Annotated in this window: 195 protein-coding genes, 2 tRNA genes, 3 pseudogenes and 1 other annotated feature (2 of these 201 only partly in view); of the genes and pseudogenes, 98 read left to right on the top strand and 102 right to left on the bottom strand. The window is 63.2% G+C overall.

What is annotated here, in order from left to right; all coding sequences use genetic code 11:
• The 9 genes from bamA to rpsB form a co-directional block, all read right to left on the bottom strand.
• A protein-coding gene (gene bamA / locus ACN9MX_RS17990; RefSeq protein ID WP_363830139.1) for an outer membrane protein assembly factor BamA crosses the window boundary here: on the bottom strand, positions 1-977 show its 5' portion. 1,726 nt of this gene lie to the left of the window's left edge; only the first 977 of its 2,703 coding nucleotides appear in the window; it begins with the start codon at positions 975-977; its stop codon lies off the left edge, out of view.
• A gap of 112 nt (positions 978-1,089) precedes the next feature.
• Entirely contained in the window at positions 1,090-2,223 is a 1,134-nt protein-coding gene (rseP, locus tag ACN9MX_RS17985; protein WP_426387723.1) for an RIP metalloprotease RseP, read from the bottom strand.
• The gene (locus ACN9MX_RS17980) at positions 2,220-3,377 is read right to left on the bottom strand and encodes a 1-deoxy-D-xylulose-5-phosphate reductoisomerase (RefSeq protein ID WP_363830135.1); all 1,158 of its coding nucleotides are present in this window, start codon (positions 3,375-3,377) and stop codon (positions 2,220-2,222) included. Before ACN9MX_RS17980 ends, rseP begins: the two co-directional genes overlap by 4 nt.
• On the bottom strand, positions 3,374-4,153 hold the full coding sequence (locus ACN9MX_RS17975; RefSeq protein WP_363830132.1) for a phosphatidate cytidylyltransferase: 780 nt from the start codon (positions 4,151-4,153) through the stop codon (positions 3,374-3,376). The genes ACN9MX_RS17980 and ACN9MX_RS17975 overlap by 4 nt, the downstream gene beginning before the upstream one ends.
• 4 nt (positions 4,154-4,157) lie before the next feature.
• Positions 4,158-4,898: a polyprenyl diphosphate synthase gene (gene uppS, locus ACN9MX_RS17970; RefSeq protein WP_363737179.1), complete on the bottom strand. Its 741-nt coding sequence runs from the start codon at positions 4,896-4,898 to the stop codon at positions 4,158-4,160.
• A gap of 43 nt (positions 4,899-4,941) precedes the next feature.
• Positions 4,942-5,499, bottom strand: coding sequence for a ribosome recycling factor (frr, locus tag ACN9MX_RS17965; protein ID WP_133652996.1), 558 nt, complete (start codon positions 5,497-5,499; stop codon positions 4,942-4,944).
• Positions 5,500-5,505: 6 nt separating this feature from the next.
• The gene (gene pyrH / locus ACN9MX_RS17960) at positions 5,506-6,231 is read right to left on the bottom strand and encodes a UMP kinase (protein ID WP_363737180.1); all 726 of its coding nucleotides are present in this window, start codon (positions 6,229-6,231) and stop codon (positions 5,506-5,508) included.
• 171 nt (positions 6,232-6,402) lie between these two features.
• Positions 6,403-7,329: a translation elongation factor Ts gene (gene tsf, locus ACN9MX_RS17955; protein WP_133652994.1), complete on the bottom strand. Its 927-nt coding sequence runs from the start codon at positions 7,327-7,329 to the stop codon at positions 6,403-6,405.
• A 101-nt stretch (positions 7,330-7,430) separates the two neighbouring features.
• A complete protein-coding gene (rpsB, locus tag ACN9MX_RS17950) occupies positions 7,431-8,189 on the bottom strand; it encodes a 30S ribosomal protein S2 (protein ID WP_133652993.1) in 759 nt (252 codons plus the stop codon).
• Between the two features lie 248 nt (positions 8,190-8,437).
• On the opposite strand from rpsB, the gene ACN9MX_RS17945 reads away from it, so the two are divergent.
• Positions 8,438-8,665, top strand: a complete 228-nt coding sequence (locus ACN9MX_RS17945; RefSeq protein ID WP_363830131.1) for a hypothetical protein — start codon at positions 8,438-8,440, stop codon at positions 8,663-8,665.
• Between the two features lie 3 nt (positions 8,666-8,668).
• Here the strand turns inward: ACN9MX_RS17945 and ACN9MX_RS17940 are convergent, their stop codons facing one another.
• Both ACN9MX_RS17940 and ACN9MX_RS17935 read right to left on the bottom strand, forming a co-directional pair.
• Entirely contained in the window at positions 8,669-9,445 is a 777-nt protein-coding gene (locus ACN9MX_RS17940) for a CDP-alcohol phosphatidyltransferase family protein (RefSeq protein WP_363737183.1), read from the bottom strand.
• Positions 9,445-10,179, bottom strand: coding sequence for a phosphatidylserine decarboxylase (locus ACN9MX_RS17935; RefSeq protein WP_133652990.1), 735 nt, complete (start codon positions 10,177-10,179; stop codon positions 9,445-9,447). Before ACN9MX_RS17935 ends, ACN9MX_RS17940 begins: the two co-directional genes overlap by 1 nt.
• Before the next feature lie 217 nt (positions 10,180-10,396).
• On the opposite strand from ACN9MX_RS17935, the gene ACN9MX_RS17930 reads away from it, so the two are divergent.
• Together ACN9MX_RS17930 and ACN9MX_RS17925 are read left to right on the top strand one after the other, a co-directional pair.
• Positions 10,397-11,617 carry an NADP-dependent isocitrate dehydrogenase gene (locus ACN9MX_RS17930; RefSeq protein ID WP_363755978.1) on the top strand — a complete coding sequence of 407 codons (1,221 nt, stop codon included), beginning with the start codon at positions 10,397-10,399 and terminating at the stop codon, positions 11,615-11,617.
• An 86-nt stretch (positions 11,618-11,703) separates the two neighbouring features.
• Positions 11,704-13,317 carry a bifunctional GNAT family N-acetyltransferase/carbon-nitrogen hydrolase family protein gene (locus tag ACN9MX_RS17925; protein ID WP_363737438.1) on the top strand — a complete coding sequence of 538 codons (1,614 nt, stop codon included), beginning with the start codon at positions 11,704-11,706 and terminating at the stop codon, positions 13,315-13,317.
• A gap of 117 nt (positions 13,318-13,434) precedes the next feature.
• On the opposite strand, the gene ACN9MX_RS17920 is transcribed toward ACN9MX_RS17925, so the two are convergent.
• The 6 genes from ACN9MX_RS17920 to glmU form a co-directional block, all read right to left on the bottom strand.
• Positions 13,435-15,225, bottom strand: coding sequence for a pilus assembly protein TadG-related protein (locus ACN9MX_RS17920; RefSeq protein ID WP_363830129.1), 1,791 nt, complete (start codon positions 15,223-15,225; stop codon positions 13,435-13,437).
• A gap of 98 nt (positions 15,226-15,323) precedes the next feature.
• Complete coding sequence (locus ACN9MX_RS17915) at positions 15,324-16,019, bottom strand: TadE/TadG family type IV pilus assembly protein (protein WP_363737186.1); 696 nt, start codon at positions 16,017-16,019, stop codon at positions 15,324-15,326.
• On the bottom strand, positions 15,992-16,663 hold the full coding sequence (locus ACN9MX_RS17910) for a TadE/TadG family type IV pilus assembly protein (protein ID WP_363737187.1): 672 nt from the start codon (positions 16,661-16,663) through the stop codon (positions 15,992-15,994). Before ACN9MX_RS17910 ends, ACN9MX_RS17915 begins: the two co-directional genes overlap by 28 nt.
• A gap of 513 nt (positions 16,664-17,176) precedes the next feature.
• Complete coding sequence (gene glmS / locus ACN9MX_RS17905) at positions 17,177-19,000, bottom strand: glutamine--fructose-6-phosphate transaminase (isomerizing) (RefSeq protein ID WP_363737188.1); 1,824 nt, start codon at positions 18,998-19,000, stop codon at positions 17,177-17,179.
• A gap of 83 nt (positions 19,001-19,083) precedes the next feature.
• Positions 19,084-19,911 carry a metallophosphoesterase gene (locus ACN9MX_RS17900; RefSeq protein ID WP_363830453.1) on the bottom strand — a complete coding sequence of 276 codons (828 nt, stop codon included), beginning with the start codon at positions 19,909-19,911 and terminating at the stop codon, positions 19,084-19,086.
• A 26-nt stretch (positions 19,912-19,937) separates the two neighbouring features.
• Entirely contained in the window at positions 19,938-21,230 is a 1,293-nt protein-coding gene (glmU, locus tag ACN9MX_RS17895; protein ID WP_363830128.1) for a bifunctional UDP-N-acetylglucosamine diphosphorylase/glucosamine-1-phosphate N-acetyltransferase GlmU, read from the bottom strand.
• 160 nt (positions 21,231-21,390) lie between these two features.
• Here glmU and gph point away from each other — a divergent pair, with 160 nt between their 5' ends.
• The 3 genes from gph (at position 21,391) to ACN9MX_RS17880 (ending at position 24,129) form a co-directional block, all read left to right on the top strand.
• Positions 21,391-22,059, top strand: a complete 669-nt coding sequence (gene gph / locus ACN9MX_RS17890) for a phosphoglycolate phosphatase (RefSeq protein WP_363737190.1) — start codon at positions 21,391-21,393, stop codon at positions 22,057-22,059.
• On the top strand, positions 22,056-22,817 hold the full coding sequence (locus ACN9MX_RS17885; protein WP_363830126.1) for an enoyl-CoA hydratase/isomerase family protein: 762 nt from the start codon (positions 22,056-22,058) through the stop codon (positions 22,815-22,817). Before gph ends, ACN9MX_RS17885 begins: the two co-directional genes overlap by 4 nt.
• 139 nt (positions 22,818-22,956) lie before the next feature.
• Positions 22,957-24,129 (top strand): GGDEF domain-containing protein, encoded by a 1,173-nt coding sequence (locus ACN9MX_RS17880; protein WP_363830123.1) that lies wholly within the window; start codon positions 22,957-22,959, stop codon positions 24,127-24,129.
• Between the two features lie 165 nt (positions 24,130-24,294).
• Here ACN9MX_RS17880 and lpdA read toward each other — a convergent pair whose 3' ends face one another.
• From lpdA to ACN9MX_RS17840, 8 genes are all read right to left on the bottom strand, one after another.
• The gene (gene lpdA, locus ACN9MX_RS17875; protein ID WP_363830120.1) at positions 24,295-25,695 is read right to left on the bottom strand and encodes a dihydrolipoyl dehydrogenase; all 1,401 of its coding nucleotides are present in this window, start codon (positions 25,693-25,695) and stop codon (positions 24,295-24,297) included.
• A 26-nt stretch (positions 25,696-25,721) separates the two neighbouring features.
• Entirely contained in the window at positions 25,722-26,963 is a 1,242-nt protein-coding gene (gene odhB, locus ACN9MX_RS17870; protein ID WP_363830118.1) for a 2-oxoglutarate dehydrogenase complex dihydrolipoyllysine-residue succinyltransferase, read from the bottom strand.
• Positions 26,964-26,971: 8 nt separating this feature from the next.
• The gene (locus ACN9MX_RS17865; RefSeq protein WP_363830116.1) at positions 26,972-29,782 is read right to left on the bottom strand and encodes a 2-oxoglutarate dehydrogenase E1 component; all 2,811 of its coding nucleotides are present in this window, start codon (positions 29,780-29,782) and stop codon (positions 26,972-26,974) included.
• Between the two features lie 86 nt (positions 29,783-29,868).
• Positions 29,869-30,753, bottom strand: coding sequence for a succinate--CoA ligase subunit alpha (sucD, locus tag ACN9MX_RS17860; protein ID WP_025547828.1), 885 nt, complete (start codon positions 30,751-30,753; stop codon positions 29,869-29,871).
• A gap of 104 nt (positions 30,754-30,857) precedes the next feature.
• Positions 30,858-31,820, bottom strand: a complete 963-nt coding sequence (mdh, locus tag ACN9MX_RS17855; protein WP_363737195.1) for a malate dehydrogenase — start codon at positions 31,818-31,820, stop codon at positions 30,858-30,860.
• 295 nt (positions 31,821-32,115) lie between these two features.
• Complete coding sequence (zapE, locus tag ACN9MX_RS17850; protein WP_363830113.1) at positions 32,116-33,228, bottom strand: cell division protein ZapE; 1,113 nt, start codon at positions 33,226-33,228, stop codon at positions 32,116-32,118.
• Positions 33,225-33,668: a PaaI family thioesterase gene (locus tag ACN9MX_RS17845; RefSeq protein ID WP_363830451.1), complete on the bottom strand. Its 444-nt coding sequence runs from the start codon at positions 33,666-33,668 to the stop codon at positions 33,225-33,227. The genes zapE and ACN9MX_RS17845 overlap by 4 nt, the downstream gene beginning before the upstream one ends.
• A 34-nt stretch (positions 33,669-33,702) precedes the next feature.
• A complete protein-coding gene (locus tag ACN9MX_RS17840; RefSeq protein ID WP_025547823.1) occupies positions 33,703-34,491 on the bottom strand; it encodes a succinate dehydrogenase iron-sulfur subunit in 789 nt (262 codons plus the stop codon).
• Positions 34,492-34,644: 153 nt separating this feature from the next.
• Between ACN9MX_RS17840 and ACN9MX_RS17835 the strand changes: the two genes are divergently transcribed.
• From ACN9MX_RS17835 to ACN9MX_RS17825, 3 genes are read left to right on the top strand one after another with little or no spacing between them, the layout of a single operon-like run.
• Entirely contained in the window at positions 34,645-35,736 is a 1,092-nt protein-coding gene (locus tag ACN9MX_RS17835) for a glycosyl transferase (protein WP_363830111.1), read from the top strand.
• Positions 35,733-36,827, top strand: coding sequence for a CDP-alcohol phosphatidyltransferase family protein (locus ACN9MX_RS17830; RefSeq protein WP_363830109.1), 1,095 nt, complete (start codon positions 35,733-35,735; stop codon positions 36,825-36,827). Before ACN9MX_RS17835 ends, ACN9MX_RS17830 begins: the two co-directional genes overlap by 4 nt.
• Complete coding sequence (locus tag ACN9MX_RS17825) at positions 36,824-37,252, top strand: HIT family protein (RefSeq protein WP_363830106.1); 429 nt, start codon at positions 36,824-36,826, stop codon at positions 37,250-37,252. Before ACN9MX_RS17830 ends, ACN9MX_RS17825 begins: the two co-directional genes overlap by 4 nt.
• Here ACN9MX_RS17825 and ACN9MX_RS17820 read toward each other — a convergent pair.
• Positions 37,240-38,007 (bottom strand): phosphocholine cytidylyltransferase family protein, encoded by a 768-nt coding sequence (locus ACN9MX_RS17820; protein WP_363737199.1) that lies wholly within the window; start codon positions 38,005-38,007, stop codon positions 37,240-37,242. The genes ACN9MX_RS17825 and ACN9MX_RS17820 overlap by 13 nt on opposite strands.
• A gap of 118 nt (positions 38,008-38,125) precedes the next feature.
• Here ACN9MX_RS17820 and ACN9MX_RS17815 point away from each other — a divergent pair, with 118 nt between their 5' ends.
• Positions 38,126-39,451, top strand: coding sequence for a lipopolysaccharide biosynthesis protein (locus tag ACN9MX_RS17815; protein ID WP_363830103.1), 1,326 nt, complete (start codon positions 38,126-38,128; stop codon positions 39,449-39,451).
• 33 nt (positions 39,452-39,484) lie between these two features.
• Here the strand turns inward: ACN9MX_RS17815 and ACN9MX_RS17810 are convergent, their stop codons facing one another.
• On the bottom strand, positions 39,485-40,588 hold the full coding sequence (locus tag ACN9MX_RS17810; protein WP_363830100.1) for an NAD(P)/FAD-dependent oxidoreductase: 1,104 nt from the start codon (positions 40,586-40,588) through the stop codon (positions 39,485-39,487).
• On the bottom strand, positions 40,585-41,565 hold the full coding sequence (locus tag ACN9MX_RS17805; protein WP_363830097.1) for an alpha/beta hydrolase: 981 nt from the start codon (positions 41,563-41,565) through the stop codon (positions 40,585-40,587). The genes ACN9MX_RS17810 and ACN9MX_RS17805 overlap by 4 nt, the downstream gene beginning before the upstream one ends.
• Positions 41,566-41,628: 63 nt before the next feature.
• Here ACN9MX_RS17805 and ACN9MX_RS17800 point away from each other — a divergent pair, with 63 nt between their 5' ends.
• From ACN9MX_RS17800 to ACN9MX_RS17765, 8 genes are all read left to right on the top strand, one after another.
• Positions 41,629-42,081 (top strand): A24 family peptidase, encoded by a 453-nt coding sequence (locus ACN9MX_RS17800; protein ID WP_414714651.1) that lies wholly within the window; start codon positions 41,629-41,631, stop codon positions 42,079-42,081.
• A 52-nt stretch (positions 42,082-42,133) separates the two neighbouring features.
• Positions 42,134-43,153, top strand: coding sequence for a Flp pilus assembly protein CpaB (gene cpaB / locus ACN9MX_RS17795; protein ID WP_363830091.1), 1,020 nt, complete (start codon positions 42,134-42,136; stop codon positions 43,151-43,153).
• A 1-nt stretch (position 43,154) separates the two neighbouring features.
• Entirely contained in the window at positions 43,155-44,678 is a 1,524-nt protein-coding gene (locus ACN9MX_RS17790; RefSeq protein WP_363830088.1) for a type II and III secretion system protein family protein, read from the top strand.
• 17 nt (positions 44,679-44,695) lie between these two features.
• Positions 44,696-45,367 (top strand): CpaD family pilus assembly protein, encoded by a 672-nt coding sequence (locus ACN9MX_RS17785; protein WP_363737206.1) that lies wholly within the window; start codon positions 44,696-44,698, stop codon positions 45,365-45,367.
• A 1-nt stretch (position 45,368) separates the two neighbouring features.
• Positions 45,369-46,652, top strand: a complete 1,284-nt coding sequence (locus ACN9MX_RS17780; RefSeq protein WP_363737207.1) for a pilus assembly protein CpaE — start codon at positions 45,369-45,371, stop codon at positions 46,650-46,652.
• A gap of 71 nt (positions 46,653-46,723) precedes the next feature.
• Positions 46,724-47,722: a type II secretion system F family protein gene (locus ACN9MX_RS17775; protein WP_363737208.1), complete on the top strand. Its 999-nt coding sequence runs from the start codon at positions 46,724-46,726 to the stop codon at positions 47,720-47,722.
• Between the two features lie 13 nt (positions 47,723-47,735).
• Complete coding sequence (locus tag ACN9MX_RS17770; RefSeq protein WP_363737209.1) at positions 47,736-48,728, top strand: type II secretion system F family protein; 993 nt, start codon at positions 47,736-47,738, stop codon at positions 48,726-48,728.
• Between the two features lie 135 nt (positions 48,729-48,863).
• The gene (locus tag ACN9MX_RS17765; protein WP_363830086.1) at positions 48,864-49,295 is read left to right on the top strand and encodes a DUF2147 domain-containing protein; all 432 of its coding nucleotides are present in this window, start codon (positions 48,864-48,866) and stop codon (positions 49,293-49,295) included.
• Between the two features lie 112 nt (positions 49,296-49,407).
• Here the strand turns inward: ACN9MX_RS17765 and def are convergent, their stop codons facing one another.
• Together def and recR are read right to left on the bottom strand one after the other, a co-directional pair.
• Positions 49,408-49,938, bottom strand: coding sequence for a peptide deformylase (gene def / locus ACN9MX_RS17760; protein WP_363830083.1), 531 nt, complete (start codon positions 49,936-49,938; stop codon positions 49,408-49,410).
• Between the two features lie 48 nt (positions 49,939-49,986).
• Positions 49,987-50,583, bottom strand: a complete 597-nt coding sequence (gene recR, locus ACN9MX_RS17755) for a recombination mediator RecR (protein ID WP_133652959.1) — start codon at positions 50,581-50,583, stop codon at positions 49,987-49,989.
• A gap of 124 nt (positions 50,584-50,707) precedes the next feature.
• Here recR and fmt point away from each other — a divergent pair, with 124 nt between their 5' ends.
• Both fmt and truA read left to right on the top strand, forming a co-directional pair.
• Positions 50,708-51,616: a methionyl-tRNA formyltransferase gene (gene fmt, locus ACN9MX_RS17750; RefSeq protein ID WP_363737212.1), complete on the top strand. Its 909-nt coding sequence runs from the start codon at positions 50,708-50,710 to the stop codon at positions 51,614-51,616.
• Positions 51,617-51,620: 4 nt separating this feature from the next.
• Entirely contained in the window at positions 51,621-52,367 is a 747-nt protein-coding gene (gene truA / locus ACN9MX_RS17745; protein ID WP_363830080.1) for a tRNA pseudouridine(38-40) synthase TruA, read from the top strand.
• Between the two features lie 31 nt (positions 52,368-52,398).
• On the opposite strand, the gene ACN9MX_RS17740 is transcribed toward truA, so the two are convergent.
• On the bottom strand, positions 52,399-53,118 hold the full coding sequence (locus tag ACN9MX_RS17740) for a queuosine precursor transporter (RefSeq protein WP_363830078.1): 720 nt from the start codon (positions 53,116-53,118) through the stop codon (positions 52,399-52,401).
• A gap of 84 nt (positions 53,119-53,202) precedes the next feature.
• Between ACN9MX_RS17740 and ACN9MX_RS17735 the strand changes: the two genes are divergently transcribed.
• Positions 53,203-53,279, top strand: a tRNA-Arg gene (locus ACN9MX_RS17735).
• Between the two features lie 13 nt (positions 53,280-53,292).
• Here ACN9MX_RS17735 and ACN9MX_RS17730 read toward each other — a convergent pair.
• The 3 genes from ACN9MX_RS17730 to fsa all read right to left on the bottom strand — a co-directional run bounded on the left by ACN9MX_RS17730 (position 53,293) and on the right by fsa (position 56,690).
• Positions 53,293-55,314: an acyltransferase family protein gene (locus ACN9MX_RS17730; protein WP_363830076.1), complete on the bottom strand. Its 2,022-nt coding sequence runs from the start codon at positions 55,312-55,314 to the stop codon at positions 53,293-53,295.
• Positions 55,315-55,506: 192 nt separating this feature from the next.
• Entirely contained in the window at positions 55,507-55,851 is a 345-nt protein-coding gene (locus tag ACN9MX_RS17725) for an antibiotic biosynthesis monooxygenase family protein (protein WP_363830073.1), read from the bottom strand.
• Positions 55,852-56,036: 185 nt separating this feature from the next.
• Positions 56,037-56,690 carry a fructose-6-phosphate aldolase gene (gene fsa / locus ACN9MX_RS17720; RefSeq protein WP_363737217.1) on the bottom strand — a complete coding sequence of 218 codons (654 nt, stop codon included), beginning with the start codon at positions 56,688-56,690 and terminating at the stop codon, positions 56,037-56,039.
• Positions 56,691-56,836: 146 nt separating this feature from the next.
• Between fsa and ACN9MX_RS17715 the strand changes: the two genes are divergently transcribed.
• Genes ACN9MX_RS17715 through ACN9MX_RS17705 form a run of 3 tightly spaced genes read left to right on the top strand, consistent with a single transcriptional unit; the run spans position 56,837 to position 59,885 of the window.
• Positions 56,837-57,502 carry a DUF2490 domain-containing protein gene (locus tag ACN9MX_RS17715; RefSeq protein ID WP_363830070.1) on the top strand — a complete coding sequence of 222 codons (666 nt, stop codon included), beginning with the start codon at positions 56,837-56,839 and terminating at the stop codon, positions 57,500-57,502.
• A 47-nt stretch (positions 57,503-57,549) separates the two neighbouring features.
• On the top strand, positions 57,550-59,721 hold the full coding sequence (locus tag ACN9MX_RS17710; protein ID WP_363830067.1) for a primosomal protein N': 2,172 nt from the start codon (positions 57,550-57,552) through the stop codon (positions 59,719-59,721).
• Positions 59,722-59,735: 14 nt separating this feature from the next.
• The gene (locus tag ACN9MX_RS17705) at positions 59,736-59,885 is read left to right on the top strand and encodes a DUF1289 domain-containing protein (protein ID WP_363756038.1); all 150 of its coding nucleotides are present in this window, start codon (positions 59,736-59,738) and stop codon (positions 59,883-59,885) included.
• A 34-nt stretch (positions 59,886-59,919) separates the two neighbouring features.
• Here ACN9MX_RS17705 and ada read toward each other — a convergent pair whose 3' ends face one another.
• Positions 59,920-60,978: a bifunctional DNA-binding transcriptional regulator/O6-methylguanine-DNA methyltransferase Ada gene (gene ada, locus ACN9MX_RS17700; protein WP_363830064.1), complete on the bottom strand. Its 1,059-nt coding sequence runs from the start codon at positions 60,976-60,978 to the stop codon at positions 59,920-59,922.
• A gap of 118 nt (positions 60,979-61,096) precedes the next feature.
• Here ada and ACN9MX_RS17695 point away from each other — a divergent pair, with 118 nt between their 5' ends.
• From ACN9MX_RS17695 to ACN9MX_RS17655, 9 genes are all read left to right on the top strand, one after another.
• Positions 61,097-62,647, top strand: coding sequence for a S1C family serine protease (locus ACN9MX_RS17695; protein WP_363830061.1), 1,551 nt, complete (start codon positions 61,097-61,099; stop codon positions 62,645-62,647).
• Positions 62,648-62,864: 217 nt separating this feature from the next.
• Entirely contained in the window at positions 62,865-63,419 is a 555-nt protein-coding gene (locus tag ACN9MX_RS17690; protein ID WP_133653031.1) for a F0F1 ATP synthase subunit delta, read from the top strand.
• A 2-nt stretch (positions 63,420-63,421) separates the two neighbouring features.
• Positions 63,422-64,951: a F0F1 ATP synthase subunit alpha gene (gene atpA / locus ACN9MX_RS17685; protein WP_363737223.1), complete on the top strand. Its 1,530-nt coding sequence runs from the start codon at positions 63,422-63,424 to the stop codon at positions 64,949-64,951.
• Between the two features lie 114 nt (positions 64,952-65,065).
• Positions 65,066-65,950, top strand: a complete 885-nt coding sequence (locus tag ACN9MX_RS17680) for a F0F1 ATP synthase subunit gamma (RefSeq protein ID WP_363830058.1) — start codon at positions 65,066-65,068, stop codon at positions 65,948-65,950.
• 25 nt (positions 65,951-65,975) lie between these two features.
• Positions 65,976-67,421 carry a F0F1 ATP synthase subunit beta gene (gene atpD / locus ACN9MX_RS17675; RefSeq protein WP_363737226.1) on the top strand — a complete coding sequence of 482 codons (1,446 nt, stop codon included), beginning with the start codon at positions 65,976-65,978 and terminating at the stop codon, positions 67,419-67,421.
• A 55-nt stretch (positions 67,422-67,476) separates the two neighbouring features.
• Positions 67,477-67,731 (top strand): ATP synthase F1 subunit epsilon, encoded by a 255-nt coding sequence (locus ACN9MX_RS17670; protein ID WP_133652903.1) that lies wholly within the window; start codon positions 67,477-67,479, stop codon positions 67,729-67,731.
• Between the two features lie 188 nt (positions 67,732-67,919).
• Entirely contained in the window at positions 67,920-69,446 is a 1,527-nt protein-coding gene (locus ACN9MX_RS17665) for a CpaF family protein (RefSeq protein ID WP_363737227.1), read from the top strand.
• 186 nt (positions 69,447-69,632) lie between these two features.
• Positions 69,633-70,445: a class I SAM-dependent methyltransferase gene (locus ACN9MX_RS17660; RefSeq protein WP_363830056.1), complete on the top strand. Its 813-nt coding sequence runs from the start codon at positions 69,633-69,635 to the stop codon at positions 70,443-70,445.
• Between the two features lie 61 nt (positions 70,446-70,506).
• Positions 70,507-71,412 (top strand): DMT family transporter, encoded by a 906-nt coding sequence (locus tag ACN9MX_RS17655; RefSeq protein WP_363737229.1) that lies wholly within the window; start codon positions 70,507-70,509, stop codon positions 71,410-71,412.
• On the opposite strand, the gene ACN9MX_RS17650 is transcribed toward ACN9MX_RS17655, so the two are convergent.
• Positions 71,409-71,837: an OsmC family protein gene (locus ACN9MX_RS17650; RefSeq protein WP_133652899.1), complete on the bottom strand. Its 429-nt coding sequence runs from the start codon at positions 71,835-71,837 to the stop codon at positions 71,409-71,411. The genes ACN9MX_RS17655 and ACN9MX_RS17650 overlap by 4 nt on opposite strands.
• Positions 71,838-71,931: 94 nt before the next feature.
• On the opposite strand from ACN9MX_RS17650, the gene ACN9MX_RS17645 reads away from it, so the two are divergent.
• From ACN9MX_RS17645 to ACN9MX_RS17595, 11 genes are all read left to right on the top strand, one after another.
• Positions 71,932-72,297, top strand: coding sequence for a PRC-barrel domain-containing protein (locus tag ACN9MX_RS17645; RefSeq protein ID WP_363830053.1), 366 nt, complete (start codon positions 71,932-71,934; stop codon positions 72,295-72,297).
• A 172-nt stretch (positions 72,298-72,469) separates the two neighbouring features.
• Positions 72,470-73,138 carry an RBBP9/YdeN family alpha/beta hydrolase gene (locus tag ACN9MX_RS17640; RefSeq protein ID WP_363830050.1) on the top strand — a complete coding sequence of 223 codons (669 nt, stop codon included), beginning with the start codon at positions 72,470-72,472 and terminating at the stop codon, positions 73,136-73,138.
• A 99-nt stretch (positions 73,139-73,237) separates the two neighbouring features.
• Positions 73,238-73,429 carry a YezD family protein gene (locus ACN9MX_RS17635; protein ID WP_363830047.1) on the top strand — a complete coding sequence of 64 codons (192 nt, stop codon included), beginning with the start codon at positions 73,238-73,240 and terminating at the stop codon, positions 73,427-73,429.
• Positions 73,430-73,599: 170 nt separating this feature from the next.
• Complete coding sequence (locus ACN9MX_RS17630) at positions 73,600-76,074, top strand: TonB-dependent receptor (RefSeq protein WP_363830045.1); 2,475 nt, start codon at positions 73,600-73,602, stop codon at positions 76,072-76,074.
• A gap of 251 nt (positions 76,075-76,325) precedes the next feature.
• Positions 76,326-77,198: a 3-methyl-2-oxobutanoate hydroxymethyltransferase gene (gene panB, locus ACN9MX_RS17625; RefSeq protein WP_363737234.1), complete on the top strand. Its 873-nt coding sequence runs from the start codon at positions 76,326-76,328 to the stop codon at positions 77,196-77,198.
• A 74-nt stretch (positions 77,199-77,272) separates the two neighbouring features.
• A complete protein-coding gene (locus ACN9MX_RS17620) occupies positions 77,273-77,971 on the top strand; it encodes a tetratricopeptide repeat protein (protein WP_363737235.1) in 699 nt (232 codons plus the stop codon).
• Positions 77,972-77,985: 14 nt separating this feature from the next.
• Positions 77,986-79,329: a PQQ-binding-like beta-propeller repeat protein gene (locus ACN9MX_RS17615; RefSeq protein WP_414714656.1), complete on the top strand. Its 1,344-nt coding sequence runs from the start codon at positions 77,986-77,988 to the stop codon at positions 79,327-79,329.
• Positions 79,330-79,446: 117 nt separating this feature from the next.
• Positions 79,447-80,814: a ribosome biogenesis GTPase Der gene (der, locus tag ACN9MX_RS17610; RefSeq protein ID WP_133652891.1), complete on the top strand. Its 1,368-nt coding sequence runs from the start codon at positions 79,447-79,449 to the stop codon at positions 80,812-80,814.
• Positions 80,801-81,016 (top strand): sulfurtransferase TusA family protein, encoded by a 216-nt coding sequence (locus tag ACN9MX_RS17605; protein ID WP_363830039.1) that lies wholly within the window; start codon positions 80,801-80,803, stop codon positions 81,014-81,016. The genes der and ACN9MX_RS17605 overlap by 14 nt, the downstream gene beginning before the upstream one ends.
• 108 nt (positions 81,017-81,124) lie before the next feature.
• Positions 81,125-81,568 (top strand): Hpt domain-containing protein, encoded by a 444-nt coding sequence (locus tag ACN9MX_RS17600; protein ID WP_363830036.1) that lies wholly within the window; start codon positions 81,125-81,127, stop codon positions 81,566-81,568.
• Between the two features lie 197 nt (positions 81,569-81,765).
• Complete coding sequence (locus tag ACN9MX_RS17595; RefSeq protein WP_363830034.1) at positions 81,766-82,782, top strand: LLM class flavin-dependent oxidoreductase; 1,017 nt, start codon at positions 81,766-81,768, stop codon at positions 82,780-82,782.
• Here the strand turns inward: ACN9MX_RS17595 and ACN9MX_RS17590 are convergent.
• Positions 82,750-83,823, bottom strand: a complete 1,074-nt coding sequence (locus tag ACN9MX_RS17590) for an acyltransferase family protein (RefSeq protein ID WP_363830449.1) — start codon at positions 83,821-83,823, stop codon at positions 82,750-82,752. The two genes, ACN9MX_RS17595 and ACN9MX_RS17590, sit on opposite strands and share 33 nt — an antisense overlap.
• 194 nt (positions 83,824-84,017) lie before the next feature.
• On the opposite strand from ACN9MX_RS17590, the gene ACN9MX_RS17585 reads away from it, so the two are divergent.
• Positions 84,018-85,676: an ATP-binding protein gene (locus ACN9MX_RS17585; protein WP_363830032.1), complete on the top strand. Its 1,659-nt coding sequence runs from the start codon at positions 84,018-84,020 to the stop codon at positions 85,674-85,676.
• Positions 85,677-85,680: 4 nt separating this feature from the next.
• Here the strand turns inward: ACN9MX_RS17585 and ACN9MX_RS17580 are convergent, their stop codons facing one another.
• Positions 85,681-87,132 carry an MATE family efflux transporter gene (locus tag ACN9MX_RS17580; RefSeq protein ID WP_363830029.1) on the bottom strand — a complete coding sequence of 484 codons (1,452 nt, stop codon included), beginning with the start codon at positions 87,130-87,132 and terminating at the stop codon, positions 85,681-85,683.
• Positions 87,133-87,210: 78 nt separating this feature from the next.
• A complete protein-coding gene (locus ACN9MX_RS17575; protein WP_363830446.1) occupies positions 87,211-89,910 on the bottom strand; it encodes a valine--tRNA ligase in 2,700 nt (899 codons plus the stop codon).
• 77 nt (positions 89,911-89,987) lie between these two features.
• On the opposite strand from ACN9MX_RS17575, the gene ACN9MX_RS17570 reads away from it, so the two are divergent.
• The gene (locus tag ACN9MX_RS17570) at positions 89,988-90,704 is read left to right on the top strand and encodes an alpha/beta fold hydrolase (RefSeq protein WP_363830027.1); all 717 of its coding nucleotides are present in this window, start codon (positions 89,988-89,990) and stop codon (positions 90,702-90,704) included.
• Between the two features lie 35 nt (positions 90,705-90,739).
• On the opposite strand, the gene ACN9MX_RS17565 is transcribed toward ACN9MX_RS17570, so the two are convergent.
• The 4 genes from ACN9MX_RS17565 to ACN9MX_RS17550 form a co-directional block, all read right to left on the bottom strand.
• The gene (locus tag ACN9MX_RS17565; RefSeq protein ID WP_363830025.1) at positions 90,740-92,794 is read right to left on the bottom strand and encodes a S9 family peptidase; all 2,055 of its coding nucleotides are present in this window, start codon (positions 92,792-92,794) and stop codon (positions 90,740-90,742) included.
• A gap of 210 nt (positions 92,795-93,004) precedes the next feature.
• Entirely contained in the window at positions 93,005-93,496 is a 492-nt protein-coding gene (locus tag ACN9MX_RS17560; protein ID WP_363755942.1) for a DUF2497 domain-containing protein, read from the bottom strand.
• Positions 93,497-93,564: 68 nt separating this feature from the next.
• On the bottom strand, positions 93,565-95,037 hold the full coding sequence (locus tag ACN9MX_RS17555; RefSeq protein ID WP_363830022.1) for a TolC family outer membrane protein: 1,473 nt from the start codon (positions 95,035-95,037) through the stop codon (positions 93,565-93,567).
• A gap of 18 nt (positions 95,038-95,055) precedes the next feature.
• The gene (locus ACN9MX_RS17550; RefSeq protein WP_363830019.1) at positions 95,056-95,688 is read right to left on the bottom strand and encodes a protein-L-isoaspartate O-methyltransferase family protein; all 633 of its coding nucleotides are present in this window, start codon (positions 95,686-95,688) and stop codon (positions 95,056-95,058) included.
• 201 nt (positions 95,689-95,889) lie between these two features.
• On the opposite strand from ACN9MX_RS17550, the gene ACN9MX_RS17545 reads away from it, so the two are divergent.
• Both ACN9MX_RS17545 and ACN9MX_RS17540 read left to right on the top strand, forming a co-directional pair.
• Positions 95,890-95,963: transfer RNA gene (locus ACN9MX_RS17545), tRNA-Cys, on the top strand.
• Positions 95,964-96,125: 162 nt separating this feature from the next.
• Entirely contained in the window at positions 96,126-97,376 is a 1,251-nt protein-coding gene (locus ACN9MX_RS17540) for a tyrosine-type recombinase/integrase (RefSeq protein ID WP_363829865.1), read from the top strand.
• 189 nt (positions 97,377-97,565) lie between these two features.
• Here the strand turns inward: ACN9MX_RS17540 and ACN9MX_RS17535 are convergent, their stop codons facing one another.
• From ACN9MX_RS17535 to rlxS, 7 genes are all read right to left on the bottom strand, one after another.
• Positions 97,566-98,402 carry a hypothetical protein gene (locus ACN9MX_RS17535; protein ID WP_363829863.1) on the bottom strand — a complete coding sequence of 279 codons (837 nt, stop codon included), beginning with the start codon at positions 98,400-98,402 and terminating at the stop codon, positions 97,566-97,568.
• A 39-nt stretch (positions 98,403-98,441) separates the two neighbouring features.
• Positions 98,442-99,647: a hypothetical protein gene (locus tag ACN9MX_RS17530; RefSeq protein ID WP_363829860.1), complete on the bottom strand. Its 1,206-nt coding sequence runs from the start codon at positions 99,645-99,647 to the stop codon at positions 98,442-98,444.
• Complete coding sequence (locus ACN9MX_RS17525; protein ID WP_363829857.1) at positions 99,644-100,168, bottom strand: DUF4365 domain-containing protein; 525 nt, start codon at positions 100,166-100,168, stop codon at positions 99,644-99,646. The genes ACN9MX_RS17530 and ACN9MX_RS17525 overlap by 4 nt, the downstream gene beginning before the upstream one ends.
• Before the next feature lie 300 nt (positions 100,169-100,468).
• Complete coding sequence (locus ACN9MX_RS17520) at positions 100,469-100,891, bottom strand: hypothetical protein (RefSeq protein ID WP_363829855.1); 423 nt, start codon at positions 100,889-100,891, stop codon at positions 100,469-100,471.
• Positions 100,892-101,256: 365 nt separating this feature from the next.
• Positions 101,257-101,484, bottom strand: a complete 228-nt coding sequence (locus ACN9MX_RS17515) for a helix-turn-helix domain-containing protein (RefSeq protein ID WP_363737249.1) — start codon at positions 101,482-101,484, stop codon at positions 101,257-101,259.
• Positions 101,481-101,900: a hypothetical protein gene (locus ACN9MX_RS17510; protein WP_363737250.1), complete on the bottom strand. Its 420-nt coding sequence runs from the start codon at positions 101,898-101,900 to the stop codon at positions 101,481-101,483. The genes ACN9MX_RS17515 and ACN9MX_RS17510 overlap by 4 nt, the downstream gene beginning before the upstream one ends.
• A 153-nt stretch (positions 101,901-102,053) precedes the next feature.
• Entirely contained in the window at positions 102,054-104,117 is a 2,064-nt protein-coding gene (gene rlxS / locus ACN9MX_RS17505; protein ID WP_363829852.1) for a relaxase/mobilization nuclease RlxS, read from the bottom strand.
• Positions 104,118-104,392: 275 nt separating this feature from the next.
• Between rlxS and ACN9MX_RS17500 the strand changes: the two genes are divergently transcribed.
• Positions 104,393-104,755: a hypothetical protein gene (locus tag ACN9MX_RS17500; protein ID WP_363829850.1), complete on the top strand. Its 363-nt coding sequence runs from the start codon at positions 104,393-104,395 to the stop codon at positions 104,753-104,755.
• 10 nt (positions 104,756-104,765) lie between these two features.
• Here ACN9MX_RS17500 and ACN9MX_RS17495 read toward each other — a convergent pair whose 3' ends face one another.
• The 3 genes from ACN9MX_RS17495 to ACN9MX_RS17485 all read right to left on the bottom strand — a co-directional run bounded on the left by ACN9MX_RS17495 (position 104,766) and on the right by ACN9MX_RS17485 (position 107,824).
• A complete protein-coding gene (locus tag ACN9MX_RS17495; RefSeq protein WP_363829847.1) occupies positions 104,766-105,677 on the bottom strand; it encodes a HEPN domain-containing protein in 912 nt (303 codons plus the stop codon).
• Positions 105,678-105,767: 90 nt separating this feature from the next.
• Positions 105,768-106,013, bottom strand: coding sequence for a sigma-70 region 4 domain-containing protein (locus ACN9MX_RS17490; protein ID WP_363738185.1), 246 nt, complete (start codon positions 106,011-106,013; stop codon positions 105,768-105,770).
• Between the two features lie 59 nt (positions 106,014-106,072).
• Positions 106,073-107,824: a ParB/RepB/Spo0J family partition protein gene (locus tag ACN9MX_RS17485; RefSeq protein WP_363829844.1), complete on the bottom strand. Its 1,752-nt coding sequence runs from the start codon at positions 107,822-107,824 to the stop codon at positions 106,073-106,075.
• On the opposite strand from ACN9MX_RS17485, the gene ACN9MX_RS17480 reads away from it, so the two are divergent.
• A complete protein-coding gene (locus ACN9MX_RS17480; RefSeq protein WP_363829841.1) occupies positions 107,823-108,101 on the top strand; it encodes a hypothetical protein in 279 nt (92 codons plus the stop codon). The genes ACN9MX_RS17485 and ACN9MX_RS17480 overlap by 2 nt on opposite strands.
• A 183-nt stretch (positions 108,102-108,284) precedes the next feature.
• Here the strand turns inward: ACN9MX_RS17480 and ACN9MX_RS17475 are convergent, their stop codons facing one another.
• Entirely contained in the window at positions 108,285-109,199 is a 915-nt protein-coding gene (locus ACN9MX_RS17475; RefSeq protein WP_363829838.1) for an SDR family oxidoreductase, read from the bottom strand.
• Positions 109,200-109,304: 105 nt separating this feature from the next.
• Here ACN9MX_RS17475 and ACN9MX_RS17470 point away from each other — a divergent pair, with 105 nt between their 5' ends.
• Positions 109,305-109,889 carry a TetR/AcrR family transcriptional regulator gene (locus ACN9MX_RS17470; protein ID WP_363737257.1) on the top strand — a complete coding sequence of 195 codons (585 nt, stop codon included), beginning with the start codon at positions 109,305-109,307 and terminating at the stop codon, positions 109,887-109,889.
• Positions 109,890-110,042: 153 nt separating this feature from the next.
• Here the strand turns inward: ACN9MX_RS17470 and ACN9MX_RS17465 are convergent.
• Positions 110,043-110,426 (bottom strand): annotated as a pseudogene (locus ACN9MX_RS17465) (tyrosine-type recombinase/integrase); the annotation flags it as partial.
• Between the two features lie 631 nt (positions 110,427-111,057).
• On the opposite strand from ACN9MX_RS17465, the gene ACN9MX_RS17460 reads away from it, so the two are divergent.
• From ACN9MX_RS17460 to ACN9MX_RS17435, 6 genes and pseudogenes are all read left to right on the top strand, one after another.
• Complete coding sequence (locus ACN9MX_RS17460) at positions 111,058-112,332, top strand: cation:proton antiporter (protein ID WP_363737258.1); 1,275 nt, start codon at positions 111,058-111,060, stop codon at positions 112,330-112,332.
• A gap of 145 nt (positions 112,333-112,477) precedes the next feature.
• Positions 112,478-112,726 (top strand): annotated as a pseudogene (locus ACN9MX_RS17455) (transposase); the annotation flags it as partial.
• A gap of 164 nt (positions 112,727-112,890) precedes the next feature.
• A pseudogene (locus tag ACN9MX_RS17450) lies at positions 112,891-115,214 on the top strand (IS3 family transposase).
• Between the two features lie 60 nt (positions 115,215-115,274).
• On the top strand, positions 115,275-115,502 hold the full coding sequence (locus ACN9MX_RS17445; protein WP_363737259.1) for a hypothetical protein: 228 nt from the start codon (positions 115,275-115,277) through the stop codon (positions 115,500-115,502).
• Between the two features lie 237 nt (positions 115,503-115,739).
• Positions 115,740-116,069, top strand: coding sequence for a hypothetical protein (locus ACN9MX_RS17440; protein ID WP_363737260.1), 330 nt, complete (start codon positions 115,740-115,742; stop codon positions 116,067-116,069).
• 7 nt (positions 116,070-116,076) lie between these two features.
• Positions 116,077-116,370 carry a hypothetical protein gene (locus tag ACN9MX_RS17435; RefSeq protein ID WP_363737261.1) on the top strand — a complete coding sequence of 98 codons (294 nt, stop codon included), beginning with the start codon at positions 116,077-116,079 and terminating at the stop codon, positions 116,368-116,370.
• Positions 116,371-116,588: 218 nt separating this feature from the next.
• Here ACN9MX_RS17435 and ACN9MX_RS17430 read toward each other — a convergent pair whose 3' ends face one another.
• Entirely contained in the window at positions 116,589-116,831 is a 243-nt protein-coding gene (locus ACN9MX_RS17430; protein WP_363829832.1) for a hypothetical protein, read from the bottom strand.
• A gap of 322 nt (positions 116,832-117,153) precedes the next feature.
• On the opposite strand from ACN9MX_RS17430, the gene ACN9MX_RS17425 reads away from it, so the two are divergent.
• Positions 117,154-118,089: an AraC family transcriptional regulator gene (locus ACN9MX_RS17425; protein ID WP_363737264.1), complete on the top strand. Its 936-nt coding sequence runs from the start codon at positions 117,154-117,156 to the stop codon at positions 118,087-118,089.
• On the opposite strand, the gene ACN9MX_RS17420 is transcribed toward ACN9MX_RS17425, so the two are convergent.
• Positions 118,013-122,296 carry a chemotaxis protein CheB gene (locus ACN9MX_RS17420; protein ID WP_363829826.1) on the bottom strand — a complete coding sequence of 1,428 codons (4,284 nt, stop codon included), beginning with the start codon at positions 122,294-122,296 and terminating at the stop codon, positions 118,013-118,015. The two genes, ACN9MX_RS17425 and ACN9MX_RS17420, sit on opposite strands and share 77 nt — an antisense overlap.
• A gap of 282 nt (positions 122,297-122,578) precedes the next feature.
• On the opposite strand from ACN9MX_RS17420, the gene ACN9MX_RS17415 reads away from it, so the two are divergent.
• The 8 genes from ACN9MX_RS17415 (at position 122,579) to ACN9MX_RS17380 (ending at position 126,919) form a co-directional block, all read left to right on the top strand.
• Positions 122,579-123,807, top strand: a protein-coding gene (locus ACN9MX_RS17415; RefSeq protein ID WP_363827375.1) for an IS3 family transposase whose coding sequence is annotated in 2 segments (ribosomal slippage) — positions 122,579-122,867 and positions 122,867-123,807 — 1,230 coding nt in all. Because the reading frame shifts where the segments join, the coding sequence is not laid out codon by codon here.
• Positions 122,860-122,976: a sequence feature (AL1L pseudoknot), on the top strand. Its footprint overlaps the gene before it by 117 nt.
• A 142-nt stretch (positions 123,808-123,949) precedes the next feature.
• Positions 123,950-124,309 (top strand): response regulator, encoded by a 360-nt coding sequence (locus tag ACN9MX_RS17410; protein WP_363737266.1) that lies wholly within the window; start codon positions 123,950-123,952, stop codon positions 124,307-124,309.
• 104 nt (positions 124,310-124,413) lie between these two features.
• The gene (locus tag ACN9MX_RS17405; protein ID WP_363829823.1) at positions 124,414-124,812 is read left to right on the top strand and encodes a glycine zipper 2TM domain-containing protein; all 399 of its coding nucleotides are present in this window, start codon (positions 124,414-124,416) and stop codon (positions 124,810-124,812) included.
• Between the two features lie 72 nt (positions 124,813-124,884).
• Positions 124,885-125,049, top strand: coding sequence for a DUF3309 family protein (locus ACN9MX_RS17400; protein ID WP_363737268.1), 165 nt, complete (start codon positions 124,885-124,887; stop codon positions 125,047-125,049).
• Between the two features lie 82 nt (positions 125,050-125,131).
• Complete coding sequence (locus ACN9MX_RS17395; protein WP_363829821.1) at positions 125,132-125,914, top strand: SH3 domain-containing protein; 783 nt, start codon at positions 125,132-125,134, stop codon at positions 125,912-125,914.
• A 72-nt stretch (positions 125,915-125,986) separates the two neighbouring features.
• Positions 125,987-126,109: an entericidin A/B family lipoprotein gene (locus ACN9MX_RS17390; protein WP_363737445.1), complete on the top strand. Its 123-nt coding sequence runs from the start codon at positions 125,987-125,989 to the stop codon at positions 126,107-126,109.
• Between the two features lie 19 nt (positions 126,110-126,128).
• A complete protein-coding gene (locus ACN9MX_RS17385; protein ID WP_363737270.1) occupies positions 126,129-126,308 on the top strand; it encodes a hypothetical protein in 180 nt (59 codons plus the stop codon).
• Positions 126,305-126,919 carry a DUF1003 domain-containing protein gene (locus ACN9MX_RS17380; RefSeq protein WP_363737271.1) on the top strand — a complete coding sequence of 205 codons (615 nt, stop codon included), beginning with the start codon at positions 126,305-126,307 and terminating at the stop codon, positions 126,917-126,919. Before ACN9MX_RS17385 ends, ACN9MX_RS17380 begins: the two co-directional genes overlap by 4 nt.
• A gap of 53 nt (positions 126,920-126,972) precedes the next feature.
• Here the strand turns inward: ACN9MX_RS17380 and ACN9MX_RS17375 are convergent, their stop codons facing one another.
• On the bottom strand, positions 126,973-127,989 hold the full coding sequence (locus tag ACN9MX_RS17375) for a cation diffusion facilitator family transporter (RefSeq protein WP_363737272.1): 1,017 nt from the start codon (positions 127,987-127,989) through the stop codon (positions 126,973-126,975).
• Positions 127,990-128,591: 602 nt separating this feature from the next.
• Between ACN9MX_RS17375 and ACN9MX_RS17370 the strand changes: the two genes are divergently transcribed.
• The 3 genes from ACN9MX_RS17370 to ACN9MX_RS17360 all read left to right on the top strand — a co-directional run bounded on the left by ACN9MX_RS17370 (position 128,592) and on the right by ACN9MX_RS17360 (position 133,555).
• Positions 128,592-129,323 carry a hypothetical protein gene (locus ACN9MX_RS17370; protein ID WP_363829817.1) on the top strand — a complete coding sequence of 244 codons (732 nt, stop codon included), beginning with the start codon at positions 128,592-128,594 and terminating at the stop codon, positions 129,321-129,323.
• Between the two features lie 263 nt (positions 129,324-129,586).
• A complete protein-coding gene (locus ACN9MX_RS17365; RefSeq protein WP_363829814.1) occupies positions 129,587-132,589 on the top strand; it encodes a TonB-dependent receptor plug domain-containing protein in 3,003 nt (1,000 codons plus the stop codon).
• A 312-nt stretch (positions 132,590-132,901) separates the two neighbouring features.
• Positions 132,902-133,555, top strand: coding sequence for a Crp/Fnr family transcriptional regulator (locus tag ACN9MX_RS17360; RefSeq protein ID WP_363737275.1), 654 nt, complete (start codon positions 132,902-132,904; stop codon positions 133,553-133,555).
• 89 nt (positions 133,556-133,644) lie between these two features.
• Here the strand turns inward: ACN9MX_RS17360 and ACN9MX_RS17355 are convergent, their stop codons facing one another.
• From ACN9MX_RS17355 to ACN9MX_RS17345, 3 genes are read right to left on the bottom strand one after another with little or no spacing between them, the layout of a single operon-like run.
• Positions 133,645-135,102 (bottom strand): TRAFs-binding domain-containing protein, encoded by a 1,458-nt coding sequence (locus ACN9MX_RS17355; RefSeq protein WP_363737276.1) that lies wholly within the window; start codon positions 135,100-135,102, stop codon positions 133,645-133,647.
• Between the two features lie 54 nt (positions 135,103-135,156).
• Complete coding sequence (locus tag ACN9MX_RS17350; protein WP_363737277.1) at positions 135,157-135,756, bottom strand: hypothetical protein; 600 nt, start codon at positions 135,754-135,756, stop codon at positions 135,157-135,159.
• Positions 135,757-137,469: a TIR domain-containing protein gene (locus ACN9MX_RS17345; RefSeq protein WP_363737278.1), complete on the bottom strand. Its 1,713-nt coding sequence runs from the start codon at positions 137,467-137,469 to the stop codon at positions 135,757-135,759.
• Between the two features lie 196 nt (positions 137,470-137,665).
• Here ACN9MX_RS17345 and ACN9MX_RS17340 point away from each other — a divergent pair, with 196 nt between their 5' ends.
• Positions 137,666-138,373 carry an IS6 family transposase gene (locus ACN9MX_RS17340; RefSeq protein ID WP_363829812.1) on the top strand — a complete coding sequence of 236 codons (708 nt, stop codon included), beginning with the start codon at positions 137,666-137,668 and terminating at the stop codon, positions 138,371-138,373.
• A 120-nt stretch (positions 138,374-138,493) separates the two neighbouring features.
• Here ACN9MX_RS17340 and ACN9MX_RS17335 read toward each other — a convergent pair whose 3' ends face one another.
• A complete protein-coding gene (locus tag ACN9MX_RS17335) occupies positions 138,494-139,285 on the bottom strand; it encodes a sulfite exporter TauE/SafE family protein (protein ID WP_363737280.1) in 792 nt (263 codons plus the stop codon).
• Positions 139,286-139,511: 226 nt separating this feature from the next.
• Here ACN9MX_RS17335 and ACN9MX_RS17330 point away from each other — a divergent pair, with 226 nt between their 5' ends.
• Entirely contained in the window at positions 139,512-140,186 is a 675-nt protein-coding gene (locus ACN9MX_RS17330) for a glutathione S-transferase family protein (RefSeq protein ID WP_363737281.1), read from the top strand.
• A 128-nt stretch (positions 140,187-140,314) separates the two neighbouring features.
• Here the strand turns inward: ACN9MX_RS17330 and ndk are convergent, their stop codons facing one another.
• From ndk to ACN9MX_RS17315, 3 genes are all read right to left on the bottom strand, one after another.
• Positions 140,315-140,737, bottom strand: a complete 423-nt coding sequence (gene ndk / locus ACN9MX_RS17325; protein ID WP_133652867.1) for a nucleoside-diphosphate kinase — start codon at positions 140,735-140,737, stop codon at positions 140,315-140,317.
• Between the two features lie 94 nt (positions 140,738-140,831).
• Positions 140,832-141,281: a DNA polymerase III subunit chi gene (locus tag ACN9MX_RS17320; protein ID WP_363829810.1), complete on the bottom strand. Its 450-nt coding sequence runs from the start codon at positions 141,279-141,281 to the stop codon at positions 140,832-140,834.
• Positions 141,281-142,741: a leucyl aminopeptidase gene (locus tag ACN9MX_RS17315; RefSeq protein WP_363829807.1), complete on the bottom strand. Its 1,461-nt coding sequence runs from the start codon at positions 142,739-142,741 to the stop codon at positions 141,281-141,283. Before ACN9MX_RS17315 ends, ACN9MX_RS17320 begins: the two co-directional genes overlap by 1 nt.
• A gap of 194 nt (positions 142,742-142,935) precedes the next feature.
• On the opposite strand from ACN9MX_RS17315, the gene ACN9MX_RS17310 reads away from it, so the two are divergent.
• From ACN9MX_RS17310 to rsmA, 4 genes are all read left to right on the top strand, one after another.
• Complete coding sequence (locus ACN9MX_RS17310; RefSeq protein ID WP_363829805.1) at positions 142,936-145,200, top strand: LPS-assembly protein LptD; 2,265 nt, start codon at positions 142,936-142,938, stop codon at positions 145,198-145,200.
• 86 nt (positions 145,201-145,286) lie between these two features.
• Positions 145,287-146,687, top strand: coding sequence for a peptidylprolyl isomerase (locus tag ACN9MX_RS17305; RefSeq protein WP_363737285.1), 1,401 nt, complete (start codon positions 145,287-145,289; stop codon positions 146,685-146,687).
• Positions 146,665-147,702 (top strand): 4-hydroxythreonine-4-phosphate dehydrogenase PdxA, encoded by a 1,038-nt coding sequence (gene pdxA, locus ACN9MX_RS17300; protein ID WP_363829803.1) that lies wholly within the window; start codon positions 146,665-146,667, stop codon positions 147,700-147,702. The genes ACN9MX_RS17305 and pdxA overlap by 23 nt, the downstream gene beginning before the upstream one ends.
• A 5-nt stretch (positions 147,703-147,707) precedes the next feature.
• Positions 147,708-148,565 (top strand): 16S rRNA (adenine(1518)-N(6)/adenine(1519)-N(6))-dimethyltransferase RsmA, encoded by an 858-nt coding sequence (rsmA, locus tag ACN9MX_RS17295; RefSeq protein WP_363829800.1) that lies wholly within the window; start codon positions 147,708-147,710, stop codon positions 148,563-148,565.
• 58 nt (positions 148,566-148,623) lie between these two features.
• On the opposite strand, the gene ACN9MX_RS17290 is transcribed toward rsmA, so the two are convergent.
• From ACN9MX_RS17290 to ACN9MX_RS17250, 9 genes are all read right to left on the bottom strand, one after another.
• Positions 148,624-149,127, bottom strand: a complete 504-nt coding sequence (locus tag ACN9MX_RS17290) for an asparaginase domain-containing protein (RefSeq protein ID WP_363737288.1) — start codon at positions 149,125-149,127, stop codon at positions 148,624-148,626.
• Between the two features lie 66 nt (positions 149,128-149,193).
• The gene (locus ACN9MX_RS17285) at positions 149,194-150,006 is read right to left on the bottom strand and encodes a pyrroline-5-carboxylate reductase family protein (protein WP_363829798.1); all 813 of its coding nucleotides are present in this window, start codon (positions 150,004-150,006) and stop codon (positions 149,194-149,196) included.
• A gap of 11 nt (positions 150,007-150,017) precedes the next feature.
• Positions 150,018-150,524 (bottom strand): YbjN domain-containing protein, encoded by a 507-nt coding sequence (locus tag ACN9MX_RS17280; RefSeq protein ID WP_133652858.1) that lies wholly within the window; start codon positions 150,522-150,524, stop codon positions 150,018-150,020.
• Between the two features lie 91 nt (positions 150,525-150,615).
• Positions 150,616-150,906, bottom strand: a complete 291-nt coding sequence (locus ACN9MX_RS17275) for an accessory factor UbiK family protein (RefSeq protein ID WP_363737290.1) — start codon at positions 150,904-150,906, stop codon at positions 150,616-150,618.
• A gap of 45 nt (positions 150,907-150,951) precedes the next feature.
• The gene (locus tag ACN9MX_RS17270) at positions 150,952-151,500 is read right to left on the bottom strand and encodes a TspO/MBR family protein (RefSeq protein ID WP_363829795.1); all 549 of its coding nucleotides are present in this window, start codon (positions 151,498-151,500) and stop codon (positions 150,952-150,954) included.
• Positions 151,501-151,520: 20 nt separating this feature from the next.
• Positions 151,521-154,625, bottom strand: coding sequence for an efflux RND transporter permease subunit (locus ACN9MX_RS17265; protein ID WP_363829793.1), 3,105 nt, complete (start codon positions 154,623-154,625; stop codon positions 151,521-151,523).
• Positions 154,626-154,637: 12 nt separating this feature from the next.
• Positions 154,638-155,696 (bottom strand): efflux RND transporter periplasmic adaptor subunit, encoded by a 1,059-nt coding sequence (locus ACN9MX_RS17260; RefSeq protein WP_363829790.1) that lies wholly within the window; start codon positions 155,694-155,696, stop codon positions 154,638-154,640.
• An 87-nt stretch (positions 155,697-155,783) separates the two neighbouring features.
• Positions 155,784-156,521: a TlyA family RNA methyltransferase gene (locus tag ACN9MX_RS17255; RefSeq protein WP_363737294.1), complete on the bottom strand. Its 738-nt coding sequence runs from the start codon at positions 156,519-156,521 to the stop codon at positions 155,784-155,786.
• A complete protein-coding gene (locus tag ACN9MX_RS17250; RefSeq protein WP_363829787.1) occupies positions 156,521-158,554 on the bottom strand; it encodes a protein-disulfide reductase DsbD family protein in 2,034 nt (677 codons plus the stop codon). Before ACN9MX_RS17250 ends, ACN9MX_RS17255 begins: the two co-directional genes overlap by 1 nt.
• 77 nt (positions 158,555-158,631) lie before the next feature.
• Between ACN9MX_RS17250 and ACN9MX_RS17245 the strand changes: the two genes are divergently transcribed.
• Complete coding sequence (locus ACN9MX_RS17245; protein ID WP_363829784.1) at positions 158,632-160,296, top strand: alkaline phosphatase family protein; 1,665 nt, start codon at positions 158,632-158,634, stop codon at positions 160,294-160,296.
• A 121-nt stretch (positions 160,297-160,417) separates the two neighbouring features.
• Here the strand turns inward: ACN9MX_RS17245 and epsC are convergent, their stop codons facing one another.
• From epsC to ACN9MX_RS17200, 9 genes are all read right to left on the bottom strand, one after another.
• Positions 160,418-161,422, bottom strand: coding sequence for a serine O-acetyltransferase EpsC (gene epsC / locus ACN9MX_RS17240; protein ID WP_363829781.1), 1,005 nt, complete (start codon positions 161,420-161,422; stop codon positions 160,418-160,420).
• Positions 161,423-161,513: 91 nt separating this feature from the next.
• Positions 161,514-162,833, bottom strand: a complete 1,320-nt coding sequence (locus ACN9MX_RS17235; RefSeq protein WP_363737298.1) for an ATP-binding protein — start codon at positions 162,831-162,833, stop codon at positions 161,514-161,516.
• Positions 162,830-163,540 carry a response regulator gene (locus ACN9MX_RS17230; protein ID WP_025549717.1) on the bottom strand — a complete coding sequence of 237 codons (711 nt, stop codon included), beginning with the start codon at positions 163,538-163,540 and terminating at the stop codon, positions 162,830-162,832. Before ACN9MX_RS17230 ends, ACN9MX_RS17235 begins: the two co-directional genes overlap by 4 nt.
• Before the next feature lie 166 nt (positions 163,541-163,706).
• Positions 163,707-164,552 (bottom strand): TorF family putative porin, encoded by an 846-nt coding sequence (locus ACN9MX_RS17225; protein WP_363737299.1) that lies wholly within the window; start codon positions 164,550-164,552, stop codon positions 163,707-163,709.
• 292 nt (positions 164,553-164,844) lie between these two features.
• Positions 164,845-166,341, bottom strand: coding sequence for a SulP family inorganic anion transporter (locus tag ACN9MX_RS17220; protein WP_363737300.1), 1,497 nt, complete (start codon positions 166,339-166,341; stop codon positions 164,845-164,847).
• 4 nt (positions 166,342-166,345) lie between these two features.
• On the bottom strand, positions 166,346-167,044 hold the full coding sequence (locus tag ACN9MX_RS17215; RefSeq protein ID WP_363737301.1) for a carbonic anhydrase: 699 nt from the start codon (positions 167,042-167,044) through the stop codon (positions 166,346-166,348).
• A 205-nt stretch (positions 167,045-167,249) separates the two neighbouring features.
• The gene (locus tag ACN9MX_RS17210) at positions 167,250-167,960 is read right to left on the bottom strand and encodes a response regulator transcription factor (RefSeq protein WP_133652844.1); all 711 of its coding nucleotides are present in this window, start codon (positions 167,958-167,960) and stop codon (positions 167,250-167,252) included.
• Between the two features lie 7 nt (positions 167,961-167,967).
• The gene (locus ACN9MX_RS17205) at positions 167,968-168,408 is read right to left on the bottom strand and encodes a hypothetical protein (RefSeq protein ID WP_363737303.1); all 441 of its coding nucleotides are present in this window, start codon (positions 168,406-168,408) and stop codon (positions 167,968-167,970) included.
• A 174-nt stretch (positions 168,409-168,582) separates the two neighbouring features.
• Positions 168,583-169,119, bottom strand: a complete 537-nt coding sequence (locus ACN9MX_RS17200) for a hypothetical protein (protein WP_363829776.1) — start codon at positions 169,117-169,119, stop codon at positions 168,583-168,585.
• Between the two features lie 283 nt (positions 169,120-169,402).
• Here ACN9MX_RS17200 and ACN9MX_RS17195 point away from each other — a divergent pair, with 283 nt between their 5' ends.
• The 5 genes from ACN9MX_RS17195 to ACN9MX_RS17175 all read left to right on the top strand — a co-directional run bounded on the left by ACN9MX_RS17195 (position 169,403) and on the right by ACN9MX_RS17175 (position 177,423).
• Complete coding sequence (locus ACN9MX_RS17195; RefSeq protein WP_363829774.1) at positions 169,403-170,497, top strand: glycosyltransferase family 4 protein; 1,095 nt, start codon at positions 169,403-169,405, stop codon at positions 170,495-170,497.
• Between the two features lie 15 nt (positions 170,498-170,512).
• Positions 170,513-172,780 carry an amylo-alpha-1,6-glucosidase gene (locus tag ACN9MX_RS17190; protein WP_363829772.1) on the top strand — a complete coding sequence of 756 codons (2,268 nt, stop codon included), beginning with the start codon at positions 170,513-170,515 and terminating at the stop codon, positions 172,778-172,780.
• Between the two features lie 70 nt (positions 172,781-172,850).
• Positions 172,851-173,600: an SDR family NAD(P)-dependent oxidoreductase gene (locus ACN9MX_RS17185; protein ID WP_363829769.1), complete on the top strand. Its 750-nt coding sequence runs from the start codon at positions 172,851-172,853 to the stop codon at positions 173,598-173,600.
• A 159-nt stretch (positions 173,601-173,759) separates the two neighbouring features.
• On the top strand, positions 173,760-176,078 hold the full coding sequence (locus ACN9MX_RS17180; protein ID WP_363829767.1) for a TonB-dependent receptor: 2,319 nt from the start codon (positions 173,760-173,762) through the stop codon (positions 176,076-176,078).
• A 4-nt stretch (positions 176,079-176,082) separates the two neighbouring features.
• On the top strand, positions 176,083-177,423 hold the full coding sequence (locus ACN9MX_RS17175) for an alkaline phosphatase family protein (RefSeq protein WP_363829765.1): 1,341 nt from the start codon (positions 176,083-176,085) through the stop codon (positions 177,421-177,423).
• Between the two features lie 30 nt (positions 177,424-177,453).
• Here the strand turns inward: ACN9MX_RS17175 and ACN9MX_RS17170 are convergent, their stop codons facing one another.
• Both ACN9MX_RS17170 and ACN9MX_RS17165 read right to left on the bottom strand, forming a co-directional pair.
• Entirely contained in the window at positions 177,454-177,972 is a 519-nt protein-coding gene (locus tag ACN9MX_RS17170; protein ID WP_363737310.1) for a CYTH domain-containing protein, read from the bottom strand.
• Between the two features lie 106 nt (positions 177,973-178,078).
• On the bottom strand, positions 178,079-178,639 hold the full coding sequence (locus tag ACN9MX_RS17165; RefSeq protein ID WP_363737311.1) for a DnaJ domain-containing protein: 561 nt from the start codon (positions 178,637-178,639) through the stop codon (positions 178,079-178,081).
• A gap of 276 nt (positions 178,640-178,915) precedes the next feature.
• Between ACN9MX_RS17165 and ACN9MX_RS17160 the strand changes: the two genes are divergently transcribed.
• The gene (locus ACN9MX_RS17160) at positions 178,916-179,821 is read left to right on the top strand and encodes a DMT family transporter (RefSeq protein WP_363829763.1); all 906 of its coding nucleotides are present in this window, start codon (positions 178,916-178,918) and stop codon (positions 179,819-179,821) included.
• 195 nt (positions 179,822-180,016) lie between these two features.
• Here the strand turns inward: ACN9MX_RS17160 and ACN9MX_RS17155 are convergent, their stop codons facing one another.
• The 3 genes from ACN9MX_RS17155 to ACN9MX_RS17145 form a co-directional block, all read right to left on the bottom strand.
• Positions 180,017-183,064 (bottom strand): glycosyl hydrolase family 28-related protein, encoded by a 3,048-nt coding sequence (locus tag ACN9MX_RS17155; protein WP_363829760.1) that lies wholly within the window; start codon positions 183,062-183,064, stop codon positions 180,017-180,019.
• Between the two features lie 70 nt (positions 183,065-183,134).
• On the bottom strand, positions 183,135-186,107 hold the full coding sequence (locus ACN9MX_RS17150) for a TonB-dependent receptor plug domain-containing protein (RefSeq protein ID WP_363829758.1): 2,973 nt from the start codon (positions 186,105-186,107) through the stop codon (positions 183,135-183,137).
• Between the two features lie 145 nt (positions 186,108-186,252).
• A complete protein-coding gene (locus ACN9MX_RS17145) occupies positions 186,253-189,342 on the bottom strand; it encodes a glycosyl hydrolase family 28-related protein (RefSeq protein ID WP_426387722.1) in 3,090 nt (1,029 codons plus the stop codon).
• A 172-nt stretch (positions 189,343-189,514) separates the two neighbouring features.
• On the opposite strand from ACN9MX_RS17145, the gene ACN9MX_RS17140 reads away from it, so the two are divergent.
• Complete coding sequence (locus ACN9MX_RS17140; RefSeq protein WP_414714650.1) at positions 189,515-190,045, top strand: gluconokinase; 531 nt, start codon at positions 189,515-189,517, stop codon at positions 190,043-190,045.
• Positions 190,046-190,051: 6 nt separating this feature from the next.
• Here the strand turns inward: ACN9MX_RS17140 and ACN9MX_RS17135 are convergent, their stop codons facing one another.
• On the bottom strand, positions 190,052-190,729 hold the full coding sequence (locus ACN9MX_RS17135) for a FadR/GntR family transcriptional regulator (protein WP_363737316.1): 678 nt from the start codon (positions 190,727-190,729) through the stop codon (positions 190,052-190,054).
• A gap of 40 nt (positions 190,730-190,769) precedes the next feature.
• On the bottom strand, positions 190,770-192,119 hold the full coding sequence (locus tag ACN9MX_RS17130) for a gluconate:H+ symporter (protein WP_363737317.1): 1,350 nt from the start codon (positions 192,117-192,119) through the stop codon (positions 190,770-190,772).
• 312 nt (positions 192,120-192,431) lie between these two features.
• Between ACN9MX_RS17130 and ACN9MX_RS17125 the strand changes: the two genes are divergently transcribed.
• The 3 genes from ACN9MX_RS17125 to ACN9MX_RS17115 all read left to right on the top strand — a co-directional run bounded on the left by ACN9MX_RS17125 (position 192,432) and on the right by ACN9MX_RS17115 (position 194,971).
• Positions 192,432-192,728, top strand: coding sequence for a response regulator transcription factor (locus ACN9MX_RS17125; RefSeq protein WP_363737318.1), 297 nt, complete (start codon positions 192,432-192,434; stop codon positions 192,726-192,728).
• Positions 192,729-192,866: 138 nt separating this feature from the next.
• Positions 192,867-193,970: a Gfo/Idh/MocA family protein gene (locus ACN9MX_RS17120; protein ID WP_363829753.1), complete on the top strand. Its 1,104-nt coding sequence runs from the start codon at positions 192,867-192,869 to the stop codon at positions 193,968-193,970.
• Positions 193,967-194,971: an SMP-30/gluconolactonase/LRE family protein gene (locus ACN9MX_RS17115; protein ID WP_363829752.1), complete on the top strand. Its 1,005-nt coding sequence runs from the start codon at positions 193,967-193,969 to the stop codon at positions 194,969-194,971. The genes ACN9MX_RS17120 and ACN9MX_RS17115 overlap by 4 nt, the downstream gene beginning before the upstream one ends.
• A 29-nt stretch (positions 194,972-195,000) precedes the next feature.
• On the opposite strand, the gene ACN9MX_RS17110 is transcribed toward ACN9MX_RS17115, so the two are convergent.
• The gene (locus ACN9MX_RS17110) at positions 195,001-196,350 is read right to left on the bottom strand and encodes a cation:proton antiporter (protein WP_363755904.1); all 1,350 of its coding nucleotides are present in this window, start codon (positions 196,348-196,350) and stop codon (positions 195,001-195,003) included.
• A gap of 263 nt (positions 196,351-196,613) precedes the next feature.
• Positions 196,614-199,559, bottom strand: a complete 2,946-nt coding sequence (locus ACN9MX_RS17105) for a TonB-dependent receptor plug domain-containing protein (RefSeq protein WP_363829751.1) — start codon at positions 199,557-199,559, stop codon at positions 196,614-196,616.
• 291 nt (positions 199,560-199,850) lie between these two features.
• Between ACN9MX_RS17105 and ACN9MX_RS17100 the strand changes: the two genes are divergently transcribed.
• A complete protein-coding gene (locus tag ACN9MX_RS17100) occupies positions 199,851-201,095 on the top strand; it encodes an MFS transporter (protein WP_363829749.1) in 1,245 nt (414 codons plus the stop codon).
• Positions 201,092-202,726 carry a glycoside hydrolase family 43 protein gene (locus ACN9MX_RS17095; protein WP_363829746.1) on the top strand — a complete coding sequence of 545 codons (1,635 nt, stop codon included), beginning with the start codon at positions 201,092-201,094 and terminating at the stop codon, positions 202,724-202,726. The genes ACN9MX_RS17100 and ACN9MX_RS17095 overlap by 4 nt, the downstream gene beginning before the upstream one ends.
• Here ACN9MX_RS17095 and ACN9MX_RS17090 read toward each other — a convergent pair.
• Positions 202,690-203,733, bottom strand: coding sequence for a LacI family DNA-binding transcriptional regulator (locus tag ACN9MX_RS17090; RefSeq protein ID WP_363829744.1), 1,044 nt, complete (start codon positions 203,731-203,733; stop codon positions 202,690-202,692). The genes ACN9MX_RS17095 and ACN9MX_RS17090 overlap by 37 nt on opposite strands.
• 223 nt (positions 203,734-203,956) lie before the next feature.
• Between ACN9MX_RS17090 and ACN9MX_RS17085 the strand changes: the two genes are divergently transcribed.
• From ACN9MX_RS17085 to ACN9MX_RS17075, 3 genes are all read left to right on the top strand, one after another.
• Positions 203,957-204,949, top strand: a complete 993-nt coding sequence (locus ACN9MX_RS17085) for a glycoside hydrolase family 43 protein (protein WP_363829742.1) — start codon at positions 203,957-203,959, stop codon at positions 204,947-204,949.
• Between the two features lie 146 nt (positions 204,950-205,095).
• The gene (locus ACN9MX_RS17080) at positions 205,096-206,709 is read left to right on the top strand and encodes a glycoside hydrolase family 43 protein (RefSeq protein WP_363830441.1); all 1,614 of its coding nucleotides are present in this window, start codon (positions 205,096-205,098) and stop codon (positions 206,707-206,709) included.
• 11 nt (positions 206,710-206,720) lie between these two features.
• Positions 206,721-208,280 carry a glycoside hydrolase family 43 protein gene (locus tag ACN9MX_RS17075; protein ID WP_363829739.1) on the top strand — a complete coding sequence of 520 codons (1,560 nt, stop codon included), beginning with the start codon at positions 206,721-206,723 and terminating at the stop codon, positions 208,278-208,280.
• 40 nt (positions 208,281-208,320) lie between these two features.
• On the opposite strand, the gene ACN9MX_RS17070 is transcribed toward ACN9MX_RS17075, so the two are convergent.
• The 4 genes from ACN9MX_RS17070 to ACN9MX_RS17055 all read right to left on the bottom strand — a co-directional run bounded on the left by ACN9MX_RS17070 (position 208,321) and on the right by ACN9MX_RS17055 (position 213,236).
• Positions 208,321-210,288, bottom strand: coding sequence for a sialate O-acetylesterase (locus tag ACN9MX_RS17070; RefSeq protein WP_363829737.1), 1,968 nt, complete (start codon positions 210,286-210,288; stop codon positions 208,321-208,323).
• Positions 210,289-210,398: 110 nt separating this feature from the next.
• On the bottom strand, positions 210,399-211,469 hold the full coding sequence (locus ACN9MX_RS17065) for an alpha/beta hydrolase (protein WP_363829735.1): 1,071 nt from the start codon (positions 211,467-211,469) through the stop codon (positions 210,399-210,401).
• 37 nt (positions 211,470-211,506) lie between these two features.
• Positions 211,507-212,481 carry a cupin-like domain-containing protein gene (locus ACN9MX_RS17060; protein ID WP_414714649.1) on the bottom strand — a complete coding sequence of 325 codons (975 nt, stop codon included), beginning with the start codon at positions 212,479-212,481 and terminating at the stop codon, positions 211,507-211,509.
• 44 nt (positions 212,482-212,525) lie between these two features.
• Positions 212,526-213,236, bottom strand: a complete 711-nt coding sequence (locus ACN9MX_RS17055) for a SapC family protein (protein WP_363829731.1) — start codon at positions 213,234-213,236, stop codon at positions 212,526-212,528.
• A gap of 268 nt (positions 213,237-213,504) precedes the next feature.
• Here ACN9MX_RS17055 and ACN9MX_RS17050 point away from each other — a divergent pair, with 268 nt between their 5' ends.
• From ACN9MX_RS17050 to ACN9MX_RS17025, 6 genes are all read left to right on the top strand, one after another.
• Positions 213,505-216,396 (top strand): TonB-dependent receptor, encoded by a 2,892-nt coding sequence (locus ACN9MX_RS17050; protein WP_363829728.1) that lies wholly within the window; start codon positions 213,505-213,507, stop codon positions 216,394-216,396.
• A 63-nt stretch (positions 216,397-216,459) separates the two neighbouring features.
• Positions 216,460-218,004 carry a tryptophan halogenase family protein gene (locus ACN9MX_RS17045; protein WP_363830438.1) on the top strand — a complete coding sequence of 515 codons (1,545 nt, stop codon included), beginning with the start codon at positions 216,460-216,462 and terminating at the stop codon, positions 218,002-218,004.
• Positions 218,005-218,115: 111 nt separating this feature from the next.
• Positions 218,116-219,348: a glycoside hydrolase family 43 protein gene (locus ACN9MX_RS17040; RefSeq protein WP_363829726.1), complete on the top strand. Its 1,233-nt coding sequence runs from the start codon at positions 218,116-218,118 to the stop codon at positions 219,346-219,348.
• 98 nt (positions 219,349-219,446) lie between these two features.
• On the top strand, positions 219,447-222,071 hold the full coding sequence (locus ACN9MX_RS17035; protein ID WP_363829724.1) for a glycoside hydrolase family 3 C-terminal domain-containing protein: 2,625 nt from the start codon (positions 219,447-219,449) through the stop codon (positions 222,069-222,071).
• 40 nt (positions 222,072-222,111) lie between these two features.
• Positions 222,112-223,680: an alpha-N-arabinofuranosidase gene (locus ACN9MX_RS17030; protein ID WP_363829723.1), complete on the top strand. Its 1,569-nt coding sequence runs from the start codon at positions 222,112-222,114 to the stop codon at positions 223,678-223,680.
• A 25-nt stretch (positions 223,681-223,705) separates the two neighbouring features.
• On the top strand, positions 223,706-224,677 hold the full coding sequence (locus ACN9MX_RS17025; RefSeq protein ID WP_363829721.1) for an alpha/beta hydrolase: 972 nt from the start codon (positions 223,706-223,708) through the stop codon (positions 224,675-224,677).
• A 76-nt stretch (positions 224,678-224,753) separates the two neighbouring features.
• On the opposite strand, the gene ACN9MX_RS17020 is transcribed toward ACN9MX_RS17025, so the two are convergent.
• Positions 224,754-226,145 carry a sugar transferase gene (locus tag ACN9MX_RS17020; RefSeq protein WP_414714648.1) on the bottom strand — a complete coding sequence of 464 codons (1,392 nt, stop codon included), beginning with the start codon at positions 226,143-226,145 and terminating at the stop codon, positions 224,754-224,756.
• 277 nt (positions 226,146-226,422) lie between these two features.
• On the opposite strand from ACN9MX_RS17020, the gene ACN9MX_RS17015 reads away from it, so the two are divergent.
• The gene (locus ACN9MX_RS17015; RefSeq protein WP_363829719.1) at positions 226,423-226,824 is read left to right on the top strand and encodes a hypothetical protein; all 402 of its coding nucleotides are present in this window, start codon (positions 226,423-226,425) and stop codon (positions 226,822-226,824) included.
• Here ACN9MX_RS17015 and ACN9MX_RS17010 read toward each other — a convergent pair.
• The 4 genes from ACN9MX_RS17010 to ACN9MX_RS16995 form a co-directional block, all read right to left on the bottom strand.
• On the bottom strand, positions 226,821-226,973 hold the full coding sequence (locus ACN9MX_RS17010; protein ID WP_363737339.1) for a hypothetical protein: 153 nt from the start codon (positions 226,971-226,973) through the stop codon (positions 226,821-226,823). The two genes, ACN9MX_RS17015 and ACN9MX_RS17010, sit on opposite strands and share 4 nt — an antisense overlap.
• Positions 226,974-227,062: 89 nt before the next feature.
• Complete coding sequence (locus ACN9MX_RS17005; RefSeq protein WP_363737340.1) at positions 227,063-227,689, bottom strand: response regulator transcription factor; 627 nt, start codon at positions 227,687-227,689, stop codon at positions 227,063-227,065.
• Positions 227,676-229,610, bottom strand: a complete 1,935-nt coding sequence (locus tag ACN9MX_RS17000; RefSeq protein ID WP_363829717.1) for a PAS domain S-box protein — start codon at positions 229,608-229,610, stop codon at positions 227,676-227,678. The genes ACN9MX_RS17005 and ACN9MX_RS17000 overlap by 14 nt, the downstream gene beginning before the upstream one ends.
• A gap of 260 nt (positions 229,611-229,870) precedes the next feature.
• Positions 229,871-230,686 carry the 3' portion of a lipopolysaccharide biosynthesis protein gene (locus ACN9MX_RS16995; protein ID WP_363829715.1) on the bottom strand. It continues 645 nt past the right edge of the window, so only the last 816 of its 1,461 coding nucleotides appear in the window; the start codon falls outside the window, past its right edge — the gene reads right to left on this strand; the stop codon is at positions 229,871-229,873.

Below are 230,686 nucleotides of genomic sequence, written 5' to 3'. Positions count from 1 at the left end.
TGCTTGGCGTTGTACCAGTCGCCCTTCTTCATCGGCAGCATCTTGGTCAGCGAATCGCCCGACAGGTCGCGAATGTCGCTGTTGACCTTCACGTCACCGAATTTGTAGCGCTGCCCTTCCTCGACCACATAGGTGATGATGAAGTCCTGCTTGTCGGGCGTCAGTTCCGCCACGGCGGAAATCACGCGGAAATCGGCATAGCCGTTGGTCAGGTAGAACTGGCGCAGCTTCTGCTGGTCATAGGCCAGGCGATCCGGGTCGTAGCTGGTGCCCGAGGAGAAGATGCGGAACCAGCGCGACTGCTTCGTCACCATCTGGCTGCGCAGTTCGCCGTCCTTGAACTTCTCGTTGCCGATGATGTTGATCTGACGGACCTTGGACTTGGGCCCTTCGGAAATTTCGAAGACGATGTCGACGCGATTCTGATCGAGTTGCACCATCTTCGGCTCGACCGTGGCGGCGAAGCGGCCCTGGCGGCGATACAGTTCGATGATGCGGGCAACATCCGCGCGGACCTTGGACCGGGTATAGATCTGCCGCGGAGCCAGTTTTATTTCAGGACGTATCTTGTCTTCCTTGAGGCGCTTATTACCTTCAAGGACGATGCGGTTGATGACCGGGTTTTCCTTCACCTCGACGGTCAGCGCGCCATTGTCGTTGCGGATCTGGACGTCGGCGAACAGCTCCGTCTCGTAAAGGTCGCGCAGCGCCTGGTCGAGCGATTCCTGGGTGAAGGGCTGGCCGATGCGCAGCTTGGTGTAGGACAGCACCGTGTCGGGTTCCAGGCGCTGGACGCCGGTGACGGTGATGTTGCGGATCGTGCCGGCTGCGGGCGCAACCGCTGGCACGGGCGCGGGAACAGGTGCGGCCGCCGGCGGGGCATTTTGAGCCATCGCCGGGACTGCAGACATGCCCGCGATCATCGTCGTCGCCAACAGGGCCACGACGACCGGGCGCTGCCTGTTGCTGCTCATCATCGCTGTCACCCGCTCCACCTTCTACAAAAAAGCAACATGTCGTTCACGCCGGACCCATTCCGTACATATCCGGAAAGACGGCGCCAAATCGCGCCCTCCTGCCCGATACGGCTCAGCCGATCAAGCCGGACAGACGATCCCAGAGACCGAAAGAGGATAAATCGTTGAATGTTACCAGCACCATCATCGCCAGCAGGACCGCCAGACCCGAACGATAGGCCCATTCCTGCACCTGCGGGCTGACCGGCCGCCGCTGTATCGCCTCCACCCCATAGAACAGCAGATGGCCGCCATCCAGCATCGGGATTGGCAAGAGGTTGATGAACCCCAAGTTAATCGAGATCAGCGCCATGAAGAAGACGAAGCTTTCCACCCCCAGCGTCGCGGCCTGTCCCGAAACCTCGGCAATCTTGAGCGGTCCGCCCAGTTCCTTGACCGACCGGCCGCCCCCGACGATCTGGCCCAGCGTCTCGACCATGGTGCGGATGATCTGACCCGTCCGTTCGATCGCGACGACAGGCGCGCGGACAAGGCTGACAGGCTCGATCACCGGCGCGCCCGGCGCGATGCCCAGCCGCCCCAGCCGGAATCTATTGCCGAACCCGTCATTTTCCTCGACCGCGCCGACCTTGCCCTGCTTTTCGATCAGCTTGCCCTGCCGGTCGATCAGGATGGTGACGGGCTCACCCGGGCGAATCTGAGCGAACAGGCGGATATCGTCGAAGGTCGTCATCGCCCGCCCGTTGAGCGATACGATACGGTCACCCGCCAGTATACCCGCTGCGGCCGCTGCGCTGCCCGGCTGCACATGCCCGGCCACGGCGGGCGTGCGGCTCTCGCCATGGACAAGGGCGAAGGTTGCCAGGATCGCTATGGCAAAGAGGAAATTGATCGCCGGCCCGGCCGCAACGATCGCGGCCCGCTGCCACAATGGCTTGGCCGGAAAGCTCTCCGCCCGTTCGGCGGCAGGCATTTCCAGCCAGCGCGGGTCGGTCTGGCTGGCGACGTTCATATCGCCCTTGAAGCGCACATAGCCGCCCAGCGGCAGGGCGCCCAGGCGCCACCGGGTGCCGCGCCTGTCGACCCAGGCGGCGATTTCCGGGCCGAAGCCGATGGAGAAGGCCTCCGCCTTCACCCCACACCAGCGGCCCACCAGATAATGGCCCAGCTCATGCACGAAGACGAGCGGGCCGATGACCGCCACGAATGCCACTACGGTCAACAGGAAACCGGGATTCTGGATCAAGCGGTCAATCTTTCCATCACTTGCGCAGCCCTCTTGCGCGCCTGCGCGTCCGCTTCCAGCACATCGTCGATCTGCTGGGGCACAGGCGCGCTATAACCGTTCAGGACATCCTCCACAATCATGGCGATATCAAGGAAGCCTATGGCGCCTTTGAGGAAGGCGGCGACGGCGACCTCATTGGCTGCGTTCAATATGGCGGGCGCGGCGCCGCCCGCCTCCGCCGCCTGTCGGGTCAGCCGCAGCGCGGGGAAGCGATCCTCATCCGGCGCCTCGAAATCCAGGCGACCGATCCGGGCGAGGTCCAGCGGCTGGCAGGGCGTGGCGATCCGCTCCGGCCATGCCAGCGCATGGGCGATCGGGATGCGCATGTCGGGCGAACCAAGCTGCGCCAGGGTGGATCGATCGCGATATTCGACCATGGAATGGATGACCGATTGCGGATGGACGAGGATCTCGATCCGGTCGAGCCCGACCGGGAAGAGATGCGCCGCCTCTATCAGTTCCAGCCCCTTGTTCATCATCGTCGCGCTGTCGACGCTGATCTTGGCGCCCATCGACCAGTTGGGATGGGCGACCGCCTGCGCGGGCGTTATGCCGCGCATCTCCTCCCGACTGCGGGTGCGGAAAGGGCCGCCGCTCGCCGTCAGGGTGATCCTTGCCACATCTTCCATGCGACTGCCTGCAAGGCACTGGAATATGGCATTATGTTCGCTGTCGACCGGCAACAGCGTGGCGCCCGACGCGCCGACCGCATCCATCATCAGCGCGCCCGCAGATACCAGCGACTCCTTGTTGGCAAGCGCCACCGTGCCGCCCGCCTTGAGCGCCGCCATGGTCGGGCGCAACCCCGCGCAGCCGACGATCGCGGCCATGCTCCAGTCTGCACCGGCCCCCGCGACGTCGATCAAAGCGCTTTCGCCCGCCGCCGCCTCCGTCCCCGAACCGCGCAGCGCATCCTTCAGCGCCTCATAACGCGCCTCGTTCCCGATCACGGCGATCGCGGCATTGCTCTGCCGCGCGGCGGCCGCCAGGCCCGCCACGTCGTTGTGCGCGGTCAGGGCGACGACCCGATAGCCTTCCGGATCACGCTGGATCAGGTCCAGCGTGGACATGCCGACCGACCCGGTCGCGCCAAAGACCGACACCTTCCTCATGGCAATTGCACCAGGATCATATAGCAGATCGCGGCCAGCGGTGCGGCGGCGACCACCCCGTCCAGCCGGTCCATCACGCCGCCATGGCCGGGCAGCAGCGTACCGCTGTCCTTGACGCCGGCCCGGCGCTTCATCCAGCTTTCCAGCAGGTCACCCAGTTGCGCCGCCACTGCCAGCAGACCGCTTGCCGCGGCGAGCTGGATCGGCAGGTCCGCGAACCGATAGAGCAGAAAACCGACCATCAGGGCCGCCAGCACGCCGCCGCCCAGGCCGGACCAGGTCTTGGAAGGGCTGATACGTGGCGCCAGTTTCGGCCCGCCGATCGAGCGACCGGCGAAATAGGCGCCGATATCCGTCGCCCAGACGAGACCCAGCGCCCAGAAGGTCAGCAGCAGCCCCTGAAGATTGGGCGACTGCTCGCGCAGGAACAGCAACGCCATCACCGGCACGACGATATAGGGCACGCCCAGCGCCAGCCTGACCGAACGACCGGCCAGCGCAACAAAGAAGAAGGCAGCCGCCATCAGCGTGAAGCCAAGCCAGGACACGCCGGCCGCCGCGGGGCAAAGAATCGCCAGCGGCACCGATACGGCAAACATCGCCAGCTTGCGATTCTCAGGCTTGGCTCCCGTCAGGTCGCCCCACTCCCCCTGCATCAGCACGCCCGCCACGGACAACAGCACCCAAAAGGCGAAACCGCCCGCAAACAAGGCGCCCAACGCCACCAGGATAAGGAGGACACCGACTATCGCGCGGGTGCGAAGCTCGCTCGACATGCTGTCACAGCCCGCCGAAACGGCGGTCCCTCAGGCGGAAGGCGTCCAGCGCGGCGGCGAGCGCCCTCGCGTCGAAATCCGGCCACAGCATGTCGGTGAAATACAGCTCCGCATAGGCGGCCTGCCACAGCATGAAATTGCTGAGCCGCTGCTCGCCCGAGGTACGGATCATCAGGTCGAGCGGTGGCAGGTCGGCGGTGTAGAGCGCTGCATCCACATCATCCAGACCGATCTCCTCGGCCGCGATCTCGCCCGCGGCCACCCGGCGCGCCAGCGTCTGCGCCATGCGCACCAGTTCGTCCTGGGCGCCGTAATTCAGCGCTATGGCTATGATCGGCCCGCTGTTGCCGGCTGTCCGCGCCATCGCATTGTCGATCATTTCGACCAGCGAGGGATCCAGCGCCCGATAATTGCCGATGATGCGCAGCCGCACGCCATTGGCGTGGAATTCGTCGAGGTCGGACTGGATGAAATGGCGCAGCAGGGCCATCAGATCGGCCACCTCGCTCGCCGGACGCTTCCAGTTTTCCGAGGAAAAGGCGTAGAGCGTCAGGCATTCCAGGCCCAGCTCCCGCGCGGCGCGGGCGACGCGGCGCACCGCCTCCACTCCGGCGCGATGGCCGGCGATACGCGGCAGGAAGCGCTTCTTCGCCCAGCGGCCGTTGCCGTCCATGATGATGGCGACATGACGCGCGCCATGGGCTGGCGCGCCGCTGGTCAGATCGGGTTTGGCTTGGGTGGCCATCAGACAGGAATGCGTGCTTTGGCCGCGAAAGGAAAGCCCCGGATCACTGACCGAGAATTTCCTTTTCCTTCGCCGCCGCCGTCGCATCGATATCCGCGATGGTGCTGTCGGTCAGCTTCTGGACCTCGGTTTCCTTGCGCTTGCGCTCATCCTCGCTGATCTCGCCCTTCTTCTCGTCCGCCTTCAGGCTGTCCATGCCGTCACGGCGGACATTGCGGACGGCGATGCGGGCCCCTTCCGCATATTTGCTGGCGAGCTTGGCCAGTTCCTTGCGGCGCTCCTCCGTCAGGTCCGGGATCGGCAGGCGCAGCGTCTGACCGTCCACGATCGGGTTGAGACCGAGGCCCGCCGAACGGATCGCCTTGTCGCAGGGGCCGACATTGCTCTTGTCCCACACCTGGACCGACAGCATGCGCGGTTCGGGCGCAGAAACGGTCGCGACCTGGTTGAGCGGCATATGCGCGCCATAAACCTCGACCGTCACAGGATCGAGAAGCTGGATATTGGCCCGGCCCGTACGCAGCCCCGACAAATCGCCCTTCAGCGATTCCACGGCACCCGCCATGCGGCGTTCGAGGTCGGCCTTGTCATATTGAGCCATTTTGTTTCAGCGCTCCTGATTTTGCACGATCGTCGCCACACCATCGCCGGCCAGCACCTTGGCCAGGTTGCCGGTTTCGCGGATGTTGAACACGACGATGGGGATGTGGTTTTCGCGGCAAAGGGCAATGGCGCTCGCGTCCATGACCTTCAGATTGTCGTTCAGAACCTGATCGAAACTGATCGCGTCATAGCGGGCGGCATCGGGCACCTTCTTCGGATCGGCATTGTAGATGCCGTCGACGCTGGTGCCCTTGAACAGCGCGTCGCAATCCATTTCCGCCGCGCGCAGCGCCGCCGTGGTGTCGGTGGTGAAGAAGGGGCTGCCGGTACCCGCCGCGAAGATGACGATCCGGCCCTTTTCCATATGCCGCACCGCCTTGCGCCGGATATAGGGTTCGCAGACCGACGCCATCGGGATGGCGGACTGGACGCGGGTGTCATAGCCCAGCTTTTCCAGCGAATTCTGCACGGCCAGCGCGTTCATGACGGTGGCCAGCATGCCCATATAATCAGCGCTCGCCCGATCGAATCCCTTGGCGGCGCCCGCAAGGCCACGGAAGATATTGCCGCCACCCACGACCACGCACAGTTCGAACCCGGCATCCTTCGCCGCGGCAATCTCGCCCGCCACGCGGTTCACCGTTTCCGGCTCGATGCCGAACTGCCCCTGCCCCATCAGCACTTCGCCCGAAAGTTTCAGCAGGATGCGCTTGAAGGCTGGGCGAGACATGCGGGGCAATATTCCTTTTATGATCGGGCAAGGAAATGGCGCGCACCTTAAGCAGCGCGCGCCATTATGTGAAGCAGGGTTTTGGCAACCCCGAACTTCCTTAGCGCCCGCGTCCGGCTTGTCGAGAAGCCTCAGCCTCCCGACACCGCCGAAAGCGAACGAACTGTCGGATCAGACGCCGGCGGCGGCGGCCACTTCGGCGGCGAAGTCGCTCGTTTCCTTCTCGATACCTTCACCGAGCTGGAAGCGGATATAGTTTTTCAGCGTGATCGACGCGCCGGCTTCCTTGGCCGCCTTGGCGACCACGTCGGCGACCGGGGTCTTGTTGTCCATCACGAAGAGCTGCGACAGCAGCGCGTTTTCCTTCGCATATTTCGCGACGGCGCCGTCCACCATCTTGGCGACGATCTCGGCGGGCTTGCCCGATTCGGCCGCCTTTTCGGCAGCGATCGCGCGCTCACGCTCCAGCAGGGCCGGATCGATATCGGCCGAGGACAGCGCCAGCGGGAAGGCAGCAGCGATGTGCATCGCGATCTGCTTGCCCAGCGGCTCCAGAACGTCGGCGGATGCATCGCCCTCCAGCGCGACCAGCACGCCGATCTTGCCCAGACCCGGAGCGGCGGCATTGTGGACATAGGGAACGACGACGCCCTGGCTCACCTCGACCTGGCCGACGCGGCGCAGGGTCTGGTTTTCACCAATGGTGGCGATGTTGGCGACCAGCTTCTCGGCCACGGTGCCGCCAGCCGGATAGGCAGCGTTCGACAGCGCGTCAGCGTCGGCAACGCCATTTTCCAGCGCGATGGTCGACACGGTGCGGACGAAATCCTGGAACTGGTCGTTCTTGGCGACGAAGTCGGTTTCGCTGTTCACTTCGACGGCGACGCCCTTGGTGCCGGCAACGGCGACGCCGACCAGACCTTCAGCGGCGGTGCGGCTCGACTTCTTCTGCGCGGCGGCAAGACCCTTGGCGCGCAGCCAGTCGGTTGCCGCTTCGATGTCGCCATTGGCTTCGGTGAGCGCCTTCTTGCAGTCCATCATGCCCGCGCCCGAACGGTCGCGCAGTTCCTTGACGGCGGCAGCGGTAATCTCGGCCATGTTTCGGCTCCTAAATGTTTCGGATGGTTCAAATAAGCGCTAGGGCGCGTTCCATCGGAGCGCGCCCTAGCCTGTCAATCTTGCAGTTCGAAGACCGCGTCTCAGGCCTGAGCGACGACCTCTTCGGCCTCGGGCTCGTCCAGAGCGCCAAGGTCAACGCCGGAAGCCTGCTGCGCACCACGGTTGCCCTTGGTGGCGGCGGCGGCGACGGCGTCGCAGTAGAGGCGGATCGCGCGGCTGGCGTCGTCATTCGCCGGAACCGGGAAAGCGATGCCGTCGGGCGAGACGTTCGAATCGAGGATCGCGACGACCGGAATGCCCAGCGTGTTGGCTTCCTTGATCGCCAGCTCTTCCTTGTTGGCGTCGATCACGAACATGACGTCAGGGATGCCGTTCATGTCGCGGATGCCGCCCAGCGACATTTCGAGCTTCTCGCGCTCGCGGGTCATCTGGAGGACTTCCTTCTTGGTGAAGCCGTGGGTGTCGCCCGACAGCTTCTCTTCCAGGGTCTTCAGACGCTTGATCGAGCCAGAGATGGTCTTCCAGTTGGTGAGCATGCCGCCCAGCCAACGATGGTTGACGAAATGCTGGCCCGACTTGCGGGCGGCTTCAGCGATCGGATCCTGCGCCTGGCGCTTGGTGCCGACGAACAGCACCTTGCCGCCGGCGGCGACGGTCGCGGACACGAAGTCCAGGGCGCGGCCGAACAGCGGCACGGTCTGCGACAGGTCAAGGATGTGAATGCCGTTGCGCTCGCCGAAGATGTACGGCTTCATGCGCGGGTTCCAGCGGTGGGTCTGGTGGCCGAAATGGGCGCCAGCCTCGATCAATTGGTGCATGGTGACGACAGGAGCCGCCATAATTATTCTCCTTCCGGTTACACCTCTGGGAATCAGGAACTGAAGCAGCGCGCCGCAGCACCGGATATGTCGATTCCCATGTGGAATGGGCGCGCGTTTAGACGCGTCGGAATATCATTGCAAGGGGTTGACTCTCCGTTCTGGATAGAACATAAGGAGAACATTGGGAACAAGCGGCGGATTTGCACCGTTTGCATGCCCATAGTGAACCAAGCCGTGCAAATGGCAAGACAGAAAGTGAGCTGCATATGTTCGCACTGGTCGCAGCACTTGTTTTCACCGGATCATTCCTGCTCGCCGCGGGCGTCATTGTCGGCATGCTGCTGACCTATCATGACAAGATGGTGGCGGCTCTCGCATTCGAACCCATCTCGCGACAGGTTCCGGTATATCGCCTGCGCATCAGCCGGCGTCGCGCCGCACCCTCGACGCGACAAGAACGCCCCGCTTTTGCCGCCGCGGTGCTGGCTGCCTGAGGATCATTGTGCTTCGGCCGCGCGCTGGCGGCGAACCCTGGCATAGGACATCATGCCAAAGGGGATGAGCGCAAGATAAATGGCGCACAGCACCAGCAGAGTCAGCCATGGATCTGTGATTAGCAGCGCCGCCAGAAGCCCGGCCAGCGCAATCGCCTCCAGCCTTATGCGTTTGCGCAGACGCAGCGCGGACCAGCTATAGGTCGCGATGTTGGAGATCATCAGGAAGGCTGAGAAGGCGGTCCACGGCGCCACTACATACCATTGCCGGAACAACGGTTCGCCGGTCACCAGCCAGAGATAGAGCGGCACGAAGGCCAGACCGGCACCAGCGGGCGCCGGAACGCCGGTAAGAAAGCCGGCGGATTTGTGCGGCTGCACGTCGGCGTCGATATTGGCGTTGAACCGCGCCAGCCGCAGCGCGCAGGAAAGCGCATGGGCAAGAGCGAATATCCAGCCGAATTTCGGCATGGCGTTCAATGACCAGAGATAAAGCACGAGGGCCGGCGCCACGCCGAAGGCAATGGAATCCGACAGGGAGTCCAACTCCGCGCCGAAGCGGCTTTCCCCCCGCAGCAGCCGGGCAATGCGGCCATCCAGCCCGTCCAGCACGCCGGCGATCAGGATGGAGAGTACTGCCCGCTCCCATTCGCCCGAAATGCCGTAGCGCACGCCCGTCAGGCCGAAGCACAGCGCCATCGCCGTCACGGCGTTGGGCGCCACCATCCGCAGGGTGATCCCCCGGCGCAGACCGCGCGGGATGGTGCGCCGCTGCCGCATTATTGCTGAATCCCCGAAATCACGCGCATGTCGCCAATCTGGCCCAGGATCGTTTCGCCGGCCACGGTGCGCTGCCCCAGCACCACGCGCGGGGCGGTGCCCGCCGGCAGATAGACGTCGACACGGCTGCCGAAACGGATCAGGCCGATGCGCTGCCCCGCCGCGACCATGTCGCCCGGCTTCACAAAGGGTACGATCCGCCGCGCGACAAGGCCCGCGATCTGGGTGAAGCCGATGCGCACCCCGTCATGCCGCTCGACCAGGATATGCTGCCGCTCATTATCCTCGCTCGCCTTGTCGAGGTCGGCGTTCAGGAACTTGCCGGAAATATAGACGACCGACTTCACCGTCCCGCCGATCGGCGTCCGGTTGATGTGCACGTCGAACACGCTCATGAAGATCGACACGCGGATCATCGGCTGGTCGCCCAGCCCGTCCGGCCCGCTCATCTCCCGCGGCGGCGGCACCCGCTGGATCAGTGTCACCAGCCCGTCCGCGGGGGCGACGATGGCGTGCTCATCCTGCGGTACGGCGCGGACCGGATCGCGGAAGAACGCCAGGACCCAGATCGTCACCATCACCATCAGCCAGCCCGGAATCTCCCAGCCCACCAGGAACAGCAGCGCGGTGATGGCGGCCGCGATCAGGCCGAATTTCACGCCCTCCGGATGCACCGAGGGGAAGCGCCATTTCACATTGCCGCCCAGCGCGACGGTCAGTTCGTCATTTTCCATGGACACCGTCTTTAAGGACAGACACTTGCAGTGACAACGTCCGATCCCTTCCGAAGAGCCACGAAATAATCCCGCGCCGCATCTTCTCCCCGAACATGTGATATCCGGCGGCGGCGGCGCCCATTTCCCCGCGCGCCCTGCACACTCCAGTTGAACATTGCCGTCGCTTTCCCTAGGGCGTTCGCAAATTCCACCCGAATGAGAAGGCACAGGCGCTATGGCTAAGATCAAGGTGAAGAACCCCGTCGTGGAAATCGACGGCGACGAAATGACGCGGATCATCTGGCAGTGGATCCGCGAGCGCCTCATCCTTCCCTATCTCGACATCGACCTGAAATATTATGATCTGGGCGTCGAAAAGCGCGACGAGACCAACGACCAGATCACCATCGATTCCGCCAATGCCATCAAGGAGCATGGCGTCGGCGTGAAGTGCGCCACCATCACCCCCGACGAAGCGCGCGTCGAGGAATTCGGCCTGAAGGAAATGTGGAAGTCGCCCAATGGCACGATCCGCAACATCCTGGGCGGCGTTGTCTTCCGCGAGCCGATCGTGATCCGCAATGTGCCGCGCCTGGTTCCCGGCTGGACCGATCCGATCGTCATCGGCCGCCATGCCTTCGGCGACCAGTATCGCGCCACCGACTTCCTCGTCCCCGGCCCCGGCAAGCTGCGGATGGTGTGGGACGGCGCCAATGGCGAGAAGATCGAGAAGGACGTCTTCAACTTCCCGAGCTCCGGCGTCGCCATGGGCATGTACAATCTGGACGATTCGATCCGCGATTTCGCCCGCGCCAGCATGAACTATGCGCTGGGCCGCGGCTGGCCGCTCTACCTGTCGACCAAGAACACCATCCTCAAGGCCTATGACGGCCGCTTCAAGGATCTGTTCCAGGAAGTGTTCGACAATGAATTCGCCGCCGAGTTCAAGAAGGTGGGCGTGGTCTACGAACACCGCCTGATCGACGACATGGTCGCCTCCGCCCTCAAGTGGAGCGGCAAGTTCGTCTGGGCCTGCAAGAATTACGATGGCGACGTACAGTCGGACACGGTGGCGCAGGGCTTCGGCTCCCTTGGCCTCATGACGTCCGTCCTGCTCTCGCCCGATGGCAAGACCGTCGAGGCCGAAGCCGCCCACGGCACCGTCACCCGCCATTATCGCCAGCATCAGCAGGGCAAGCAGACCTCGACCAATCCGATCGCGTCGATCTTCGCCTGGACCCAGGGCCTCAGCTATCGCGGCAAGTTCGACGAGACGCCGGAAGTCACCAAGTTTGCCGAAACGCTGGAGCGGGTCTGCATCGAAACGGTGGAAAGCGGCAAGATGACCAAGGATCTTGCCCTGCTGATCGGTCCGGAGCAGGCCTGGATGACCACCGAACAGTTCTTCGAGGCGATCCGCGTGAACCTGGAAGACGCCATGGGCAAGTGGAACTGATCTGCCGTTCTGCAGTTCAATACGGTAACGGAACGAGGCGGCGCCGCATCCCGGCGCCGCCTTTTTCATGAGCGGAAAGGCGAATGATGACGACAACGGCGAAGAAGCGCCTGGAAGTCCGGCCGGCGGTTCCGGCGGATGTGCGCGGCATTCAGCGGCTGATCGCGCGAGTCTATCCCGGCCTGCCCAATTATTCGCTCGCGACCCTTCGCGGCCAGATCAACAATTTCCCGACCGGCTGCTTCGTCGCCCTCTATGACAGCCGGATCGTCGGCTATTGCGCGACCATGCGCGTCAGCAAGGCGATGGCCTTTTCCCCCCATGACTGGGAGGAGATCACCGCCAATGGCTTCGGCACCCGGCACAGCGCGGCGGGCGAGTGGCTCTATGGCTATGAAATGGCGGTCGATCCCAAATTGCGCGGACTGCGCATCGGCCAGCGTCTTTATGACGAGCGCAAGGAACTGGCCGAGGAACTGGACCTGCACGGTATCGTCATCGCCGGCCGCATGCCCGGTTACGCCAGGGCCAGGCGGCGCGTCGATGGGCCGGCCGATTATCTGGACAAGGTCGTCCAGGGCAAGCTGCGCGACCAGGTCGTCAGCTTCCAGCTCAAGAACCAGTTCGAGCCGCTGGGCGTGCTCGAAAACTACCTTCCTGAAGACAAGCAGTCCGACGGACATGCCGCGCATCTTGTCTGGCGCAACCCCTATGTCGATCCCGACGAAGCACCGGAAATGCGCGTGCCGCGCGGCGTGGAGAGTGTCCGCCTCGCCACCTGTCAGTTGCAGGCCCGCGCCGTCAAGGATTTCGACGAGTTCATCCGCAACATCGAATATTTCGTCGACGTGGCGGCCGATTATCGCTCTGACTTCATCGTCTTTCCCGAATTGTTCACCCTGCCCCTGCTGTCCTACGAAACCAGGAACCTCTCCCCTGCCGAAGCGATCGACAAGCTGACCAGCTACACCCCGCGCCTCACCAGAGAGCTGGAAAGAATGGCGCTGGAATATAATATCAACATCATCGGCGGCTCTCACCCGACCCGCGCTGATGACGGCGATATCCAGAATATCGCCTATGTCGCGCTGCGCGACGGATCGCTGCACAGGCAGGAAAAGATTCACCCGACGCCCAATGAGGCCTTCTGGTGGAATATCAAGGGCGGCGACTCGCTGGACGTGATCCAGACCGATTGCGGGCCGATCGGCGTGCTCATCTGTTACGACAGCGAATTTCCCGAACTGGCGCGACGGCTGGTGGACCAGGGCGCGCGGATCATCTTCGTGCCCTTCTGCACCGACTCCCGGCTGGGTTACATGCGCGTGCGATACTGCGCGCAGGCGCGGGCGATCGAGAACCAATGCTATGTGGTCATGTCAGGCAATGTCGGCAACCTGCCCAATGTCGACAATATGGACATCCAATATGCCCAGAGCGCGATCCTGACGCCCTGCGACCTGCCCTTCGCGCGCGACGGGATCGCGGCGGAATCGACCGAGAATGTCGAGACGCTGACCATGGCCGACGTGAACCTGGCGGACCTCAGTTGGGCCCGGGCGGAGGGTACGGTACGCAACCTGCGCGACCGGCGGTTCGACCTCTATCACATCGACTGGGACAGCAATCCCGATCACGCCCACGCGCCAAGCGGAGGCCCGGTCCCGGCGGGCGGGCACAATGCGCCGGGCGGGGGATAACGCAGATACCATCATTCAAGGATGACGGAACATGCTGCCGGCAGGCTTCAGGCGGTTACCCCATCCGGCAGCGTCATTTCAGGCATCATGACGGTCTCTCCCTATGTCCGCGCCCCGTCACTGAACCAGTCGAGCTGTCTGGAGGGCAGTTGAGAATAGTTGCTGGAGAGCCGTGGTGATATTGTCATCGGCCGTCACGGTCTGCACCAGTGGCGATCCATTGATGCCCGATGACGCACAACTTTGCAGCGCGGTGAGAACCTGGTCGGAACTTCCCGCATTGCCGGCCGGATAGGGCGAAGGCGGACGCGGCAGGAACGGAGCAATATTCGTCTGCGACCAGGAATCGCCGGCAAGCGACTCCGGCAGATATTGGGTATAGAGAATGGCAATCTTGATACCCTTGGTCTTGATCGCTGTGCATTGTGTCAGATCGCTGCTCCGCATCGGGCCGAAATAACGGCCGCCGCCATTTGGCTGGTCCAGCATGCCGTCCGTGATGATGAACAATATCTTCTGCGGCGTCGCTCCAGGCGCGCCGGTTCCCGCCGTGGGGATGACGTTGTTCATGGCGGTGAGCATGTTCGTCACTTCGGTGGCTTTATCGTCGATGTTGCTGCCGCTGGTCGGCATGGAGTTTTTCCACCAATAATCGTCAGCCGGGAACAGCGATGCCGCGGAAAAGCCACTGCCATAGGAAGCGACGCTGGTCAGGCTGTTGAGCGTCCTGACCGGCGAAGAATTGCCCGATCGCGTCCAGTCGAACGAAAACATCTGCGCGCGATAGGTGACCTGATATTGGGACGCCTGGTTAGCCGCGAAGGGGATCAACTGCGTCGCGGCCGAAACCACATCGTCCTTGCGCAGGGTGATGCTGGCGGGACTGCCGTAGATCTGCCCATAATTATGGGTGAGCCAATAACCATCGGCAAAATAGCTGGTATCATACAATGTGTCGATTGGGGTGCCCGTCGTCGTGGTCGTCGTGGTCGTCGTGGTTCCACCGCTTGCCGGCGTGGAATCCTCGACAATCTTCTTGGTCGGCGTCACTCTCTTGTATATGTTGGTTACGCCGCCTGGATTCTTGTTCACCGGCAAAACAATATAAGTGGTGACGTCGTAGGTACTGGTGGTGGTATCGATGTTCTTCTTGTTATTTCCGTTTCCAGATGTTGTCCGCACGGGGCCCACGACCGTCGGCGTCGAAGTCGAGGTCATGAGATTGCCTGCGCTGTCATAGATGAGGTTCGTAGTATAATCCCATCTATAGAAGACGTTCCGGGTCGCCGATCCCGACGTATAATAGCCCGTTGACAGCAATATATGGCGTGTTTTCTGATCCTTGACATAGATATTGTCGCTTGTCGGAAGCATCGCGTGGCACGCAAAGGCGCAGCCGTTCGCGTTTTCGGAAGTCTTGGTGGCCGCGATGATCTTGCTGACGCCGTCCGACGTCGCGGGAAGCAGCATCGAAGGCGAATTGTCCATCGCCAGGTAGAAATCGACATTGGGCGGCTGCGCGGCGCTGGCCGAGGACGTACCGCTGACTGTTAATGTACCGACCCCCAATATGTTGCCGAACATATTGACCGACTTGACCGTATAGCTGACGGTCGCCTTGCGAAGATAGCCCAGCGCGCCGCCGCTGCCTGAGGTGCCGTCGGTGATGGTGGGCGTCACCTGCAGGTCCTGATAGCCGTTCAGAAGGCTGGCCTGCGCCGTGAACATGGCTCTTGCGGCGGTAGTCGCTTCACTGTTCGATTGCAGGATAAGCGAAGGGCCGACAGCCGCCAGCGCAGCCGCGTCGGCCGCCGCGTTCAAGTGCGTCTGAAGGGCCATGGCGCGGGAATAATCGACCCCGAACCCGACGACGAAGGTCAGCGGGATGAGGGAAAATGCCGTGATCATCAGGGCGCCGCCTCGCTGGTCGCCCTTCAGCCGGGCAGCCAGCCTGGCCAGGACACGCGCAGAGTTGGGGCAAGAGGATCCTGTCATCATTCAAGCACCTAGAAAAGACGAGGGGTCATGTAGAGGGTGTGAGTCAGCGTAGTCGTCTGGATGGGGATAAAGCTGATCGACGGCGTGAAATTATATTTGACCTTGCCCATGAACAGCCAGCCACCGGCCGTACCGACCTGGGTCTTGGTGCCGGTACCGGGGCCAAGGTTTCCGCACACATTCGAACCGTCCGGAGAGGTCGGGACCATCGTGGAACTGATCATGTTGGCGGGGATGGAAACAACGGTATTGGCTGACTGCGTCCCGGCCGTGGGGAGCGTCCCGGCCGTCTGTTCCGAAGTCGCGGCGGTGACGGTGCTACCGTCGGCGCTTTGCGTCTGGGCCTGGGTCCACACGACATAGGCATGGGTGGCATCGCAGACCCTGAGCAGCGATATCTGCTCGGTCGCCTTGTCGAGCTTGTAGGGCGACAGGACGACTGCGCTGGCGCTGAGATAGGATTTCGCGTCGGCGCTCGTCGGGTCCGTGTAGACGATGGTGGGTGACATCGTTCGGCTGGTAAGGTCGACAAGGGAGCGCGTCGCGATCGTGACCTTGCGGTTGCAGGCGATCATGTCCGACAGGGAGCATCCGCCGGTGTACAGGAGCACGAGCACCGGCAGGCAAATCGCGAATTCGATGAGAACCGCTCCACTTGCGTCCTGTGCAAAGCGCCTCAACATGAGCTTTGCGATGCGCTGCATGAATAATCTTCCGTCGTGAATACCGATGTCGCGACAAGCTGGCGGTTGCTGTTGGGTTGGTTCACCAGGTTCAGGCCGAGCGGCCCTTTTCCTGTCGGCCAGAGATAGACCAGTTGAAGAACGACGATGCGGGATTTGCCGCTGCCGCCCGACTGGTAACTATAGCCCGTGCCTGTCGAGGTCAGCACGCCATTGCTGTCATAAGTGAAGGTCGGCTTGGCGGTGCTGCCGGCATTATAGGTGCTCGCGGTGGCGACATTGACCGTCAGCCGGGAACAGGTGAGCAGTGCGGGCAACAGCGATGGGACAGTGATTGCCTGACCATTGGCATCGGTTCCGGAGAAACCGTTGCAGATGGCGTTCTTGAAATCGCTGGCGGTCATGCCGACATGGCCATTGGCCAGTTGCACGGTCTGGACGGTCCCCGTCAGCATCAGGCGCCCTGCGCTCTGCGCCGCGGTTTCCAGCATCTGCTGCGCCAGATATATCAGCATCGAGTAAAGGATCGCGAGCAACAGCGCGAGCAAGGCCGGGGCGATGACGGCGAATTCCACCATGGCCATACCCTGCCTGTCCTGCGACAGGTTCTTGCCGAAACGGCGCACCGCCTTCCCTGCGCAAAATATATTGCGTAAAACCGCCATTACGGAGCCTCCCGGAGGCTGTATCAACGATCAGCGTTCAAATTTGGTAAACGGCCCGTCGCACAGGATGGACAGGGTTAAGGGGGTGCGCCAGCACCGGCTGAGTCCCGCCTCGACGAGGTTTCCCGCAACATCTTCGCTTCTAACACCGACTCATGACCCCGCGTGATGCAATGGCCACAGCCTCGCCGAAAAGCGTCCTATTTTCGCAACCCCTGCCGGTTAAGCCTGTCCTATTTCGCGCCGACGGCCCATTCCGGAACCCTCTTTGAAACGTCCGACACATTGCGCAGCCGCCTACGCGCGCTGGTGCGCGCGCGCATATGGTGTGAACTTCGGCGGAAAATGGCTGTTTCCCAAGGCGTCGGATCAGCGATGACATTCCCGGCCGCCAGTCATTCCATGTCTCATGCTGTCAAAGGCGATCCGGGATGTCGACTATGAGGCGGCTGAACACCGGCTGGAGCATCGTGCGCAAAAGTGGGAACCGGTTTTGCGCACGGCAGCCGCCGCTCACTCTACGGTAACGGACTTGGCAAGGTTTCTTGGTTGATCGACGTCCGTGCCCTTGGCCACGGCGACATGATAGGCCAGCAACTGCACCGGAACGGCATAGACCATCGGCGCGATCAGCGGATGCACCTTGGGCATGGTGATCGTCGCCATGCAACCCTCGCCCGCGGCCTGCACCCCGTCATAATCGGAGATCAGCACCACCTTGCCGCCGCGCGCCTGCACTTCCTGCATGTTGCTGACGGTCTTCTCGAACAGCGGTCCACTGGGCGCCAGCACGATCACCGGCACCTTGTCGTCGATCAGGGCGATAGGGCCATGCTTCATCTCGCCAGCGGCATAGCCCTCGGCATGGATATAGCTGATTTCCTTGAGCTTGAGCGCCCCTTCCAGCGCCAGCGGATAGTCCGGCCCGCGCCCCAGATAGAGCACATCGCGCGCGCCCGCGATCAGATGCGCCATCCCCTCGATGGATTCATCATAGGCAAGCGCGGCATTGAGCGCGGCGGGCGCCTCGGACAGGTGACGGACCAGTTCCTTTTCCGCCTTTGCGTCCAGCCGTCCCTTCGCCCGCGCCAGATTGGCCGCGAACGCCGCCAGCACCGCCAACTGGCAGGTGAAGGCCTTGGTCGATGCCACGCCGATTTCCGGCCCGGCATTGGTGGGCAGCAACAGGTCGGCCTCCCGCGCCATGGTGCTGGTCGGCACGTTGACGACGGCGGCGATCTTCTGTCCCTCGGCACGGGCATGGCGCAGCGCGGCCAGGGTGTCGGCGGTTTCGCCCGACTGGCTGATGACGATCATCAGCCCGCCCTCTTCCATCACCGGCGCGCGATAACGGAACTCGCTGGCCACATCGATGTCGACGGGAACGCGGGCGAACTGCTCGAACCAATATTTGGCAACCATGCCGGCATAGTAGCTGGTGCCGCAGGCGACGATGGTGACGCGGCGAATGCTGCCAAGGTCGAAATCCGGGATCGGCAGCGACACCTGGTCATCCATCCGGCGCAGATAGGAACGCAGTGTCTGCGCCACCACCACCGGCTGCTCGTAGATTTCCTTGAGCATATAGTGGCGGTGATTTCCCTTGGAGATCAGTTCGCCGGTGACGCCGGAAATGGTGACAGGCCGCTCGACGGGAACATTGTCCTTGTCGAAGATCTCCGCGCCGTCGCGGGTGATGACGACCCAGTCGCCTTCCTCCAGATAGGCGATGCGCTGGGTCAGCGGCGCCAGCGCCAGCGCATCGGAGCCAAGATAGGTCTCCCCCTCGCCATAGCCGACCACCAACGGCGAGCCCAGGCGCGCGCCGATCAGCATATCGGGATGGCTGCGGAACAGGATCGCCAGCGCGAAGGCGCCGTGCAGGCGCGGCAGGACCTGCGCCACCGCGTCCTTCGGGGATGCGCCCTGCTCGACCAGTTCGCTCACCAGATGGGCGACGACTTCCGTATCGGTCTGGCTGTCGAAAGTGCGGCCCCGCGCCATCAGCTCCTCGCGCAGCGGCTTGAAATTCTCGATGATGCCGTTGTGGACGAGCGCCACTTCCTTTGTGGCGTGGGGATGGGCGTTGCTGGTCGTGGGTGCGCCATGGGTCGCCCAGCGGGTATGGGCAATGCCCGTCTTACCCGGCAAGGGCGCGGCGCCCAGTTCCTTCACCAGATTGGCGAGCTTGCCCTCGGCGCGGCGACGGTCGATCTGCCCATCATGGATGGTGGCGACGCCCGCGCTATCATAACCGCGATATTCAAGTCGCCTGAGACCTTCGACCAGCCGCTCCGCCACGTCGTCCTTGCCGATGATTCCGATGATGCCGCACATGGATGCTCAGTCCCAAAGCCGTGAAAACTCTATGCTTGTGCCGCCTATGCCACGATCGCGCGGCGGGCGACAGGGGTACCGCATCATCGTGGATGAATTGTAATCAGCCAGACATCCGGCGGCGCCAGCAACCGGATCGGCAGGCCGCTGGTGCCAAGCCCGGCCGATACCACCATGGTCCGCTGTCCTTCCCGGTACACCCCGCAGGCATAGCGGGTGCCATAGCGTGAAGGCACATAGACTATGCCGGCAAAGGGCAAGGCCACCTGCCCGCAATGGGTATGACCCACCAGCGTCAGCATCGGCCGGTCGGGCAGCAGCGGAAAGACATCCGGCCCATGGGACAGCATCAGCGGCGCACCGCCCAACGCCTGCATCGCATCCAGCGTCGCGGGGATGTCGGGTCGGTCGGTATAGATGTCGCGCAGCCCGCCGATCGCCAGCGGACCCCGGCGCACCGCCTGATTCTCCAGCAAAGGAATGCCGATGCGGGCAAACAGGGCGGCCCATTGCCGGCGGCTGATCCGCGCATGTTTTCGGGCGTCATGATTGCCCAGCACAGCGACCACGCCCAGCGGCGCGCGCAAAGCGGCAAAGGGCGCGATGCTCTGCTCCGGACCATAGGTCGCGCCACCCTTTTGATCCCCGATATAGTCGCCGCCCAGGACGACCAGATCGGGTTTCAGGCCATTCACCAGGGCGACGATCCGCGCCATCCGGGCTGGACTGTTGTCGGGACCGGACAAATGGCCGTCCGTCAGCAGAGCCACCGTGACCGGCCGTCGGGGCGCATCCGTCGGGAAGGGAAGGGCGACGTCCAGATGCCGCACCACCGGCATGGCCCGCGCATTGAGCACGAGCCAGACTACCGCTCCCGTCAACAGGAGCAAAAGGATCAGCAGCGCGATCAGCCAGCGCCGCGTTCGGGAAAGGGCCTTCACTTGGCGGCTTTGCGCGCCTGCATTTTCGCCCGGAAGCGGGCGGCCCATCCAGGTTTCACCTCCTGCGCCGGCCGGACGAGACAAAGCGCATCGGCCTCCACCGGCTGGGTCACGACGCTTCCGGCCGCGACGATCGCGCCATCCCCGATCGTCACGGGCGCGACCAGCGCGCTGTTGGAACCGATGAAGGCGCCCGCGCCGATCTCCGTCCGATATTTGAAGAAGCCGTCATAGTTGCAGGTGATGGTGCCCGCGCCGATGTTGGCGCCTGCGCCCACGCTCGCGTCACCGATATAGGACAGATGGTTCACCTTGGCGCCCTCGCCCAGTTCGGCCTTCTTCATCTCGACGAAATTGCCGACCTTGGCCTTGCCGCCAACTTTCGCCCCAGGGCGCAGGCGGGCATAGGGACCGATTTCCGCGCCCTTGCCGACAGAGGCGCCCTCCAGATGCGAAAAGGCGTGGATCGTCGCATCGTCCGCAATGCTGACGCCCGGACCGAAGACGACATGGGGTTCAACCACCACGTCGCGGCCCAATAGGGTGTCATGCGCGAAGAACACTGTTTCCGGCGCGATCAGCGTCGCTCCATCCCGCATCGCCTCCGCCCGGCGACGGTCCTGCCAGACAGCCTCCACCCCCGCCAGTTCGGCGCGGCTGTTGACGCCCGCAACTTCCCATGCTTCCGCCTCGATCACCGCGCTCTGGGCGCCCGGCAGCATGACGATGTCGGGCAGATAATATTCCCCCGCCGCATTGTCGTTGCCGATCTTGTCGAGCAGCACGAACAGGTCGGTCGACCGCACCGCCATCAGTCCCGAATTGCAGAGCGTCACCGCCCGCTCCTCTGCGCTGGCGTCTTTATATTCCACCATCTTTTCGATCACGCCCTGATCGCGGGCGATGATCCGGCCATAGGCGGCGGCGTCCTCAGGCCGGAAACCCAGCACAACGGCGCGCGGCTCGTCACCCCAGTTCAGGCGGTCCAGCATGCTTCGCAGCGTTTCGGTGCGCACCAGCGGCACGTCGCCATAGAGGATCAATATGTCGCCTGCGAAGCCGGCCAGCGCATCATGCGCCTGCGCTACGGCATGGCCGGTGCCCAGTTGCTGTTCCTGCACTGCGATGACGGCGCCGCTGCCCTCGACCGCCTTTTCCACCTGGTCGCGCCCCGCGCCGACGACCACCACCTGCCGCTCAGGCTGCAACGCCGCCACGCTGGCGAGCAGGTGGAGCAGCATCGGCCGCCCCGCTATCGGGTGCAGCACCTTGTGTTTCGTTGATTTCATGCGCGTCCCTTGCCCGGCGGCAAGGATGATCACGGCCAGAGGACGGGCGGGCGAGCGGCTGGAGGTCACAGGGGCATCCTTCACGAAAGGGCCAAGAATCTGAGCGCTCTCTGCCATGTTTGACTTGCCTTTGCCACTGTGCAGGCGGCATGAGCCGGCCATGGCCAGCATTCCCTTCGACATTGTCGGTTTTGACCTTGACGGCACCCTGCTCGACACCAGCGGCGACCTGGCGGCGGCGGTCAACTACGCCATTGCGACGGACGGCCGCCCGCCATTCCCGGTGGAAGCGATCCACCCCTTCGTCGGCAAGGGCGCGAAGGTGATGCTTCAGCGGGCTCTCGACGCCTCCGGCGGATATGACGAGGCGATGCTGGCCAGGATGCTTCCCATCCTGCTCGACTATTATGAGCAGAATCTGGCGATTCATTCCCTGCCCTATCCCGGCCTGACGGCTGCGATGGACGCTTTGCAGGCGGCAGGCGTGAAGCTCGCCATCTGCACCAACAAGGCGGAACGCTTCACCATCCCCCTGCTTCATCAGATCGGCCTGTCGGATCGCTTCGCCAGCGTCGTGGGCGGCGACACGGTGGGCATCGCCAAACCGGACCCCGCGCCGATCCACGCCATGGTCGAACGCGCAGGGGGCGGGCGGGCGATCTTCCTGGGCGACACCATCAACGACATTGCCGGCGCGCGCAATGCGGGCATCCCCAGCATCGCTGTCAGCTTCGGCTTCCTGGATGGGCCGGTGGAGGCGCTGGAGGCCGACGCCGTGATCCACCATTATGACGATCTGATGCCCTTGCTGGAAAACTGGCCAGCATGACGCTTTATCTGGAAAGCGACGGTCCGGTCGCGACGCTGCTGATCGACCGGCCACGCCAACATAATGCGATGAACCAGCAGATGTGGGAGCAGTTTCCCCAACTGGTGCAGGAGGCGATGGCGGACGAGGCGATCCGCGTGCTCATCCTGACATCGGCGACGCCAGGCCTCTTCTGCGCAGGAGCGGATATACACGAATTCGCGCGCTGTTCGGGGGAGGAAGACTGGCGCTTCGCCAACCAGGCCGCGATCCGCGCCAGCCAATATGCCCTTGCCCATGCCGAAAAGCCGGTGATCGCGGCGATAGACGGCGATGCCGTGGGCGGGGGATGCGGACTCGCAATAGCCTGCGACCTGCGGATCTGCTCCCCTGCCGCCCGGTTGGGCATCACCCCCGCCAGGCTCGGCATCGTCTATTCGCTGTTCGACACGAAGCTGCTGGTCGACCTGGTCGGGCCTGCGCGGGCCAAGCGCATCCTGTTCACTGCCGCCCTCCTCGACGCGGGTGATGCGCTCGCCATCGGCCTGATCGACCAGATCGCGCCCGCCCCACGGGAGGCAGCGATGGCACTGGCGCACAGCATGGCCGCCAACGCCCAGCATTCGATCCGTTCGTCCAAGACCATTGTCCGCCGCATCCTGGATGGACAGGCAGACGACGATGACGAAACGCTCGCCATGTTCCGCGACGCCTTCACCCAGCCCGACTTTCATGAAGGCGTGCAGGCCTTCAAAGAGAAGCGCCGCCCCTCCTTCTGATCTGCTCGTCGACGGTTCATCCATAACGGATGAACATCTCGTCCGATCTGGAAGTATTTGTTAAGGATCGGCTTTTACCCGTCTGGCGGTAGAGACGCCGCGCCGGCTGACGACCGACAAGAGGAACAGGCACAACAGCGTGGGGGAAAATTTCGCCTTCTTCCTGCCCGTCATGATGGCAAGTTTCAGCGTGGTGTTCGCCTTCGTCTGGAGCCTGCGCGTGCGCGCCGCCGGATATTGGAGCGCGGCCTATCTGTGCGTTGCTGGCGGCTTTGCCATGCCGGCGGGATTTGCCCTTGCGCCCTCACCTCTCTGGAGTCTGGCGGCGGACCTGCTGTTCACCAGCGGATTCCTGCTGTTCAGCCAGGCGTTGCTGGAACGGTGGCGGCCGAACTGGCTGCTGCGGGCGCGGATCGCGATCTGGGCCCTGTCCATATTGCTGTGCGCCGCCGCCCTCCTGTTCGACCATTTGCCCTTCGAACTGGCATCGTCCGATTTCGGCTGTTTCCTGCTGATCGGCCTGCCGCTGATCGCGGGGAGGAGCCGGCTCGACAACTGGTCGGACCGCACGCTGTTCGGGGCGGCGACATTGGTCGCGCTGGACAATCTGATACGCGGCAGCACCATGCCGCTCACATTGTCGGGCGGCAATTTCCTGAACAGCGATTATGCCTTCCTGATGCAGGCGCTGGCCTGCGTCTTTGGCCTGTTCCTGGCTCTGGCGGCGCTCGCGGCGAACATGCTCGACCTGCTCTCCCGCTATCAGCGCGATGCGCTGCATGATCCGCTTTCCGGCCTGCTCAACCGCCGCGGCTTTGACGACGCGGTCGGCCAGAGAGCGCGCAAATTGCCGACACAGGGCAGCCTGATCCTCTGCGACATCGATCATTTCAAGGCGATCAACGACTCCCATGGCCATGCGCTGGGCGATCGCGTGATCGTCACGCTGGCGCGCACATTGGCGCGGTTCGCGCCCGCAGGCGCTGTTACAGCCCGGTTCGGCGGGGAGGAGTTCGTGCTCTTCCTGCCCGATACCAATGCTGCCCGCGCGGCGGCCATCGCCAATGACATTCGCGAGAGCCTGGCTCAGGAGGTCGCTGGACAGGTTGGCCTGTCCCGGCCGATGACGGCCAGCTTCGGGCTCTCAGCCGTGCAGCGGGGCGACGCTTCCATCCATGACGCCATTTCGCGGGCGGACGAGGCGCTCTACGAAGCCAAGACCCGTGGCCGCAACAGGGTGTGCGTGCGCCGGGCGCTCTCGACGCCTGCCACGACGGAACAGGATGTAACCTCGCGGGTCAGCAACGGCTGAAGCGCCGCTTCAAATCCGACGCGGGCCTCCAAATTCTCCGTCGCAGCATCCGGTGAGCGGAAAGCCGGCCCCGGTCTTCCGGACGGCGCTGCAACCGCTCGCTCTCCCCGAAAAAAGGCCGCCCCGAAGGACGGCCTCTTCATCTTCGCGGAAGGCTGCGCGCGATCACATATGGATCGGCTTGCCCGTGACGGCCATGGCCGCTTCCTTGATCGCCTCGCTATGGGTCGGGTGAGCGTGGCAGGTATAGGCGATGTCTTCGCTCGACGCGCCGAATTCCATCGCCTGGGCCGCCTGCGCGATCATCGTGCCGGCAACCGTCGCGATGATCCAGACGCCCAGCACCTTGTCGGTTTCGGCATCGGCAATGATCTTCACGAAACCATCGGGCTCATGGTTGGTCTTGGCACGGCTGTTCGCCAGCATAGGGAATTTGCCGACCTTGATCGCGCCCTTTTCCTTGGCCGCCTCTTCGGTCAGGCCCACGCCCGCGATTTCCGGCTTGGTATAGACGACCGACGGAATCACGTCATGGTTCACGATGCCGGTCAGGCCGGCGATATTCTCGGCGACGGCAATGCCCTCATCCTCGGCCTTGTGCGCCAGCATCGGGCCCGGAATCACGTCTCCGATCGCCCATATGCCCGGAACCTTGGTGGCGAAATCATGATCGGTCTCGATCTGGCCGCGGGCATTGAGTTCCAGGCCGATCTTCTCGAGGCCCAGCCCCTCCGTATTGGGGCGACGGCCGATCGATACCAGCACGACATCGGCCTCGATCTTCTCGGCCGCGCCACCGGCGGCCGGCTCGACCGTCAGGGTCACGCCCTTCTTGCCGACTTCCGCGCCCGTGACCTTCGTACCAAGCTTATATTCGAAGCCCTGCTTCTTGAAGATCTTGTTCGCCTCCTTGCGGACTTCTCCATCCATGCCGGGCAGGATCTGGTCGAGATATTCGACCACAGTGACCTTCGCGCCGACGCGGCGCCACACCGATCCAAGCTCGAGCCCGATGACGCCGCCGCCGACGACGACCAGATGGCCTGGCACCTTGTCCAGTTCCAGCGCGCCGGTCGAATCGACGATCTTGCCGCCCGCATTGTCCACCGCGACGCCCGGAAGCGGCGTGACCGACGAGCCGGTGGCGATGACGATATTCTTCGCCGTCACCTTCTTGCCCGCGACTTCCACGGTATTGGCCCCGGTGAAGCTCGCGAGCCCCTTCAGCCAGTCGACCTTGTTCTTCTTGAACAGGAACTCGATGCCGCCGGTCAGGCCCTTCACCGCTTCCTTGCGCTGGCCCTGCATGGTGTCGAGGTCCAGGCTCATCTTGTCGATCTTCACGCCCAGCTTGGCAAGCGCGCCATTGGCCGCTTCGTCGTAAAGCTCCGATGCGTGCAGCAGCGCCTTGGACGGAATGCAGCCGACATTGAGACAGGTGCCCCCCAGCGTCTCGCGGCTTTCGGCGCAGGCGGTCTTGAGGCCCAGCTGCGCCGCGCGGATCGCCGCGACATAGCCGCCCGGACCGGCGCCGATTACCAGAACATCATAATCGAAGTCTGCCATGGTTCACCTTCCTCTGGCGTGATGTCTTACAGGTCGATCAGCAGGCGGGTCGGATCCTCGATCGCGTTCTTCACCGCGACGAGGAACGTCACCGCCTCGCGACCGTCGATCAGGCGATGGTCATAGCTGAGCGCGAGATACATCATCGGGCGGATCACGATCTCTCCGTTGCGGACCACGGGACGGTCCTCGATGCGGTGCAGGCCCAGCACCGCCGACTGCGGCGGGTTGATGATCGGGCTGGAGAGCAGCGAGCCGAAGACCCCGCCATTGGAGATGGTGAAGGTGCCGCCCTTCATGTCCTCCATGGTCAGCGTGCCTTCCTTCGCCTTCTTGCCGAAATTGCCGATCGTCTTTTCGATATCGGCAACGCTGAGCGACTCCGCATTGCGGATCACCGGCACGACCAGACCGTTCGGCGCGGACACCGCGACCGAGATGTCGGCGAAATCATTATAAACGATCTCGTCGCCCTCGATCTGCGCGTTCACGCCCGGAATGTCGCGCAGCGCCATGCAGACGGCCTTGGTGAAAAAACCCATGAAGCCCAGACGGACGCCATGCTTCTTCTCGAACAGATCCTTGTACTTCGCCCGCGCCTCGATGACGTTGGTCATGTCGACGTCATTATAGGTGGTGAGCAAAGCGGCGTTATTCTGGGCTTCCTTCAGGCGCTTGGCGACCGTCTGGCGCAGCCTGGTCATCTTGACGCGCTCCTGCGCGCGGCTCGGGCCAGTCGCGGGACCGGCGGCCGCGGGCGCGGCGGCAGGGCTGGCGGCCGCAGCCCGCGCAGTACCGGCAGCGGCAGCGGCCAGCACATCATCCTTGGTCAGGCGGCCATCCTTGCCCGTGCCCTTGATCTTGCTCGGATCAAGGCCATGCTCCAGCACCAGGCGGCGCACGGCAGGCGACAGGGTCAGGTTGCCGCCCTCATCCTCCTCGACGGGCGCCGAAGCGGCCGGCGCTGGCGTGGCGGCTTCCGCCTTGGCAGCGGGAGCCGGAGAAGCGGCGGACGCAGCGGCAGTCGCAGCACCCTCGTTCACATAGCCCAGCAGCGCGCCGACCTCGACCGTGTCGCCTTCCTTGGCGATGATATCGCCCAGCGTGCCGGCGGCCGGCGCGGGCACGTCCACCGCGACCTTGTCGGTTTCAAGGCTGACGATGGGCTCGTCGGCCTTCACGGCATCGCCGGGCTTCTTGAGCCACTGGCCGACGGTTGCTTCGGTAACGGATTCGCCCAGGGTGGGGACTTTGACTTCGGTAGCCATGAGCTTGTTCAGCCTTTCTTCTGGCGACGGATTTCTTCACGGACGCTGTGACCCAGCGCATCGGCGACGAGGGCGCCCTGTTCGGCGACATGGCGCTTGGCGAGGCCCGTGGCGGGCGACGCCGACGCCTTGCGGCCGGCATAGCGGGCGCGCATCGGCGCCTTGCCGGCGGCTGCCAGCGCTTCCTCGATATAGGGTTCCACAAAGAACCATGCGCCGTTGTTGCGCGGTTCTTCCTGACACCAGACGACGTCTTCCAGGCTCGTCATGCGCTCCATGCGCTTGGTAAGGGCCTCCGTCGCGAACGGATAGATCTGCTCAATGCGCACGATCTGCACATCCGTGTCGCCGGCGGCATCGCGTGCTTCCATCAGATCGTAGAACACCTTGCCGGAACAGAGCACCAGGCGGCGAGTGTCCTTGTCGGCCGACCCATTGGGGTCCGACAGGATACGCTTGAAGTGCGTTTCGCCCAGGAAATCCTCCGCCTTGCTGACCGCCAGCTTGTGACGCAGCAGCGACTTGGGCGCCATGATGATCAGCGGCTTGCGGAACGGCCGCAGCATCTGGCGACGCAGGACGTGGAAGTAATTGGCCGGGGTCGTGATGTTCGCAACCTGGATATTCCCCTCCGCGCAAAGCTGGAGATAACGTTCCAGTCGGGCCGAGCTATGTTCCGGACCCTGCCCTTCATAGCCATGCGGCAGCAGGCAGACCAGGCCGTTGGAACGCAGCCACTTGGTCTCCGACGAAGCGATATACTGGTCGAAGATGATCTGCGCGCCATTGGCGAAGTCACCGAACTGCGCTTCCCACAACACCAGGCTCTTGGGATCGGCCAGCGCGAAGCCATATTCGAAGCCCAGCACACCATATTCGGAGAGCGGCGAGTCCAGCACCTCGAACCGGCCATGCGGCACGGTCGAAAGGGGGATATATTTGTTCTCCGTATCCTGGTCGGTCCAGACCGCATGCCGCTGGCTGAACGTGCCGCGCCCGGAATCCTGGCCCGACAGGCGGACGCCATAGCCTTCCGACAGCAGCGATCCGAAGGCCAGCGCCTCGCCGGTCGCCCAGTCGAAATTCTCGCCGGACTTGAACATCTCCGCCTTGGCGTCGATCACGCGCTTCAGCGTCTTGTGGACGTTGAGGCCATCCGGAATCGCCGTCAGCGTCTTGCCAAGACTGTCGAACAGCTTCTGGCTGATCGCGGACTCGACGCTCTGACGGGTCGTTTCCGCGTCGGCCGGCTTGTGCAGGCCGGACCAACGACCGGCGAACCAGTCGGCCTTGTTCGGCTTGTAGCTCTTCCCGGCCTCGAACTCTTCCTCCAGATGGTTGACGAAGTCGCCGGTCGCTTGGGCGACGAAATCGTCATCGACCACGCCTTCGGCCTTCAGCCGCGCCGAATAGACATCGCTGACGGGGGGATGCTGGCGGATCTTCGCATACATCTGCGGCTGGGTGAAGGACGGCTCATCGCCTTCATTGTGGCCGAAGCGGCGATAACACCACATGTCGATCACGATGTCGCGGTGGAAGGTCTGGCGATATTCCATCGCCAGCTTGCATGCAAAGGTCACCGCCTCCGGATCATCGCCATTGACGTGCAGGATCGGGGCCTGAACGCCCTTCGCCACATCGCTGGGATAGGGCGAACCGCGCGAGAATTGCGGGCTGGTGGTGAAGCCGATCTGGTTGTTGACGATGAAGTGGATGCAACCGCCGGTATTATAGCCCGACACGCCTGAAAAGCCGAAGCACTCCCAGACGATGCCCTGCCCGGCAAAGGCTGCGTCGCCGTGGATCAGCACGGGCAGCACTTGTTCATGTTTGGCAAGGTCGTCGCGGAAAGTCTGCTGCGCGCGCACCTTGCCCAGCACCACCGGATCGACGGTTTCCAGGTGCGACGGATTGGGGACCAGCGACATATGCACCTTGACGCCGTCGAACTCGCGATCGGTCGAGGTGCCAAGGTGATATTTGACGTCGCCCGAACCGCCGACATCCTCGGGATTGGCCGTACCGCCCGAAAATTCGTGAAAGATGACGCGAAAGCCCTTGGCCATCACATTGGCCAGCACATTCAGGCGGCCGCGATGGGCCATGCCGTAGACGATCTCGCGAACGCCCTGCGCACCGCCATATTTGATGATGGCTTCCAGCGCCGGGATCATCGATTCGCCGCCGTCCAGACCGAAGCGCTTGGTGCCGACATATTTGCGACCCAGGAACTTCTCATATTGTTCGGCGTGGATCACCTTGGCCAGGATCGCCTTCTTGCCTTCCGGCGTGAAGTGGATTTCCTTGTCCTTGCCCTCCAGACGCTCCTGGAGGAAACGGCGTTCCTCCACGTCTGCGATATGCATATATTCAAGGCCGACATTGCCGCAATAATTGGCGCGCAGGATCGCCACGATCTCCCGCACGGTGGCATATTGCAGGCCCAGCGTACCGCCCAGATAGACCTTTTTGTCAGGGTCGTTCAGGCCGTGATATTCCGGCGTCAGGTCAGCCGGCAGGTCGCGCTGGGTCAAGCCGAGCGGGTCTAGATTGGCAGCCAAATGACCACGTACGCGATATGTACGGATCAACATCTGCGCGCGTATTGCATCGTCAGCCGCGCTTACGGCATCAGCGTCCGAAATCGCCTTGCCATTGGTCTTGGCGGCGGCCTTTACGGCCACTTGCATCTGCGTGGGGTCAAGCGCCCCGGTCAGGTCGTCGGTGTCGATCGGCGGCCAGTTGGTGCGCGCCCAGCTCGGCCCGCGTTCAGCCTCGCCAACTCCGTCAAAAACTTCCTGGTTCTCGTAACCCATTTCTCTTGTCCCATGCCAACCGCGTGCAGTCGCGGAGCGGGGTAACCGATGGCCGGGGTGCAGCCCGGCCATCGCGTTCGGCCGGTTCAGCCCTTCAGCACTTCCAGCAGGGTCGTGCCAAGTTCGGACGGGCTGGCGGCGACCTTGATGCCGGCCGCTTCCATCGCCGCGATCTTGCTCTCAGCGTCGCCCTTGCCGCCCGACACGATCGCGCCGGCATGACCCATGCGGCGGCCCGGAGGCGCCGTGCGGCCCGCGATGAAGCCGGCCATCGGCTTCTTGCGGCCCTTCTTCGCCTCGTCGATCAGGAACTGGGCGGCCTGCTCTTCGGCATCGCCGCCGATTTCGCCGATCATGATGATCGATTCGGTGGCGTCGTCGGCCAGGAAGAGTTCCAGCACGTCGATGAAGTTGGTGCCGTTCACCGGATCGCCGCCGATGCCGACGGCCGTGGTCTGGCCCAGGCCCGCATTGGTGGTCTGGAACACCGCCTCATAGGTCAGCGTGCCAGACCGCGAAACCACGCCCACGCTGCCCTTGGAGAAGATGTTGCCCGGCATGATGCCGATCTTGCATTCGCCCGGCGTCAGCAGGCCGGGGCAGTTCGGGCCGATCAGGCGCGACTTGCTGCCGGAAAGGGCGCGCTTCACCTTCACCATGTCCAGCACCGGAATACCTTCGGTGATGCAGACGATCAGCGGGATTTCCGCATCGATCGCCTCCAGGATGGAATCGGCCGCGAACGGCGGCGGGACATAGATGACCGAAGCGTCGGCGCCGGTCTTCGACTTGGCCTCCGCGACGGTGTCGAACATGGGCAGGCCGATATGGGTCGTGCCGCCCTTGCCAGGCGTCACGCCGCCGACCATCTGCGTGCCATAGGCCAAGGCGGTTTCGGTGTGGAAGGTACCGGTGGCACCGGTCATACCCTGGGTGATGACCTTGGTGTTCTTGTTCACCAGAATGGACATGAGCGTCCCTTCATTTTCTGTGGACGTGGCACTTTGGGTCTAAAGGCGAACCGCCCCAGGCTGCGCACTTACCTGGGACGGTCCGGTGCAAGCTCGTTTGGGGCTCAGGCCAGCGAAGGATCAATGCCCTTGCAGGCTTCCAGCAGTTCCTTGACGGCGTCGATCGACACCTGAAGGTTCGCCTTCGCCTCATCGTTCAGTTCGATCTCGACAACCTGCTCGACGCCATCCTTGCCGATGATCACGGGCACGCCGACATAAAGATTGTCGACGCCATATTGACCGGTCAGATTGGCGGCGCAGGGCAACAGGCGCTTCTTGTCGCCCAGATAGGCCTCCGCCATTGCGATCGCGCTGGTCGCCGGCGCATAGAAGGCGGAACCGGTCTTGAGCAGCGCGACAATCTCGCCGCCGCCCGAACGGGTGCGCTGCACGATGGCGTCGATGCGCTCCTTGGTCGAGCGACCCTGCTTGATGAGATCGGGAACCGGGATGCCGGCGACGGTCGAATATTCGATCACCGGGACCATCGTGTCGCCGTGGCCGCCCAGCACGAAGCTGGTGACATCCTTGGCCGACACGTTGAATTCTTCCGCCAGGAAATGATTGAAGCGCGACGAGTCGAGCACGCCCGCCATGCCCACCACCTTGTTGTGCGGCAGGCCGGAAAATTCGCGCAGCGCCCACACCATCGCGTCGAGCGGGTTGGTGATGCAGATGACGAAAGCGTCGGGAGCATTGGCCTTGATGCCCTCGCCCACGGCCTTCATGACCTTGAGATTGATGCCCAACAGATCGTCGCGGCTCATGCCCGGCTTGCGAGCGACGCCCGCGGTGACGATGATGACGTCGGCGCCCGCGATGTCGGCATAATCATTGGAGCCGGTGATCTTCGCGTCGAAGCCCTCGACCGAAGCGCATTGCGACAGGTCGAGCGCCTTGCCCTGCGGAATGCCCTCAACCACGTCGAACAGAACGATGTCGCCCAGACCCTTGAGAGCCGCGAGATGCGCGAGGGTGCCACCGATATTACCAGCGCCGATGAGCGCGATCTTATTACGGGCCATATGCAATCATCCTCCAAGCCGTAAACTGGATTGCCGAGAAACCGAAACTGCATGAGCGCTTAGGCCTATACGACCTAGGTTTCAACCGCACAAAAGCGCCTATCCCAATTTATCTTTGCAATTCGTTCGCAATTGCATTAAACAACCAATGCCTCTGTTGCCCACGCGCTCCCACCCTGGCGCACGGCCCTTCCCCACAGCGGCCACCTGCTGCGCGCCTCCCTGGACGGGAGCGCGCGGCCCCTTTCCTAAGCCTGAATTCTGATCGAATAAGCGAGCCAGCGACCAGCCGAGACTATTTCTCGCCGTGACCCAGCGCCAGATAGTCGTCGGACTGCATTTCCATCAGCCGCGATACGGTGCGCTCGAACTCGAACGCCCCGTCGCCTTCGGGATAGAGGCGTGCCGGCTCCGCGTCAGCGGAGGCGAGCAATTTCACCTTATATTCGTAGAGCGCATCGATCAGCGTCACGAAACGCGCCGCCTCATTGCGCTTCTCCGGCCCCAGCACCGGAATGCCGACGATGATGACACTATGATATTTGCGGGCGATCGCCAGATAATCGGGGGCGCCGCGGGCCTCGGCGCAGAGGCGCTTGAAGGAAAAGACCGCCACGCCCTTCAGGCTCTTGGGCACATGGAGCGTCCGGCCGCCCTGCACCTGGATATCCTCGGCCGGAACCTTGGCCCGGTCTTCCACGGGATAGTCCGTCAGCCGGAAAAAGGCTTCCGACAGCGCCCTTGTCGCTTCCGCGCCATTGGGTGAATGCCACAAGGCGGCATCGCCCAGGCGATCACGGCGATAATCGGTCGGCCCGTTCAGGGTCATGACGTCCAGCTTCGCCTTGATAAGGTCGATGAACGGCAGGAAAAGTTGGCGATTGAGACCGTTCTTGTAGAGTTCGTCCGGCGCGCGGTTGGACGTGGTGACGATCGTCACGCGCTTTTCCAGCAAGCCGGTGAAGAGCCGGGACATGATGGCGGCATCGGCCATATTGTTGACCACCATCTCGTCGAAACAGAGCAGCCGAGCCTCTTCCGCCAGCGACTCGACCACAGGGGGGATCGGATCGCCCGTTTCCGATTTGCGCGCCTCGGCCAGCCGGGCGTGAACGTCGAGCATGAATTCGTGGAAATGCGCGCGCTTCTTGCGCTGGATCTGCACCGTGTTGAAGAACAGGTCCATCAGCATCGATTTGCCGCGGCCCACGCCGCCCCACATATAAAGGCCGCGCGGCGGTTCCGGCGCCTTGCGCAACAATCGCCACAATGTGGAACCACGCGGCGGCGTTGCCTCCAGTTCCTGTTGCAGCCGCTCCAGCCGCTCCGCCGCGGCCCGCTGGTCGGAATCGGGGCGCAATTCGCCCGCAGCGACAAGCGCGTCGTAGCGAGCGATGACGCTGCTCATCCTGGAAGCCTCCTGGCTTCGGGCGCCTTGCGCACGGTCGCGGTCGATGCCGCGATCAATTCATCATCCTGGGAAATGGTCAGGCGCAGGAACATCAGCCGACCTGTTTCGCGCAGCAATTCGACCTCCGCGCGCAGGACGGGACCGATTTTCCCGGGACCGCAATATTGCATGGCAAGGTCAACGGTCACCGCCGCCACCTGTTCCGGCCGGCCCATCGCTGCCAGCCCGGCGAAATAGGCATGGTCGGCAAACGCCGCGAGAAGACCGCCATGCAGCACGCCCAGCCGGTTGGCGTGCGATGGTCTGCTTTCCAGCATGACCGTCGCTTTGCCCGCGGCATCGCAGCGCAAATATGTGATGCCAACGGCCGAATCGAGGAAGGTGCCCTTCACCATGTCGGCCCAGCATGACCAGCCCGCCCATGGTCCGTCGGCCACCAGGCTCAGATGACCTGCTTCCTCGCTCACTTCCTCAGAGTTGCCGTTCGACCATCATCTTCTTGGTTTCCGCGATCGCCTTGGCGGGGCTGAGGCCCTTGGGGCAGACATTCGCACAGTTCATGATGGTGTGGCAGCGATAGAGACGGAAGGGATCCTCCAACTCGTCCAGACGCTCGCCAGTATATTCGTCGCGGCTGTCGGCCAGCCAGCGATAAGCCTGCAGCAGGATAGCAGGACCAAGGAACTTGTCGCTGTTCCACCAGTAGCTGGGGCAGCTGGTCGAGCAGCAGGCGCACAGGATGCACTCGTAGAGGCCGTCCAGCTTCTCGCGATCGGCCGGCGACTGGAGCCGTTCCTTGCCGCTGGGCGCCGGGCTGACGGTTTGCAGCCAGGGCTTGATGCTGTTGTACTGCGCGTAGAAATGCGTGAAGTCGGGCACAAGATCCTTGATCACGTCCATGTGCGGCAGCGGCGTCACGCGCACTTCCTTGCCCGCGCATTCCTCGATGGAGGTGGTGCAGGCGAGGCCGTTGCGGCCGTTCATGTTCATCGAGCAGGACCCGCAAATACCCTCGCGGCAGGAACGGCGGAAGGTCAGCGTCGGATCATATTCGTTCTTGATCTTCAACAGTGCGTCCAGGACCATCGGCCCGCAATTGTCGAGATCGATCTCGAACGTATCGTAACGGGGATTCTGGCCGGAGTCGGGATCGTAGCGATAGACCTTGAAGCTCTTGACGTTCGTCGCGCCGTCGGGCGCCTTGTGGGTCACGCCCTTGGCGCTGATCTTGCTGTTCTTGGGCAGCGAAAATTCGGCCATTGCTCGTCAAGCCTCTCGGATAATCCTTCAGTCGGCGTTGCGCATAACAAAAAATCTGCAAAGGTCCAGCACTGACGCACTGCAAAAGCGGGTTGCTTGATTTGTGGCGGTCCTGATCGCTACGGCTCGGCACACCCTGAAGAGGCCAGCCCGTTGCCGACCGACATCGCCTTCCTTGCCATTGCCGAAGCCCATCAGGCCTATCATTGGCTGCCGTCGGCGCTTGCCTTGTCGCGGCGGGCGGGGGTGAAGGTGCACGTGCTTTCCCCTTCCCGCCTGATCCTGGATCTGGTCGCCGGCTATGATGAGGAAGGCGCGCTGAACCTCATCCAGCTGCGCAGGCCGCCCTCGCAGCCCGATTCGCTATTCCGCCAGCCTTCGCGTTTCCTGACGCTGATGCTGAACTATGCGACCATCCGCCGCTTTCCCGTGCTGGTAACGACGGAGATTTCCAGCGGCTGGCTGCGTCGCGTGCCCGGTTTTTCGTCGCGCATGATACAGATCAAGCATGGCGCGGGCGATCGGGAGGGCGGGTACAAGGCACGCCATTCGGCCTTCGACCTGACCCTGGTCGCAGGCGAGAAGGACCGGCGGCGGCTGATCGAGCGCGGTCTGTGCGCGGCACAGGATTGCGCGGTCGGCGGCTATGCGAAGTTCGAACTGAAGGCCGCCCCACGGCGGTTTTTCGACAATGACCGGCCGGTGCTGCTCTATAATCCGCATTTCGACGGCGAATTATCGTCCTGGCTCCGTCACGGGCCGGAGGTGATGGCGGCATTGGAGGCGCTGGAGGGGTGGAACGTCATCATCGCACCCCATAGCAAGCTCGCCAGCCGCACCGCGCCAATCCACACGACGGCGCCGCATATCCGCGTCGACATGGGCAGCCGTCATTCCATCGACATGAGCTACACGATGAGCGCGGACGTCTATCTGGGCGATGTGTCGAGCCAGGTCTACGAATTCCTGCTCCGTCCCCGGCCCTGCATCTTCCTCAATCTGGACCGGCGCGACTGGCACGGCAGCGACGCCTTCGCCCACTGGCACTTGGGGCAGGTGATCGAGGATATCGGCGACCTGCGCCAGGCGCTGGATCGCGCGGCGGACTTGCAAGCCGGCTTCGTTGATGCTCAGGAGACGGCCATGTCAGATTCCATCGACCGTTCGCCCCTGCCCGCCTCCGAACGGCAGGCCGACCTCATCCTCGATTTCGCCCGGAAATCCCAGGGGACCGCCGCCGCATGACGCAGACGATCATGACCGCGCTGGGGCCGATACGGCTGCTGGGCGACAACCCCACCCGTATATGGGGCATGTCCAATGCAGAGCGCTGCCGCCGCATGGCCGAAAGCTCCGCGAAGAACGGGAGCGCATTGGCCGATGGCCACGAACTGCTGTTCAACCTCGCCTACGCCTTCGACCCGCTGCTGCTGCGGCTGGTGCTGGAGGAGCCGGGGACGGTGTTCGTCTGGGATGCCAGCCCGATTGTGGGACAAGTGCCGGCAGGCAGCGATCCGTTGGCGGCGCCGCATGTCGTCGATCTGTCGGACGGGCAAAAGCTCTACAACCGGCAGCTCCGCAAGCTGGAGCAGCCCTTTGTTCGAGAATTGACCCCCGCCACCCGGCGAGGGATCGAGCGAAAAAGCTATTTCGGCGCCTATAAGGGCGTCACGGACCTTCTGACCAAATATCTCTGGCCCGAACTGGCGCTGTGGCTGACGCGCCTGGCAGCCTCCATAGGCATGACACCCAATATGGTGACAGCCATGGGCGCGACGCTTTGCGTGCTCGCAACCTGGTTCTTCGCCCAGGGTCTCTATTGGACCGGTATGCTTGCCGGCTTCGTCTTCATGGTGCTGGACACGGTGGACGGGAAGCTCGCGCGCTGCACCATCACCTCCTCCAAATGGGGCAATGTGGCGGACCATGGCGTGGACCTGATCCACCCGCCCTTCTGGTGGTATTTCTGGGGCGTGGGCCTGTCGGCCTGGGGGCTGGCGCTGCCGACGCAGACTTTCGCGCTGGTGATGGCGGCGGTGATCGCGGGCTATGTGCTCCAGCGGCTGATCGAGGGGATGTTCATCAGGGATTTCGGCATGGACATCCATGTCTGGGGCCGGTTCGATAGCTGGTTCCGCCTGATCACCGCGCGGCGCAACCCGAATATGGTGATCCTGTTCTTCGCGCTGCTGGCCGGGCGCCCCGACATCGGCTTGATCGCACTGGCATGGTGGACCATCCTCTCACTCATCGTCCACGTCGTGCGGCTGATGCAGGCCTATGCCGCGAAGCGCTCCGGACGGCCCATCGTCAGTTGGATGGAGGCAAGAACATGAACGCGACCATCGAAAAATTCGGCTATCCCGCGACGCTTGTCGCGCAGTTCACGCACTGGGTCGTTCTGCTGCGTCCTGCCCAGCCGACGCTGGGATCGCTGGTGCTGGCGGCGAAATCCGACGCCACGGCCTTTGGCGACCTTCCGGCGGAGGCCCATGCGGAGCTGGCGGCCGTGACCAGGGCGATCGAAAGCGCGCTGGCCGGGGCGGTCGGCTACGACAAGATCAATTATCTGATGCTGATGATGGTGGACCCGCATGTCCATTTCCATGTGCTGCCCCGCCATGAGGGCAGCCGCAGCCATGCGGACCTTCAGATAGCCGACGCCGGATGGCCGGGACAGCCCGACCTCGGCAGCGCGGTTGCGCTCTCGCCCGAGCAGGTCGCCCTGCTCACCGACTGGCTGAAGCCCTATTTCGCGTAGCGGCCCTCTGCCAGCCAGCGAGCGGTGAGCGTGTTCGCCGCCTCGACATCCTGCGGGAAGTCGACCTCCTGCCAGTCCAGCCCCTCGATGGAGACGGTGCCGACGCGATTGCCCTTGGCGACGATGTCTATGGCGCGCAGATACCAGCGCTCCACCCCCTCGGGCGTTCGCATCATCTGGTCGATCTGGTTGCGGAAGATCGCCGGACCCTCGCCCCGGAAGGCCAGCATGCCGATGGATTCGGCGTTGGTGTCGTGCGGCAGCAACCTCTTGCCGATGGCGTGCAGGCGTCCCGTCTCGTCCCGGTTCACCTTCATGTCGTCATCATCATAGTCGCCCGGCTTGACGTCGACCGTGACGGTGATGGCGTCCTGCGCTCCGGCGATCAGCCTGCCCACGATCTCGTCCGAAACGATGGTGTCGCCGTTCAGGATGATGAAGTCGCGGTCCATTTCCTCCCGCACGATCCAGCAGGTGCCAAGATTGTCCGCCACCTGGAAGAAGGGGTTGAAGACCGTGCGGATGCGCGCGCCCGTTTCGCGATAGAGCTGGAGCGCGTGATCCTCCACCCGCTCGGTGCGGAATCCGGTCACGACGACGATGTCGGTCACGCCATTGGCCACCAGCGCCGCAACCTGCCAACTGATGAGCGTCCGGCCGTTGAAGTCGATCATGCATTTGGGCACGTCGCGGGTCAGCGGCAGAAGGCGCGACCCCTGACCGGCGGAAAGGATGATGGCTTTTGCGATAGTCATGGGCTGCGCCTTTAGAGCAAATGAAAGGGGAGGAACAGCGTGTGTTGCATCGTTCCCCGGCCGATCATAGATAGTCGCGCGCCGGTCTGTCGGCGTGCGACGAAAGGCCGGAACCCAAGTGACGAGCAAGCGTGGATCGGGTGGCCCCCAGGAAGGCTTTGCCCGCATCCTGGCGAATACGGGCTGGCTGCTTGGCGGCAAGGGCGTGGGCGCGGTGCTGAGCCTTGCCTATCTCGCCATCGTCACGCGAACGCTGGGCGTCGCTGATTTCGGCCGTTTCGCGCTGGTGCTGAGCGCCGCCAACGTGATCAAGACGCTGGTGAGCTTCGACAGTTGGCAGATCGTGGTGCGCTATGGCCAGCCTCACCTGGCATCGGGCGAAGGCGATGCGCTGAACCGGGTGTTGCGCTTCTGCATCCTGATCGATCTTGGGTCGGCCTTGGCAGGTGGGCTGATCGCCGCCTTCATCATCCTCGCCTTTGGGCCGCTGATGGAATTGTCGGCCGGGATGGGATGGCAGACCTGGATTTTCTGCATGGTGATGATGATCACCATCCGGTCCAGCCCGACCGGCGTGCTGCGGCTGTTCGACCGCTTCGATTCCGGCGCCTTCGCCGAAACCATGATCCCTGTCGGACGCATGATCGGCGCCGGGCTGGCCTGGGTGCTGATGCCCGATATCACTGGCTTCCTGATTGCCTGGGGCGCCGCCGAACTGCTCTGCGCGATCAGCTATTGGTGGCTCGCGCTGCGCGTCGGGGGTAAAAGGCTGGGAAGCTGGCGCGCGGGCCGGGCGCTGGACGCGCGCGGGGAAAATCCCGGCATCGTTGGCTTTCTCACCGCTACAAATTTGCAGACGACCCTGTCCTCCGTGGGCCAGCAGGTGGCCGTGCTGGTAGTCGGCCTCTTCGTCGGCCCGGCAGGGGCCGGCCTCTACCGGCTTGCCAATCAACTCGCCAACTCGCTGACCAAGATTTCCAGCCTTCTGTCCCGCAGCATTTTCGTGGAACTGAGCCGCACCCATTCCAGCCACGGCCACGAAGCGCTCGGCACGCTGTTCCGGCGGACCAACCGACTGGCATTGGTCGCGGGCGCGGTGATCATCGCACTGATCCTGACGATCGGTCATCCATTGCTGGGGCTGATCGCAGGCAAGGCGTTCCTGCCGGCCTATCCGCTGCTGCTGCTGCTGGGCATCGCCGCCTGCATCGATCTGGTCGGGGTGAGCTATCGACCGCTCCTCATGGCGACCGACCGGGCCAGCCTGTCGCTCCGCATCACACTGGTTTCAACCGGCCTGCTGCTGGCTATGCAGGCGGCCTTGTTGCCGATCTATGGGACCGTCGGCGCGGCCGGCGCCAATATCGCCGCCTCGATCGCGGGTTTTGCCATGATGGGCCTTGCGAGCCGACGGGTTTTGAAGCAGCCACGCATGATGCCGTAGAGCGATTTTCAAGCGATCGGATCGAAATCCGACCTAGCGAAACCGCGCAGGAGAATAGGGCACCGGATCGATTCCCGCGATCTGCGCCGGCAAAGCCTCTCCCCGAAGAAGGGCTGCCCCCAGCAAAGCCGCGGCGGGCGAGGTCTGGATACCGAACCCGCCCTGCCCCGCGAACCAGAAAAAGCCTCTCGCCGCCGGATCAAAGCCATAGACCGGCGCCCGGTCGGGGGAGAAGCTGCGCAGCCCCGCCCATCTGCGCTCGACCGCCTCGACCGGCCAGTCGACGACCGCCTCGAAACGGGCGATGGCCTCCGCCACTGCCAGTTCCTCCGGCGCGGCATCGCAGGGGGGCGATGGCTCCTCGTCATGCGGAGTCAGCCAGACGCGCCCCTCTCCCTCCGGCTTGAAATAGAATTGCGAGCCAAGGTCCATGACCAGCGGCAGATCGGCGGAAGGCATGGCGGGCACGCGCAGCTGCACCACCGTCCGGCGCAGCGGCGCGATGCCGATGGGCGCCACGCCGCAAGCGCTGGCGACGCCGTCCGCCCACGCCCCCGCAGCGTTCACGATGATCGCGCAGTCTATCGCGCCTGCATCGGTTTCGACCCGCCAGCCCTCATGCCGCGCTTCGGCCCCTCGCAAGGCCGTCGCCAACCGCACCTCGCCACCCAGCCGGCGGAAGCGCCGCAACCATGCCTGATGCAGGGCCGCCACATCGATGTCGCATACCCCCGGCTCCAGCACCCCCAGCGTCCATTCCGGCCGAAGCCCTGGAACAAATGCGGCAGGATCGACCGGAACCAGATCCACCTTGCCGGCGAACGCCTCCAGCAGCCGGTCGCGCGCTACCCTGTCGCCTGCCCGCCCGATATGCAGTGTCCGGCGCGGCTTCAGGAAAGGGGTGTCGGAAAAATCGGGATCCGGCGCAGCCAGCATGGGCCCCGATGCCGTGGTCAGCGGCTGGACGGCAACACCGCCATAGGTTTCTTCCCAGAAGGACACCGCCCGCCCCGTGGCATGATAGCCGGCGCTTGCTTCCATCTCCAGCAACAGCACGCTGGCATGCTCCGCCAGCACGGCGCCAAGGCTTGCCCCGGCAATGCCGCCACCGACGATGACGATATCAGGCCGCTTCATCCCCCGCCGCCCCTGCGTGGCGCGACTTCGTCCAGAAAGCCGTCGATCCGCCCCAGCGCGTCCAATCGCACCGGGTCCAGCTCCCGCAATATCTCATGCGCGGCCTCCCGCCCGTAAACATGGAGCCGCGCGCCCGCGATCCGTGCTGCGATCCGCTCGATGGCAGGGGTGGAGACGAGCTGGTCGGTCCGCGCCGCCAGGACGAGCAAGGGGACGACGATCCGCTCCATTTCCCGCCCCTTCTCCAGCATGCGCGTCGAATGCAGCGCCTGCGCCACCCATTTCCAGCTTGGCGGCCCCAACGCAACCTCGCGGCTATGGTCCCGCCACCACAATTCGTCGGCATAGCGTTCCGGATCGTGCGTCAGCCGCTTCTGCCGCATGCGCCGCTGCCGTTCCGACTCCTCCTTCTGGGTCCAGGCCTGCTTTTCCGCAAAACCCAGGGTGCACATGGTTTCGGCAATCGCCACCGCCAGCCAGCGGGGCAGAGGCGCTGTATGCAGTCCCATCATCGGCGCGACCGTCACCGCCGCATCGGGCGGCGCCATGCCCTCCGCCAGGGCGCGCAGCAGCAGGTGGCCCCCCATGCTGTGCGCGACGATCGCCTTCGGTCCCCTCCCTTCCCCGCGCCATTCGGCAGCGAAGGCGTTGAGGTCGGCGATCCACTGTCCGAAATCGTCAATATGTCCGCATAGCGGATCGTCCGTTGTTCGGCCCGATCCCCCTTGCCCCCGCCAGTCGAAGCTGGTGACGGCCCAACCGCGGTCGGCCCAATGGCGGATGACCTCGAGATATTTCTCGATCATGTCGCCGCGTCCGCCCAGCACCAGCATCCGGCCCCGATCGCCATCGCCCAGCCGAAAGCGGCGCAGGCGCCAACCGTCGGGTGCGGCCCAATAGTCCAACCGTCCGTCCATGGGCCAGGCACGCCGGTCGAAGGAAGCGGGAACGAAGCGGGGCGAATCCATGCGCGGCATGGTTACGCTTTGGTAAGGCATGCGGTCTATAGTTTCGAACCCATGATGGGGGATATTTTCCAAATGGCGCTGATCGGCGCCCTGGCACTGCTGCTGATCGTGGCGTCTGTCACCGATCTGCGGTCACGTATCATCTCCAACCGGCTGAACCTGACTGTGGCCGCTCTGGCGCCGATATGGTGGCTGGCCTGCGGGCTTGCGCTCTGGCCCGGAATGGCGGTGCAGCTTCTGGTTGCGCTGGTCGTGTTCCTGGCGTTCGCCGCGCTGTTCGCGCTCGGCTGCATGGGCGGCGGCGACGTGAAGCTGCTGGCCGCGCTGGCGCTGTGGTTTCCATGGCAGGCGACCTTGTCGATGCTGATGCTGATGGCGGTGCTGGGGGGCATCGTCACCATCGTGACCGTCGTGCACCATCGCATGACCCGGCGGCTGGGTCAGCCGCAAATCCCCTATGGCATTGCCATCTCGTTCGCGGCGCTTTGGCTACTTGGCGAACGATATATTAACCAATTTGCGTGAATATCCGGGGGCTCAGACGCAACTCGTCTGATTGAGGGAGGCGAATTTCATCATGGATGCCAAGAAGATCGTGCTGCTGGTGGGAGCGCTGATCATAGCGGTCACTACAGCCCTGCTCGCACGCAACATGCTGAGTTCGTCGAGCACGCCGCAGGCGGGCGCATCGTCCATGCCGGTTGAGGCGGACCAGCCCCATGTGCTGGTCGCGACGAAGGCCCTGCCGGTGGGCACCATCCTGGACGCGGAAAGTTTCCGTTTCCAGCCATGGCCCAAGGATCTCGTCGAGCAGGCCTATTATATCAAGGGCCAGGCCGATCCCCAGAAGCTGGTGGGCAGCGTCATCCGTACCGCCATTTCCGCCGGTCAGCCGATGACGGTGGGTTCAGTGATCAAGCCTGGCGACCGCGGTTTCCTCGCCGCGGCTCTGGGACCGGGCATGCGCGCCGTGACCGTGCCGGTATCGGCGCAAAATTCGGTGGCAGGCTTCGTCTTCCCGGGCGACCGCGTCGACCTGGTGCTGACGCAGAGCGTCAGCGGCGGCGGCGATGGCGATCCGCTCAAGGTTTCCGAAACCATCCTGCGCAACCTGCGCGTGCTTGCCACGGATCAGCGCATGGACGCGCTGGGCGCCGACGGCAAACCTGTCGTCCAGACCTATTCCAACGTCACCATCGAAGTCACGCCCAAGATCGCGGAGAAGATCGCAGTGGCGCAGACGATCGGCTCGCTCTCGCTCTCGCTGCGCTCGCTGGCGGACAATAGTTCGGAGCTGGACGCGGCCATCGCGGGCAGCGACGTCGACCTGCCCGACGGCAGCAATCCCAATGCGGAAAAGAAGCTGCTGGCCAGCATCGCCGCTCGCCCGGTCGACAAGGGCGGCACCTATTCCACCGGCGCCGACGTCTCGCGCTATCAGCGCAGCAGCGTCCCCGCCAAGCCTTTGCAGGCCATGGGCGCAGGCGGCGCTCCGGCCATGGGCGTGCCGGTCGGCGGCAGCATTGCGGGCCAAGGGCCGGTGATCCGCGTCGCCCGTGGAACCAGTGTGACCGTCGTTCCGGTCGGGGGGAAGTAAGATGAAGGGGTTTATCGTTCACACGGCAGCGGCCAGGCCGCTGCTCGGCCCGGCGATCGCGCTTGGCCTGGCGGTTGCGATCGCCGCCGCGCCGACCACCGCGCTCAACGCGGCGCCGGCCTCCATGCAGGACAATGCGATCCTGCTCTCCGTCGGCGGCAGCAAGGTCATCAACCTGCCGGCCAAGATGTCGGACGTGGTGATCGGCGATCCGGATGTGGTCGACGTCCATGTTCGTTCGCAGAACCAGCTTTACCTGATCGCGAAGAAGGCGGGCGAGACCACCGTCTTCGCAACAACGACCAACGGGAAGGTGCTGTTTTCCGGCACGGTCCGCGTCGGCAACAACCTGACCAGCATCGACGAGATGTTGAAGCTGGCGATGCCCAACGCGGACATCGCCGTCAACAAGATGAACGGCATGGTCCTGCTGACCGGAACCATCGCCGCGCCGGAAGACGCGGCAGAGGCCGAACGGCTGACCCAGGCCTTTGTCGGCAAGGAAGTGACGGTGGTGAGCCGCCTGCGCACCGCGACGCCGCTCCAGGTCAACCTTCAGGTCAAGATCGCCGAAGTCACCAAGGATGTCGGGCACAAGATCGGCATGAATATCACGGGACTCGGGACCGGAACCGGCAGCTTCAGCGGTTACATCAACCGCGCCGATCGAGCGTTCCAGACCAACACCGGTGGCGGCGCACCGACCAGCGACATTTCGCGATCCTGGCTGTTCAACAGTCCCACGGACGGCACGACCTCCTTGGGCTTCGTCGCCAAGCTGCTGGGCATGGATGTCGCCGCCGCGCTCGACCTTGCAGAATCAAGCGGCCTCGCCACCACTCTCGCCCAGCCCAACCTGACCTCGCTGTCCGGCGAAACCGCCAGCTTCCTGGCGGGCGGCGAATATCCCTATACCGTCAGCAACGGCACGCAGGGAAACAGCATCGAATTCAAGCAATATGGCGTGCAGCTGGCCTTCACGCCCACCGTTCTGGCGGATGGCCGCATCTCCCTTCGGGTGCGCCCCACCGTGTCGAGCCTCGACTTCTCGATCAACGCCAGCGTGCCTGCGCTCAAGAGCCGCACCGCCGAAACCACGGTGGAACTGGGTTCGGGTCAAGCCTTCATGATCGCGGGTCTGCTCAACAACGATACCGCCAATAACATCAGCAAGGTACCCGGCCTTGGCAATCTGCCCATATTGGGCAGCCTGTTCAAGTCGCGCAATTTCCAGCGCCACGAAACCGAACTGGTGATCGTCGTCACGCCCTATCTGGTGAAGCCGATGAATGCATCGGACGTGCGGCTGCCGACTGACGGGTTTCGCAATGCCAATGAGGGTCAGGGCCTGTTCCTGCAACAGGGCCATGACGGCGTCAGCGGCGCCCAGGCACCCATGCCGAGCCGCGCGCCGGGTGCGCCGGTCCCGGCGCCCGGTCCGCAATCGTCGGCGGCCCTGCCGCCCGTCGCCTCCCGTGACACCGGAAAGCGTTCCAAGGACGCCGCGCCGGGCTTCAGCTTCTGACCCGAAGGACGAAAGACATGACTTTCCAGTCTCGCAAGACCCCCGTCCTCACCGGCATCGTCCGCTTGGGTGCGCTCGCCCTGATGGCGCTGCCGCTCGCCGCCTGCCAGACCGACCAGGCCGCCAATCGCGGCGTGCAGTCGGTCCACCAGCCGGTCGTCGGCCATACCGCCTTCACCTATGACGTGCAGGCAGGGCCCGATGGTGGCCTTTCGGCATCGGAAGCGCGCCGGCTGGACGACTGGTTCGTTTCCATCGGCCTTGGCTATGGCGACCAGGTCGCCGTCGCGACGGAGGCGGGCTACTACAGCCCCGCCCTGCGCGAAGGTATAGCCGATGTGGTCGCGCGCCATGGCATGTTGGTGGGGGAAGACAGCACGGCCGTCGCCGGCACCGCGCCGCAGGGCGCCATACGCCTGATCGTGCGCCGCGCCACCGCCAGCGTGCCGGGATGCCCCGACTGGTCGGACAAGCCGGAAGCAGACCAGCAATTGGGCGCGTCGAAAAATTTCGGCTGCGGCGTGAACGGCAATCTGGCCGCAATGATCGCCAATCCGGAGGATCTGGTGCGTGGCCAGACCACCGACAGCGATCTGCGCACCGCAACGTCCAACCGGGCGATATCAACCTATCGCGACAAGCCGCCGACGGGAACGGGCGACCTGAAGACCTTAACGGGAGGCAAGTGATATGAACGCACCCTGGAAACCCGGCGCATCCGGCCAGCGTGACCCTTTCCATGCCTTTGTCTGCGATGATCACAGCTTCGACCTGCTGCGCGTCGTCGCGGCCGAGATGGGCTGGGCGCCGGAAAAGGTGAACAAGGGCGGCATGCGCAACGCCGTGCAGTCCCTGTCGATCACCGCCTCGCCGCAGATCCTGTTCATCGACATGTCGGAAAGCGGCGATCCGCTCAATGACATCAACAATCTGGCCGAAGTGTGCGAGCCCGGCACGGTCGTCATTGCCGCCGGCCAGGTCAATGACGTGCGCCTCTATCGCGACCTGCTGGCCAGCGGCATTCAGGACTATCTGCTGAAACCCTTCGGCGCGGACCAGTTGCGCGACGCACTGGCCCAGGCGCAGGCCGTTTTCTTCGCTCCCCGCGACGCCGGGCCGGAACGGCCGCACATGACCACGGCGGTCATCGGAACACGCGGCGGCGTGGGCGCTTCCAGCGTTGCAACCTCGCTCGCCTGGCTGCTCAGCGAGAAGAAGAAGCGGCCGACCGCCCTTCTCGACCTGGACGTTCATTTCGGCACCAACGCGCTGGCGATGGATCTGGAACCGGGACGCGGGCTGACCGACGCCATCGAAAATCCCAGCCGCATCGACGGGCTGTTCATCGAACGGGCCATGGTGCGCGCCAGCGACACGCTGGCGATCCTGTCGGCCGAGGCGCCGATCAGCCAGCCCATGCTGACCGATGGCGGCGCCTTCTACCAGTTGCTGGAGGAGTTCCGGGTCGCTTTCGAATGCAGCGTCATCGACCTGCCGCGCGGCATGCTGATCCAGCACCCCCATCTGATGAGCGACGTGAACGTCACGGTCGTGGTTACGGAATTGACGCTGGCGGCGGCGCGGGATTCGATCCGCATCCTGTCCTGGCTCAAGACCAATGCACCGCAGTCGCGCGTGCTCGTGGTCGCCAACCGCGTTCATCCAGGCGCGCCGGAAATCAGCCGCAAGGATTTCGAGCAGTCGATTGAACGCAAGGTGGACGTGCTGATCCCCTTCGACCTCAAGATTGCCGCGCAGGCGGCGAAGCTGGGCAAGACGCTGGCGGAAACGGCCAAGGGCAGCAAGGTGGGCGGCGCCTGCCAGGCCCTGCTGGAGGCGGTGCTGGGCGCGGCAGAGGATGCGGATGCCGAAGGTGGCGCAACCTCTTCGAAGAAGGGTGATTCCCTGCTGGGCAAGATCAGCGATCTCAAGAGCATGATCCCCTCGCGGCGCAAGGACAAGGCTTCGGCCTGAACAGGACGGACCATGCCGCCAGCGGGTGGCATGGCCGCTTTGATGGAACCAGACTGGAAACGGGCAGGCGCATGAACGGCAATATCATCCTGATGACGGTGCTGCTCGCAGCCATGCTGGGCCTGATCGTCATGGCCTTTGGCGGGCCTTCGCCGGAAAAGGCGCAGAAGCGCCGCATGCAGCTGATCCGCGGCCGGCACAGCGATTCGACGGACGCCATCATGGAAGCGCGCATGCGCAAGGCGATATCCAACCGCCCCGCCGGCAATGAAGCGTCGATGCTGGTGTCGCTGGTGCCCAATCCGGAAAATCTGGCCAAGCGCATCCGCATGACCGGCAAGAAATGGACGGTCAGCCAGTATATGACCGCCTGTGCCGTCATCTTCCTGCTGCTGACCGCCATATTGATGCTGCGCGGATTTCCGCCGCTTTTCGCGGTGATGCTCGGCCTCGCAGCGGGCCTTGGCCTGCCGCATATGTGGATCGGTCGGCTCATCAAGGGTCGCGTGCTGAAGTTCAACGCCAAGTTTCCCGACGCGCTGGAACTGCTGACTCGTGGCCTGCGCTCCGGTCTTCCCATTTCCGAGACGCTGACTGTCGTGTCGACCGAGGTTCCAGGACCGGTGGGCGAGGAATTCAAGCTGATCACCGAACGCATCAAGATCGGCAAGAGCATGGATCAGGCGCTGCAGGAAACCGCAGACCGGCTGGGCACGCCCGAATTCCAGTTCTTCGTCATCAGCCTGGCGATTCAGCGCGAAACCGGCGGCAATCTGGCGGAAACGCTGTCCAACCTTGCCACCGTGCTCCGCCAGCGCGCGCAGATGAAGCTCAAGATCCGGGCGATGTCCTCGGAATCCAAGGCTTCGGCCTATATCATCGGCGTCCTGCCGTTCCTGGTGTTCGGCCTGATCTGCTACATCAACTATAATTACATGTCGCCCTTCTTCACGCCCGACCCGGCGGGGCTGTTCGGCCTCTCGCTCATGCAGGTCGTCGGTATTGGCGGGATGTGCTGGATGGCCATCGGAGCCTTCATCATGGCCCAGATGATCAACTTCGAGATTTGAGGAAGCCGCCAAGATGGAAAGCACGCCCGTTCCTGCCGGCACCCTGTTCGGACTGACCGCCACCGATTTCGGCACGCTGCTCGCCGCTCTGGCGACGCTGGCGACTCTGTTCGCGCTCTACGCGGTGATGACGGTGCGCGATCCGATGGCAAAGCGCGTCAAGACGCTCAACGACCGGCGCGAGCAGTTGAAGGCGGGCATCACCGCCTCCACCGCGCGCCGCCGCGCCAAGCTGGTGAAGAAGAATCAGGCGACCGACCAGATGCGGTCGCTCCTTTCCAACCTGAAGGTCCTGCAGGACGATCAGCTCAAGGAAGCGCAGACCAAGCTGGCCCAGGCCGGCATCCGGTCAAAGGACTGGGCGGTCGCGGTCATTTTCGGCCGCATGATCCTGCCGATCGTGATCGGCGGGATGGCGGCGCTGCTGCTCTATGCCGTGGGCATCTTCCCCGAATGGGGCGGCGCCAAGCGCTTCATGGCCTTTGCGGGCGCCCTGCTGCTGTCCTACAAGGCGCCGGACATCTTCATCGACAACAAGGTCCAGAAACGCTCCGCCGCGATCCGCAAGGGGCTGCCCGACGCGCTCGACCTGCTGGTGATCTGCGCCGAGGCGGGGCTGACGGTCGATGCCGCTTTCAGCCGCGTCGCACGCGAACTGGGCAAGGCCTATCCGGAACTGGGCGATGAATTCCACCTGACCGCGATCGAACTCAGCTTCCTGACCGAGCGCCGCATGGCGTTCGAGAACTTGGCAAACCGCGTCAAGCTGGACGCGGTCAAGGGCGTGGTCACCACCATGATCCAGACGGAAAAATACGGAACGCCCCTCGCCTCTGCTCTGCGCGTGCTGTCCGCCGAATTCCGCCACGAACGCATGATGCGCGCAGAGGAAAAGGCCGCGCGCCTGCCCGCCATCATGACCGTGCCGCTGATTCTCTTCATCCTACCGACCCTGTTCGTCGTCATTCTGGGCCCTGCCGCCTGCTCTATCAGCAAGGCCTTCTGAAAATCGGGGGACGACAAAGGGGCGCTGCCGTAGCGTCCCTTCCAAAACCCCAGGAAAGCCGTTGATTTTCGGCTTGGCGAACCGGCGGAACCTGCCTTATCGCTCTTTGCAAAGACGCAAAATCCGGAGAGGTCAATGGTCGCCATCACCCGCATCGCCGCCCGCGCCGCACTGTTCGCGCTGCCCTTGTTCGCCGCCCTGCCCGCTGAAGCTGCGCAGCCCATCATCGGCCACTGGGCCACTGTCGACGGCAAGGCCATCGTCCAGATCGCCCCATGCGGAAAGACGCTGTGCGGGCGTATCGAGAAGATCGTGAAGCCCACGCCGGGCCGGCCCCAGACCGACATCAAGAACCCCGATCCTGCACTACGCAGCAAACCCCTTGCCGGACTGGCGCTGCTCACGGGCTTTGCCGATGCAGGCGAGCTGTGGAAAGGATCGATCTACGATCCGGAGAGCGGCAAGACCTACAACAGCAAGGTCAGCCGCAACGGCAACGGCACGTTGAAGGTGCAGGGTTGCATCATGATCTTCTGCAAGACCCAGACATGGACGCCCGTCCGCTGATCTGATGACCCGTTCGGACGGCGAATGCGGACATTTCCCGACAGATATGCGCCACGCCAACGGCAACGCCCCGGCCACGACCGGGGCGCCTGTTTAAGCTCTGTCGCAAGGATCAGGCCGCCTTGCGGGCCTTGGTCAGCTTCTTCATCAGCATGTCCCGCTTCAACCGGGACAGATGGTCGATGAACAACACGCCCTGCAGATGATCCATCTCGTGCTGGAGGCAGGTGGCGAGCAATCCCTCCAGCCGTTCCTCGTGGATGCGTCCATCCCGGTCCATCCAGCTTGCCCGGATGCTGGCCGGCCGTTCCACTTCCGCGAACTGGTCGGGGACGGACAGGCAGCCTTCATTATAGACCGACAGATCCTCCGACCCCTCCAGGATTTCCGGATTGATGAACACCATCGGTTTCCTGACCGGCGGCGCCCCTTCCTCATCGGATTCGGGTTCCTGCAGGTCGATCACCAGCACCCGCTTGGGCACACCCACCTGGATCGCCGCCAGACCGATGCCCGGCGCGTCGTACATGGTCTCCAACATGTCATCGATCAGACGCCGCAAATCGTCATCGATCGCCTCCACCGGAGACGAGATGGTACGCAGGCGCGGATCGGGCGCCTCCAGGATGGGAAGAATGGCCATGGCACTAAAATAAACGGCCGGCCGGAAAATTTCAAGCGATCGCCATATTCACCCGATGGGACGACGGGCCCTCAGCGCCTGGGCCAATGTCCCCTCGTCCAGATAGTCCAGTTCCCCGCCCACCGGCACGCCATGCGCCAGTTGCGTGAGGCGCACGGGAAAGCGCTCCAGCCGTTCGGCCAGATAATGGGCGGTGGTCTGCCCCTCCAGCGTCGCATTCATCGCCAGCACCACCTCGTCTATGCCGCCCGCCTCCACCCGCGCTACCAGCGCGTCGATGGACAGGTCCTCCGGCCGCACGCCCTCCAGCGCAGACAGCCGTCCGCCCAGCACATGGAAGCGTCCCGGAAACAGCCGGGACTTGTCGAGCGCCCAGAGGTCCGCCACATCCTCCACGACGCAAAGCGCCCGCGCATCCCGGCGCGGATCGGCGCAGATACCGCAGGGATCGACCGTGTCGACATTGCCACACAGGCTGCACGTCACCAGCCGATCGTTCACCGCGTCCAGCGCGCGCAGCAGCGGCTCCAGCGCGGATTCCCGCTTCTTCAGCAGGTGCAGCACGGCACGTCGCGCCGAACGCGGGCCAAGGCCGGGCAGGCGGGAGAGCGCATGCGTCAACGCTTCGATTTCGGGAGAGGCCATGGGACCGGAATAAGGGCTTGCAAGTCGTGGACACAAGGGGTTTGAGAGGCGTCTTCGTAAATACGCCTCCGGCGCGTTTCAGATGCGGCACCTCAACGTGCCGAAACCGAGCAAAAGGCCCGCCATGCGCATCGTTTATATGGGAACCCCCGATTTCGCCGTGCCGGCTCTGGCCGCCCTGGCAAAGGCCGGGCATGAGATCGTTGCGGCCTACAGCCAACCGCCCCGACCCGCGGGACGCGGCAAGGCGCTGCGCCCCTCGCCCGTCCACGCGATGGCGCAGGAAATGGGCATAGAAGTGCGCACGCCCGTTTCGCTGAAGGATGCAGAAGTGCAGGCCGCCTTCGCCGCACTGGACGCCGATGTGGCGGTGGTCGCCGCCTATGGGTTGATCCTGCCGCGCCCGGTCCTGGATGCTCCGCGCTTCGGCTGCATGAACATCCACGCATCTCTCCTGCCCCGCTGGCGCGGCGCGGCGCCGATCCAGCGCGCCATCCTCGCTGGCGACAATGTCACCGGGGTCACCATCATGGACATGGAGGCAGGGCTGGACACCGGCCCGATGCGCGCCAAGCATGTCACACCGATAGAGGACAAGACCGCCGGCGCGCTGACGCAGGAACTGGCCGATGCAGGCGCGGAGCTGATGGTCGAGGTGCTGGACGACATCGCCCTCCATCCGCCCGTCGCCCAGCCGGAGGAAGGCGTCACCTACGCTACCAAGATCGACAAGGCGGAATCGCGGATCGATTTCAGCCGCGACGCGCGTCAGGTCGAACGGCAGGTGCGCGCCTTCAACCCGGCGCCCGGCGCCTTCTTCGAATATCGCGGAGAGCGCTTCCGTATCCTCGCCGCCCATGTCGAGGAGGATGAAGGCCCGGCGGGCGAATTGCTCGACAACAGCCTGCTCATCGGCTGCGGCCATGGCAGTATCCGCCCGGCAGCGATCCAGCGCGCGGGCAAGGGCGCCATGTCGGCGGGTGAATTGCTGCGCGGCTTTGACATGCCCGCCGGCAGCCGGGTCGACGCCTGACCCCATGGCCCGTTTCGCCTTCACTGTCGAATTTGACGGCCGCCCCTTCATGGGCTGGCAGCGGCAGGCCCATGGGCCGAGCGTACAGCAGGCGATTGAGGATGCGATCTTCGCCGTCACGGGCGAACGGGTCGCCGTCCATGCGGCGGGCCGCACCGACGCGGGCGTCCATGGCCTTGCCATGCGCGCCCATGCCGACATTGCGAAGGACATGACGCCCTTCCGCCTGATGGAGGCGCTGAACGCGCTGCTCCGCCCGGCGCCGGTCGCGATCCTGGCCTGCAAGACCGTGCTGGATGATTGGCATGCGCGCTTTTCCTGCAACGGCCGATCCTATGTCTATCGCATCGCCAACCGCCGCGCACCGCTGACCTGGGAAGATGGGCTGGTCTGGCGCGTGATCCAGCCACTGGATGCGGAGGCGATGCAGCAGGCCGCGCAACTGCTGGTCGGGCGGCACGACTTCACCACTTTCCGCTCGGTCCATTGCCAGGCGGAAAGCCCGGTAAAGACGCTGGACCGACTGGACGTGGAGCGTTCGGGCGACCGGCTGGCCATTCATGCGGAGGCGCGATCCTTCCTCCACCATCAGGTGCGGTCGATGGTGGGATGCCTTGCCATGGTGGGCATGGGGCGCTGGTCGGCGGCGGACATGGAGGCGGCACGGGACGCGAAGGACCGGGCGGCCCTGGGGCTCAATGCACCGCCGGACGGGCTGTATTTCGTAAGCGCGCGTTATCCGGACGATTGAGACGCGCCGGCTCAGGCGGCAGCGGGATGCGTCACAGGCTGGTCCGGAACGGCGTGAAATTCGTGCCCTCGTCGAACACGTCCAGCCCCTCGGCGCGCTTGAGGCGGTCGACCACGACATAGGTGACGGGCGTCAGCACGGCTTCCCATGTGACCTTCATCAACCAGTTCGTGACCATCACGGTCGCCACCTGTGCGTTGGTCCAGTTGCCGTAGAAGGCGAGCGGATAGAAGAGCAGGCTGTCGACCCCCTGCCCCACGATGGTCGATCCGATCGTCCGCATCCAGAGATGCCTGCCCTGCGTCAGCAGCTTCATCTTGGCGAGAACGAAGCTGTTGGCGAACTCCCCCGCCCAGAAGGCGGTGACGGAGGCGAAGACGATGCGCCATGTGCTGCCAAAGACGGCCTCATAGGCCTTCTGGTCCGGCCATCCCTCCGCCGGGGGCAACTGCACCACCACCCAGCTCATCAGCGCCATGAACAGCATCACGCCAAAGCCAGCCCAGACGCAGCGCCGCGCCCGCGCATAGCCATAGACTTCCGTCAATACGTCGCCCAGCACATAGCCGAGCGGAAAGAAGAGGATACCGGCGCCAAAGGTGAAGCCGCCTACGGTCGACAGCTTCGCCGCGCCAATCAGGTTGGACAGCAGCAGGATCGCGACGAAACCAGCCATGCAGAAATCGAAATAGCGCAAGGGCCGCGCACCCAGCGCATAGGCATCGATTTTCCTTACCCCCTTGTCGGTCATGCGCTCCTGCATATCGGGCGCGCGCGCAAATGCAATCGCCCATGATTGCAAGCGGGGCGAAGGGCGGCTATCGAACGCGCCAACGGCCCCGTAGCTCAGCTGGATAGAGCATTCGCCTTCTAAGCGAATGGTCACAGGTTCGAATCCTGTCGGGGTCGCCAATTCCCCTTTGCTTCACCGCTTTTCGCGGCGATCGGCCCCATCCCGGATCGGCCGCATCGCTTCATGGATCATGCCTGTCAGCAACAGGCTGCCTTGCCGCGACAGATGGTCATCGTCGGAATAAAGCGGCACGCCATGCATCATGGTCGCGCAATGGCCGCTGCGGCAGAGAAGACGGTGCGGATAGACGATGCTGACCGCGAAGCGCCGCCGCATCGCGTCGAAGGCGCCGAAAACGCTGCGCTGACGCCGCAGATAATCCGCCAGGGGCAGGTCCAGCCCCGCCGGTTCGCTGTAGAGTTGGGCCCGCGCCAGGCTTTCCGGTACATTGCGGCGGAATTCCGGAACCGGGGCGACCAATATGACCCGCTTGCCCATGCCGGTCAGCGCCCGCACGCTCTCCTCCAGCCCCGCCCGGAATAGTTGGGCATCCCGGCTGAGGCTCCTGTCGTCATTCTCGTCCCGGCCAAGATAGCAGGGCATCCCGCCTTCCGGGCGACGTCCATCTGCGCACAGGCCCCAGCGGGACACAAGGAATATGGTGTGGATGGTCGGGCTGTCGCGCAGCATTGCCAGAACCTGCGCATTGAACGCGCTGCAATCATGGCTAGCGGGCTGGTCCAGCCGGTCCAGCCCCAGCAGGGTGGGGCAGGCGGGGTAGGATGCGATCCGTCCGGACAGGCCCAGCGCATCGCCCGCCTGATCGAATGCAGGTTTCAGCGCATGGGCGTGAGAATCGCCCCACAGCAGGAAGCTGGGCGCCGTGCCGTTATGCGCGCCCACCGCACAGAGCGTCCGGTGCCGGACCGCCGCCATGCCCGAACAGCGCTCGGGCAGGTAGGCCATGCTCCCGCTCGCCGCGTCGAGCGCAGCGACGGACGGCGCCACCCGCGCGGGCAGACCGCCCGAAAGATAGAGCAGCGCTCCCGCTCCGCACCCCGCCGCCATCATCGCGCCAGCCAGCGCAAAGGCGCGGCCGTTCGTGAAGCGGCGCGCCCGGCGGAACGGCTCCTCGATGAAACGCCAGGACAGAAAGGCAAAGAGGAAAGAAAGCAGGATGACGAGCAACTGCTCCCGCAAGCGCCAGTCCCCGTCGGTGCGATAGGTCCAGAAGACGACGATCGGCCAGTGCCACAGATAGAGCGAATAGGATATGCGGCCGATGGCCACGGGCGCCGCGCCGCCCAGCACCTGGCTGATCGCCGATCCGCTCTGCCCCGCATGCAGGATCAGCAATGCGCCGAGCACGGGATAAAGCGCGTTCAGCCCCGGAAAGACCGTTGCGCTGGAAAAGCCGAACAACGCCCAGCCGATCGACGCCACGCCGGCCAGCGCGCAAAGTTGCGCCGCCCATCTCCTCCGCAGCGGCGGCAACAGGCCCATCGCCAGCAACGCCCCCGCCAGCAATTCCCAGGCGCGGGGAAAGGGAAGGTAGAAGGCCAGCACGGGCGCACGATCGACCAAAAGCAGCGCCGTCGCGAAGGACAGGAGCGCCATCATCGCCAGCAACAGCCGGCTGCGCCCTCCCGCCCGAAAGGCGCAGAGCATCAGGAGCGGGAAGAGGATATAGAATTGCTCCTCCACCGCCAGCGACCATGTGTGCAGCAGCGGCGCCTCCTCCGCCGCGCTGCCGAAATAGCCGCTGTGCCGGGCAAAATGCAGGTTGCTGGCGAAAAGCACCGTCGCTGCGGCGCTCAGGCCAAGAGCGCGATAATCAAGCGGCAGCAGGATCTGGCTGCCGACCAGGATGGTGACCGCGATGGTCGCGAACAGCGCGGGAAATATGCGGCGGATGCGCCGCGCATAGAAATCGGTCAGGCTGAACCGGCCTTCCGTCATTTCCCGGCTGATGATCATGGCGATCAGATAGCCGGAGATGACAAAGAAGATGTCGACTCCGACGAAACCCCCGGTAAAGGGCCAAAGTCGGACATGATAGAACAGCACCGGCAGCACCGCCAAAGCGCGCAGCCCGTCGATATCGCGACGATAGGCCAGGGATGGCCTGGCGTCCGTCGCGGACGAAACCGGCAAGACCGGACAGGAAGCACTGGCAGCGATGCTTTCCCTCCTCTTTTCCAGGGATTTGGCAGGCGCTCATGGTGATAGAGCCTGTATCGCCCGGCGCATCGGCGCATCGGGACAGTCCACAAGATCATAGGTGTTAGCAGGCTGGCTGGAAGGCGCAGGGAGGAGCGCGCAAGGGGTGGGTCCTTGACCGATCGGTCAGTCGCTGCTGCCGCGCCCTCCCATCGAACGCAACAGCAAGTCGTCGGTCACCGTCATGGTGAAGATGGGATCGGCGTCGGGCGGCACTTCGGCTATGGCATCGACGAAGGCGGCGCGGGTGTCGGGATCGTCATAGACCATCTTTTGATCGAAGGCCGTGCGCCAGGTCGCCTCGTCCGGCCATTCGGCATAGCCGACGAACCGTCCGTCCGCATCGCGATGCAGGCGCGAACCATAGCTGCCATATTTCTCGCGGATCAGGTCGGTTCCCCGGCGCCATGCCTTGCGGAACTGATCCTCCTTGCCGGGGTGGACGCGCCACCAATAGACCGCGACGAACATCGCCTCTCTCCTTCAGGGGAGAGAATGAACTGCGCGGCGGGGAGTTGCGACGAAAAAGAGCAAAGCGCCGTGTCCCTGCAAACCGCTGGAAGGAGACCAGTGGCGCGCCGGCACGGTCCAGACGGCAGGGACGGGCTCCCGCCTTCGCAGGAACCCGCCATTCCCTGACCCCTATCCTAGGAACATCAGAGAACCGACTGGCCGGTCTTCTCCCAATCCGCCAGGAAACCGGCAATGCCCTTCTCGGTCAGCACATGGTTGAACAGCGCCTTGATAACGGACGGAGGCGCGGTCATCACGTCGGCGCCGATCTTCGCGCTTTCCAGCACATGGATCGGGTGGCGCACGCTGGCCACCAGGATTTCCGTGTCGAACGCGTAATTGTCGTAGATCAGGCGGATATCCTCGATCAGCTTCATGCCGTCAAAGCCATTGTCGTCATGGCGCCCTACGAAGGGCGAGATGAAGCTTGCGCCCGCCTTGGCCGCCAGCAGCGCCTGATTCGCCGAGAAGCAGAGGGTGACGTTCACCATCACGCCCTCGCTGGTCAGCGCCTTGCAGGTCTTGAGACCATCGATGGTCAGCGGCACCTTGATGCAGACATTGTCGGCGATCTTCCGCAGGACGGCGGCTTCCTTCATCATCGTCTCATGGTCGAGCGCGACGACCTCTGCCGACACCGGGCCTTCGACGATGCCGCAGATTTCCTCCACCACTTCCAGGAACTTGCGGCCCGACTTGTGGATCAGCGAGGGGTTGGTGGTGACGCCGTCGAGCAGGCCGGTAGCGGCCAGTTCGCGGATTTCATTGGTGTCGGCGGTGTCGACGAAGAACTTCATGGGTCTGCTCCGGCAGAGGGGAAAGGGTCGAATCGCGTCTCCTTTAGCGGCTCCCTGACAGATTAGCCATTATTGCCGATGACTGGCCCTTTACCGGGCGCCCCGCGCACCATTATGACGGCGGCACCTTTCCAAAGGACCGATCCATGCTCCGCCGCCTGCGTCCCCGCCACATATTGGACGCGCTGATCTCTGCCGGCCTTCTGGCCGCCTCGCCCGCCCTTGCCGCCAGCCAGGAAAATCAGTTCTGGACGAGCGAATCGCTGGTCGTCCAGGCAAGCGACGCGGACATCGTGTCGCTCGACTTCAGCCAACGTTTCCGCGAGGCCTCCTCCGGTGGCGAGCAGCAGACTGCGCGCATCACGATCGACCACCGCATTGCAAAGGCGGTGCAGATCGGCGGCGGCATCGCCTTCTTCCGGTCCGACCCGGAGCAGGAAATGCGGCTGTTCCAGCAGGTGACCCTTAGCCGGGGCATTTGGCTGTCCCGCACCCGCATCGAGCAGCGCTTTTTCGATACGGCGGACAGGGCGAGCTGGCGGTTGCGGCAACGGGTGCAGGCTTCGGTCCCGCTGGATGCGGCGAAGCGGTGGACGCTGATCGCAGCAACCGAGTTGATGTTCCACCTGAACCGCGCCCGTCCCAATGACAAGCTGGGCCTTGCCGTCATGCGCAACCAGATTGGCCTGCGCCATCCGATCACCAGGGCGCTCGACGCGCAACTGCTCTACATGCGGCAGCAGAGCTTTCGCGACGGCCGCCCAGATGCGGTGGCGCATATCCCCTGGCTGACATTGAGCTGGAAGATCTGACGCTTCTTGGCCTTGCCTCCCCTGCCCGGCAGTTTAGGGAGGAGGCAATGAGTTCGCGCGCCCGTGTCATCCTGCTGAACGCCGCCCTGGGGCCCCTCGACTATCGCGTGCCGCACGGGATGGCCGTGAGGCCGGGCAGCGTCGTCGTGGCGCCGCTGGGGCCGCGCCAGATCGTCGGCGTCGTGTGGGAAGAGGACAGCTTCCCCGAGATAGAGACGGTGGGCGACAATCGCCTGCGCAATATCATGGCGGTCGTCGACGCGCCGCCCGTGCCCGAAACCGTGCGCCGCCTGATCGAATGGACGGCGGGTTATTATCTCGCCCCCATCGCCGCCGTCCTGCGCATGACGCTGGCCTCGATGGCGGCGCTGGAGGGCGCGCGCACCGTCATCGAATATCGCGCCACGGGCGACCTTCCGGACCGCATGACCGAACAGCGCGCCCAGGCGATGGAGCGCATCGGCGAGCGGCAGGGGCTGATCCGCGAACTGGCGATGATCGGCGGAGTCAGCGACGCGGTGATTCGCGGATTGGTAAAGGCCGGTGCCTTCGAAGCGGTGGAGGTTAGCGTCGACACGCCCTTCCCCGTGCCCGATCCCGATCACGCCCCGCCGCTGCTGTCGGACAAGCAGGGCGCCGCCGCCGACCAGTTCATCGCGGCCGTCAGGGACAGGGCCTTTGCTCCCTTCCTGCTCGACGGCGTGACCGGTTCAGGCAAGACGGAGGTCTATTTCGAGGCCATGGCCGCGACGATGAGGGAGGGTCGGCAGGTGCTGGTGCTGCTGCCCGAAATCGCGCTGACCGAACCCTTTCTGGAGCGGTTCGAAAAACGCTTCGGCACCGTACCGGTGAACTGGCACAGCGGCCTGCGCCAGAGCGAGCGGCGACGCGCCTGGCGAGCCATTGCGGCGGGCAAGGCGCCGGTCGTGGTCGGCGCCCGCTCGGCGCTGTTCCTGCCCTACCCCAATCTGGGCCTGATCGTCGTCGATGAAGCGCATGAGGCGAGCTTCAAACAGGAGGATGGCGTTCATTATCACGCGCGCGACGTGGCGGTGATGCGCGGCCTCATCGAGAAATTCCCGGTCATCCTCGCTTCCGCGACGCCCGCCATAGAAACGCGACATCAGGTGGAACTCGGCCGCTATCGCGAGATCAAACTGCCATCCCGTTTCGGCGGCGCGGCCATGCCGGAGATAGAGGGCATCAACCTGCTCACCGATCCGCCGGAGCGTGGCCGCTGGATCGCTCCGCCACTGGTCCGCGCCATTGACGAGACCATGGAGAAGGGCGAGCAGAGCCTGCTTTTCCTCAACCGCCGGGGCTATGCGCCGCTGACGCTCTGCCGCCATTGCGGCTATCGCTTCCAGTGCCCCAATTGCACCGCCTGGATGGTCGAGCACCGGCTGACCCACCGGCTGGCCTGCCATCATTGCGGCCATGTCATCCCCGCCCCGCGCTTCTGCCCGGAATGCAAGGAGGAGGATTCGCTCGTCGCCTGCGGGCCGGGGGTCGAGCGCATCGCGGACGAGGTGAAGGCGCTGTGGCCCAACGCCCGCACCGCCATCGTCACCTCCGACACGCTCTGGTCGCCCGCCAAGGTGGCCGAATTCGTGAAATCAGTGGAGGCAGGCGCCGTCGACATCATCATCGGCACGCAGCTCGTCACCAAGGGCTATCATTTCCCGAACCTGACGCTCGTGGGAGTGATCGACGCCGATCTGGGGCTGGAGGGTGGCGACCTGCGCGCGTCGGAGCGCACCTTCCAGCAGATCGTGCAGGTGGCGGGACGGGCCGGGCGCGGGCAGAAGCCAGGCCGCGTCTTCATCCAGACCCGCATGCCGGAGGCGGAGGTGATCAAGGCCCTGATCGCCGGCGATTCGGAGCGTTTCTACGAGGTGGAGACAAAGAATCGCCGCCACGCCAATGCCCCGCCCTTCGGCCGCTTCGCCGCGATCATCGTCTCCAGCGAGGAGGCGGACGAAGCCGCCGAGATCGCCCGGTTGATCGGCAAGTCAGCACCCCTGATCGACGGGATGCGCGTCTATGGCCCCGCCCCGGCTCCCTTGTCGGTGCTGCGTGGGCGCCATCGCCACCGCCTGCTGATCCACGCCACGCGGCAGGTCGACGTGCAAGGCGCCATTCGCGAATGGCTGGGCAATCTGACCTGGAAATCCGGGACACGCGTCGCGGTGGACGTCGACCCCTACAGCTTCATGTGATGGCCTGAGACCCCATGGAAAGTCCCTGCGTCAACATCTGCAAGCTGGACAAGGCCCGGCGCGTCTGCACCGGCTGCGGCCGGACAACGGACGAAATCCAGCGCTGGGCGGGCATGAGCAAAGCCCAGCGCCGCGCGATCATGGAGCGGTTGAAGGACCGCTGAAGCCCGATGATCCTGCGCCGGAGCGCGCCGATACTCAGCCCTTCTCCCTCTCCAGCAATCTCTTCTTGCGCTCCACCCCATAGGCGTAGCCGCCCAGGCTCCCATCGCTTCGCAACACCCGATGGCAGGGAATCAGCACCGCAAGAACATTGTCGCCGCAGGCCGTCCCGGCGGCCCGCACTGCGCCTGGCCGGCCGATGGCCGCCGCGATTTCGCCATAGGTGCGCGTCTCCCCCGGCGGAATCGCCCGCAACGCCGCCCATACCGCCTGCTGAAACGCCGTGCCGCTCACGTCGATCGGCAATTCCAGCGACTCGGCAGGTGCGTCGATCAGCCGGACAAGCTGGGCTGCCAGCGCCGAAAACGCCTCATCGGCGGGCAGGATTTCCGCCTTGGGAAAGCGGCGGCGCAAGTCCGCCTCATCTTCATCGAAACTGATCCGGCACAATCCCCGCTCCGTGCCGGCGACCAGCACTCTCCCCAGGCTGGTCTGCACCACCGCATGGCGAATCGCCACGCCCCGGCCGCCATGCTTCCAGGCGCTGGGCGTCATGCCCAGGTGCCGCTCCGCATCGGCATAGGCGCGGCTGGGGGCGTTATAGCCCGCTTCATAGATGGCGCCGGTGACGCTGCCGCCATCCTCCAGCGCGCTTTTCAACCGCTCAGTGCGCAGCGAGCGGGCGTAGGCGGCCGGCGTCATGCCCGTTTCCCGCCTGAACAGCCGGTGGAAATGATGCGGCGAATAGCCCGCATGCGCCGCCACCGCCTCCAGCGAAGGCGGGGTTTCGGCCGCGGCGATGAAGGCGACGGCCGCCTCCACCGCCAGCCGGTCGCGTCCCACTTCATCGGGGCGGCAACGCAGGCAGGCGCGGAAACCCGCCGCCCGCGCTGCCTCCGGGTCGGCCAGGAAGATCATGTTCTCCCGCCGCGGATGCCGCGCGGCACAACTGGGCTTGCAATAGATGCCGGTGGTCAGCACCGCTCCCACGAACCGCCCGTCAAAGCTGCGATCGCGGCGTAAAAACGCGTCCCAGCAGGCGTCGGCGTCAGGCACGGCATGGATCTGGGCTTCGATCTGTCTCATCTCGGTCATGGATAAGAGATAGCTTGCCCGAACGCATCAGGCTTCCTGCCGCTTGCGGTCAAAAAGCGGTTTCTGCGCTTTTTGCGCATTGCCTCTATCCCGCCATCGCATATGAATGCCGCCAGTCATGGTCGCATCATTCCGTCGCCTCGCCCCCTTCCTGGCCGCCCTGCTGGCTCTTGCCGGACCGACCGGCGTGCATGCCGAACAGCAGGACATTGCCGCCGCTGCCCGCGGCGTGGTCCGCGTCGTGCTGGTGGCGACCAACGGTTCCGACGCCTATTTCGTGGGCCACGGCAGCGGCTTTGCCGTCGCGCCGGACAAGATCATCACCAACGCCCATGTCGTCGAACTGACGCGCGAGGAAAAGGATCTCGTCATCGGCGTCATCCCTTCGGAGGGAACCAAGACCTATGGCGGCAAGATCATCGCCTTCTCGCCCGGCAACGACCTTGCGCTGATCCAGCTGGAGGAAGGCCATCTGCCGGTCAGCACCTTCTATGCCGGAGCGGTGAGCGACGGGCAGCATGTGACCGCCATCGGCTATCCGGGCACGGTCGACCGGGCGCAGGGGCTGGGCCTCAAGCAGTTGGTGGAACCGCTCGGCACGGTGAAGACCAGCGGCAATGTTTCCTCCGGCCGGGCCAGCCAGAATTTCGACACGGTGCTGCACACCGCGCCCCTGGCCGCCGGCAACAGCGGCGGACCGCTGATCGATGATTGCGGCCGGGTGCTGGGCGTCAACAGCTTCGGGTCTGTCTCCGACGGCAATGATGCGGAATTCGGATTCGCCGTGTCGTGGCGCGAAATCGCCTCCTTCCTGCGGCAGGCGGGCGTATCGTCGCTGCACACGATCGTTCCCTGCCGTTCGATGGCGGAGGCGGACGCCGCCGAATCCTCCCTGACCCAGCGGGAGCAAGCCAGGAGCGAGCAATCCGAGCGCGCCCGCGCGGACGCCCGCGAAGCGGCGCTGAACAAGGCGCGCGACACAGCCGAACGCGACGTCATCTCCGCGCGGGAGAACGCCATGGCGGGCGCCGCCGTGCTGCTGGCGCTGGCGGTGCTCGGGCTGGGCGCGGGCGGCCTGCTCTACAGCCAGGGACGGGAAAAGCGCGCGACCTGGTGGCTGGCCGGCGGCGGCATCCTGCTGTTCGCGGCAATCGGGCTGTTTTTCCTGAAGCCCAGCTTCTCCAGCATAGAGGAGCGCATCAAACTTCCGGAGGATTCGGGCGTCAACGGCAACGGCGCCTATGCCTGGGCGGGCGACAATATCTGCCGGGTGGACATGAACCGCAGCCGGCTTACCATATCCCAGCCCAATGACATCGGGTTCCACTGGGCCGAGGGCGGGTGCGTCGACGGAAACACCCAATATGTTTCCTCCGGCACAGGATGGCAGCGCGCATCCGTGCCCGATGATCATAATTTCGTGACCGTCAGCCGCTTCGATCCTGCGACGGGCACGCTCCGGGTCCAGCGCTGGCTGCCAGACATCGATACCATGGCGAAGGCCCGTGCACTAGGCGGCGGCGCGATCAAGGGGTGCGCGGGCGATCCTGCCCTGCTGGGAAAAATCGCAAGTCTGCAGAATGATCTTGCCGCCCTGCTTCCGGCCCAGCCCAACGAACGGATCGTCTACCATTGCCAAAAGGGTCGGCTCACCCCGGGCGAAGGGTGACGCCCGCCGCAGCCGGTCAACGATTCGGCCCATATTGAAACCCTGTCAAATCGCGATGATTTCATACTGACGGTCGAATCGCGTTCCATGGCTTGCATAGTCACAATCCCACTGCTAACCGGCCCCCCAACAGGGGATCGGGACGGACAGACCGGGCCCCCTTTTTGCATGACCGGCAATTCAAATTGCCTGGAATCAAGTGGAGGACGGTAAGCGCGTGGAGACGACCGGCGGTATTCAGGCCAGCCTCAGCGGCCGCTATGCGGTGGCGCTGTTCGATCTGGCCCGCGACGGCAAGACGCTCGACACCGTCGCGGCGAGCTTGGCTGCGCTCAAGGCGGCCCTGGCCGAATCGGCCGATTTCAAGGGTCTGGTGAACAACCCCGTCCTCAGCCGTGACGCAGCAGGCAAGACGATCGCCGCGGTCGCATCCTCCATGGGTCTCGACGCGCTGACCACGAATTTCCTGGGCGTGCTGGCCCAGAACCGCCGCCTTTCCCAGCTGCCCGCGATCATCCGCGCCTATGAAACGCTGCTGTCGAATCACAAGGGCGAGGTTCGCGCCGAAGTGACGAGCGCCCATCCGCTTGACGCCGGACAGGTCAGCGCCCTGCAGCAGGGCCTTCGCGCCCGCGTCGGCCGCGACGTCGCGCTCGATGCCAAGGTCGATCCCGCGATCCTGGGGGGGCTGGTCGTCAAGATCGGCAGCCAGATGATCGATTCCTCCATCCGCACCCGTTTGAATAGTCTCGCTTTGGCGATGAAAGGCTGAACATGGATATCAACGCCGCAGAAATTTCGAAGGTCATCAAGGACCAGATCGCCAATTTCGGCACCGAAGCGCAGGTGAGCGAAGTCGGTTCCGTGCTGACCGTGGGTGACGGCATCGCCCGCGTCCATGGCCTCGACAACGTCCAGGCGGGCGAAATGGTCGAGTTCGCCAATGGCGTGCAGGGCATGGCGCTCAACCTCGAAGCCGACAATGTCGGCGTCGTGATCTTCGGCTCGGACGCCGAGATCAAGGAAGGCGACACCGTCAAGCGCACCGGCACCATCGTGGACGTTCCCGTGGGCAAGGGCCTGCTCGGCCGCGTGGTCGACGGCCTCGGCAACCCGATCGATGGCAAGGGCCCGATCCAGTATACCGAACGCAAGCGCGTTGAAGTCAAGGCGCCCGGCATCATCCCCCGCAAATCGGTGCACGAACCCGTGCAGACCGGCCTGAAGGCGATCGACGCCCTCGTCCCCGTCGGCCGTGGCCAGCGCGAGCTGATCATCGGCGACCGCCAGACCGGCAAGACCGCCGTCGCGATCGATACCTTCATCAACCAGAAGGGCATCAACGCGGGCGACGATGAGAGCAAGAAGCTCTATTGCATCTACGTCGCGGTCGGCCAGAAGCGCTCGACCGTCGCGCAGATCGTGAAGCAGCTCGAAGAAAATGGCGCGATGGAATATTCCATCGTCGTCGCCGCGACCGCTTCGGAACCCGCTCCGCTCCAGTATCTGGCGCCCTATACCGGCGTCACCATGGGCGAATTTTTCCGCGACAACGGCATGCATGCCGTGATCGTCTATGACGACCTTTCCAAGCAGGCCGTCGCCTATCGCCAGATGTCGCTGCTGCTGCGCCGTCCTCCGGGCCGCGAAGCCTATCCCGGCGACGTCTTCTATCTCCACAGCCGCCTGCTGGAGCGCGCTGCGAAGATGAACGACGCCAATGGCAATGGCTCACTGACCGCGCTGCCGATCATCGAGACCCAGGCGGGCGACGTGTCGGCCTATATCCCGACCAACGTGATCTCGATCACCGACGGCCAGATCTTCCTCGAAACCAACCTCTTCTACCAGGGCATCCGTCCGGCCATCAACGTCGGCCTGTCGGTGTCGCGCGTCGGTTCCGCCGCGCAGACCAAGGCGATGAAGAAGGTGTCGGGCTCGATCAAGCTGGAGCTGGCCCAGTATCGCGAAATGGCGGCCTTCGCCCAGTTCGGTTCGGACCTCGACGCTTCGACCCAGAAGCTGCTGAACCGCGGTGCTCGCCTGACCGAGCTGCTCAAGCAGGCCCAGTTCTCGCCCCTGCCCTTCGAAGAGCAGACCGCGTCGATCTTCGCTGGCACCAACGGCTATCTCGACAGCGTGCCCGTCAAGGACGTGACCCGTTATGAAGAGCTGATGCTCGCCTATCTGCGTCACGACCATGCCGACGTGCTGGCCGCGATCCGCGACAGCAAGGACTTGGGTGACGAGCCCAAGGCCAAGCTGAAGGCCGCGCTCGACAGCTTCGGCAAGACCTTCGCCTAATATTTAGCCGTCACCCCAGCGAAAGCTGGGGTCTCAGGCCGGATAGGTCCGACCTGGGGGCGTGAGATGCCAGTCTGCGCTGGCATGACGGAACAGGATTGAACGAGACGGGACATGGCCAGCCTCAAGGAACTGAAGATCCGTATCGGGTCGGTTAAATCGACCCAGAAGATCACCAAGGCGAAGCAGATGGTCGCCGCCGCGAAGCTGCGCAAGGCGCAGGCCGCGGCTGAGGCTGCGCGCCCCTATTCCAGCCGCCTCGAAGCGGTCGTCGCCAGCCTCGCGTCGAAGATCGCCGGCGGTTCGGGCGAAGGCGCTTCCCCGCTGCTCGCCGGCACCGGTAAGGACGACGTGCATCTGCTGGTCGTCGCCAACTCCGACCGCGGCCTCGCCGGCGCGTTCAACGCGAATATCGTCAAGGCCGCCCGCGCCAAGGCGCAAGAACTGATCGACGCGGGCAAGACCGTCCGTTTCTACCTCATCGGTCGCAAGGGTCGCCCGGTCATCAACCGCACTTTCCCCGGCATGATCGTCGCCCAATATGACACGACGGGCGCCAAGGAGCCGGGCTATGCGCAGGCTGAAGCCATAGCGCACGAGCTGACCGACATGTATCTGAACGGCAAGTTCGACGTCGCGCACCTCTTCTTCTCGCGCTTCAAGTCGGCGCTCGCGCAGATCCCGACCGAGCAGCAGATCATCCCGGTCAAGATTCCCGAAGACGCCGACCGCAACGCCATCGGCGCGACGGTGGAGTATGAACCGAGCGAGGAAGCGATCCTCGACGACCTGCTGCCGCGCAACATCACGGTGCAGATTTTCAAGGCATTGCTGGAAAACAATGCGTCCGAACAGGGCGCGTCGATGACCGCCATGGACAATGCGACCCGCAATGCCGGCGACCTCATCAACAAGCTGACGATCCAGTATAACCGCAGCCGGCAGGCCGCGATCACCACCGAACTCGTCGAAATCATTTCGGGCGCCGAAGCCCTTTAAAGATCACGCACGCAAGGAAGCAGTCATGGCAACCACCAACAATGTAGGCCGCATCTCGCAGGTCATCGGCGCTGTCGTCGACGTGACCTTCCCCGATGCGGTGCCGTTCATTCTCTCGGCGCTGGAAACCAGCAACAACGGCCAGCGCCTCGTTCTGGAAGTCGCCCAGCATCTGGGTGAGAACACCGTCCGCACCATCGCGATGGACTCGACCGACGGCCTGACCCGCGGTCAGGAAGTCATCGACACCGGCGCGCAGATCCGCGTTCCCGTCGGCCCGGCCACCCTCGGCCGCATCCTGAACGTCGTCGGCGAGCCGATCGACGAGCGCGGCCCGGTGGAAACCACCCTCTCCGCCCCGATCCACGCCAAGGCTCCCGAGTTCGTCGACCAGTCGACCGACGCGTCGATCCTCGTCACCGGCATCAAGGTCATCGACCTTCTCGCCCCCTATGCGAAGGGCGGCAAGATCGGCCTGTTCGGTGGCGCGGGCGTGGGCAAGACCGTGCTCATCCAGGAACTGATCAACAATATCGCCAAGGGCCATGGCGGCACCTCGGTGTTCGCGGGCGTCGGTGAGCGTACCCGCGAGGGCAACGACCTTTATCACGAATTTCTCGACGCCGGCGTTATCGCCAAGGACGCCGACGGCAACGCAATCAGCGAAGGCTCCAAGGTGGCGCTGGTCTATGGCCAGATGAACGAGCCCCCGGGCGCCCGCGCCCGCGTCGCCCTGTCGGGCCTCACCATCGCGGAATATTTCCGCGACCAGGAAGGCCAGGACGTGCTGTTCTTCGTCGACAACATCTTCCGCTTCACCCAGGCGGGCGCTGAAGTGTCGGCCCTGCTTGGCCGTATCCCTTCGGCCGTGGGCTATCAGCCAACCCTCGCCACCGACATGGGCGCCCTTCAGGAGCGCATCACCTCGACCAACAAGGGTTCGATCACCTCGGTGCAGGCCGTGTACGTCCCCGCGGACGACTTGACCGACCCGGCACCGGCGACTTCGTTCGCGCACTTGGACGCCACCACCGTTCTCAACCGCGCCATTTCGGAACTGGGTATCTATCCGGCGGTCGACCCGCTGGACTCGACCAGCCGCGTTCTGGAACCCCGCGTCGTAGGGCAGGAGCATTATGAAACCGCCCGCGCGGTTCAGGCGATCCTGCAGAAGTACAAGTCGCTTCAGGACATCATCGCGATCCTCGGCATGGACGAGCTGTCCGAAGAGGACAAGCTCACTGTCGCCCGCGCCCGCAAGATCCAGAAGTTCCTGTCGCAGCCCTTCCACGTCGCCGAAGTCTTCACCGGCATCTCGGGCAAGTTCGTCCAGATCGAGGACACGGTGAAGTCGTTCAAGGCCGTGGTCGAAGGCGAATATGACCATCTGCCTGAAAACGCCTTCTACATGGTCGGCGGCATCGACGAAGCCGTCGAGAAGGCGAAGAAGCTGGCTGCCGAAGCCGCCTAAGCAACGCTCATGTCCCCCTCCCTCTTCATGGGAGGGGATTTAGGACTTCCCAAGAATGGCACTGCATTTCGAACTCGTGACCCCGGAAAAGCTCGTCCGCTCGGAAGAGGTCTATCAGGTGGTCGTCCCCGGCACCGATGGCGACTTCGGCGTGCTGGAGGGTCATGCACCCTTCATGTCGACCGTTCGCGACGGCGCGATCCAGATCTTCGCGTCGTCAGGCGCTGCACCGGAGGTCATTCCGGTTCGCGGCGGCTTCGCCGAGGTCAATGAAAAGGGCCTGACCGTCCTTGCGGAGCATGCGGGCTGACATCAGCCGCAGCGACATATGCTACAGAAGGGCCGTGCTCCAATCCGGAGCGCGGCCCTTCTTTTTTGCGCGTTTCCATCCTGCCTTCCCCGGCAAGACGACCCGTCGCCATTAGGCATTTATCAAAGTTTCCGCCTTATTCACCTTTTTCAGCCACAGCTGTGCCCCAGTCATTTCGGCGGAGAATTATGAGCGCGTTTGGACGGAAAAATGGACCTGCAGGCATCAAGCCAGGTTTCGGCCTCGCCCGACCGATGCAGGGGGGCGCGCCCAGGGAAGAGGTCAAGGGCGGCGAGCAATTCCCGCCCCTGGACATGACCGCCATCCCGACGGAAGCGCCGCTCGACCCGCTTTCCGCGCCCACCGGCCAGATGCAGCGCAACGCCGACGCGATGCAGCGTCTGTCGGATCGCGCCAATGCCGAACATGCCGCCGATGCCGGACCCCAGGGCTTCGAAGCCTCGGTCCACAAGATCAAGGAGCAGGTGCTTCCCCGCCTGCTGGAACGTGTCGACCCCGAAGCCGCCGCCACGCTGACCAAGGATGAACTGGCCGAGGAATTCCGCCCGATCATCATGGAGGTGCTGGCGGAACTGAAGCTGACCCTCAACCGCCGCGAACAATTCGCGCTGGAAAAGGTGCTGGTGGACGAACTGCTCGGCCTCGGCCCGCTGGAGGAACTGCTGGCGGATCCGGACGTCAGCGACATCATGGTCAATGGTCCTGAGCAGACCTATATCGAAAAGAAGGGCAAGCTCCAGATCGCGCCCATCAAGTTCCGCGACGAAGAACATCTGTTCCAGATCGCCCAGCGCATCGTGAACAAGGTCGGCCGCCGCGTCGACCAGACCACGCCGCTGGCCGACGCCCGCCTGCCCGACGGCAGCCGCGTGAACGTGATCGTACCGCCGCTGTCGCTGCGCGGCACGGCCATCTCGATCCGTAAATTCTCCGCCAAGCCGATCACCCTCGACATGCTCGCCCAATGGGGCGCGATGAGCCAGAAGATGTGCACGGCGCTCAAGATCGCAGGCGCCTGCCGCTTCAACATCGTCATCTCGGGCGGTACGGGTTCGGGCAAGACCACCATGCTCAACGCCCTGTCGAAGATGATCGACCCGGGCGAACGCGTGCTGACCATCGAGGACGCGGCCGAACTGCGCCTGCAACAGCCGCACTGGCTGCCGCTGGAAACACGCCCGCCGAACCTGGAGGGCCAGGGCGCGATCACCATCGGCGACCTTGTCAAGAACGCCCTGCGTATGCGCCCTGACCGCATCATCCTGGGCGAAATTCGTGGCGCGGAGTGTTTCGACCTGCTCGCCGCGATGAACACCGGCCATGACGGCTCCATGTGTACGCTCCACTCCAACTCCCCGCGCGAATGCCTGGGCCGTATGGAAAACATGATCCTGATGGGCGACATCAAGATCCCGAAGGAAGCGATTTCCAAGCAGATCGCCGACTCGGTCGACCTGATCGTGCAGGTGAAGCGCCTGCGCGACGGTTCGCGCCGCGTCACCAACGTCACCGAAGTCATCGGCATGGAAGGCGACGTGATCGTCACCCAGGAACTGTTCAAGTTCGAATATCATGACGAGGACGACAGCGGGAAGATCATCGGCGAATATCGATCCATGGGCCTGCGCCCCTACACGCTCGACAAGGCCCGGCAGTTCGGCTTCGACCAGCCTTTCCTGGAAGCCTGCCTGTAACGATCGGCGCCTCCAGTCGCTTCCAAGCGATCCGAACTGGCCGCCGACTCTGATATGCCGGGAAAGCAGGGAACCCGGATTGGGTTTGTAACAATGTGTTGCCGGCGGACATTTTCCGCCGGCCCGCTTGCGCAAGGCGCGCATCATCGGCACATCGGACGCTCTTCCCGCAAGAGAGGAATGCCGATGAACCGACTAGCCCGCGCCGCCCTGCTGCTGACCGGCCTGTCCCTGCCGCTGCTTCCCCTCGCCGCCCAGCATGCCCAGCATGCCCAGCATCAGGCAAATGATCCGATCACCGCTGCCGTTGCCTCGTCCAGCCGCACGCCCGCCAACGTCGCCCGCGACATCTATCGCCATCCGGCCGAAACGCTCGCCTTTTTCGGCGTGAAACCGGGCCAGACGGTGGTCGAATATGCGCCCAGCGGCGGTTGGTACACGGAGATATTGGCGCCCCTGCTGCGCGAGAAGGGCAAATTCTACGCGCTTCAGCCGACCGGCCGCTACCTGGACAGGTACAAGGCGTTCCTTGCGACAAAGCCCGCCGTCTATGACAAGGTTCAGCTGGTACCCTTCCCTGACCAGACCAGCCTCGTTCCGGCCGGCAGCGTCGACACGCTGCTGACCTTCCGCAACGTCCACAATATGGTGATGAACGGAACCGAAGCAGCGACGTTCAAGGCCTTTTTCAACCTGCTGAAGCCCGGCGGCACGCTGGGCATCGTCGACCATCGCCTACCTGAAACGCGCGATGTCGCGATGGAGAAGACGAGCGGATATCTCAAGGTTTCGACCATCCGCCATCTCGCCGAGGCCGCCGGCTTCCAATATGTCGGATCGTCGGAGGTCAACGCCAATCCCAGGGACAGCGCGGATTGGGAAAAGGGCGTTTGGACGCTCCCGCCGACCCTGAGCAATGGAGAGGTCGACAGGGCGAAATATCTCGCCATCGGCGAAAGCGACAGGATGACGCTCAAATTTCGCAAGCCGATGAAGTAGCGTCTCGCCCTGGACGGGGATAGTAGTTGCGCGCCGCATCTTCCCGGTTAAGGGGAAAAACGTGCCGCCCGCTTCCCCTTCCTGCCGTCCGCATCGTCCGTTCACGGCCATTGGCCTGCGACTGATAGCGGTCATCTGCCTGTCGATCATGTCGGTGACGATCAGGCTGGCCGACAGGCACGGCGTCCATTTGGTCGAATCGCTATTCTACCGGCAGGCGCTGGCCTTGCCTGTGGTGTTCGTCTGGATTGCCACGACGACAGGCATCGGATCGATCCGCACGCGGCGCATCGGCGTTCATGCCACGCGCATGGCGATCGGCATGACCGGCATGGCGCTCAATTTTCTCTCCTATATCCTGCTGCTGCCGGCGGAAGCGGCCACCATCGGTTTCACCATGCCGATCTTCGGCACCATATTGTCCGCGCTGATCCTGCGCGAGGCGACGGGCATCCACAGGTGGAGCGCCGTTCTGGCCGGCTTTGTCGGCGTTCTCATCATGGTCCGGCCAGACGCCGGCCATTTCCCCGCCATCGGCGTGGCGGTCGCACTTGGCGGCGCGTTCATCACCGCCAGCGTCAGCCTGATCCTGCGCGAATTGGGGCGAACGGAAAGCGCCGGGGTGATCGTCTTCTGGTTCACCCTGCTGTCCCTGCCGCCATTGGGCGTGGCCATGCTGTTCTATGGTCAGGCGCATGATGCCGTCACCTGGGGACTGCTGCTGCTGATCGGCGTAGCGGGCGGGATCGCGCAAATCTGCATGACGGCCGCCCTGCGCCAGGCGCCGGTTTCGGTGGTGCTGCCGATGGACTACAGTGCGATCATCTGGACGACGCTGCTCAGTTGGGCGATCTGGGGCAATTGGCCGATGGTGACGACCTGGGTGGGCGCGGCGCTGATCATCGGAAGCGGCCTGTACATCGCCTGGCGGGAACATGTCCGCGCCAGGCGCATGGCTCCAGCCTAGAGCAGTTCCGCGTCCAGGCTGATTTCCGCCTTCAGCAGCTTGGACACCGGACAATTGGCCTTCGCTACGGCCGCCAGTTCCTGAAAACGGGCATCGTCCACGCCGGCTATGCTCGCCTTCAGGCTCAACCTGCTCGCCGTGATGGCAAAGCCGCCATCCTGCTGTTCCAGCGTCACGACGGCATTGGTCTCCATCTTCTCCGCGGTCAGTCCAGCTTCGCCCAGAATCAGCGACAGGGCCATGGTGAAGCAGGAGGCATGCGCAGCCGCGATCAATTCCTCCGGATTGCTGCCCGGCACGCCCTCGAACCGCGTCGCAAAGCCATAGGGATAGGCGTCAAGCGCGCCACTCTGGGTCGAGATCGCACCCTTCCCATCCTTCAGCCCGCCGCTCCATACCGCCGATCCGCTGCGATTGATCTTCATGATCGTCCTCCTGTCTGCCTGCCGAGCTCGGGGAACCCTGCCGGTCCCCCTGGGTTCGGTCACCATAGCGCGATTTTTTCGCAGGAGAGTGACAATGTCTGACATGTCGAGGGAAAATCATGGCGACCTGATCGCATCCGACCGGGTCGAGGGCACCACAGTCTATAACCGGCAGGGCGAGCGGCTGGGCCATATCTCCAAATTCATGGTGGACAAGCGCAGCGGGCAGGTGCGCTATGCGGTCCTGTCTTTCGGCGGCTTTCTGGGCATGGGCACCGACCATTATCCGCTGCCCTGGTCGATGCTCAGCTACGACACGGACAGGGGCGGCTATGTAGTGGATCTCGCCCGGGACATATTGGACCAGGCGCCCCGGCATCTGCCCGACGAACGGCCGGATTACGACGACGCCTATGGCCGCAGCGTGTTCCATTATTATGGGCTGATCTACCCCTGGTGAGGAACATTCGGGCAGCGTCCCGCCGCGCAAAGGAGGTAGCCGGCGACGCCTTTGGCTAGATGAACGTCAGATGAATCGGGTTGCCTAGATTCCGACACATTTTGTCGCTTCCCCATTGTCTACTGGATAAATAGAATTATCTCTCCCTCGACAATAGGACGAGGATCTCACCATGGAGCGATTCGGACATTCGGGAGACGCGCGCCAACCGGTCGTGCTGACCATTCCCGGCCTCAACAATAGCGGGCCGGGCCATTGGCAGACACTATGGGAAAAGACGCGGGGCGATTGCGAGCGCGTCGACCTCGGTAGCTGGGCCAGCCCCAGCCGCAACAGCTGGGTCACGCGGCTGGATGCCGCGATCCGGGCGGCGAACGGCCCGATCATCCTGGCTGCGCACAGCCTGGGCTGCCTTGCGGTCGCCTGGTGGGGCGCCCTGCAGAGCCAGGCCTATGGCTGGCCCGTGACAGGCGCGTTGCTGGTGGCGCCGCCGGATTGTGACCGGATGGAAACGCCCGAGACGATCGGCGGCTTCGGCCCCACACCGCGCGCGCAGTTGCCCTTTCCATCGATCGTCGTGGCGAGCCGCAACGATCCCTATATTTTCTTCGAACGCGCCCACAGCATCGGCAAGAACTGGGGCAGCAGCTTTGTCGACGCGGGCTTTTGCGGCCATATCAATGCGGATTCGGGTCTGGGCGAATGGCGCTTCGGTCAGGCTCTTCTCGACAAGCTGATCGACAATGCACATGAGCAGGCCTCTGCAATGCGCCAGTTAAGGCCCGCCATCCCGCTCGCGCATCAGGAGCGACGATTGGCGGCATTGCGGGTCAACGGCTGAACTTTCTTCCAGGGCGCGACAAGGGAAACTTGAGCGCCCCTTATATTTGCTTTTTTGTCTATCGATACAGTTGAGATAAAGAGCGGCCAAGAGGTATTTATGAGTGAAAACCGATCGATCGAATTCGCCCGCAACGGCCACGGCGATGGGCAGCGCCACGACATAGCGGTCAGCATCGAAAAGGTGCGCAGCGTATTGGAGGCCCTTCGCTTCGGATCTGTCACGCTGACCGTCCATGATGCACGGGTGGTGCAGATCGACGTGACGGAAAAGACGCGCCTTACCGCCTGAAGCAAAGCGGGGGCGCAAGACTACAGGGTTGCTGAAAAAGGCCCGCCAAAGGGCTGAACAACAGGTGGCAAGGGGTGGGCCACATTTTCCATTCCCAGACCAGGGGCTTTGAGCGGATCACCGCAGAGGCCGCGATCAACATTCACCGGACATCCGGAAGGGGAATCATCATGATTGCGCGTTATCTGTTGCTCGCCAGCGTGGCGGGCGCATCCATCATCGCGTCCAGCGCACAAGCGCAGGATGCGTCTCAAACCTCTCCGCAATCCGCGGCGGACAGCGCAGAACAGGCATCCAGCGCCCGCGGCGAAGTGATCATCGTCACCGCCCGCCGCCGCGCCGAAACCGCGCAGGAGGTGCCGCTGGCGATCTCCGTCGTGCGCGGCGACAGCATCGAAGCGACCGGCAACTTCAACGTCGTGAAGCTTCAGCAACTCGCCCCGACGCTCCAGGTCTACACCACCAACCCGCGCAACACCTCCGTCAACATCCGTGGCCTGGGCGTGCCGTTCGGCCTTACCAGTGACGGGTTCGAACAGGGCGTGGGCATCTATGTCGACGACGTCTACAACTCGCGCGTCGCCGCTGCGACTTTCGACTTTCTCGACGTCAACCAGGTCGAAGTGCTGCGCGGCCCGCAGGGCACGCTCTACGGCAAGAACACGACCGCCGGCGCGATCAACATCACGACCAACCAGCCGACTTTCAATTTCGAGGGCCGCGCCGAACTCAGCGTCGGCAATCTGGGCCTCAAGCAGGCGAAAGCCGCCGTTTCGGGACCGCTGTCGGACACCATCGCCGCGCGCATCGCGATCGCCTCGACCAGCCGCCGCGGCACGATCTACAATGTGACGTCGGACCGCTGGATCAATGAGCAGGACAATCTGGGCATTCGCGGCCAGCTGCTGTTCCAGCCGAACGATGACTTCAGCCTGACCCTGTCGGGCGATTACAGCCGGCAAAACCCGGAATGCTGCGGCACCGTCTTCGTGCGCGTCGGCACGACGCAGCGCCCGCTCACCCGCCAATATGACGCGCTCGCCGCCGCGCAGGGCTATGTGGTCCCCAGCCGCAATCCCTATGACCGCTTGACCGACCTTGATTCGGAACTGAATGCGGGCAACAAGATCGGCGGCGTCTCGGCCCGCATCAAATGGAATGTCGGCCCCGGCACGCTGACGTCGGTCACCGCCTGGCGCTTCTGGGACTGGAAGCCTGCGAACGACCGCGACTTCACCGGCCTGCCGATTGTCTCGCTGTCGCAGAACCCCTCGCAGCAGGACCAGTATAGCCAGGAATTCCGCTATAATTACGAAAGCAGGAAGGTCGACTTCGTCGTCGGCCTGTTCGGCTTCAAGCAGCGGATAGACACGCAGGGCACCGAACAGCAGGGCGCTGCAGCCAGCAAGTGGAACCTCACGGGCGCGAATGCGAACAACCCGAGCATTCTGCAGGGGTTGACCGCAACCAACACGCAATGGCTGAAGAGCGAAAGCGCGGCGCTGTTCGGCCAGCTTAGCTGGAAAGTCACCGATGCCCTGACCATTCAGCCGGGCGCGCGCCTCAACTATGACAAGAAGTCGGGCTTCTATCAGCGGGTCGTGACCACCGGTACGGGTGCGGTCATCACCAGCTGCGCTCCCTCGGCAACGGCCGGCAATCCGGTGCTGACCGCCCAATGCGGCATCTACCAGCCGCAGGTCAGCGCACCTTCCGACAGCGCCTGGAACTTCACCTACGACTTCAACGTCAACTACAAGATCGCGCCCGACATCCTGGCCTATGCGACCTATGCCAAGAGCTTCAAGACGCTGGGCATCAATCAGAACGGCCTGCCGCTCAATTCCGACAACACCGTCAACTATGCCGCCGGCACGGTGAAGCCGGAATCGGTCAATCATTTCGAAGTGGGCCTCAAGACCCAGTTCTGGAACCGTCGCGCGACCTTCAACCTCACCGCCTTCCGCACCGAGATCAAGGATTTCCAGGCGACGGTGAATGGCGGACAGTTCGGCACGACGCGCGGCTATCTCGCCAATGCCGACAAGGTCCGGTCGCAGGGTATCGAGGCCGACTTCAAGATCGTCGCCAGCGACCGCTTCACCGCTTATGCGAACGGCGCCTATACCGACGCCAAATATGTGAAGTTCTGCAACGCGCCGCCACCGCCGGAACTGGCTGGCGGATCAAGCACTGGCATTGTGGTGACCGGCCGTTACTCCTACACCGGCACGCCTGGCCCCGCCGCTACGGCCAGCCAGGTCAGCCCGCCCTTCGTCGACATTTCCGGCGAGCGTCTGCCCGGCGTGTCGAAATGGGCCTTCTCCTACGGCGCGGAATATAATATTCCGCTGACGTTGCTCGACAAGGACGGCCAGCTCTATGTCGGCGTGGACGGCAACTATCGTTCACACTGGAACTCCAACGCCACGCCGTCGATCTATACGGAGGTGAAGGGCTACGCCCTCACCAACTTCCGCGCCGGCTTCCGGGGTGACGGCTTCGATGTCTTCGGCTGGGTCCGCAACGCCTTCGACGTCAACTATATCGACAATCTTCAGGTAGCCCCCGGCAACACCGGCCTTATCGCCGGCACGCCCGGCGACCCAAGGACCTGGGGCGGAACGATCAAATTTTCCTTCTGAACCTCTGGACACTCAAGCGAGGTTCACCCCCTGCGGGAGCGACACGGCCCTGTCGCTCCCGTATTTTTGGGTGGTGCTCCTGTGAAGACATGGGCGATTTCCGGTCAGCTGGCATCATCTGACGGTCGGGAAATCGGCATGGAAGGAAACAAGAGAGCGATCGGCCTCATCCAATCAGATCGAAAAACCCCACTTATGCCAAATATGTGGCATGATTTGCGCCCTGCGCCCCGCTGCGTTACAGCGCAGCCATGTCCACGACCTTCACGCTCGACACGTCGACCAGCCGCGCCAATCCGACGCCCGCGCCGATGAAGCGCCTGACGGTGCCCGCCATCCAGCGCCGCAAGTTCGAAGGGAAGACGCAGGAACCGCTGGTGATGCTCACCGCCTACACCGCGCGGCAGGCGCAACTGCTCGACTCGCATTGCGACATGCTGCTGGTGGGTGATTCGCTGGGGCAGGTGATCTATGGCCTCCCCTCCACCCTGCCCGTCACGCTCGACATGATGATCGCCCATGGCGCCGCCGTGGTGCGCGGCAGCTATCACAGCGTCGTGCTGGTCGACATGCCCTTCGGCAGCTACGAAGCCTCCCCGCAACAGGCCTTTGCCAGCGCCAGCCGCGTCATGGCGGAAACTGGTTGCGCGGCCGTCAAGCTGGAGGGCGGGGTCGCCATGGCGGAAACCATCAGCTTCCTCAGCCAGCGCGGCATTCCGGTCATGGCGCATATCGGCCTCACCCCGCAGGCGGTAAACGCGCTGGGCGGCTATGGCGCGCGCGGCAAGAGCCAGGAGGAGCATGCGAAGATCATCGCCGACGCCCGCGCCGTGGCGCAGGCCGGCGCCTTCGCCATGGTGCTGGAGGGCGTGATGGAAGACATCGCCATCACCGTCACCGACAGCGTCGACGTGCCAGTGATCGGCATCGGCGCTTCGGCCCATTGCGACGGGCAGGTGCTGGTGGCGGAGGACATGCTGGGCATGTTCGATCGCGTGCCCCGCTTCGTGAAGCGCTATGAAAATATCGCGGAAACCATCGAAAAGGCCGCTGCCCAATATGCGGCGGATGTCCGAAACCGGCACTTTCCAACCGAAGATCAGGTCTATCGGCCCAAAAAGTGATTTGCGCGAAGCAATAGCGCCGCTAATGATCGCGCCTTCCGCCTGCCTTTTCTGATGAATTTCTGGAGACCCAAGTGGCCCTGACGCCGCAAAACAGCGAAGCCTTTATGCGCGAGGTCGACGAGGCCGTCCGGCAGGACCAGTTGCTGACCTTCTGGCAGCGCTTTGGCCGCTGGATCGTCGCGGCGGTGATCATCGGCCTCGCTGCCTTCGGCGGCTGGCTCTATTGGCAGCATTACACCAGGACGCAATCGCAGGCGGTGTCCGAGGAAATGGACAAGGTGATCGCTACCGCCGTCGGCGGCGGCACCCCTGATGCGAAGGAACTGGACAAGCTCACCCAGGCGAGCCAGCCCGGCTTTCGCGCCTCCGCGTTGCTGGTGAAGGCGGGCGCCGCCGCGCGCAAGGGCGACAGCAAGGCCGCGATCGCCGCCTATAAGGCGATGGCCGATGACAGTTCGCTCGACCAGCCCTATCGCGACCTCGCCCTCATCCGTCAGACCACGCTCGAATATGAAAGCCTGGCTCCGCAACAGGTGATCGACAGGCTGAAGCCCCTCGCCGTGGAGGGCGCGCCCTGGTTCGGCAGCGCCGGGGAACTGGTCGCCATCGCTTATATGAAGATGCGCAAGCCCGACCTTGCCGGGCCGCTGTTCGCCGCCATGGCGAAGGACAGGAACGTGCCCCAGTCGATCCGTTCACGCGCGCGACAGATGGCGGGCTTATTGGGTGTGGACGCAGTCGAAACGCCGGTTGTGGCCGGACAGGAATGATTGGGCGCATGGGAATGCACAGCATGACGAAATTTTCTGGCGCCAGCCGCGCCCTGACCGTTGCCATGATGATCGCCCTGCTCGCAGGTTGCGGCATTGTTGGCGGCAAGAAGGGCGGGCCCAAGACCCCCGTGGTCGGCAAGCGCACCTCGATCCTCAGCAATGAACAGGGGGTGGAGGTCGACCCGACGCTGGCCGACGTGCCGGTGACCCTGCCCGAACCCTATGTGAACGATCAATGGTCGCAGCCGGGCGGCAGCCCCGCCAAGACCATGGGCAATCTGGCGCTCGGGGCGTCCCCCTCGCAAGCCTGGACCACCTCCATCGCCGGCAGCACGCCCCAGGCCCGCCTGGCGTCCAGTCCGGTGGTCGTGGGCGGCAAGCTCTATGTGATCGACGCTGACGCGCGGGTAATCGCCTTCGACGCGAACAGCGGCGCGAAGCTCTGGCAAACCGCCCTCCCTGCCGAAGGCAGCGGCCGCGCCCTGTTCGGCGGCGGCGTCAGCGTGGTGGACGGAAAGCTCTATGCCAGCACCGGCGTGGGCGATGTCGCCGCGATGGATGCGAATACAGGCGCTGTCCTGTGGAAGAAGCGCCCCGGCGGCCCGCTGCGGGGCGCGCCAACGCTCGCCAACGGCCATGTCTATGTGATGGGCCAGGACAATCAGATCTTCGCCCTCAACCAGAGCGATGGCGAAGTGCAGTGGACGGACAGCGGCACGCTGCAGGTCACCGGCATTTTCGGCGTCGCCGCGCCGGCCGCCGCGCAGGGCACGGTGATCGCGGGCTACAGTTCGGGCGAACTCACCGCCTATCGTTATGAAAATGGCCGGACGCTGTGGGGCGATGCGCTTTCGCGCACCAGCATTTCCACGGCCGTCGCCACTCTCACCGACATTGATGCTGATCCGGTTATCGATCGCGGCCGGGTGTTCGCCATTGGTCAGGGCGGCCGCATGGCGAGCTATGAACTGGTGAGCGGCCAGCGGCTTTGGGAAATCAACATCGCCGGCATCTCGACGCCTGCGGTCGTGGGCGAATGGGTGTTCGCGGTGACCAGCGACGCCAAATTGCTCTGCGTCGCCCGCGCCACCGGCAAGATCCGCTGGATCAGCCAGCTTCGCCGCTGGCAGAAGGAAAAGAAGAAGGACAAGGCCATCCGCTGGAGCGGACCGGTGCTGGCTGGCGGCCGCCTGATCCTGGTATCGACCCATGGCGACCTCAACTATGTCGATCCGACGACCGGCAAGGTCCAGGCCGAAGTCGACCTGAAGAAATCCATGTCGCTGTCGCCGGTCGTCGCGAACAACACGCTTTATATCCTGGCGGACGATGGAAAGCTGACGGCGTTTCGCTGACGCCATCGATAATGCTAGATAACCGTGCTCCTGCGGAGACGGGAGCCCAGTTCCAACGCCTGGACTGGGCTCCCGTCTCCGCAGGAGCACTCATAGTTTAAAGGAACAGGGCCTCTCATGCTGCCCACCATTGCCATTGTCGGGCGGCCCAATGTGGGCAAGTCCACCCTTTTCAACCGGCTCGTCGGCAAGAAGCTGGCGCTGGTCGACGACCAGCCCGGCGTGACCCGCGACCGGCGAGAGGGGCAGGCCAACCTGCTCGGTATCGATTTCACGATCATCGACACCGCCGGTTATGAGGATGAAGATCCGCAGACGCTGCCCGGCCGGATGCGCATGCAGACCCAGGCGGCGGTGGAAAATGCCGACGTAGCGCTGTTCGTCGTGGACGCCCGCGCCGGCGTGACTCCGCTGGACGAGGAAATCGCCCGCTGGCTGCGCGAAGGCGACGCGCCCGTCGTGCTGATGGCCAACAAGGCAGAGGGCAAGGCGGGCGACGACGGCGTAATGGAAGCGTTCAGCCTGGGCCTGGGCGATCCCATCCCCTTTTCCGCCGAACATGGTCAGGGCCTGGCCGACCTTTTCCAGGCTCTCCTGCCCTATATCGACCGCGAGGAAGAGGAGGAGGAGGCCGAACCCGATGAAGCCGACATCGAATCCGCACCGCTCAAACTGGCCATTGTCGGCCGCCCCAACGCGGGCAAGTCGACCCTCATCAATCGCCTGCTGGGCGAAAACCGCCTGCTGACCGGCCCGGAAGCGGGCATCACCCGCGACAGCATCGCGGTCGATTGGAAATGGACCAGCGCCGACGGCCAGGAACGCCCGGTCCGCCTGATCGACACCGCCGGCATGCGCAAGCGCGCCAAGGTGCAGGACAAGCTGGAAAAGCTGGCGGTTTCGGACGGCCTGAACGCTGTGAACTTCGCCGAAGTGGTGGTGCTTCTGCTTGACTCCACCCGCGGGCTGGAGGCGCAGGACCTGCGCATCGCGGACAAGGTGATCGAGGAAGGCCGCGCCCTCGTCATTGCCCTCAACAAATGGGATACGGTGGAAAACGGCTCGGCGCTCTATCAGGGCATCAAGCAGGCGTTATCCGACGGCCTCGCGCAGATACGCGGCGTACCGATCATGACCGTCTCAGCCTCCACCGGCAAGGGACTGGACGATCTCATCCGCGTCGCCTTCGAAACACGCACCGCCTGGTCGCAGCGCGTGTCGACCGGAATCCTCAACCGCTGGTTCGAACGCGCGCTGGAGGCCAATCCGCCCCCTGCTCCCGGCGGAAAGCGGATCAAGCTTCGCTACATCACCCAGAACAAGACCCGCCCGCCGACCTTCGTGCTGTTCGGTACCCGGCTGGATGAGCTGCCGGAAAGCTATCGCCGCTATCTTGTCAACGGCATCCGCAAGGAACTGGGCTTTGGCGCCGTGCCGGTGCGCCTGACGCTGCGCAGCGCCAAAAATCCCTATGCCAGCAAGTGAGGCCGTGCATATCGATGCCAGGGGGATGAAATGCCCCTGGCCCGCCCTGCGCGTGGCAAGGGCGATGCGTTCGGGACATGCGGTCACGGTGGAGGCCGACGATCCGATCGCGCCGGCGGAACTGGAGGCTTTGGCGCGGCAGCAGGGCTGGCAATTCACCGCCACTGGTGCCTCGCTTTTCGAGATTTCCAGATCGCCATGACGCCCGTGGGACGGCACTGGATTATATGGGGCTTTCGATCTTTCGCGACTTAACCCCCTATTTACGCTCTTCTTCTATGCTGCCCCCGGCAAGGCAGGGAGTGTCAGGGTGTCATATCAAGAGGCCGAACTGGTCAATTGGACGGATTTTGCCAAATCCCGTTCGGAGTTGGGCACCGCCTTCCTCCGTATCCTGGGCTATTTCCGCGAGGATGGCGAAAAGGCGATAAGCGCGATCGAAGAGGCATTTCGCGCCCGCAATGCCGCTGCACTGGTCACCCCGGCGCACACGCTGAAGGGCGAGTCGGGCCAATTCGGCGCCTATCGACTGAGCGTCCTGGCCGAGAAGATAGAGATGGTCGCCCGCCGCTGCGTCGAGAGCCGGGAAGGGCCCGATGAACTGATCGAGGACGTGGTTGCGCTGCGCCCTTGTTTCACCGAGACGATGGCGCTGCTCGACCGCGACGCAAATCCACTCGTCGCGCGCCGCCCGCAGGGCTTTGGCAGACGCGTCGACAATCCCGCTCCCGGATTCGGCCGCGCCGCGGGTTGATTGCGCGGTCAGGCAGGCGCAGGCGCCGGACCATGCATGGAGCGATTTCCACTCGGATCGCATCATCTGACGGTCAAGAAATAGCGGCACCACAAGGATAGGGTGATCGTTCTGGTCCAATCGGATCGAAAACCGCTCCAGGCGTCCGCCCCCATTAGGTATTGAAATAAAACGGGTCATGGCCCCATATGCTGGCCATGACCCGTTTTTCCGTATTGGACCTCGTCCCCGTCAACGAAGGCAGCACTGCCGGTGAAGCGCTGAACCGCGCCGCTGCCTTTGCCATTCATGCCGAAACCCTCGGGTTCAACCGCTATTGGGTGGCGGAACATCATGGCATGCCGGGCATCGCCTCCGCCGCGACCGCCGTGGTGCTGGCGCATATCGGACGGGCCACCAGCCACATTCGAATCGGTGCGGGCGGCATCATGCTGCCCAATCATGCACCATTGCTGATCGCTGAACAGTTCGGCACGCTCGCCGCACTCTTCCCGGGCCGCGTCGACCTCGGCCTAGGACGCGCTCCCGGCTCCGACCAGCGCGTGGCGCAGGCGATGCGACGAACGCTAAGCGGCGGACCCGACGAATTCCCGCGCGATGTGATGGAATTGCAGGCCTATTTCGCCGGCGACGCGCGCCTCGGCTTCCGGGCGACGCCTGGCGCAGGAGAGGATGTGCCGCTCTGGATCCTCGGCTCCAGCCTCTACGGCGCGCAATTGGCCGCCGCGCTTGGCCTGCCCTACGCCTTCGCCTCGCACTTCGCGCCCGGCGCGCTGGACGAGGCCATCGCCATCTACCGCCGTGATTTTCAGCCCTCGGCGCAGCTTGAACATCCTTATGTGATGGCGGGCTACAATGTCTTCGCCGCCGATACGATGGACGAAGCCAGGCTGATCGCAACATCCATGCAGCAGGCCTTTGTTCGACTGCGCACCGGGCAGCCGGGCAAGCTGCAACCGCCCGTTCCCGGCTATTATGAAAGCCTGCCCCCGCAGGCGCAGGCGATGCTGGCCGATGTATTGAGCGCTTCGACCATCGGCACCCAAGCCGATGTGGAGCGCGACCTGGCGGCCTTCATCCGCCGCACTCAGGTGGATGAAATCATCATCGGCGGCCAGATTCACGATCTGGCTGCACGCAAGCGCAGTCTGGAGATCGCCATGGCAGCCGGTCAGGCGGCGTCAGACAGACATCAGCCGGCCCCCGCTCAATAGCTTCGCCAGCCCTGGCGCGGCGCGGCTGAGCACGGATCCGAGCATCACCACGGCCATCAGCACCAACAGCGGCTGAACCAGCAGATAGGCCGGATAGAGGGGCGATCCCAGCTTTCCGAACAGTTGACCCAGCACCGGCCCCCCCAGCCAGATCAGGATGAGGTGTGAGCAGAACAGGAAGAAGGCGAACGGCTCGATTCGCAGCAGCATTTCTCGTGCCGCGCTGGCCGCCAGCGACCAGGCCAACCGCCAGAAGAACAGCGCGGCCGCGATCCGCACCGCCATGTCAAGCACGCCCGTCCCGATGCCCGGTGGCAAGACGCCCGGATGCAGGGACATATAGAGCTGTGCCGTCATCAACAGCGCAAAGGGCGGCGCCGCAACAATCCAGGGCAGCGCCGACATCCGGCTTGCCAGCCCCTCGCGCCGTGCGATGATGCCCATGGTGAAGAAGAACAGGATCGACGCTCGCATCAGCACTGGCGGTCCCCAGCCCATGATCTGGCACAGCGCCGCCATCGCCGCGACCATGGCCAGCGCCCAACCGGGCAGGCGAACGAACAGGGGGGCCGCAAGCATGCACAGGAACAGGTCGCGCAAAAACGGCATCTGCACATTGATGTCGGGATTGCGGCTGACGATGAACAGTTCCTGGAACATCCAGTCGCCGGACGAAGGCACTGGCGCCGACAGGCCCAGTACCCAGGCCGCACCCGACACAAGCAGGATCGCCAGCGCATTCCACAGGATCATAGGCAGCAGGATTGTCCGCGCCTTGCGCCCGACATGACGCAGCCAGTCATGCGTTCGCGACGATCCCGCGACCAGCCAGCCAGAAATCAATCCGAGCAAAGGTACGGCACTGCGCCCGAAAACCTCCATCAGGCCCCAGCGCAAGCTGTCCTGTGGCGTCCCCCGCAGGCTTTCCAGATCGTGCCCGTTAAGGCCTGTCCATGCATGTACATAGACCACGCCCAGAATGCAGATCACCCGCGCGATGGAAATCGCATCGGATTGCCGCGCCACGTCGGTCATCGGCATCCGCGACACAGGATATCCCCGACTTTCGGTCAATGTTTCAACAGCCAAGCCTGACACGCATTTCCTCTGACCAACACGGCGCCAGACTGGCCGCACCAACAACATGGGCAGGCGATAAGCAGAATCTTTACCGGTCGCCGGTTAAATCGATCCAACGTGCCGGAATCCCGTCCGGTCGAGGGAAAAGCAGGTTCATGACCCAGATGCACGGTGCAGACCATTTTGCCGGCGCGCAGCCGCATGTCTTCCAGGCTCCTGTCGATGCCATGGGAATGGTTTTCCAAATCGCCGGATCCAGTTCGCAACTGATCATCGACGCTGCCCGCATTGCGTCACTGGCGCATGATCCCGACCCTTCGCTCGCCATGGCGGGGCAGGTCGGCAGCCAGGTCAAGATGCGCGTTGGCCCCGTCTGGCTGATCGCCAGCGTCCGCGCGATGGCGATGGACCGGCAGGACAGCAACAGCATCATTGTCGACATCGATTTTCTGGGCGAAGGCGATGAAGAGAAGCTGACGGGGCGGATCTACCGCTTCCGCCGCGGCGTGACCCGCTATCCGACGCCGGGGACGGAGGTCTATCCGGTGTCGAGCGCGGACATGCAGCAGATCTATTCCGCCGACGACCGTCCCCATGTGCAGATCGGCACCGTTTATCCCACGTCCGACACCCGCGCCGCGCTCTATGTCGATTCGATGCTGGGCAAGCATTTCGCCCTGCTGGGTTCGACCGGCACCGGCAAATCGACCAGCGCCGCACTGATCCTGCACCGCATCTGCGACCTGTCGCCGCAGGGCCATATCGTGATGATCGACCCCCATGGCGAATATGGCGCCGCCTTCCAGCAGAATGGCGCGGTCTACGACGTCAACAACCTCGCCCTGCCCTATTGGCTGATGAATTTTGAGGAGCATTGCGAGGTGTTCGTCACCTCGGAAGGCTCTGAGCGGACGGTGGATTGCGACATCCTCGCCAAATGCCTGCTTGCCGCGCGGTCGAAAAACCGGCTGGCGGAGAGCATTGGCCGGCTGACCGTCGACTCACCTGTGCCCTATATGCTGTCGGATCTCACCAACATCCTTCAGAACGAGATGGGGAAGCTGGACAAGGGCACCGGATCGCTGCCCTATATGCGGCTGAAGACCAAGATCGACGAGATCAGGAGCGATCCACGCTACAGCTTCATGTTCTCCGGCATGCTGGTCGCGGATTCGATGCAGGAATTCCTTGCCAAGATCTTCCGCCTGCCCTCCGGCGGCAAGCCGATCTCGATCATAGACGTGTCGTCCATGCCGTCCGACATCACCTCCGTGGTGGTGTCGGTGCTGTCGCGGCTGGTGTTCGACTATGCGCTGTGGGCGCGGGACGAGCCACAGCGCCCGATCCTGCTCGTCTGCGAGGAAGCCCATCGCTACATCCCCAGCAGCACCAGCGGCAGCGGGCAGGCCGTTCGCCGCATCCTGGAACGGATCGCAAAGGAAGGCCGTAAATATGGCGTGTCGCTGGGCCTTATCACCCAACGTCCGTCGGACCTTGCGGAAGGCGTGCTGTCGCAATGCGGCACGATCATCTCCATGCGCCTCAACAATGACCGCGACCAGGCATTTGTGAAGGCTGCCATGCCGGAAGGCGCGCGCGGCTTCCTGGATTCCATCCCCGCCCTGCGCAACCGGGAAGCGATCATCTGCGGCGAAGGCGTCGCCGTGCCGATCCGCGTGGCGCTGGACAATCTGGAGGAAGCACGTCGTCCCGCTTCGGGCGATCCGAGCTTTACGGAACTCTGGCGCCAGTCGGGCGGAGAAGCGGAGATACTGGCGCGCACCATCACGCGCTGGCGCAGCCAGGGGCGATAGGCTTCTATCCCGCCGGGACGACCCGCCCGGCTGGTTCGCTCTCCGCATTGACACTTTCGCGGCACTCTTCCTGGTTCACGGGAACGAGCAGCTTCGCCTTCCGCCAGCCACCCTGCAGATAGACCAGCCCGGCAAGCAGGAAGGCGGCAGCCGAACCCGCAGGAAAACTCAGCCACAGGGCATCCGCACCCAGATGCGGATAACCCAGATGGTAGAAGCCCAGCCGCACTGCGAAGAGAGTGAACACAAGGATCAGCAACGGCCGCACCACCACGCCGTTGGCCCGCATCACCCCGAACAGGATCATCGTGCCGCCGAACAGCATGAAGCTCCAGCTCGCCAGAAGCTGCATGTGCCAGGCAGCGGCGATCGCTGCCTCATTCTGTCCCAGGAACAGCGACAGCAACGGCGCGTGGAACAGCAGGATAACAGCGACCATCGTGCCGGTGATCAGAAACAGATAACCCATGCCATAGCCGGTGATGCGGCCGATCCGATCCCATCGGCCAGCGCCGATATTCTGCGCCGCCATGGCGCTGACCGCCGCGCCCATCGCCATGGCCGGCATCTGGAGATAGGTCCAGATCTGCTGGGCCGCGCCATAGGCCGCTGTGACAAGGAACCCCTCGCGATTGACGAGGCCGATCATCACCAGTCCCGACGTGGACATGACGATCATCTGCAATCCCATGGGCAGCCCCTTGCCGAACAGAAGCCGCATCTGGTCCGGCGCCGGGCGCAGATATGCCAGTTCCCGCCCGCGCAGCCGCAGCGGCAGATCCTTCGCATAGGTGTAGAGGATGATGCCGATAAGGCTGATCACACCCGCCGCCGCCGTGGCGGCAGCCGAACCGCCGATGCCCATGGCTGGAATCGGACCAAGACCAAGGATCAACACGGGGTTGAGGACCAGATCGACACCGACGCTCACGAGCATGAAGATCAACGGCGTTCGCGCATCACCCGTTCCGCGCAGGCCCATCATCATCATGACGCTCAGCAGGGAAGCGGGCATGGCGACGAAGATCACCCGCAAATAGATGAGCGCAAGGTCGAACGCCTCCGCCGGGGTCGCCAGCAGCCTCAACAAGGCCGGCGCGCCGATCCATCCGGCGGTCGCTACGACCAGACCCAGCAGGGTGCAGAAACCAACAGCCGATCCGAAAGCCCTGCGCGCCGCGTCAAGATCGTTCCGTCCCACCGCCTGCGCAACCATCACCGTCGACGCCATGCCAAACCCGAACACGACGGAGAACATCAGGAACATGGTGATGTTCGCATTGGCGGTCGCCGCTAGCGCCTGCGCGCCCAGGAAACGGCCGACCCAAATGGCGTTGATCGATCCGTTCAGCGACTGGAGGATGTTGGACGCCAATGTCGGGATGGCGAACAGCAGCAACGCCGATGCAATCGGTCCTTGCGTCAGGTCTCTGGCCCGCTGTTCCCCTGCAACCATGAACCCTCCTGTCCCTTGCGGATGACAACTCGCACCATCTGGCTGACCCGGTGACTCCCGGTCAGATTCCTTCGCCGGTCAGGCGAGCCGTTCCAGCGCCGCCTTCAATCTTTCCGCCTCTGCCGCCTTTTCACCATGATCCTCGCGCGCCTTGGCCACCGCCTCGGGCTTGGCCTTCTCGACGAAGCTGGGATTGGAAAGACGCCCGGACAGCGAATCCCGTTCCTTCTCGGCCGCCGCCAAGGCCTTGGCGAGCCGCGCTTTCTCGGCGGCGATGTCGATCACGCCTTCCAGCGGCAGGATGAAGGTCGCCTCGTCCACCACGATCTGCGCCGCGCCGCCCGTGACGCTATCGCCAAAGGAGAGGCTTTCCACCCGGCCCAGACGCGCCAATGCGGCCCCCTGGCGATCGATGCGGCGGCGGGTTTCCTCGGCCGCGTCATGCACGACCACGCTGAGCTTCGCGCCGGGCGGCACGTTCAGTTCGGTGCGCGCCGTCCGCATCGCGCCGATCAGCCGGATAAGCCAATCGATCTCCCCCTGCGCCTCGCTGTCGACGGCATAGAGCGCCTGCGGCCAGCGGGCGACGATCAGTTCTATTTCGCGGCTGCCGGTCAGATTCCATAACTCTTCGGTAATGAAGGGCATGAACGGATGCAGCATCACCAGGATCTGGTCGAACGCCCAACCCGCGACGGCGCGCGTTTCCTCGTCCATCGAGCCCTTGGTAAGCTCGATATACCAATCGCAAAACTGGTCCCAGACGAAGTGATAAATGGCGTTGGCCGCGGCGTCGAACCGCAGTTCAGACATGGCAGTGTCGATCGCCTGGACGGTCGCCACCGTCTCCGCGATGATCCAGCGATTGGCCGGGGCTTCCGCATGGGGTGCCTCATGGCTGGTCGATGCGGCGACGCCGTTGGCTTGCAGGAAACGCGCCGCGTTCCACAACTTCGTCGCGAAGTTGCGATAGCCCTCGACGCGCTTTTCATCCATCTTCACGTCGCGCCCCTGGCTTTCCATGGCCGCCATGAAGAAACGCAGCGCATCGGCGCCGAACCTGTCGATCAGGCCCAGCGGATCGACGACATTGCCCTTGGACTTGGACATTTTCTGCCCATCCGCGGCCCGCACCAGACCGTGAAGATAGAGCTTGCGCCACGGCACATCACCCATGAACTCCAGCCCCTGCATCGCCATGCGCGCATCCCAGAAGAACAGGATGTCGAAGCCGGAGATCAGCAGGTCATTGGGGTAATGGCGCTTGAGCGTCTCGGTCTCCTCTGGCCAGCCCAGCGTGCCAAAGGGCCAGAGCGCGGAGGAGAACCAGGTATCGAGCACGTCGGGATCGCGGACCAGCGCCTTGTTCCCGGCCATCGCCTGCGCTTCTGCTTCGCTCTCCGCGACATAGGGATTGCCGTCCTCGTCATACCAGGCGGGAATCTGATGTCCCCACCAGAGCTGGCGCGACACGCACCAGGGCTGGATATTCTCCATCCAGTTGAAGAAGGTCTTTTCCCATGTCCTGGGCACGATCTCGATCCGCCCGTCACGCACCGCCTGCATCGGCGCGACCGCCAGCTTCTCCGCGTCGACATACCATTGGTCGGTCAGCCACGGCTCGATCACCACGCCCGAACGGTCGCCAAAGGGCGTCTGGATGGTGCGCGGCTCTGCGTCGGAGAGGACTTCCTCGCCTTCCTTGTTCTTCGAGACGTGCGGCACCAGCAGGCCGAGCGCCTTCATCTCCGCCACCACCAATTCGCGCGCGCCGTCCACGCCATCCTTCCGGAAACGGTGCAGCCCCAGGAACCGATCCGGGATCAACCCATCGGCGGTCTGGGTCACATTGGCGTCAGCGTCGAACATGTTGAGCATCCCGGCGGCGCGGAAGCCCGCCCGTCTGCCCACTTCAAAGTCGTTGAAATCATGCCCCGGCGTGATCTTGACCGCGCCCGATCCGAGTTCAGGATCAGCATGCTCGTCGCCCACTATCCTGAAACGCCGGCCAGTGATCGGCTGGAGGATGTCCTTGCCGATGACGTCCCGGTAGCGGGGATCGTCCGGATGAACCGCGACCGCCATGTCCGCCAGCATCGTTTCCGGCCTTGTCGTCGCGACCACGATATGGTCGGCCCCGCTGGGGAGCTTGACCCCATCGGCGAGCGGATAGCGGAAGTGCCAGAAGCCGCCTTTCACCTCCTGCGTCTCGACCTCCAGGTCCGAAATCGCCGAGCGGAAGCGCGGATCCCAGTTCACCAGCCTCTTGTCGCGATACAGCAGGCCACGCCTGTGCAATTCCACGAACACCTTGATGACGGCTTTCGAAAAGCCCTCGTCCATGGTGAAGCGCTCATTGGCCCAATCCATGGAACAGCCCAGGCGGCGAAGCTGGCGCGTGATCGCACCGCCGCTTTCCGCCTTCCATTCCCACACCTTCTCGACGAACTGCTCGCGGGTGTAGTTGGTGCGCTTGTCCTGCTGCGCCTCCATCTGCCGTTCGACCACCATCTGCGTCGCGATGCCCGCATGGTCGGTCCCCACCACCCACAGCGCGTCCTTGCCGCGCAGCCGCTCGTAGCGGATGACGATGTCCTGCAAGGTGTTGTCGAGCGCATGGCCGATATGCAGGCTGCCCGTAACGTTCGGCGGCGGGTTGACGATGGTGAAGGGTTCAGCATCGGGCCGGGCCGGGCGGAACAGCCCCCGCTCCTCCCAATGGGCGTACCAGCGGGACTCGATTTCGGCGGGGTCGAAGGTCTTGGGCAATTCGGTCATAGGCTGGCCTTTACGCAAGGCGGCGGCGGCGTCAAATATCCGCTGCATCTTTCCTCCGTCCATGAGGCAAAAAAGCCGTGACCGCATCCCCAAAGCCGCTGACCATCGTACTGATCCCCGGCCTGATGAACGATGGCTGGGTCTGGCACGGCGTGATCGGCGCGCTGAGCCGCCTTGGCTCCATCCATATCGCCCGCACCGACGGCTGCGATTCTCTGGCTGCCATGGCCCGGAATATCGCGGACAGGGTCAGCGGTCAGATGGTGGTCATCGGCCACAGCATGGGCGGCCGGGTCGCGCTGGAGCTGGCGGACCAGGTGGCGGACCGCATGGTGGGACTGGCGCTGCTGGATACGGGCGCGGGCGGCCCCAAGGCGCATGAGGCGGAAGGGCGCCTGAAACTGGTCGATCTCGCCCGTAGAGAGGGCATGGGCAGCGTCGCGAAACAGTGGATGCCCCCCATGTTGGCGCCGCACCGACTGGAGGATGTGGCGTTGATCGAGGGCATCACCGACATGCTGCTGCGCGCCGACGCCGATATTTTCGCAGGCCAGCAGAAGGCCCTGCTCAGCCGGCCGGATCGATTGGACCTGCTTGCGTCCATAAGCTGCCCCTTCCTCGCGGTCACCGGCAGCGAGGACAATTGGGCTCCCCCGGCCCAACATCAGGAGATGGTCGACCGCGCCCCCCATGCCCGGCTGGAAGTGGTGGAGGGCGCTGGCCATATGCTGCCTGTCGAGGCGCCGGAGAAGCTGGCGGAGATACTGACCGGCTTCATCCGCGCTATCGCCTGATCCGCCCTAATTTGGAGCGCAGACCCATAGAAGTCTCACCGGTCCTGCTTCTTCGTCCACCGATCCAGCCAGCCCAGTGCCTCGTCATACCATTGCAGCGAGTTGCGCGGCTTCAGCACCCAGTGATTCTCGTCCGGGAAGATCAGCAGCTTTGACGGCACGTTTCGCCTCTGCAGCGCGGTGAAGGCCGCTAGTCCCTGCGTGTAGGGAATGCGGAAATCCTTTTCGCTGGTCACCACCAGCATCGGCGTCTTCCATTGGGTCACATGGTTGACCGGGTTCCATTTTTCGAACTCTTGCGGATTTTCATAATAGGGTCCGCCATGTTCCCATTCGTCGAACCACAATTCCTCGGTTTCATAAGCCATGGCACGGGCGTCGAACACGCCGTCATGCTGGACGATGCACTTGAAGCCGTCGGGCCAGTTCCCTTCGATCCAGTTCATCATGTAACCGCCATAGCTGGCGCCAAGTGCGCAGCCGTTTCCTGCGTCGACCTGCGCGTCCCGCGCCGCGGCGGCCGCCAGACCCAGTTTCAGGTCCTCCAGAGGCTTGCCGCCCCAATCCTTGTTGATGCTGTCGGTAAAGGCCTGCCCATAGCCCGTCGAACCATGGAAATCGACGATGACCGCTGCATAGCCATGGGAAGCGAACAGCTTGGGATTCCAGCGGTAGGACCAGCTGTCGTTGAAGCTGCCTTGCGGGCCGCCGTGGACGAGCAAGGCCACCGGCAGCTTGCCCCCAATCCCCTTCGGCTTCACGATCTGGCCCCAGACAATGTCGCCATTCGCGCCCCTGAAGCTGTATCGCTGCACCGACACATCGTCGACCCCGGCCAGCTTGTCCCCATTGACGCTGGTCAACCGAACGGCCCTGCCCTTGCCGCCCGGCATCTTCCAGAAATCGGCGGGCGACTGAATGCTGTCGAGCATGTAGACGAAGCCGCCCTTGGGCAGCGGCAGGACGCTGCCCGCATGACCCGCCTGCGTCAGCCGCGTGACCTTGCCCGACGCGGCGTCCACGCGGAATACCGGATGGTCCAGCACATCATCGGCGGTAACCAGAATGCCCCTGCCATCGGCTTCCCACACAATGGACGCGACCGATCGGTCCCACGCCTCGGTCAGCGTCCTTGTCTCGCCCGTCGCGATGTCGCGCAGCATCAACACCTGCCGGTCACTCTCATAGCCCGGCCGCTTCATCGCGGCATAGGCAAGCCATTTTCCATCGGGCGACACCGCGGGCATGCTGTCCATCGCATCATTGGCGTCCGTCAGATCGACGGGTGCCGCGCGCCCGTCAGCGGGAACCGCGAAAATATCCATGTTGGTGGACAGGGATTCGATGCGCCCCGCCTCGCGCAGCGTGAAGAACAGAGTCTTGCCGTCGACGCTCCAGGCGATCTCTTCGGCACCGCCAAAGGGTTTGGACGGGCTGTCTCCGACCAGCGCACCCATGACCGACACGGCATTGCCGCCACCCAGCGGCATCACGAAGATCTGCGAGCGCTGCCCGTCCGCCCATGTATCCCAATGGCGCACGAACAACTGGTCATAGACACGTCCCGTGCCAGCCGTGGGCGGGGGCGCGGCCTTTACATCGTCAAGGGTCTTCGCACCCACGGGCCGGTCTGCCCACAGCGCGACGCGATCACCCGCCGGACTGAGCAGGAACCCCGAAATCCCGCCGGGCGCCTTCGTCACCTGCTCGCTCTTGCCATCCTGGACGACGACCCGCCAAAGCTGGTCTTCCCCACTCCGGTTGGAGAGATAGTAGAGCGATCTGCCGTCCGTCGAAAAGGCTGGCGCGCTTTCATTCTTGTCCGGGAGGGAGGCAATCATGCGAGGCGCCGCACCCGCCTTGCTCAGGTCCAGCAGATACAGGTCCGTCCTTCCCCTGTTCCCTGCAAGATCGGTCGCTCGCAATTGATAGGCGAGCCATCGCCCGTCGCGGGAAAGCGCCGGCGCCGACACGCGACGCAGGTCGACCATATCGCCGGGCGTGAATGGCCGGGCAGAGGCTGGCGCGGCGATCCACGCCGCTTGAGCGAGAGCCAGAGCACCAAGTCCCGCTTGCAGAAGAGATTTCATCGATGACACCCTTGAACCGGATCGCGCCGCTTTTCGCGGCGGCGACGAAGCTATCAACAAGGGTGTAGGCAGCCGCCGGCTGGCTCGCAAGGATCAGCCACTAGTGCGTAATAAAATAACAAAGACCGAATGATCGCGGTCAGTTCAGCATGATTGCGGCGGGAGACAAGCAACCGCACCTCGCAATGGCGCGAATCAGAGCGTCTCGACTCAGCGGCCCGTGATTCGGGCGATTTCCTTGGCGACCATGTCCTCGACCATCTGCGGCAAGCGCGCGTCCAGCCATTCCTTCAGCATCGGCTTCAGCATCGAACGCACCAGCCCATCCAGCGTATTGTCTTCGCCTTCCCTGGGCGTAACGAGCATGGATGACAGGGCGGACAGGGAATGCCGGGCCGCAACTTCGCTTTCGACGGACAGGATGGACGCATCTTCCTGCTCGGCAGCAGGCCGGGACGCGCGGGACGTTCGATGAGCAGGCATGGGTTCCTCCACAGCAACCTCGTCGGTCAGTTCCAGCACTTCGTCACCAGCTGGTTCGGACAGGGCCTCCGGCACGGAAACAGGCCGGACCTTCTGCGCGGCTTCTCCGCGTGCTCGGCGTGGCAGGGTCTGCACCGCTTCCTCGCCCTCTTCAGCGATGATCCGCTTGATGGACGAGAGGATGTCCTCCATCGAGGGTTCCTTGCTCATGTCGCCCATGGTTAACCCCTATTCCTGTCCCCGTTAACGCCATACCACCAAGGAACGCTCCTGAGGTTAAAATTGCGTTAAGGCTGTGCCAAACCGGGGTCCACATTGGCGTTTTGCGCCGGGGAGTCAACGGTCCGCGTCGATTGAACCTTTGGCGCTGGGTCGAAATCCCAATCGAACCATTTGCCCTTCACCCGGTCATAATTAACCATCGGGTCATAAAGCGTACCGGTTTCGAGGTTCAGGTCATCCGCCTCGGCATGGCCCATGGCCGCCAACAGGCTGAAGCCGGCGACATAGGCGTTGCGGCGCGCCGTCACCAGTTGAACCTTGGCGTTCACCGCTTCCTGCTCGGCATTCAAGATGTCCAATATGGTGCGGCTGCCGACGGAATTTTCCGCTCTCACGCCTTCCAGCGACAGGTTCGCCGCGTCCACCGCCTTCTGGTTGGACTGGATGCTCTCCAGCGACGCCTGCCAGCTTGCATAAGCCGAACGGGCCTGCGCGATCACGCCGCGCTCGACCTCGATCACCTGCTCCATAGCCTGCGATTCGAGCGCCTGGCGCTGCCGCACCTGCGCGGCCGGACGTCCGCCCTGGTAGAGTGGAATGCTGAGTTGCACGCCTGCCGAGGCCTGCTTGTTGACCTGCGACCCGTCGGCGCTGTTCATGGCGCTCAGCGTATCAAGATAATTGGTGTAACCCGCCTGGGTGAAGGCGGAGAGCGTGGGCGATACCGCTGCCTTGGCCACATTGACATCGTAAGCCGTCGCTTCCCGATTCTTGGCGGCGGCCAGGATATCCGGATTGTCCTTCAGTGCGACCTGTACCGCGGCATCAGGGGACGCCGGCAGTCCCGGAAGCGCTGGCGGCGGCTGAAGATCGTCCGGCGCCTCGCCGACTAGCGCGATATAATTTTCCCGGCTGGTGATCAGGTTCGCCTCGGCCGTCTGGAGGCTGGAGCGGGCCAGCGCCAATCGCGATTCGGACTGCGCGACATCCGTTCGGGTCACGTCCCCCACTTCGAAACGGTCGCCTGTCGCCTGGAGATTGACCTCCAGCGCCCTCACATTGGCCTGGTTGAGCGCGACCACGGCACTGTCGCGGATCACGTCCATATAGGCGGCAACCACGCGGGAAAAGACACTCGCCTCCGTCCCGCGAAGATCTGCCTGCCCTGCTGCCACGCGGGTCTTCGCCGCCTTCACGCCGTTACGCACGGCGCCGCCGGAATAAAGCGGTACGGTCAACTGGGCATTCGCATCCACCGTCCGCTGCGGCGAAGTGAAGCTGATCGTCGGCTTGAGAATGCTTTCCGTATAGGTCCCGGTCGCTCCAAGCGAGGGTCGCCCCGCCGCCTTCTGGATAGGCACGCCCTCATCGGTCGCCTGTTGCCCGGCACGCGCGCCGGTAAGCGTCGGGTTGGAGCGATAGGCCTTGGCCAGAGCCCCCTGCAGGGTCTCCGCATGAACCGTCCCGGCCATGGCAGAGGACACCGACAGCAACAGGATGAGGGCATTACGCCCCGAAAGCCAAGATCTTGCTGTCATGTCCCCCCATAGCCCCTTTCAGAACACAAATCGTTCCGGTGCGGCAAAGCCCGGAAGTACAACCATTTCCATGTCGGCGAGGCGGGAAAGACCCAGCACCCCCGACACCACCCGACCGCTGCACAGGCGGGTCACGCCACGCTCGACAATGCCTGTCACCACCCGCGCGCCATCGGCAAGCTGCTGAACGAGCACGGCGGGCACTTCCTCCACCGCACCGTCGACGAACAGCACATCATAGGGCGCGCCAACGGCAGAACCAGCATTCAGAGGGCCGCGAACCACGGTTACGCCATCGACCGCGATGTCCGGTCCGCCCTCTTCCTCGACCGCGGTGACCTGCGCACCCAGCGTCGCCAGCAGTGCCGCGCTGTAGCCTGTGGCGGCGCCGATCAACAGCACCCTGTCACCCTTGGCGATCTGCGCTTCCTTCAGCAGACGGCCCGTGACCAGCGGCGGATTGAGCGCGCGACCGCCCGCAAGCGGGACCGGCCGATCGACATAAGCCATGGCCCGCCGCTCAGCCGGCACGAATTCCTCCCGCGCCACATGCGCCATCGCCGCAATCACGCGCTGATCATCCACATCGCTGGTGCGAAGCTGGCTTTCGACCATGGCGGCCCGCATCGATGAAAAATTCTGCTCCGTCACGACAATTCCTCGACTGAGATAGCTTTTAGGAAAGCTGTATTAGGAAAGCAATACAGCAAAGATATAAATCGGACCTCTAAATCAGCCAACGAGCCACGCCAAGCGGCTTTACGTGCTCCAACACCAGAATCTTGCGCTACGATATCACAGCGCTGCTTGACTTTGCATCAAAAGCCGCACATTTGCGGCCACCCACGCCGAGGCCCGATGGCGGAGTGGTGACGCAGCGGACTGCAAATCCGTATACGCCGGTTCGATTCCGGCTCGGGCCTCCATTTCAGCTTCCAGAGACGTCCGCAGACGTCCGATAAATGGCTGATTTCTGCCGTTTTTTGTGCTAGACTTGCCAGGCAAATCCGGCCGGCTCCATCCTCTTCCGAGTACAATGAGGGTACAGTTGATGGACCGCCCGCCGAGCACCGCTTGGGAGGTCCATCATGGCAGAAGGCAGCAGTCGCAGAACAGGCCTCACCGCAAATGCGGTGAAAAACGCTAGGCCCAAGGAGAAGCCGTACAAGCTCTCCGATCGTGATGGCCTTTACCTCCTCGTAAAGCCGACCGGTGTCCGGTACTGGCGCATGAACTATCGCTTCAACGGACAGCAGCGCACCCTGTCGTTTGGCCGCTGGCCAGAAATCATGCTGAGCGAGGCGCGGGAAATGCTTCTCGAGGCGCGACGGAAGCTGGCGAAGCGAGTCGATCCGGCCGAGCAGGCGAAGCTGGACAAGATCGCCAAGTCATTGGCTGCAACCAACACCTTCGAGACAATTGCGGAGGAATGGCTGGACAAGATCGAAAAAGAGGGCGCCGCGCCGCTCACCCTTAAAAAAGCAAGATGGCTACTGGGCAAAACCTACGCCGCGATCGGTCGCCGCCCTATTACCGAGATTTCAGCGCATGAGCTCCTCTTGGTCCTGAAAAAGGAGGAGGCCACGAAACGCTACAATACAGCCAACCGCATTCGCAGCACCTGCAGCCAGGTATTCCGCTACGCGATCGCCACCGCCCGCGCTCAGCGTGACATCGCCGTGGACCTACGGGGCGCACTCATCACGCCGCGTGAACAACATCGCGCCGCGATCACGACGGCCGGTGAAGCCACCGCATTGCTGAGAGCCGTTGAGGATTACGAAGGCAGCCCCCTCACCCGAATTGCCCTCCGCCTCCTTCCGCACCTTTTTGTTCGTCCTGGTGAATTGCGATGGGCTGAATGGAAGGAGTTCGATTTTGAAAAGGGCGTATGGACGATCCCAGACTTCAAAATGAAGATGCGCCGCCCGCACGCCGTCCCCCTGTCACGGCAGGCGCTCGCCATCATAAGCGAGATCGACCACGACGCTGCGTACAGCGATTTTCTGTTTCCTTCGTTGCGGGCGCTTGATCGACCGATGTCGAACAATACGATCAACGCTGCCCTAAGACGGCTTGGCTATTCCAAGGATCAAATGACCGGCCACGGCTTCCGCGCTATGGCGGCGACGCTCCTCAATGAGATGGGTATCTGGAACCCTGACGCCATCGAACGCCAGCTCGCTCACGCAGACGGAAATTCGATCCGCCGCGCCTACGCGCGCGGGCAATATTGGGAAGAGCGGGTCCGAATGATGCAGCACTGGTCAGATTATCTCGACCAGCTACGGGACGGCGCTACCGTTTTGCGACCGAAATTCGGGCATAGCGGATCATAATTTGCCATTGAGGAATCGATGGCATAGCGGCCGCAACTGGCCGATAGGCGAATGTCCGCTTCGGAGCTGGGTCGCGCGGATAGCTGCATTCACGCGGTGTCGATTAACAACCGCAGGACAGTATGCGATAATCTCAATAACCTTGCTTTTTTGTGTTCGCCCCACGGCCCCTCCGTACCCCTGCCGCACTCAGATCCTGCCACCGATATAAAATAGCGATGTCCATTGCTTACGACGGATCGCGGTTGCGCGGTCGGTCATGCCGAACGGGAAGAATTCTGTCATATGAGGTACGACAGCGATGGTCATACCTTTAGCCAGCTCTGCCCCATGCAGGGCATCTTCCAGTGCCCATATGACGCGGTACATCGGCTCTAGAATTTCAATCACGGTCCAGACGACGTGCCCTCGGGTCACCCTGGCGAGCTCTAGCTGATACGTGACGTCAATCGTGAGGTCATACTGACCCTTTGGCCCCATTTCCCATCCAAATAGCCCAAGGGCTTCGCAGTGGGCACGGGAGCGGGTCATGATGCTTTCTCGCTTCTTATGGCTCAGCGAGGCCTCTGCAACCTTCATATGAACACCGAACCATCGGGTCAGAGGGTCAATGTTTGCAGCGCCGCTCACCAACTGATCGATGTTGAAATACCTAGCCCCCTTGGCGAACTCCGAAAGCGCGCCAAGCATTTCAGTTTGGAAGGCGGGTGCCTGGAACCAGCCGTCGACCACGCCCACGCGGTGGCCTACCTTCTCGACTGCCGTATAGAGCGTGGTGATTGAGTGCCCGAAGCTGCGAAGGTCTCTATCTGATGGAGTGCTAAAATCGTGCCGCGCCATGTGGTCCAGTATGATGACGATCTTCATCAGCCGTTCTAGCGCTATGGAAAGCTGGAACAGTGCGGAATATACGGTGCCGGGGCGATCGTAATCAACCGATGCCATATCCTGGAAGCCCGTCAGAAAGGCTCGGCTGGCAAGGTGGCCTTCTTGGCTTAGCAAACGAAACTGCTGTGATACGATCATCGGCTAGCTTTCTAGTGCGCGCAGGTCTGAGCGTAGCCCCTAATGCACCTGAAAATTAATGGGATTGAGCAAGACCCACCTGCGCCCACGCCGCTCCAAGGTTCCACTAACCTCGACCGCGCGCCCAGCTGCGTGCGCCTCAACGGCTTGGAGGTACTCTGCGGGGTTAAGAGAGGCGCGGACCGTTATGTCACCGGTCGCTTCGCTGGACCACAGGATCGCAACCTCTCGGTCCCCCATCATATCCAGAAGGTCCGATGGGTCGGCTTGGGAGGCAAGCCGGATGACCCGGCCAAATACTGTCTCATCCCATGATGAAACACGGGAGCGCAGCACCTTTGCAGCTTCTCGCACGGCTTCGACCTGACGCGGGCCAACCATAAAATGCTCGGGACCGACGTGGATTGCCCGTACGTCCTTCCATTCGGGACTAAAGGAGAAATCGAAAACGATGCCGCTCGGCGATGTGCCGTCGACCAAGGCAGCCAACTGTTCGCACACGTTCGCACTAAAGCCAGTCTTGGTGGTGTCCGTGATCGGATCGGTACTGTCGGTCGAGACAGCTACCGAGACCGCTTCAAGGCCGCGCACTAGGCGCTGGATTACCCTACGCTCGAAAGGCGGTGCGGGGTCGATTCCAGGTAAGGTGGATTGAATTGACGGTTCGATGGGTGATTCTACGGTGAAGCCGAAACTGCCCCTGAAAGTGTGGCCAAACCGGCACCGATTGGCGTAATCTGACGCCTCCTTTTTTGTCCGCAGGTAGTAGGGCAGGGGGTCTAGCTCGGTGTGCGCCGTAGCTGCCAGAACACCACGGATGCCAAGCACAAAGCTCTGCGCCATTTCTAAACGGATTGAGTCATCGACCACCAATGCATCAGGGATGCGAGACCGCAGTACGTCGAACGCGACCTCCCGTATGGAGCGCGCAACGTCTAACTCGGCCCGGTCCTCAATAGCTGAGAGGGCGTCTATAACCCGAGATACCTGTGAAGCATATTCCGAGGAACTGATGCTGTTTGGTACAACCAGCTCGATCCCTCTCAAATCCGGTGATCCTGAGACGAAAACCTCAAAGTTCCGGTTCCCTCCGGTTCGGCTTCGCAAGAGCGCATGGGCAGTAGACTTTTCCGATGAGGCCAAGACTGTGGACGACGCACGCACATGCCAGCCCGTCGCCACAAGGTATCGCCGGAGCATGTCCAACGGAACTGCACCGGGACCAGTATCGCGAAAATCCATCATGCCGCTTGCTCCTCTCGCCGCGACTTCTCCGCTGCCAGCAGATCGATGAGGCTATCCGGCGTCAAAAGCTGATCCAAAGGGATTTTGATGCGCTTAGTGGAGTCCTCGTTGCCGACCACTGGGCCTTGGAATGTGTGATAGAAGCAGCAATTGCGCAGGATCGTAAGTTCGTTCGTTACGGAGTGCCAGTGAGTGGCATCCTTGGGGAGACAGAGGAGCACGAGAATAAGCGTCGTTTCAGCTGGCGTTCTCGAAACGATGTCGTTGTAGGTTTTGGACTCAAGATCATAGATGACCTCGTCGTCTTTAATCTCCCAATTAACCGTCGATTTCGCCTGAAAGTCGAGGCCAAAGCCGGAAACGACGCGCCTGGTGCCGCGATGGATAACGGTGTTGAAGCTGCCATCCACGCCGTAGTCGTGGACGTGGGCTTTACCCAGTAACACTCCTGCCGATGCGCAAATGGCGTAGACGTGCGCGGCGCAAAGGTTTTCCTTGGTGTGTTCTATAGTTATCGGCACCTAACGCTCCCCACCCCTGCATCGCGCGGCCCGTTTCTTTTGCTGGATAGCTCTAGCTTTCGACATGTCAAACAATTGTAGGCGCGCGCAGGCAAGGTGGTACTGAAAAGGACTGATTGGATGATGGTCGCGCCCCTTCAAACAGCGGGGCGCCGCTGCCAACTCAAAATTTCAAAAAGGTCCGTTTTATGGGCGCTCCAGATTGCCACATGGTCGATGAATCACCGACCGCTTTGATGCTTGGCTATTGCGCCACTGATTGACGACATTGGCGTGCAAAAGCGATGGTGATCCACAGCGTTAGTAGCGGTATAGCTTCGTCAGATGCTCAAGACTGCCAATTTCGATCATTACGAAAAGGTCGGCAGATTGAGTCTCGGGCTTCGACGGTAGCACAAATCGAGATTCATTTTGCCAGTCATACTCGGGCGGCTTCATCAGCACAACCCGTTCGGGGAATGCCCAATCCACCCCGGGTATTGCGTCTAGCGGTCGGTATTCTACAGACCCGAATGAAGTCTGCGCATAATCCAGCTTTGAGTGGCGACACGCACGCGCTTTTAGTCGTGCGACAATCTCGTTCGAATCACTGATCTCGACGCAGAAAGGACCGAGCTCTTTGACGCAGCGGTCGGATGGCTCATTACTAACGCAGTAAACAAACATGTTTTGAGCGGCGGTGGTGAAGCTCACGCCGGTCAGCTTACGACCGTCTTTCACCATTGTGATTTCCAGCCCTTCGGGCGGAGCGTAGTGCAACGCCCCGTCCCTAGGATCACCTCTGACGCCGCCATCTTCGTATGCCCGATACGAGGCGAGTGACCCAAACCGCATCTGGCCGCCAGTTATGAATGCGTTCGCAAAGCGTTCTTCAGAAAAGTACCGGTATATCGGCATTCGACCTCATAGGTGGGCTGTTGGCCTTAACGGACTGACGGTGTGCGCGGAATCACATTTCGCAAAAATATATCTCGTACTCCAGGGACCAGCAAGAAGTGGCACCGAACGAGTGTCGTGTTTTGGGAATGAGGCCGCTCAGTTCGAATGACCGATAGTGGCGCGTTGCTGTCGAACCGCTTTCTATCAGATCAACGATCTTCCAGGCGCCGTACCAATGCCTTGATCCCCTCGACTGGGACCAGTGTCGCGCTTCCAAGCTTGAGCGTCCTGATCTCGCCCTCGGCAATGAGTTCATAGAATTTGCTGCGCCTGATCCCCAGCATCCGGCAGGCATCGGGAATGCGCACCGTGATCGGCTCGATCCTGTCCTGAGACGGCAGGTCGATATTCTTGAACGGTCGATGTTCACGGCTCATTGCAAACTCCTCAGCTTTTGGATGATGGGATCGTCGGTGGCTGGCGGCGCCTTGCCCGCGAACCGATCGGCAATCTCGTCGATCAGTTGCGCAAACAGCTTGGCGCCTGCGGCCTGTGCGGCTTCGCTAACCGGGTTCATGGCCCCGGTGACGAGCTGATGCCGGACCATCCGCGCCAGTACCTCCCAGACCAGAGCCTGGTTGCGCCGCAGCCAGTCGGTGTTGCGGTCGATCCTGGTAAGGCGAATGCCAATGGCTTCGTCGCTCTTCGGCGCCTGCCGCCGGTTGAACCAGGCGTCGAGTGCCTCGACCAATATCTCCGACCGCGCCCGGCCCGAACTTTTCGCCAGATGCTCGAGCCGCCTGCTCATCTCCTCGGGCAGGAACAGTTGGTGCCGGGTCTTGTAGGTTTTCATCGGGCGTCGGCCTGCTCATGATGATGTCCGGTGGCAGCGGACCAGCTTAGCGCAAGGGGGGACACAGGAGCGATCCGCTGCCATGGACGATTATGGCCGTTCGGCCTCTGTTTGGGGATGGTGCAGATCGGCCCAGATCGGCCCGGATCGGACTCACATGCCGCCGATTGTCGGACCGCCGCGGCCCCGGCCGATGGTCCAGCTGATCGGCCGGTCCTCGCGCATCAGCCCGGAAAGCTGCTTGCCCACATGGCGGTCCAGCTCGTCGCGCCAAGGGACGAGCGTGAATTCATGGCTGCGCTCGATCAGCGCGAACCGCCCGGAGGTCATATCGACCCGACGCCTGAGTGTCCCCTCCACACGCTCACCCGGCACCGTCTCGGCAAAGGGCAGGCCCATTTCCTTCGAGAGTTGGTTGGCTACGGCCCGCACCTCGCGCTCTCTGAGAATGCGCAACAGATTGCGGCGGTAGATCACCTCTTCCCCCTGCCGTTCGGCCAGTTGCTGATCGACCAGCCATTGCTGGCGCAGGGCCAGCGCCTTGCGCACCTCCTGACCATAGCCGCTGCTGGCAATGGCGGTCTTGTCCGTCGCCGTCAGTTCCTTGTCCAGCCAGGTGGCAGCCTGAACGCCTGTCTGCTCGAGGATCGGTGCGGCCGACAGCATCTCCACCTTCACCGGCTCGGCGCGAGCCTTGCGCTGCTCATAGGCGCGCACGGTATCGAGATGATCGGGACCCATCTTCCATGTGCCATTGGGCTCGCGCTCGGGCTTGCCGGTCGCCTTGCGGATAGCCTCCAGCCGCCGCACATGGGTCTCGACAAAAGCCTCGCTGGCATCGGGATCATGGTTGAGGTGAATGCCCAGGCTGTAATGCCCGGCATGGGCGCCGGCGATCTGGGCGACGGTACGGTCGACGGCGCGCGGTTCTGTCTGCCTGGGTGTCAGGCTCACCATGCCGCCGACCGGCGTCGGCTCGGCGCTGGTCCCGACATCGACATAATGGCTGCGTCCGTCGATGCCGTCGACCATGAGATAGCGGCGCTCATGATCGTCATCGGCGGCGCCCCGTTTCATGACCTTGCCAATGATGGGCCCCGTGATCTGTTCCGGCGCCTGATCGATGCCATGCACGACATAGCGGTGGGCATCGATCCGGGGCGCTTCCTTCTCCCGCGTCATCTCCCGATGCATGAGGCGGATGATGTCGCCCCGCATCCCCATGTCGGCGAGCGTCTTTTCCATATGCGGCGCCAGCGACCAGGAGAGCGGTCCGGCGGGCTCCGCCAGTTCCATCCGCTCCAGCACCCGCGCCCTGGCGACGAGCAGTTGCTGCTGGCCCGCATCGATGCCCTGCGGGCCCTCCATGTGGCGCAGGTCGATGACATGGTCCTGTGCCTGTGACAGCATCATCCGGTCGAGCCGGGTCAGCCGTTCGGCATCGACCTCGCGTTCGAGCTGCTGGCGCACCTCGATCTCGCTCTGCGGACCCAGGGACCGGGTCATGATTTCCGATGCCCGATAGCGGATGGCATGGGCGATATAGTCGCCGGCTATGTTCAGGGTCTTGCCGTCCTCGGTGACGCCCCGGATCAGGATATGGCTATGGGGGTGTCCCGTGTCGAAATGATCGACCGCCACCCAGTCGAGGGTCGTGCCCAGATCCTCTTCCATCTTCGCCATCAGATCGCGGGTAAAATCGCGCAGCGTATCGAAGGCCGGGCCGTCCTCCGGCGCGACGATCAGGCGGAACTGATGACGGTCGTCCAGACCCCGTTCCGCAAAGGCCCTAGAATCGGCCTCATCCGCGAACGTCGAATAGAAGCGCCCCGGCTCACCATCGCGGCTGACGCCATCGCGTTGCAGATAGCGCAGATGCGTCCCCACAGCGCCGACCTTGCCGGCGAGCTTCACCACCCGCGCTTTCACCGTCACCCGCCGGGGCCGCACCCGCATGCCGCTGCCCCGGTCAAAGGACCAGCCCGAACCGCGTGGCACGGCGGCCGCGATCCGCGCGCCGCGACCCCGTGCATTGAAGCGGCCGGAGCGAGGGCCAGAAGCCGACCCATCAAGCCCCAGGCGGCGCGGGTTGCCGCCGCGCCGGGCAACCTGCTTCAGAATCTGCGAGCGCAGCCGAGCCGCACGCGGCGGGCGGGCGCCCTTGCGCCGCGAACGCCCGACGCGGGGCTCGAAGCTATCGTCATCCTGTGCCATCATCGAGGATATGGCGAGAAAGGCCCCAGGACCTCAAGTATCTCGCGCGAAAGTCACGCTTTGCTGCGGCTTTGCGAGCAGACAGTGCCGGTTTTCTGGCTATCGGGAGATAGGCCGTCTCCAGCAAAAAGGATGTGCAGACAAAGGCTTGGCCGGGCAGATGCGACGAAGCGTGCCGGCCTTTATCTTGCTGCGATCTCCTAACCCGGCACCCCTTCCTTATGTTCCCTATATGTTCTATTCTCAGGCCCATAGCGATTCTCAGGGAAGGGCCAGGCATGGGCGTGCAGATCGAGGCAATGGACGGCGGCAGGCTGAGGCTGAGCGGCGAGGTCGAGACCATATTCGACCTGCCTGCCAGCGCGGTGACAGACGGCTTTTCCTTCGCCTTTTCCGATGGGACATTGCTGCGCGGCCATCATGATATTGGCAGCGGGCGCTGCCATTTCACGCTCGCGGCGGAGGGTGCGGCCATTGTCAGGATCGTGCGTGATGGACGTCACGACCAGGCGCAGATTGAATGGAAAGTCGAATGGATGACGCTCGCCTGTGGCAGCAAGACGCTGTGTCCGATCCATGCCAAACCGCATGATGACGGGCGGCAATTGGTGCTGGATATAGAAGCCAGGGAGGCGGCGTGACGCGCTGCGCTCAGGCAGCCTTGGCGAGGGTTTCGATGCGGCTTTCGCAAGCTTCGCGGACAAGATTTTGCAGCAGCGACACCCGCTGCGCGATCCAGTCCAATTCCTCTTCGGTGATGCGATAGGCGCGTGAATAGCGGGCCTTGATATAGGCATCTCGCAGCAGGGAATAGCAGCGCTTCTCAAAACGGGTCTCGCGGGGCCAAACGGTTTTGAGCGACGGCTCCAGTTCCTCGGCCAGATCGCGCAGCCGGTTCAGATTATGGCTCTTGGGGCTGTACAAAGTGCGGACGAGAAACAGGCAATGATAGAAGCGCTCGGTCGCCTGATGCAGGAGAAACGCCGCTTCCTTCGGACGATCCATTTCCTTCACGAGCTGACTCGTTTTCAGGAAAGTTTCAGCGCTTTCAAACCACTCGTCGAAATAGTCCTGCGTCTCCTTGAGCGCCTGCTCCGGCGATAGCGGTTGTGGTTCGACAAAGGGGTGGCCCGGCTCCTCGAACAGGGCGATGCCGTCGCGCAATATGTCCATGAAGAAATAGCGACCCAGCCGCAGCTTCTCGTTCACATCGTCGAGGCTGTGATAGATCAGGCTGACCGGCGTGCGCAGGATTGTGCCCGCCGACAGGTCGGCGAGAAGCTGCGCCTCGGTCTTCTCCCAAAACTCCGCAATGTCGGTCAGATCGTCATGATTGACGACGATCAGCAGGTCATAATCGGAGAAATAGCGGCCCACCGGGTCTTCGACCCAATCGCCCCGCGCATAGCTGCCGAACAGGATGATCTTGAGCAGCCTGCCGTTACGATAGCGCGGCTGGGTGCGCTGCGCGGTGGCACGGGCAAAGCCCTCGCGCACGGTCTCGACCACATGCGCCAGTTCGCGCCGCTTGCCTTCGGGCAGATGGTCGAGGCTGGTCTTCATGGCCCTAGTCCTAACCTGCTATCGCAAATCCGCCAACCTCGCCGCGTAGCAGCGACGAGGTTGACGGCATGAAATCTCTCCGCCTCGCAATCATTTGCGCCACCATCGGCGCGGTGGCGATGCTTCTCCATGGCGCAGATGGTAACCGATATGGGCGATGGCGCGGCCCATCTGCCGCTCGACGGCCCGGACGGAAAGGCCGGTTATTCTGGCGACCTCCTCATAGGTCATGGCGTCGAGCCGGACGGCGAGGAATATCTCGCGGCGCAGGCGCGGCATCGTCAGCAGGGCCGCCTCCAGACGTTCCAGCCGATCAGGATCGGGGGTGTCGGTCATGACATGTCTCCCGTTCAAAGGAAGGACCGGCGGCCTGAAAGACCGCCGGTCAGGGCAGGTCATGCAGCCAGCGACAGGGGCGCGGGTTCGGCGTCCACGGTATCGGTGGATAAGGCCATGGCCTCGGCGGCCCTGGCTGTCCGGCTGACGCTGCCAACGCCACCCCGCTGCGTGTAGCTGCTGGGAGGAAAATACAGCCAGCGCGGCACCCAGCCCTCGACCTTGGCGCGCCCGTTGGTGCCCGCAAGACAGTCGCGGATGATCTGCCGCTTGGTCTTGCCGGTCTCCTTCGCATTGGCCTCGGCAATATCCTTGCCCGCCACCTCGGCCAGCATGGCGTCGATCACCACACGGTCGCGCAGACTATCGAGCAAGGCATCGTCGGCCTGCCAGACCTGCGCCATGTCGATAGCGAGTTGGACGCCCAGCGCATCGACAAGATCGCACCTGGCATCCAATGTCTCGCCCATCGCCACTGAGAGAATGGCCATGACGGTGGCATCGTCCAAGGTGCAGAGCTTGGCATAGAGGCTGGTCAGCCCATCGCTGCCACCCGTGATGGTTGGGGTATCGGGATCGAAGTCCAGTACCGCCAGCAGCCTGCGCCGCTCGGCATCGAACTGCGCCTCGGATGGGCTGTTCTCGACGCTCTCGGCAATCGCATCGGCGGCGCGCTGCGGTTCGGTTCGGATCGTCCAGAGCGGCGATCCTGCGATCATATGCGCCACCGCTACACGCAGGCACAGGCCAGGCTGACCGATCATCCGCGCCCGGACGGCAGCATGGCGATGCAGGTCGATATAATCCTGCTGGCTGCTCGTCACTTCGGGCCGTGAGGGCTTGTTGGTGATGTCCTCGCTCTCACCCTGCTTGGCAAGCTTGCGGGCCTCCTTCGATGTGAGATAACCCTCATGGAAAGTGACATCGCCCCTATGGCTGGTGACGACATAGACCTTGCCGCCCTTGCGCTTGGGGCAGCGCTCATATTCCCAGCCATGGAAGGGTTCGCCCTGCGGGAGAAGGACGACATCGTGCCACCCGGCATCCCGATATTGCTCGACCCGCGCCTCTATCGCCGCATTCTGGGCCTGCCAGAAGGCAGCGACATCCGCGAAATAGCGCTCCTCCCCGAACAGGTCGGCAACAATCCCACCGTCATAGCTCTCCACATCGAACAGCGCCGCCTTGACCGGGATCGACACCCCTCCGAACAGCCACGCCTTCAACGCCGATCCCGTCGGCACATAGGCGCTCTCGTCATCGAGCAGGGCCAGCCAGTCGCGCTGCTGGGATTTGGAGGCAAGGGTCAGATGCCGCACGGTTACCGTGTCGATCTTCCCGGATCGATAGAGATTGCGGATGCGGGGCAGCAGATTGCCCAGGGCTAGGGTCCGTTTCACCTGCAACGTGGTAAGCCCGAAGGTCAGCGACAGTTCCTCGACGCTCCGTCCCTCGCGCATCAATCGCGTGAAGGTCTCGCACTGGGTCATTTCATCAGGATCGAGCCGGGCGATATTCTCGATCAGCGAGGCTTCCAGCGCTGCCGCATCGTCCCCTGCCTCGATCACCGCGCAGGGCAGCGGATCGGCTTCGCCGCTTTCTTGCGCCACGGCCAGCGCCGCCTGATAGCGCCGCTTGCCTGCCACGATCTCATAGGTGTCCGGACTGCCATTCACCCTCACGATCAGCGGCACCAACACGCCCCGCGCCCTGACGGACGGGAGGATATTGGACAGGTCCGCCTTGCCCTTGCCGCGCATGTTGACGGCAGAGACGGCGAGCTTTGCGATGTCGATATGCTTGAGTTCCATGATCCTTCACTCCTTCAAACCGCAGCAACCGGCGCCGGAATGGCGGGTGGGCGGCAGGAGCGGACCGGCAGGCCCGCCGGCAGAGCCGGGCTGCATCCGCAGGACCGGAACGCAGGTGGAGGACTCCGGTGAAGCCGGAGTTGCGGCCCGGCGCGGCGGGCCTAAAGGGCAAGCGACGCCCACCCGCCAGATCGACGCCGCCAAGGCCAACGCTGTCGCACCGCAGGCGCGGCGACCGCCGGGGCGGTGCGTAGCACCGGCCCTCATGCGTTACTGATCGTTACCCGCATGGGACGAGACGCCAAGGGCGGCTCGGTGGAGCGAAGCGGAATAGAGCAGGATCGCGCCAGCGGCGCGAAACGCCGATCATCTCTTTTCAAATTTCGGTCCGACTGCGATCGCCCTGATCCCCGACGTTCGTGGCCCGAATTGCGCAGCCCGATAGCGGTCCTACATTCAGCTATACGATCGTCATGCCGATGAGTTGTTCCGAGACAGTCCACAGGCGTGTGGCCGCCACTTCATCCAAAGCCCTTGAAGGTATGTTCGCCCGAGCTGGGAAGCCTCGCGTTTCACTCAACCCGTCCGGACCATAATAGGCTCCCGGTTCCGCGTCGGGGGATGTTGCGGCGAAGAGCGTCGGGAGTGCGCCCCGAGACGCGGGTTGGAACAGGAACCATAGCAGCGATCGCGTCAGGCCCATCGCGCTCCAGCGTCCTGGTGCATTGTGAAGCAGATCGGTTCGCGCGATACCCGGATGTGCGCCAATGCTGGAGAGTCCCCATCCATTTGCCTCGCTGCGGCGCTGTAGTTCCAGCGCGAACATGAGGCAGGCCAGCTTCGACTGGCTGTAGATCGGCATGGGCTTGTAGTGCTTGTCCGCATTCAGATCGTCAAAATCGATCGAGCCGCTCCGTGCTGCGACGCTCGACAGTGTAATGACCCGGGCGCCATCGCTGGCTCTCAGGAGCGGCAGGAGTTGGCCTGTGAGCGCGAAATGGCCGAGATAATTGGTCCCAAGCTGCAACTCGAACCCGTCTTCTGTCTCCCGGCGCTGTGGAGGCACCATGACACCGGCATTATTGATCAGGAGGTCGAGGCTCGCTTGCTGATTTCGCAGCCTCTCTCCAAATGCTGCAATGGACTTCAGACTGGCGAGATCAAGCTGCTCGAAGCGCACATGGGCATGTGGGACCTGGGATCGGATCGATGCGATCGCTGCAGCCCCTTTTTCTTGGCTACGGCCTGCGATGATGACGTCGCAACCAGCACTTGCCAAGGCCAGCGCATCCTCGAAGCCTAGGCCTCCTGTTCCCGTAATGACCGCAGATCGGCCGCGCTGGGAGGGAATGTCGGATACGGTCCATGTCGTCACGGGAGGAGCCTTTTCAAAAAAGCGCACTTAGTGTAAAAAGACAAATATCGCACTGAGTGTAATTTTCAAGAGGCAATGCTTATTGTGCCGAGCGCAACCTCTCAAATGTCCACCGACGGATTGCGGGAGCGCAAGCGCCGCGAGACCCTGCAGCGGATAACCGATGCGGGAATCGCGCTTTTCGTCGCCAAGGGTTACGAGACGACCACCATCGACGAGATCGCGGTCGCGGCCGGAATCTCTCGGCGGACGTTCTTCTATTATTTCAAGTCGAAGGACGACATCCTCCTGTCTTTGCAGAGCGGCATGGGCGCGATGATCGCGGACGCAATCCGGCGTGCGCCAGACACCATGCGACCACTCGATGCGATCCGCGAGGCAGTGGTGGTGGTTAGCGCGTCAGTACCGACGGACGACATGATCGTTATCGACAGGCTCATGCGCTCTAGCGAAGCGGTTCAGGCGCGAAAGCAGGCAAGCTATGTGCAACACGAGCAAACACTGCTCGCGGCGCTGCGAGAGCGCTGGCCAGATCAGCCGAGTGAGATGGCACTGCGGCTCGTCGCAATGATGGCCATCGGCGCCATCCGGCTTTCAACGGAAATATTTCACAACGAGGGCGGACAACGTCCAATCGAGGCGGTGCTCCGCGAGGCTTTTGAAGCGTTGGACAACGAAATCGCGCCCTAATTTTACTTCGAATTCTACAACCGAAGTCTTCCTGCTCGGCGGCTGCTGCCGCCGACAAAGCTGTCGTTCGCGGGGGCAGATTCGCTCGTTGATACCTGCCGGTCGTTCATAGGGGTGGACCGGCTTCCCAGAGATATCAGGAAGCCGGAATTTTCAAATTTCGGTCCGTTCGGACAGCGTCAGAGCATCATCGACATCTACGCCGAGATATCTGACTGTATTTTCGATGTTGGTATGGCCGAGCAGGATTTGCACGGCGCGAAGATTGCCTGTGGCTTTGTAGATCAGCGCCGCCTTGGTCCGTCGGATCGAGTGTGTGCCATACTCGCGTCTGTCGAGGCCGATCGTCGAGACCCATTCATCGACGAGGCGCGCATATTGACGTGTGCTCAAATGACCGAGGTCGATCCCGCTTGGGAATACGAAGTGGCGTATCGTCCCGCCGCGCCGATCAAGCCATGCTTTGAGGCTCTTGCGTGCCTCGGACATGATCTCGAATTGCACCATCGCACGTCTCCTACGACCTTTGATGGCCGCGCAAAAAACGCTCGGCTAAAACTATGGGCATTCCGTAGGGAGACGTCACGGATATCTCCCAATGGTCCCGACCAAAATTCAAACCTATCGGAGCGCCAAGATAGATTGAGGTTTCGCGTACTCATGCGCGTATAGAGAAGCATGCGAGGAGGTCTCGAAGCATGAAACGTCACCTGATTGCTGCTGCATTGATGCCGTTTTCGACCGCAGCCAGCGCGGCCGCGCCTATCGTTGTGCATCGCGATCCCGGCTTCGGCTATTGCGAGAAATAGGCGGTGGAGGTGCAGGCCCAGTTTGGTCGCCGCGTGACCCTGATCGACGATCAAGCCCGAGCGACATTTCAGCGTACCCACGGCTTCTGGGGTTTGACCAAGGACGCTGTTGAGCGGGACCGTGAGATCAAGACACCGCTGGCAACGCGGGCGCTTGTCCCGTCGCTTGCATCCACGCAGGCTCCGTCACCCCCTGTCATGAAGAGCGCATCAATGTCCGACCCACAGTCGCGACCGGCGTGCGCAAGGTGATTGAGGATGCACTGCGCGCCACCGGCTTCACTGTCGCTCCGGACGATTTCCTCGACATGGGCGTTCGCGTGAGCGTGGTACCGCTCTGAAGGGGTGCAGGAAGGCCCATGCCCAACGCCGCTCTTTACATCCAGATACTGGCGGGCCTCGGTGCGATCATATTGATGACGGCCTGGGTTCCGATGATCATGCGGAAAATGCCGCTCTCGCTGCCAATCTTCTGTGTCGGGGCCGGCGCAGCCTTGTTCATGCTGCCAGCGTTGCACCCCTTTGCCGTTCATCCGCTACAACACCCGATCGCTGTCGAACGCCTGAGCGAGCTGGTCGTGGTGGTTTCACTGATGGGCGCCGGCCTGAAGATTGACCGGCTTATCGGGCTTCATCGCTGGGCACTCACCTGGCGTCTTCTTGCAATTGCGATGCCGATCACGATCCTGCTGGTCGCGGCGCTCGCCTCGTCCCTTCTGGGGCTGGGAATTGCCGCGGCAGTGTTGATAGGATCAAGTCTCGCGCCGACCGACCCCGTGCTGGCCAGCGACGTTCAGGTTGGAGCACCCGGAGAGGGGGAGGAAGGGGAAGCCCGCTTCGCGCTCACATCCGAAGCGGGACTGAATGACGGGTTGGCCTTCCCCTTCGTCAATCTGGCGATCGCCATGACAGGCCTGTCGTTCGGGACCGAGGCGTTCGGGCGCTGGCTGCTGATCGACCTGATCTGGAAACTTCTGGTCGGGCTCTGCATGGGTTATGGCATTGGCAGGGTGCTTGGCCATTTGACCTTCCACCTTCCCAATGTGGCCAAGCTGTCGCGCACCGGCGACGGTTTCGTCGCCCTGGGCGCCGCGCTGGTTGCTTACGGATTAACGCAACTGGCCGGTGGGTACGGCTTTCTTGCTGTGTTCGTCGCAGCGCTCGGCCTTCGTCATGCCAGCCGTGACCACAGCTATCAGCATCGGCTGCATGCGTTCGCGGAGGAAACCGAACGCCTGCTCATGATGCTGTTGCTCGTCCTGTTCGGCGGCATGGTCATGCATGCCGGCTTACTGGCAAAGCTGGACGCCCGGATCATTGTGTTCACTTCCCTCACCATTCTTGTCGCGCGTCCGCTCGCCGGCTTCATCAGCCTCAGCGGATCGCAGATACCCTGGCGGGAAAAAGTCGTGATCTCTTTCTTTGGAATTAGAGGAATGGGCACGATCTATTATCTCGCCTTCGCCCTCAATCAGGCTGATTTCCCTGACCCGGCGAAGCTTTGGAGCATCGTCGCCTTGACGGTGCTTGTTTCGATCCTGCTGCATGGCATCACCGTCACTCCGGCCTTGCAGTTCCTTGATAAATGGCAGGCGCGGCCGAAGGCCGATGCTGGAAGGCCACCCTCAATGTGAGGAAGCAAGCTTCTCCGAGGACATTCTGGCATTGCTGGAAGGGGCTTCTTCCAAACAAGTCGTTAGGTGGCCTCACCGTTACATGCTGAATAGCCCCTAGTTTTCTAGACGCCTTCAATCCTACTTTTGAGGACAGGAGGTGATGATGGGGAAGCCCAATTTCAGCGATGAGTTCAAGCGTGATGCGGTGGCCCAGATCACCGAGCGCGGGTATCCGGTAGCCGAGGTCTCGCAGCGGCTAGGCGTGAGTCAGCACTCGCTGTATGCGTGGAAGCGGCAGCTGGCGAAGCAAGTGTCGAGCGATGCCGGCAAGGATGCCGAGATCCGCCAGTTGAAGCGCGAGCTGGCCCGGGTGACCGAGGAGCGCGACATATTAAAAAACGGTCCCCGGCTGAGCCCGCCTGTGCAGGGTAGAAACGGGCCGTGCTATGGTGTTGGCTAGGAGGGTCGCGGCCGTTCGCTTATTGGAGGCATGATACCCCGTTAAAAAACGTGGCCCGTGGGCATTTGCGTACTTGAGAGTGGTGACGCCGTGCTGCGGCGATCCCGATTAGGAAGATGACGGTTGGCATAGCCCATACCCTCCGCTTTGAAGGAGGACATGGAATGACAGGAGCAAAATCCCCAGGTTCAGACGCTTTGTCCATGGTCAACCCTGGCGCCGCCGCCATCGATATCGGCTCGACCATGCACTTGGCGGCCATTAATCCGCAGGCGGACGACAATCCCGTGCGGGCATTTGGCACGTTCACCGGCGAGCTGCATGATATGGCCCGTTGGTTCAAGGCGAGTGGTGTCACCAGCGTGGCGATGGAATCCACCGGCGTTTACTGGATCCCGGCCTATGAAGTGCTGGAGGAGCACGGCTTTCACGTCATTCTCGTCAACGCCCGATACGCCAAGAACGTCCCGGGCCGAAAGACCGATGTCAGCGATGCGGCCTGGCTGCAACGCCTTCACAGCTATGGGCTATTGCGAGGGAGCTTCCGTCCTGAGGCGGGCGTGGCGACCATGCGTTCTTACCTCCGGCAGCGCGAGCGTCTGATCGAATATGCAGCGTCCCATATCCAGCACATGCAGAAGGCGCTGATGGAGATGAACGTGCAGCTTCATCACGTCGTTTCCGATATCACCGGGGTTACGGGCATGCGGATCATCAGGGCCATTGTGGCCGGCGAACGCACGCCCATCACGCTGGCGGAAATGCGCGACGTCCGTTGCCACGCGTCCGTGGAGACCATTTGCGCCGCCTTGTCGGGAAACTGGCGGGATGAGCACATCTTTGCACTCTGCCAGTCGCTGGCCTTGTACGACTTTTATCAGACCAAAATCCTCGAATGCGATCGTAAGCTAGAGGTCGCGCTCAAGGCGCTCGAAATCGACAAGGGGCACGATATCCGCCGCCTCCCCAAAGTCCGGACTAAAAGACGGCAGGTGAACGCGCCTGACTTCGAGGTCCGGTCCGCGCTTTATCGCGTGCTGGGCGTGGACCTGACACAGATCCATGGAATCGGACCGTCTCTGGCGCTCAAGCTCGTCGGCGAGTGCGGCACCGACCTTTCGGCTTGGCCCAGTTCAAAGCATTTTACGTCCTGGCTATGCCTGGCGCCGGGTAACAAGATATCGGGCGGCAAGCTGCTGTCATCAAAGACACGGCGATCGTCGAGCCGCGCGGCGGCACTTTTGCGCTTGGCTGCAACCACGATCGGCCGCAGCGACACCGCGCTGGGCGCGTTTTACCGGCGGTTATCTGCCCGAGCGGGAAAGGCGAAAGCCGTGACCGCAACGGCGCGAAAGATCGCTGTCCTTTTTTATAACAGCCTGCGCTTCGGGATGGCGTATCATGATCCCGGCGCCACCCAATATGAAGAGCGGTATCGCAGCCGGGTGATCGGCAACCTCCAGCGCCGCGCCAAGGCCTTTGGCTTCTCGCTTCAGGAACTGACACCGGAGCCTGATATGGCTGTTTCTTAGGAAGCCACCGCGTATTTCGCCAGGGATGCAAAGTGAGATACGCGTTCGTTGCTGAGCATCGTGACCAGTTCAGGGTTCGGTCGATGTGTCGATGCCTGCGCATCCAGCCCAGTGGTTTCTATGCCTGGCAGAAGAGCCCGCTGAGCCAGCGGGCTCGAGAAGATGCTCGGCAGACGGAACTGATCCGGCAGGCCTGGAACGACAGCGGCAAGATCTATGGCTACCGCAAGCTGCACGATGACCTGCTGGATCAAGGCGAGACCTGCTGCCCGAACCGCGTTGCCCGGTTGACCAGGCTGGCGGGCATCAGGGCGCAGATCGGCTACAAGCGCAGGCCCGGCAGCTATGGCGGCAGGCCGTCCCTGGTGGTCGACAACACCCTCGATCGCCAGTTCGACGTGGGTGCACCAGACCGGGCCTGGGTGACAGACATCACCTACATCCGCACCCTGGAAGGGTTTGCCTATCTGGCTGTCGTGATCGATCTGTATTCCCGCCGCGTGGTGGGTTGGTCGATGCAGAGCCGGCAGACCACCGATGTGGTGCTGCAGGCGCTGCACATGGCGGTATGGCGGCGTAAGCCGAAGCACCGGGTGCTGATCCATTCGGACCAGGGCTCGCAGTTCACCAGTATGGACTGGGCTGCGTTCATCCGGGCTCACAATCTTGAGCACTCGATGAGCCGGCGCGGCAATTGCCACGACAACGCGGTGGCCGAGAGCTTCTTCTCCTCGCTCAAGCGCGAGCACATCCGGCGCCGGACTTACAGAACCCGCGAGGAAGCCCGGCAGGACGTGTTCAATTACGTCGAGATGTTCTACAACCCGGTTCGAAAGCAGGTCAGGAACGGGATGCTGTCGCCTGTCGAGTTCGAACGGCAGAAGATTTTGAAAGCGGAAGGCGTCTAGAAAACTAGGGGCTATTCATGAACAATTGACGCCAGCGCCCTCAAGCGCCGCATTTGGATCATGGAAAAAGGCATCATGAATATATCCCAGAACAGCGTTGGCCTGGCGGTTTCACTGATACAGGCACAATCTCGCCTGCCGTCTGTGCCGGCAAGCGAACTGATAAAATTACAGCGGCTGGAATGTCTGCTCACGACTGCTCGCGACAAGCTTGCGCGCGGGGGAGCGCTGTCCCGGGCCGATATGCAACGCCTCAACGGCGCCCTCGACGACCTGCAAGCCACGTGAGCGTCGCTGGCGGGTCGCGTGGTGAAGAAGGACCGGCGGCGGCATTCCTTTCCGCCCTTTCCCGTCCGCCTCGATTAGGTGCAGCCCTGAGCCATATCTGTGCTACAATGTGCGATCACCCGGATTTTTGCCCCAGGCATGTCGTGACAGAGAGACCATCGTGTTCCCGCCTGCAAATGGGAGATAATCGATGTCAGACGCTTTGCCGCCTACATGCCCCTCTAACGAGCAGCCGTCATGATCAGCCAGACCACCCACAAATCGGTGATATTTTCCGAGCCATTCCAACTGCCGGAATTCGAAACGCCTCTTCCCGCCGGCACCTATGATGTGGAAACGGAAGAGGAGGTGCTTAAGGGCAATGTCCATACGGCCTTACGCCGGATAGCTACAACGCTGCGCATCAGAAATGGCGCGGCCATCGAGCGTCACCCGGTCAACCCTGAGCATCTGGATGCGGCCTGGGAGCGCGATCAAAGGGCAGCGCGAGTGGCCGGGGTCCCGCCCGCGAATCGGGCCTCGGTTCCTCTCTGGGTCCAAAACATACCCGCCGACGACAGCCGATAGGTCAGCCATGCTCAACAGTTCAGCCATGTGCAGGCGGCAGGCAGCGTATCATCGGCAGGTCGCGGCGGCCTCACCCCTTGAGAAGGTGCGCAGGATCGCGCTTGCGGCCGCCAACGCCTGGGAGGTCCAGGCCATGGAGGCGGAGGCACAGGAAAGCGGAGAGCGGGGCATGTTAAGCGCACAAGGCGCAGCGATCGCTCTGGAATTGCACCGGGAGGACGAGGAAAAGGAACGCGCCCTCATGAAGCGCGGCGCGGACAAGAGCGATTTCAATCGTCTGCAACGCCCTGCAGACGATTGAAAGACGCACCCGCCCAGCACGGATAACGTCATCAGCTTTTCAGCGTCACGATGCTCAATGTACCCGGCTTCTGCGAAGGGCTGGAGGCATTGTGCTTCCGGGGCTTTGCGGCCTTGGGTTTACGAACTTCGCGGTTCGATCTTTTCTGACTTTTGGCCATCGGAACGCTCCTTCAAGATCAAAATGGACGGCTCGCAGCAGGAACGGCGCAACCGGGATCAGCATTCCCGCTGAACCAGGCCGCCACCCTCATTCTCCCATTCGTCGAGGGCATCTTCGAGCTCAACCTTTCGTCCCGCAGCCCACGCCTCGTCGCCGGCTCTTCGAATATGGCCTTTCAACCAAATCCTGGCAGCGACGATTTTCTCATAGCCGTGGATCGATCCCGCATAGGCCATGCGGGCGACCGCCCCGACAAAATCATCATTCCTTTGGGGATTTTTCGTCTCATATTTACGCATCGTAATCATAGGAGGAGCTCCCATCAGGCAAGCGGGAGCGGATGTCTCTCTGTCACAGGATGCTTGCGATCAAAAGCGAGTGATGAAGCACTATACCATATATCCGGTTGGATGACGGCATCGATTCCATCCTCATGGCCAATATTTCTGCAGCCCGGAGAAAAGCTGCGAGATCACCGCATTCAGGTCGCCAGAACCGGCTGAGTAATTTCCGAGGCTTCTTTGCGAACAGTGAACCCGACATTGTCGGCGAAGCGCGCTCGGAAGTGCGGATGGTTGCAGCAATACGGGGCGAGTGAAGCGGAAACATGGGGGAATTGCCATGACAAATGTGGGTCTGCACCGAAAGGGATCGCGTTCGGGAAGGAACTCGGCTTCCGATATCCTGACCAGACAGGATTTTCATCCATCCGGCAGTCCCAATTCGATCCGTCTGCGTTATTTCGCCCCGCCAGCCGATCTGCGATTGCACATCGGCTGCATATATCTGGTCACGACGGATACAGATCATGCCACTGGCATGATGGGCGCAGACTTTCCCCAATTGCGCTTCATGCTGTCGGGCAGCGGCCACTATATCTTTGCCGATTCCGCCACCTTCGCGACGCCGATGGTCTGCATGCTCGGCCCGACCATGGGGGCGACCCGCTTTCTGTTGGCTGGGCCTCTGCAAATGTTGGGGGTCGCATTGCTGCCGTTGGGCTGGCTTGCGCTTACCGGCCGTGATGCATCGGCGCATATTGACCGCCTTTATGACATGACGGCGAGTGCTGGTGGCGCCGCCCATGAGGAGATTCTCAGTCGACTCAAGGCAGCTGATGAGCCGGAAGAAGCGGTGATCTTGCTCTGGGATTATCTGCGAGCGAATATGGCCGAGGTGCGTCCGGCGATAAGGGCATTTGTCGCTACGGTGGACGACTGGCTGGCCAGCGAGACATCGCCGCAAGTGCGCGAACTTCGGGCCGCCACCGGCCTCTCGGAACGGCAAGTCGGCAGGCTGACCAATCGCCTCTATGGTGCGCCCCCTCAATATCTGGCTCGCAAATATAGGGCGCTCCGCTTTGCCGTGCAGATCGCGCGCGGTGGTCAGGACCGGCACGGGCTTTGCTACGACAGTTTTTATGACCAGTCTCATTCCATCAGGGAAATCAAGCAGTTCCTTGGCCGCACGCCCAGTCAGATCAGGAAACTGCCGATGGCCACGCAAATACCAGACGCGCCAGTTCAGGAAGCGACCTTGCCCCCATTTTACGCATGATCGATGCCCGGTGATTTTCTACGGTACGCTGGCTGATGCCCAAATCCGCAGCGATATTCTTGCTGGGATGCCCCAAAAGCACCATGTCCATTATTTGATGCTGCCGCTTCGTCAATGCAGCGATCCGGCGTGAGGCGGCTTCCTGGACCCCGGACGATTTACCGGCATCATGAGATTGTTCGAGCGCACCGCCAATGCTGGCGAGCAGTGCCGCGCGTCCGACCGGCTTTTCGATGAAATCGCAGGCACCCGCTTTCATCGCCTGAACCGCCAGCCCGATTTCGCCGCTGCCCGTGATGATGATCGCCGGCAATCGGTCGCCCCTGTCCCGAAGCGCTTCCAAAAGTGCGATGCCGCTCATGCCGGGCAGGTTGGCGTCGATCAGCAGGCATCCCTCGCCCCCCGGCAGATATCCGGCGAGAAACGCCTCCGGGCTTCCAAAAGCCTCGACATGGCTGCCGTCGGCTTCCAGTACGTCGCGAAGGGACGCACAAATTTCCGGGTCGTCATCCACGACGAACACGGTGGGCACCGGACCGGCGCCCGACGCCCCATCCATCGGGGCGCCATGCGGCGCACTGTCCGGCAAGAGCCGCTCCATCGCCGCGGCAAGTTCGCGGGGCTGTACCGGCTTGCTCAGTTGCACACAATCCTGAAGCGCGATCTCCGCAAGGGAAGCCGTCGATATGTCGCCGGTCAGGATGATGCCGGGCACGGGATGATTAAGCAGATTGCGGAGCTTCGCCAGCAGTTGCAGGCCGTTCATGCCGCCCGGAAGATTATAGTCGGCCAGGATGATATCCGGCCGGATCGCTCCACCCGATACGAGCTTCACGGCAGTCTTTCCGTCCGGCGCGATCCTGACGATATGCCCTTCAGCCTTGAGCAGTTGCGCGAGCAGGTCAAGGACGTCGGGATCATCTTCAACAAGGATGATCTCGCAACCTGAGCGGGCCGTTTTTCCGGCATCATGCTCGCCCCGTTCGGCAACGAGCGCCGGGCGGGAGCCGCCGCTGCCTCGCCTGACGCCGATGGAAAAAACCGACCCTCTGCCGGGGGCCGACCGGACGCGCACTTCATGATCCAGCAATGCCCCGAGGCGCTGGACGATCGACAGGCCGAGGCCAAGACCAAGGCTGCGTTCGCGCGCGGCGTTGTCGACCTGATGAAATTCATCGAAGATCGCATGAAGCTGGTCTTCCGGGATACCGATCCCGCTGTCCCAGACTTCGATGCGCAGCCCGTCGCCGCTGCGTCGGCAGCCCAGCACTATGCGGCCCCGCTTGGTATATTTTATGGCGTTGGCAAGCAGATTACGCAGCATCTGTTCCAGCAGGCGCGGATCGCTTTCGACTATCGCAGAGCTTGGCCGGACATGCAGAGACAAATGCCTCGCCTGGGCCAGATAGGTGAATTCATTCTGCAGCCGGTCGAGCAAATCCCTGATCGGGAAGGCCACGGGCCGCGCCGTGATCACACCCGCTTCGATCTGGTTGATGTCGAGCAAAGCGTTGAGCATGCCCGACATCGCGCCGACCGTCTGATCGAACCGGGCGATCAGTTTCTGAGCATCCTCGCCTTCGACCAGCTGCGCCAGAAGCGCCTGTAGCAGCGTCAGCGATTGCAGCGGCTGCCGCAGGTCGTGGCTTGCCGCCGCCAGAAAGCTCGATTTGGCCAGGTTCGCCCGTTCAGCTTCCTGCCTCGCCGCGTCCACGGCCGATACGGCCAGCTTGCGCTCGGTGATATCGACGAAGGTAATGACGACGCCTTCGACCCGATTGTCATGGGCAAGATAGGGAAGAATGCGCCGCACGAACCAGACACCGTTCTTCGCGCCGATTTCGCGTTCAATGGCATCCTTGCCCGCCAGGACCGCCTGGGCATCGGTGAGCAGATCTTCATCCGTCGCGAGCGAATGGAGGTCGGCGAGCGGCCGGCCAATGTCGCCAGGTATGACGTTGAAAATGGATCTGGTTGCGGGCGTGAAAAAGCGGATGCTGAGTTCACGGTCAAGGAACAGCGTCGCCACATTCGTGCTGTAGAGCACGTTCTGCAAATCGTCGGCGGTCGTCCGCTGGCGATCAAGTGTTTCCTGGAGCTGCGAGTTCAGTGCCTTCAACTCCTCGTTGAGGGATTGCAACTCTTCCTTGGATGTCAGCAATTCTTCGTTGGTCGACTGGAACTCCTCGTTGACGGACAAGGCCTCCTCATTGATGGCTTTCTGTTCCTGGGTCGACATTTCCAGATTCTGCAGCGCATTCTGCAATTCGTCCTGGGTTTCTTCCAGTTCGCGTTCCAGATCGGCGATCCGGGACCGGTCGACACGCGCCAGGATGGAACCCGGCATGCGTTCCCGGCCAGTCTCTTCGATGAAGCAGACGAGCAACAGCTCCTCTCCCTCATGCGTCAGAAACCGGACATCGATGTCAAACCAGATCGTCGCGCCATCGCGGTTCAGCCGGCTGCGTCCGGCGCTGACCTGCGGCCTGTCCTTCCCGGCCTGTTCGATCGCGAGCCTCAGCTTCGTCCGCAAGGCAGGGGTCGCCATCGCGAGCAGGTCGTGCGAGGGGTAACCGGGCGCTACGCGCAGATATCGGTCCGTGGGGCCAAGCGAATAGAGGCACTGGCGCTGACGATTGACCAGCACGGCGGCCGGCGCATGCGTTCTGAGCACGGCCTGACGACACAGATCGGCAAGCGTCGCCTGACGCGCCGGCGGTTGCGTTCCGGTTGACGCGGCCAATGTGGGAATGCTCTCGTCGAAACTCAACGGAAAGCCCGGATCGCCGGGCCGGCTCCGCGTGATATGCCGATAGATTTTCTCGGTCTTCGCGATCAGTTCGAAGCGGTCGTCGATATTACCGGCGGCATCCGAAGGGCCGAGGAGCAATATCCCCTGTTCGCGCAGGGCGAAATGAAACAGCGCGACGGCCTTCGACTGCGCTTCGGGGTTCAGATAGATCAGCAGGTTCCGGCACGATATCAGGTCGATCCGCGAAAAAGGCGGGTCCGCCAGCAGATTCTGGACCGTGAATATGACGTCGCCCCGCAGGTCGGCAACGACGCGATAGCCGCCGCCATCCTCCTTCCTGAAAAATCGGGCCAAACGGTCGGGCGAAACATCCTCCGAAATGGTTCCGGGATAAAGGGCTTCGCGGGCGGCAGCGATGGCATCGGGCTCAACGTCGGACGCAAATAGCTGGAGCTTGATATCGCGCCTGGCGGCCGTGATGGCGTCACGGCAAACCATCGCAATGGAATAGGCTTCCTCGCCCGTGCTGCAACCCGGCACCCATATCCGCAGCGCCCGATGCTCTTTCAATCCCCCAATGAGGTCTGGAATGATCGTTTTGCCCAGGGTCGTGAAGACCTGCGGATCCCGAAAGAAGCGGGTGACGTTGATGAGCAGGTCCTTGGCGAGCTGATCGCGCTCCCGCGGGTCATTCCGCAACAGCTGCAAATAGCTGTGCATATTCTTCGCCTCGATCGGGGCAAGGCCGATCCGTCTTTCGATCCGCCTTTCCAGCGTGCCACGCTTGTACAGCCGGAAATCATGCGCGGTCGTCTGCCGGAGAAAGTCGATGACATCGGGCAAGCCGGTCGATTCAGGCCGATCGGGCAAAGCAGCGACATGCTTACCGAATTTCGCAAGTGCTTCCGGCATCCGGCCCACAGGAAGCACCGCGTCGACCTTGCCGGTGAGAATGGCGCTGCGCGGCATACCGTCATAGTCCGCTTCGTCAGGGTCCTGCGCGATGATGAAGCCGCCCTTTTCCTTGAGTGCAGGCACGCCGAGGCTTCCGTCCGCGCCTGTGCCGGAAAGGATCAGGCAGGCAGTGCGTGAACCGCAATCCTGCGCCAGCGATTTGATCAGGAAATCGAAGGGAAGACGCGCGCCGTGCCGAGCCTGGGGCAAAGACAGATGCAGCGCGCCGGAGCGTACCGACAGATAGCGCCCGGGCGGAATGACATAGAGGCAATCGGGCTCAAGCAGCGCACCGTCGCTCGCCTGGACGACGTTCATGGCGCTATGTTCGGCGAGCAGTTCTACCATCATGCTCTCATGCGTCGGGGCTAGATGCTGGACCAGAATGAAGGCCATGCCGGAATGGGCGGGTAATCCGGCGACGAGTTTGGTGGCGGCTTCGAGCCCACCGGCCGAAGCCCCTATGGCGATGATGGGAAAAGAGGGGCTCCGCTGCATCATGTGCGCTGGCAAGGTCGTTCGGCGGCTGACGGAGTCGCATGCCCTTCGACCGAGATGCCGCGGTGTCGTTGGCCGACACCCGACTCGGGAGTAAATGCTGCCATGGATCGGATTATAGCATGTCGGCCAGCGCAACCCATTACGCCCAAACGATATGGCATATGCGAGATTTGAGTAATTTCCGACCCTGATCGGTCTGGTGACGGCTCTGCTATGGTCATGGGCAAGCTGAACCGCGCCGGGTTTGCCGGAGGCTCCAACTTCTGAGTAAGTGGAGCCGATATGAGCAAAACGACGAACAAGTTTGCACCTGAGGTTCGCGCACGGGCGGTGCGGATGGTGCTGGATCACGAAGCAGACCATCCCTCTCGCTGGGCGGCGATGATTTCTATCGCCGAGAAGATCGGGTGCTCGGCGCACACGCTGAACGAGTGGGTAAAGAAGGCGGAGGTGGACAGCGGCAAGCGCGCTGGCGTGCCTACCGAGATGGCTGATCGCCTGAAGGCGCTGGAGCGTGAGAACCGTGAGTTGCGCCAGGCCAACGAGATATTACGGAAGGCGAGCGCATATTTTGCCCAGGCGGAGCTCGACCGCCCGTTCAAACGATGACGGCCTTCATAGACGAGCATCGCGCGGAATATGGGGTCGAGCCGATTTGCAGGGTTCTGCCAATTGCCCCATCCACCTATCATGAGCGCGTCGCACAGCGACGTGATCCGGAGCGACTGTCAGATCGTGTCCGGCGCGATCAGGATCTGAGGCCAGAGGTGGTCCGGGTCTTTTCCGAGAATTTCGGGGTGTACGGCGTGCGCAAGGTCTGGCGGCAGATGAACCGCGAGGGCTTTGCTGTTGCCCGTTGCACTATCGCGCGTCTGATGCGCGATCTGGGTTTACAGGGGGTGATCCGGGGCAAGCCCGTGCGCACCACGATCAGCAACAAGGCTGCGCCGTGCCCGCTCGATCATGTGAACCGGCAGTTCCATGCACCGGCGCCGAACATGCTCTGGGTGTCGGACTTCACCTACGTCGCGACGTGGGCGGGCTTCGTTTATGTCGCCTTCGTGATCGATGTCTATGCTCGCTACATTGTGGGCTGGCGGGTCAGCAGGACTGCGCATGCCGGCTTCGTGCTGGACGCACTGGAACAGGCTATCCACGAACGACGTCCTGTCCATCGGGGTGGTCTCATCCATCACAGCGACCGCGGATCGCAATACGTGTCGATCCGATACTCGGAGCGGCTTGCCGAAGCCGGGATCGAGCCATCGGTTGGCAGCGTCGGCGACAGCTATGACAATGCTTTGGCTGAGACGATCAACGGCCTTTATAAGGCCGAGGTGATACATCGGCGAGGACCATGGCGGTCTTTTGAAGCCGTGGAATATGCCACGCTCGAATGGGTGGACTGGTTTAACAACCGGCGCCTGCTCGAGCCCATCGGCAATATCCCGCCAGCTGAAGCTGAGGAACTGTACTACGCCATGCTGGACGACGTCCCCATGGCTGCGTAACTTATACCAAATAGCCTCCGGCAAACCCGGCGCGGTTCAAGCCCCTCGCCGGACCGCTCTTGGGCGCACAGCGCCGGTCAGAATCGAAGATCGTCCAGAGGTGCACGCTTGGAAAAGGCGACGCATGGGAGTATGCCGCATCATGAAGCCGCTTCAGATATTGCTCGTGGAAGACGATGCGGTCATCGCAATGTCCCTTGCAGATCTGCTAAGCGGCCTGGGACACACCGTCTGCGCATTTGCCGAGACCGAAGCGGAAGCGGTGGCCGCCGCCGTTCGATGCAGGCCCGATCTGATGATCGTCGATGCCAACCTGTATGAAAGCAGCGGCATCTCAGCTGTCGCTCAAATCCTCCTCGGGGGCTTCGTGCCGCATATATTCATGACGGGCGATCCCTATCAGGTGCAGGAATTGGCGCCAGGTGCGGTCATCCTGCGCAAGCCATTCAAACTTCATGAACTCATCAGTGCCATCGAACTTTCCAGCCAGTCATCGGACTGATCCTTCACTCGACCAAATGAGTAGTTTCCGATCCTCAAAATACATCCTTAAGCCGTATATGATCATCCCTAATGATTAATAGCAATCATGGCTGGAGAGAAACTATGCGTATCTTCATAGCAGGTGCAATGGCCGCGGTCATGCTTACGGGCTGTATGAACGACGGCAATAATCGTCGTCCGTACGCACAATGGCGACAATATGACTATAACCGGCCAGACCCGAATTATAGCGGATATTATGCCGATCGATATTATCGTGAGGACCGTCGCTACGGCGAGCGCCGCCTGACGCAAAATGACCGCATCTATCGCGGTCAGGACGGGCGCTATTATTGCCGCCGTTCGGACGGCAGCACAGGCCTGGTCATCGGCGCCATTGCGGGCGGCGTGCTCGGTAACATGATCGCGCCCGGCGGATCGGAAACGCTCGGTACAATCTTTGGCGCCGGCGCGGGGGCGCTTGCGGGCCGCGAGATTGATCGCGATACCCGTTGCCGCTGAAGCAGCAACGGCATGGGATCGAACATTGCCGATCCATCCGCAGTGAGGGGATGGATCGGCAGGAGATAGGTTATGTCCATCGGTATCATCCTCATCATCATCCTCGTCATCCTATTGCTGGGCGGTTTCAGTGGCCGCTTTGGCGGCTATGGCTATGGCTATGGTCACGGCGGAGTTGGGGTGATCGGCGTTATTCTGATCATCGTTGCGCTGCTGTTTCTGACCGGTCGGCTGTGAATATAGTTCCCGGCGCGCTCGCAAGCGCGAGGGGGCTTCAGCTTCATTGATGATAATAGAACAGCATCAAAGGATATTTTTCATGCGCGCATTCATTCTCATGGCGTCAGTAGCCGCACTGACCATACCGCTGGTGTCGCTCGCTCCTGCGGCCCAAGCCCAATCAGGATGGTCGCGGCATGATCGGACATCGGCCGGCTATACCTTGAGGCAGGTCAGTATGTGGGCCGGGCCGGACACCGATTATCCTGGCATACGCTCCATCCCCGGTAACCGCCGGGTCGATATTTACGGCTGCCTGAACAACTGGAGCTGGTGCGATGTGGGCTACCGTTCGGATCGCGGCTGGGTTGCCGGCCGCTTTCTGGGTGCCGATTACCGGGGGAGACGGCAGTCGTTTGTCACGGTTGCGCCCTATATGAGCATCCTTGTGTTGTCGTTCCGGTTCGACGACTATTGGGACAATCATTATCGCAGCCGTCCATTCTATTCCGATCGCTCTCGTTGGGAGAGTCACTATTACGACAATTACAGGCCTGAATGGGGACCCCGTCCCACCACCCCGGATCGGTATCGGCGCGGGAGCGACTGGCAGCGTCCGCAGATGGCGCCGGACAGGCGTGGGTCTGGGTACAGGGATCAGCCGGTAAATCCTTACCGCCGCGACGCGACCCCCCAGGCAGTACCGACGCCCGACCACCCCAGCGTTAGCCCCGGTGCGATGCGGCATCGTGATCAGCGGCCTTGGGAAGCCACGCCCCCTGCGCAAGGAAGGAATGACTCCGCTGCCGGGAAGCAAGACGATGCCCAGGAGCACGCCAGGAGGAAGGCCGAGGGCGACAATATGCACAATGACCGGCAATAACGATCCGCGTCGTCGAAGGGCATATACCCTCATGAATGAATATGGAGCCTTATTGTGAGAATTTCACATTATATTCGATTTGCAATTTTGCTGGGCGGCTTCGCCGTTGCGAGTTGCAACACTGTCGAAGGCGCCGGAAAGGATGTGCAATCGGCGGGTAGAGCTGTTGAGCAAACGGCGCAGGATGCAAAATGACGGCGCGTAACAGGAATTTATGAAATCAGCCCGCTGGAACAGCGGAGGGATTAAGGGTCTGAAGTGCGGCCTGACCTCCGCGATAAGCGATGAAAAAAGCTGCCGTCTTGCCGCTTCACCCGAAAAATCGCGAAACGTTTCCTATGAATTGCAACAGGATTTGGTTGCGCTGGCTGATGAACAAGGTGGCATAGGATGAGTGAAATTCAGGTTCAACCGGCTCGCAGCATGGCTGAAGGCAAACCAGCCGCACGCGTTGCAGATCTTGCCCAGCGATTACTGGAGGGAGGGCTGTCCGAACTTTCGGTGCGCGAACAGCGGGTCATTTCCACAATTGTCGACCGGCATCATGTCACGCGCAGCGTCAATCGTGCGGTAGACGACGACCAGACCATTGGCGACCATATCGCGGACCGGGTCGCGCGCTTTGGGGGTTCCTGGACCTTCATCATCATTTTCGTGGTGGCGCTGGTTGCATGGGTCGGACTCAACACGCTGGTGCTGATATATTTCGGTCCAGCGCTCGACCCATATCCTTTCATTTTCCTGAACCTGATTCTCTCGATGATCGCCGCGCTGCAGGCACCTATCATCCTGATGTCGCAGAACCGCCAGGCTGCACGCGATCGGATTTCGGCCGGCCTCGATTATGAAATCAATCTTAAGGCTGAACTGGAGATCATGGCCTTGCACGAAAAGCTCGATGCTCTGCGGATCGACCGATTGGAAATGTTGCTAAGGAGCCAGGGTGAATTGCTTGAACAGCTTGTTCAATTCAGGCCAATGGAGCGCGCTCCAGTCGTCTCATGAAGCTCGACAGCCTTCCGACGTTGATGACGTCAACCCCAGGAGTATGAGGATGCCTATCCTACGTCTGGATGGGATATCTGATCGAACGATTGCCCCGGCTTTACCAATCCCCGTGTTACACCGAATTTGACCCCGGCATCTTCGTGTGGCCGGATATAGACACGATAGATGCTGGGAAAGTCTGTTCGCAATATCTGCTCGATCTCCCTGATGATACGCTCGACATCTCCCGCCGAAATCCGATTATCGAAATCGACATTTACAGTGGCAATGATTTCGGTCGGTCCGTTGTGGACGGTGACGATCTCGCCGATACCCATCACGCCTTCCCGGGTCGCGGCGCGGCGAATGCCGGCGATAAGTTCAGGATCGGCCGCTTCACCGATAAGTAGGCCTTTCGCTTCCCTGGCCAAAAAGATAGCCACGGCCCCGAGCAGGAGGCCGATCAGGATCGACGCAACACCGTCAAACCGTGGTTCACCGGTCGCCTGGGAAAGGCCAAGCCCAATCGCGGCGATAACAACACCGACCATTGCTGCACCATTTTCCAACAAAATGATGACGGTCGCCGCATCCTTGGTAGAAGTAAGCGCCTGCCACCAACGCTTGTCGCCCCGAGCCGCGTCGAACCGGCGAAACGCTGCTGCGGTCGAGGCTCCTTCCAGAAAAAAGGCTATTGCCAAAACTGTGTAAGCTATGAGCGGTGAGACAGCTGGTTCGGGGGCCAGTAGGTGAACGATTCCTTCATAGATCGCCACACCCGCGCCGAGCGCAAAGACAAGGAGCGCCACGACAAAGCTCCAGAAATAAAATTCGCGGCCGTAGCCTCCAGGATGAGCAGCGTCCGGAGGCTTGGCTGCCTGCTTCTGGCCATAGATCAATAATAACTCATTGCCCGAATCGACGAGGCTATGCACACCCTCGGTCAACATCGCGGACGATCCCGTAATCGCTGCCGCTGTGAACTTGGCGATTGAGATTCCTCCGTTCGCAACGAGTGCGATTACGAGAATCTTTGTTTCTGAATTCATCCCACCTGCCATAGCGGTCATTCTCAGAATATTGCTCATTCTTGTTACCATATACGGCCTTGCACGTCGTGATTCTCAGCGCGTGTACCTTCAGACCAGTACCTGCCTCAAAGAGAGAACAGGCGTGAAGGCAGACCCGGCGTTGGCAAATTGTATAACCGGCCTGCGCACAAGCGAACGGCAAATTCTTGCGGCCTAGTTCCGTAACCGTCATTCCGAAATGTCCGACATCCCTGCCGTGAGCGCTTACCCTCGACAATGACATTTGAAGCATGATTCGGTAGAAATAGGGCCGACGAATCGGCCTTATTTTTGGTCTGTGTTTCCGCGTTTGAGAATCGAACCCATTTTGATTCCAGCGATGATGGACCGATTGATGGATTCATTTGTCATACAAGTGAAATTTTGTTTATTTTTCATTATCTTATTTAAGTAATTCGATTCCGGCTCGGGCCTCCAGATTGCTGTCAGCCAATGCTCGCTGATAATTGAAAAAACCCATGATTTCCGCTAGTTTACAGGTAATCGCTGATTGGCAGCGACTGCCTCTATTTGCCTGTGACCGCAGACGATGGGGGCCTACCTTGGGGGCCTCGCGAGGCCCGCTGACATCCAAAGCGGTTGCCGAGACCTTTTTGAACATGGCCATCGCAGCCTGCCTCATTCCGCTGATCATGGCGTGGCTCTGGCGTCGTTTCCAATACGAGACCGGCAGGCTGCGGAAGCCACGAGAGCCAATCTACGCGAACGCCACCGACGAGACGCGGGAAGCGCTTGAAAAGCTCTTTGCCTATCTCCAGCGCGAAAGCGCACCAAGGGCCTACTACCGCAACTGGAGTGGCACCCCGATCTATCTGGGGCGCCGTTATTTCTTCGGAAATTTACGAGTCCTGCTTCTGTCGGAATTTGCCGCCGTCCGGGCGCTTTGCGTCTCGCCGGGCGGGAACCGGATTTCCGGCGCGATCAAGATCGAGAAAGACCCCGACGAGGTTATCAAGGAACTCGGCATCAAACCCAAGCGGGCCGGTGGTCCAGGCCGGAACGCGAAATATGCCTATAGCGACGCTCTTATATCTCTGATCGGCGACGCTCGACTGAGCGCGCTGGACATGAGCAACCGGGCAGCGGCGATCAGGGCAATCAAGAAATGGCTGTCGGAATGGTTTGAGGAACATGCAGACGAGACCGGGGACGTGCCACGTGGCGACCTTCTCGCTCCCTATGCAGAAAAAATTTGCGTGCATTTAGACAGAGCGAGAAGCGGCACCATAGGCCGCACCCATCGGCAGCCACACTGGGCTAGAATTCATTCACACATCTATTCAAGTTCGAATGTTTCAAACAACAATTATGCACCATTGCACTGCACATAAAGGATGACCGCTAATCCGCCAAAGCCTTCCGTGTCGTACACGCTTCAAAAGGCCACGAATATCTCGGATCGGTTCCTGCCACGAAGTTATATCAAGCCTGTGTCATTTGCGTAACAGCTTGTTTGAAAATTTCTTAAATCACAATAGTTTATACTTTACAGCTTTGCTCGGGGAATTAACCTGACCATCGCATTCCGCAAGGGTTCGGTTGGGGCGGGATAGTGGGCGGGGGGCGCCTATTTCCAGAGCAAGGGGACTGGAGCATGAACAGAATTTTGAAGACCGCGCGTCTGCGCGCGGGTGCAGCCACGGCTCTAGCCGGGGTCGCTTTGATGCAGGCGTCACTGCATGCGCAGGAACAGGCGCCTCAAAATGAGCAAGGCACCGTGGAAGCCGGAGAAACGATTATCGTGACGGGTTCCCGCATCGTGCGGCCCGAACTCGATGTCGCCAATCCCATTGTCGCCGTCACCGCAGAGCAGATTGAGCAGACCGGCCGCACCAACATCACCGACGTCCTGCTACGCAATCCGGCCTTGTCGGCGTCGACCGGCAGTTCGCTCGCAGGCGGCGCGGATGCGGGCTTCGGCGAGACAGGCGTAAACCTGCTCAACCTGCGCAACCTGGGCACTGATCGCACGCTCGTCTTGGTGAACGGCAAGCGTCATGTCGCCGGAATCGCAAATTCCGCGGCGGTTGACATAAACTCCATTCCACAAGATCTGATCGACAGGGTCGACGTGCTCACGGGCGGCGCCTCCGCAATATACGGGGCAGACGGCGTGTCGGGCGTGGTCAACTTTATCCTTAAGCGCAACTTCGAAGGGCTTTCCGTCCGGGGCCAGTCAGGCATCTCCTCAAAGGGGGATGCTGCGAACCGCTATTTCAGCCTGACGGCTGGCCAGAATTTCAGCGAAGATCGCGGCAACATCGCTTTCGCTTACGAATATAACAAGTCAGACCGCCTCAGCCCCTTCAAGCGGAGCTTTTCGGGCGATCCCGCCCGCTATGGCGAAATCCTCCAGAATCAGGACGATCTGGGCGACGATCCGAGCGTCCCTGATCGCATTCTCTACCGCAATCTCACATGGGCAGACAGCGCACCTGATGGCGCCGTCGATATCGATCTCGACGGCATTCCCGACTTCACGGGCAGCGGTTTGCCTTATGATCGCGGCATCCCGTTGATCGGCGGCAACGCTCGCGCCGTTGGCGGATCCAACACGCCGGTCGCAGGCTATTTCGGCGACCTGCAGCCCAAAACCGAGCGGCATGTTTTCAACATGTTGACCAGCTATGAATTCTCGTCGGCCATCCGCTTCTACGCGGAAGGCAAATATGCCGCGACGCAGGCCTATTCGGTCGGACAGCCCAGCTTTGACTTTTTCACTTATCTCCAGCCCGACAACGCTTATCTGGTCGATCGCTTTGGCGCCGGTGCAGCGCCAGACGGCGCCTATGTCTCGCGCGACAATTTCGATTTCGGCATTCGCGGTGAAACCGTAAAGCGCAAGACGATGCGCTTCGTTGCCGGCTTCGACGGGGATCTGGGCAGCAACCTCAAATATGATATTTCCTACATTTACGGTCAGACGAAAGTACGGAACCGCCAGACGGCAAATCTGATCGGTGATCGCTACTATGCCGCACTGGACGCGGTCCGCGATCCGACGACGGGTCAGATCGTCTGCCGGTCGACGCTCGAATATGACGGCGTGATCGATCCCGACAATTTCGGCGGGCCGGCCACCACCTTCTCGCCGGGCGCCGGCAGCGCCTGCCGTCCCCTCAACATCCTGGGTAACGGCGTGGCGTCGCAGGAGGCGCTCGATTTCGTGCTGGCGGACAATCTTAGCCGATCGAAGATCACTCAGGAGGTCCTTACCGGTTCGATTTCGGGCAATCTCGACTCTGCCTTCACCTTCCCCGGCGGCGGCTCCTTCGGCTTTGCCCTGGGCGGGGAATATCGGCGCGAGAAAAGCTCCGATACGCCCGACCTGCTGATCCAGAATGGCGATTTCCGCGACACGGCGGCCTTGTCCCCTAGCAGCGGCAAGTTCAATGTGAAGGAGTTCTTCGCCGAAGTGAACGCTCCGATCCTGTCCAACATGCGCTTTGCCGAACTGCTCTCGGTTGGCGGAGCCATCCGCTTTTCCGACTACAGCACGGTCGGCAAAACGACGACATGGAAGGTCGACGGCATCTATGCCCCGATACGCGATATCCGTTTCCGGGGTTCCTACTCGCAGGCGGTGCGTGCGCCCAACATCGGCGAACTGTTCCAACCTGCTACCGGAACATTCGATTTTGTCGATGATCCCTGCGATTTTCGCCGCATAAATGACGGCACACAATATCGGCAGGCCAATTGCACCACCATCCTGTCGGGGTTGGGGTTGTCACCAGCAGAAATCGCCGCCTTCAGTCCGACAACCGATCCGCAGGCCACCACATCACGGCGCGGCACGACCGGTGGGAATCCCGACCTGACGGAAGAAACGGCCAAGTCCTGGACTGCGGGCGTCGTCCTCCAGCCGCGCTTCATTCCAGGGCTGACGCTGACGTTCGACTGGTACGACATCAAGATCAAGGATGCGGTCAACACACCGACGGCTACCGAGCTCGCCGAACTGTGCGTCGATCAGCCAACGGTCGACAATGTGTTCTGCGAGAACATCTTCCGCGACACGGGCACCGGCTTCGTCCTGGGCGATGGCGACGATATCCAGCGGCGGATCGGCTTCAATGTCCGGCCGCAAAACGTCGCAGCGATCAGAACGGCGGGCGCCGATTTCTCCGTTCGCTATGCCTTCACTCCAGCGGGCAATCTGGGCTCCTTCGCCGTCAGCCTTGTCGGCGGCTATCTCGACAAGAAAACCGAGGTGCCTTCTATCGGCGCTGATGTGGATGACGATATTCTCGAATCCTACAACCCGCGCTGGCGCGGAACGCTGGACCTCGTCTGGAAGCTCAAGGGGTTCACGGCCAATTATTCGTTCAACTATTTCAGCAAGACACGCCGCTACACGACCGAGCAACTGGCGGCCAATCCGGACCTCGTGGACCCCAAATATGTCTGGTACAAGGAACTCAAGCAACACGACCTTCGCCTTGCCTATGACGTCAACGACCGGTTTCAGTTCTACGCAGGCGTCAACAATTTGACCGACCAGACGCCGGATATCGGTCAACTGAGCTACCCGATTTCGGGTGTCGGACGGTTCGTCTACGCAGGCTTTAAGGTGCAGACCGACCGGCTGTTCTGACCGAGGACGGGCAGCGGTCTGGCCTTTAGCGTTCTTCAGATTTTCAGGATCGGACGCCATGGCGCCAACTTAGGGCCGGAACAGGAGATGACCGATGGTTCGATAGGTCGGCCGGCGACCCGTGAAGCGTGATGCACGTCACGCGCAAACTCGAAAGAGACGCTTATTGTCCGGGCCGCGACCCGAGGAATTCAGGCTTGCCTGATTTCCAAACTTTTGGGCCCGGCAGCCTTCGCGCTGCTGGGCCTTTTTTTAAGAGCCATCAGCCGGTAGGTTCGACCGCGCTGGCCCACAGGGTTTTGGGGGAAAAGCTTGCTTGAGGCGGAACGGCTGGCCGTTATCAGAAGCGTGTTCTCGTGCGGGCAGGCTGGTGCCGAGGCTCTGGCATCTGCCGTTCGCGACGCGGTCTTTCCACACAAGGCCTTCGTCGCGCATCAGGGCGACCTGGCCCATCATTGCTGGGTCGTCGTGGAAGGGGCTGCGCAAGCCCAGATCAACTCGGCTGACGGTCAACGGACGTTGCTCGCTTCCCATGGTCCCGGCGAAATCTTCGGCAGCTACCCTGTGCCAGCAGTGTTGCGCAGCGACATCGTCGCCCAAGGTTCGCTCCATCTACTCTGTATTGAAACGGCGACGCTGGTGGACCTTGCCCGATATAGCGCGGAGATTGCCCATGGCCTGAGCATGCTGTTCGCCCGGCAGCTGGATGTGATGCTTGACCGTATGGCTGCACGAACCACTTTGACCGCCTATGGCCGGGTCTACGCCGAACTGCTGCGCCTGGCCGGCCCCTCTAACCGGATTGAGCCGCCACCCGTGCTGTCGGCGCTTGCATTGTCGGTTCATACCACGCGCGAAACGACATCCCGGGCGATCGCACACCTGTTGCGGCGTGGTATCGTTAGCAGGACCGATGAGGCGCTCAACATATTGGCGCCCCGCCTCCTGGCCGACTTGGTAGCCTGAGAACACCAACCAAGACTTGCTTAAAAAGCCGTCGGTCCGCTCGCACCATTCCAAGCGTTGCGGGCTGAAAGTCAGCGACTCTGCCCTAATTAAGGAAACAGGCCATACAGCGTCAGATCGCCCAGCGCCGTCCTGATGTCGCCCATCGGTTGGACATTTGCCTCCGGCGCATGCAAGGCAAGGGCCAGGGCGGCGGCTTCGCTGAGAACCACCGCCCCCTTGAGATCCGCCACGGCAATCATGAGCACGCGATCCCAGCGCCCCGCCCGCGCATCTGAGACGGCCCGGTAATCCAGTCCCAGCCGGGCATCAGGATATTCACTCCGCAAGTCGGAAACCCGGCGAGCAGCTTCGCCGAGGGAAGGCAGACGATAGGCGCGCTGTCCCTCCTGCCTCGCCAGATCCACGCCGTCCCCATTCAAGCAGAAATGCAAAGATTCGGGTATCGCGATCAGGGCAGCAGCCTCAGCCTCTGTCGACAGGGTGACCCGTCGACTGTCGCTCCGTTCGAGTTCCAGACGATCCAGCCGAAGCCCGAGGGCCTCCCAGCGGGCCATGCACTTCCCGCGCTCCTCGCCCCGTCCGACGATCTGCAAGGCGCGGGCCGAAGATTGCAGGCGCTTTGCCTCGCACAAGGCAAGTCCCATGGCGGCCTGCCTCGACACCTCGACGGACGCATCGCTGAGCGGCTGCCAATCATCCATTTCCTTCACCGCGACTGCCTGCTCCAGCAGCGCATCGAACCGATCGGCCCAGCTAGGTCCGAAGGGCTCGACCGAGGTGGTCCGGAACAGTTCAGCCGGACAGGGCAGAACGACATGCAGTTGTCGGCCCGCGACGACGGCGGCTTCTGCCACCAATATGTCGGTCCCGGCCGCCAGCGCACCGACCACCATGGAAGGTGCCAATGCATCCACCGCCCCGGCAACCGCCTCGGCCGCCCGGTCATCATCCGTGGCAAGGCCCAATATGCCTTCGAAATAGAGCGGCGAGGCCGGGCGATGACGGTCCAGCCAGTCGACGGGCTGCCCCGCCTCGGCCAGGATCATGGCGAACTGCCGCAGCGTAGAGGCATGATCTTCCCATGCTTCGGGCTGATGTCCGATCGCTCGCCTCAGCATCCGTTCGGCATCCCGAGTCCGGCCCAGCAGCAACAGCGCTTCGGCGCGCGTCGCATCAATCCAATAAGGCGTCTCGGCGGCGCGCAGCGGATCATCGAGCAGCGCCATTACGGCATGAGCCAACGTTGTCGCCGCCTCGCCTCGTCCGGCAAGAAAAGCGAGCGTCGCCGCGTTGATTAATGGATAGGTCGCGCGCGAAAGAGCCGAAGCACGCTCATAAGCGGTGATCGCGCGGTTCAGCAGATCTTCCCGCACGGTGCCGCTTTCCGCCGCCGCGCGATCCTTGAGAAGGCGCCCGTAGACCGTCAGGACATCCGGATCGTCCGACTGTGGCGACAGGCCGGCGGCATGAAACGTTGCCCAGGCTTGTTCCAGCGCGCCCGCCCGCGCCAGTCGCGTAATGCTGTTAAGCTGCGGCCTGATCATTGCCAGCCTTGTCCCATAAGCGCCTGTTCGCCGCCACCGAATTCGCCCGCTGCGCTATTTGCGCGGCCCTTTGCTGACGCCGTCCGGATCGATCGCCAGGACAACGCCGCCATCGCCGCCATGTTCATAGCGACCGCGAATATACAAGTTGAAGATGAAGCCCTGCTCCTCCCCTTCCTTCAGCGGTTCGCCCGTATAGCCGTTGCACATATAGTTACGGCACCGCAGCGCCGGATAGCCGCCAATCTCAATCATCTCCAGGTCGAAGAAGCTGCGGTTGGGCGCCACCGGGGCGGGCGGCGGAGCCAGCGAGCTATTCTCCTTCTTCTCCAGGAACCAGAGCGGATCGGTATCCTTCCCATCATGGAAGCTGTAGCCGGGCGCATCCAGGATGATGGTGAAGAAGCACATATATTCGATGAACTCGATATTCTCGAATCCGTAGCCCCTGAATTCGGCATGGTGCGCGGGATCGCTCGACTGCGCCAGCTTCAGCAGGCGCGCCTCGGTGGCCTGTAGCCCCCGTTCGCAAATCGTCGCGAACCAGCGACTCACATTCCATACGCCTTCCCGCACGCGAATGTAGAGCAAGGTGACATGGTCGATCTCGTCGCCGGGTCCAACGGTCCTGACACTGTTTCCGTAAGGCAGCATTCAATCCCCCTTTGCCAAAGCCCTGTTATCGGCCTGCGCTATAGCATCCAGACGCTTGATCGACGTAATCCGAAATGCCGGATCTGCCGCGGCATTCGGGCTTGCGTCGTGCATGATCCGACGGGCCTGGCCGACGAGGCGATGGACCTCTGCTCCCTGGTGGCGCGCCCTCGCCACCTCTGCCGCATCCATCAGCAGCCGCAGATGCTGTTCGAACCAGTTCTGGTTTTGCGGGTCGCGCCGGCGGAGCGCCGAAGACTGGATTTGCGCATCCTGAATCAGCCTGACCGCCTTGGCCGTCTCTCCGGTTTCGAACGCGATTCGCGCGAGGGAACGAGTCGCCACCAGAGTATCATAGGCAATGTCGCCATTTTGCGGGTCTTCCCGCCGCAGCGGCTCGAGCAGCCTTAATTGCTCCAGCCGATGCTGGGCCGCGGCCTGGAAATCACGACGGTCATACTGCACGTCGGCCAGCCGCGCGTGGCGTTCGGCCACCTCCTTGCGAATGGTGAGAGATCGTGGGTCGGCCTGCTGCGCTCGCTGGAACCAGTAAAGCGACTTTTCATAATTCCGGATCGCATCGGCATGGTCGTTCTTCGCCTCCGATTGGACTGAGGCGATATTGCTGAGCGCATAACCCACTTCCGTAAAGCTGCGCGCGGCATGGGGTTGATGCTGCAAAAGCTGACGGGCCCAATGCAGATAGGCCCAATAATGGTTGAGCGCCCTATCGGGCTGCCCGGACAGCTGATCGACCTGCCCGATCCAGAATTCGCTCTGCGCGTGGACGAAGATCCATTCGGGCCGTTCCGGATCGTCGTTCAGCAGTGCGGTTGTCGTGCGATGCGCTTCTTCGAACTTGCGCCGTGCAGCAGGCAGGCTGCCGCGGGCAATGTCATCCTCCCCCATGGCCTGAAGGATACGCGCACGCCTTTCCAGACTGTCGTCCGGCAGATCGTCGAGATTTCCCTGATCGCGATAATAGTTCATTGCCCGGTCGTTGACGACAGAGAGGGCATCCAGGCGACCGACGCTACGCAGACGTTCCCGCAAATCGGTCAGCATGAATTCGATGATCCCTTCTGCTTCGGCGCGTTGCCGCTCGGCTTCTCGCTGCGCCTGCAAAGCCGCAACCGACAGCGCGACGAAAGCTAGCATGATCAGCAACAGAGCCAGCGTGACAGCCATCACGCGCCGGATGCGCCTTTGCGCGTCGCGCTGCACCAGCCGGTCCAGACCGATCCCAGCCAGCCCGGCAATGATCTTCAAGGTGCCGAGCCGGACGCCATCGCCCTCCCGCCGAAGGTCGGCCGCAAGCGGTTCGACCCCATCCCTCAGCGCCGGCGGGAAGGCATCCGTCGGTTCGCCATCAATGATCGCCGCCAGGATCGGCCGATCGGGATGGAGGGCCCGGAACAGGCGAATTTCCTTGTCCACCCATGGCGACGCCGCTGAATTGGGTGAGCACAGGACCAGCAATGCCGCGGACTTTGACAGCGCCTGCTTGACGGCCTCCGACAGGTCGGCCGTTGCGGGCAATTCATCGCGGTCGCGAAAGATCGGCCCCAATTTGCGCTTACCATCCGAACGGACCGTCCTGCCTGGAAAGCGATAGGATTCCAGTCGCCGCTGCAACGGGCGCGCCCACGCAACGTCCCTATGATTATAGCTCAGAAAGGCGGCATAGGTCGCCTTCGTTCCGTTGTCCTCCATCACAAGGATTGACCCTGTTCCTCTCTTTAGCGGGCGGTGCACCACATCGTCGTCCAGTGCCATAATTTGCACGCTCGCCCAATGGAGCCGAGGGGTTTGGCTATCGAAAAAGCCGCCGTGGGGGAAGGTTGCCCGCAAAGTTCGCATGGCGGCGCGGTGCTGTCAAAGCAAACCGGGGTTCGGTAAATGGTGGGTCATGACCAAGCCCGCCGTTAATCCGTTTCGGTATTTCAAATCCTCCCCGGAGGTGATCCGGTTGGTGGTGATGATGTATGTCCGTTACCCGCTGTCGCTGCGGAACGTCGAGGACCTGCTGTTCGAGCGCGGCGTCGATATCTGCCACGAAACGGTGCGGCTGTGGTGGAACCGGTTCGGCCCGCTATTGGCCAGCGAGATCCGACGCCAGCGGATCAACAGGATGTGCAGCTTTCGCCACTGGCGCTGGCACCTTGATGAGATGTACGTGAAGATCAACGGTAAGATGGTTTACCTCTGGCGCGCCGTCGATCACGAAGGCGAAATTCTGGAGAGCTACGTTACGAAGAAGCGGGATAAAAAGGCAGCTTTGGCCTTCATGAAGAAGGCATTGAAACGGCACGGATCACCAGGAAAAATCGTAACCGACGGACTCCGATCCTATCCAGCAGCAATGCGTGACCTGGGCAATATCGAGCAGCAGGAAATGGGGCAGTGGCTGAACAATCGGGTTGAAAACAGCCATCTCTCCTTCCGACGACGGGAGCGGGCTATGCTCAGGTTTCGACAGATGCGATCCCAGAAATTCGCATCCGTCCACGCCCACTTTCACAATCACTTCGCCCTGGAGCGCCATCTCGTCGATCGAGAGATTTACAAGCAAAGACGCTCGGCCGCCTTGGCCCAGTGGCAGTCTCTCGCGAGCTGAGTTTCTCCGTTCTAAGCCCGAAGTGCATCGTGTGGAGAGCGGTTCGCCTTTGTCTGACAGCACCGAAAATTCATATAAAACTGTAGCAAGTTGGATTCCGGCTCGGCAGATATTTCGCGGCTAGGCGATCAGCCGCCATCCCACCACCACCAGCACCGCAGCCAGCAGGGGCTGGAGCACGCGATCCGACGTGCGCGTGGCCAGCAGCGATCCGATCACGATACCGGGCAGCGACCCCGCCAGCAGGTTGACCAGCAGCACCGGATTGACGTTCCCGATCCACAAATGGCCAAGTCCGGCGACAAGCGTCAGCGGCACGGCATGAACGATATCGGTCGCCACCAGCCGCTGCATCCGCATGCGGAGTGGATAGAGCGCCAGGAGCAACGTCGCACCGATCGCGCCCGCACCGACCGAAGTCAGCGTCACCATCGCACCCAGCAGGGCGCCGGCCAGCACAGTCAGCGCCGGCTGCCAGCGGGTGAAACCGTCGGCCGTGCCCACCCGGCGGGCGAGCGCCCAGCTATGGAAACGGCCGCGCAGCAGGGTCGCACCTGCGGTAGCGATCAGCACCACGCCCAGCGCCGCCGTGATCACGCCCGTCTTGATCTGCCCAAGGTGCATCTGCGAAAGGATCGCCAACGTGATCAGCGAGGCGGGGATGCTGCCGATCATCAGGCGCTTCACGACTTCATAATCCGGACCGCCCTCGGTACCGCCCTGATGGTGGTGAACCGCGCCGCCGACCGCCTTTGTGATCGACGCGAACCACAGGTCGGTGCCGACCGCCGTGGTGGGCGCGACGCCGAACAGCAGGATCAGGATCGGCGCCATCAGCGAGCCGCCACCCACTCCGGTCATGCCGACCATCAGGCCGACGAAAAGGCCTGCGATCGCGTGCAACAAATCCATATTTCGCCCCAAATTCGTTACGTCGTGTAATCCGCGATGTGTAGGACCGAAAAACCGCGCCAGCCAGCCCCCTTTTGGATTGGAAATTTATCGCCTCCAAAACAAATGCTGTTGAATGCAAGAGTGACGCGATGCTCTCGACTTTCCTTGCCACCGGCGTCTAAGAGACTATCTGGCCAAAATGCGTTCCTCCGCGAATTTCCCAACAGGCTGTAAAGACAGGGACATGATGAAGCTGTTCATTGGCAACAAGGCCTATTCAAGCTGGTCGCTACGCGGATGGCTGGCGTGCAAGCTGTCCGGCCTCCCCTTCGAGGAGGTTGTTGTGCCGCTTTACGACGAAGCGTGGGAAAAGCGCCGCGAGGGTGACGAATTCGCCCCTTCTTCCGGGAAGGTGCCAATATTGTGGGACGGCGACGACGTCGTCGTGTGGGACAGCCTGGCGATCGTCGAATATCTGAACGAGAAGTCGGGCGGCGACCGATTCTGGCCGGCAGACATCGCCGCGCGCGCCATGGCCCGGTCAATGGCGGCGGAAATGCACTCCAGTTTCGCTGCGCTGCGACGTGAGCACAGCATGAACATCCGCCAGATCTATGCTCCCGTCCCTCCATCCGAGGCCGCGGCTCAGGATATCGCGCGCATCATGCAACTCTGGGCGGAGGCCCGCGCCCGCCATGGCGGCGAGGGAGAGTTTCTGTTCGGGGATTTCAGCGCGGTCGATGTGATGTTCGCGCCGGTGGTGACCCGCTTCATCACCTATCAACTCCCCGTTGCCCGCTTTGCGGAAGCCTATATGCGCGCCATCATCAATCATCCCTGGATGCAGGAATGGATTGGCGGCGCACAGGCGGAAGAATGGGTGATCGACCGTTTCGAAGCGCCTCCGCAATTGGGATAAGGCAAGTTTTCGGTCATCTGCGGAGGTTGGGCAAATGTCGCGAGCAGATGGCCCGTTCCGCCATTTCCGCCATGGAAAAGGGGCGGCAGGCATATCACCCCCGGCCCTTTCCAGATTATCGTGCCCGATCAGCCGACGATTTCTTCAGGCTTGAAGAAATAGGCGATCTCGATCGCGGCATTTTCCTCGCTGTCGGAGCCGTGGACCGAATTGGCTTCGATCGATTCGGCATATTCCTTGCGGATGGTGCCTTCATCGGCATTGGCCGGGTTGGTGGCGCCCATGATGTCCCGATTGCGCTTCACCGCATCTTCGCCTTCCAGAACCTGGACGACAACCGGGCCGGAAATCATGAAGGCAACCAGATCGGCGAAGAAGGGGCGCTCCTTGTGCACGGCATAGAAGCCTTCAGCCTGTTCACGGCTCATGCGGATACGCTTGGAAGCGACAACGCGCAGACCCGCTTCCTCCAGTTTCCTGGTCACGGCGCCCGTCAGGTTGCGACGGGTCGCATCGGGCTTGATGATCGAAAAGGTGCGGGTAACGGCCATAAGGCTCAAAAGCTCCGAATTGTTGGGATAAGTTGGCGCGCCCTTTAGACCGGGCCGGAGCCTATCGCAAGAGGGCTGATGGGGCAGGGCCCTGCTAGGGGCCTTGCACCCATTTGCGGCCTTCCTGCCGCCAGAAGCGGGGGGTGACCCCGTCCCGTTTCGAGAGATCGCGCCAGTTGGAGCGCGCGCCCTCTATGGTTTCAGCGTCGAAGAAGTAGAAAGCCCGCTCGAAACCCATCGCTTGCTCACGCCAGAGGCCATCCGCCAGTGCGACATGCCGTGCCCCGTTGGCGGCCAACTCGCCCGCCGGGCAATCCTGTGCGAGCAGTATCGGCTGCACCGATTCGGCACCCTCGCCGGCCCGGCCATGCGCCAGGAAGCTTTCGGGCGGCCCGGCCCATAGCCCGGCGGAAATCCGATCCAGCCGCTCAGGCTCCCTTGCGACCACCATCAGCCGCGCGCCCATGGCCAGGATGCGGCCCGCAATCGCGGGCAGCACCTGTTCCACCGGATCGCGGCTGAGCTGGTAGAAATCGACCTGCATTATTTCTCTATCTTGTCAGCCACATAGCGGTCGAGCAGCCGCACGCCATAGCCTGTCGCGCCCTTGTCCCAGGTTGCGCCGGGCTTGTCGGCCCACACCATGCCAGCGATATCGAGATGCGCCCATTTGACGCCCTCCTCGACGAAACGCTTGATGAACTGCGCCGCCGTGATCGACCCGCCATAGCGCGGCCCGATATTCTTCATGTCGGCGATCGGGCTGTCGATCAGCTTGTTATAGGCATCCCCGAGAGGGAAGCGCCACAGCGGATCGCCCGCCGCCTTGCCAGCCGCGATCAGATCGTCGGCCAGCCCGTCGTCATTGGCGAAGATGCCTGCATATTCATTGCCCAGAGAGATGATCATCGCCCCGGTCAATGTCGCGAGATCGATGATGATCTCGGGCGCATAGGTTTTCTGCGCCCAGGTGATGACGTCGCACAGCACCAGCCGCCCCTCGGCATCGGTGTTCAGCACCTCGATGGTCTGCCCCGACATGGAGGTTACGATGTCGCCCGGACGCTGCGCATTGCCGTCGGGCATATTCTCGACAAGGCCGCAGATGCCGACGACGCGGGCCTTCGCCTTGCGTCCGGCCAGCGCCTTGATCGCACCCGCGACCGCACCGGCGCCGCCCATGTCCCATTTCATGTCTTCCATGCCCGCGCCGGGCTTGAGCGAAATGCCGCCCGTGTCGAAGGTCACGCCCTTGCCAACGAAGACCAGCGGCTTTTCGGTCGCGCCGCCCGTCCCCGCCGAATCTGTGCCATCCCATTCCATCGCCAGCAGCCGCGGTTCGCGCATGGAACCCTGCGCCACGCCCAGCAGCGCGCCCATGCCCAGTTCCGCCATCGCCGCCTTGTCCAGGACGGTGATCCTGACGCCCAGTTCCTCCAGATGCCTGCACCGTTCGACGAAGCTCTCGGGATAGAGGACGTTCGCCGGCTCCGCCACCAGTTCACGGGTGAAGGCCACGCCCGCGGCCACGGCAGCCTGTCTTTCCCAGGCCGCCCCTGCGTCGCTCGACACCAGCGTGACCTGCTTCAGGGTCGGCTTGGCCTTCTCCGCCTGCCGGGTACGGTAGGTGTCGATCCGCCAGCCGCGCAGCAATGCGCCGAAGGCAAGGCGCGCCGCCTGTTCGCCGCCGGCCGCGCCCACGAACTCCACCGCAGCGTGAACCGCCCCGCTTGTCGCCAGCCGGGCCGTCAACGCGGCGCCCGCCCGCTCGAAATCCACATCACCGCCGGCTCCGGTACCCACCAGAACGACGCGCAGCACCTTGCCGCCCTCGTCCACGAAGCTCTCGAAGCTGGATCCCGCTTCCCCCGTGAAACGCGCGGCCGCCGCCCCCCCGACCAGCACGGACGCGGCGCTCAGGGGCAAGGCGTCGAAGCCGCCCTTGGGCACGGCGAAGACCAGTGTATCGGCTTCGGGACGGACAGGGCTGAACGCGATTTCCATCTGGGGTCCTTTATTTCCTGCAAGGCTTGTATCTCTCTGCCCAGATAGTGCGGCCGGCCCGGTCTGGCAAAGCCGTTCGACTGATTTTCCGGCAAAACTCTTGGCCGAGACGATTGCAGCGCAGACAAAGCGGTGCAATAGGGCAGTGCAATAGTCCGGGAAACAGAACGCCCCGTCAAAGAGGCCCCATTCTTTTGCAGAACCGCCCCTTCCTTTTGCGTTTCAATCGGCTCCTGGCCGCTGGCGTCGCCTTTCCGTGCCTGGCGGTCATCCCGCATGCCGCCGCCCAGCAACTCCAGGAACCGCAGACGACGATCAGCGCGCCCGACGCCCCGGTGCCGGAGAATGACGATCAGATCGGCTTTTCCGCCGATGCGCTGGAATATGATAGCAATAAGGAGGTCGTGACCGCCAACGGCAATGTGCAGTTGCTGCGCGACGGCAACCGGCTGCGCGCCGACAAGGTCGTCTGGAACCGTGATACCGGCAAGGTGGAGGCGAGCGGTAATGTCTCCGTCACGGATCCCGAGGGCAATATCGCCTATGGCGACAGGTTCGACGTCACCGACAGCCTGCAGGACGGCATGGTCCAGAACATGCTGCTGGTGCTGCAGTCGGGCGGGCGCCTGGCCGCCGTGAACGGCGAGCGGAAGGGCGGCGTCTACACCCTGCGAAAGGCGGTCTATACCGGCTGCGCAGTGGAGGATCACAAGGGCTGCCCCAAGGAACCGACCTGGCAGATCAAGGCTGTGAAGGTCATCTATGATCCGGTGAAGGCCAGGGTCAAATATACCAATGCTAGCGTCGAGCTGTTCGGCCTCCCGCTCATCCCGATGCCCGGCTTCTCCCACCCGGTCGGCGACAATGGCGGCAGCGGCCTGCTGGTGCCGATATTGCGCTACAACCGCAACAACGGCTTCGAACTCGGCTTGCCCTATTATATGAAGCTGGGACCCAATCGCGACATCACCGTCACGCCCCACGTCTTCACCAACGCCCTGCCCCTGCTGGAGAGCAACTATCGCCACCTGTGGGATCGGGGCGCCTATCAGATCACCGGCTATGCAACCTATGGCAGTCGCGTCGCTACCGGCAGCACATCCACCACCACGCCGGCCGATACGCAGAAGGATTTTCGCGGCTATCTCGATGCCAGTGGCGCGCTGCAGCTGACGCCGGAATGGAACATCAACGGATCGATTCGCGCGACGACCGACCGCACCTTCCTGCGCCGCTACTATATCAGCAATGATGACCGGCTGCGGTCGACCATCAATGCGCAGCGGATCGGGGACAACAGCTATTTCTCGATCGCCGGGTGGGCCGTGCAGACTTTGCGCACCGGCGATCCTCAGGGGCAGATGCCGATCGCCTTGCCCGTCGTCGATTATCGCTTGCGAATGAAGGACCCGCTGCTGGGCGGCGTCATCCAGTTCCAGGCCAACAGCCTGGCGATCACCCGCACCCATGGAGAGGATACGCAGCGCGCTTTCGCGGCGTTCGAATGGAATCTGCGCAAGCTGACGCCGATGGGTCAGGAAGTCACCTTCACGACCTATTTGCGCGGCGATGTCTACCACAGCGACGAAAATCAGCTGGCCACCGTCGCCAGCTATGCCGGCGATCCGGGGTGGCAGGCGCGCGGGATCGCGGCGGCGGCGATCGACGTCCGCTGGCCGTTCATGGGTGAGGCCTTTGGCGGCGTGCAGCGTATCGCCCCGCGCGTGCAGATCGTGGCGGCGCCCAGAATCGCCAATCTGACCGTCCCGAACGAGGATGCCCGCTCCATCGACCTGGAGGACAGCAACCTTTTCGCGCTCAATCGCTTTTCCGGCTACGACCGGTTCGAGGATTCGACCCGCGTCACCTATGGGCTGGAATATAGCCTGGCGCTGCGCCATTTCTCGCTCGAAAGCGTGATCGGGCAGAGCTACCGCCTGAACAGCCGGGAAAATATCCTACCGGTGGGCACGGGCCTGTCAGACCGGCTGTCCGACATCGTCGGTCGCACCACGATCCGTTATCGGGACTTCCTCAGCTTCACGCACCGCTTCCGGCTGGACAAGGATAATCTCGCCATCCGACGGAACGAGATCGACGCCACCATCGGCAGCAAGAAGACCTATGCGATGGTCAGCTATCTGCGGCTCAACCGGAATGCCGACCTCAGCCTGGAGGATTTGCGGAACCGGGAGGAGCTCCGGCTGGGCGGCCGCTTGCAGTTTGCGCGTTTCTGGTCGCTGTTCGGTTCCACCGTGATCGACCTCACCAATGCGAGGGAAGATCCGTTGAGCGTCGCCAACGGCTATCAACCCGTCCGACACAGGCTGGGCGTCACTTATGAAGATGACTGCCTGACGCTCGGCCTGACCTGGCGGCGCGACTATCAGGTGCTGGGCGACGCACGAAAGGGCAACAGCTTCCAGCTTCGGCTGGCTTTTCGCAATATTGGCATATAAGGATCAGCCGTCCCGTTTCCTGCTCAGGGCCGGTTAAGGCGGATCGGCGCATCTCGTGCCGACCCGATTGGAGAGTTTTGTCGACGATGCAGCCTGTCGTTTCCCATTATGCCTTAAAAGGGTTTTCCCGCATTGGCAGCGCCGCCGCCAAGGGCCTGCGTACCCTGCTTCTGTCCTCGGCCCTGCTGGCCACCGGCGCCTCCGGAAGTTTCGCCCAGACGGTGAATGACGATGACAATGTCGCCACCCAGCAGCTCAACCTGCCCAAGGACGTGACCATCTTCGGCAAGAGCGATCCCAATGTCCGCAAGGCAACGGCGATCGTCAACGGCCGCATCATCACCGGCACCGACGTCGACCAGCGCCTCGCCCTCATCATCACCGCCAATGGCGGCAAGGTGTCGGACGAGGAAAAGGAAAGGCTGCGCGTGCAGGTGCTGCGCAACCTGATCGACGAGACGCTGCAGATCCAGGAAGCCGCCGCCAACGATATCAAGGTGGACAAGGCCGAGATCGACCAGAGCTATGAACGGGTCGCAGCCAATTTCCGCCAGTCCCCCGCGCAGTTCGACCAATATCTGCGCCAGCAGGGCAGCTCCGCCGCCAGCATCAGGCGCCAGATCGAGGGCGAACTGGCCTGGAGCCGCCTGCTCCGCCGCAACATCCAGCCCTTCGTCAACGTGTCGGAGGATGAGGTGAAGTCGGTGGTCGACCGGATGAATGCGGCGAAGGGCAGCGACGAATTCCGCATCGGCGAAATCTACCTTTCGGCCACGCCGGAAAATCAGCAGCAGATCATCGCCAACGCCCGCAACATCATCGAACAGATCAAGCAGGGCGGCAGCTTCGCGGCCTATGCGCGGCAATTCTCCGAAGCCTCTACGGCGGCGGTCGGCGGCGATCTGGGCTGGGTTCGCCCCGCACAATTGCCCGATGAACTGGCGCAGGCGGCAGCGGAAATGCAGGTCGGCCAGATTGCCGGGCCCATCGGGGTGCCCGGCGGCATATCGATCATCTACGTCATGGACAAGCGCAAGGTGCTGACCGCCGATCCGCGTGATGCGCTTCTCAGTCTCAAACAGCTCTCCGTGAGCTTCCCCGCAGGCACGACCAAGGAGCAGGCGAGCACCAAGGCCGCGGCCTTTGCCGCACAGGTCAAGGCGATCAAGGGATGCGGCCAGGCCAATGAACTGGGCGGCAAGATCGGCGCGGACGTGGTCGACAACGACAATGTGAAGCTGCGCGACCTGCCACCGCAATTGCAGGAAATCCTGATCAACCTCCAGGTCGGCGAAGCGACGCCGCCATTCGGATCGATCAATGACGGCGTGCGCGTGCTGGTCGTCTGCGGCCGTGACGAAGCCTCTACCGCCGCTGCCCCCAATGCCGAACAGATCATGGCGCAGCTTGAGGAAGAACGAGTGAACAAGCGCGCCCGCATCTATCTGCGCGATCTTCGCCGCGATGCCGTCATCGACTATAACTGATCCTGCGGCCCCTCCGGCAATGGGGCCGCCCTTCGCCGTTTCGCTCGGCGATCCGGCCGGCATTGGCCCGGAAATCGTCGCCAAGAGCTGGGTGATGCGCGAGGCGCGCGGCCTGCCCTCCTTCTTCGCCGTGGGCGACGCAGCCTCTCTGCGCGCCGTCTGGCTTGGTCCGGTGGAGGTGGTCAGCACGCCGGAGGAAGCCGCGGAAGTCTTCGGCAAGGCCCTGCCCTGCCTGCAAGTGGCCGACGCGGGAGAGATCACGCCCGGCATGCCCAGCATCGACGGCGCGCGCACGGCTTTTCAGGCTCTGGAAGTGGCGGTCGGCCTCGCCCGCAGCGGTTCGGCCGCCGGGATTGTCACTGCCCCGGTCGGCAAGGAACAGCTTTACGGTGTCGGCTTTACCCATCCGGGACAGACCGAATTCATCGCGGAGCGCTGCGGCGTAGCGCCGCATAACGCCGTCATGATGCTGGCGGGACCATCGCTGAAGGTGGTGCCGATCACCATCCATATCCCGCTGGCCGAGGTGTCGTCCGTGCTGACGATCGACCTGATCCGCGCCCGCGCCATTACCACGGCAAAGGGGCTCCAGCGCAATTTCGGCATCGGTCGTCCCCGTCTGGTCGTCGCGGGCCTCAACCCCCATGCAGGCGAGGGCGGCGCGCTGGGGCGGGAAGAGATCGATGTCATCCGGCCGGCCGTGGAGTCGCTGCTGGCGGAAGGATACGACATTCAGGGACCGATCGCCGCCGATGCCCTGTTCCACAGCCGCGCCCGCGAAACCTATGATGCGGCGCTCTGCATGTATCACGACCAGGCGCTGATCCCGATCAAGACGCTGAATTTCGACGAGGGGGTCAACATCACCCTGGGCCTTCCCATCGTGCGCACCTCACCCGACCATGGCACCGCATTCGGCATTGCAGGCAAGGACAGTGCCAATCCCGGCGCGATGATGGCCGCGATCAAGATGGCCGCCGAGGCCGCGCGTGCACGATTGACCCCTGGCTGCTAAGGTCGATGACCGCCGATACCCACCCCAGGCTGTCACCGCCCAAGCTCCCGCCGCTGCGAGACGTCATCGCCGCCCATGGGCTGCAGGCGAACAAGGCGCTCGGCCAGAATTTCCTGTTGGACGAGCAATTGCTGGACAGGATCGCCGCCATTCCCGGACCGCTCAAGGACCAGCCTGCCTTCGAGGTTGGGCCTGGTCCCGGCGGCCTGACCCGCGCCGTCCTGCGCGCCGGGGCGCGGCTGGTCGCGGTGGAGCGCGACCGGCGCTGCCTGCCAGCCCTTGCTGAACTGTCGGAGGCATTTCCGAACCAGCTTCGTGTGATTTCCGGCGACGCGATGGCCGTCGATGTCCGGGCCGAAGCCGGCGAAGGGGCGCATATCATCGCCAATCTTCCCTATAATGTGGGCACTGCACTGCTCATCGGCTGGCTTTCAGCCGACTGGTCTCCGCTCCCCTGGTGGTCGAGCCTGACCCTCATGTTCCAGATGGAGGTCGCCGAAAGGATTGTCGCAAAGCCCAATGGCGATCATTATGGCCGTCTGGCCGTGCTCGCCCAATGGCGCGGCGACGCCCGCATCGCGATGAAGGTCCACCGCAGCGCGTTCACCCCACCGCCCAAGGTCATGTCCGCCGTGGTTCACATCACGCCCAGGCCAGCCCCCCAAGGCGTGCAGCTCAAGCATCTCGAACGCCTCACCGCCGCCGCTTTCGGTCAGCGCCGCAAGATGCTGCGCCAGAGCCTCAAAGGGCTGCCCGGCGCTCTGGAAGCGCTGGAGACCGTCGGCATCGACCCGCAACGCCGCGCCGAAACCGTCAGCGTCGAGGAATTCGTGGAGACGGCGCGCGTACTGGGCAGTCTTTGACCTTCACGCGGTTTCGGATGGATCCACGACGAGTCGACAGCCACTTGCCCTTGCGAATTCAGCCTTCTGTCGGGACGAAGGCGCCCTTTTCCCTATCCTTCACGACCTTGTCGGCCCGGAACACCGATCCGCTCATCGTGATGTAAACCCCAGGAGCGGCGACCTGCACCGTCGCAAAGGCCATGCCGAGGTTGAAGCTGGCGTCGCTCTCGCCAAAGCGTGCCGGTGCGAGCGCGCCGACCAGCACCACTGTCTTGCCGGCAATGGCGGACAGCAGCTTCGCAGTCTCGGTCATCGTATCGGTGCCATGGGTGATGATGATGTGGCTTTCGGGCGCCGTCGCGACCCGGTCGCGGATCAGGGCGCGGTCGGCATCGTCCAGCTCCAGGCTGTCCTTGCGCACCACTTCCTCAATGCGGAATGGCCGCTTGACCCGGGCGATGTCGAGCAGCTTCGATACTACGGTCTCACCCACCTGATAGTCCGACAGTGCATCGAAATAGATCTTGTCGATCGTTCCCCCGGTGGTGAGGACAAGAATGGGCATTTCGGGGGACAACATTGCAGGACTCCCATAGGAACGCCGAGCCTGTAGAGCATTTCCAGGCCAAGGTGAACCGCGTCGGCGCTATTCGCCCCGGGCCATCGCATCGCCCCGGTCGCGGGCAGCGGCCAGCGTGTCGGTGAGCAGATCCAGCAATCGATCGTCGGCATCGAGCACGTTCAGTCCCTGCCGCGTCATGCCGCCAGGGCTGGCCACTCGATCCGCCAGCACCGCCGGGCTTTCGCGCGCCATGGCAGCCATGCTTGCCGATCCGCGCACGGTGGCCAGCGCCATACGCTCTGCCTGATCGCCGGGCAGACCGATCGACTCGCCAGCCCGCGCCAGGGCATCGATGAAGCGGAACAAAAAGGCGGGGCCACAGCCGGACAGCGCGGTGACCGCGTTGAACTGGCCTTCATCCTCAATCCATTCGGCCAGACCGAGCGGAGCGATGAAGGCTTCGACCGCTTTTCGCGAGAGCGCCGCGCAAGCGTCTTCCGCATGCAAGGCGATGACGCCCTCCCCGATACCCACCGGAAGGTTGGGCATTGCGCGCACGATTTCTCCTGCTGCAGGAAAGGCCGCGCGCAGTTCGGTCAGACGTGTTCCCGCGAGAATCGAGGCGATCCGCATATCGCCGCGGCAAAGAGGCGCGAGACAGCCCGCGACATCGCCAAGCTGATAGGGCTTCATGCCCAGCAGGACCGTAGTGCCGCCCGGCAGCGAGGCGGGATAGTCGGTGACCACTCTTACTCCCTCGGCCACCGGCTTGCCGCTGGGGCGCAGCACGGTGACTGTTGCGGGATCAAGACCGCAGGCGAGCCAGCGCTGCAGCATCTGCCCCGCCATATTGCCGCAGCCGACAAGGAAGAGATGATCGGGCCAGATGTCGGTCATCGAATTGCGCCTCAGGCTTCGCCGCGCGTTTCGATGAGGCTGGCGGAAATCGCTTCGGTCGGCGTCTTGCCGCCCCAGAGGACGAACTGAAACACCGGGTAGAAGCGCTCGCATTCGTCGATAGCGGTTTCCACAAGAAGCTGCGCCTGATCGAGGGTCAGCGTGCCGCCCGCCCCCAACAGCGCGCCGTGGCGGAACAGCACGATGCCGCTGGAGGACCAGAGTTCGAAATGGCCAAGCCAAAGCTGTTCGTTGATCAGGCCCAGCGTTTCGTAGATGGTGCTGCGCTTGTCGTCGTTCACCCTTATGTCGGGGAGGGCGAGCATTTGCAGTACCTGATCCTCGTCACGCCAGATGCCGCGAAGTTCATATTGTGCCCAAGATCCCTGGGTACTGGCGACGATTTCGTCCTCACCGACCTGATCGTAGCTCCAGCCGTGCGCCTCGAAAAAGGCGGCCAGCATGTCGATCGGTGCGGCCTCCTGACCGCCATTTTCAAATTCGTCGCTGTCCATCATCTGCGCGCCTTAAAGCATTTTTTGCGCCGGTGGAAACCGGGGCGGCATGGAAAATGCGTGGACAACTCCGCTTTCGCCCGAAACCGGCCGCTTATTCTGCATCCTTGGGCTTGGCGCGGACCGTCTGCTTGACGGGTTCGGACGCCTTGCCCTCCAGCGCATCGAGGCGGGCTTTCAGCGATTCCACCTCTTCACGAGCAGCGGCGGCCAGCGCCTTGACGGCGTCAAATTCGTCGCGGCTGACGAAATCCATGCCGCCGATCCACTGCTTGGCCTTTTCGCGGGCGTTGCTCTCAAATTCGCGGCTCATGCCCGCGACCGTTCCGGCCGCGCCGTTCACCAGCTTGGCAAGGTCGTCGAAAAAGCGGTTTTCGCTCTGCATGATGCTATGTCCTTCCGTGCAGCACCACGGTCGTGGCGCCAAAAATCATATCTGGGTCTGGAAAGCCGGTTTGCCAAGGCTTTCCGCGTCCGGATTGAGGCGGCCGATCTCATAGTTGAGGTAGGAGGCAAAGGCCAGCCAACACAGATAGGGCAGCAGCAGAAGCCCCGCGACACGCCGCACGCGCCAGAACAACAGGATCGTGACGGCCACAAGCCCTAACAGCGCGACGATCAGGACCAGCGCCTGATCCACCAGATGCGCACGAAAGAACAACGGGGACCAGAGAAGGTTGAGCACCAGTTGCGCGAGGAATGCGACTATCGCGATCCCCCGGCCCCTCGCGCCCCTGGCATGCAGCACGACGGCGAAGGCGAGCGCCATCATTATATAGAGGATGGTCCAGGCAAGGCCAAAGACCCAACCGGGCGGGATCAGGTCGGGCTTGGCCAAGGCCGCGAACCAGCGATTGCCATAGCCGCTATTGGCGAGCTTGCCTGAAAGAAAGCCAAGGAAAACAAGCGCCGGCACAGTAACCAGTGCCCAGCGCGCATAGGCAAGACGTAATTGACCCGGAGACGCAATCTCGTTCATCGGCAACGAAGCTCCACCTTTTACTCGGCGGCGTCGGGCGAATCCTTCAAGGCCGAGTCCAGCCGCCGACTGACGGTTTGCGGTGAAACGGTTCGTCCTGCAACCCGTGAATAGAGAATCGGGATCAGGAACAGCGTGATCAATGTCGCCAGGCTGACGCCGGAAACCACCACCACCCCGATCGAATGCCGGGCCGCCGCGCCTGCGCCGCCCCGCATGACCAGGGGAACAGCGCCGATGACCGTTGCGATGGAGGTCATCAATATGGGGCGCAGGCGACGGACGGCAGCGTGACGAACGGCCGCGCTGATCTCCAGCCCTTCGTCCCGCAACTGGTTGGCGAATTCGACGATCAGGATGCCGTTCTTCGCCGCCAGTCCCACCAGCATGACGATGCCGATCTGGCTGTAGAGATTGATCGACCCGCCTGCCAAGGCAAGGCCCAGCACCCCGCCCGCCACGGCCAGCGGCACGGTGGCGATGATCACGCCGGGATGGACGAAGCTCTCGAACTGGGCAGCGAGCAGCAGATAGACGATCAATATGGTCAGGCCGAAGACCAGCCAGATCGATCCGCCGGTTTCACGCAGCGACTGACTCTCCCCCCTATAGCCGACGGCAAGGATTTCCGGCGACTGGCGCGCCTGGTCCTCGAGAAAGTTCAACGCCTCGCCCAGCGAGTAACCCGGCGCCAGAGCCGCTGTCAGGGTGATGGCGCGCAATTTGTTGTAGCGGTTGAGCTGGCGCGGCCCGGCAACTTCGCGAATCGTGACGACGGCGGACAGGGGCACCAGCGCGCCGGTGCGGCTGCGCACATTGATCCGCTCCAGATCGGCCTGGGTCTGGCGCCCCTCCCGCTCTGCCTGAAGCAGCACGCGATATTCCTCGCCCCGGTCGACATAGGTGGTAACGCGGCGGGACCCAAGCAGCGTCTGCAGCGCCTGGCTGATGTCGTTGGCGGACACGCCCAGATCGCCCGCGCGTTGCTGATCGACATCGATCCGCATCTGCGGCTTGGTTTCCTTATAGTCGGAATCCAGATTGATGAGGCCCGGATTCGCGGCCGCGGCGGCCATGATGCGATCACGCGCGGCGACCAGCCCCTCATAGGTCGCTCCTGCCAGCACGAGATTGACCGGCAGGCCCCTTCCCCGGCCCAGCCCCGAACGCGGCGCGACATTGCCCCGGACGCCGGGCTGGTCGGCGATCACCTTGTTGATCATGTCGGCCACCTGCACCGTGGTGATCGTGCGGTCCTCCCACGGCCGCAGGAAGGCGATGATATTTCCGCCGTTGAAATCGTCACTGTTCGAAAAACCGGCGGGCGCGCGTATGTTCAGCACCTGGAGCGTGCCCTCGTCCCGAAGCGGCTGCAGATCGGTTTCGATTTTCCGCATATAGCCTTTCATGCGATCGAAGCCGGTGCCCTCAGGCGCCGTCACTTGGCCGTCGACGACGCCCGTATCTTCCGCTGGGACCAGTTCGGTCGGAAGCATGGTGAACAGGCCGCCGGCGACGGCAAGGAACAGCGCAACGGCGACGATGGCGCCCGCAGGCCGCGTGAGCACCCGGTCGAGAAGGCGCGCATAGGTCCCCTCCAGCCGCTGGAATCGCGCATCCACCCAGAGCGACAGGCGTGACCGCTCCGAACGTCGCAGCAGCTTTGAACAGAGCATCGGCGCCAGGCTGAGCGAAATGAAGCCCGAAAAGGCGATGGCGGCGATCATCGATATAGCCAGTTCGCGGAACAGCAGGCCCGTCTGCCCCGCCAGGAACATGACCGGCACGAACACCGCGCAGACCACCAGCGTGGTCGAAATGATCGCAAAACCCACCTGCCGCGTGCCGAGATAGGATGCGACCAGTGGATCCTCCCCCTGTTCTATGCGGTGATAGACATTCTCCAGAACGACAATGGCATCATCCACGACCAAACCGATGGCCAGCACGAAGGCGAGCAGCGTCAGCAGGTTGATCGACAGCCCCAGCAGCCACATGACGGCACAGGTCGCCAGCAGGCAGATCGGCACGGTGATGGACGGAATGATCGTCGCCCGCAGGGAACCCAAGAAGAGGAAGATGACAAGCACGACGAGCAGTGCCGCCTCGGCCAGCGTATCATAGACATTGTCGATGGCGCGGCTGATGAACAGCGACTCGTCCGATCCGATCGTGACCTTCATGCCCGGCGGCAAGGTGGGCCGCAGCTCGTCGATCAGCGCCTTGGCCTTCTCCGCAACTTCCAGCGTGTTGGCGCCCGACTGACGGATGATGCCCACGCCGATGCCCGTCGCCGCGTTGGAGCGGAAGGACGTATAGGGGTTTTCGGCGCCCTGCTCGACCCGCGCCACGTCGCCCAGCTTCACCTGGTAACCGTCCGCGCCACGTCCCACGACCAACCCGGCAAATTGTTCTGGCGTCGAAAAGGCCCGCTCTACGCGCAGCGTCTGGTTCTGGTCCTTCGATTCGAAGCGCCCGGCCGGCAGTTCCACATTCTGCGCGCGCAGCGCCGCCTCTATGTCGCCCGGCGTGATGCCGAAGGCTGTCAGCTTCTCCGCATTCAGCCAGATGCGCGTGGAGGGCCTTTCCTCGCCCCCGCCGGTCACTCGTGCGACGCCGTCAATGGCGGAAAAGCGATCCAGCACATTGCGGTCCAGATAATCCGCAATCTGCGTCGGGGTCCAACCATCCTTGGTGAAGACGATGAACAATATCGCCCGCGCATCGGCGTCGACCTTCCGGATTTCCGGCGCGAGCGCATCCTCCGGCAGATCCTCCACCACAGCGCCCACGCGATCGCGCACGTCATTCGCTGCCGAATCGATGTCCCGCGAGGGGTCGAATTCAATACTGACTGAAGAAACGCCATCGCGCGAGGTCGAGGTGATGTTCTGGATGCCCTGGACCCCGGCGACGCCATCCTCGATGATCTGGGTGATGCGCGTTTCCACGACCGAAGCCGCCGCCCCGGTATAGCTGGTCTCGACCGAGACGATGGGCGGGTCGGTATCGGGATATTCGCGGATGGAAAGGCTGAGATAGCCGACAATGCCGATGATGCAGAGCAGCACGGCAACCACCGCCGCGAAGACCGGACGACGGACGGACAGGTCCGAAAGCTGCATCGCCTCGCCTCCTCAGCCGGCCGCTTGCCCGGCGCTGGCGCTCTTTGCTTCCGGCTTGCCCCCCGGGACGCGCACCGGCACGCCGTCGGTCAGTTTGACAACGCCGTCGGTGACGACCGTCTGGCCCGGCTTCACTCCCCCCAATATCTCGACCAGGCCGTTCTGACGGATGCCGGTATCGACCTTGACCCGCTTGGCCTTGCCCTTCTCCACCAGGAAGACGAAATGGTCGCTGCCGTCGCCGACCACGGCCAGTTCAGGAACGGCCAGTGACTGGCGCTGCCCTGCAACCACATTTACCGTCAGCAGCATGCCCGGCTTCAAGGCGCGGTCGGGATTGGGCAGAATGGCGCGTATCCGGACGGCGCGGGTGGCGGGATCGATCACGGGATCGATGGTGGCGATCGTGCCGGCGAAGCGCCGGTCGGGCCAGGCGGCGGACACCGCCTTGATCGGCTGCCCCTCCCGCACCAGCGACAGGCGGGTTTCCGGGATGGTGAAGTCCAGCTTGATCCGCGAGATGTCGCTGACCGTGGCAATCGGCGTGCCTGCCGTGACAATGGCGCCAGGCGACACCATACGCAGGCTCACCCAGCCGGCAAAGGGCGCGCGAACCACCCGGTCGCCGATCGAGGCGCGGGCCTGCTGTGCACTGGCGCGGGCGGCGTTGGCGAGCGCGACCTGGCTCTCCAGGCTGGCAGCAGTGGCAAAGCCCCGCGCCTTCAAGGCCTGAATACGCTCCAGTTGCTGCTGGGCTGCAAGCGCCTGGGCCTGGGCGGCGGCAAGTTCCGCCTTCTCCTGCCCAACGGCCAGGGTGGCGATCACCTGCCCGTTGCTGACATAACCGCCATCGCTGAAATGGAGGGATGTGATCCGCTCCGTCACGGGAGCGGACAAGACCACCTGCTCATTGGCGAATGCAGTCCCGACCGCATCCAGATTGTCGGTGAAGGTATCGTGCAGAATGGGCGCGGCCTCAACCAGCGCGGAAGGGCGCGGCTTTTTCTCCTTTGGCGCGCCGCAAGCGGAAAGGCTGAGCGCGATCAGGAAGATTGGCAGGAAAATGCGCATCGGATCAGGCTAATCGGCCTCTGCAAGCGACTCAAACCGGCATTTGTCGCAAATGGTAATCATAGCGGCGAAACGAACGGAGTGCGATTATCCGCCAAATGTTGCGAAGAGGAGAAATTCCACATTGCCCTGCGGGCCGGTGATCGGGCTGGCGGTGATCCCTTCGACCTGCCACCCCCGACCCGACACCCAGTCCCGCACCTCGTTGCACACCCGTTCATGGATGGCAGGATCGCGCACGACGCCACCCTTGCCGACTTCCTCTCGCCCTGCCTCGAATTGCGGCTTGATCAGGGCGATCAGGCGCGCGCCGGAACGGGCAAAGCCCAACGGGCAATCCAGCACCTTGGCGAGCGAGATGAAGCTGGCGTCGCAGACGATGACATCCACAGGCTCCGGAATGTGATCGGCAGTGAGGATGCGGGCGCTGGTCTGTTCATGGACAATGACGCGCGGGTCCGAACGCAGCTTCCATGCAAGCTGGTTGGTGCCGCTGTCGACCGCATAGACCCGCACCGCGCCGTTGGTGAGCAGGACGTCGGTGAAACCGCCGGTCGAACTGCCGACATCGATGGCGACGGCATCCGACACGTCGATATGAAAATGCTCCAGCGCATGCGCGAGCTTGATGCCGCCGCGCGAGACCCAGGGATGGTCACGGCCCTTCACCTCCAGCTCGGCATCGGCCGCGACCTGTTGCCCGGCCTTGTCGACCTTCCGCTCCCCCAGGAAAACGAGGCCGGCGAGGATCAATGCCTGGGCGCGCGCGCGGCTTTCCGCCAAGCCGCTATCGACGAGGAGCTGGTCGGCGCGGACCTTGGCCATCAGGACACCAGCGCCGTCAGCGTGGCAGGGGTCAGGAGCTGGGGCAATGTCTGCGCGTCCCTGCCCGGCGCATACCAGAGATAGAGCGGAACGCCCGAACGCCCCTGCGCCTCCAGAAAGCGGGTGATGGCGGGATCGGCATTGGTCCAGTCCCCGACCATCATGGTGACGCCCGCCTTCTCGAAAGCGGCGCGGGTTTCACTGCGGTCGATGGCCGCGGCCTCATTCGCCTTGCAGGTGAGGCACCAGTCGGCGGTGAAATAAAGGAAAACCGGCTTTTTGGTGGCACGCAGGCTGGCCAGACGCGCCTCGTCAAAGGGGATGCCATGGGCGGAGGCGGTGATGGCAGGCGCACGGGTCGGCAGCACGAAGGCGGTTCCCGCAAAGAGAATGAGCGCGGCGCAGACCACGGCAAATCCGCCGTGCCGTCCGTGATGCTGCCTGCGCCCAAGCCACCAGAGCACAGCGGCCAGAATCAAGGCTGCGCCGGCCCCCAGCAGGATGGCAACCGTGCCGCGTTGCTGCCCCAGCAGCCACAACAGGCCCAGCGCGGTCAGCGCCATGGGAATAGCGAGTATTTTCTGGAGCCGCCCCATCCAGGCGCCTGGTTTCGGCAGGCGTGTACGGATTGGGGGGATGTAGGCCAGAGCCAGAAATGGCAGTGCGAGGCCCAGGCCAAGCCCCGCAAAGATTGCCAGAGCGGCGCCGATCGGCAGTACCAGCGCCGCCCCCATCGCCGCGCCCATGAACGGCCCGGTACAAGGCGTGGCGACGAAAGCGACCAGCGCGCCGGTCCAGAAGGCGCCGGACGCGCCTGCCTTTCCCGCCAGCCGCTCGCCGCCACCGAAAGCGCTGAGTTCGAACAGGCCGGCAAGGTTGAGCGTGATCGCGGTCACCAGCAACAGCAGCAGCAGGATGATGCGCGGATCCTGCAACTGGAAGGCCCAGCCGACCGCCGTTCCCGCAGCGCGCAGGCCAAGCAGCAGGCCGCCCAGGGCAAGGCAGGTGAGAATGATGCCAAGGCTGTAGGCTAGCGCCTCCCGCCGGACGATATGCTCGTCCCCCCCCGCACGCGCCAGTTTCATCGCCTTCAGTCCCAATATGGGGAACACGCAGGGCATGATGTTGAGCAGCAGGCCGCCGAGCAGTGCACCGCCCAGCGCAAGGAAGAGGGTCCGGGCAGTGGCGGATCGAGCAGCAGGCACGGTGCCGGGACGGGCCGTCAGCAGAAAACCGACATGGTCGCCGGTGCGCAGCACCGCCTGAACCGGGCCGGACAGCGGGCCTTGCCCGGCTTCGGTTTCGATCAGCAGCCGGTCACCCTGCCGCGCGACGCTCTGCGGAGCCGCGTAACGGGTGAGACCATCGGCCAGCGCGAAGAGATGGACGTCGCGGGCTTCGGCCGCTGCGGGAAAGGGGATGGAGAGGCGCAGGCGGCCGTCAGCCAGGGCATAGGTCGCATCGCTGCCCAGCGGACGCGGCAAGTGGCTGCGCCAGCCATCGAACTGCGCCCTGCCGCCCGGCAGGACAGATCCGTCGCCCGCTATCAGGTCCAGCGACAGCTCCGCGCCTTCTGGAACGCAAACCTTGTCGGTGCAGGCCAGCCAGTTGGCGCGGACGCGGATCGGCAGCTTCGTACCCCTGGGCACGTCCGGCGCCACGGTCAGCTTTGCAAGCACTCCATAAGGCCCCTCATAGACATGGTTCATGAGGCCGGCGATCAGCAATGTCTCCGGCACGGGATAGCGCAGGGGACCGACCATGACTCCCTTGGGCAGCGTCCATTTGACCGTCATGCCCAGGCCGGCATCCCCCGGATTTTCCCAATAGCCGTGCCAGCCGGATTCCGGCGTCATGGAAAAGGCGATCGTCGTGCCACTGCCCCGATCCTGGCCCGGCCGCGGCGCATTGCTTTCGGCGGTGAGTTCGGCCGCAATGTGGGGGACGCCCTGGCCAAACGCACCCTCCGCCCGCGCCGCCACCGGCGCGAGCAACAGCAGCATTGTCATCAGAAGGACATGAAAAATGCGCATCGGGCCTCTGTTCCGGTGGACGCAAGGGGGCTAGGTCTCGATGCATCCGCCGTCAAGGCATGAGAAGGTACTCCATAATGTTGAAAAATGTCGCGGCAGCCCTACTTCTTGCCGGTTCGCTGCCGGCCCTGGCCCAGACCGAGGCTCCGCCCGCCGTGGCGGCTGCCGCGCCCGCCACGCCGCCCAGGCTGATCGTCGCCATCGCGGTGGATCAGTTTTCGGCCGATCTGTTCAGCGAATATCGTCAATATTACAGCGGCGGCCTCAGGCGGCTGACGGAACAGGGCATCGTCTTCCCCCGCGGCTATCAAAGCCATGCCGCCACCGAAACCTGTCCGGGACACAGCACCATCCTGACCGGCAGCCGCCCCTCGCGCACCGGCATCATCGCCAACAGCTGGTTTGACCTTGGCACCGCGCGCGCCGACAAGCTGGTCTATTGCGCGGAGGACGAGACGCAGCCGGGCACCGACAGCGAACATTATCAGGCTTCTCCCGTACATCTGAGGGTGCCGACGCTGGGCGGGCGGATGAAGGCCGCCAATCCGGCGACACGCGTCGTATCGATTGCGGGGAAGGACCGTGCGGCGATCATGATGGGCGGGCCAACCGCCGACCAGGTCTGGTGGCTGGGCGGACCGGAGGGCTATGTCAGCTACAAGGGAGTGGCGACCCCACCGCTGGTCGCCAAAGTCAATGAGGTCATGGCGCGGCGGCTGGCAGAGGGCAATCCCGGCTTCGAGCTGCCGCCGCAATGCGCGGCCAAGGATTTCCCCGTGAAGGCCGGAGATCGCACGGTCGGGACAGGTCGCTTCGCGCGGGCGGCGGGCGATTACAAGGCCTTCCGCATCTCGCCGGAACAGGATGCGATGACCCTGGCTTTTGCCGCCGCCGCCATCGAGAGCATGGCGCTGGGCAAACAGGCGCAGACAGACATCATCTCCATCGGCCTGTCCGCGACGGACTATATCGGTCACACCTACGGCACGGAGGGTACGGAAAGCTGCATACAGGTCGATCGGCTGGATCGCGAGCTGGGCGCCTTTTTCGACCGACTCGACAAGGACGGCATCGACTATGCCGTGGTGCTGACCGCCGATCATGGCGGGCATGACCTGCCCGAACGCCACCGGTTGAATGCCATGCCGATGGAACAGCGCGTCGACAAGGCGCTCACGCCCAAGGCGTTATCGGCCGCCATCGCGGAAAAGACTGGCATCACGGGCAGGACGCTGATCTGGGGCGATGGCCCGGCGGGCGACCTGTATTTCGACCGCGGCCTGACGGCGGCGCAACGCGCCAGGGTGGAAGCGGCAACTCTCGCCCTGCTCCGCGTCCATCCGCAGGTCCAGACCGTCTTCACCAAGGCGGAGATCGCCGCCACCCCCGCTCCATCCGGTCCTCCGGAAAGCTGGTCGCTGATCCAGGAGGCCAGAGCCAGCTTCGACCCGCAGCGTTCGGGCGACCTGCTGCTGCTGCTGAAGCCGCGGGTCATGTCGATCCCCGAAGCGGCGGTGATGGGGTCGGTCGCGACCCATGGATCGCCTTGGGATATGGATCGCCGCGTGCCTATCCTGTTCTGGCGCAAGGGGCTGCCCCACTTCGAACAGCCGCTCGGCGTGGAAACGGTCGACATCCTGCCGACCCTGGCGGCGCTGATCAAATTGCCCGTAGCAAAGGACCAGATCGACGGACGCTGCCTTGACCTGATCGCCGGCGACGGGGATAGCTGCGCTGAATAACGCATCTTCAAACTGATCGTTAAGGCCAACGCCTCGGAAACGCGGCATCAGATGGCTGGGGCTTTTCCGCTCATGGTGAGAATGCTCCAGCCATCGGCGCCATATTCCTGCGCATAGGCCCTCAAATATTCTCCGCTATCCCATCGCGTCCTTCCTCCAGCAGCGCGTGGACGCGATGGGGGGCGGACACCTCAACCCGGCTGGTCACTTCATAATGCGCCTTGGCCTGCCGGACATTGCTGTCGGCCGGCACGCTGTCGGTCAGCCAGACATTGCCGCCGATCACGGACCGGCTACCGATGATGATGCGGCCCAATATCGTCGCGCCGGCATAGATCACCACATCATCCTCGATGATCGGGTGACGCGGCAGGGCCTTTTCCAGCGCGCCCTTGCCATCGGCCGGAAAGCTGCGCGCGCCCAGCGTCACGCCCTGATAGATGCGAACCCGATCCCCGACGATCGCCGTTTCCCCGATGACGACGCCCGTGCCGTGGTCGATGAAGAAGCTGTGGCCGATCTTCGCGCCGGGATGAATGTCGATCCCCGTACTGCCATGCGCGATTTCCGAAATGATCCGCGCCACGAGCGGTGCTCCCAACCGGTGCAGCCGATGTGCCAGGCGATGGTGCGTGATCGCCATCATCGAGGGATAGCAGATCAGCACCTCATCGACGCTGCGCGCGGCGGGATCGCCCAGGAAAGCCGCCTCCACGTCGCTGTCCAGCAGTTCGCGGAGCGCTGGCAGTCCTTCGGCGAAATCGCCGATGATGCGCGACGCCTCCCTGTCGACCTGCTCTATCGGTGCGTTCTTCATCGCATAGATCAGCTCCAGCCGGATCTGGCCGTAGAGGCGGCTGAGCACCGTCTGAAGGGTTTGCGCGACATAGGCGTCCTCATTGTGCAGACGCACGAAGCTGGGCCCCAGACGAAGCGGAAACAGTGCGCCGCAAAGCGCCTCCATGATCTTGGTCAGCGTCGCGCGCGACGGAAAACCCTCCGCCCCATATTCGGCATGATGTTCCTGACCCTGGCGCCAACGCCGCCGGACCGTGCCCAGTTCGGCCGCCAGCCTGTCAATGTCCCAATAACCCTGGGCGATTTCCTTTTCGCCTTCTGCCGTCATACATGCCTCTTTCCGAACAGGCGTCCGGCATAGCGCGGCATGGCGCCCGGCAGTAAATGAGTTTTGCTTGGGGGTGGGCAGATTCTCTTTGTCAGTGCTTCTGGGGCTGGGCCGGAAGATACAGGCATATTTCGGCCCGCAATCCGCCTTCGGGCCGGTTGGCGAGGATCAGTTCCCCACCCTCCAGTTCCACGGTGCGCGCAACGATGGCAAGGCCCAGGCCCAGCCCGCGCGTGTTGCGCTGCCGGGCCTCATCCAGGCGGGCAAAGGGCTTCAACACCTCCTCCAGCTTGTCGCGGGGAATGCCGGGACCGTCATCGTCGACCCGGATCAGCACTTCGCGATCGCGACGCTCCAGCGCGACCCGGGCGCGGCTGCCATAGTGCAGCGCATTTTCTATCAGATTGACGATCGCCCGACGCAGGCTGAGCGACCGAACCGCCATTTCCAGGTGGTCGGGCCCGACATAATCGACCGGCCTGTCCTGGTCCTGAAAGGCGTCGACCACCGTCGCGACCAGCACGGCGAGGTCGGTGCGGACGGGCGGCTCTCCATTTTTCTCCCCGCCCAGGAAGGCAAGCAGCGAATCGATCATCTCGCCCATTTCGCTAAGGTCGCCCTCGATCGCCTCCCGCGCTTCCGTGTCCGGCAGGTTCTCCAGCCTCAGCCGCAGCCGCGCGAGTGGCGTCCGCATGTCATGGCCGACGGCGGCCAGCGTCTCCGTCCGTTCCGTGATCAACCGATGAATGCGCTTCTGCATGGCATTGAAGGCGCGGATGAGGTTGCGGACATCGTTGGAGCCACCCTCCTCCACAATGACTTCATCGCTAAGGCCGATGCGTTCGGTTGCGCGGGTGAGGTCGCGCAGTGGCGCCAGCGTACGCCGGATCAGGATGCCGCCCACGAGCAGCAGCGCCAACACCGGGATCAACGCGAGCCCCATGCGGCCGATGGTGAAGGTCCATTTGCCGCCGCTGTGGCGCATGCCGAAATAGAGCCAGCTTCCGTCCGCGAGGCGCAGGCCGCCGTTGATCTCCGAAACGCGTCCGGGCGAGGCCAGACGCAGCCACAGGCCCGACTGTTCAAGGGTCGGTTCCCAGTTGACGATCTGTCGCCGCATCCTCTCCAGCCCCGGCGCAAGCGCGGGTGGCGGCGGCGAGGACGGGGTCCAGTGCACGTCGTAGCGATCCGTGGTGAGTTGCAGTGACAGCGCATGCCGCTCATCGGGCGCATGCTCCGTCAGCAACTTGCGGGCAATCACCAGATGTTCGGCCAGGCGCCGGGCCTCGTCATCCTGCAGCGAAAGATGATTGGATCGTTCATTCAACAGGATGCCGACGGCGAATTCCAGCGTCAAGGTCAGCAGCAGGATCGCGAAGATCTGCCCGACCAGGCTGACATGCCGTCTCAAGCGCGGCTGACCTCCGCATTGAACATATAGCCGACGCCCCGCACGGTGGTGATCGGCGCCGTGCGATCCTGCGTCGAGAGCTTGCGGCGCAGGCGGCTGACCAGCACGTCGATGCTGCGGTCGGAACTGTCGCCCATGCGGGTGCGCGAAAGTTCGATCAACCGTTCGCGGGCGATCACGCGCTGCGGATGGCTGAGAAAGCTGCCGAGCAGATCGAATTCCGCACCGGTCAGGTCGACGATGGCGCCAGTGGGCGAACGCAGTTCGCGGCGCGGGAAATTGACGATCCAGCCGTCGAACCGTGCTTCATTCTCGCGATGCTCGTCCGGACCCCGCTCCACCCCGACGCGGCGCAATATGGCGCGGATGCGCGCGATGAGTTCACGCGTGCCGAACGGCTTGGGCAGGTAATCGTCGGCGCCCAGTTCCAGCCCCACGATACGGTCGGTCTCGCTGCCCTTGGCGCTGATGAAGATGATGGGAACGTCGCTCTTGCGCCGGATCTGGCGGCAAAGATCTATGCCGTTGGTGCCGGGGAGCATGACGTCGAGCACGACAAGGTCGACAGGACCGGCGTCGAACGCTACCCACATTTCGGGGCCGGAAGAAGCCGGGCGGACCTGATAGCCATGCTCCTGCAAGGCGCGCGCGGTCAGGGTACGCAGCGGCGGATCATCTTCGACAAGGATTATGGTCGGCGCGGTCATGACAATGTCGGCACGGCTTTGAGCATGACAGCGGGATAGGGGTGGCCGGAGCCATGGTCAACCGCAGGGGCGGCCGGAAAGCCCCGGATGCAACAGCAGAAACAATTTGTCACAGCCGGGAAAGAAGCATGGCCGGGCCTGGGTCCACCAGGCCCGGCGCAAGGGATCAGAAAGCAGCGGTCAGCGAGAAGAGGACCGTGCTGCGCGCGATCGACTTGCCGAAATCCTTGCTGTCGTTGACCATGAAGTTCGGGCGCAGATAATTTTCCTCCACGCGCGCGATATCGGTGTCGACATAGGCCACGCCAACGGTCAGCGGCGTGCCGGGAATGGCGAAGTCGGCGCCCACCAGCCAGTCGAGATATTTGCCGGTAGGAGCGATCGAAGTGCCATTGGGACCAAGGCCCGGATTGCCGTCCGACCAACCCAGATGGGCCTTCACCGTGACGGGAGTGTCGGGGATGGCGGCATTGACGTCGCCCCAGACATAGAGATTGTCTTCCTTGTCACCCGGATTGTCGATGCCGCTGGATGCGCTGCTCTGCCAATTGCCCAGCGCCTGCTGCTTGGGAGCGTAGGCGACACCGACCAGGCCCTTGACCGGGCCGAACTGGTGCGACAGCTTCACATAGGGTTCAGCGAAATCCGTCTTGTCGGCACCCGACGGATACATGTACCAGGTCAGGCCGACATCGACCGTCGTGCCCTCGCCCAACGACGTCGAATAGCCGCCGACCAGGTCGAGTTCCATGTTGGCGCCGCCGAAACGACCCCAGCCGCCGAGGTTCGAACCCCAGGTGCCGATGTAGAAGCCGCTTTCATGCGTTGCCGTGATACCGCCCTGAATGGCCATGCCACGGTCGCTCTGCGATACGCCGCGGAAGCGGTAGTCGGACACCAGGCCGACGCTGCCGGTAACGGTGACGGGGCCTGCCGGCTCCTCCTGAGCGAAAGCCGGAGCACTGGAAAGCAGCGCAAGTGCGGCACAGGCAATCTGATACTTCATGAACATTCCCCTTTTAGGCAAGAATGTTCCGTCCTGCGTCCATTTCGTCCGAAGATCTTTTGTGTTGTCGTCGTCGGTACGGCGGATCGCAGGCAGGTTATGAGGACTATGCCAAATGGGGAAACGACTTTTCGCACCTGCGAGAAGGAATGTCGTCACTGTGTTGCCTGCAACACGATTATTGTCTTTTGGATTTCCTAATATTTCTATATTGTTTCTAATATATATCATAAATAAACCGCCGCATCGCTTCAGGAGCGATGCGGCGGCTCGTTCGACGCCTGACGAGGGGGTAGTATCAGGCGGCGAGGTGGCGCATGCGGCCGGTGGCGCCGAACAGTTCGACCTGCGCTCCGGTACCCCGACGACGGTCCACCCATTCGCGGACCATTTCCGCACAAGTATGGTCGATATGGCTCAGGCGCTCGACGTTCAGGATGACGAGCCTTCCGGAAGGAAGCCCCTCAAGCCTGGCCGACAGCTTCGGCAGGTTGAGGAAAGTGGCCGTGCCGTGCAGTGCAACTTCATGCGCTTCTTCGCGGCTTTCCTCGTCCACGCTCAACCGGAGACGGCGGGCATGGGGCAGAAGCTCCAGCAGCGAGAGGCCGATGCCGACCAGAACGCCGGTCAGCAGGTCAGTCGCCACGACGCAGATCAGCGTCGCCGCCCACACCACGGCGGGAAGCGGGCCATAGCGGTGGAGAAGATGCTTTACATGGTCGACGCTCACCAGACGCACGCCGGTGACCACAAGGACGCCTGCCAGCGCCGCCATGGGAATTTCGCGCAGCAACCAGGGGAGCAGGGCGACGAAGCCCAGAATCCAGACGCCGTGCAGGATCGCCGACAACCGCGTCCGGGCGCCGGCCTGGACGTTGGCCGAACTGCGGACGATCACGCCAGTCATCGGCAATGCACCCGCCACGCCGCAGAGCAGGTTGCCCACGCCCTGTGCGCTGAGCTCCCGGTTGTAGTTGGTGCGAACGCCGTCATGCATCCTGTCGACCGCCGCCGCGGACAGCAGCGTTTCGGCACTGGCGATGAAGGCGATGGCGATGGCCGTGGTGATGGTCGTCGGATTCAGGAGCTGCTGGACCAGGTTATCGCCCGGCAGCGAAATGGCCGAGACGATCGATTCCGGCACCACGACGCGCGCGACGGGCAAGCCGAGGGAAAAGGCGACCAGGGTCGCCAGCACCACGCCGACAAGAGCACCCGGGAGCAGCTTCATCGAGGCAGGACGCAGCTTCTCCCAACCCAGCATGCCGCCGATGGTGACGAGGCCGACCGCGAAGGCGGTGGCTGCGTCCTGATTGCTGAGGCCGAAAATCTGCCCTGGCATGGCGACCAGATTGGCAAGGCCGCTCGAAAGCGGCTTGTCGTCGAAAAGCACATGAAACTGGCCGACGACGATCAGCACGCCGATACCCGCCAGCATGCCGTGCACGACCGCGGGCGAGATCGCGCGGAACCAGCCGCCTACCCGCAGCAGCCCTGCAATCACCTGAATGGCACCGGCCAGGATCAGGATCGGCCCGAGAGCGGACAGCCCCTGTTTCTGCACGATTTCGAAGACGATGACCGCCAGGCCCGCCGCCGGGCCGCTGACCTGAAGGGGCGAACCCGCCAGCAGGCCGACGATCAGACCGCCGATCATGCCCGTGATCAGACCCTTTTCCGGCGGCACCCCGGAAGCAACGGCGATACCCATGCAGAGCGGCATCGCCACCAGGAAGACGACAATGGAGGCCGTGAAGTCGCGGCTGAAGGTACCGCCGGAAAATGCCTTGAGCATGGGTTTACTCCGCGGCCTCGGCATAGGCGATGTCGACCGCCAGTCGCTTGGCGTGGGGCAGCGCCACGGGCAGCGGCTGACCTTCACGCAGAGGCAGGAAACGGCCGGTCTCGCCGTCAAGGCCCAGAACGTGGCCGGCATGGATATCGACATACCAGCCGTGCAGGGCGATCTCGCCGCGGGCAATGCCCGACGCAACGGACGGATGGGTGCGCAGATGGGCGAGTTGCGCCACCACATTCTCAAGTGCCATGTTGCGCAGCTTCTCCGCATCGCTGAGATCGGCGGGGTAGCTTTCGCGACAGACCTTCTGCGCGGCATGGCTGTGACGCAGCCAGGCGGCGACATTGGGCATGGCGCTCAGGTCGGCATTGGTGGACAGCGCCTTCATCGCGCCGCAATCGCTGTGGCCGCACACGATGATGTCGCGCACGCCCAGTACCATGACGGCATATTCGACCGTGGAGGTCACGCCGCCATTCTGCGTTGCATGGGGCGGCACGATGTTGCCGGCATTGCGGCAGACGAACAGGTCGCCCGGATCAGCCTGCATGATATGTTCCGGCACGATGCGCGAGTCCGCGCAGGAGATCATCAGCGCCTTGGGGTTCTGCCCATCGCTGGCGAGGCGGTTGTAAAGCGCGCTCTGGTTCGGAAAGACATGGCTTTCGAAGCTGAAGACGCGACCGATCAGATCGTTCATGTCGTTGCATCCTTCTTGTCTGGTGACCGGTCAGGGGCAGACCGGCCTTGAGGATGCACAATAGGGAAGCGTTTTTGCTGCGTCGCAGCGGCTTTGTTAAATAATATGTCTGAGCGATGGAAAGCGCGATCAAGCTCGCGGTTCGTCCGATTTTGCCGCAGAATCAATGCAATGGAAGAGAAACATTCAGCCGCGCCCGGGTGGATCAGCGCCGGTCGACCTCGGCGCTGAACATATATCCGCCGCCGCGCACCGTAACGATGGGCGCGGGCCGGCCGCCATGGCTCAGCTTGCGCCGCAACCGGCTGACCAGCACGTCAACGCTGCGGTCGGAGGATGGCGTGTCGCGCACGCCGGCCAGTTCCATCAGGCGCGGACGGGCGATCACCACCTGCGGATGATCGAGCAAAACCAGAAGCAACGAAAATTCGGCTGCGGTCAACTCGACCTGCGCACCGTCGGGATCGAGAACTTCGCGCCGGGAGGAATCCACCACCCATCCTTCGAACCGCGCCTCGGCCGGGCGGCGCGCGCCCAGGGCTCGTTCGCTGCGTCCCCGCCGCAGCACGGCGCGCAGGCGGGCGGCCAGCTCGCGCGTCGAATAGGGCTTCGCCATGTAATCGTCGGCGCCCAGTTCCAGCCCGACCACGCGGTCGACCTCACTGCTGTTGGCGCCGACCAGGATGATCGGCACGTCGCTGCGTTCGCGCACGTCGCGACACAGATCCATGCCGTCCGGACCACGCAAAGCAGCATCCAGCACGACCGCTCCAACGGGCATGCTGTCTATCGCATTCCAGATTTCGTTCGCGGAGGCAGCGGCGAGGGCCCGAAACCCGTTCTCCTCCAGCGACTGGCGCACGTCGTGGCGCGCATCCCGCTGGGCCTCCGCGATCAAAATGAGCGGTGGACTCATTCGCGGGTTACGAACCCTTTGTGGACAGTGCCTGAATGCCGTCCAGTTCACCCAGCAACACGGCACGGTCCTGCTGCGCCACGGCTACGGCCTGGGCCGCACGGGCGCTGTGATGGCGCGCGACTTCCGCCTGGATTTCATCGCGGGCGGCAGTGCAGCTGCCGGCATGGCTGCCCGACAGCGGAGCAAAGCGGTGGATCGGCTTGGCGACGGCAGCCAGCGTGCGACCCTGCGTCGCGACGTCGCGGTTCACCACCAGTTCGGCCTGCCAGCGGCATACCGGCATGGACGGACGATTGGCCAAACGCGATTCGACCTCACGGAAGCGGACGGTCGATTCGGTTTCGTAGCGCGCCTGATAGGCGTTCGATGCATGGGCGATTTCAGCGCTGTGGATTGGCGTGGCGACGGCGAGCGCCGCCGCGCTGGACGCAAGAATGAGCAACATGGAGCCTTCTCCCTGACAACCGGAAATGGTCATCAGGCTTTAGGCGGACTGAATGTCTCCGAAATTTGCCGAGCGTTACAAATTGTTGCTCAAGCATTTTCCGACCCAGGCGGGTGGGAGGACATGAGGCGCGACCCGTATCCTTCCCCACCATCTATTCCGATGGCCGATCTGTCACGCCATGCGCATCAGGATGGGAGCCTCGACCTTGTGACTGGCGACATGTTCCAGCAGTGACGACAGCCATAGCGCATCACTCGCCGCCCGGTGACGTTGCGGGTGAAGCGCGTCGGCAAAGGCGACCGCATCCATGATCTGCCGCTCGCTTGCGCGATGTTCGTCAAGCAGCAGCGAAACATGGTCGATCAGGAAGGGCGTGGCCTGCCCTGCCGCATCAGCCAGGGTGTCGAGCCAATATTGGTCGATCATGCTGTCGGCCACCATCCGCGATTTCCCGCAGGCATCGGTCAATTCCGCCAGCACGGTTTCGACGGGCAGGCCCTCGCGGAAGACCCGATCGAGGGTCAGGCCGTGCAGCCCCTCCGCCTCGGCCGACCAATGCCAGCCCGCCCAATCGTCATGCGGCCGGATCAGCCAGCTTCGCGCCTTGCCATTGCAGGCTATGCCGACTTCGATGGGATAGGACAGGCCATGCCGGGGCAGGCACGACGCCTCGAAATCGATCGTGAGGATCGTCAACTCGCTCTCCATATTCCAAGGCCATGTCCGCCCCCTCTTCGGACCGGCCAGCCAGATTCTCGCTGAGGCTTTCCTAGGTGGCGACTATGTCAGACCGAAGTCAGCGGCTTGGAAAATGATGCGGACGGGCGCTTTCCGGCGACCGGCCGAGCAGGCTCACCCAACGGAAAAATCCTGACATGAAAGCGCAATGGCCATGCAACCTGCAGGCCGTTCACGCTTTTAACGATGGGCGCCCATCGCAGGTCGGGGGATCGGTGGAGGCGCTCTCTTCACGAAAGGGATGCCCCCGACCATGAAAATCGCACAAATCGCTCCGCTTGCCGAAAGCGTGCCGCCGCGCCTCTATGGCGGCACCGAACGCATCGTGTCCTATCTGACCGAAGAACTGGTGAGGCAGGGTCATGAGGTGACGCTGTTCGCCAGCGGCGATTCGGTGACCCAGGCGGAACTGGTGCCGGTGACCGACATGGCGCTGCGGCTCAATCCGGACGTGCGCGATCCCATTCCCTACCATATGATCCTGCTCGACGCGGTGCGCCGTAGGGCGGATGAATTCGACGCCCTGCATTTCCACATCGACCTCATCCACATGCCGCTGGTGCAGGATTTCCTCGGCCGCTGCGTGACGACGCTGCACGGCCGGCTGGACCTGCCTGATCTTCCCGCCTTCTACCGCGCCTTTCCCGATCACAGCCTGGTGTCCATTTCCGACCATCAGCGGCTGCCGATGCCGCCGGTGAACTGGGCGAGGACCATCCATCACGGCCTGCCGGCCGACCTGCTGCTGCCCCGCATCGGTCAGGGCGAGGGCTATCTCGCATTTCTTGGCCGGATTTCGCCGGAAAAGCGCCCCGACCGGGCCATCCGCATCGCCGCGCGATCGGGATTGCCGCTCAGGATGGCGGCGAAGATCGACGCGGTGGACCGCGCCTATTGGGAGCAGGAGATCGCACCGCTTATCGAGCGTTATCCCAATGTCTACTATGTCGGGGAGATCAACGAGGCGCAGAAGGCGGAATTTCTGAGCCGTGCAAGCGCTCTGCTGTTTCCCATCGACTGGCCCGAACCCTTTGGCCTGGTGATGATAGAGGCCATGGCCTGCGCCACCCCGGTCATCGCTTTTCGCTGCGGGTCCGTCCCGGAAGTGATCGACCATGGCCGGTCGGGCTATATCGTCGAAAGCGAGGACGAAGCAGTCGAGGCGGTCCACAGGCTCCACGAGCTCGACCGCGCGAAGGTACGCGCCGCCTTTGACGCACGCTTCACGGCAGAGCGGATGGCCGCCGATTATGTTCAGCTTTATCACGATCTTCCCGGTGCGCGGACGCAGGCCGCGATGCTGCGCCGGTTACGCGGCGAAGGTTCGGAACTTCAGGCCGTGGGATAAGATCAGGAGAGAGGCATGACGGCAAGCCAGTTGCAGCCGGAAAACCCGACCCCTCCGGTCCGGAATGTCGATCCCGGCGCCATGGACCCCGGTACCGGCAATCCAGGACAGGCGCTGTCGCAGGCGCAAACGCAATTCTTCATTCCGGCGACGGCGTCGCTCCATGAGCGACGCCCCCGAACGCTGAAACATGGAGACAGCTTCGCCGTCTTCGACCATAGCGGCGACGCGATCGCGGGTCCGGGCAGTCCGGAAGGGCTGTATCATCGCGACACCCGGCATTTGTCGCATCTCTATCTCACCATCAACGACACCCGGCCGATCCTGCTCAGTTCAGGCCTTCGCGACGATAACGCGATGCTCACCTGCGACCTTACCAATCCCGATTTCACGGGCGAGGACGGACAAGTGGCAGTGGAACATGATCTCATCCACCTGCGTCGCACCCGTTTCCTGTGGGAAGGTGCGGTCCATGAACGGATCACGATCCGCAATTTCGACACCGAAGTCCGCACGGTGGAGGTGAATATCAGCTTCGCCGCTGATTTTGCGGACCTGTTCGAAATACGCGGCATGACCCGGCTGCGGCGCGGAACCATGCGTGAGCCGGTGATTGGCCCCCGGTCCGTACGGCTTGGCTATGACGGGCGCGACGACATGCGGCGCGAAACCTTGCTGTGCTTCGACCCGGCGCCGCAGATTCTGACGGAAAGCCGGGCGCGGTTCGAGGTGAGCGTTCCGCCCGGTGAGCGGCGCACGCTCTACCTGCTCATCTGTTGTCAACCGCGGGACGACGAGCCGGCAGGTGACCTGTCCAAGCATTTCCTCAAGACGCTGCGCGAATCGATGCAGGCGTTGAAACAGGCGCGTACGCGCGGGGCGACCATCATATCATCCAACCAGTTGTTCAACGAGGTTACACGGCGATCCGTCGCCGACATTACCATGTTGTCGACCGACACCGAATATGGGCCCTATCCCTATGCCGGCATTCCGTGGTTCAGCACTGTGTTCGGGCGCGATGCGATCATCACCGCGTTGGAGACGCTATGGCTGGACCCGGCGATCAGTCGGGGAGTCCTGGGCTATCTGGCCGCGAACCAGGCGACCGCCTACGACGCCGCCGCCGATGCAGAACCGGGCAAGATCCTGCATGAAGTGCGCCATGGCGAAATGGCGGAACTGGGGGAAGTCCCCTTCCGCCATTATTATGGCAGCATCGATTCGACGCCGCTGTTCGTCATGCTGGCCGGCGCCTATCTGGAACGAACGGGCGACGGCGGCTTCATCGCCTCCATCCTGCCAAATGTCGAGGCTGCGCTCAGATGGATAGACGAGCATGGCGACCGCGACGGCGACGGCTTCGTGGAATATGGTCGACTGACCGATCAGGGGCTGGTCAATCAGGGGTGGAAGGACAGCCATGATTCGGTCTTCCACGCCGATGGCACCATTGCGCGCGGCCCGATCGCGCTGGCGGAGGTGCAGGCCTATGTCTACGGCGCCTGGCGGGCGGCGGAGGCGATCTTCACTGCGCTGGGCGACCGGGACAAGGCGCTGAACCATCGGGCGCGGGCGGACGATCTGCGAGACCGGTTCGACGCCGCCTTTTTCGACGCCGGGATCGGCACCTATGTGCTGGCCCTGGATGGGGAAAAGAGGCCGTGCCGCGTCCGCTCCTCCAATGCCGGACACGTGCTGTTCACCGGACTCGCCAGGGAAGAGCGCGCGGATATGGTGGTACACACACTGATGGCGCCCGCTTCCTTTTCCGGCTGGGGCGTGCGGACCATCGCCTCGACAGAGGCGCGCTACAACCCGATGAGCTACCATAACGGATCGATCTGGCCGCATGACAATGCGCTGATCGCCGCAGGCTTCTCCCGCTATGGCTATCGCGCGCAGGCGGCGCAGATCTTCGAAGGGCTGTTCGCCGCCGCGACCTATGTCGACCTGATGCGGTTGCCCGAGCTGTTCTGCGGCTTTCCCCGGCGGCGGGCGCAGGGCCCGACCTTCTACCCCGTGGCGTGCAGTCCGCAGGCCTGGTCCGCGGCGGCGCCCCTGTCGCTGATCCAGTCGAGCCTGGGCCTGACCTTCGATGTCGCAGGGGCAGAGATCGCCCTGCGCGACCCCACCCTGCCCCGCTTCATCGACGAGCTGACGCTCTACGGCCTGCGCCTCGGGGACGCGGCGGTCGACATCGCCTTCGACCGGATGGGCGACAAGGTCGTGGTGAAGCCGCTCGACCGGAAGGGACATGCGCGCGTCGTGACCATTGCCTGACAAATGGCGCTTGGCATTGCCGCAAATCGGCTTACATCCCCCGTCATTGGCTGACAGGATGGAATGAAGCATGGCAGGAACGGCGCTGATCACCGGAGCAACCGCTGGCATCGGTGCCGCGTCCGCGCGGCGCTTTGTCGCTGCCGGATGGAAGGTGGTCGTCACTGGCCGCCGCGCCGAACGGCTGGAGGCGTTGGTCGGGGAACTGGGCGAGGAAAAGGTGCATGCGATCAGCTTCGACATGCGCGACGAAGGCGCCATCGACGCCGCCCTGGCCGAACTGCCCGCGGACTTTGCCGATGTCGACCTGTTGATCAACAATGCCGGACTGGCGCTGGGTACGGCGCCCGCACAACAGGCCGATCTCGACCAATGGCGCCAGATGATCGACACCAATGTCACCAGCCTGGTCACCATCACCCACAAGCTGTTGCCCCGCCTGATCGCGCGCAGGGGAGCGATCATCAACATCAGCTCGGTCGCGGCGACCTATCCCTATACGGGCGGCAATGTCTATGGCGGCACCAAGGCGTTCGTCAGCCAGTTTTCTCTGGGGCTGCGGTCTGACCTGCATGGCACCGGCGTGCGCGTGACGTCGATCGAGCCGGGCATGGTCGAAACCGAATTCACCCTGGTCCGCACCGGCAGCCAGGCGGCTTCGGACGCGCTCTATGGGGCCGCCAATCCGATGACGGCGGAGGATATCGCCGAAACCCTGTTCTGGGTCGCCAGCCAGCCGCCCCACATCAATCTCAATCGCATCGAACTCATGCCGGTCACCCAGTCCTTTGCCGGGTTCCAGGTCGCTCGCGAGGGTTAGGGAAATTCACGCCGTCACTGCCGGGCCATGCATGCACCGGCATTGTGACAGCACCGTCACGGAAACGTCTCCCTCCCGTCAAACACTCCACATCGCAGTGCAACATTGAGCCGCTAGGGCGCCCCCCAATCCACGATTGCGGAAAAAGGGGAAGTTCACATGCGTATCACCACAACCTTGCTGATGGCCTCCACGGCCATGATCGCCATGCCAGCCTTCGCGCAGGAAACCGCGCCTGCGCCATCAGCGGCGGAAGCAGCAGCCGAAGATGCGAACATCATCGTCTTCGGCCGGGGCGAAACCCGTCAGGTTCAGGAAATCCAGGCGCAGGACATCGTCACGCTGACGCCCGGCACCAACCCGCTGAAGGCCATCGAAAAGCTGCCCAGCGTCAATTTCCAGTCGGCTGATCCGTTCGGCAATTATGAATGGTCGCAGCGCGTCACCATCCGCAGCTTCAACCAGAATCAGCTCGGCTTCACCTTCGACGGCATTCCGCTGGGCGACATGAGCTATGGCAACCATAATGGCCTGCACATCACCCGCGCCATCAGTTCTGAAAATATCGGCAATGTGCGCGTTTCGCAGGGGGCCGGCTCCATCGGCACCCAGGCGACCAATGCGCTGGGCGGCACTGTGGAAACCTTCTCCGCCGATCCGGCCGATTATCTGAGCGGCGGCGCGCTGGCTGGCCAGGGCAACCTTACCTATGGCAGCAATGAAACCTGGCGCGCCTTCGCCCGCCTGGCGCTGGGCCGCCGCGACGGCATCCGCGGCTATGCCTCTTATGCCTATGGTTCGACCGACAAATATAAGGGCAATGGCACGCAGGACCAGCATATGGGCAATGCCAAGGTCGTGATCCCGGTCGGTGACGTGACGGTCGACGGTTGGCTCAGCTATTCCGACCGGCGTGAACAGGATTATCAGGACATGTCGATGTCCATGATCCGCCGGCTCGGCTGGAATTGGGACAACACCTATCCCGACTATGCCCGCGCGATCGATTATGCCAGCCGCCTCAACGACGTGGACCGGGTCAGCAACAGCGGCGGGTCGCCCTTCCCCGATGGGCGCTACGACTATAGCGGGGCGCTGGTCGCCACGGGGCAGGTCTATCCCGGCAACGTCACCAGCGCGGACGACGCCTATTATGATGCCGCCGGCCTGCGCAAGGACTGGCTGGGCGCGGTCGGCATCGCCGCACCCTTGGGCGAACAGGCCAGCTTCAAGCTCAAGGGCTATTACCACCACAATAAGGGCATGGGCCTGTGGGCGACGCCCTATGTACCCAGTCCCAATGGCGTGCCGATGTCGGTTCGCACCACCGAATATGAGATGGACCGGATCGGCGTCTTCGGCAGCGTCGACTTCGCGCTGGGCATACAGAATTTCACCGTCGGCGGTTGGTATGAGAACAACAGGTTCAACCAGGCCCGCCGTTTCTATGCGTTCGCCAGCCGGACCGAGCCGGGCCTCAACTTCCGCGACTATCCGACAAATCCCTTTGCAACGCAGTGGGAATTCGACTTCACCACCGACACCGCCCAATATTATGTCCAGGACAAGATCGACCTTGGCATGGTGAAGATCAACCTGGGCTGGAAGGGCTTCAAGGTCACGAACGAAGCCGATGCCGTCGTCAAGGCCAGCTTCCCGGAGGGGCGCATCAAGGCGGAGGACTGGTTCCAGCCGCATGCCGGTTTCGCGGTGGAACTGTCCCCGCAGACGGAAGTTTTCGGCGGGTTCACCCAGGCGACCCGCGCCTTCGCCAGCGCGACGACGACCGGCCCCTTCTCGACCAGCCAGGCCGGCTTCGACGCGATCAAGGGCAGCCTGAAACCCGAAGCGTCGGACACCTATGAACTGGGCCTGCGTCATCATGACGGCATCTTCAACGGCGTGATTGGCGCATATCTGGTCAACTTCCGCAACCGTCTCCTCGCGGTGCAGGTCGGCAGCCCCATTCAGGGCTTCGCATCCGCCCTTCAGAATGTCGGTAATGTCCGCGCAATCGGCGTGGAAGCGGCAGGCACGCTGACGCTCGGCCGCGGTTTCAGCCTCTATGGTTCCTACAGCTACACGGATTCGACCTATCGCGACGATGTGGTTGACGCCAGCGGCACCGTCACGCCGATCAAGGGCAAGACTGTGGTCGACAGCCCCAAGCATATCGCCCGGGCCGAGATCAGCTACGACCATGAGGGCGCGTTCGGGCGGATCGGCGTCAACTATATGTCGCGCCGCTATTATACCTACACCAATGATCAATCGGTACCGGGCCGGGTGATCGTGGATGCCAGCGTCGGCTATCGCTTCAACCAGAATCTGGAGTTGCAGCTCAACGCGACCAACCTGCTCGACAAGCGCTATATCGGCACGATCGGTTCGGGCGGCTTCGGCAATAGCGGCGACGCCCAGACCCTGCTGGTCGGCGCCCCCGCGCAATTCTTCGCCACCTTGAAGGCCGGGTTCTAAGGCGATGAACAAGGTCGCGCTGCTGCTGGCCGCCCTCGCCGCTCTTCCGGGAGCAGCCATGGCGAACCCGGTCCTGCTTATCTCCATCGATGGGCTGCGCCCCGGCGACGTGCTGGAGGCAGACAAGCGCGGCCTTGCCATCCCCAATCTGCGCCGCTTCGTTCGGGAGGGCGCATACGCCTCCGGAGTGACCGGGGTGCTGCCCACCCTGACCTATCCAAGCCATACGACATTGATCACCGGCGTGGCGCCTGCGCGGCACGGGATCACGGCCAACAACAGCTTTGATCCCACCGGGATCAACCAGGGCGGCTGGACCTGGTATGCTTCCGATATCCAGGTGCCGACCCTGTGGGAAGAGGCAAGCAAAGCGGGTCTCACCACCGGCAATGTCCATTGGCCGGTCAGCGTCGCGGCGAAGGGCGTGACCTGGAACCTGCCGCAAATCTGGCGCACCGGCCATGCCGATGACGTCAAGCTGCTGGATGCTTTGGCAACGCCCGGGCTGCGAGCGGAACTGGAACGCGCCACGGGCACATCCTATGCCATGGGGATAGACGAAAGCCTGGCGGGCGATGAAAATCGCGGCCGCTTTGCCACTGCGCTGATCGAAGCGCATCGGCCGGATTTCCTGACCGTTTATCTGACCGCGCTTGACCATGAGCAGCACGCAAAGGGTCCGGACACACCGGAAGCCCATGCTGTGCTGGAACAGATCGACGAGATCGTCGGCCAACTGGTTGCCGCGGAACGCAAGGCACATCCCGATGCGGTGATCGCGCTGGTCAGCGACCACGGGTTCGAGGCTACGCACAGCGCCGTCAACCTGTTCCGTCCCTTCATCGACGAAAAGCTGATCACGCTGGGGCAGGACGGCAAGGTCGCCTCCTGGCTGGCCATGCCCTGGATATCCGGCGGATCGGCCGCGATCATGCTGGCCCGGCCGGATGGCAGGGCGCTCGCCGCGCGGGTCAGGGCGCTGCTCGACAGGCTGGCGGCCGACCCCGCTTATGGCATTGCGCGCATCGCCGACCGCGCACAGATCGCGCAGATGGGCGGCAATCCGCTGGCGGCCTTCTATGTCGATCTCCAGCCTGGCTTCGTGACCGACATCTTCCGCGGGCCTGCCGCGCCGCTGGTCGCGCCTGCCCCGATCAAGGGCATGCACGGCTATTTTCCGGGACCAGCCCATCTGCAGTCAACCTTCCTGCTGATGGGTGAGGGCATTCCCGCCGGTCGGAAACTGGGGCAGGTCGACATGCGCGCCATCGCCCCGACGCTGGCGCGGATCATGGGCGCAAGTCTGCCCGATGCAGAGAAGCCGGCGATCGATCTGCGCCCCTGACCGATATGCCGTTGCGGCAAAATCCCGCGATCAAACCGCCGCTTCGAAACCCCGCATGAGTGCAATGGCGGAGTTGCGGAAACGCAGGTCGTCGGTCACCTCCTCCCCCACCCAATCGGGCAGGTCGAACCGTTCGTCCAGGGATCGCATCTCGACCTCTGCCAGCACCAGTCCCTCAGCTGCCCCCGCAAAGACGTCGACTTCCCAGATCTTGCCGTCATGCGGCACGCGGTAACGCGTTTTCCTGATCAGCGTATCGGTGCAGAGCCGGTCGAGCATGTCCGCCGCATCCGCAGCCGGTATCGCATATTCGAATTCGTCCCTGACCATGCCCGCACGGGCGCTCTTCACGGTGAGCCATGCCTGGTCCCCCGACAGGCGGACGCGGACGCTGGCATGCCCTTCATGCGAGACATAACCCTGGCGCAGGGGCCGCCCCGCATCCGCCATCCTTCGCCATGCATCGCTCACGACCAGGAATTTCCGTTCGATCTCGACTGCCATGAACGCTCCGACAAAGGATCGCCAGTCGCCGGCGAACTGATCCATGTTTAGCGCATGCGGGACGTGAGCGGGAGTCGGTTCGTCGCAGCTGAACAATCATGCTTCCCGAAACCACCGGTGCACGGCTTCGGGCCGATGGCTGGAATCGCCTTCAGGGGTCGATCGTCCGCCCGATCAGCAATTTTTCCCGCATCACCGTCTGAGACATGGCAATCACGTGATCCACGCCCTCAATGGTGATCGCCAATGTCCCATGCTCGGTAATTTCGATGAGGCCCTTCGCCTTCAAATACCAGAGATGGAATTCAAAATGCGCATCTGAACAGCCGAGCATCTTTTGAACATAATAGCGCCCCACGCCGGCATCCTGCGCATTCTCCCTTCTCCTCTTGTACAGGAACAGCAGAATTTTGGAGTGGGCGTCCGCGTCGTCATAAGCCGATTGTTCGCCATCCCCTTCATCTTCCGCCTGAAACCGAAAGCCTGTCCTGGCCGAGTAGAGGAGGTCGTATTGCGCGCGTTGCTCCGGGTTTCTGAGCGCCTTATATGCGGCAACCACGTCGTTGAACTTCGTGACGTCGGCGGTTTCCGCATGATCGGGATGGTACATCTTCGCAAGCAGGCGATAGGCGGCCTCCAGCCTGCGCGCATCGCAGTTCGGGCTGACCTGCAAGACACTGTAGTAATCAATGAATGATTGGCCATCAGCCATCACGACGTCCCCCGAACAATATCCCCCTGCATATGCCCGCCCGGACAGCCGCCAGCAACAACTCTGACGCTGATGTCGACTGCCCGAGGGGTAGGCCATATCGACCCCGGCCAATCGGGCAGCATAGCCACAACATCCAGATCGAAATCGCCTAGCGCCGCCGCCCCATTCAACCCAGGCCGGTAGCGGCAGAGGGACGATGAGAGCAGGCTGGCAACGCGGCCGTCCCGCGTCTAAGGAGCGGCCGACGAAAGCGAAGTGAAAAGGCGACCGGTTTTGAACTTGCAGGTACGGGCCTATGCCATGCTGGGCATGACCATGACCTTCTGGGCGGGCAATGTGATAGTCGGACGGGCGGTACGGGGCGAGATTCCGCCGCTGATGCTGGCCTTCAGCCGCTGGACGCTGGCGCTCCTGATCCTGGCCCCGTTCGCGTGGCGCCGGGCCGTCGCCCAGCGCGCGCTGATCCGCCGCCATTGGGGCGCGATCCTGCTCCTCGGCCTGGCCGGCGTCGCTGCGTTCAACGGCTTCCTCTATTCGGGGCTGCGCTACACGACCGCGGCGAACAGCATGTTGCTGCAGGGATTGATCCCGACATTGGTGGTCATCGTCGGCAGCGTTGTTTTCGGCGACAAGGCGCCCTGGCGCCAGGTCGCCGGCATCGCATTGTCGACGCTGGGCGTGACGTTCATCGTGTTCCGGGGCGAGCTGTCCGAAATCCTGCGGCTGCGATTGGGCATGGGGGACTTTCTGGTGCTGTGCGGCTGCGCCTCATGGGGGATCTACACCGCGTCCCTCCGCATGCGCCCACCCATCGATCCGCTGGTCTTCCTGTTCGTGACCTTCGCCATCGGCGCGCTGGCAATGGGTGTCGGCGCCCTGAGCGAAGCGCAGGCGATCGCGCAGATACACTGGAACACACACATGGTCGCCGCCATAGCCTATGTTGCGATCTTTCCCTCCATCCTCGCCTATATGTCGTTCAATGCGGCGGTCAGCCATGTGGGGCCCGGCGCGGCCGGACAGGCGATCAGCCTGATGCCGCTGCTGGGCGCCGTCCTGGCCGCGATGATCCTGGGGGAACCGCTGTTCGCCTATCATCTGGTTGGCATGGCGCTGATATTGGGCGGCGTATTGCTGGGCTGGGGCGCACGCACGCGGATGGCGGAGAAGCGAGGCTGACCGATCCCGTCCTGGACGGCGTCGCGGACCTTAGAGCATCGTGCGCAAAAGTGGGAACCGGTTTTGCGCAAAAACGATGCGGCATCAAAAACATAGAGCGGGTTTCGATCTGATTGAATCAGATCGCCGCTCTGGTTTCCTTGTTTGCCGCGATTTCTTGACCAGCGATCGGTTCCGATCGCTTGGAAATCGCTCTTACCGATCGCGCCCCGGCCTTGCCGCGTACAGGCCATGGTGCGAGAGGATGAAGAGGGTTCTGCCCCCTTCCCCGCCGAAGAGAAGTTGCAGGGGCCGTTCGGGCACATCGATGCGGCCGATCTCCTTGCCGTCGGGGGCATAGACGAAGACCTGCCCATTGGCGACATAGACCCGCCCCTGCGCATCCACCGCGACGCCCTCCCCTCCGCGATCCGCGAAGGGCCGGAGGTCGGTGATCTCGCCGCTCGCGCCCAGCAGGCCGCTATAGGTGCGGTTTTCCGAACCATTGGTCAGGAAGACGCGCTGGCCCGGCTCTCCCTGGATGAAGCCGTAGCTGTCGAGCGAATCGGAGAAGCGCAGACCGCGATGGTCGGCCGGACCCTGCGCGAAGGTGCGGAAGGCCGGCAGGGCGATGCTGCCGTCCGGGGAGACATATTCGCTCGCCTTGGGCAATGCCATGTCGCGCGCGAACATCTCCGCCAGCGTCGTGAACGCGTAGCTTTGGGGATCGATCTGGTCGCGGAATTCGCCATTGTTCCACCAGTTGACCGGCAGCACCGTCCTTCTGGCCGGGCGGGCGGCGACGGGCGTTGCCGGAATGACGCTGATCTCGCTGTCGGGCGCGCCGGGCCTGACGCTGTAGACCGTGCCGTTGCGTCCGTAGGAGGAGAGGACGAGCAGATTGCCGGAACGGTCGATGCTGAGGTTGACCGGATCAAGGGAGGCGTCGCGCACCATCTCCAGCCTGCCCGCGTCCGACCAGCGCCAGATGCGCTGGAACCGGCGATCGATGAAATAGAGCCGCCCCTGCGCGTCCACCGCGCCGCCGCCTGCCGAATGGAAGCCGTCGGCCAGCTTCTCCACATTTCCACCCAGGAAATTGGCGGACTTCACCGGCGCCGGTCGGGCGGGCACATCCAGCACGGCGAATTCCCGTTCACGCACCTCGAGCCCGTGGGTCACGTCGCGAATGGCGTTTTCGAACGGGAATTTGGTGAGCCGCAGGAAGGTCGCGCAGCCATTTTCATCGCAGGTGCCAAGGCCGCTTTCGCCGTTCACATGGACATTGCGGAAACGGATGTCATGGGAATTGTAGAGGGTGACGGCGGCGGGTGCGGGCTCCCGGGTGCGGGTGACGCGATAGCCGTGGAAATTGGCGACCAATATGTTGCGCGAATCCCTGATCTCCAACGCCACGGCATCGCCGCTCTCGCCCGCTTCGCCCTCCGTCTGGGGGGCGAGCAGTTCCCAGTTGGCGACGCGGTTCAGGCCGATTTCGGTGCGGACATGATGTTCGACCGACGCCTGGATGAGGCGGCCGGGCGTGTCCGTGTCGGAAATCAGGATGCCCGGATGGCCGAAGGTGCTGGGGCTCCAGATATTGGCGAAAGTTCCCCCGCCGCCCTGCGTGACCCAGAGGCTGGCATATTGGCCGGCCCAGCGGCGGGCGGCGTCGGGATCGCCGGTCGCATTGTTGTTGTAGGGATCGACCCGGCTGCCGTCGAAGCGGTCGGTGCCATGGCCGCCCTGGAATTTGACATCATTGACCATGGAACGGGCGCCGGCCTTCCACAACAGCGCCGTGGCGCGGGGATTGGCGCCGTTGGTGTTGAGGCCAAGCCCCGCGACGATGGCGTCGCCGCCCTGCGCGCTTTCCACCAGCGCCTTGGGCGCGCCCACTCCTGACCAGGCGGGCGCGCCGTCGGGCAGCACGATCTGCGTCAGGCTGGGGTGCAGGCCCAGCAGCACCGTATCGGGGCGCAGACGCAGCGTGTCGCTGACATGATAGAAGCCGGCGGGCAGATAGACGACGCGGTGACTGTCGATCGCCTTCTGAATGGCGGCGGTGTCGTCGGTCTTGTCATCCCCTTTGGCGCCGAGCGCGCGGACGCTCACCCATTCCGACACGGGCGGCAAGGGACGGATGGCAGGAGCCGGCAGGGCCGGCAGGGCGCCCATGGCCTCCGCCTGCATGTCCGTCCGGTAGGCGCCCATTTGTCCGACCCCCGGCAGCGTCAGGCCGTGGGTGAAGGAGGCGATCTTGTAATCCGGCCCCTTGCCCGCGATGGTGCGGCCGCTTTCCCGGAAACGGGCGAAGACAGGCGTGTTGGCGGCCAGCACGTTCTGAAAGCCGATCTGGGTATAGACATTCTTCTCGTTCGAGATGACGATGCCTGCCTTCGCCACATTTTCGAACCGCAGGTCCTGGCCCCAGAGCCAATCGCCATAGCCCCGGTCGATCTCTATGCCGACCGGCACGTTGCGGAAGGCGACATTGATCATCGTCAGCCCGGCCTCATGTTCGCGAATGGCGGCGTCGCGCTGCCCCTCGAACGTGGCGTCGACCAGCGCGAAGCCCCAGGCGGGAGACGGCTTTTCCGCGAGGATGCCGTAGCGCCCGCCCCTGAAATGCAGGTCTTCCGCTTCATTGGCGACATGGTAGAGGCCGGCAAGGCCCGAGCCGATGTCGAAATCGGCATGGCTGACGAAGCTGTGCTGGGCGGAATGAAAGCGGATCGCGGTGGCAGCCGGATTGCCGTCCATGATGCGGAAGTCGATATTGCCGAGCGCGGAATAGAAGGTGCCGGAATTGGCGTCCGCGATATTCCTGTTGAACGGAACGCTGCCCGCCGGGGGGAAGGCAACGGGCGGGCTGTCCCCGTCGGTCTGGCGCCTGTTGGCGGTGAACATCAGCATATGGGCGACGCCGTGCTGAAAGCCCGGCGTGCTCCTGCCGAGCAGGATGACGGGGCGCTTTTCCCCGATGCCGAAGATGCGGACACCGGACCAGAGGAAGATGGTCCGGCTGATGCGGTAGGTGCCGGCCGGCAGGAAGACGATGCCGCCGCCCTTTTCCGCCGCCGCGTCGATGGCGCGCTGGATCGCCGCGCTGTCGTCCGCCCGGCCGTCGCCCACAGCCTTGACGGTAATGGCGCGCGGCTCGTCGGGCGCGCGCGTATAGACAGAGGACGAAGCGAGAGCAGGCTCCTGCGCCGCCAGCAACAGCAGCGCCGCCGCGCAGGCCCCGCTCAATCCACGAACCATCGACATACTCCGGTTACAAAGAAGTCCCGGCCGGTGAAGGCCGGGACGAGGTGGGGGAGAGAGTGGCAGGTCAGAAGTTGAAGCGAACCCCCGCGCGGTAGATGCGGCCCAGCGTGTCGTAGAGCGCGGGGTTGATGTCCAGCCCGGTGTTGGTCTGCGGAGCGGCCACCGGATCCTTGTCGAAGAGATTGTCCACCTTGCCGTAGATCGACAGATTGTCGCCGAATTTGAAGGTTGCGCCGATGTCGACGTAGAAGGCGCCCTTCATCCTGTTATAGTCGATGGTCGGGTGGTTGGCGGTCGAGGGCGGGCAGGACGACTGGCACACCACATATTGGTTGCCGAAGGTGCCGTCGCTGATCCAGCGTTCCTGCACCGTGAAGCTGAACCGGCCGCTGTCATAGGTCTGCACCGCCAGCCATTTCCAGTCCGGCGTCGCGCCGTTGTTGGCGCCTGCCTGATCGACCGGATCAACGCCCGCAATGCCTGCATTGACGATGAACTTGCGGATGTGCGTGCCCAGCGCCCGGATGGTGAAGGTGCCCGGCAGGCCCAGCGGCTGTTGCCACTGATAGCTTGCCTCTATGTCGAAGCCGCTGGTCTTCCAGGAGGCGAGGTTGAAGGGCTGGACATTGACGAAATTGGTGCCCTGCGGCCCATCAAGCTGGAAACCGCCGCAAAAGGCCTGGTTGCCCTCGAAGCAGAAGCGGACGATCTGGTCCGCCGACAGGGAAGAGACGACGCCTTTCAACTTGATATCATAATAGTCGAAGGACAGGCTGAGGCCCGGCAGCCAGGACGGCCGCGCGAGCACGATGCCCAGTTCGGTGTTGCGCGCCACTTCGGGCTTCAGATTGGTGTTGCCGATCGTGTTCTGGAACACCTGCACCGCCTGGTTGCGGAACGGGTCGTTGAAGTTGGGCAGCGTCGTCACCGTGGGCGCCGCGAACAGTTCCGACAGGTTCGGCGCGCGCACGTCCCGCGAGGTCACCGCGCGCAGGCGGATGCCGTCGAGCGGCGTGTCCCATGTGCCGCCGACCTTCCACGTCCAGACCGTGCCCGACGTGCTGTAGTTGGTGACGCGGGCCGCGCCGTTCAGGTTCGCGCGACCCATGGCGTCGCTGTTGATCAGCGGCAGGTCGACTTCGACATAGCCTTCCCACACTTCATATTTGCCGCGACCATTTTTGTAGTTGCCGGCTGCCCAGTTGCTGCCCAGCGTCGAGTTGAGCAGCGGGTCCGTCGGATATTCGGCGCTGTTCGGGCTGAGCGGCGATACGCCCGCGCCATAGGGATCGGCGTTCACGCGGTAGAATTCGCGGCGATATTCGCCGCCGAACGCGACCGAGACGGGTCCGGCCCACAGTTCGAAGGGGTTGCCCGAAAAGTTCAGGCTGGCGACGTCCTGCGTCAGCTTCGTATGCTGGAACGGTCCGTTCTCATGGGGCGCGACATAGGCGAGCGCGGCGTCCGACGGGGTGAAGCCGCCGAAGATGTTGATCGGCTGGCAACCGGCCGCCCGCGCCGCCGGATCGGCGCAGACGATGGCGCCGTTGAGCGTGATGGCGTTGGTCGCGGCGACATAGCGGTTCTGGAGGACGATATCGCGCACCCGGATGTCGGAGATGGTGATGCCATGTTCATAATAGGCGTCGTAATTCCAGTCCGTCCCGCCGACGCCGACCTTGCCCTTCAGGCCGCCGACGAAGCGATATTGCCTGCGGTCGGTATGGACATTGGGGTCCGGGAAGGCGCCGTTGCTGGAGCCGAAGCCGAATTCCGTGATGCCCGCCGTGGCGCAGCGGTCACGCACCAGTTGCGGCAGGAAGGGATTGGCGCACTGCACGGTCAGGCTGGGCCGGTTATAGCCGGGGCTCGGCTGGTTGCTGGTCTTCACCTGCGCGACATTGACCGTCACATAGGCTTCATTGTCGTCGGCAAAGTCGTAGCCGATGCGGGTATAGCCATTGATGCGTTGCAGCGCCGATTTCAGCGAAGCGCCCGACCCCGGCGCACCCGACAGGTCCCCGCCCTCGCAAAAGCTGTTGCCGCGGAAGCAATTGCTGACCTGCCCATTGCCCAGGGGCTGGCCACCCGATCCATAGTTGAAATTATAGGGCATGCCGTTCCGGTCGAAGGCTATGCCCTGCAACGGGCCGTTGTTGATCAGGCCGTATAGCGCATATTGATAGGGCTGCGCATAATCGCGATAATTGAACTGCGGCAGGCCGTTATTGGCCTGGCCGGTGTTCATCAGCGTGGTCGCGCGGTACCAGTCACGGCTGCCGGCAAGGTCCGTGCCGAAATTGCCGGCGCCCACGCCGCCTTCATGGTCATATTCGCCGCTCACCACGACATGCAGGCGATCGTCGAGGAAGGATTTGCCCCAGGCCGCCTGCACCAGCGCGGTTTCATCGTCGCCATATTTCGTGATGCTGCCAAGGATATTGCCCTTGAAGCCTTCGAACCGGGTGTCGGTGATGAAGTTGACGACGCCGCCGACCGCGTCGGAGCCATAGGAGGCGGAGGCGCCGCCCGTCACCACGTCGACGCGCTTCACCAGAAGCTGCGGGAACATGCTGATGTCGGGAACGCCGGTGACGTTCGCGCCGACGACGCGCTGGCCATCCAGCAGGGTCAGGGTGCGGATCGGCTGGAGGCCGCGCAGGGAGAAGGAACTGAGGCCCTGCAGGCCGCTCGACGTGCTGAAGGTGCCGGTCGCCGCGCCGGTCGACCCCTGCAGCGAGGGGAGCTGCGCGATGGTGTTGAAGACATTGGGCTGTGCATTGTTGATGATCTGCTCCTCACCGATCACCGTGGTCGGCGTCGGCGCGTTGAAGCCGCTGGTGGTGATGCGCGATCCGGTGACGACAATGTCGGCGCTGCGGGGCGCGCCTGCATCTTCCGTCTGGGCCTGGGGCGCGGCTGCGGGGGCCGGGGGCGCTGCCGCGTCCTGGGCCTGCGCCATGCCGGCCAGCGCCATGCTGGCCATGACGGCCAGGCTGGCGCCCGTCAGATGTCGATGTGCGATCTTCACTTTCATGGATCCTTCCCTGCCTTCTGTCTATGTTATCTGTCCGCCTGTTGCCGGCTGACCGCGCCCCCGCCGGCGATCCTGCAAAGCTTATCCTCCGGCCCGTTCGACCGCACTTACGACATAGGTCGTAGGCAGGGCGGCACGGCGTTTTTCATGGCTTCGCGGCGTAAAGGGCATGATGCGTCAGGATGAACAGCGTGCGCTTGTCCGGCCCCCCGAACAGGATCTGCAAGGGACGATCCGGCACGTCGATCCGGCCGCTTTCCTGGCCGTCGGGGCCATAGACGAAGATCTGCCCGTTCGCGACATAGACGCGGCCCTGCCCGTCCACGGCCACGCTTTCCCCGCCGCGATTGGCGAAGCGATGAAGGTCGGTCAGCGCGCCGCCCGCGCCGACGGTGCCGCTGTAGGTCATGTTTTCCGATGCATTGGTGACGAACAGGCGATCGCCCGACTTGCCCGAAACGAAACCATAGGCGTTGAGGCTGTCGGACCAGCGCCAGCCCGTATGGTCGACCGGCCCCTGCTGCCAGGTGCGGAAGGCGGGCAGCGAGAGGCTGCCGTCGGGCGACAGATATTCCTGCGCCTTGGGCGTTCCGGCATCGCGCGCGAACATCTCCGTCAGCGTCGTGAACTGATTGGTCCTGAAGTCGAACTGGTCGCGAAACTCGCCATTGTTCCACCAGTTGACGGGCAGCAAGGTTCTGGCCGCACCGCCGCTGCGCACCGGGGTGGGCTGGATCAGCGTCATGGCGTCCTTCGGCCCCGCCGGATCAAAGGAATAGACGCCCGCCTTCGATCCCAGGGAGGACAGCACCATCACATGGCCCGACGCGTCGATGGCGAGGTTCACAGGATCGAGCGCATGGTCGCGCACGATCTCCAGCCCCTTGTCCTCGCTCCAGCGGTGGATGCGCTGGAAACGGCGGTCGATGAAATAGAGTGCGCCCTGCGGGTCCACCGCCGCGCCGGAGATCGACCAGAAGCCGTCCTCCAGCTTCTCCACCTTCGTCTTGCCGGGCGGCGTTGCGGGGATGCTGCTCCCTGCCGGGCCGATGTCCAGCCTGGCGAACTCCCTTTCCCGCACGAAGAGCTTGCGCGTAACATCCTCTATCGCATTGTCGAACGGATATTTGCTGGCCCGCAGGAAGGTGCCGCAGCCCTCCTCGTCGCAGGTCGCATAGCCGCTTTCGGCGTTGATGTGGACGTTGCGGAAGCGGATGTCGCCCGAATTGGTGAGCTTCACCGCGCTTTCCTCCGGCGCATAGGTGCGCGTCACGCGATAGCCGTGATAATTGGCGAACAGCAGCTTGCTGGAATTGCGGATGTCGAGCGAGATGGCGTCTGGCCCGTCGCCCACTTCCTGCTCGGTCTGGGGCGCGAGAAATTCCCAATTGTGCACATTGTCGAGCACGAACTCATTGCGGGCGTGATGTTCGACCGACATTTCATAGACATGGCCGGGCGTGCTGGTGTCGGTGACATAGAAACCCGCCTGCGCGAAGCTGTTGGGGCTCCACACATCGACGAAGGTGCCGCCGCCCCCGTCCGTGACCCAGATGCTGGGATATTGCGCGTCCAGCCGGTCGTCCGTGACGGGATCGCCAGTGTGGACGCGCAGGGTGCCGAGCATCCTGCCGTCGGCCGTCGGCGTGCCGCCGCCGCCCATGATCTTGACGTCGTCCACCAGGCTGTTCGCACCCGATCGCCACAGCAGCGCGGAGGCGCGCGGGTTCACCCGGCCGGTGAAGAGGCCCAGGCCCGAGAGGATATTGTCGCCGCCTTTGGGACTTTCCAACAGGGGCAGCACTGCGCCCAGGCCGGCATGTCCGGGGTTGTTGTCCGGAATATAGAGCTGGGTAATCGCCGGATGCAGGCCGATCAGCACGCTGTCCGGGCGCAGTTTCAGCCGGTCGGTGACCTTGTAGAAGCCGGTCGGGAAATAGAGGATGGGGTGGCTGTCGATCGCCTTCTGGATCGCGGCGGTGTCGTCCGCCTTGCCGTCGCCCATCGCGCCCAGCGTGCGGACATTGACCCATTGCGCCATTTCAGGAAGCGCGCGGATGGCGGGCGCGCGGGGCGCTGGCATGGCGGGCAGCGCCTCCACCTCCGCCTGCGTGCCGTACGCACCCATCTGGCCGAGCGCGGGCACGTCCAGACCGTAGGAGAAGGAGGTTACCTTATAGACTTTGCCCTTGCCGTTCACCACCTGCCCGCTGTCGCGGAAGCGCGCGAAGACCGGGCTGTTTGCCGCGATCGCATTTTCGAAGCCGATCTGGGTGAAGACATTCTTCTCATTGGAAATGACCACACCCGCCTTCGATACATTTTCGAAGCGGACATCCTTGCCCCAGAGGCTGTCGCCATAACCCCGGTCGATATCGATCCCGACCGGCGTGTTGCGAATTGTGACGTTGACCAGCGTCAGGTCCACCTCATGTTCCCGGATGGCGGCGTCGCGCTGACCGTCAAAGGTGGAATCGAGCAGGGTGAACTGCCAGGCGGGCGAGGTCTTTTCCGTCACGATGCCATAACGGCCGCCCTGGAAATGCACATTGTCCATGACGTTGCCGGCCTGATAGACGCCCGCAAAGGCGGTGCCGAGGCGAAATTCCATATGGCTGAGGAAGGCGTGCTGCGCCATGCGAAAACGAACGCCCGCGGCCGCCGGATTGCCCGGCGCGATCTCTATATCGACATTGCTCATCGACGAATAGAAGGTGCCTGAATTGGCGTCGCGCACCACCTTTTCGCGCGGGACGACGGTGGGCACCGGCACGGGCACTTGGCCGACATTATACTGGTCGCCGCCGCCGAAGACGATCATGGTCGACACGCCCTGCTGGAACCCCGGCGTATTGGCGCCCAGCAGGATCACGGGGCGCGTCGGCCCCACGCCATAGACGCGCACGCCCGCCGGGATCACCAGCGTGCGCGTGATGCGATAGACGCCGGACGGCAGGAAGACGATGCCATGGCCGGTCTGGTCCCGCGCCCTGTCGAGCGCCTGCTGGATCGCGGCGCTGTCATCGGCGCGGCCGTCGCCCTTCGCCCTGACGGTGACGGCATTGGGTTCGTCGGGAGCGCCGGGGAAGACCGATTGGCCAGCAGGGGATGCCTGTTTCGCCCGGACCTGTTCGACGTGGCCCTGTTCGACGTGGTCCTGTTCAGCGTGCACCTGTTCGGCCCCGGCCAGGGCCGTCGCCGCCAGCAGAGCCGCCATCATGGCTGGTCGGATCATCGCTCTCTCCCAAGATGGTTGTCGCCTTGATCCATGGCTAGAGCCGGTGGCGCGCCTTGGCACTTGCGACAAAGGTCGTAGTTTTCATCCCTCTATCGGCAAAGCTATAGCGATAGCGATAAGGGGGCGGTCCGCCAGGGCGTGCCGCCGCCCGCCTGCAAGGGACGCCATTTTGCCATCATCCGCCGATATTGCCCCTGCCCCGCCGCTCGTCGTCATCGTCATGGGCGTCAGCGGTTGCGGCAAGTCGACGCTGGGCGCGCTGCTGGCAGACGCGCTCGGCTGCCCGTTCCTGGAGGGCGACGATTTCCATTCGGCCGATGCGGTGGAGAAGATGCGGGGCGGACGTGCCCTGACGGACGAGGACCGCTGGCCCTGGCTCGACCGGCTGGGACAGGCGGCAGCGGCGACCATGGCCGCGAACGGGGCAGTGGTCCTTGCCTGTTCGGCGCTGCGCAGAAGCTATCGCGATCGGCTGCGCGTCGGGATCGGGGCACCTGTCCGCTTCATCCTGCTGGAAAACAGCCGCGACCTGCTGCTGGCGCGCCTCGGCAACCGACCCGGCCATTATATGCCCGCCTGCCTGCTGGACAGCCAGCTCGCCACGCTGGAGCGGCCCTTGCCCGACGAAGGCGCGATGATCCTGATCTCCGACACGCCCGCCGAGGCGTTGCGCGACATCGCGCTGGACTGGTTGCGCTGATCGCCCTTACGGCATCAGCCGGCGGCGTCCTTCCCACAAATGCCATCGCATGGCGAGGGCCGCACCCTCCGGATCCTGCGCGCGGATCGCGTCGACGATCAGTTCATGTTCGCGCAGCATGGTCGCGATAACCTCCGGCGGGCGCGAGCGGGAGATGTCGACGCCGGCCCGCATGATCTTCTCGACATCGCCATAGAGCGCATCGAAGGCGATGACGAAGGCGGGATTGCCGGTCGCTTCGGCAATGCGGCGATGCAGGTCCATGTCCTCCACATGGGCGGGCTCGCTCGACAAAAGGGCTTCGCGCAGCCGGACCAGGCCTTCATCGACATGCGCCATCTCCGCCGCGGTGCGGCGCGTCGCCGCCAGCCGCGCCGCCTCTGCCTCCAGCACGAAGCGCACCTCATAGCTGCCGAGCGTCGTCGGCAATTCGCTGAGCGGCATGAAGGCGGTCAGCCGCTCCGACGGGCGGCTCTTGACGAAGGAGCCGGCGCCTCGCCGCGCCTCGGTGATGCCGTCCGACGCCAGCCTGACCAAAGCCTCCCGCACGATGGCGCGGGACACGCCGAACATTTCCGCCAGTCGCGATTCGGAGGGCAGGCGTTCCCCGACCTCCAGACCCTCGGACTTGATGATCTCGACTATGCCGGCATAGACGTGATCGGAAAGTCGTACCTGCGTCATCGGGATGCCTGCATGTCTGCCCAAGTCATCGCTGCCCCCCTTATTGGAAGATACTGCTCGCCACGAGCACCAGAAGCAGGCCGACGACGGCGACGACCGTTTCCATGATCGACCAGGTCTTGAAAGTGCCGGGCATGTCGGTGCCGAGATAGCTTTTCACCAGCCAGAAGCCGGGATCGTTCACATGAGAGAAAAACAGTGACCCCGCCCCGATCGCGAGGACCATCCATTCGGGCGCGACGCCGGAGGCCGCGACCAGCCCCTGCATCACGCCCGCCGTGGTGATCGTCGCCACGGTGGCCGATCCGGTCGCCAGACGGATGCAGACGGACACGCCCCAGGCGAGCAGGATGGGCGAGATCGCCCCGCCCTGCGCCAGCCGCACCAGCATGTCGGAAAGTCCAGCCGTCACCAGCACCTGCTTCAACGCGCCGCCGGCGCCGATGGCCAGGATGATGCCGCCCGCCGGCGTCATCGCCTCCGTCCAGATGGCGTTCTGGATGCTCCGGTCCGCGATGCGCCGTCCGAACAGCAGCGGCAATGCGGCCAGCACCGCCACGAGCAGCGCGACCACCGGGTCGCTGATCCAGCGCAGCCACTGGAACAGCGCCGCCATGTCCGGCGGCATCAGCGCGACCGCCTGCCCCGCCGCGATCAGCACGACCGGCAGCAGCACGGCGATCAGCGCACGGCCCACGGAGGGCGTCGGGACATCCACCCGCACCGGATCGAGCAGCGGCGGGCTGAGCTTCACACCGGGCGCTGTGAAGCGCGCCAGCAACGGGCCGGCGATGATCGCGGTGGGAATGCCCACGATCAGGCCATAGACGAGCGTCAGGCCCAGATTGGCCCCCAGCGCATTCACCGCGAGCAATGGACCGGGATGCGGCGGCACCAGCGCATGGACCACCGAAAGTCCCGACAGGGCAGGCAGCATCAGGCGAAGCTTGGCCGTGTCGTTGTTCTGGCCATTGGGCAGGGCCGCCGCCGCCGATGCGACGATGGGCAGCAGAAGCACCAGCCCCGTTTCGAAGAAGAGAGGCAGGCCGATCACGATGGCGGTGAAGAGGCTGGCCCAAGGGGCGCCCCTGATGCCCGAAATGCGCAGCGCCCCGCGGGCAAGGCCCCCTGCGCCGTCGGACAATTGGAGCATGGCGCCAAGGCCAAGGCCCAGGGCCACGACAAGACCCGTGCCGCCCAGGATCGCGCCAGCGCCCTTTTCCACGGCCTTGGCGGTTTCCTCCATCGGCAGGCCCGCGAGCAGGCCGACCGTGAAGGCGCCGCAGAGCAGGCCGACAAAGGGGTGCAGCCTGCCCCGGATGATCAGCGCAATAGACAAGGCTATGCCGACGATGGCTGACAATATCAGCCGGTAATCCGCCGGGCTCATGGCTTGCCCGCTCCAACCCTGGCGCGCGGCTGCGGCCGATTGGGAACCAGCGCCGCCATGACTGATGAAAACGCCATCCTCTCCCCTCACTTTACATGGCGATCCGGCTATATTGTGGTCAGCCGTTCCAGAAACCTGTTGGACAGGTCATAATCCCGATTTCACCGCAAAACCACAATCATGGGGTCGTATATCGCATTTTCCGCTTGAAGCTGTCTGACTGATTCCGATATGTTAGCGTTATCGAATCCGGCATTGCGGCCGTGCCGAAATCCGCGCCGCAGCAGGCCGGGCATAACAGGGAGAGAGAGGATGCACATCGCATTGGATCTGCATGAGAGCCTCGGTCATCAGGATCAAAGGCCCCAGGGCTTCAGAACCGCCGAACCGCCTCCGCTTACCCCGACCCAGATGAAAGTGCTGCGCTGTGTCCATTCGGGCCTGCTGAACAAGCAGATCGCCTATGAGCTTGGCATGGCCGAAGCGACGGTCAAGGTCCACATGACGGCCCTGATGCGCAAGCTGAACGTTCGCAACCGGACCCAGGCCGCCATTGTTGCGCGCAATCTGGGTTGGCTGCGCCCTGCGCTAGGCCGCGCCAACGACTAGGACGGGGTTCGATCTGACTGGATCGGATCGTCGCCCCGGATTGCCCGTTGTCCCGCGATTTCCCGACCAGCGATCGGTTCAGCTTGCCGGGAAATCATTCTGAAAGTCCCTTCATCCTCCGAACATTGGGAGACCCGCATGGCGATCACTTCCCGTCGTGAAATTCTGGGCGGCCTTGGCGCCGGAATGGTTCTGGCCGGCATGGGCACGCATGCGAACGCCGCACCGGCGCGCAAGATCGGCTATGCCGTGGTCGGGCTCGGTTCCTACGCCACGCGCCAGATCATGCCGAACTTCGCCGGTTGCGAGCAGGCCCGGCTGGTGGCGCTGGTGAGCGGCACGCCTGCCAAGCTCGACCAATATGGGACGCAATATGGCATCCCGAAGACCCATCGATACAGCTATGCCGACTTCGACCGCATTCGCGACAATCCGGATATCGACGTCGTCTATGTGGTGCTGCCCAACAGCATGCATGCCGAATACAGCATTCGCGCCGCACAGGCGGGCAAGCATGTGATGTGCGAAAAGCCGATGGCGGTTTCCGTCGCGGAGTGCGAGGCGATGATCGCCGCCTGCCGCAAGGCCGGAACCAAGTTGATGATCGGCTATCGCTCGCGCTTCGAACCCTATAACCGCCTGGCCATCGAACTGGCGCGCAGTGGTCATGTCGGCCCTACCCGCCTGATCACGGCCGAACATGGCTTCCCGGCCGGGCCGAACCAGTGGCGGCTCGACCGGCCGCTGTCGGGCGGCGGATCCATGATGGACATCGGCATCTACAGCCTGAACGCGGCCCGATACCTGACCGGGGAAGAGCCGGTTTCGGTCAGCGCGGTCGAGTCGACTGACCGATCCGACCCCCGGTTCAGGACGGTCGAGGACCGGATCAGCTTCCTGTTGCGCTTTCCGTCGGGCATCGTCGCCAACTGCATCTCCAGCTACAGTTCCTCGCACAACAGCTATCGCGTCATCGGCACGCAGGGCTGGATCGATATGGAACCGGCGACACCCTATGAAGGGCACAGGATGACAATTCGCAAGGACGGCGTCTCGACCCCGCGCACGCTGCCGACGGCTGCCAAAAACCAGTTTGCCGGGCAGCTGGATCATATGGCCGAATGCATCGTCAATGGCACGACCCCGATCGTTCCAGGCGAGGAGGGCCTGGCCGACATGCGCGTCATCGAGGCGATTTACCGTTCAGCCGCCGAGCGGCGGGAAGTCGCCGTAAAGGCATGATCGCGCGCCGAATGGTCCTGGCCGGTCTGGCAAGCCTGTCGGCCGGCGCCCGCCTGAACGCGGCCGCCCCTTCCGCGATCGGCTCGATCACCCGGCTCGATCCCGGCCTGGACCGGATCGTTGCGCCATCGGCCGTGGTGACCGTCCTTGGCACAGGTTATAAATGGGCCGAGGGTCCGGTCTGGGTGCAGCGGGACAATTGCCTGCTGTTCAACGATCCACCTTCCAACATGCTGTATCGCTGGCGGGCGAAGGATGGGGTGCGTCCCTTCCTGTCTCCGTCCGGGCTGCAGAGCGCCGTTCCGCCGGGCATAAGGGAGCCGGGCGTCAACGGCATGGCGATCGATTCCTCGGGCGCGCTGATCGCCGCCGACAGCGGCACGCGTGCGATCGTGCGGATCGACCTGCGCACGCGCGCCCGGACCATCTTGGTCGATCGGTTCCAGGGCAAGCGGTTCAACAGTCCCAATGACCTGTGCATCGCGCCGTCGGGCATGATCTATTTCACGGACCCCCCCTATGGGCTGACGGATGGCGACGCATCTTCGCTGCGCGAACTGGAGCATTGCGGCCTTTATGCGCTGAGCCCGGACGGTAGGCTGTCGTTGCTAGACGGCAGCCAGCGTCGGCCCAATGGCGTCGCGACCACCCCTGACGGCAGGACGCTTTATCTTGCACTGTCGGATGAACGGCAGCCGGAAATATTGGCCTATGCGCTGGACGAGCGCGGCTTTCCCACGGGTCGGCGCCTGTTCCACGACATGCGCGCCCAGCAGGAGAAAGGCCTGCCTGGCCTGCCCGACGGCATCAAGCTGTCCAGGCATGGAAATATATTCGCGACGGGTCCGGGGGGCGTTCATATACTGACGCCGGACGGCCGGGCGCTGGGCATGGTCGGGACGGGCAAGGCGGTGGCCAATTGCGCGCTGGACAGCGCCGAGCGGCGACTGTTCCTCACATCCTCCGACATGCTGGCGGTTGTGCCGATCCGTTCGGCTTGAGCGGCCGATCAGGCGACCCGACCGGGAGATCAGGTCGCGGCGCCGAGCCTGCCCAACTCTCCATCGGCGCGTGCCCGCCTTCCATAGAATATCTCGAAGAGCGGTCCCGCCATCATGGTGGTGACGATAGCCATCAATACGAGCATGGAGAACAGGGCCGGTTGGATAATGCCCTTCTGAATGCCGATATTGATGATGATCAGTTCCATCAGTCCACGGGAATTCATCAGCGCGCCTATCCCCAGCGCGGTCCGATTATCCTCGCCCGACAGGCGCGCCGCCGCATAGCAGGCGCCGAACTTGGCGAGGATGGAGGCGACCAATATGCCCAGGGCGATGAGCAGGAAAGACAGGGAATTCACCATGTCGAGCCGCGTGTTCAACCCGGAATAGGTGAAGAACATCGGCAGCAATATGACGACGGCAAGCGGTTCGACCTTCTTTTTCAGCTCTTCCACGAACAGCCCGCGCGGCATGAACACGCCCAGGATGAAGCCGCCGAATATGCCGTGAATGCCGATTGCGTCCATGATGAAGGCAGACAGGCAGAAGAGCGCCAGCGTGATCGCCAGCACGGTCATGCTCATTTCGCCCCGCGCTTCCACCGCGCGCCCGAGCGGCGCGAGCAGGCGTCGCCCGAACAGCAGCAGGAAGCTGACATAGAGGAAGGCGCCGACGATCGCGAGAATGGCAACGCCGCTGCCACCGCCGAACAGGGCGAGGACGATAGCCAGCACGCACCAGGACGCCGCGTCATCAAATGCTCCGGCGGTCAATGAGAGCGTGCCGAGCGGGCTGTCGGCCAAGCCCCGTTCGTTGATGATCCGGGCGAGCATCGGAAAAGCCGTGAGCGCAATGCAGGCACCCATGAAGAGCGTCGCGCTGCCCTGGCCAATGCCCTCAGCGAAGAGGCCGGGCATGGTGACAAGCCAGGGCGTGATCAGGATGGCGATGACGAAAGGCGCGAACAGTCCCGCCGCCGACACCATCGCGGCATTCCGCGCCTTGGACTGGAAATGATCCAGGCGCAGGGTCAGGCCGACAAGGAACATATAGAGCGCGACGCCGAATTGCGCGCCGGCATAAAGCACATTGTTGGTTTCCCGGGGGAAGACCATCGCCTGCAGGTCGGGCGCGACAAGGCCGAACAGCGAGGGGCCCAGGATCACGCCGGCGATCATTTCGCCCACCACCTGGGGCTGCGCCAGATATTTGTGGCAGAACCAGCCCACCCCCCTGCAGGCAAGGACGATGAGCGCGAGTTGCAGGAAGAAATGAATGCTGTAGTCGCCGGGAACGAAGCTCATCAGTTTCGCGCCTACCGGCGGCCCGTGAGGCGCCAATATGTTCGCCAGCGACGGAAAAATCTCCCCAGCCATCTCCACCCTCTCCTCTTATTGTTGGGAGCGCTACCACATATTGCGGGCGGAAGAAAGGGTTTGTGCCCGGCCGGCCCCTGCGCAAATCGCTGGATGCCGCGGGAAGAGGGAGGAGAGGCCTAAGGCAGGGCGGGGGAGGGGGAAACCGCCGCTGCCATGGTCCGGACAAGGCCCGGACACAAACCTCTCCCCAGTTCAGCGTCATGCCGTCTGGCGCGCTTCGTCGCGCACGGCATGGTCTTTTCGTGCTGCCTGGAAATCGCCTAGAAGCGGAAACGTACGCCCGCCCGATACATGCGCCCGACCACATCGTAGAGCGCGGGATTGACGAAGAATGGGGATTTGGCCGGGTCACGATCGAACAGATTGTCGACCTTGAAATAGGCCGTCACCTGCGGCGTGACATTATAGGTGCCACCAATGTCCATGTAGAAGGCGCCGGGCATGAAGTTCTGGTCGATGGTCGGATGATTGTTGGTGGATGCGGGGCAGGTGCCCGGTTGGCAAACCACATATTGATGGCCCAGCACACCATCGCTGAACCAGCGTTCCTGGACCATGAACGAGAATTTCTCATTCTCGTAGCTCTGGATCGCCAGGAATTTCCAGTCGGGCGTGTTGCCGGTATTGACGCCCGCGCTGTCGACCGGGATCGTACCGATCAGGCCGGAGTCCGTCACGAACTTGCGGACATGCGTCGCCAGGCCGCGCAGCGTGAGGGTGCCCGGCAGTCCCAGAGGCTGGCGCCACTGGTAGCTCGCCTCTATGTCGAACCCGCTGGTGTCGATCGACGCCAGGTTGAACGCCTGTACGTTGATGAAGTTCGGCCCCTGCTGGTTGTTCAGATTGAACGCGCTGCAGGTTTCGGGACGGACATTCTGGAAGCAGAGGTTGACGATGTCGCCCGCGCCCAGGCTGGAGATGACGTCCTTGATCTTGATCTTGTAATAATCGACGGAGACGCTGAGGCCCGGCAGCCATGATGCACCGGAAAAGGCGATGCCCGCCGTCGTGTTGCGCGCGGTTTCCGGACGCAGGTTGGGGTTGCCGATGCTGTTCTGGATCGCCAGCACGTTGACGCCCCGGAACGGGTCGAAGAAATTGGGCAATGTCGTGGTGACGGGCGCGGCGAACAGTTCCGATAGGTTGGGCGCGCGAACGTCCTTGGACGTCACGCCCCGCAGGCGGAAGCCCTCTACCGGCAAGTTCCAGGTGCCGCCGACCTTCCACGCCCAGATGGTGCCGGACGTGCTGTAGTCGGTCACGCGCGCCGCGCCGTTGATATTGGCGCGACCAAGCGCGTCGCTGTTGATGACCGGTAGGTCGGCTTCGAAAAAGGCTTCCTTCACGCCATAGGCGCCGCCGCCGCTCTTGTAATTGCCGGCATACCAGTTGTTGCCTCCCGGCAGCAGCGTAGGATCGAACGGGTAATCGGGTTCGTTCGGCTGGAAATTGGTGCCGACGCCATAGGGATCGGCCCTCACGCGATAGAATTCGTGGCGATATTCGCCGCCGAACGCGATCGACAGCGGCCCGGCCCACAGTTCCACCGGCGAGCCGGAGATGTTGATGCTGACCACGTCCTGCGTCTGGCGGGTCCGCTGATAGGGTCCGTTCTCCGGCATGATATAGGCAAGGGCCCCCGCCGACGGGTTGCCGCCGAAGATGTTGAGCGGCTGGCATCCGTTCGCCCGCGCCGCCGCGCTGGCGCACACCACCGCGCCGTTCAGCGTGGTCGCGTTGATCGCGTCGTTGAAACGGTTGGTGAGCAGGATGTTCGAGACATCGACGTCGGTATAGTTCGTGCCGTGCTCATAATAATTGTCGTAGGACCATTCGGTGCCGAGGAAGTCGAACTGACCCTTGGCGCCGATCACCGCGCGATATTGGCGGCGGTCGGTGTTGACCTGCGTATTGCCGAGCGAGGCGTTGCTGGTGCCGTAGCCGAAGCTGGTGATGCCCGCAGTGGCACATGCAGCGGCGATCGACGCGGGTACGAACGGGTTGGAACATTGAATGGTCAGGCCCGGACGGTTCATGCCGCCCACCGGCTGGTTCTGCGTCTTCACCTGACCGAAGTTGAAGGTGAAGTAGAGTTCGTTTTTATCAGCAAAGTCAAAGCCGAGACGGGTATAAGTGTTGATCCGTTCTATCGACGACTGGAGCGAACGGCCCGCGTCGACATTGCCCGACAGGTCTCCGCCAAGACAGAATCCGGGGAAGCAACCGCGCACGTTGGTCGTGCCGTCCCGCGCGGGAACCCCGTTCGATCCATAGTTGAACTGGAACGGGCTTCCGTTCTGGTCGAACGCCGTGCCCTGCAGCGGACCGGAAGTGATGAGGCCATATTTGGTGTAATTATAGGCCTGCGCATAATCGCGCAGCACATAGCGCGGCGATCCGTCATTGGTGATGCCGCGGTCGATCAGGCTGGTCTGCTTGAACCAGTCGCGGCCGCCAGCCAGGCCGATGCCCCATTCGCCACCCCCTACGCCATCTTCATTGGCATATTCGCCGCTGACCACCAGATGCGCGCGATCGTCCAGGAAGCTGGTGCCGGCCGCAAGCTGGACCAGCACCTGTTGATTGTCGTCATATTTGCTGATGCCACCCTGGATATTGCCCTTCAGCCCCTTGAAACGGGTGTCGGTGATGAAGTTGACGACGCCGCCCACGGCATCCGACCCGTAGGACGCGGACGCGCCGCCGTTCACCACGTCCACTCGCTGGATCAGCAATTGCGGAAACAGGCTGACATCGGGAACACCGGTTACGTTCGCGCCGACAACCCGCTGGCCATCGATCAGCGTCAGGGTACGGATCGCGCCCACGCCACGCAGCGAGAAGGAACTGAGGCCCTGTTGGCCGCTTGACGTGCTGAAAGTGTTGACCGTGGTGCCGCTCGACCCCTGGAGGGACGGCAACTGGGCGATGGTGGTGAAGATGTTCGGCTGCGCATTGGCCTGGATCGAGCCTTCGTCGATCACGGTCGTGGGCGTCGGCGCGGTATAGCCGCTGGCCTTGATGCGTGATCCGGTCACGACGATGTCCGACGTGCTGGCACGCTCTTCACCGCCTTGAGGCGCCGAATCCTGGGCCGTCGCCTGCGCGAAAGCGGGCGCATGGACAAGGCCGACGCTGAGCGCCGCCATGCTTGCCACTGCGCAACCCGCGCGCATCAGGCTATGCTTGAACTGGAAATCCGACATCCTGCTCTCCCCAATATTATGATGCTTTGCATCTGGATGCGGGGCAGCCGCCCCGACGCCACACCTTTTCCGTCTGACGATAACAATGAATCGACGGTTTTTTAGTTAGCGCTAACAATCCCTATTGATTGGAGCGGGATTATTGTCAATACTCCTACAAGATTATTGGGAGGGGACGTTGCTTTCGAACCACAAATGCCCACATCGCGCGATGTGGCCAGACGATGGCCGTCCGGCTCTCCACGCCCGAAAACAGCGGCGGTTCCATGCTTCGCGGGAGAGCGGGGCGCCATGCTGACCCTGGCCGGCAAGTTCCGCTGGACGATCATCGGCCTGTTTGTGGGCGCGATGGTCATCAACTATCTCTCGCGCTCCGTGCTCGGCGTCGCCGCGCCCGTGATCCTGGCCGAGCAGAAGATCAGCAACATCGAATATGGCTGGATCACCGGCGCCTTCCAATTGGGCGTGATGCTCCAGCCGGCCGCCGGCTATTTCCTCGACAGCGTGGGGCTGCGCGTGGGCTTTGCCCTGTGCGTCGCGCTCTGGTCGCTCATCACCATGGCGCATGGCCTGGTGAATGGCTGGTTCGGTTTCGCCGCGCTACGCGGACTGCTGGGCCTTGCGGAAGGATCGGCCCAGCCGGCCGGCCAGAAGCTGGTGGCGGAATGGTTCCCGTCCAGGGAACGCGGCGCCGCGGGTGGCATCTACAATATCGGTGCTTCCTTCGGCGCGGTCTTCGCTCCGCCGCTCGTTGCCTGGGCCGTAATGGTGCATAGCTGGCGGCTGGCCTTCGTCGTCGCGGGCGGCATCGGCCTTATCTGGTCGGTCCTCTGGTTCCTCAATTACAACAGCCCGGCGCGGCATCGCCGCCTGGGCCAGGCGGAACGCGACTATATATTGAACAACCAGGAAGTGCGCCTGGCCGCTCGCGCGGAACGGCCCTCGGTGCTGGCCCTCGCGCGGCGGCGCGACCTCTGGGGCATAGCGCTCCCCCGCCTGCTCGCCGATCCGGTCTGGGGCATGCTCTCCTTCTGGATGCCGCTCTATCTGGCCCGCGTGCGCGGCTTCGATCTGGGGCAGATCGCGCTGTTCGCCTGGCTTCCCTTCCTGGCCGCGGACCTTGGATGCCTGTTCGGCCCGGCCGTCGTCGCCTTTCTCCAGCGCAGGGGGATCGACCTTATCGATGCGCGCCGCGCGGCCTTTACGCTGGGCGCCGTGCTGATGACCGGCATGGCCTTTGTCGGCCTTGCCACCAATCCCTATGCCGCGATCGCTCTGCTTTGCCTGGGCGGCTTTGCCCATCAGACCCTGTCTGTGACGGTCATCACCATGGCGTCCGACCTGTTCGCCAAAAATGAGGTGGCGACCGCCGCCGGCATGGCGGGCCTGGCGGGTAATCTGGGCGTGCTGATCTTTTCCCTCTCTCTGGGGCAGATGGTCGACCGGGTCGGCTATGAACCCTTCTTCATCCTTCTCGGCGTGCTCGACCTGGTCGGCGCCGCCCTTTTGTGGACGCTGGTGCGCAAACCTCGATGACAAACATTTCCAACCCGATTTTGCGGGGTTTCAATCCTGATCCGTCGATCGTGTGCGTGGGCGACGATTTCTACATCGCGACATCCACCTTCGAATGGTATCCGGGGGTGCAGATCCACCACAGCCGCGATCTGGTGAACTGGCGGCTCGTCGCCCGCCCGCTCGATCACGCCGCGCAACTCGACATGCGCGGCGATCCCGACGGCTGCGGCGTTTGGGCTCCGGATCTCAGCCATGCGGACGGCCGCTTCTGGCTGGTCTACACCGACGTCAAGCGGTACGGGGCCACCACGGTCCAGGGAGCGAAGGGCATGTCGCTGCGCGACTTCCCCAATTATCTCGTCACCTGCGAGACGGTCGATGGTCAATGGTCGGACGCGGCGCACCTCAACAGCAGCGGTTTCGACCCGGCGCTGTTCCATGACGATGACGGGCGCAGCTGGATGCTCAACATGCTGTGGGACCACCGCCCCGGCCATGGCCGGTTCGCCGGAATCCAGGCGCAGGAGCTGGACCGCGCGACGCAGAAACTGGTCGGCGAACCGACGCTGATCTTCAAGGGTACGGAGCGCGGCTTTACCGAAGGGCCGCATATCTACAAGCGGGGCGGCTTCTATCATCTGCTTGTCGCCGAAGGGGGCACTGGCTGGGACCATGCCGTCGTCATGGCCCGCTCGCGCGACCTGCTCGGTCCCTATGACGTGCATCCGGATGGAGCCGTGCTGACCAGCGCGGGTCGCAGGGATGCGCCCATCACCCGTGCCGGCCATGGCGATCTGGTGGAACTGGCGGACGGCAGCCCCTGGCTCGCCTATCTATGCGGCCGGCCATTGCCGGGACGCGAACGCTGCATCATGGGGCGTGAGACCGCGATACAGCCGATGCGATGGGGCGAGGACGGGTGGCTGCGCACCATTGCGGGCGACGCGCAGCCCGACGAAACGCCGCCGGCGCCGGATCTGCCGCCCGCCCCATGGGATATCGAGGCCTGGGACGGCCGCTTTGACCTTCCCCATCTGCCAAAGGATCTGCAATGGCTGCGCAGCCCCGCCCCGGAACGGCTGTTCAGCTTGACCGCGCGGCCCGGCTTCCTGCGGCTTTACGGCCGCGAAACCGTTGGCAGCCTGTTCGAACAGGCGCTGGTGGCCCGGCGGCAAACCGCCTTCCGCTTTACCGCGACGACCACACTCTCCTTCGAACCTCAGGGGTTCCAGCAGGCGGCGGGCCTGATCCATTATTATAACAGCACCAAATTCTACTATCTGTGCGTCAGCGCGGAGGGAGGCCGGCGGCAGCTTCAGCTTCTTTCCGCGTCACCGGAAAATCCGGAGGGCAACAGATTCGACATCGCCGTTGATCGGCTGCCCGACGGCGCGATCGATCTGCGCGCCGATGTGGATGGCGACCGGCTGACCTTCGCCTGGCGGGTCAATGGAGAGGTGGGGTGGCATATCCTTCCGGATGTCCATGACGCCAGCATCCTGTCAGATGAAGTCACCCATCCCGGACTGCCGAATTTCACCGGCACCTTCATCGGCATGGCCTGTCAGGATCTGTCGGGGCAGGCCCATCCAGCGGATTTCGCCAACTTCGTCTATGTGGAGGAAGAATTCGGCGCTCCGGTGGACTGACGCTCCACGATCCGATGCTCCAAAATCCTCTCACGTGGAACGCGGGAACGACGGGGCCCCGCCGCGATTTCCGCGACCAGCAGGCTCAGAGCCTCCGCCGCCAATGCGCGCACCGGCTGGTGCACGGTCGTCAGCGGCGGCCACAGCGTCTGGGCGGCGGTCGTATCGTCGAACCCCACGACGGTCAGTTCCGCCGGAACGTCGAGATGGCGGCGGTGCGCCACGGATACCACGGCGGCCGCCATGTCGTCATTGCTAGCGAAGATCGCCGTGGGCGGTTTGTCCGCGCCCAACAACTGCTCCGCCGCGGCGAGGCCGGACATATAGGTGAAATCGCCCTGGGCGACCTGCACCTCCACCCCGCCCCGCTCCCGAACGGCGGCGTAGAAACCGGCCATGCGTTCGGCGCTCGCCGCCTGATCGGGATTGCCAAGGATGAACCCGAGACGGCGATGCCCCTTGTCCAGCAGCAGCCCGGTCATCTGATAGGCGGCCGCCCGATCGTCGATCCGCACGCAAATCGTCTCTGGCGACTGATAGGCGCCCACCGCCGCCATGACGCAATCCCTGTTCCGCAGGACGCGGAGCAACTCCGGCGCTTCGCCCAACGGGGGCGCGAGCAGCACGCCGCTGATCCCCGAATCGATCCAGTCCTCCAGCACCGCGCCGGACGGAGCCCGACCCCCTTCCCCCTTGAGCAGCACCAGCCGCGCGCTGCGGGCGGACGCCTCCTCGAATACCCCGGTCAGGAATTCGCTCATGAACGCGGCGCTGGGATTGGAGTAGATGACGCCGATCCTCAGTTCGCTGGACGTCACCAGGCTGCGGGCCGCGACGTTCGGGGTGTAGGAAAGCGCCTTGATCGCTTCTTCCACCACGGCGCGTGCCTGGGCGCTGACGCCCGCGCGCCCGTTGATGACGCGCGACACCGTCATGGACGACACGCCTGCCCGCGCCGCCACATCGACGATCGTCGCCCCGCGCGCCGGACGCTCCGGTCTCGCCATGTCCACCCCCAAGTCTTCGCCAAACCCGCAAATGATCTAAGCCAAGGATCGCCTTCGGCAAAGGGGCAAAGAGGCAGGTGCAGGCACGGTTGGCGTCGTCGCTGGGTAGCGCGGCCGCGCTGCCGGGTGGCGAAGCCGCGCAACGCCATTGCAAGCACGCGTCATGGCCTGGTGCGCGGGCGCCATATCATTTCAAACTCATCATCATAAGGACTTTCCTCCCATGCGCCGATCGCTGTTCCCCTTCCTTGCCCTTGCCGCCATGGCCGCGCCCGCTTTGTCGCAGGACGCGGCGCCCGGGAGCAATCCCATCATCCGCGACAAGTTCACCGCCGATCCCGCGCCCATGGTCGATGGCGAACGCCTCTACCTCTATGTCGGCCATGACGAGGCACAGCGGGACGAGATGTTCAACATGAAGGAATGGCTGGTCTATTCCACCACCGACATGCGCCACTGGACCGACCATGGGCCGATCATGAAGGTGTCCGACTTCAAATGGGCGAAGAAGGATGCCTGGGCGGCGCAGGCGATCAGGAAGAACGGCCGGTACTGGTTCTACGCCGCTGTCGAGCATGATCAGACCCATCCGGGCAAGGCGATCGCCGTCGCGGTATCGGACAAACCGACGGGCCCGTTCGTCGACGCCAAGGGTTCGGCGCTCATCACCAACCAGATGACGCCCAAGGGCACGCATAGTTGGGAAGACATCGATCCTACAGTCTTCACGGACGATGATGGCACGACCTGGATCGCCTGGGGCAATCGTCAGGCCTATATCGCAAAGTTGAAGTCCAACATGATCGAGTTGGACGGGTCGATCCGCGAAATCACGCCGCCCCATTTCGAGGAAGGCCCCTGGCTGCACAAGCGCGGCAAATTCTATTATCTGACCTATGCTTCCCTCGACCGGGCGACGCACCGGGACGAGCGCATCTCCTATGCGACGGCAACGTCCCTTGACGGTCCATGGACCTATCGCGGCGAACTCACCGGATCGGGCAAGTACAGCTTCACCATCCATCCGGGGATCGCGCAATATAAGGGCGACTGGTATATTTTCCTGCACAACGCCTCGCTCGCGATCGGGGATCTCAACGGCGCCATCGGTCGCCGGGCCGTCACCGTGGAGCGGCTGGAATATAATCCCGACGGCACCCTGAAGCCGGTGGTGCAGACGGAGGCCGGCATCACGGCACCCCGCGCGCAGAACTGAGCATCCCGCTCGACACATGGTGATGGTAGCGTTATCAATACAGGACGCCGCGGGATGGTCGGCACTTCGAGGAGAGATTGATCGTGACGCACCGGACCCTGCGCCTTCTGCCCCTTTCCTCCGCGCTGCTGTACGTTGCGCTGGCCATGCCGGGCGCCGCCGCCGCCGCGCCCGCCCGCTTCGATCGCTTTGCCTATGAGGGAACATCGATCGAGAAGATCGCGGTCAAGCCCGGTGAGTATCGCAACCCGATCCTGACCGGCTATTATCCCGACCCATCGGTCATGCGGGTGGGCGACAACTATTATCTCGTCAACTCCTCCTTCGCCCATTATCCCGGCCTGCCGATCTTCAGGTCGAAAGATCTCGTCAACTGGACGCAAATCGGCAACGCCATCGATCGGCCGGAACAGCTCGACTTCAACGGCCGCCGCATTTCGCAGGCGGTATTCGCACCAGCCATAAGCTGGCACGACGGCACCTTCTACATCGTCAACACTTGCGTCGAATGCAGGGGCAATTTCATCATCACGGCGAAAGACCCCGCGGGCCCATGGTCCAACCCCATATGGCTGCCGTTCGAGGGAATAGACCCGTCCCTCTACTGGGAAGGGGACAAGGCCTGGATCGTCAACAACCGCGCCCCCGACGAGTCGCCTCGCTATGATGGCCATCGCGCCATCTGGATCCAGGAATATGACTGGCGCGCGGGCAAGATGGTGGGGGAAAGCACGCAGCTCATCAATGGCGGCGTCGACATCAGCCGGAAGCCGGTCTGGATCGAAGGGCCGCACATCTTCAGGAAGGACGGCTATTATTATCTGACCGCAGCCGAAGGCGGCACCAGCGTCAACCATTCGCAGGTCGTGTTCCGATCCAAGGAGCTGCGCGGCCCCTACACCGCCTATGAGGGCAATCCGATCCTCACCCAGCGCGATCTAGCCCCCGACCGCCCGGACATGATCGCGGCGGCCGGCCATGCGCAGCTGGTCGAAACGCAAAAGGGCGACTGGTGGGCGACCTTCCTTGCCGTGCGCCCCTATGATGCCGCCGATCACTATAATATCGGGCGCGAAACCTTCCTGCTGCCGGTGACATGGAAGGACGGCTGGCCGACCATCCTGCCCCGCGGTCAGGCTATCCCACATGCAGGGAAAATCCCCGACCTGCCGCCGCAGCCCAGACCGGCAATCCCGCCGAGCGGCGACTTCTCCTATGTCGAGGAATTCGACGGCGCGCATCTCCCCATGCAGTGGATCGGCATCCGCACCCCGCACGCACCCTTCTACCGGCTGAGCGGCGGCGCGCTGGAACTGGAGAGCGGGTCGCCGATCGGCGACCTCAACGGCGTCCCCGCTTTCATCGGGCGACGGCAGCAGCATGCCAATGCCACCTTTTCCACCACCCTGCGCTACACGCCGGTCAAGGACAGCGATCGCGCCGGGCTCGCCGCCGTGCAGAGCGATCGCAGCAACCTTTTCTTCGGCCTGACCCGCCTGGCCGGGAAGCCGGTCGTTGCACTCTACACCCGCGATGCGGCCGACGCAGACACGCTGGTCGCCGCCGCGCCAGTCTCCACGAGCAGCCCCCTGACACTCACGATCCGCATCACGGGCGGAACGATGGCGTTCGACTATGGCGTCGGCGGCAAGACCCGGACGCTGAAGCAGGGGGTCGACGCCACGCTGCTCAGCACGAAGAAGGCCGGTGGCTTCGTCGGAACGATCGTCGGCCCCTATCACTACACGCCCGCCTCATGAGGAAGCGCACCATGCTCCGCCCCGTTGCCGTCGCATTGGCCGCCAGCCTCGCCGCCGCCGCGCCCGCGCAGGTGTGGCGCGCCGACCAGGGCGACGGCACCTATCGCAATCCCGTCCTCTTCGCCGACTATCCCGATCCCGACATCATCCGCGTCGGCGAGGATTTCTATTTCGTCTCGACGACCTTCGCCAATTCCCCGGGCGTCACGATCCTGCATTCGAAGGATCTGGTGAACTGGCGCATCGTCAGCCATGTCGTCGACCGGCTCGACGGCGACCCGCGCTATGACCTGAAGGATGGCGGGGACTATCGCCACGGTTTCTACGCCGCCAGCCTGCGTCGCCACAATGACATGTTCTACGTCGCGGTGACGCCCGTCGGGCACCGGACGCGCATCTATCGCTCGGCGTCCATCACCGGCCCCTGGACTTACAGGGAACTGGACCGCGAGGCCTTCGACCCTGCGCTGTTCATCGATGCGGACGGAACCGCCTATCTCGGCACCTCGATCGGCACTGACGGCACGGTGACGTTGCTGACCCTCAACAAGGACTTGAGCGCCGTCACCGCCGCGAAGGTCACCTATTACAACAAGGGCGCGGAAGGATCGAAGATCATCCGCCATAATGGCTGGTACTATCTGTTCAATGCCATTCCCGGCAAGCTGGCGATGACCGTCTCACGATCCCGCAGCCTCTGGGGACCATGGGAGACAAAGCGCTCCATCGACGACAGGACAGGCGGCCATCAGGGCGCGATCGTCGATATGCCTGACGGCAGCTGGTACGGCTTCGTCATGGTGGACGCGGGCGCGATCGGCCGCATGACCAACATCAGCCCGATCTTCTGGAAGGATGACTGGCCCTGGTGGGGCACCCCCGACCGGCCCGACCAGGTGCCCGAACGATCGCCCAAGCCGATCAAGGGCCGGGGCTTCGCCGAACCAGCCTCTTCGGACGATTTCTCGTCACGCGTGCTTGGCCTGCAATGGCAGTGGAACCATAATCCCGACGACCGCAAATGGTCGCTGACGGCGCGTCCTGGCTATCTGCGCCTTCACGCCACGCAGGCCGACGGCATCTGGACCGCGCGCAACACGCTGACTGAGAAGGCGCAGGGGCCAAGGATGCGCGCCGTGGCGAAGATCGACACCGCCGGCATGCGGCCGGGCGATGTTTGCGGCCTTGGCAGCTTCGGCAAATATAGCGCCCAGCTTTCGGTTGTCGGCGGCGCCAGGGGCAGGCGGTCGCTTCGCATGATGCTGACCGAGAGCATGAAGGACGGGCCCAGGACGGAGGTGCGCGTCCCCGCCCTGTCCATCCCCGGCCGCACGCTCTGGCTGCGCATCGACATGGATTTCGACAGCAGCCGGGGGCGCGTCGCCTACAGCCTCGATAACCGGAAATGGGCAGAGGCGGGCGGAGCCTTCCCGCTCGCCTTCGACTGGCGCACCGGCACGTTCCAGGGGCAGCAGATCGCGCTTTCCTGCTACAATCCCGCGCCGGCGGGCGGTTATCTCGACATTGACAGCTTCACCCTCATGCCGCTTCCGCAGGGTGCGCGGCCATGAGCTCCATCCGCCGCGCTGTAGCGCTGATCCTCTCCGCCCGTCACCGCGTGAAGGGCAATTCGAACGATCCGACCGGCAGCGGCGCTTCATCATAGAGGTTGACGACCGGCGATTCCGCCCAAGCATAGCGCACACGCGTCGCCGGCAGGCCATCGCCCGCCAGCATGACGCGTGCCCCCTCGACCCGGCCGGGTACGAACCGGCAGCTTCCCGCCTGCGTACCGCATAGTTCGAAGCCGATTGCCTGGCTCGCGCTGCGCAAGCGCAGCATTCCGGTCAGCCCGGTGAATTCGACCGCCGCGCCGCCGTCAGCGGTGGCCGTCACCCGCGCCGCCTGCGGCCCGATGCGCGACACCGGCTCGCCATAGGCGACGGCCCGCATCGCGCGGGCCAGGCGGCGACCGACCTCCTGCTTCTCGCCCGGATGGATATCGAACGGGTCGCCCAGATCGATGGCGGTGGCGAGGCCGCCATGCGCATCCCGCGCCATCGCCTGATATTGCACCTGCCGCATCGCCGCCCATCCGCTTTCGCCCGGCTGGGTCACCGGCCGGCCGTAAGCGGCAAGCTGGACAGCGACGAAGGCAAGGTCCGGCGCGCCAAACTGCCGCCGCCAATCCTCCATCATCGCTTTCATGCGGTCGGCATAGCCCGGCAGGTCGACATCCGATTCGCCCTGGTACCACGCGACGCCCTTCAGCCCGATGGAACCCAGCGGCGCGATCATGCCGTTATAAAGCGTGCCGGAGCCGGTCGTATCGCCCCATGGAACGCGCGGGGCGCCCGCAGGCGAAATCGCCGGCACCGCATAGCGCCAACCCTGGCCCAGCGGCAGTTCCACGCCCTGCCCAAGCCCCAGTTTCATGACCTCCGCCGGGCCCGACAGCCCGCCATTGGCGTAATTGTCCTGCACATTGACGATCAGCACATTGCGCCCCGGCTTCAACATGCCGGGCGGCACGTCGAACATGCTGGGCTGCCAGCTTCGCGCGCTCATCGCCACTGGCTTGCCATTGATCCACACGCGCCCGACATCGTCCAGCAGACCCAGGGACAGCGTGGCCGCCTGCCTCGCCTGCGTCGCCGTCAGATCGATTTCACGGCGGAACCAGATCATGCCATTATAATCCGCCAGCATGGGAACACCCCATTCTTCCCAGGGGCCTATGCGAGGCACGTCCTGCCACGCAAGGCTGCTGTCCGGCTGCCAGGGTTCCTTGCCGGGGGTGTCGCCGGTTTCCTTGCGCCACCATTTTTCCCATTCGGCGCTCGCCGCCCGTTCTGCCGCGAAGGGGTCCCGCCCATGCAGCGACACGAGCGCAGATTGCGCCGCCTGGCCAATGGCCGCCTGCGCCCGCGCGCCCATCCACGGGCTGATCCGCGATCCGCCCCAGCTGCTGGCGATGGCGCCGACCGGCACCCCTGCCGACGCCCCTGTCATCTTCCGCAATTCCCGCGCCATATAATAGCAGGCCGCCGAAAAATCAGCGACGCTGTCGGGCCCGGCCGGGCGCCAGGACGGCGCCTGCGGGAAGTCGCGCAATGGCACGTCCGCGACCGCGCGCGGCACCAGCATCAACCGCAACTGGGCGTCGGCAGAAGCGCGAATCTGGCCAACCGCATCCTGCGCGTTGCGGACCTCCAGCTCCATGTTCGACTGGCCTGAACAGAGGAAGACATCGCCCACCATCACGTCCTGCGCGACGATGCTGCCCGAAGCGGCGCGCGCCTCCAGCACCACCGGGCCAGCGGTGGCGAGGGAACCGAAGGACGCCGCGAAACGCCCTTCCCTGTCGGCGCGGACCTGACGAACCTGATCCGATAGCGTGACCGCGATGGTTTCGCCGGGATCGGATCGGCCCGTAACCGTCACCGGATGGTCACGCTGGATCACCGCATGATCGCCAAACATCGGATCGAAGCGCGGCGCTGCCAATGCCGGAACCGCACCCAGCGCTGCCACTATGGCAGTCAGGCCGGAATAGCGGATGATGTGGCGGGAAAACATGGGCCGTTGCTCCTCCCTCTGGCATGGCCCTGTGCCGGGCCGTTGCGCGCCGGGATAATCCACTTTCCTCCGGCGGCAACCGTTTTTGTTATCGCTACCCAAAGCCTGTTCTATTTCGTCGCTCCGAAATCAAGATGGGTGGAGAAGAAGGGGAGCACATCGTCCTGAAAGCGCTGCGTGATCCTGTTGCCATGGTCGCCGTCATAGATCTGGAAGCTGTTGGCAATGCCGTAGCGGTCGAGCGCTTCATGCAGCGTCTGCGTATCATCCTTCAGGCTATCCTTGTCCCCCACGTCGATGGCGATGGCCCGGTAGCGGTGCAGATTGCCGACATATTGGTCGACAAAGGCAAGCGGCGCGTTGGCCGCCCAGCGAGCCAGGACCTGCGGCTGCATCTGGCCGTCCTTGATCGGCAGGTCCAGATAGAGTGGCGGATTTTTGGGGTTGGGAGACCAGGCGGCAGCAGCCGCGAGTTGCGCCCGGAGGAAGAAAGGCAGGCCAGCCGAATCGGCGGGGGCCTTCAGCGCCTCCAGCGTCTTCATCGCTGCCGCGTCCATCTGCCCGGCGGGGCGCGCCGACATGCAACAGGGGCTCATGATGTAAAGGGCGCCGAACATGTCCGCATGCTTCATGCCGATGCGGCTGGCGCCATAGCCGCCCATGCTGTGCCCCATCAGGCCGCGACTTTCCCGCCGGGCGATCGTGCGATAATGGGCGTCGATATAGCGGATCAGGTCACGCGCGATGAAGGTTTCGAAGTCGCCCGTGGTCACCGAAGATGAATACATCGACCCGTTATGCGCAGTCTTCGAATCGGGAAAAACGACGATCATCTCCCTGGCGCCCTTCGCAAAGGCATTTTGCGCAGTCGTCGGGACATTGAGATCCTTCGTCCATTGTTCAGCGCTCAGGGTATAACCATGCAGCGCATAGATAACGGGATAGCGCCTGGCCGGTTCGCGGCCATAGCTGGGCGGCAACAGGACCAGGACATCGCGATCGGCGGCGTCTCCTTCCAGATTGCCCTGGATGGTCGGCGCATGCACCTTGATGCGCTCGATGGTCGCGGCTTTCGCGCCTGCTGCGGCCGCGGGTCCGTCCGTCGCCGGCTGCGCCTTGCCGGGCGCGACGCCCATCGCCAGTGCCGATCCGATCAACGCCGCCATGATCCTGTTCTTCATATCGTCCCCTCTTCTTCCTTTGATTTGTCGTTCCGGCTTAGCCGCCGCGCAGCAGGCGCATGACCAATGTTCGGATGCGGCCGTAATTGCCCTGCGCCAGCGGACCCAGGACGCCATGCCGTTCATCCGGCAGATGCGCCAGCGGATGCCCGTTCGGGCGAAAGACATAATGGTCGAAATAGGCCCGCCACGCGGCGCGTTCAGGCGCGGGCCGCTCGGCAATTGCGATCATCGCGAGCAGCATCGCCGTATAGGGCGCGTCAGGCCCTGCCGCGAACCCATCCCACCAATAATTGGCGAGGATGTTGACGTTATCCATGGCCTCGACCTGATGCCACCAGAGCTTGGGCAGGTAGAGAGCGTCCCCCGGAAGGAGGTCGACCACCAGCGCCCTTGCCTGCGCGGCAGCGAAACGGGGATAGGTCGTCGCCGCATCGGCTTTGCCCGCCGCCATGGAAACGGGCTGACCGGACAGCGTATGATCCACCGGCCCGACATAAAGATCACCGATCGCATCCGGCGGATAGAGGGTGAAGCGCCGTCGCCCCGCCACCACGCAGGCGAGATTGTCATAACCGTCATAATGACAGGCAATCGTCGATCGATTGCCGATCCACAGGCGCGGATGGACCCCTGCACTCACCAGTCCGCAGGGATTTTCCTCCGCGAAACCGGGAAAATAGGCATCCGCCGGCAGCGACCCCAGATAGGCGGTTTCCGCGCCGCTCTCCGCATTGGCTGCGATCCGGCCCAGCGCGTCGCCGACGCTGGCCGTTTCCCGCCTGAAATTATAGCCGCCCGGCCCCGTGCCATAATGATAACGTCCACTCAGCTCGGCGCCGGCAGTGAAATATTCCGCGCTCAGTCCGGCCGCGAAACGGGCGATGTGCGACAGTGCCGACGCTGCGCTTTGCCTGCCTGCCGCCACCGCCGGCCAGTCGCTGAACCCCTGCCGGATCACTGCGGGCCGGCACAGTGCGGCGAGCGAGCGCAGGTCATCCGCGGTCGCCATGTCCGCTGCCGCAAGCTCCACCATTGGCCCGGAGCCGCCCATGGTCAGGCCGGCACCGCCAGCCGTTCATTGCGCCGGCGCGCCATCAGCGCGATATGCCGGAGCGAGCCGGTCATTGCATAAGCGCTTTGCATATGGCCAGAGCGGAACAGCCTGAGCACCGTCGCGTCGTCCAGATCGCCGAGCGCGTCGAGGCTGATGGTATAGAGGCCGTCGAGTCGCAGCCGATCCCCGTCGTCGAAGCTGAGCGAGATGTCGATCGGCTCTATCAGCCGATGCTCCAGCATGGCCGCGATGAAGGCATCGGTCGCCTCGGCCCCCGCCATAAGGCGCCCCAGCGCGTTCTGAACAGCCTTGAGCGATGCCGTCGGCGCGCCCTGCGCGTCGAACAGCGATTCGCCGTCCCACTCGCCAAAACGGCTGTGCGCCGCGTCGAAGGCGATACTCTCCCCCATCGCGAAGAAGCCTGCGCGATCCGCCTCCAGCGGCCGGAACGCCGGGCGCCCGTCCGGCGAATCGATCAGGCATTCTCCCTTCCTGAAACCCATGAGCGCGCCGACATAGAATGCGCCGGTATCCGCATGCTTGGAAAAAAGCAGCGGACAGGCAATGGCGGCGGCCGGAAATTCGCTGATCACGATACGGACGAAGGGATCAACCTCCCTATATGCCGGTCGCATCCGCAAGGCCGCGTGACGCGCGCTGTTCAGCAGTTCCACCTTCTCCATATCCTCACCCTCCCGATTCGCCGCCATTCGACTTGCCTTCCCGGCCAGCTTCAGGCGCATGCGGAGACTGCATCCTGGCGTATAATGATTACACCTACAATTCCGCTTGATCACGCTTTTAGATAGCGCTAACATTTTCCCACAGAAAAAAGAAGAGAAGGGTGAGGATGATCAAAACCGCTTAAAAAGAGCGGCGCAAATCACCCCGATCAAGAAAACATGATCGCCGCAGCAATAGTGCAGCGGCGTTCGGGCGAGATATTGTCTGAACAAGGGGAGGATCATGACGCATAGAATGAACAAAGCACAGTCGGGGCGTGGCCGGGCCGCGCTTGCTGCCACGGCAAGCCTGCTGGTTCTCGCCATCGCGACGCCGGTCCATGCGCAGGAGACGGCGAAGGATGCTGCTGCCCCTTCGGCGAGCGATGCGGACATCATAGTCACGGGCATTCGCGGGTCGCTGCAGCGCAATCTTGATATCAAACGCGAATCATCCGGCGTCGTCGATGTCATTTCTGCCGAAGATATCGGAAAATTCCCGGACTCGAACGTTGCGGCTTCATTACAGAGACTGCCCGGCGTGTCGATCCAGCGCAATGGATCGCGCGGTGAACCGCAGGGAATAACGGTACGCGGCTTTGGTGGCGACTTCAATGAAACGCTAGTGGATGGACGACGTCTTTCCACTGCATCAGGCGGTCGTTCGGTGGACTTCACCACCGTTGGCGCCGACTTTGTCGGACAGCTCGCGGTCTACAAGACGCCGGAAGTTTCGTTGTCGAGCAGTTCAATCGGCGCGACGCTGAACATTTCCTACCCCAAGCCGTTCGACAAGCCCGGCACCCATGTGGCGCTGAGCGCCGCCGGATCGATCCAGGATGATGCCGGAAAGATCGTCCCCACCGTGGGCGGCCTGTTCAGCACGACCTTCGCCGACGACACGATGGGCATATTGGTGGACGCCATCTACACCCGTCGCGACACGCAGACGAACCGCGTCTATGTGTCGGGCTGGCAGGGTGGCCGCTATGCGCCGTGCCAGATCGCGGGCAGCACCGCGGCGGCATGTTCGCCCACCTCCGATCCCACCTCCGCGGCCTGGGCAACGCCGACCAACAGGCAGAATGTGGTCGGCTGGTACCAGCAGCAATATGGCGCGGACCAGCGTTATACCAAGGATGAGCGCCTCGACGGCCGGATCGCCTTCCAATGGCAGCCGTCCGAGGATGTCGTGCTGACGATCGACGACAATTATTCGCGCCAGAAGGTGGTGACCGACATTGCCGGTTTCGGCATCTGGTTCAACCAGGGCGATCTGCGCAATGTCGAACTGGACAGTAACGGCACCACGGTCAACTTCCTCCAGGCAGGCTCGCCCACGGACTTTACCGCCGGGACCGACAAGAACATCCTGGAAACCAACCAGGTCGGCGGCAACATTAAATGGGAAGCGACCGAGAATCTGACGATCGATGCCGACGCCAGCTATTCCAAGAGCCGGCTCAACCCGGATGGGCAGGTCAGCAGCGAGAATGGCGATATCGGCTATGGCGGCCTGCTCGGCACCTCGCTGGGCGTGCGGGTGACCGGCAACAGCAGCAATTCCTTCCCGGAACTGACGACCTACGGCCCGGCGGGGGATCAGGCACGCTGGACCGACCAGTCGATCATCGGTTCGCATGTGACCGTCCGCCAGGCGCAGAAGAACAGCGACACCATCAAGCAGTTCCGGCTGGGCGCGACCTGGAAGCAGGACGACCTGACCATCAAGCTGGGCGGTCGCTATATGGAGGATCGGTTCACCCTCCAGAACAGCAACACTTTCGCCAATAATTTCTGGCAGGCCTATGCCGGTTACGGCACGCCTTCCGGCCGCACCAGCGGCGTGCCGATCCCGGCGAGCCTGATCCAGGGCACGATCAGCACGAAAGGCTGGATCCCGGGCTTCTCCGGCTCGCTTCCGCCGGTCCTGCTCAATTATGATGCGCGCGCTTACCAGCAATATCTGGAAGGGCTCTGGACCGGGCCGAACACCCCCGGATATAATAGCGGCTGTTGCACGGGCTTTAACGGTACATTTGATCTCGCCCTCGACCCGGGCAGCGTCCAGGATATCAAGGAAAAGAGCTGGTCTGCCTGGATCAGCGTAAACTTCAATACCGAAGTGGCCGGCATGCCCTTCCACTTCAACGCGGGCGCACGCGAGGAGATCACCAGCCTGGTATCGTCCGGCATCGGCCGCTTGCCGGTATCGATCACGGGCAGCGCGGCGGACCCCACGCTGCTGACCGTCGCCTTCTCTCCGAACCAGGCGGTTACGGAGCGCAATAAATATTCCTACTTCCTGCCCGCCCTGGACATGAAGCTGGAACTGACGAACAATCTGCACCTGCGGTTTGATGCGTCGCGCACCATGACCCGGCCCCGTCTCGATTATCTCGGGCCGGTCCTGAACGTCGGCGCCGGCCAGCGCGTGGGCGCACTGGGCGCGACGGGCAATAATCCCTTCCTCAAGCCCTATCTGGCCGATAATTTCGACCTTGGGATGGAATGGTATTACCAGCGCAACTCCTACGCGGCGGTCAACCTGTTCCTGAAGAATGTGTCGAACTTCATCGTCGCGGGCACCCAGCGCCAGACCATCAACAATGTCATCGATCCAACGACCGGCCAGCCGGCGATATTCACCGTGTCGCAGCGCGTGAATGGACCCAATGCGACGGTCAAGGGCATCGAACTGGCATGGCAGCATGTGTTCGGCGACAGCGGCTTTGGTTTCAACGCCAACGCCACCTTCGTGGAGACCAACAAGCCCTACGATCGGACCGACCTGTCGCAGAGCGGCTTTGCCGTGACGGGCCTCGCTAATTCTGCAAACCTCGTCGCCTTTTACGACAAGAATGGCTTCGAATTCCGGACCGCGGTGAACTGGCGCGACAAATATCTGCTCCAATTCGGCCAGGCGCAGAACAATTCGGCCTTCGGTGCGGAACCGACCTTCGTCAATTCCGCGCTTCAGATCGATCTCAGCACCAATATCCGGTTGACCGACCAGTTCAGCATCTTTGGCGAAGCGCTGAACATCACGAACGAAACCTACAGCACTCATGGCCGCTTCAGCAATCAATTGCTTGACGTCTATGGCTATGGCCGGCGGTTCACCGCGGGCGTTCGCTATCGCTTCTGAACTATCTCGCCCTGGAGGGGGTGTCGGTTGACATCCCCTCCCTTTTTTACGGGTAATTTCGATATGGTCCATCCGGTCCGCAACATCGTGATCGTCGGCGGCGGCACCGCCGGCTGGTTGACGGCAGGCGTGATCGCTGCCCGCCATCGCAGCCGCATCGGCCGCGGATTCAGCGTCACGCTGGTGGAATCCCCCAATGTCCCCATCATCGGCGTGGGCGAAGGGACATGGCCGACACTGCGCACGACCCTGTCGCGCATGGGGATTTCCGAAACCGACCTGTTCCGCGAATGCGATGCCGCATTCAAGCAGGGCGCGCGCTTCGCCCGCTGGACGACGGGAACGCCAGACGACGGCTATTACCACCCCCTGATGCTGCCCCAGAATTTCGGGCAGGTGAACCTTGCGCCCCATTGGCTGGCGAGCGAGGGGGACGAAAGTTTCTGCGACAGCGTCTGTTCGCAGGGCCGCATCTGCGACGACGGCCTGGCGCCCAAGACGATCGCCACCGCCGAATATGATGCGCTGGCCAACTATGCCTATCATCTGGACGCCGGCAAGTTCGCCCCCTTCCTGCAACGCCATTGCTGCGAGAAGCTGGGCGTGCGTCATGTCCTGGCCGATGTGGAGCAGGTGCTGATGAAGGAGGACGGCGACATTCGCGCCATCCGCACCGCCCAGGCCGGCGAGATCGAGGGCGACCTGTTCGTCGACTGCACCGGATTCAAGGCGCTGCTGATCGAAGGCGCGATGAAGGTGCCGTTCAGGGACTGCGGGGACGTGCTGTTCTGCGATACCGCGCTTGCGATGCAGGTGCCCTATGAACGACCCGACAGTGCCATGGCGTCGCACACCATTTCGACGGCGCAGAGCGCGGGATGGATCTGGGACATCGGCCTGCCGACGCGGCGCGGCGTCGGCCATGTCTATTCCAGCAGCCATATTTCGGAGGATGAGGCGGAACGGGAACTGCGTGCCTATATCGGTCCGCTTGCCGACGGGCTGACCGCGCGGAAGATCGCGATCCGATCCGGCCATCGCGAAACCTTCTGGAAGGGCAATTGCGTCGCCGTCGGGCTGGCGGCCGGTTTCCTCGAACCGCTGGAAGCATCTGCCATCGTCCTGATCGAATTGTCGGCCAAGATCATCGCCGAACAGATGCCCGCCTGCCGCGAGGTGATGGACATCGTCGCTGCCCGCTTCAATGCGACGACCCATTATCGCTGGGGCAGGATCATTGATTTCCTGAAGTTGCATTATGTGTTGACCAAGCGAACCGACAGCGAATTCTGGCGCGACAATGTCCGTGATGACAGCATTCCCGATCGGCTGAAGGAGTTGATGCTGCTATGGCGCTATCAGTCGCCCTGGTTCCTTGACGAGTTCGACCGGGTTGAGGAAATATTCCCCGCGGCGAGTTATCAATATGTGCTCTACGGCATGGGCTTCCGCACGGAAGTGGAGCAGCCTGCACTGGCGCGCGACGTTCATCTCGCAGAACGCGCGCGGCGCGAAAACGCGGCCATGACGGCGAAGCTGCTCGCCGGCCTGCCGCGGCATCGCGACCTGATCGACAAGATCATGAGCCATGGGTTGCAGCCCGTCTGACCTGCAGGTCTGGCGATCGAAGATCGTCGAGGGTGCCGGATAATTTGTCAGAGAAGATTGCGTTCACAAAATGGTAGCGCTATCGTGAAAGTTATAACAGAGAGGATCAGCATGCCCAAGATGTTGCGCGCCGCAGAGCGATTTCCAGCCAATCGGGCCTGGTCGCAGGTCAGGACATTTGCGCAGGCCGCGAATCGGGAGCGGCAATCTGGTTCAGGAAGATCGAAACCTGCCCTGGAAGTGCTGCCGCTCGCCGTCCTCTTGCTCACCGCCGGGTGCCAGCAGTCGCAGCCGGCGAACGAAGCCCAGCCAAAGACTGAGGCGAAGCGCGACGCGTCCGAATATCTGTCCCAGCCTCTCGTCAAGGACATCTACACCGCCGATCCATCTGCCCATGTGTGGAACGGGAAGATCTATGTCTATCCCAGCCACGACATTGACGGGCCGACGCCGGAGGATGACCTGGGCAGCCATTTCGAGATGCGCGACTATCGCATCCTGTCGATGGACAAGATCGGCGGCCCCGTGAGCGTCGGTCCCGTGGCGCTGGACGTCAAGGACGTGCCCTGGGCCGACAAGCAGATGTGGGCGCCGGACGCGGCGTACAGGAACGGCACCTATTATCTCTACTTCCCGGCCAAGGACAAGGCGGGCGCCTTCCGCATCGGCGTCGCCACTGCCAAGAACCCGATGGGCCCGTTCAAGGCGCAGCCGCAGCCGATCAAGGGCAGCTATTCGATCGATCCCGCCGTCTTCACGGACGATGACGGTTCGAGCTACATCTATTTCGGCGGCATCTGGGGCGGGCAGCTTCAGCGCAATGTCGGCGGCACATATGATCCGGACGGTTCGAAGACCGACCTGGGCCAGGACGACAAGCCCGCGCTGGCGCCGCGCGTCGCGAAGCTGACCGGCGACATGCTGGAATTCAGCGAAGCGCCCCGCGCGATCCAGATCCTGGACGACAGGGGCAAGCCGCTGCTGGGCGGCGACCATGACCGCCGCTTCTTCGAGGCGTCGTGGATGCACAAATATAAGGGCAAATATTATTTCAGCTATTCGACCGGCGACACCCATTATCTGGTCTATGCCGTCGGCGATTCCCCCTATGGCCCCTTCACCTACAAGGGCCGTATCCTGGACCCGGTGGAAGGCTGGACCACCCACCATTCCATCGTCGAATGGAACGGGAAATGGTGGCTGTTCTACGCCGACAGCCAGTTGTCGGGCCAGACCCGCCTGCGCAACGTGAAGGTGACCGAACTGCATTATAACCCCGACGGCATGATCCGGACGATCAATCCCTTCGTCGCCAAGGGCGCGAAGGGGGGCGCCGCCCAATGAGCGCGCCGGGCGCGGGGGAAGTGCCATCCCCCGCGCCCACCTGTTTGACTGAAAGCGACGGGCGATGCCGAAAACGGCGCGCTCATGGGGAAATGATCATGAAGACCGCACTCGCCCTTCGCGCGGCCAGCGCCTTATTGTGCCTTGCCACATCCCCCATGGCCCATGCCCAGGCCAGCGACATTTGGGCGGAGGCCGACAGCAAGGCGCAGGCGATTGTCGACAAGCTGACGCTGGACGAGAAGGTCGCGCAGCTTCTGAACGTCGCGCCTGCCATTCCGCGGCTCGGCATACCCACCTATAACTGGTGGACCGAATCCCTGCACGGGGCGATCGGTGCGGTGCCCACGACCAATTTCCCGGAGCCGATCGGCCTCGCCGCTACCTTCGACGCGCCGCTGATCCATCAGGTCGCCTCCACCATCGGGACAGAGGTCCGCGCGCTGCACACTTTAGGGCGGCAGACCGGACATCTCGGACGGATCGGCACCGGCCTCGACAGCTGGTCGCCCAACATCAACATCTTCCGCGATCCGCGCTGGGGTCGGGGTCAGGAAACCTATGGCGAAGATCCCTATCTGACAGCGCGGATCGGCGTCGCCTTTATCCAGGGCATGCAGGGGGACAATCCGGACCTGCCGCTCGTGGTCGCGACGCCCAAGCATTTCGCGGTCCATAGCGGCCCGGAACCCAGCCGCCACACCGACAATATCTTCGCCACGCCGCACGATCTGGAGGATACATATCTGCCCGCCTTCCGCGCCGCCATTGTCGAGGGCAAGGCCGGGTCAATCATGTGCGCGTACAACCGCGTCGACGGGCAACCGGCCTGCGGCAGCCATATGCTGCTTCAAGATTATCTGCGCGGCGCCTGGGGCTTCAACGGCTATGTCGTGTCCGACTGCGACGCCGTGGTCGATATTTACGAGCATCACAAATATGCGCCCGACGCCGCCACCGGCGTCGCCGTTGCCCTGCGATACGGGGTCGACAGCGAATGCAACAACGCGACGCTGGGCGGGCGCACCGACCTGGGCGATCGATACAAGGAATCACTGGCGCGGGGCCATATCGGCATGGCCGACATCGATACCGCCCTCGTCCGGCTCTTTTCCGCGCGATACCGCAATGGCGACCTGCCGGGCCTGTCGTCCCGCCAGCCCGACGCGACCCCGCCGAGCGCCATCGGCACGCCCGATCACCAGGCGCTGGCGCTGCGCGCGGCGGAAAAGAGCATCGTGCTGCTCAAGAATGACGGCGTCTTGCCGTTCAAGCCCGGCACGAAGATCGCGCTGGCCGGACCTTTGGCGGATGCGACCCGCGTGCTGCGCGGCAATTATTCCTCCGCCCGCAGCGCGCCGCCCATTTCCGTTGCCGAAGGCCTGAAGCAGGTCATGGGCGGGGATGCCGTGACCGTGATCCCCTTCAGCCCGTCCATCACCGACGGCGACCTCGTTCCGAGCACCGCGCTGCTGACGCCGGATGGCAAGCCCGGCATCAAGGCCGAATATTTCAACGCCACAGGCAAGGACCAGTTTGCAACCCGTCCGGTGCTGACGCGGACCGAGACCAGCATCGTGTCGCGGGCGAGCGAGTTCAGGCAGGTATCGGAAAAGCATCGGGTCCGCTGGAGCGGCTATCTGGTTGCGCCCGAAACCGGCCTTTATCGGTTGGCCCTGACCGGCGTGAAGGGCGACGTCTCGCTGAACGGCAGAGCCGTCGTCTCGGCCGGCGAATATTCGCGCTGGGCAGAACCGCTCAAGCTGGTCGACGTGCGGATGACCAGGGGCGAGCGCTACGCCATCCACCTGCAGGGAGAGAGCGCCGTCGCCGCCAGCCCGGCCATCTTCTGGAAGCGTGTCACTGACGATGTTGACCGTGACCTGACCAACGGCGCGAAGGATGCGGACGTCGTGGTCGCGGTGGTTGGTCTGACCTCCGACCTGGAGGGCGAGGAAATGCCCATCAAGGTCGATGGTTTCGACGGTGGCGACAAGACGACGCTGGACCTGCCCGCCGACCAGCGCGCTTTTCTGGAAAAGGCCAAGGCGCTTGGCAAGCCGCTGGTCATCGTCGCCATGAACGGCAGCGCCATCGACCTGTCCTGGGCGAAGGACAATGCCGCCGCCATCGTCGAGGCCTGGTATCCGGGCCAGTCTGGCGGGCTGGCGATCGGCAATGTCCTGTCGGGCAGGGTTGATCCGGGCGGCCGGCTGCCCGTCACCTTCTACAGAAGCGTGAATGACCTTCCACCCTTTGGCGACTATGGGATGGAGGGACGCACTTATCGCTATTTCAGGGGGAAGCCCGTCTATCCCTTCGGCCACGGCCTCAGCTACACCAGCTTCCGCTACGCGCCGCTGGCGGTCGAACCGGTGAACGGTTCGGTCGAGAATGGACTGCATGTGCGCACCGCCATTACGAACACGGGCGCGCGGGCCGGCGACGACGTGGCGCAGCTCTACATCACGCCGCCCCGCTTCGAGGGCGCGCCGCGCCTTGCCCTGCGGGGCTTCCAGCGCGTGACGCTGAAGCCCGGCGAGACCAGGAATGTCGAATTCACCTTGAGCCCCCGGGATCTCAGCTTCGTCACCATCGCGGGCGAGCGCGGGCTGATACCGGGCGACTATGGCCTGAGCGTCGGCAGCGGCCAGCCGGACGAGGGCGTGCAGGGCCAACAGGCCCGCTACACCATCACCAAAATGATCCCCCTGCCCAAATAGGTTTCACCCATTCCGCCGCCAATTTCCCAAGAGGACGACCATGATCAAGACCCTGCGCCGCAAGACTGCCGCGTTGCTCCTGTGTGCCAGCGCATTGGCAGCGACGACCGCCAGCGCCGATACCAACGGCAAGCCGACCACCGCCACCGTCCATGCCGACCGGCCCGGTCCGATCTATGACCGCCGCATCTTCACGCAATTTGCCGAACATCTGGGGCATGGCATCTATGGCGGCCTGTGGGTGGGCAATGATCGGTCGATCCCCAATACCAACGGCTTCCGCAATGACGTGGTGGCCGCGCTGCGCAACCTTTCCGTCCCAGTGATCCGCTGGCCGGGCGGCTGCTTCGCGGACGAATATCACTGGCGGGAAGGCATCGGCCCCAGGGCAAAGCGCCCGACCAAGGTCAACACCAATTGGGGCGGCGTGACCGAGCCCAATAGCGTGGGCACGCATGAATATTTCGAGCTGCTGCGGCAAGTGGGCGCGGAAGCCTATATTTCCGGCAATGTCGGCAACGGCACACCGCAGGAAATGGCGGAGTGGGTCGAATATATCACCGCGCCCGCCGGCAGCCTGGCCGATGAGCGCGCGAAGAATGGACATAAGGAACCCTGGGCGCTGCCCGCCTTCGGCATCGGCAACGAGCTTTGGGGATGCGGCGGCAATATGCGTGCCGAATATGCCGCCGACGTGACGAAGCGCTATTCGACCTTCCTGAAGGTTCCCGCTGGCAAGACAATGGTGCGGATCGCGTCGGGCGCGAATGGCGGCGACTATAACTGGACCGAAGTGATGATGCGCGATGCCGCCAAGCAACTGGATGCGCTCTCCCTCCATTATTACACGCTGCCGCAGGGTGGCTGGCCGCCCAAGGCCGACCCGGTCAATTTCGACGAGACCGCATGGGCCGACACGCTGGCCGCCACCTGGAAGATGGACGAGCTTATCACCGGCCACAGCAGGGTGATGGACAAATATGATCCGCAGAAGCGCATCTTCCTGGCGGTGGACGAATGGGGCACCTGGTATGCGCCCGATCCCGGTACCAATCCCGGCTTCCTGCGACAGCAGAACACGCTGCGCGACGCGCTGGTCGCCTCGGTCAACCTGGACATATTCGCCAGGCATGCCGACCGGGTGCGGATGACGGCCATCGCCCAGATGGTGAACGTGCTCCAGGCGATGATCCTGACCGAGGGCAGGAAGATGGTGCTGACGCCCACCTATCATGTCTTCGAGATGTACAAGCCCTGGCAGGACGCGACGGTGCTCCCGATCGACATCGACACGCCCTGGTACAACAAGGACAGGTTCGTCATGCCGGCAGTCAGCGGATCGGCGGTGCGGGCACGGGACGGCAAGGTGCATGTCGCCCTGTCGAACCTCGACCCCAACCAAGCCAACACGGTGACGGTGAAGCTGGACGGGCTGAACGCCGCGAACGTCTCAGGCCGCGTCCTGACCGCCCCGGCCATCAATTCGCACAACAGCTTCGACGCGCCGGAGGTGGTGAAGCCCGCGGCCTTTGCAGGTGCGCAGATCAGCGGCGGCGCGCTGACGGTGACGTTGCCGCCCAAGTCGGTGGTTGTGCTGGACCTGCAATGAGAATGGATGATCAGAGGAGGATGACATGATGCTTCTATCTGCCGGCGACGCATTGCGGCGCCCCTTCCGTTTCCCGGCGGCATGCGCCCTCGCCTTCGGCATCGCCGCATGCGCCCTTGCTGCTCCGGCGCCGGGGCAGGCACAGGACGACAGGATGACGCCCATTGCCGCCCCTGCCCAGCCCGACGCGATCGAACTGGGCACCGGCGCGCTTCCCGGCGCCACGGCAAAGGAAAGCTGGCACCGCCAATATGGCAGCCGCTTTGCGCGCAATGTCACGGTGGCGACATTGACGCCCTTCCTTCCCGATCCGGCCAAGGCGTCGGGCGCGGCGGTAGTCGTGGCGCCCGGCGGCGGCTTCCGCACGCTTTCCATGGACAATGAGGGCTATGACGTCGCGCGAGCGCTGGCCGCCAGGGGCGTTGCGGCTTTCGTCCTCAAATATCGGCTGCGCCAGACACCGGCCGACATGGCTGGTTTCGAACGGTCGATGCAGGAAATGTTCTCCGGCGCGGCCAGGACGCCGCTGCCCGCTCCCACCTCCGCGGCGACCGACCTTGCTCCGCAACTGGCGGATTCCACGGCGGCCTTTCGCCTGATCCGCGCCCGGGCGTCACAATGGCATGTGGATCCTGACCGGATCGGCATGATCGGCTTTTCCGCCGGGGCGATGCTGACCATGGCGACGACGCTGTCGACCACGGAGGCGAAGCCCGCCTTCGTCGGCAACATCTACGGCCCGCTGGGCAGCATGACCGTGCCCCAGGACGCGCCGCCGATGTTCGCGGCCATCGCCGCCGACGATCCGCTGTTCGGCAATCGCGACTTCAAGCTGATCGACGACTGGCGTGCAGCGCGTCGCCCCGTGGAATTCCACCTGTACGAAAAGGGCGGCCATGGCTTCGGCATGTATCCGAAGGCGACCACCAGCACCGGCTGGTTCGACGCCTTCGTGCGGTGGATCGACATGCACGGAATGCTCAAGCGGACGCGGTAAAATCGGGATGGAGGGGTTGATCTCATGCGGCCGGATCGCCCCTTTTCCTATCCTGAAATGACTTCTTGCAAAGGGATCAGAAAGCGTTTCTGTGCATCAGAATCTGGATGGTGCCGAAAAGGATCACGATGTCGCGCATCAGGCTCCAGCCATTCATATATTCAAGGTCGGCCTCAACCCGCCGTAAAATATCCGCCCGGGTTTCCGTTGCACCCCTGAATCCGCGAATCTGCGCGAGACCAGTGATTCCGGGCTTCAACGCATGCCGCTTCCAATATTGGTGGTCGATGCGCCAGAACAATATGTCCTCCGCCGTCGATCCAATGGCATGAGGTCTTGGCCCGACAAGACTCATCTCCCCCAGAATGACATTGATGAGCTGCGGCAATTCATCGATGCTGGTCCGGCGAATGATCCGGCCGACCCGCGTGGTCCTGTCGTCAGTGCGACTGGCCGACCGGACGCCGTCCAGGTCGCATCGCTCCGCCTTCATGCTGCGAAACTTCAGGATGCTGAACAAGGTGTTGCCCCGCCCGATCCGCTGTTGGCGGAAAAAGACCGGACCGGGCGAATCCAGCTTGATCGCAATGGCGACGGCAATCATCAGCGGCAACAATCCGATCAGCAAGGGCACCGTGACGATCAGGTCCAACAGTCGCTTCGTCGCCCGGTTCGCCAGGTTCAACGGCCCGCGCGCGACTACCAATGTAGCCATGTCCTGCCAGCGCCCGACCGTCAGCGGCGCCATGGATTCGACTTCGGGAGAAATGATCTCGCCCAATATATTTCCGCCCTTCAGCATCTGCGCCCAGACCACACGCCGATCAGCTGGACAGGCGACGACCACCCGATCGTGATCACGCAGCAGCATACCCAGTCTGTGCAGCATATAGGGGTCGTCCAGATCAGCGCGAAGACCGATGGCCTGCGCATCGATCAATGCCAACCGGCCCGGATCCTCGGGGATCGGGCAATCGTCCACGATCAACAACTCGGCAAACAGCCGATCCCCGAAATGACGTTCGATAAGACGGCTCAGCAGCAGCCGTTGCGCAAGCAGCAGCCCGCCCGCACAGCTCAGCCCGGCCAGCACTGCGGTGCGTGAGAAGGTCGAGGCGGATTTCACCGCGAACAGCAGGAGGAAGAAGATCAGCACCATGCCGGCGAAGGCCCTTCCGGCATTGCGGCAACTGGTCGTCGCGTTGGTAAGGCTGCGGGGGTCATAGGCCTGATTGTGGAAGGCGATGATGAGATAGGCCATGAGCAGCGCCGCGACAGAAGCGCCGCTATCGCGAAGCCCGACATCCAAGGGCGCAAGCGCCAGTCCAACGCTCAGTCCGCATGTCAACGCCACCATGTCCCACAGGGCAAGTGCAAGGCAAAGCCCGATCCGCACCGCGCGATGCGCCGTGGCGGGACCCCGTCCGCCGGCTGGACGGGTCGCCATCGCCAGGTCAATTCTCGACATGCACACCTCATTTTGCGCGCTCGGAGGGCTCTCCGCGCCATGGCACGCATTCGATCGAAACGCAGTTGTCGCAGAATATCCGTTCCTGCAACCGATCCTTGCCCCCTCCAAATCAGACATATTATCGCTTTACGTACAATCCGGAAGAATACAGAGGGGTGGACGGCTCGTCCCGATATCCATCGGTGCGTATTCCTGCGTAGATGACAGGTGATCACTTTCATCTATATTTTGTCTGAAAACAGCTTCGCGACGCATCCCGAAGAGCTGCGATTGGATGATGGAGCAGGATGGCAATGATTATCGCGATGGCAGTCCTCTCCGGGATATGGGTTCATGGTTCCTGCAATCTGTGGCGATTGCAGAACAAGTCGCGGAACATTGTGAAGGTTGGATGGCGCGATCGGCTCTTCGCGATCATATGGTTGCCGGTATCGCTTTATCTTCTGGTCATTTCGCTGCCCTATCTCACCTGGGATCTGATCAGGCGAAAGCGGAGAGGACGTTCATGGCGCCGGTCGGTTCACGCCAAACGGGCCTCGCTGCGGCTGGTGAAATCGTCTGTCCAGCTGGACGGAAAAAGCAGGAAAACCAGCCTGCCGCATGCCCCCAATGGCGGATCGCAATTGCAGGTCGTCAGGAACGGGGCAGCGCCCGACGATGCCCTGTTCACGATTAGATTGCCAGCAGGACGACCGCGCTGAACTTCCAGAACAAGGAGGAAAAGGCATCGTCGCGCCATGGAACGGAGGACGAAGGCTCGGCATCCAGGCGCGACAGAGCGGTTCGACCGAAAACATTGCCGGTCGAACCGCTCTTATGACTCATTCATCCGAAGTGGCGGCCGAACGCGATGCATTTTCAAGAAACTGCCTCTTCAGCGCAGAAAACCTACAGGTCGCAAATCGCCAGTCTTCTCAACAATCCAACTGCCCGCCGATCCCTGCGGCAAAGGCCACGCGCAACGCATCGGACAGGCTTCGCGTCTCCAGTTTGGACATCAGATTGGCGCGATGTATTTCCACGGTACGTGGGCTGATCCCCAATTGCAGCGCGATATGCTTGTTCGGCAGGCCCATGGTCAGGCCCGACAGCACGTCGCGCTCCCGGGGCGTGAGCTTTTCCACCATGGCCCCGGCGCGTATCGCCCGCTGACGGCGCGCACCGCTATCCTGGAACAGCGTCCAGCAATTTTCCACCGCGCGCAGCAGCGTTTCCCGCTCGAACGGCTTCACCAGGAAATCGACCGCGCCCATCTTCATCGCGGTCACGGTGGAGGCAATGTCACCGTGGCCGGTCAGCATGATGATTGGGAAATAGAGCTCCGCCTCGTTCAGACGCCGCTGCACCTCTATCCCGTCCATTTCCGGCATGCGCAGATCCATGATCACGCAACCCGTCGGCTCATTCGCGGCCGCAGCCAGAAAATGCGTGCCGCGCTGCCAGGTACGGACCGTATAGCCCTCCAGCTCCAGCAGGAAGGCCGTTGCGGCGCGAACGGAATCTTCGTCATCCACGATGTGGATCAGCTTAGTGACTTCCAATGGCGTTTCCCTTCTTGCGTCTGAGACTGAAACCGAAGCAGCTTCCCGTGGCGCTCGGTTCCAGCCAGATCCGTCCGCCATGGGCTTCGACAATGGTGCGGCAGATGGACAGGCCGACGCCGGTACCCTCTTCCTTGCTGCTGACGAAGGCATCGAAAATCCGGTCCTTGATCGCGGGTGGAATGCCCGAGCCTGTGTCGGAAACGAGAAAATGCGTAGTGAGGTCATCTGCCGCCGCGACCCGCACGGTCAGTCGCCGTTCCGGCTCGTCGCGCATGGCGTCGATGGCGTTCCGGCAGAGATTGCCGATCACCTGCTGAATCTGGATCGGATCGGCAAATATTGACCCGGTGTCCGGCGCGACCTCCATTTCCACGGTGATGTCCGCCGCCGCGGCCATGGCCGCAATCAGCGCCAGGCTGCTGCGCACCACATCTTGCGCATCATGAATTTCCAACAGCGCCTCGCCGTCGCTGGCGAAATCCCGCAGGCGGCGCATGATCGCGCCGGCCCGCACGGCCTCTTGCGCGGCAGAGCGGAAGATACGGTTCAGCTTCGGCCGGTCGGCCTCCTGCCCGCGCATCAGCAGGATCGAACTGCCCTCCATATAGGCGGCGAGCGCGGTCAGCGGCTGGTTCAGTTCATGCGCCAGCATCGATGCCATCGCACCCATTGCGCTGTAGCGGGTACCGTGCAGCATCTCGGTCTGGAGCAGTTCCAGCCGCGCCTTGGTCGCCTCCGGTTCGGTCAGGTCGCGGATGAAGGCAGTATAGTGCGTCTCATGCGCGCCCTCCATCTTCACGAAGCTCATCTCGATAGGAAAGTTGGAGCCATTGCGGCGGCGACCGATCAGCCTGCGTGGATAGGATAGCGGGGTATCGCTCTCGACATGGAGAGGCTCTTCGCGAACCTCTCGCGGCGGCTGCGCCCCGGTCAGGAGAAGATCGAATTCTCCGCCTTCCAGTTCGCGCAGACCATAGCCGAACATGCGACAGGCGGTGCTGTTCATATAATCGATCCGCCCCGAAATATCGACGACGAACACTGCATCGGGGGCCGTTTCCAGAATGGAGCGCAGTTCCGCTTCCCGTTCCTGCAGGGCGACTTCCTGCGCCCTTTCCGCCGTCACGTCGCGTACCAGCTTGGCGAAACCCTGGAGCCGACCCTTGCCGTCCCGCAGCGCCGTCACCACGCAATTCTGCATGAAGGCACTGCGGTCGTTCCTGATGAAATAGCAGTCGAATTCGCAACTCCCATGCTCCTTGGCAAGGGCGAAGGCTTCGGCCATATTGTCCCCCATGCCGGGAAGCTGTGAGTAGAGCAGCGATACGGGGCGATTCATGATGTCGCGGCTGTCCCAACCGGTGAAGCGTTGGGCGCCCCTGTTCCAGTGGACGACCCGCCCCTCCACATCGGTCATATAGAGGGCATAGTTGACCGATCCGTCAGTCAGCAGCTTCAACTGCTCGGTCAGCCGGTTGACATAGGCGCCTTGCCGCTCCGCCCGCGCGCGCCAGAAGGTGGATTTAAACGCCACCCCATTGGCCGCCACCATGACCAGCAGGAAAGCCAGGCCGTCCTCGCCGCTTCCGCCCCTGATCTGCACGTCGACAATGGCGTAGATGACCGTCAGCAGGCCGGCAGTAGTGACAGCGGCCGGGCCAATTCCCATCAGGGTTGCGACGGAAATCACGATCAGGGTCAGGATCGCATAGTCCTCGGCAGCCAGCGACGCGACCCCGTCGCGGAAAATCCAGGAGGAGGCGAGAAAGACGATGATCAGCGAGGCAATATATTTGCCAAGGCCGCTCCAACGCACTTCGACAATCCACGCGGCAGGGGTGAACCGCTGCGACGCATTACGCATGAGTGCCAGCGAGAAACGCCGCTGAAGACGCTCATCGGCGCCGGTTGCAAGCATAGTCTTTCACTCCGCGCTTATAGCCCAGAACTATTTCTTGCGACCTCGGTTTACCGTATTTATTGGACCCGGCCGGGATCGGCCCGGCTCAGCTCATGCATCATCCCATACGCCAGCCCCTTTAAGGGAAATAGCTTAAGGGAAATTGCTGCGTTGCAATGGTCGTAACAGCATGATCGGGGATTGCCTAGTAGGTATTGCTACGGAATTTTACATCTTTACGGCAACAAAATCGCCCAAGAGCAATATGCTAGCATAGGTTACACTGTTCCGTACCGCCCCTTGGCGAACATCAACAGCTGAACCAGAGCGTTTCGCCCGAGCAACAAAAGGGCCATGCCATAGGTCAGCGCTCCGATGAGGATAGTGAGGGTCAGGACTTCCGCCGGCGCCATCTCGACAAGAAAAGGCCGCGCGCCCAATACGCATCCCGCCATGGCTGCGGACGCGAACAAGCCCGGCCGAACGGCCTTCCAATAGTCCTTCCAGCTGATCGGCAGCAACAGGATCACGCCCAGGACGGAGAGCGGATAAAGCAACCAGGCGCGGAGCGTGAAGGCGGCTGCGATCGCGCCCGGCCCCTGATCCGCCGCCGCCAGGAAGAGGGTGCAGTTCACCACGGCATAGAGGGCGGCCAACCACGTCTGCCATTGTGGCTTACCAAGGGCAAGCATAAGCGATTGATTATAAATGCCGATTGCCTGGAGCGCGCCAAAGAAGCTGAGACATTGCATCACCGGCACCGCTCCTGCCCAGCGCGGCCCGAAGAAGAGATGGATGAAGGAATCGGCCACCAGCGCCATGCCGACGAAGGCCGGGGTGGTGATCAGCGATGTCGCGGAGACGAGCTTGAGGAAGGCCGCAGCCAATCGCGGCGGATCATGCTTGAGCTGCGAGAAGGCCGGGAAGGCGATCCGGGAGAGAGCCCGCGCCAGCAGCAGATTGGCCGCCAGCAGCGCGCGCTTGCCGACCGTATAGACGCCCGTCGCCGCCGCACCCAAGACAACGCCCACGATCAGCACGTCGGAGTTGGAATTGAAGAAATTGGCGATGCCCGTCAGCGTCACATGGCGGCT

It is taken from the genome of Sphingobium sp. R-21 (assembly GCF_049913335.1).
In the GTDB taxonomy this organism is placed as follows: domain Bacteria; phylum Pseudomonadota; class Alphaproteobacteria; order Sphingomonadales; family Sphingomonadaceae; genus Sphingobium.
The sequence above is the reverse complement of the archived record's forward strand: the minus strand, read 5'-3'. Positions and strand labels throughout refer to the sequence as shown.

What these genes read in the sequence shown, in the direction of transcription:
- ACN9MX_RS17980 (WP_363830135.1), bottom strand. Translation starts at nt 3,377, where the DNA reads ATGAGGAAGGTGTCGGTCTTTGGCGCGACCGGGTCGGTCGGCATGTCC.
- ACN9MX_RS17975 (WP_363830132.1), bottom strand. Translation starts at nt 4,153, where the DNA reads ATGTCGAGCGAGCTTCGCACCCGCGCGATAGTCGGTGTCCTCCTTATC.
- uppS (WP_363737179.1), bottom strand. Translation starts at nt 4,898, where the DNA reads ATGGCCACCCAAGCCAAACCCGATCTGACCAGCGGCGCGCCAGCCCAT.
- frr (WP_133652996.1), bottom strand. Translation starts at nt 5,499, where the DNA reads ATGGCTCAATATGACAAGGCCGACCTCGAACGCCGCATGGCGGGTGCC.
- pyrH (WP_363737180.1), bottom strand. Translation starts at nt 6,231, where the DNA reads ATGTCTCGCCCAGCCTTCAAGCGCATCCTGCTGAAACTTTCGGGCGAA.
- tsf (WP_133652994.1), bottom strand. Translation starts at nt 7,329, where the DNA reads ATGGCCGAGATTACCGCTGCCGCCGTCAAGGAACTGCGCGACCGTTCG.
- rpsB (WP_133652993.1), bottom strand. Translation starts at nt 8,189, where the DNA reads ATGGCGGCTCCTGTCGTCACCATGCACCAATTGATCGAGGCTGGCGCC.
- ACN9MX_RS17945 (WP_363830131.1), top strand. Translation starts at nt 8,438, where the DNA reads ATGTTCGCACTGGTCGCAGCACTTGTTTTCACCGGATCATTCCTGCTC.
- ACN9MX_RS17940 (WP_363737183.1), bottom strand. Translation starts at nt 9,445, where the DNA reads ATGCGGCAGCGGCGCACCATCCCGCGCGGTCTGCGCCGGGGGATCACC.
- ACN9MX_RS17935 (WP_133652990.1), bottom strand. Translation starts at nt 10,179, where the DNA reads ATGGAAAATGACGAACTGACCGTCGCGCTGGGCGGCAATGTGAAATGG.
- ACN9MX_RS17930 (WP_363755978.1), top strand. Translation starts at nt 10,397, where the DNA reads ATGGCTAAGATCAAGGTGAAGAACCCCGTCGTGGAAATCGACGGCGAC.
- ACN9MX_RS17925 (WP_363737438.1), top strand. Translation starts at nt 11,704, where the DNA reads ATGACGACAACGGCGAAGAAGCGCCTGGAAGTCCGGCCGGCGGTTCCG.
- ACN9MX_RS17920 (WP_363830129.1), bottom strand. Translation starts at nt 15,225, where the DNA reads ATGATCACGGCATTTTCCCTCATCCCGCTGACCTTCGTCGTCGGGTTC.
- ACN9MX_RS17915 (WP_363737186.1), bottom strand. Translation starts at nt 16,019, where the DNA reads ATGCAGCGCATCGCAAAGCTCATGTTGAGGCGCTTTGCACAGGACGCA.
- ACN9MX_RS17910 (WP_363737187.1), bottom strand. Translation starts at nt 16,663, where the DNA reads ATGGCGGTTTTACGCAATATATTTTGCGCAGGGAAGGCGGTGCGCCGT.
- glmS (WP_363737188.1), bottom strand. Translation starts at nt 19,000, where the DNA reads ATGTGCGGCATCATCGGAATCATCGGCAAGGACGACGTGGCGGAGCGG.
- glmU (WP_363830128.1), bottom strand. Translation starts at nt 21,230, where the DNA reads ATGAAATCAACGAAACACAAGGTGCTGCACCCGATAGCGGGGCGGCCG.
- gph (WP_363737190.1), top strand. Translation starts at nt 21,391, where the DNA reads ATGGCCAGCATTCCCTTCGACATTGTCGGTTTTGACCTTGACGGCACC.
- ACN9MX_RS17885 (WP_363830126.1), top strand. Translation starts at nt 22,056, where the DNA reads ATGACGCTTTATCTGGAAAGCGACGGTCCGGTCGCGACGCTGCTGATC.
- lpdA (WP_363830120.1), bottom strand. Translation starts at nt 25,695, where the DNA reads ATGGCAGACTTCGATTATGATGTTCTGGTAATCGGCGCCGGTCCGGGC.
- odhB (WP_363830118.1), bottom strand. Translation starts at nt 26,963, where the DNA reads ATGGCTACCGAAGTCAAAGTCCCCACCCTGGGCGAATCCGTTACCGAA.
- ACN9MX_RS17865 (WP_363830116.1), bottom strand. Translation starts at nt 29,782, where the DNA reads ATGGGTTACGAGAACCAGGAAGTTTTTGACGGAGTTGGCGAGGCTGAA.
- sucD (WP_025547828.1), bottom strand. Translation starts at nt 30,753, where the DNA reads ATGTCCATTCTGGTGAACAAGAACACCAAGGTCATCACCCAGGGTATG.
- mdh (WP_363737195.1), bottom strand. Translation starts at nt 31,820, where the DNA reads ATGGCCCGTAATAAGATCGCGCTCATCGGCGCTGGTAATATCGGTGGC.
- zapE (WP_363830113.1), bottom strand. Translation starts at nt 33,228, where the DNA reads ATGAGCAGCGTCATCGCTCGCTACGACGCGCTTGTCGCTGCGGGCGAA.
- ACN9MX_RS17840 (WP_025547823.1), bottom strand. Translation starts at nt 34,491, where the DNA reads ATGGCCGAATTTTCGCTGCCCAAGAACAGCAAGATCAGCGCCAAGGGC.
- ACN9MX_RS17830 (WP_363830109.1), top strand. Translation starts at nt 35,733, where the DNA reads ATGACGCAGACGATCATGACCGCGCTGGGGCCGATACGGCTGCTGGGC.
- ACN9MX_RS17825 (WP_363830106.1), top strand. Translation starts at nt 36,824, where the DNA reads ATGAACGCGACCATCGAAAAATTCGGCTATCCCGCGACGCTTGTCGCG.
- ACN9MX_RS17820 (WP_363737199.1), bottom strand. Translation starts at nt 38,007, where the DNA reads ATGACTATCGCAAAAGCCATCATCCTTTCCGCCGGTCAGGGGTCGCGC.
- ACN9MX_RS17810 (WP_363830100.1), bottom strand. Translation starts at nt 40,588, where the DNA reads ATGAAGCGGCCTGATATCGTCATCGTCGGTGGCGGCATTGCCGGGGCA.
- ACN9MX_RS17805 (WP_363830097.1), bottom strand. Translation starts at nt 41,565, where the DNA reads ATGCCGCGCATGGATTCGCCCCGCTTCGTTCCCGCTTCCTTCGACCGG.
- ACN9MX_RS17800 (WP_414714651.1), top strand. Translation starts at nt 41,629, where the DNA reads ATGGCGCTGATCGGCGCCCTGGCACTGCTGCTGATCGTGGCGTCTGTC.
- cpaB (WP_363830091.1), top strand. Translation starts at nt 42,134, where the DNA reads ATGGATGCCAAGAAGATCGTGCTGCTGGTGGGAGCGCTGATCATAGCG.
- ACN9MX_RS17790 (WP_363830088.1), top strand. Translation starts at nt 43,155, where the DNA reads ATGAAGGGGTTTATCGTTCACACGGCAGCGGCCAGGCCGCTGCTCGGC.
- ACN9MX_RS17785 (WP_363737206.1), top strand. Translation starts at nt 44,696, where the DNA reads ATGACTTTCCAGTCTCGCAAGACCCCCGTCCTCACCGGCATCGTCCGC.
- ACN9MX_RS17780 (WP_363737207.1), top strand. Translation starts at nt 45,369, where the DNA reads ATGAACGCACCCTGGAAACCCGGCGCATCCGGCCAGCGTGACCCTTTC.
- ACN9MX_RS17775 (WP_363737208.1), top strand. Translation starts at nt 46,724, where the DNA reads ATGAACGGCAATATCATCCTGATGACGGTGCTGCTCGCAGCCATGCTG.
- ACN9MX_RS17770 (WP_363737209.1), top strand. Translation starts at nt 47,736, where the DNA reads ATGGAAAGCACGCCCGTTCCTGCCGGCACCCTGTTCGGACTGACCGCC.
- ACN9MX_RS17765 (WP_363830086.1), top strand. Translation starts at nt 48,864, where the DNA reads ATGGTCGCCATCACCCGCATCGCCGCCCGCGCCGCACTGTTCGCGCTG.
- def (WP_363830083.1), bottom strand. Translation starts at nt 49,938, where the DNA reads ATGGCCATTCTTCCCATCCTGGAGGCGCCCGATCCGCGCCTGCGTACC.
- recR (WP_133652959.1), bottom strand. Translation starts at nt 50,583, where the DNA reads ATGGCCTCTCCCGAAATCGAAGCGTTGACGCATGCGCTCTCCCGCCTG.
- fmt (WP_363737212.1), top strand. Translation starts at nt 50,708, where the DNA reads ATGCGCATCGTTTATATGGGAACCCCCGATTTCGCCGTGCCGGCTCTG.
- truA (WP_363830080.1), top strand. Translation starts at nt 51,621, where the DNA reads ATGGCCCGTTTCGCCTTCACTGTCGAATTTGACGGCCGCCCCTTCATG.
- ACN9MX_RS17740 (WP_363830078.1), bottom strand. Translation starts at nt 53,118, where the DNA reads ATGACCGACAAGGGGGTAAGGAAAATCGATGCCTATGCGCTGGGTGCG.
- ACN9MX_RS17725 (WP_363830073.1), bottom strand. Translation starts at nt 55,851, where the DNA reads ATGTTCGTCGCGGTCTATTGGTGGCGCGTCCACCCCGGCAAGGAGGAT.
- fsa (WP_363737217.1), bottom strand. Translation starts at nt 56,690, where the DNA reads ATGAAGTTCTTCGTCGACACCGCCGACACCAATGAAATCCGCGAACTG.
- ACN9MX_RS17715 (WP_363830070.1), top strand. Translation starts at nt 56,837, where the DNA reads ATGCTCCGCCGCCTGCGTCCCCGCCACATATTGGACGCGCTGATCTCT.
- ACN9MX_RS17710 (WP_363830067.1), top strand. Translation starts at nt 57,550, where the DNA reads ATGAGTTCGCGCGCCCGTGTCATCCTGCTGAACGCCGCCCTGGGGCCC.
- ACN9MX_RS17705 (WP_363756038.1), top strand. Translation starts at nt 59,736, where the DNA reads ATGGAAAGTCCCTGCGTCAACATCTGCAAGCTGGACAAGGCCCGGCGC.
- ada (WP_363830064.1), bottom strand. Translation starts at nt 60,978, where the DNA reads ATGACCGAGATGAGACAGATCGAAGCCCAGATCCATGCCGTGCCTGAC.
- ACN9MX_RS17695 (WP_363830061.1), top strand. Translation starts at nt 61,097, where the DNA reads ATGGTCGCATCATTCCGTCGCCTCGCCCCCTTCCTGGCCGCCCTGCTG.
- atpA (WP_363737223.1), top strand. Translation starts at nt 63,422, where the DNA reads ATGGATATCAACGCCGCAGAAATTTCGAAGGTCATCAAGGACCAGATC.
- ACN9MX_RS17680 (WP_363830058.1), top strand. Translation starts at nt 65,066, where the DNA reads ATGGCCAGCCTCAAGGAACTGAAGATCCGTATCGGGTCGGTTAAATCG.
- atpD (WP_363737226.1), top strand. Translation starts at nt 65,976, where the DNA reads ATGGCAACCACCAACAATGTAGGCCGCATCTCGCAGGTCATCGGCGCT.
- ACN9MX_RS17670 (WP_133652903.1), top strand. Translation starts at nt 67,477, where the DNA reads ATGGCACTGCATTTCGAACTCGTGACCCCGGAAAAGCTCGTCCGCTCG.
- ACN9MX_RS17665 (WP_363737227.1), top strand. Translation starts at nt 67,920, where the DNA reads ATGAGCGCGTTTGGACGGAAAAATGGACCTGCAGGCATCAAGCCAGGT.
- ACN9MX_RS17660 (WP_363830056.1), top strand. Translation starts at nt 69,633, where the DNA reads ATGAACCGACTAGCCCGCGCCGCCCTGCTGCTGACCGGCCTGTCCCTG.
- ACN9MX_RS17650 (WP_133652899.1), bottom strand. Translation starts at nt 71,837, where the DNA reads ATGAAGATCAATCGCAGCGGATCGGCGGTATGGAGCGGCGGGCTGAAG.
- ACN9MX_RS17645 (WP_363830053.1), top strand. Translation starts at nt 71,932, where the DNA reads ATGTCTGACATGTCGAGGGAAAATCATGGCGACCTGATCGCATCCGAC.
- ACN9MX_RS17640 (WP_363830050.1), top strand. Translation starts at nt 72,470, where the DNA reads ATGGAGCGATTCGGACATTCGGGAGACGCGCGCCAACCGGTCGTGCTG.
- ACN9MX_RS17635 (WP_363830047.1), top strand. Translation starts at nt 73,238, where the DNA reads ATGAGTGAAAACCGATCGATCGAATTCGCCCGCAACGGCCACGGCGAT.
- ACN9MX_RS17630 (WP_363830045.1), top strand. Translation starts at nt 73,600, where the DNA reads ATGATTGCGCGTTATCTGTTGCTCGCCAGCGTGGCGGGCGCATCCATC.
- panB (WP_363737234.1), top strand. Translation starts at nt 76,326, where the DNA reads ATGTCCACGACCTTCACGCTCGACACGTCGACCAGCCGCGCCAATCCG.
- ACN9MX_RS17615 (WP_414714656.1), top strand. Translation starts at nt 77,986, where the DNA reads ATGCACAGCATGACGAAATTTTCTGGCGCCAGCCGCGCCCTGACCGTT.
- der (WP_133652891.1), top strand. Translation starts at nt 79,447, where the DNA reads ATGCTGCCCACCATTGCCATTGTCGGGCGGCCCAATGTGGGCAAGTCC.
- ACN9MX_RS17605 (WP_363830039.1), top strand. Translation starts at nt 80,801, where the DNA reads ATGCCAGCAAGTGAGGCCGTGCATATCGATGCCAGGGGGATGAAATGC.
- ACN9MX_RS17595 (WP_363830034.1), top strand. Translation starts at nt 81,766, where the DNA reads ATGACCCGTTTTTCCGTATTGGACCTCGTCCCCGTCAACGAAGGCAGC.
- ACN9MX_RS17590 (WP_363830449.1), bottom strand. Translation starts at nt 83,823, where the DNA reads ATGCCGATGACCGACGTGGCGCGGCAATCCGATGCGATTTCCATCGCG.
- ACN9MX_RS17585 (WP_363830032.1), top strand. Translation starts at nt 84,018, where the DNA reads ATGACCCAGATGCACGGTGCAGACCATTTTGCCGGCGCGCAGCCGCAT.
- ACN9MX_RS17580 (WP_363830029.1), bottom strand. Translation starts at nt 87,132, where the DNA reads ATGGTTGCAGGGGAACAGCGGGCCAGAGACCTGACGCAAGGACCGATT.
- ACN9MX_RS17575 (WP_363830446.1), bottom strand. Translation starts at nt 89,910, where the DNA reads ATGACCGAATTGCCCAAGACCTTCGACCCCGCCGAAATCGAGTCCCGC.
- ACN9MX_RS17565 (WP_363830025.1), bottom strand. Translation starts at nt 92,794, where the DNA reads ATGAAATCTCTTCTGCAAGCGGGACTTGGTGCTCTGGCTCTCGCTCAA.
- ACN9MX_RS17560 (WP_363755942.1), bottom strand. Translation starts at nt 93,496, where the DNA reads ATGGGCGACATGAGCAAGGAACCCTCGATGGAGGACATCCTCTCGTCC.
- ACN9MX_RS17555 (WP_363830022.1), bottom strand. Translation starts at nt 95,037, where the DNA reads ATGACAGCAAGATCTTGGCTTTCGGGGCGTAATGCCCTCATCCTGTTG.
- ACN9MX_RS17540 (WP_363829865.1), top strand. Translation starts at nt 96,126, where the DNA reads ATGGCAGAAGGCAGCAGTCGCAGAACAGGCCTCACCGCAAATGCGGTG.
- ACN9MX_RS17535 (WP_363829863.1), bottom strand. Translation starts at nt 98,402, where the DNA reads ATGATCGTATCACAGCAGTTTCGTTTGCTAAGCCAAGAAGGCCACCTT.
- ACN9MX_RS17530 (WP_363829860.1), bottom strand. Translation starts at nt 99,647, where the DNA reads ATGATGGATTTTCGCGATACTGGTCCCGGTGCAGTTCCGTTGGACATG.
- ACN9MX_RS17520 (WP_363829855.1), bottom strand. Translation starts at nt 100,891, where the DNA reads ATGGTGAAAGACGGTCGTAAGCTGACCGGCGTGAGCTTCACCACCGCC.
- ACN9MX_RS17515 (WP_363737249.1), bottom strand. Translation starts at nt 101,484, where the DNA reads ATGAGCCGTGAACATCGACCGTTCAAGAATATCGACCTGCCGTCTCAG.
- ACN9MX_RS17510 (WP_363737250.1), bottom strand. Translation starts at nt 101,900, where the DNA reads ATGAAAACCTACAAGACCCGGCACCAACTGTTCCTGCCCGAGGAGATG.
- rlxS (WP_363829852.1), bottom strand. Translation starts at nt 104,117, where the DNA reads ATGATGGCACAGGATGACGATAGCTTCGAGCCCCGCGTCGGGCGTTCG.
- ACN9MX_RS17500 (WP_363829850.1), top strand. Translation starts at nt 104,393, where the DNA reads ATGGGCGTGCAGATCGAGGCAATGGACGGCGGCAGGCTGAGGCTGAGC.
- ACN9MX_RS17495 (WP_363829847.1), bottom strand. Translation starts at nt 105,677, where the DNA reads ATGAAGACCAGCCTCGACCATCTGCCCGAAGGCAAGCGGCGCGAACTG.
- ACN9MX_RS17490 (WP_363738185.1), bottom strand. Translation starts at nt 106,013, where the DNA reads ATGACCGACACCCCCGATCCTGATCGGCTGGAACGTCTGGAGGCGGCC.
- ACN9MX_RS17480 (WP_363829841.1), top strand. Translation starts at nt 107,823, where the DNA reads ATGATCCTTCACTCCTTCAAACCGCAGCAACCGGCGCCGGAATGGCGG.
- ACN9MX_RS17485 (WP_363829844.1), bottom strand. Translation starts at nt 107,824, where the DNA reads ATGGAACTCAAGCATATCGACATCGCAAAGCTCGCCGTCTCTGCCGTC.
- ACN9MX_RS17470 (WP_363737257.1), top strand. Translation starts at nt 109,305, where the DNA reads ATGTCCACCGACGGATTGCGGGAGCGCAAGCGCCGCGAGACCCTGCAG.
- ACN9MX_RS17460 (WP_363737258.1), top strand. Translation starts at nt 111,058, where the DNA reads ATGCCCAACGCCGCTCTTTACATCCAGATACTGGCGGGCCTCGGTGCG.
- ACN9MX_RS17445 (WP_363737259.1), top strand. Translation starts at nt 115,275, where the DNA reads ATGGAAAAAGGCATCATGAATATATCCCAGAACAGCGTTGGCCTGGCG.
- ACN9MX_RS17440 (WP_363737260.1), top strand. Translation starts at nt 115,740, where the DNA reads ATGATCAGCCAGACCACCCACAAATCGGTGATATTTTCCGAGCCATTC.
- ACN9MX_RS17435 (WP_363737261.1), top strand. Translation starts at nt 116,077, where the DNA reads ATGCTCAACAGTTCAGCCATGTGCAGGCGGCAGGCAGCGTATCATCGG.
- ACN9MX_RS17430 (WP_363829832.1), bottom strand. Translation starts at nt 116,831, where the DNA reads ATGCGTAAATATGAGACGAAAAATCCCCAAAGGAATGATGATTTTGTC.
- ACN9MX_RS17425 (WP_363737264.1), top strand. Translation starts at nt 117,154, where the DNA reads ATGACAAATGTGGGTCTGCACCGAAAGGGATCGCGTTCGGGAAGGAAC.
- ACN9MX_RS17420 (WP_363829826.1), bottom strand. Translation starts at nt 122,296, where the DNA reads ATGATGCAGCGGAGCCCCTCTTTTCCCATCATCGCCATAGGGGCTTCG.
- ACN9MX_RS17410 (WP_363737266.1), top strand. Translation starts at nt 123,950, where the DNA reads ATGAAGCCGCTTCAGATATTGCTCGTGGAAGACGATGCGGTCATCGCA.
- ACN9MX_RS17405 (WP_363829823.1), top strand. Translation starts at nt 124,414, where the DNA reads ATGCGTATCTTCATAGCAGGTGCAATGGCCGCGGTCATGCTTACGGGC.
- ACN9MX_RS17400 (WP_363737268.1), top strand. Translation starts at nt 124,885, where the DNA reads ATGTCCATCGGTATCATCCTCATCATCATCCTCGTCATCCTATTGCTG.
- ACN9MX_RS17395 (WP_363829821.1), top strand. Translation starts at nt 125,132, where the DNA reads ATGCGCGCATTCATTCTCATGGCGTCAGTAGCCGCACTGACCATACCG.
- ACN9MX_RS17385 (WP_363737270.1), top strand. Translation starts at nt 126,129, where the DNA reads ATGAAATCAGCCCGCTGGAACAGCGGAGGGATTAAGGGTCTGAAGTGC.
- ACN9MX_RS17380 (WP_363737271.1), top strand. Translation starts at nt 126,305, where the DNA reads ATGAGTGAAATTCAGGTTCAACCGGCTCGCAGCATGGCTGAAGGCAAA.
- ACN9MX_RS17375 (WP_363737272.1), bottom strand. Translation starts at nt 127,989, where the DNA reads ATGAGCAATATTCTGAGAATGACCGCTATGGCAGGTGGGATGAATTCA.
- ACN9MX_RS17370 (WP_363829817.1), top strand. Translation starts at nt 128,592, where the DNA reads ATGGCCATCGCAGCCTGCCTCATTCCGCTGATCATGGCGTGGCTCTGG.
- ACN9MX_RS17365 (WP_363829814.1), top strand. Translation starts at nt 129,587, where the DNA reads ATGAACAGAATTTTGAAGACCGCGCGTCTGCGCGCGGGTGCAGCCACG.
- ACN9MX_RS17355 (WP_363737276.1), bottom strand. Translation starts at nt 135,102, where the DNA reads ATGATCAGGCCGCAGCTTAACAGCATTACGCGACTGGCGCGGGCGGGC.
- ACN9MX_RS17350 (WP_363737277.1), bottom strand. Translation starts at nt 135,756, where the DNA reads ATGCTGCCTTACGGAAACAGTGTCAGGACCGTTGGACCCGGCGACGAG.
- ACN9MX_RS17345 (WP_363737278.1), bottom strand. Translation starts at nt 137,469, where the DNA reads ATGGAGGACAACGGAACGAAGGCGACCTATGCCGCCTTTCTGAGCTAT.
- ACN9MX_RS17340 (WP_363829812.1), top strand. Translation starts at nt 137,666, where the DNA reads ATGACCAAGCCCGCCGTTAATCCGTTTCGGTATTTCAAATCCTCCCCG.
- ACN9MX_RS17335 (WP_363737280.1), bottom strand. Translation starts at nt 139,285, where the DNA reads ATGGATTTGTTGCACGCGATCGCAGGCCTTTTCGTCGGCCTGATGGTC.
- ACN9MX_RS17330 (WP_363737281.1), top strand. Translation starts at nt 139,512, where the DNA reads ATGATGAAGCTGTTCATTGGCAACAAGGCCTATTCAAGCTGGTCGCTA.
- ndk (WP_133652867.1), bottom strand. Translation starts at nt 140,737, where the DNA reads ATGGCCGTTACCCGCACCTTTTCGATCATCAAGCCCGATGCGACCCGT.
- ACN9MX_RS17320 (WP_363829810.1), bottom strand. Translation starts at nt 141,281, where the DNA reads ATGCAGGTCGATTTCTACCAGCTCAGCCGCGATCCGGTGGAACAGGTG.
- ACN9MX_RS17315 (WP_363829807.1), bottom strand. Translation starts at nt 142,741, where the DNA reads ATGGAAATCGCGTTCAGCCCTGTCCGTCCCGAAGCCGATACACTGGTC.
- ACN9MX_RS17305 (WP_363737285.1), top strand. Translation starts at nt 145,287, where the DNA reads ATGCAGCCTGTCGTTTCCCATTATGCCTTAAAAGGGTTTTCCCGCATT.
- pdxA (WP_363829803.1), top strand. Translation starts at nt 146,665, where the DNA reads ATGCCGTCATCGACTATAACTGATCCTGCGGCCCCTCCGGCAATGGGG.
- rsmA (WP_363829800.1), top strand. Translation starts at nt 147,708, where the DNA reads ATGACCGCCGATACCCACCCCAGGCTGTCACCGCCCAAGCTCCCGCCG.
- ACN9MX_RS17290 (WP_363737288.1), bottom strand. Translation starts at nt 149,127, where the DNA reads ATGTTGTCCCCCGAAATGCCCATTCTTGTCCTCACCACCGGGGGAACG.
- ACN9MX_RS17285 (WP_363829798.1), bottom strand. Translation starts at nt 150,006, where the DNA reads ATGACCGACATCTGGCCCGATCATCTCTTCCTTGTCGGCTGCGGCAAT.
- ACN9MX_RS17280 (WP_133652858.1), bottom strand. Translation starts at nt 150,524, where the DNA reads ATGATGGACAGCGACGAATTTGAAAATGGCGGTCAGGAGGCCGCACCG.
- ACN9MX_RS17275 (WP_363737290.1), bottom strand. Translation starts at nt 150,906, where the DNA reads ATGCAGAGCGAAAACCGCTTTTTCGACGACCTTGCCAAGCTGGTGAAC.
- ACN9MX_RS17270 (WP_363829795.1), bottom strand. Translation starts at nt 151,500, where the DNA reads ATGAACGAGATTGCGTCTCCGGGTCAATTACGTCTTGCCTATGCGCGC.
- ACN9MX_RS17265 (WP_363829793.1), bottom strand. Translation starts at nt 154,625, where the DNA reads ATGCAGCTTTCGGACCTGTCCGTCCGTCGTCCGGTCTTCGCGGCGGTG.
- ACN9MX_RS17260 (WP_363829790.1), bottom strand. Translation starts at nt 155,696, where the DNA reads ATGCGCATTTTCCTGCCAATCTTCCTGATCGCGCTCAGCCTTTCCGCT.
- ACN9MX_RS17255 (WP_363737294.1), bottom strand. Translation starts at nt 156,521, where the DNA reads ATGGCCAAGGTCCGCGCCGACCAGCTCCTCGTCGATAGCGGCTTGGCG.
- ACN9MX_RS17250 (WP_363829787.1), bottom strand. Translation starts at nt 158,554, where the DNA reads ATGCGCATTTTTCATGTCCTTCTGATGACAATGCTGCTGTTGCTCGCG.
- ACN9MX_RS17245 (WP_363829784.1), top strand. Translation starts at nt 158,632, where the DNA reads ATGTTGAAAAATGTCGCGGCAGCCCTACTTCTTGCCGGTTCGCTGCCG.
- epsC (WP_363829781.1), bottom strand. Translation starts at nt 161,422, where the DNA reads ATGACGGCAGAAGGCGAAAAGGAAATCGCCCAGGGTTATTGGGACATT.
- ACN9MX_RS17230 (WP_025549717.1), bottom strand. Translation starts at nt 163,540, where the DNA reads ATGACCGCGCCGACCATAATCCTTGTCGAAGATGATCCGCCGCTGCGT.
- ACN9MX_RS17225 (WP_363737299.1), bottom strand. Translation starts at nt 164,552, where the DNA reads ATGTTCATGAAGTATCAGATTGCCTGTGCCGCACTTGCGCTGCTTTCC.
- ACN9MX_RS17220 (WP_363737300.1), bottom strand. Translation starts at nt 166,341, where the DNA reads ATGCTCAAGGCATTTTCCGGCGGTACCTTCAGCCGCGACTTCACGGCC.
- ACN9MX_RS17215 (WP_363737301.1), bottom strand. Translation starts at nt 167,044, where the DNA reads ATGAACGATCTGATCGGTCGCGTCTTCAGCTTCGAAAGCCATGTCTTT.
- ACN9MX_RS17210 (WP_133652844.1), bottom strand. Translation starts at nt 167,960, where the DNA reads ATGAGTCCACCGCTCATTTTGATCGCGGAGGCCCAGCGGGATGCGCGC.
- ACN9MX_RS17205 (WP_363737303.1), bottom strand. Translation starts at nt 168,408, where the DNA reads ATGTTGCTCATTCTTGCGTCCAGCGCGGCGGCGCTCGCCGTCGCCACG.
- ACN9MX_RS17200 (WP_363829776.1), bottom strand. Translation starts at nt 169,119, where the DNA reads ATGGAGAGCGAGTTGACGATCCTCACGATCGATTTCGAGGCGTCGTGC.
- ACN9MX_RS17195 (WP_363829774.1), top strand. Translation starts at nt 169,403, where the DNA reads ATGAAAATCGCACAAATCGCTCCGCTTGCCGAAAGCGTGCCGCCGCGC.
- ACN9MX_RS17190 (WP_363829772.1), top strand. Translation starts at nt 170,513, where the DNA reads ATGACGGCAAGCCAGTTGCAGCCGGAAAACCCGACCCCTCCGGTCCGG.
- ACN9MX_RS17185 (WP_363829769.1), top strand. Translation starts at nt 172,851, where the DNA reads ATGGCAGGAACGGCGCTGATCACCGGAGCAACCGCTGGCATCGGTGCC.
- ACN9MX_RS17180 (WP_363829767.1), top strand. Translation starts at nt 173,760, where the DNA reads ATGCGTATCACCACAACCTTGCTGATGGCCTCCACGGCCATGATCGCC.
- ACN9MX_RS17175 (WP_363829765.1), top strand. Translation starts at nt 176,083, where the DNA reads ATGAACAAGGTCGCGCTGCTGCTGGCCGCCCTCGCCGCTCTTCCGGGA.
- ACN9MX_RS17170 (WP_363737310.1), bottom strand. Translation starts at nt 177,972, where the DNA reads ATGGATCAGTTCGCCGGCGACTGGCGATCCTTTGTCGGAGCGTTCATG.
- ACN9MX_RS17165 (WP_363737311.1), bottom strand. Translation starts at nt 178,639, where the DNA reads ATGGCTGATGGCCAATCATTCATTGATTACTACAGTGTCTTGCAGGTC.
- ACN9MX_RS17155 (WP_363829760.1), bottom strand. Translation starts at nt 183,064, where the DNA reads ATGGTTCGTGGATTGAGCGGGGCCTGCGCGGCGGCGCTGCTGTTGCTG.
- ACN9MX_RS17150 (WP_363829758.1), bottom strand. Translation starts at nt 186,107, where the DNA reads ATGAAAGTGAAGATCGCACATCGACATCTGACGGGCGCCAGCCTGGCC.
- ACN9MX_RS17145 (WP_426387722.1), bottom strand. Translation starts at nt 189,342, where the DNA reads ATGATCCGACCAGCCATGATGGCGGCTCTGCTGGCGGCGACGGCCCTG.
- ACN9MX_RS17135 (WP_363737316.1), bottom strand. Translation starts at nt 190,729, where the DNA reads ATGACGCAGGTACGACTTTCCGATCACGTCTATGCCGGCATAGTCGAG.
- ACN9MX_RS17130 (WP_363737317.1), bottom strand. Translation starts at nt 192,119, where the DNA reads ATGAGCCCGGCGGATTACCGGCTGATATTGTCAGCCATCGTCGGCATA.
- ACN9MX_RS17125 (WP_363737318.1), top strand. Translation starts at nt 192,432, where the DNA reads ATGCACATCGCATTGGATCTGCATGAGAGCCTCGGTCATCAGGATCAA.
- ACN9MX_RS17120 (WP_363829753.1), top strand. Translation starts at nt 192,867, where the DNA reads ATGGCGATCACTTCCCGTCGTGAAATTCTGGGCGGCCTTGGCGCCGGA.
- ACN9MX_RS17115 (WP_363829752.1), top strand. Translation starts at nt 193,967, where the DNA reads ATGATCGCGCGCCGAATGGTCCTGGCCGGTCTGGCAAGCCTGTCGGCC.
- ACN9MX_RS17110 (WP_363755904.1), bottom strand. Translation starts at nt 196,350, where the DNA reads ATGGCTGGGGAGATTTTTCCGTCGCTGGCGAACATATTGGCGCCTCAC.
- ACN9MX_RS17105 (WP_363829751.1), bottom strand. Translation starts at nt 199,559, where the DNA reads ATGTCGGATTTCCAGTTCAAGCATAGCCTGATGCGCGCGGGTTGCGCA.
- ACN9MX_RS17100 (WP_363829749.1), top strand. Translation starts at nt 199,851, where the DNA reads ATGCTGACCCTGGCCGGCAAGTTCCGCTGGACGATCATCGGCCTGTTT.
- ACN9MX_RS17095 (WP_363829746.1), top strand. Translation starts at nt 201,092, where the DNA reads ATGACAAACATTTCCAACCCGATTTTGCGGGGTTTCAATCCTGATCCG.
- ACN9MX_RS17090 (WP_363829744.1), bottom strand. Translation starts at nt 203,733, where the DNA reads ATGGCGAGACCGGAGCGTCCGGCGCGCGGGGCGACGATCGTCGATGTG.
- ACN9MX_RS17085 (WP_363829742.1), top strand. Translation starts at nt 203,957, where the DNA reads ATGCGCCGATCGCTGTTCCCCTTCCTTGCCCTTGCCGCCATGGCCGCG.
- ACN9MX_RS17080 (WP_363830441.1), top strand. Translation starts at nt 205,096, where the DNA reads ATGCCGGGCGCCGCCGCCGCCGCGCCCGCCCGCTTCGATCGCTTTGCC.
- ACN9MX_RS17075 (WP_363829739.1), top strand. Translation starts at nt 206,721, where the DNA reads ATGCTCCGCCCCGTTGCCGTCGCATTGGCCGCCAGCCTCGCCGCCGCC.
- ACN9MX_RS17070 (WP_363829737.1), bottom strand. Translation starts at nt 210,288, where the DNA reads ATGTTTTCCCGCCACATCATCCGCTATTCCGGCCTGACTGCCATAGTG.
- ACN9MX_RS17065 (WP_363829735.1), bottom strand. Translation starts at nt 211,469, where the DNA reads ATGAAGAACAGGATCATGGCGGCGTTGATCGGATCGGCACTGGCGATG.
- ACN9MX_RS17060 (WP_414714649.1), bottom strand. Translation starts at nt 212,481, where the DNA reads ATGGCGACCGCGGATGACCTGCGCTCGCTCGCCGCACTGTGCCGGCCC.
- ACN9MX_RS17055 (WP_363829731.1), bottom strand. Translation starts at nt 213,236, where the DNA reads ATGGCGGCGAATCGGGAGGGTGAGGATATGGAGAAGGTGGAACTGCTG.
- ACN9MX_RS17050 (WP_363829728.1), top strand. Translation starts at nt 213,505, where the DNA reads ATGAACAAAGCACAGTCGGGGCGTGGCCGGGCCGCGCTTGCTGCCACG.
- ACN9MX_RS17045 (WP_363830438.1), top strand. Translation starts at nt 216,460, where the DNA reads ATGGTCCATCCGGTCCGCAACATCGTGATCGTCGGCGGCGGCACCGCC.
- ACN9MX_RS17040 (WP_363829726.1), top strand. Translation starts at nt 218,116, where the DNA reads ATGCCCAAGATGTTGCGCGCCGCAGAGCGATTTCCAGCCAATCGGGCC.
- ACN9MX_RS17035 (WP_363829724.1), top strand. Translation starts at nt 219,447, where the DNA reads ATGAAGACCGCACTCGCCCTTCGCGCGGCCAGCGCCTTATTGTGCCTT.
- ACN9MX_RS17030 (WP_363829723.1), top strand. Translation starts at nt 222,112, where the DNA reads ATGATCAAGACCCTGCGCCGCAAGACTGCCGCGTTGCTCCTGTGTGCC.
- ACN9MX_RS17025 (WP_363829721.1), top strand. Translation starts at nt 223,706, where the DNA reads ATGATGCTTCTATCTGCCGGCGACGCATTGCGGCGCCCCTTCCGTTTC.
- ACN9MX_RS17020 (WP_414714648.1), bottom strand. Translation starts at nt 226,145, where the DNA reads ATGTCGAGAATTGACCTGGCGATGGCGACCCGTCCAGCCGGCGGACGG.
- ACN9MX_RS17015 (WP_363829719.1), top strand. Translation starts at nt 226,423, where the DNA reads ATGATGGAGCAGGATGGCAATGATTATCGCGATGGCAGTCCTCTCCGG.
- ACN9MX_RS17010 (WP_363737339.1), bottom strand. Translation starts at nt 226,973, where the DNA reads ATGAGTCATAAGAGCGGTTCGACCGGCAATGTTTTCGGTCGAACCGCT.
- ACN9MX_RS17000 (WP_363829717.1), bottom strand. Translation starts at nt 229,610, where the DNA reads ATGCTTGCAACCGGCGCCGATGAGCGTCTTCAGCGGCGTTTCTCGCTG.